Raw genomic sequence first — 227574 nt, 5'->3', positions numbered from 1 at the left:
CTTGCGGATCAGCCCGAGCAGCAGCGCGGTCACGATCGCAATCCCCACCAGGGCCACTACGGCGACCAGCCAGTCCGGTGCCCAGCTCGGGATGAAGGAATAGTGAGCCCTCATGCGGCGGCCCTCGCCGGAACCGCGCCGCTGAGCGCTTCCAGGAACCCGTCGCAGTAGGCGCGCGCCGAAAGCGACTTCAGCTTTTCGAACAGGCGGCCGTGACGGAGCTTGCGCTCGTCCAGACTCATGGCGAGACCGTCGTGCATGGCTTCGGCGATTTCGTCGGGGTCATGCGGATTCACGATCAAAGCCTCCTCGAAATAGTTGGCGACGCCGGCGAAGCGCGACAGGATCAGAACGCCCGGATCGGCCGGGTCCTGAGCGGCAACGTATTCGTGCGCCACCAGGTTCATTCCGTCGCGGAGCGGCGTCACCACGCCGATGCGGGCGATGCGGTAGAACCCGGCCAGCGTCGAGCGCGCCAGGCTCTGGCTCATATAGCGCAGCGGCACCCAGTCGAAGGCGCCGTGACGCCCGTTGATGTCGCCCGCCATGCGGTTGAGGAGGGGGCGCAGCGCGGCGTATTCCGAGACGTCCTCGCGCGAAGGCGCTGCGATCTGCAGGAAACTGACGCTGTTCTTGTGTTCGGGGAACCGCGTCAGCAGGCGATTGAAGGCTTCGAACCGGTTGGGCAGGCCTTTCGAGTAATCCAGGCGGTCGGCGCCGATCATCAACTGGCGCCCGACGAGGCTTTCCACCAGCCGTCGCGTATTGCGCCCTTTGACGGCCCGTGCGGCCATGTTCTGGAAGCCCTGCGTATCGATACCGATAGGGGTCACGATCGAACGGACGCTTCGCTCGGCGGCGATGGTTCCTTGGCCGTCGACAGGGAACTTCAGGATGCGCTTCACGCAATCGAGAAAATCGTCCCGGTGTTCCGCCGTTTGGAAACCCACCACATCGAACGAGCAGAGGTCGTTCAGCAGTTCCTCGCCGCGCGGCAGCGCTGCGTAAAGGCTGGAGGGCACGAACGGGATGTGGAGAAAGAATCCGATGGCGTTGGTGACGCCGGCCTGCCGCAGCTCGCTCGCCAGCGGAATAAGGTGGTAATCGTGTACCCAGACGAGATCGTCGGGCCGCAGCAGCGGCGCCAGGGCGCGGGCGTAGAGCCGGTTCACTTCGCGATAGCCGTCCAGATGCTCGCGGCGGAACTCCATCAGGCCGAGGCGGAAGTGCAGCAGCGGCCACAAGGTGCCGTTGGCGAAGCCGACATAGAAATTCTGATAGGCGTCGCGGCTGAGATCGACGGTGGCGATATCGATGCCGTCCTCCTGGGCAACGGTGGCGCGATCGGAAGCCTTGTCGGCCAGACGTCCGCTCCAGCCGAACCACAGCGTGCCGGGCTCGATGGCATCCTTTAGGGCCACAGCCAAGCCGCCCGCCTTGGCGCCTTTGCCCGGCGTGCGATTGGAGACGATTACGAGGCGTGCCACAGGCCGTACTCCCCCAGTGAGGCTAGGGTTTCAGAAAGGGAACGCCTGAAAAAAGCGTCAGGTTCCCGAAGCAAGTTCCGTGGCGACGGTTTTCAGCCAGCGGCGGACGTTGGCCGTCTCGCCGTCGAAATCGCGTGCCACATGCAGGCCCAATCCGCCGGCGTCGCGCGCAACGGCAAATCCGTCCTCGTCGGTGACATCATCGCCGACGAACACCGGCACGCGCCCCCGGAATGGTGCGGTTTCGAGGAAGCGGCGTATGGCGGTGCCCTTGTCGGCGCCGCGCGGCCGGATTTCGAACGCCATGCGGGCCGGCAGAACTTCGAAATCCGGATCGTCGGCCGTAATCCGCATTACCAGCGCCCGCACGTCCTCTTCGTGCTCCGGGGCCAGCCGGTAGTGCACCGCGACGCTCGCGTGCTTCTCGCCTACGAGGACACCGGTCCAGTCCTTCGTCTCCACACGCAGGCGCTTGCGCCAGGAGAGCGGCACGCTTCGGGCTACGCAGGTCTGAACGCTCCCGTCGGGGAGGCGCACGATAGCGCCATGCTCGGCGGCCGCGGGCAGGCGAAGCGGTGCCATCAGCCGGTCGATGATCTCGAGCGCTCGTCCGCTGACCAGTGCCAGGGCGCCGCCGAGCCGGTCCGATACCGCTTGCAGCAGGCCGGGCAGATCGGCCGGGACCACCACATCCTGGGGACGCGGGGCGATATCGATCAGTGTGCCGTCGATGTCGAGAAACAGGGCCCAATGGCGCTGCGGTACGGTGATCCGTTCCATGTCGATCCTTTAGCCCAGCGGGAATGCACCGGCAAAGGCACCGGTTCCCGCTCCGGCTTGAAGACCGCAGGCGTCGCGTGGAACACTTCCGCAGTCGATTCGCGTAAGCGCATGAGCAGCAATTTCCAAACCCTGGATGTCGCCCGTTTCCTGTCGGAAACGCCGCACAAGATCCTCGAGCAGATTCAGACGCCGCTGTTTCTCACCCAGGCGGCGCTGGTTGTGTTCGGCGGCCTTTGCGCGTGGTGGATGGCCCGGCTGGCACGCGGGCCGCTGGTCCGTTTCGCCGCCAAGCTGCCCCGCTCCTGGGCGGCAACCTTCCTGCATCGGGCGCAGTACATCGCGCTTCCGCTGCACTGGCTCGCCATTCTCTGGATCGGCGCGTTGACCGGATTGGCGCTGAACCTGAAGCTGCCGCTGCTCGATGCCGCCATCGATTTGGTGACCGCCTGGATCGTTATCCGGCTGTTGTCGTTCTCGGTGAAGAGCCACGTCATGTCGGTGGCGATCGCCAGCGCCGCCTTTCTGATCGCCGCGCTCAGCATTCTCGATCTTTATCATCCGCTGATGAACTGGCTCGGGCGGGTCGAGGTTTACAACACCAAGCAGACGCACATTACCTTGCTGGTCGCGATCCATGCGTTGATCGTCCTCGGCATACTGCTGTGGCTGACGCGCTTCCTTTACCGCTTCCTGCAACGGCGTATCGAGCAGGCACCGGCCCTGACGCCCTCGTTGCAGGTGCTGCTCAGTCAGCTTCTCAAGATTTTCCTGCCCGCCATCGCGGTAATGGTCGCGCTGCAGACGGTGGGAGTCGATCTCACCACCCTGACGGTGGCGTTCGGCGCGGTCGGCCTCGGCATTGGGCTTGGCCTGCAAAAGGCGGTATCGAACCTCGTGTCGGGCTTGACCCTGATCATTTCGAAATCGATCAAGCCGGGTGATATCCTGAAATACAAGGACACTTACGGCTGGGTCACCAACATGAGCGCGCGTTACGTCACCGTGCGCACGCTCGGCGGCATCGAGCATCTCATACCGAACGATTACTTCATCGAAAACGGGGTCGAGAACTGGAGCTACTCCGATGCCTCCGTGTCGCTGTCCCTTTCGGTGGGGATTTCCTATGACGACGATCCGCATCGGGCGCTGCAGATTTGCCGCGAGGCTGCCGCATCGGTGAACCGCGTGATAAAGGCGCCGGCACCGACAGCCGTGATCAAGGAATTCGGCGACAGTTCGATCAATATCGACGTGTTTTTCTGGATCGACGACCCGCGGCTGGGCACGTCGAACGTCAGGAGCGAGGTCTTCCTCGCCATATGGGATCGCTTCAAGGCTGCAGGCATCACCATACCTTTTCCCCAGCGCGATGTGCGGATCGTCTCGGAAAAGGTGCAATAGGCAACACACGCCTTCGGAAGACCGGCTATTTCTTCACATGCTCGAGCGGATTGGCGGTTTTGAGATCGCCGCCGAGACGGGAGATGTTGATATACCCGAGATGGATATCGAACCGGTTCCAGGCCTCCGTCTTCGGCGGGTTGTGGCGGAAATAAACCGGCAGCCAGTCGTATTCGTCCTTGGATAGCTCGACCTGCGGCACGCCGGCCCGTTTCGCCATCCAATCCTGGTCTTTTCCGGCCGCGGCGCAGAACACGACCAGTTTCTCGAGTTTTGCCGAATGCTCGTCGAGAATGCTCTCCAGCATCACCAGCGGCGTGACGGAGAATAGGTGATAGTGCAACGCCCGTGACCCGCGTTTCATTTCGAGCGGCAGGATACCGTCGTCGCCGATATCGGCTTCGGCGGCCCGGAAGACTTTGCGGCTCCAGTCGAGGTCCGCGGCATTGCCGGTCACCGCGCCGGTAGCGCCGACCGCAAGACCTTCCCAATAGTAGTGATTGTTCTTGGTGCCCTTGTACGCGTCGGAGTGTTTGCGCACGCCGTCGGCAAGCGCCAGCAGCCAGGTGTCGATCGCCGCTTTCTGATCGCGCGAAGCCGCATCGCGCACTTTGGCGTAGCTGAGCGCCAGCCCGGCCAGCAGCCATTTGCGCTGGTAATGAGCCTGTTCCTTTTCGATCTTGCCGAGCAAGGCATCGCCTTCGGCCCAGGCCGTCAGCCATTGCAGGGTGCATTCCGTGTCGCCGTCGCTCGCCGACTTCGCGACCGCCCGCAAGAACGTCTCCAGCGGCGCTACCGCCGCTTCGTAGGCCGCGTGCTTCACCGGGTCGATATGCGAGTTGACCGGCGGGTCGTCGTAATAGCTATCGGCGATGATATCGCGTTGCGCCGGTGGCGGCGCCGGACAGTCGGCGAGGGCGGTCGTGGCGGTCACCGCGAAGCCCGCAAGCAGCAGGATTTTCAGCACAGTTTCCCCCGAGACCCCAACGGGGCGGACCGGTCAGCCCGCCCCGATCACAGCTATTTATGCCATTCCATCCCGAGCTGATCAAACAGGAAGCACAGCATGTCGGTCTGTTCGGCAATGCGGTCGCTGAGCGAGGAGCCGATGCCGTGGCCGGCGTGCATGTTGGTGCGCAGCAGGATCGGCAGGCCCGACGATGAGGCCGCCTGCAGCGCCGCCGTGAACTTGCGCGAATGCATCGGGTTGACGCGGCCGTCGGTGGCGCCCGTGGTCATCAGCACCGCCGGATAGGCGGTCTTGGCCACGACGTGATGAAGCGGCGAATAGGCGTAAAGCGCCTTGAACTGGTCGGGGTTCTTCACCGTGCCGAACTCGGTGGTGTTGAACGAGCCGTTAGGATCGAGTTCGACCCGCACCATGTCGTAGATGCCGACCGCCGAGACCACGGCGTGGGCAAGGTCGGGATGCTGGGTGATCTCCGCGCCCATCAACAGGCCGCCGTTCGAGCCGCCCATCAGTGCCAGCTTGGTATGGGAGGTGTACTTGTTGTCGATCAGATACTGCCCGGCGGCATAGAAGTCGTCGAACACGTTCTGCTTCTTGGTCAGCATACCGTCCTGGTGCCACTTCTCGCCGTATTCGGAGCCGCCGCGGATATTGGCGATCACGTAGATGCCGCCCGCGTCGAGCCACAGCCGCCGGAGGGCACCGAGGAAGTTCGGATTCTGGCTGACGCCGTAACCGCCGTAGCCGTAGAGCAGGGTGGGATTATTCCCGTCGAGCTTGGTACCCTTCTTCATGATGATATTGAGCGGGACTTTGGTGCCGTCCTTCGATGTTGCGAACACGCGCGTCACGGTGGCGTCGTCGAATTTGACGGGCGAGACCACCTTCAGCGCGGTTTCCTCGACCTTGCCGGTTTTGGGGTCCCAGGAGTCGTAGAAATACGGCCTCAGATAAGTCGTAACGCCGAACAGGATGCGTCCGTCCGCGAGTTCGACGATCTCGTGATTGGCGGCGATTTCCGGAAGCGGCAGTTTTCCTTCCGGTTTGCCGTCGAGCGTGAAGATGCGGACCTGATTGGGACCGCCGACGATATCGTTCACGAACAGGCGGTCTTTGGAGAACGACAGTCCGCTTTCGTTGGTCGTCTGGATTGCGACATCGGTTTGCGGCACCAGCACCTTCGCTGCCGCGAACCCGTCGGGCGCGATCTTGTCGAGCTTGACCACGAAGCCGTTCGAGGCACCCTTGCGCGAAACGCCGTAGACCGCGCCGTTGGGGCCGAACGCGGCGTAGACGATCTCATCCTCGTGTCGGCCGATGCGGACCGATGGCTTGCCGCGCGTCAGCACGTAATGAGCCCAGATGCCGCCGTCGCCTTTCTGGACGCGCGCCAGCACGGTCGGAAGGTTCTGTTCGTTGTCGAGGAAGATTTCCGAAACGCGTTCGAGACCGTCCTTGGTGCTCAGCACCAGTTCGTCCTTGGCCGCATCGCTGCCGAGGACGTGGAAATACACCTGCATGTTGAAATGCCGGTCGGCTTCCGGGGCATCGGGACCGGGATAGCGCGTGTACCAGAAGCCTTTGCCGTCCGGTGCCCAGGCGAGGCTGCCGCCCGCCGTCGGATACTGCACGCGCGGGATCGGCGTATCGATTTCCTTGCCGGTGGCGACATCGAACACATGCAGTGTGCCGTCCTCGCTGCCGTCCTTCGACAGCGAGGCTGCGATCTTGCTGCCGTCATGCGACGGTACGTACCAGTCGACCGCAATATGGCCGGAGGCGTCGAGCGCGTTGGGATCGAGCACCACTTTTTTCGTCGCCGGATCGGCGGCCGCATTCATGGTGACGATCACCGGCTGCTGCAGCTTGGGATCGGAGTAGGTCGCGAACACGACCGGTCCGCGCGGTTTGAGATCGAAGAAGGCGGGCGAGGTCGCGGAGACCAGCCGCATCAATTCGTCCGAGACGGGGCGTTGGCTTCTAAGGCCATCGAGGTAAGCACGCGTGCGCTTGTTCTGCGCTTCGCTCCATGCCTGCACTTTCGGGTTGGACCAGTCCTCCAGCCAGCGATAGGGATCGGCAACGTTCACGCCTTGCACGACATCGCTGGTCGGTTCCGAAGGTGTGGCCGGCGGCGGCGGAAGGGTTGCGGCAAGCGCGGCTGTAGTCAGCGCCACGAAAGTGACTGCGCGAAGGATGACGTTCATTTTGCTCCCCAGCATTGAGCGTAAAGCGCGGTGCTATGACGAAACCGCAGATGTGTGCGTCAACCCAAACAGAGGTTGGGTGGTCCGTAAAGACCCGAATTGATGTACAAAGACAAAGCTGCGAATTCGCGTGCATGCGATCCGCCGACCGCGGCAACAACAACGTATAAAAAGCGCGTATCTGGAGGCAGTAATGTTGCAAGAGTCTGGGCAAGAGCGAAAGCAAAATGCCACCCAGCCCGAAGATATCGAAGGCCTGAAGGGACTCATCGCCAAGCTGCGGTGGGCAGGCATGGACAAGGACGCCGAAAAGCTCTGCCACGAGCTTGAGGCGCGGGCGCCGGCGGATTGCCTGGTGCCGGGTCCGCTCGAGACGGACTGAGGCGCGTCGGACCAAGGTCCGATTTCCAAAAAGCGGGGTGTGCCAATGGCGCGCGCCGCTTTTGGCGTTTCTACGGGCCTGAATTACGGCTTGAATCCGCCCATTTTCGTTGAAATCTGCGGCACTATTTGTAATAACTCTAATCTATGGAGTCGCGGCCTCCTTTTGCCGCCGATGGAACTCGACTGGAGATTATCATGACGATTCAGCTTCCCGATCTGCCGTACGCCAAGGACGCGTTGGCCCCCCACATCAGCGCCAAGACGCTGGAGTTCCATCACGACAAGCATCACGCCGCTTACGTCACCAACGCGAACAAGATGATCGCGGGCAGCGATCTCGAAAACGCGTCGCTCGAAGACATCGTGAAGGCCGCGGCCGCCGATCCTTCCAAGAAGGCGCTGTTCAACAATGCCGGGCAGGTGTGGAACCACAACTTCCTCTGGAATTCGATGAAGCCCAACGGCGGCGGCAAGCCGACCGGCGACATCGCATCGCGCATCGAGAAGGATTTCGGCGGTTACGAGACGTTCGCCGAGAAGTTTGCTGCGACGGCGGTCGGCCAGTTCGGTTCGGGCTGGGCTTGGCTGGTGCTCGACGGCGGCAAGCTGGCGATCGTCGGGACGGCCAACGCCGACACGCCGCTGGTGCACGGCCAGACGCCGCTCCTCACGGCCGATGTCTGGGAGCATGCCTATTACCTCGATTACCAGAACCGCCGTCCGGATTACGTCAAGACGTTCCTCGAGCATCTGGTCAATTGGGAGTTCGCCAACGTCAATCTCGGAAACGCGAAATAACGGGAACCTTTCGAGCCACCCGCGAGTTACGGTAGACGCTGTTCTCGCGGGGGCTCGATGACTTCGGACGTGTTGATCGTCGGCGCGGGGCCGACGGGACTTGCGGCGGGACTCTTTCTCGCCGCCCGCGGCTTGTCTTGCCGCATTGTCGATAAGGCGGCGACGCCCGCTACGACCTCGCGCGCGCAGCTCATCAATCCCCGCACCTTGGAGCTTCTCGACGGCATCGGCTGCGCGGCGGCTTTGGTCGCCGAGGCGCGTACGATTGGCGGCGTCGCGTTCTATCATCATTGGGAAAGTGTCGGCGTGCTGGAGTTCGGCGACGTTCATCCTCGTTTCAAGATGAGCGTGCTGCCCCAGACGCGGACCGAAGCGATCCTTGCGGCGGCTCTCGCGGAAAAAGGGATCGTGCCCGAACGCCGGCTCGAACTCGAGAAATACAGTCAGGACGAGGCCGGCGTCGATGCGGTGCTGCTGCACCCCAGCCGCCAGCGCGAGACGGTGCGGACTTCGCTCCTGTTCGGCGCCGACGGGGCCCATAGCGCTGTGCGCAAAGGCATGGGCGTCGCGTTCATCGGTTCTGACTTTCCGGAGGAATGGCCGCTCTACGACATCCATCTGCACAATTGCCCGCTGGACCCCGAGCTGGCGCACATCTGCTTCGTCGACGGCGGCTTGGTCTTCCTGATGTGCATCCGCGATGGCGTCTGGCGGCTGTTCGGCGATGTACCGGGTCTGGTCGGCCGTTTGCCGCCGGGCACCCGCGCGGGCGAGCCGGTGTGGCAGTCGGCGTTCCACATCGCCCACCGTCTGGCCGAGCGCGAGGTTGACGGACGGGTCGCGATCGGCGGCGACGCGGCGCACATCCATTCGCCGGTGGCGGCGCGCGGCATGAATCTCGGCATCGAGGATGCCTATGTCTTCAGTGCCTGTGCCGCCGACATGCTGAAGGGCGAGGCCGCGCGCCTGTCCGATTACGGTCGCCTGCGCCAGGCCACTCACCGGCAGGTGGTGAGCGAGGTCGAACGGCTGACGCAACTGGCCCGCGGCCGGCCGAGCGTGATCGGCATCTTCCGGCAGATGTTCGTGCCGTTCATGACCATGTATCCTCCGGCGGCGCGCGCGGTGAAGAATCTCGTCACCGGCCTCGATCACAATGCCGATCTGAGCTGAAGCGTCAGTCTGCTTTACAAACAATCGATGGCGCGGGCGCAAGCCATTGAAAAACCGCGCTGGCACGAGGCTTGCGACCCTTCCCGCAGAACACTATCCCAGGGGAGTTTCCGATGCATGTGAAAGTCCTTGCCGCTGCGGCGGCCTGTGCCGTGTTTTCCATGGCTGCGAATGCCGCGTTGGTCGAGTACACCTCGCGCGCGGCGTTCGACGCGGCCTACAGCAACCGCAAGACCATCGACTGGAGCGTTTTCGGCCCCGCCGGAACGATCATTTCGACGCCGGATCAGCGCATGACCAATGGCATCATGGTTGGAGTCGGTTCGTCGCAGGGTGTCCTGGCCCGTCACGATGAAGGCACCGATTTTACCAGCGACTTCATGCCCGGCGAACATCTGCTCACCGATGCCGGCAGCCAGTCCGACACGTTCATCGTGCGCTTCGGCAATCCTATCGCCGGCTTCGGCGTTCAGATCGAGCCGGATGCGTTGAGCGGGCCGTGGACCGGCTCGATCGATCTCTTCGACTCCTCGGACGTCAATATCGGCCACATCACGATCGGCGGCACGCGCGGGACGGCCGAAGACGGCTCGTCGCCGTTCTACGGGCTGGTGCTCGATACCGCCAATCTCTCTTACGCGATGTTCTGGGTGGACAATCCGGAAATCTTCCCCGGCAAATCGGGATCGCTCGCGCTGGGGCCGATGGAGGTCGTTGCAGGCGTGCCGGAAGCGCCCGGTCTGCTTTTAGCAGGCAGCGGATTGCTTCTCCTGGGAGCGTGGTCCCGCCGGCGTCAGGGCTTGGTGAAATAGAGCCCGTTGGCGGTTGCGAAGCCGCGCTCGAACGCGGTGTGCAGCACCACCACCTGTTCGAGTTCCTTCTCGAAGGCCTTGAAGCGCTGACCGCGCCAAGGCTCCTGCAGGTGGCGCACGTTCGCGGCCATGTTGACCGAATTGTTCAGGCCGCGCAGCAAAGTGGAACGGACGTCGGAGGTAAGGTCGACCTCGGAATAGAATTTGAGGCCGGCGTCCGTCAGCCACTTCTTCCAGTCTTCGAGGCGCCGGCGGTCGGCGGCGGGCTGGCCCTTGGGGCCGCACATCACGTCGGCGACGAAAAGCTGTCCGTCCTTCTTGAGCGCTTTGGCGGCTTCGAACGCGAGGCCCTGGGGCGATCCGGTGAGCTTTGACGGCGACAGGATTGCGCAATGGGTGAGCCGGTTGTTGCCGAGCTGGCCGGAACCGGGCTTCCAGATCGCCAGCTTGATCTTGTCCTTCTTGGGCCGCTTTTCCAGCGTCGACAGTGCGGATTCGCCTTCGAACGTGTCGATCCAGATGCCGGCTTCGCGACTGAACGTGAAGAGCCGCGCACCGAGTTGATAGCAGACGCAGCCGAAGTTTCCGCCTTGGGTAGGCACGATCGTGCCGATGGCCCGCGAAGCGAACACGTGATCGAACGGCGTCAGATTGCCCATGCCCCACATGTCCTGGGCCACGGCCAACCAGGATTCGAACGGTCCTTCGTCGCGCGAAAGCTCGACTTCTTTATTCGGATCCTTCTGCCCCAACAGAATGATCTTCGGTTTGCCCACCGCACTCATGGCAATCACTCCTAGCCCCACGAATATGGCGGCTTGGTGTTAATGGGGTGTAAAGCAGTCGCTTCCCGCACTGCGCGCAATAGGAGCGGGAGGCGCGAAATATCTGGATTTTTTGGCAGCCTCTGGTTGTCGGCGGTCACGCGGTTAACTGCGTGCTAACCAACGCATCGATCTTTCGCGACACCGTTGCAGAAGCGGAACGCGGCTCTGGGGCGCGCGTTGAGCCCGTGAATTTCCCACAAACCACGGAGAGACCATGCCCAGCCCGAAATCCGCCCAGGAAGTCCTGGCGACCGAATTGAAAGAGATCTTCAGCGCCGAAAAGCAGCTCGCGCGGGCGCTGCCGCGTCTGGCCAAGAAAATCTCGAACGAGCGGCTCAAGGAATGCATCGATATGCGGGTCGAGCAAGGCGGCCGCCTGATCGGCGAGATCGAGGAGGCGCTCGATGAGATGGAAACTTCGCGCGGGCGTCCCAAGAACGTCGCGGCCGAAGGTCTTATCAAAGACACCGAAGAACACGCTCAGGAGATCGAAGAAGAACGCTTCCTCGAACCGGTGCTTGTGGCGTCGCTGCAGAAGCTGGAGCACTACTGCATCGCAGCTTGGGGTACCGCCAAGACGCTTGGCGAGCTTTTGGAGCATCAGGAGGTCGTCGATTGCATGGAGCGCGCGCTCGAAGAGGGCCGCGAGATGGACGAGAACCTCACGCAGCTTGCCGAGGAAGAGCTGAATCCCGCCATGATGGAAGGCGAGGAAGAGGGCGAAAGCGAGGGCGAGGAAATGGAAGAGGAAGAAGCGGCCAAGCCCCGCCGCCGCCGCGCTTCGCGATAACGAAGCCACCGGAAAGGGAGGCTCCCTGAACCGGTCCGTCCGCGCCGAATTCTGCTGGTTCCGGCTCCGCCTTGGATTATGGTGGTGCCGGAACTAAAGCAACGGACCTTAAATTCGCCTCATGCCGATGGCTGGCACCGAGCGAATTCAAAGTCCAAAGACGCTTTAATGGGGGCGGGGACATGTCTGCGACACGGCGCGAGGTGCTTGGAGGCTTAACGGCGGCTGCCGTTATCGGTAAGGCGTCCGGAGCGGATGTCTCGAATCCGATCATAGCCTTGCCCAAGACCAACCAGATCGGGTTCCTGCCGCAAGACGCCAAACACTTCGTCTGGACGGTCGAAGAGCTTCAGTCCCCGCACGCAGCATTTGCCATCCATCGCGCCGACGAAAGTTTGGTGTTCCGCGGGTTTACCGCAGCACCTGCCGACCAGCGCGCGTCGGCCGGCGAGTTCGTGACGGTCGGTGATTTTTCGCAATTGCGCGCCCCTGGCACGTATCGGGTCGTGGTGAATGGCGTGTCGTCGCATCCGTTCGTGATTGGCGAGACGGTCTATCGGCCGCTGCTGCGCGATGCCGTCCGGGCGTTCCGTCTCATCCGCGCCAATACGGCAATCGACGATCCCGTCACCAAAGTGCATCACGCGGCCGGACACCTTCGCGACGGCGCGCTGCCGGTGGATGGCGTCACGCGCGATCTTTCCGGCGGCTGGTACAACGCCGGCGACTTCGGCAAGTGGGTGCACATGGCGGCGCTATCCGTAAGCCATATGATGTGGCTTTACGAATTGCGTCCGCAGGCCGCTTTCGCCTTGAAACTCGATGTGCCGTCCACGCCCGGCTTGCCCGACCTTCTTGCCGAAGCGCGCTGGGGCCTCGATTTCATGCTGAGGATGCAGAACGCCGACGGCAGCGTGCTGCACAAGGTCGATGCCGAGCCGAATTTGCCCTGGGGCGTGCTGCCCGCCGACGACACCACCGAGCGCCACGCCATGCCGGCGGGAAGCTGGGATGTGGCCGTGTTCGTCGGTGCCATGGTGCAGGCCGCCGGTGTTTTCAAACCTTTCGATCCGGCGTTTGCAGAACGATGCCGCGCCGCAGCGCTCAAGGCCTGGACATGGCTGCAAGCGCATCCTGCGGTCGAAAACAACGATCCCTATTACGCCGGCAGCGACATTGCGCCGAAGTGGCTCTGGGCTTTGGGCGCGATGGCATCGTGGGATTCGTCGCTTCTGTCGCGTGCGGCGCAGGAGTTCGATGCGCGCGGCGTGGTGCCGTCCTCGTGGATGACGCCGCAGATACTCGGTGCCCTGACACTGGCGCGCGGTCCGGCGGGAAAAGCCCGCGATGTCGCGATCGCGAAGATTGCCGCCGCGGCCGACACCGTGATGGCTCAGTCCGCGACCGACGCGTATGGCTGCAACGGCGACCCGGCGATGTATTTCTGGGGCGGTGTCGAGAACGCGCTCAATGCGGCCAATACGTGCTTCATGGCCCATGCGCTCGGGGCCGGTGCGAAATACCCTGATGGCGGTACCCGCGTGCTCGATTACGTGCTCGGTCACAACGCACTCGGCCGCGCCTTCGTCACCGGGCATGGAACGGTCCGTGTCGAGCATCCCTGGCACTGGATTTATCGCGACCAAGCCATCGCCATCCCCGGCTGGGCCGTGGGCGGTCCCAATCACGCGACACAGGGCGCCGATCAGCCTCTGAAAATTCTGATCGCCAGCGGCACGCCGGCGGCCAAATGCTATCTCGATCAATGCGACTCCGGTTCCTGGGCTTCGAACGAAGGTCAAACCTCGGAAAACGCGGCGTTGCTGTTTGCGGTGGGCATGCGGGCGGCCTGATCCGCGCACCCGCGACGGTGCGTCCGATGGGAATCTGCGCCCGCATCTATAAGGCTCGTCCGGACTTTTGGGGCTTGGGTCATGTCGATCAAAGGAATTGTGCAGAACGCCATCAACGCGACCGGTTTCGACATCGTCAGGGCGCGCGTCCGCGATGGCGAGATTATGACCGGCCTGTTCGAGGTGTTCCTCGAATACTTCATCCTGGCGCAAGGCAAGGGCAGCATTCTTCAGGTGGGAGCGAACGACGGCGTTCGCGCCGATCCGGTCTCCGGTCTGATCCGCAAATACGATCTGGACGCGGTTCTGATCGAACCGCTGCCCGATATGTTCGAAGACCTTCAGAAGAACTATCTCGGCTGCGCCAACGTCCGGTTTGAGAACGTCGCGATCAGCACGAAGGACGGCACTGCGGCGCTGTTCCGGATCAAGCGCGACTGCAATTCGGTCCCGGATTGGGCCCATGGCATCGCTTCGTTCGACAAGAACCATTTGCTTCGTCTCGCCAATGCGCCCGACGTGGCGGATCGCAAAAGTTTTGGCGAAGCGATTGAGCCGGTGTCGGTGCCGGTCACGACGGTTTCGACGATTGTCGAGCGCCATCCCGAACTGCAGCGCATGCTGGCCCTCCAGATCGATACCGAAGGCCACGATTTTGTCGTCATCCAGTCGGCCATGGCGGCGGGGTGCCGTCCGACCCTGATCCATTACGAGGATCGCAGTCTGTCGTTGGCCGACCAGCGGGCCTGCCGGGCGATGCTGATGGACCTGGGTTACGGCTTCGTGTCCGAGATCGGCGACGCCATTGCCGTTCAACGCGGCGCGCTTCCCGCCGCCTAAGCGGGGCTGGGTTGCCCGGCTGAGGCTTGAAATGCGGTGGGCCGCTTCCCATCTACTGGGTAGGTGTTTGATCTCGCCGGATCGACTGCGACGCATTCGCTGGTACGCCCCCCAACCTCGAAAACCGAAAAACGAATGTACCGCCCCACCGGGGGGGGAGGGGGGAATGGACTGATTTCCGCAAATCAAAGATCAACGCCATGGGCTTAGGGCGCAAATGGCCGCTACAGCTTGTGGCATGAGGTTGGACGTAAGCGTCACCAACAAAGTGCGGAAGTCACGTGCGTCGAATCTGGACACGTTCTAATATCATCCTGTTCTGCCTCGAGGATTCCACGTGAGGAGTGATGGATGACTGGGAAAAGCAGACCGACCTACATTGCAGTGATGGATGGCTCGATGGCGCGGTTTTTCGTTCTGCGCCGTAGCGAGGAGGGCCAGGTATTTGAGGAATTGGCGTCGCCGCTCGCTGCGCGCCGCAAACAGCCTCGCGACAAGGCGGAGAAGGTCGACATCGACACGCTCCACTTCACCCGCGAAGTGGCCGCAGCGCTCGATACGGCTCATGCCGACAAGAAATTCGATCGTCTCGTTGTCGTGGCGCCGCCACGCCTTCTTTCGGAATTGCGCGATCAGATGACGGCGCGCGTGCGCGAGACGCTCGCCCATCAGGTGCCGAAAAACCTCGCCGGTCTCGGTGTCGATGCCCTGTGGGAGAAGCTGTCGCTGGTATTGCTCACCGCTGCGCGGCCGGTCAGCGTCGCATCGGATCGCGTGCCGACGGTGTCGGGCAACAGCCTGCCGGTGTCGGTGGTGTTCCGCAACATGGACGCCTCGCTGTCCGTGCAATCCGCCGCGCTCAAATACGCCGCCAAGCTGGGGCGCAAATTCGGGCGGATCCAGAATTGCCGCGTCACCGTCGAGGCGCCCAAGCACGAACATCGCAAGGTGAAGGAATTCCGCGTCGCCATCGACATGAAGGTGCCGGGCCATGAAATCGCGGCCAAGGCGGCATCGAGCGATGGACCGGCTTTCGACGATCTCGGGACCGCGTTGCGCGAGGCATTCGCCAGCGCCACGCGTCAGCTCCAGGATCATGTCCATCGGGTCAAAGGAGAAGTCCTGCGCGAACGCCGCCACGCCGCGCCGCGGAATGCCGCTTGAACCGTCAGTCTGCCTGCTACCGCTTCTCGCGGTACATCCAAGGCAGCAGCAGCCCGACCGGCACGATCCATAGCGTGCCGGCCAGGGCGTAATAGAGGAGGCGCACCAACGGTCCGGCGTGGGGCAGGACGCGGACGCCGACACCCATGGCGAGACCGCAATAGATCACCAGCCAGATAAGGGTGAGGAGCGTTCCGATCAGCTTCTTGACGTGCGGGCTCATGGCTGCACAATCATCGCTATGAGCACGGCCGCGTCAACGAGCATTCCGCATATCCCCAGTCAACGTGCCGTTGGGCTATGGCTTCTGGCCGTTGCCGGCTTGATCGTCGCCATGCTGGCGGTGGGCGGCTTGACCCGGCTGACGGGATCGGGGCTTTCCATTACGGAATGGGACCCCATCGTCGGTGCCATTCCTCCGCTCAGTCATGCCGACTGGCAGGCGGCCTTTTCGAAGTACCAGCAGATTCCCCAATACCGGCTCGAAAACGCCGGCATGACGCTGGAAGCCTTCAAGGGCATTTTCTGGTGGGAGTGGGCGCACCGCTTCCTCGGCCGCGCCATCGGCTTCGCCTTCCTGCTCCCGTTCCTGTGGTTCGCCGCCACCGGCGCCATCGGTCGGAAAGACTGGGGCCGGATGCTGATCCTGTTCCTGCTCGGCGGCCTGCAAGGCTTCGTCGGCTGGTGGATGGTGCAAAGCGGGTTGGAGGTGCGGGTCTCCGTCTCGCAGTACCGCCTCGCGATCCATCTCGGCGTTGCCGTGTTGCTGCTGGGCGCCATCCTCTGGGTGGGTCTCGAATACCTGCGCGGCAGACCCGAAGGCCACGTCAACAAAACGACGAAGATCGCCGGCTGGTTCACGGTACTGGTGTTCGTGCAGATGCTGCTCGGTGCCTTGGTGGCAGGCCTGCATGCCGGGCTCGTCTACAACACTTGGCCGCTGATGGACGGCGCCGTCGTCCCCGAAGGGGCGTTCAGCGATGGCTGGCTCAGTTTCTCCGAGAACCCCGGCCTCGCGCAATTCGATCACCGCGTGGTCGCTTATGCCGTGGCCCTGTTCGCATGGTTCTTCTGGTCGTGGCTGCGAACCCACAGCAAGCCAACCCTCATGGTCCGCCGTGCCGCCAACACCGTCCTGGCGGTGACGCTGGCCCAGGTCGTTCTTGGCGTCGTGACCCTGCTATACCAAGTGCCGGTCGCGCTGGCGGCGTTGCATCAGGTCGTCGCGGCGCTGTTGTTCAGCGCCGCGTTGTGGTTGACCTTCGAACTGCGCCGGGCTCAGTCCTTCATCGCCTGATCGAGATCGGCGATGATGTCGTCGATGCTCTCGATGCCGATCGACAGGCGTACCACGTCGTCGCCGGCCCCCGCCTTGGCGCGGTCTTCGCTCGAAAGCTGGCGATGCGTGGTCGACGCCGGATGGATGATCAGGCTGCGCGTGTCGCCGATATTGGCGAGATGCGAGAACAGCCGCACATTATTGACGAGACCGAGCCCCGCGTCGTAGCCGCCTTTGAGCCCGAACGTGAACACGCTGCCGGCGCCCTTGGGGCAGTACTTCTTGTGCAGCGGATAGGAAGGGTTGTCCTCCAGTCCCGCGTAGCTGACCCACGCCACCTTGTCGCTCGCCTTCAGCCACTTGGCGACGGCCAGGGCGTTGTCGCAATGGCGCTGCATGCGCAACGACAGTGTTTCGATGCCTTGCAGGATGTTGAACGCATTGGTCGGCGACAGGCACGGTCCGAGGTCGCGCAGTCCCAGCACGCGGCAGGTGATGGCGAACGCCATGTCGCCGAACGTCTCCCACATCCGCATGCCGTGATAGGACGGACAGGGCTCGGAGATGGTCGGGAATTTGCCGGAGCCGTAATCGAACTTGCCGCTGTCGACGATCACGCCGGCCATCGAGTTGCCGTGGCCGCCGAGGAATTTCGTCGCCGAATGCAGCACGATGTCGGCGCCCCATTCGATCGGGCGGATGAGATAGGGCGAGGCGAGCGTATTGTCGACGATCAGCGGCAGGCCCGCATCATGGGCGATCTTGGCGATGGCTTCGATATCGGAGATCACGCCGCCGGGATTGGCGAGGCTTTCGATATAGACCGCCTGGGTATTCTCGTCGATCAGTTCCTTGAACGTCTCGGGCTTGGTGCTGTCGGCCCATTTCACGTGCCAGTCGAATTTCTGGAAGGTCTGGCCGAACTGGGTAATGGTGCCGCCGTAGAGCTGGCGTGCCGCTACGACGTTCTTGCCCGGTGCCATCAGGGTGAAGAGGGCGGTCATCTGCGCCGCATGGCCGGAGGCCACCGATAGGCCCGCACGGCCGCCTTCGAGCGCCGCCACGCGCTCTTCCAGCACCGCGTTGGTCGGGTTGTTGATGCGCGAATAGATGTTGCCGAAGACCTGGAGGTTGAACAGCGCCGCGGCGTGATCGGAATCTTCGAACACGTAAGCCGTGGTCTGGTAGATCGGCGTCGCCCGCGCACCGGTGGCCGGATCGGGCTGTGCGCCCGCGTGAACACTGAGAGTATCGAAGCCGTATTCTGCCATGTGCCGCTCCTGGTGATGTGGGGAGGCAATCCCCAAAGCGAAATTGTCGTGAGACTCGGACGGTTCTAGCGCCCCCGACGGTGTCTTTCCACGATTTTCCTGCCGGGCCGGACGGCTTGACGGCTGATTACGGATAAAATATATCTGTAATAGGCAATCCCGCTGATTGGAGCTTTGTCATGAGCCAACGCCTCGATTATGCCGCGCATTCGAAGTCTCTGGTCGACAAGCTGGTCGCGCTGTCGGCGGCGACCAAAAAGGAAGGTTCGATCGAGCGCGGCCTGTTGCATCTGGTCGATATCCGCGCCTCGCAAATCAACGGTTGCGCCTTCTGCCTCGACATGCACAGCAAGGAGGCCAAGATCGACGGCGAACGCGAGCTCAGGCTTTATCATGTCGCGGTGTGGCGGGAATCGCCGTTGTTCAGCGCCCGCGAGCGCGCCGTTCTGGAGTGGACCGAAGCGGTCACCAAACTGGGGGAGCATGGCGTCGCCGACGAGATCTATGCCCGCGTTCGCGAGCAACTGTCGGAAAAGGAAATCGCCGATTTGACCTTCGCGATTGTCACCATCAACGCCTGGAACCGGCTCGCGATCGCGTTCCGGGCGGTACCGGGATCGGCCGACGCCGCTTACGGTCTCGGCCGGGCCGGTTTACAGTGACGGAATGAATCTCAAGAATCAGGTCGAGTGGGCGTTGCACTGTTGCGCCGTGATGATGGCGCTGCCGGAGGGCGTGTATCTGCCGGCCAAGGTTCTTGCGGAATTTCACGGCGTGCCGAAGGAGTATTTGTCGAAGGCGCTGCAGGCCTTATCGCAGCACGGCATCGTGATCGGCACGCTGGGGCCAAGTGGCGGCTATCGGCTGGCGCGGGCGCCGGACCAGATTTCATTCCTGGATATCGTTGAAGCGGTTGAAGGCAAGCGGTCGACCTTCCGTTGCGAGGAAATCCGCGGCAACAATCCCTGCGTGCCGCGTCGCCATCGGGCTGGCAAGCCGTGCACGGTGGCGCGGATCATGTGGAAGGCGGACGAAGCCTGGCGGGAAAGCCTGCGCGGCGTATCGTTGACCGATCTTGCCGCTCAACTCGCCGAGGACGTGCCGGACGATGTTCTTGCCAAAAGCCGGGCGTGGCTGCTCGAGCGAGCTTGAATTCTCAGATCAGGCGCGTCTCTTGTCATCGATCATCAGCGAACCGCCTTTGCCGAACAATTTTGGCTTGCGGTTGTCGATCAGCTTGCGATTGATGCCCATCCAGCCGATCTCGCCGCAGAAGCGGCCGTATTCGATCTTGGGGCAGCGATCCATGATGACCGTAAGCCCTGCATCTTCGGCCATCTTCGCCGCTTCTTCGTTGATGACCGTGAGCTGCATCCAGATCACCTTGATGCCGAGCCGCTCGCGTTCTGCCAGCGCCTCTTTCACGATGGCCGGCGCGTATTCCGGCCCGCGGAAGATGTCGACGATCTCGATCGGCGCTGGAACGTCCTTGAGCGAAGCATAGACGTCCTGGTTCAGGATCTTCTTCCCCGCCAATCCGGGGTTCACCGGCCGCACGCGATAGCCTTTGTCGAGGAGATACTTCATCGCGAAGTAGCTCGGCCGCATTTCGTTGCCGCTGGCGCCCACCATGGCGATGTAGCGGTTGTTGCGCAGGATCGACTTAATGAGGTCGTCGGGATAGGTCGGCATCGGTTTCACGGTCCGGCGTTGGAAAATTGCGCAAATCGCGTGCACCTATTTAGGCCATTTGCGGGAAAATCCCAAGAGGCTGCGACGGCATTCCTGGACGACTTCGGAGCGATGGCTTGGTAGGGTCGTGAGGAGGGGGGAGGCACTATCAAAGGTGCCGGCAGGGCGATGACGTCTGATAGCGAGAAAAGCGAATATCGCAAGGAGCGTCGGCAAGGTTGCCTGATGCTGATTGTGATGGTCGTTGTGGTCATCGCCTTACTCGCCGCGGGCCAGGAGGCGATCGCGATGCCGGCTGCCGGGATGGCCGGGAGCCTAGTCATGGTCGCACAAATACGCTGGAAATATCGCGACACGGTTTGGTTTTGGGTTGTCATCGGAGCGGTTGCTGTTGCTGATATCTTCGTGCTGGCGTCGGTGACATGGCCGCCCCATCTCGGTCGTGGTCGAGGAAGGCTAGAAGATCTGATTGTATTTCTCGCCAATCTCGCAGTAGTCGAAATTCTGTTCCGCATTGTGCGACGGGTGATCGAGGGTGTTCAGAAACCGGATCCGATCGTCTGCCGCCATTGCGGCAAGGAGATCGACAAGAACACAATCCGCTGTCGGGAATGCGGGGAATGGAAACCTGGCCCCTTACCGGTATGGCCGCTGTTCGTCGTGTTGGGACCGGGCTTGGCGATACTGATTGGGTTGGCGATCACAACGGACTGGTACAGACCGGAAGAAACACCGACGACATCAGATTACTCGAAATTCCAGCCGGGCGAGGAAATCCGCGATCCGCTCAACCGCAGCGTTGCCCGCACGCTGTTCCGGGAAAAGCATGTCTCTTGTGCCAGGATTGCATCGATGCGTGCAGTGAATGGGAAAGCCTGGGATGTTCGCTGCGGGCAGGCGCACGGCCACGGGGTGTTGCGCTACACTGTATATCCCAAGACCGGAGCGGTAGTGCCGTGCTCCCCAGACGCCGAGGCGGCCTGCGAATAATAGCAGCCTATTACGCCCGCGGGTCGGGTCCGTAGCGATTGGGACCGGCGGTTCCGGGCTTGGCGAAGCACACCACCTGCGCTCCGACGATGAGAACATCGAGCACCGGCACCGGTGCCGCCGCCGAAACCAGCCACCAGCCGGATAACCCGATGTCGTGCAGCCGCCGGACCGCCACTGCCGCAAGCGGCGCAAACAACACCAGCGGGATCAGCAACACCGGCGCTCGGGCGAGCATCGCGAGCGCAGTGGTGGTGTTCATCGGGCCGGGTGGAATTTCGAACGCCATCACGCTCGCAACGGCGACGGCGATCCAGAACGCCAGAAATGACCAGAACTCGCGCCGCCGCGCCCGGCCGCGGAAATCCGCGGTTTTCTTGAAACAGATGAAAACGTCGGCGGCGAAACCCATTGCGGCATCGGCAAAGATCCGCCGTCAGCCTTACGAATCTCTCGCATGCACGGAACGGCGCCAAATGCCGCTGTGGGGAGTACGTAGGACATACGGAGAAAAGGGGCGGCCGAAACCGCCCCTTCGCTATTACCACTTCACGTTCAGGCGGCCATACACATAGCGGCCGTTGAAGCCGAACGGCGAGTAGTACGGGAAGCCGAGCACGCCGTTGGAATTCAGCGCCAGCGGTACCGCGTTGGGATAGGTGTCGAGCAGATTGTCGGCGCCAACTGCCACGCCGACATTGTCGGTCACCTGATAGCGGGTTTCGAGATCGATCAGCAGTTTGTTGCCGGTCCAATAATCGCCCGAGGCGGTCGAGGCCGGCTGCAGCACGTCGCCGTAATAAGTCGCCCGCAACGTGGCGCCGAACTTGTCGAGGTTCCAGTCGGTCGATGCCGTGACCTTGTATTCCGGCGTGCCGTTGGTCAGCGTCAGGATGCGCTGGCGTGCGAACAGCGTCGGCACCGGATTGAGCACCGACGAATTGGTCGGAACTTTCGTCACCGCGACATCATTGTAGTTGGCCGCCAGCGTGAAATCGAAGGTACCGAAGGCATCGGCGGGCAGGCGGTAGTGGCCGACGGCATCGATGCCGCGGGTCCGGCTGGCGACGCCGTTGAGGAAGAACCGCGCCGCCTGCACGTTCAGCGGATCGAGCAGCGAGGCCACTTGTGTCGAGAAGCTGCGGTTGATGAGTTCCGACAGCACGATCTGGTCGTCGATATCGATGCGGTAAGCGTCGACGGTGAGATCGAAGCCGCCGAACCGCACCACGGCGCCGACCGAGTAGTTCTTCGACTTCTCCGGCTTGAGTGCTTTGCCGCCGAGCGCCGTTGCGATCGGGCTGGTAGCGGGGAAGGTGCCGGTTTCGACGACAGTGGAGGTTCCGCCGGTCGTCTGGATCACCGACGAGGTCGACGTGAAATAGGACTGTTGCAGCGACGGCGCACGGAAGCCGGTCTGGAACGATCCGCGCAGTGCGAAGTTCGGACTGAAATCGTAACGGGCCGACACCTTGCCGGTCACCTTGTCGCCGAAGTCGGAGTAATGTTCAACGCGCAACGCGCCGCCGACCGTGAGTTCGGTCGTCACCGGCGCTTCGAGATCGACGTAAGCGGCGAAGTTGTTGCGATCCCGATCGACGGCATTCGAAGGCTGGAAGCCGACGAAGCCTTGTGCGCCGCCCGCCTTGGTGGTGTCCGACCCAAGCGGTCCGCGATCCCAGCTTTCGTGCTGGCCGGCTTCGATCTTGTAGTTCTCGAAGCGCTCTTCCAGGCCCCAGGCGACGTTGAGCGGACCGGCGAGGCCGATCTCGAATTCGCGGCTGAACGCAGCGTCGAGCACGATCTGATCGTAGATCAGGCTGCCGTCGTTGAAATTGGTCGGAGACGAAGCGCCATAGGTGGCGTTCAGGCTGTTGACCGTCGAGAAATCGAGCGCGTTCCGGCCATAGGTGACGCTGAAATTGGTTTTCCAGCCAAGCAGCGTTCCTTTCACGCCGCCTGCCGCGCTGACGTCCTGCGAACTGACGCCGATCTTGGGCAGGAATCCGTCGGGATAGATCGCCGTGACGTTGTTGACGTTGTCGGAGAGGCGCGGGAACGCGGCGCTCTTGCTCTGGCGGTCCTGATACTGCACCCAGCCGTAGGCCTGCCAATCGGCGTCGATATCGTAACCGGCGTTGGCGACAAACGACCATTGCGGATCGATCTGCGGATCGCCGATGCGTGCGGTAATCCGTCCGCCCGCAGCGGCGCGCGGATCGTAATCTGACCGGCCGGTCGCTTCGCGATGCAGGTATTCGCCGGTCAGCGTGAGAAACCCGTTGCCGCCGAGCGAAAATCCTTGCCACGCCGAAACCGTGATGGTGGCGCCGTCCTGTTCGTCGCGTTCGCCGCGCGCGGTCTTCACCGACGTGACATACTCGCCGCCGGTGATGCTGGCGCCGCCGCCGGACGAGGCTTCCTTGAGGCGCAGGTTCACGACGCCCGCGATGGCATCGGAGCCGTATTGCGCCGAGGCGCCGTCGCGCAGCACTTCCACGGTCTCAAGCGCCGCCGAAGGAATGGTGTTGAGGTCCACCGCTGCCGCGCCGCGGCCGACCGAACCGTTGAGGTTCACCAGCGCCGAAGCGTGCTGACGAAGGCCGTTCACCAGCACGAGTGTCTGATCGGGCGAGAGGCCGCGCAGCGTAGCGGGGCGGATGGCGTCGGTTCCGTCTACCAGCGCCGAGCGCGGGAAATTGAGGGACGGCACGGTCTCGGCTAGCGCGGCGGCGAATTCGGTCGAGCCGCGGTTCTGGATTTCGGCCGTCGACACGACATCGACCGGCGCCAGCGTCTCGAGCTTGGAGCGTCCTTCGGTGCGGGTACCGGTCACCACCACCGTTTCGCTGGCAGCGGCATCGAGCGCGGGAGCGGCGGACGCAGTCCCGACGAGGGCGAGCGCGGTGGAAAGCAGGAGCAGGGAGCGGGCGGAAGATTGGGTCATTTGGCGGTCCTTGACATTCGGCAATGGAAATCCGTTCCCCGGCACGCGCCGAGGTTGGCGGCAAACTTGTTTGGGAAAGGGGGGAGGCTAGTCCGGGCTACAACACGCGCCGCGCGTCTTGGCGCCAACGGCGATTGTCTTGTGATCCATGTCGTCCATCATGCCTCCGGTGTTCCGGCGCGGAACATTGTACATGCGAATAACACATGCTAGGCGAGTATCCGTCAATGCAAGTGTGCAATGTAATAAATAACAAAAATTTACTGGTGATATGGACGGGACACCCACCGGTTCGGCGGCCAAGGAAACCGCCGCGCGACAAAACTCCGTAGAAGCGTGAAGGGTTAGCAATCCTTAAGCCTCGCCGCCTAACCTCCGCCATAATTCGGGCGGGGCTACCTGCATTGGGCATTTTCAGCGGATCGATGACTTCCGATAAGCCACTCTTCTTCCCGGTCGATGCGGCGGAGAGCAGTGTCATCGGCCAAGGCATTGCCTACTGGCAAAGCCTCAGAGGCGCGCGCCGTTTCCCCACGCGCAGTCAGGTCACGCTGCGAGGTTTACGCGGGCTGGCCAAGCACTCCACCTTGATCCGCGTGATCGACGGCGGTCGCGACTACGAATTCCGCTTCGTCGGTGATGTGCCGGTATCTGCAGTCGGCTGGAACTTCCAAGGGCGGCGCACCAGCGAACCGGAGGTCGCCGCCGTCATGCAGGCAAACTACCGCCAGCGGTTCTATGACGAGGTGGTAGGGACAGGCGAGCCGCGGCTGTTCAAGTGCCGGATGGTCGAACACTGCCGACTCCGGCTGCCGATGCACAGCGAGACCGCCTATTTCCCGCTCGGCGATGACGACGAAGTGGTCGATCATCTCTTGGGATTTACCGTCTTCGCGACCGACGGTGGATAAGCGGTAATATATTACCGCACAACAAAAATCCCCTAACTTCGGCCACTTCCGCTTGACGGAACGGAGGCGAGCCCGTATACGGCGCGCCTCTCTAAGGATTATTCATCCCATGACCACCTACTCGGCAAAGGCCTCCGAGATCGAGAAGAAGTGGATCGTGATCGACGGTACGGGTCTCGTCGTCGGTCGCCTTGCCGCTCTCGTCGCGTTGCGCCTGCGTGGCAAGCACAAAGCCACCTACACGCCGCATATGGATTGCGGCGACAACGTCATCATCATCAACGCAGCCAAAGTCGTCCTGACGGGCCAGAAGGCCAAGAAGAAGGTGTATTACCACCACACCGGCTACATCGGCGGCATCAAGGAGCGTTGGGCGGAGGACATCCTGCGCGGTGCCCATCCGGAGCGCATCATCGAGAAGGCGGTCGAACGCATGCTGCCGCGGGGCCCGCTGGGTCGTCGTCAGCTTGGCAATCTGCGCTGCTATGCCGGCGCCGAGCATCCGCATGCCGCCCAGCAGCCCGAGGCGCTGGACGTCGGCAAGCTCAATCCCAAGAACACCAAGCATCACGTGAAGGCGGCCTGACCATGGCGGAAGATGTGAAGAGCTTCAGCGATCTGAAATCGACGCTGATTAAGGCGAAGCCCGCCACCTCCGCGGATGCGGCTCCTGCCGCCGGCAAGCGCGACGCCAAGGGCCGCGCCTATGCCACCGGCCGCCGTAAGAACGCCGTTGCGCGCGTCTGGGTGAAGCCGGGCAAGGGCACCATCACCATCAACAGCAAGGACGAGAAGGTCTACTTCGCCCGTCCGGTGCTGCGCATGATCGTGCGTCAGCCGCTGATCGCCGCCAACCGCGACGGCCAGTTCGACGTGATCGTGACGGTCACGGGCGGCGGATTGTCGGGACAGGCCGGTGCGGTCCGTCACGGCCTCAGCCGTGCGCTCGTTGCCTATGAGCCGGCGCTGCGCGGCGTGCTCAAGCCGGGCGGCTTCCTTACCCGCGACCCGCGCGCCGTCGAGCGCAAGAAGTACGGCAAGCCGAAGGCCCGCCGCAGCTTCCAGTTCTCGAAGCGCTAAGCGAACGCCGAATATCGATACGGAAACAGCGGGAGGAGACTCCCGCTGTTTTTGTTTTCGCCATTCGCCAGATGCCCGTCACGAGCGAAGCTTTTTCATAATTCGCGCACGATTCCCCAAGTCTTTGCATGTACGCGCTGCCAGTATGGAGTGCGTTGCTACAGCGAACTTGGAATTCAAGCTCATGCCACTCGCATCGACGATGCCGGGCCGTGTAAGGCACCGGTCGAGACGAAGAAGCAACCTTCGATGATGACCAAAGAGGTGCTCAGGCAGTTGCTTCGGCCGGGTGGAGGCGTTGCATTTCTGGGAGGCGCGGCGATCCTGTACGGGATCACCTGTTTCCTGCTAGGCGACTTCGCAGCCTACTGGCAACCGGTGCCGCAGAGCATACCCTCGCGGCAGTTGCTCGCCTATTTGTCGGCGGGGTTGCTTGTCCTGGGTGGCGCAGGCTTGCTGATCCCGCGCACTATTCGAGCCGCGGCAATGATCCTGCTGCTCCTCTTCGCGCTCTATGACGTCTGCTATCTGCTGAAATTGATCGGACCGCCCGCCAGCCCGGTAGCCTTACTGGGCCTGGCCGAGCAGACATCCGTAGTGGTTGGCAGTTGGGCGGTCTTGCTCCGGATGCGCGCGGGCGGTTCGGCAGGAGTGACGACGGCGCGCATCGTGTTCGGCATCTGCTCGATTGTCTTCGCTCTTGCGCACTTCACGGGGCTCCAGGCGACCGCGAAGATGGTGCCGGCGTGGATGCCGGGCGGGCAGGTCTTTTGGGCTATCGCGACGGGGGTAGGACATCTCGCGGTCGGCCTGTCCTTGATCGCGAACCGGATTGCGGTGCTGGCAACGCGGCTCGGTGGGCTGATGTACATCTGCTTCGCGCTGTTCTCGTGGCTGCCTGGAGCGGTCACGCATCCGACGGAGTGGCTGCTCTGGGCGGGTGTTGCGATCAGCCTTTGCATGGCAGCGGCCTTGTGGCTCGTCGGCGATCTCCTGGCCGCGCGCAATGCCCGCAATCCTAACTTCGATAGCGGTTTCTCAATTGGCGCGGAGAGCAGGCGAAGGCGGCACGAAAGTATGTATTGAAATGCGAAATGTCGTTGAACCCAACGTCGAAGGCGATATCCGATACAGGCACTTTTGTTTCCGCGATGCGTACCGCCGCGGCGCGTAGACGCGTGGCGATCACATATTGATTAGCGCTCTGCCCGGTCACGGCTTTGAAGAGACGCATGAAGTGATAACGGCTGAAGCCCGTTATCGCCGCGAGAGCGTCAACGGAGCAGCTCTCGAAAAAGCCACTGTCGATATGGCGTACCGCCGAAAGTATGCGTTTTCTATCGCGATCCGATATGCGCGGGCTTGATTTGGATTCTCTCCCGAAGAGTAGGGCGGTCTCGGCCAGACTGCTTGCGATATATTCTACATCTCCCGATCCAACGATAAGGGCAAGCATATCTCGGAAAATGCCATACGCCGGTTTTCCTGGCGGCAGTGCCGCAACGGAAAAGCGGGGGTGATCGATCCCGCACGCATCGGCAATTTTTTCCAGGAAGTCGTTATCATACCAAATGGCGAGTCTGCGTATTCCGGGCGCGCCAAGATACCGGCCTGTAAAATGCTCGTCTTGGTTTCCGAAGAAAATTGTTCCCGGCACACCGGTCACGTGTCCGGTTTGGCTGCGGTATTCGCACCATCCGGAAAGCATAATGCCAATGCCCGTCTTGCCATACATTTTGTCCCAAGGGCGATCGCGCCCATCGGCGATGGACTGTTCCACGCGCGCAAGATAGGTGCGTACCCCTGAGGTTTCCCCAATTCTCTCGGCATGAGGATCGACCAAATGCGCGGGCTCGGACAATATCGACATGCCCAACTCTCACCATTCAAGGCAGTTCGCTGATACTGACGCAAATATATACTGCAATTCTAGAATTTCAGTTGGTATTGCTGACGGATGCGGCCGCACTCCAAACGAGTGAGATTTAGCGCACGATTCCCAAAGTTGACGCCTGCTGTTGGCAGGTTTCGTGACGTCAGCTCTCCGCTCGCGCGGCCACTTGAATCCGTCCAATACAGGTCGGAGGATTTGCGCCATACTAAAGGTTTGGTTCACTGGGCTCAGATGTCAAAAATCACTGCTTGTGCCGCTGCTGCCGTTGATAGGGCGACCTATGCCGCCTGCAACGGCGCGGCATTCTCCGCTCGCAAAAGATCGCTCCTGATCCGGGCCCTGGTGGCGTGCCTGGTCGCGTCGATCCCTTCGCCGGCGCGCGCCGGGAGCACTGTCGACTGCCACATCGGCAGCTATCAACTGAGCGATGGCCGGGTGATCGATATCGATGATGCCACCAATGGGCTTCTACGCTGGCGCACCTTCACGGGCGAAACCGGCCGGCTCACGCGCCGGTCAGACGGATCATGGGCAAGCTCCTACGGTTGGACCGGGCGCCCGGACGGCAAAATCGTCTCCTTTTCGGATTGTGCCAAAGGCGAGATCCATTTCGGAAAAATAATGGGGCGCCGCATTGCCTTTGACGTGACCGATACGACGTTCGAAAGCAACGGCACCAAGCTGGTAGGGCGTCTGGTCATGACCAAAGGAAGCAACAAGGTTCCTGTCGTTGTCCTTGTCCACGGTGCGGAACATGATTCAGCACGTGACACCTATGAGCTGCAACGGATGTTCCCTGCGACAGGAATTGGTGCCTTCGTCTACGACAAGCGAGGAACAGGTGCCTCCGGCGGCGCCTACACACAAGACTTCAATATTCTGGCCGAAGATGTGGTAACCGCGATGCATCAAGCGCGGCGGCTTGCCGGCGGGCGGGTGGGCCGGATCGGTTATCAGGGCGGCAGCGAAGCCGGATGGGTTCTGCCGCTCGCCGTCAACCGCGAGCACGTCGACTATGCGATCATCAGCTTTGGTCTCGCGGTAACGATCCTTGAGGAAGATCAGGAGAGCGTCGCGCTGGACATGCACTTTCATCACCGCTCGGCGGAAGACACCAGGAAGGCGCTCGAGCTGGCGCGCGCCGGCGAACATGTGATCGAGACATATGGACGGGAGGGTTACGAAGCCTTCGACGCCCTTCGACGAAAATACAGCCCCGAGCCCTGGTACAAAGACGTGCACGGAGATTTCCTGTTTTTCATCCTGCAACTCAACAAGCAGCAGATCGTTGAAGCGGCGGCCAAGTTCTTGCCCGGCACGCCATTCCGTTATGAGCCTATGCCCGCTCTGCGCGCCTCCACCACTCCGCAGCTTTGGGTATTGGGCACCGACGATCTCGAAGCGCCGAGTGCCGAAACGGCGCGCCGGATCAAATCCCTGATTGCCGACGGCAAGCGCTTTACTCTGGCCGTCTATCCCGGCGCCGAACATGGGATGACGGATTACGAACTGGATGCGAAGGGGATGCGCGTTTCCACCCGCTACGCGTCGGGCTATTTTGCCATGATGCGGGACTTCATTCGCGACGGCCGGATCGGCGGCCATTACGGCAACGCGGAAATTACGCGACCCGAAGCCCATTGAGGTGCCGCAAATCCGGCAAGTCCGCCCCGCGGCACCGCGGGCCGTTGTTTTTGTCAGATCAGGCTCGGCACCGAGAGGAACATGCTCAGTAGTTCCGCCTGATTGCGCGTTCCCGTCTTGGTCAGCATGCTGCGGAGCTGCTTCTTGACCGTCGAAAGCGACTTTTCCAGAACGATCGCCGCGTCGGCCAGACTTTTGCCGGCCAGCAACAAGGCGGCGATCTGCTGTTCGGCCTTGGTGAAGCCGAACACGTCGGTCAGCCGTGCGGCGATGGCATCGATGTGACGGCGCATATCCTTGATGGCGACGAGTACGGAACCCGGCCGGATTGGTCGCGACAGCGCGGATGCGGGCATGGCGTCGATGTCGAGCGGCGAAAACGCCAGTCCGTAAGGCAGCCACATCGAGGCCTGCTCGACGAGCATCACGCCCGGCCGTCCCCGTGCGGCCTCGCGGATGAGCATCTCGATCCGCGTGCTTTCGAAGACGCGCGCGGCGCGCAGCCGGCCGTTGACGTTCGAAAGTCCTTGCTGCGCGGCGAGGATGTCTTGCGCCGAAGGATTGGACCACAGGATCTCGCAATCGGCAGAGACGATGATGAGCCCTTGGGACATGGTCCGGACGAGGTGGCTGCTCGCGGCGCTTCCGAGCACGCCTTCGGGAAGCAGGCTTTTGACGAACTCGGCGTTTTGCAGATGGACTTGCAGCAGCGATAGCCACGCCAGATCGCGATCCGTGAACGGCGCGCGACGGGGATGGCGTACCACGATCAGCCTCAGCTTGTCGTAGCCGCGATCGACGATATCGAGCGACAGCACATGCGGGGCAGGGCGTCCGTCTCGATCCTGTACGGTTTCGTTCTTGTCGTCCGATTCTTCGCCGGTCGTGCCGCTGTACGGCGCAAGCAACGCCGACGGACCGGTGCGCTGACAGGTGAACACGATCTCGTCCGCATCGACGAGCGCACAAACGGCCTGCTCCACGGCGGCGCGCTGAGCGTCTCCGACGATCGTTTCATATATGAGTGCAACGGCCGCACTGAAGTGCGCGATCCGATCTGTCTCCGCTTTCATCGAGTACCGGAGTTCAATCGGATGCGTTATTTGCGCTGACCATAACGTCCCCCGCTTGCGTTGCCGAGCACCGCACCGATAGCTCTGCGAATCATCGTCGTGGCTCTCGAACCGCCACGACTTGCACGCCTTCCTTATCGGACATGTCTTCTCAATATTTTATAGACTGTGAACCTTTTTCGATGATCCGAATGGACCATACCGTGGTTGTCGCGGTTAGCATGGGTTCAACGCAACGGCGTGATGTTGGTATCTGGCAAGAAGTTGCGTCTTCGATCGGCAACCTCAAGGCGGCATCGGGTGTCGCCGTCTTGATCTGCGGTTGATGTTTGTCGTCCGGGTGCGCCGTTTTCTTGCGATCGGTGTGTTCGGGGGATTGGTGTGATGAATGAGCACGGACATCGGTTTCTGAACTTCTCGTCTCGGCGCACGCGTCGGAGCGAAAGCCCGTTCACCGGCCAACCCAACGGTCACAGTCAGCGCTTTACGCGCGGGAGGAGAAGTTGCGCTTCACGATTAAACTGAAACTTGGTCTAGCTTTCGGCCTGATAGTTCTCATGCTTGTCGTGGCCGCTGGATTTGGTGTTGGCGGTTTGGCGACCATGAACGAGACGCTGAGGGCGATGGTCGCGGGCCCGGTGGAGCGGATGAAGACCGCGCAGGCCGTCAAGACGGACCTGCTCGACGTCGCCAGAACCGAAAAGAACCTGATGCTGACCGACGATGCCAGCAAGCGCCGCTCTTACGCGGACGCCTTGACGCGTCTCCGGGGAGAAATGGATCAGGACCTGGAGCACGGCTACAGCGTTTCGTCGGAAATCGGCAAGCCGAAGTACGAGCGGATGCGCCAGCAATGGGAAGACATGAAGGCTCAGGACGCCCAGCTGACGGAATTTGCGCTTGCCGGCCGCATGGATGAGGCCAAAAAGGTCGCATTCGGCGAGCTCTATCGCATCAATCTCGCGATGCAGAAGACGTCCGACGACATCGTCGCCTTGGCCGTCGATCAGGTCAAAAAGGCCGATGCGGAAGCCGATCAGACCTATCTGTCGACGCGCAATATTCTCATCGCCGTCGCGTGCATCGGCGTGGTCGTGGCGATCGCTTTCGCGGTTTGGGTCATGGTGTCCGTCAGCACCGGCTTGAAGAAGATCGCGCGTGCGACGGAAGCGGTGGCAGCCGGCGACCTCACCCAGACGGCGACCGTGCAGACGAACGATGAAGTGCGGGATGTCGTGAACACGGTTAATACGATGGTCGAGCGCCTGCGCGGCGTCGTGGGAGATGCGATTTCCGCGTCCACCAATGTCTCGTCGGGCAGCCAGGAACTTTCGGCGACGGCCGAGCAGATGAGCCAGGGCGCCTCCGAACAGGCCTCGGCGGCCGAGGAAGTGTCGGCGTCGATGGAGCAGATGGCGTCCAACATCAAACAGAATGCCGACAATGCTGCGCAGACGGAAAAGATGTCCCGGCAGTCGGCCAAGGACGCCGAAGACTCGGGCGAGGCGGTCAACAAGGCGGTCAACGCCATGCAGACCATTGCCGAGAAGATCACCATCGTGCAGGAGATCGCCCGCCAGACCGACCTGTTGGCCTTGAACGCGGCAGTCGAAGCGGCACGTGCCGGCGAGCACGGCAAGGGCTTCGCGGTGGTGGCATCGGAAGTGCGCAAGCTGGCCGAACGCAGCCAGACGGCGGCGACCGAAATCAGTTCGCTCTCGGGTGAAACGGTCCGCGCCGCCCAGACCGCCGGCGAGATGCTGGTTCGTTTGGTCCCCGATATCCGCAAGACCGCCGAACTGGTGGCGGAGATTTCCGCCGCCTGCCGCGAGCAGGATATCGGCGCAGCCCAGGTCAACGAAGCCATTCAGCAACTCGACAAGGTGACCCAGCAGAATGCCGCCGCCTCGGAGGAGATGTCGGCCACCAGCGAGGAGCTCGCCTCGCAATCCGAAGAGCTGCAGACGTCGATCGCCTATTTCCGCACCGACAATGCGTCGGCCGGAAGAATGCAGGTGAAGTCGACCCCCAGGCATATGGGTTCACCGGCCATTCCCGTGAGCGTGCGATCCATGTCCAAGCCTCCGGCGAAGGGAGCAACCATGCGGCCGGCCAGGAATACGGTTGCCGAGCAGCAGGCGCGTATCCAGGGGTTTGCCCTCGATATGTCCTCGAACCAGGCCTCCGACGGCGATTTCAAGGAGTATGCGTGACATGACCGGCGCGGCAGACGAAGCCCAGTTCGTGACGCTTTGCCTGGAGTCGGAAGTTTTCGCGGTGCCCGTCGATTTTGTTCGCGAGATCATCGATTACCGCACCTTCTTTCGCATTCCCGAAGGACCGGACTATCTGCTCGGGCTGATCGATGTGCGTGGGCGGGGAACGCCGGTGATCGATCTGCGTCTCAAATTGGGACTGCCCAAAGTTGCGCCCACGCCCGCGACGCGGATCATGGTAATGGACGTGCCGCTGGCGGATCGCATTCTGTCGCTGGGATTGGTTGCGGACCGGGTGCAGGAAGTCACGAGCTTCAGTGGATCTCAAATCGAAGGAGCGCCGGATGTCGGCGTGGCTTGGCGGTCCGATTACATCGCCGGAGTGGTTCGCCGCGACCAGGGATTTGTCATCCTGCTCGATCTTCCGACGCTGCTGACGGTAGACGAGGCGGTTCTGGAGTCTTCCGCCAAGGCTGCGGCCTGACGCGCTTGAGGTAAATTTGGAAAGCGAAGACGGCTCGCAGTGATGCGAGCCGTTTTCATTTGGGTAACGTTGCGAGCGCATCGTGGCTCCCAAACGTGATTTGCGACATTTTGGCCGATTGCCTGTAACGCCTCGCTGTCTTTCTTTAGAACAATGTCAAAGTGCAGTACCGAGTAGTTGCAGAGTATCCTTCCTGAAGCGCCGCGCGCGCGAAATTCCCCAACGGCACCAGCACCTTGACATAACGATCCGGCGTTTGCGGCTGGCCAGGATCTTGTTCATTCGCCGCGAGCAGGGATTCGAGCGTGTCACCCAAATCCAAGTGGACATCGTGGATCAAAGTCGGAGCGCGCGCCGCAACTCTGGCGGTCGCCGCCGTTCTCCTCAGCGGCTGTGATGCCGTTCTGCTCGACCCGAAGGGGCCGATCGGCGAGGCCGAACGCGACATCATTTATCTGGCGACCGGTTTGATGCTTCTGGTCGTGGTGCCGGTCATCGGTATGACCGTCGCCTTCGCTTGGAAGTATCGCGCCTCCAACACCAAGGCGACCTACGCCCCCAACTGGAACCATTCGACCGTCATCGAAGCCGTGGTGTGGTCGATACCGGTCGTCATTATTCTCATCCTCGGGACCGTCACCTGGATTTCGTCCCACACGCTCGATCCGCGCCGCCCGATCGCCTCCGCTCAGAAGCCGCTGGAAGTGCAGGTGGTATCGCTCGATTGGAAGTGGCTGTTCATCTATCCCGAATACGGCGTCGCTTCGGTCAACGAACTGGCGCTGCCGGTCGGCCGCCCGGTGCATTTCTCGCTGACGAGTTCGGGCGTGATGAACGCGTTCTTCGTGCCGCAGCTCGGAACCCAGGTCTACACCATGCCGGGCATGCAGTCGCAACTGAACCTGCGCGCCGATCACGCCGGCAGCTATCTCGGCATCTCGGCCAATTACTCCGGTCGCGGCTTTGCCGACATGAATTTCAAGGCCCTGGCGATGGAACCTGCCGCGCTCAAGGACTGGATCGCGCGCGCCAAAGCCGCGACGCCGCTCGACACTGCGGCTTATCGCACTCTGGCGGCTCCGGGCACGCACTCCGTCGCGCTTTACGGTACGGTGGAGCAGGGCCTCTACGACCGCATCCTCAATCAATGTGCCCTCGGCGGTATCTGCACCAACGAGGCGGTGAGCATGGCCCGTATCAAGGGACCGGTCCCCAAAGGCCCGTTGTGCGATCCGAAAACCGGCAAACCGATTTCGATAAAGAGCTGATGCTATGAACGAGAGCTTTCTGTTCGGCAAGCTGACCCTCGACGCCATTCCGTTCCACGAACCCATCATCATGGGGGCAGTCGGCGGCATGGTGCTGGCGGGTCTCGCCGTGGTCGGTGCCTTGACCTATTTCAAGGCCTGGAAGCTGTTGTGGGACGAGTGGCTGACCAGCGTCGATCACAAGAAGATCGGCATCATGTACATCATCCTGGCGCTCGTCATGCTGCTGCGCGGCTTCGCCGATGCGCTGATGATGCGCAGCCAGCAGGCCATCGCCTCGGCCGGAGCGGCCGGATACCTGCCGCCGGAGCATTTCGACCAGGTCTTCACCGCCCACGGCGTCATCATGATCTTCTTCATGGCGATGCCGTTCGTGATCGGGCTGATGAACATCGTCATGCCGCTGCAGATCGGTGCGCGCGACGTGGCGTTCCCCTACCTCAACTCGCTCAGCTTCTGGCTCACCGCGGCGGGCGCCATGCTGGTCAACATCTCGCTGGCGATCGGCGAGTTCGCCCACGCCGGATGGCTTGCCTATCCGCCGCTGTCGGAGCTGCCGTTCTCGCCCGGTGTCGGTGTCGACTATTACATATGGGCGCTGCAGATATCGGGCATCGGCACGCTGCTCACCGGGGTGAACTTCATCACCACGATCCTGAAGATGCGCGCGCCCGGCATGAAGCTGATGCACATGCCGATCTTCACCTGGACCACGCTGTGCGCCAACATGCTGATCGTCGCCGCGTTCCCGATCCTGACGGTAACGCTCGCCATGCTCGGCCTCGACCGCTATTTCGGCATGCACTTCTTCACGCATGACGGCGGCGGCAACCCGATGATGTACGTCAACCTGATCTGGGCGTGGGGCCACCCCGAGGTCTATATCCTCGTCATTCCATGCTTCGGCATCTATTCCGAGGTCGTGGCGACGTTCTCGGGCAAGTCGCTGTTCGGCTACAAGTCGATGGTTTACGCCACGATGTGCATCACCGTGCTGTCGTTCATCGTCTGGCTGCACCACTTCTTCACCATGGGCTCTGGCGCCAAGGTCAATGCCTTCTTCGGCATCACCACGATGATCATCTCGATCCCGACCGGCGTGAAGATATTCAACTGGCTGTTCACGATGTATCGCGGCCGGGTACGCCTGGAAGTGCCGGTGTTGTGGACCATCGGTTTCATCATCACCTTCGCGATCGGCGGCATGACCGGCGTCTTGATGGCGGTGCCGCCGGCCGACTTCGTGCTGCACAATTCGCTGTTCCTGATCGCCCACTTCCACAACGCGATCATCGGCGGCGTGGTGTTCGGCGTCATGGCCGGCTTCTCCTACTGGTTCCCCAAGGCGACCGGCTTCAAGCTCGATCCGTTCCTCGGCAAGGTGTCGTTCTGGAGCTGGTTCATCGGTTTCTACATCGCCTTCATGCCGATCTACGCGCTCGGCCTGATGGGCATGACCCGGCGTCTCGCGCACGTCGACAATCCGGTGTGGCATGCCTATCTGATCGTCGCCGCCGTGGGCGCGGTCATCATCGGTGTCGGCATTGCCGCGACGGTGCTGCAGGTGGTGCTGTCGATCGTCCGCCGCGACAAGCTGAAAGACACTACCGGCGATCCGTGGAACGGGCGCACGCTCGAATGGGCGACCTCGTCGCCGCCCGCTTTCTATAATTTCGCCAACGTTCCGGTGGTGAAGGGCATCGACGCCTTCTGGACCATGAAGCAGGAGGGCAAGGCGCCCAAGCTCGAACCGTCGTATGCCAAGATCCACATGCCGAAGAATACCGGTACCGGCTTCATCATCGGCATTCTGTCGATCGGGCTCGGCTTTGCGCTGACCTGGCATATCTGGTGGATGGCGGCCGGCGCCTTCCTGGCGATGGTGGGAATGACCATCTGGCACAGCTTCGACGAACATCGCGACTGGTTTGTGCCGTCCGAAACCGTGGCGCGGACCGAAGCGCTTCACTTTGGCGTCAAGGCTCCGGAGGTGGTGCAATGACCGCGATCGTCAAGGACCGGGAGTTCGCCCACGCCGATCATTCGGATGCCGGCAAGACGCCGCTCGGCTTCTGGATCTACCTGATGAGCGACTGCGTGCTGTTCGCGTCGATCTTCGCCGGCTTCGTCGTACTGCGCGACAATCTCAACGGCGGACCGGCGGGGCGCGAACTTTTCGACCTGTCGTTCGTCGCGGTCGAAACCGGACTGTTGCTGGTGTCGAGCCTGACCTACGGCATGGCCATGATCGCGGCGAATGCGGGAAACTTGCGCACCGTATTCGTCTGGCTGGCGCTGACCTTCCTGTGCGGCTTCGGCTTCGTGTCGATGGAAGTGCACGAGTTCGGCAAACTGATCGCCGAAGGCGCCGGCCCCGATCGCTCCGGTTTCCTCTCCGGGTTCTTCACCCTGGTGGGCACCCACGGGCTGCATGTGACATCGGGCCTTGTCTGGATGGGCGTGATGTTCGTTCAGCTCGCGCTTCGGGGCCTCACGGCGGTCAACCGGACGCGGCTGTTGCTGCTCAGCCTGTTCTGGCACTTCCTCGATATCGTCTGGATCGGTGTGTTCAGCATCGTCTATCTGATGGGAGCGGCGTGATGACAAAGCCGGTCGATAAGCACGAATTCGAAGACGGCCACGCGTTCGAGGATACGGGTTCCGGCCACGTCACCGTGAAATCCTACCTCGTCGGATTCGTCCTGTCGGTGATCCTGACGGCGGTGCCGTTCTGGCTGGTGATGACCCATGCTGCGCCCGCGGGCGTGCTGATCCCGGCGATCATCGCCGTAGGCGTGGTGCAGATCGGCGTCCATCTGAAGTGCTTCCTGCACATGGACAGGAGCGCCAGTCAGATCTGGAATAACGCCGCCTTCGTGTTCGCGGCGATCATCGTCGGCATCCTGATCGTCGGCTCGCTGTGGATCATGTATCACCTCAACATGAACATGATGCCTGGCATGATGCCGGTGGAGTAAGTTACTGTTCGCCCATCTGCTGGATCAGGTTGACGACGATGCGCCGCTGCTGCGCGCTTTTGATGCGCTGGAAGCCTTCGCACAGGCTCCAGCCTTCGGGGGTGAGCGAGAAGGCGGTAATTTTATCCTGTTTCTTGCATTGCTCCGATCCGTCGGCGGTCCCAACGGTCTTCGGAAACAGGTCCTGAATGGCCACGCCGTAGAGCGACGCGAACTGGAACAGCCGTCCGGCGCCGATGCGGTTGAGACCCGCTTCGTATTTCTGGATCTGCTGGAACGTCACGCCGAGTTGCTTGGCGATCTCCGCTTGGGATAGGCCGAGTTGCTTACGACATGTGCGCAGGCGCGCGGCAACGTAGGCATCGATCGAATTGGCTGCTTTTGGAGACATCGCGATGTACGCCCGCGGATGATGGCTGCGGCAGCATACAAAGCGCGTGACGCCGGAAATGACAACGCCGCGGAAATTAGGTTTGTTAGTACCCTAAACCGGAGGTTGACGGTTTTCGGTTAATTTTCGGACATTACCGTTTGGGCTTCTTTCGTTCCGTCGGGGTGCGTGGCGCGGGCTCGCCGGCCGCGATGTCGAGCGGATTGCCGAGAGACGGGCCGCGGTACTTCTTTCTGAGTTCCGACGGCGGAATGTACTCGTCCCGGAACCACGGATAGAGCCGCGGCGAGAACGCTTCGACCAGCCAGTCGGCCAGCGCGCGCACGCGCGGAATCTGACCGGCGCTCTCGTGATAGGTCATCCAGATATCGGTCTGATACCGGATCGGCATGTCGAACGGCACGAGCGGCGTGTCGTAGGCATAGATGTACGTCGGCAGCATCCCAACCCCGGCGCCGCGCGCCACCGCCCAGTAGTGGACGCTCGATACGTTCGAACGCTGCGCGATGAATTTTTCGGGGGGAAGACCGGGAAAGTATTTATCGTAAACGCGACGCGCATTCTCGTCGCTATCGGTCTGTATCACCAGCCGGTGTTTACCGAAATCGGCCATGCTTTTCGGAAGGCCGTGGCGGTCGATATAGGACTGCGCCGCGAAGAAATGGAAATGCATGCGCCCGAGCTTGACCACCTTGAGATCCTTGGCGGTCGGACGGGTGAGTTGCACGGCGAGGTCGGTCTCCAGCCTCAGCACGTCGGAGGACTGCATCGTCGCGTGCACGTCGACCATCAGTTCGGGGTAGCGCCGCTGAAAGTCGACCAGCCGGTTGCCGACCCAAACCGCACCCAGACCCTCGGTTATCGACAGGCGGACTTCGCCGCTCATGGTTTTCTGGGCCGGTTCGCAGGCGCGTACGAGCTCGAAGGAGGTTTTCTCCATTTCGGCGACCAGTTCCAGGATGCGTTCGCCTTCTGCCGTAACGCGAACGCCGTCAACATGGCGGGTCACCAGCTTGACCTTGAGGGACTTTTCGAAGTCGTCGATCCGGGCGCGCAAAGTGTTAACGGAAATGCCGAGGTGGTCGGCGGTGGCGCGGAAGCTGCTGCGACGGACCAGTTCCAGGAACAGGTGGGCGCCTTCCCAGTCGGTCAGACCGCGGATCGGGCGCCGGAGCACGTGTTCACTCATGCGAACACCCCGTTCGCTACCATTCTGCATACGGACGACTCCTACTCGGCTAAATCTACGTCGCAAAGTTTGCCGGGACAGAAAAATGAGACAGACGACGAGCAAACGCAAACCGGCAACCAAGGGGCGAACGGCCGCACTTAGGCGGCGTCCCGCCGCGCCGAGCACGAAAACGGACAAGTCAGAGGCTGCGCTGGCGACCCTCCTTGCACTGCTGCACGCCGACCGCTGGCTATTCGAGGCGACCGAACTCGCCAAGAAGGGGCAGCTGACTGCGGAGACCAAGGAGTTCAATCGGATTCGGCTGTCGATCGTCGCTTCGCTCAACCGGCTGCAGCCGCGCGCTTACGGCGCTATGACGCGCAGCGGTCATCTGGCGGGAGGATACTAGGGCGACGGGAGGTCAGTTGCCTGCGGACGGGCGGCGAGCCGCCAGTGCGATGCGGACCATGTCGGACAGGCTGTGGGCGTTGAGCTTGTTCATGATCTGCGCGCGATAGACTTCCACGGTGCGGGGTGAAATCCCGAGCTTCTGCGCCGTGGTTTTGTTGGATTGCCCGGCGACCAGTTCGTCGAGCACGTGTTGCTCCCGGGGGGTGAGCAGGGCCAGGAGGCGCCGAGCCGTACGGACTTCGGCACTCCTGGCCCTGATATCTTCGCCAATGCCGATCGCGCGGCGGATCGAGGCGAGCAGGGTTTCCACATCGACGGGCTTCTCGAGGAAGTCGACGGCGCCTGCCTTCATGGCCTTGACGGCGAGTTCGACTTCGCCGTGTCCCGACACGAACACGACCGGAAGATCGCCGCGGCGGCGGGCCACTTCGCGCTGAAGCATGAGCCCGTCCATTTCGGGCATGCAGAGATCCGCGATCACGCACGCTGCAGTGAAAACGTCGGCATCGAGAAACTCGACCGCACTGGCGTAATCGCGCACCGTGAAATCGGCCGCTTCGAGGAGCACGCGCAATGAAGTGCGGATGTCTCCGTCGTCGTCGACAATGCAGATTGCAGGATTTGTGTTCATTGCGGTGCCTCGCGCGCTTTCAATGCCGCGGGCGCAAGACAAACGCCATGCGGCGCCAAGCCGCTAAGCTTAATAGTGTGCAAAGCTTACAAACCCAGACCGTTCCTGTGCGATTCTGTCATAGGCACTTAACAATGAAAGTACGCGGAAGCACTGATACCTGTTGTGCCGGAATGGAACGGTAAGCATAACACCGCATTGTACACCCTCTCGGGAGAGGACACGATCTCCCGATTGAAGGTAAGGGCATCGCATGACGCGCGGAATCTGTCTGATCAGTGCGGGGCATGACGACGGCGCGGACTTTGCCGGACTCTTCACGGGATGTGGTCTGGATGTCTGGACACCGCAATCTGTTGAGGATGCAGGCATCTATGGGGCCGCGCTTTGCCTGGTTATCGACATGGCAGGCGAAGCCGGTTATCGCACGCTTCGGCTATTCCGCGATTACGGAATTACCACGCCGGCACTCCTGATCGTCGATCCGGGCTCGGAAGTGGCAATTTCCGAACTGAATTGCGGCAACGTGATGGATGTCATTCCGCGCGATGCCAGTCCGCTGCGGATCATGCGATGGATTCAGTCGATGGTCGCGGCGCGCAGCGTGCTCGATCAGGCGCAACGCCTGTCGGCGTGAAACCGCCGGCGCTCCTGCGGCGTTCTACCGGTGAAACGCAGCGGATCGTCCGCTTACGGCATGGAAGGCCGCCGGATCGGCTGAGCCGGTAACCGGATAGGAACCGCCACCAGAGTAAAAGGCCAGTATGCATCGCCTCATCGTCGTCAATGGTCATCCCGATCCGCGCCAGGAGCGGTTCTGCGCCGCGCTGACCCAGGCGTATGTGCGCGGAGGCAAGACCGGCGGGTGGGACGCATCGTCCGTGAGCGTCGGCGAACTGGCCCTGTCCTCGTTGCAATGTCTGGCGGAAGGCGATCAGCCCGATGCGGCCGCCGCCGCCATGCTGTCGGAAATCGAGCAGGCGGACCGTCTCGCCTTGGTCTTTCCGCTGTGGTTCGACAAACCGCCGGCACCGCTGACCACGCTGTTTTCCCGCGTGGCACCGCGCAAGGCGCACATTGTGGTGACGATGGATATGCCGGCTTTTGCATATCGCTCGATCCTGCGCGGGCCGGAGCGGTCGCCGATGCTGGCCGTACCGGGCATCGAACCGGAAGAGCCGGTGCTGATCGGCTGCGTCTCTTCGATCAGCCTCGAACAGCGCCGCGACTGGCTGGAGACCTTGCGCGAATACGGCGAACGCTCGCGGTTTGGCAGCGCCGTCGTGCCGTCGCGGGTTCAAGCCTTTGCGGACATGATCGACCGGACTGTGGCCCAGCTCTGGGCGTAAGGCGCCGCGCTGCGCCGATTTTGGCTGGGACGCCCGACTAAAGCCGCTCACGCTGCGGTGACGACCTTCGGCTTCAACAGCGTTTCGGTGAACTGGGCGAGATCGGTGTTGTCGGTGAACGTCACCAAGGTGGCGCCATCGGGCAGGCGGGTCACGTCCAGCGACAGGGCTTTGCCGTCGGCCCGTGCGAGATCGCCCCATTCTCCGAGGCGTTCGGGTTCGCTGGCGTTCACGCCGGCCGCGATCATGCTCCAAATGCCGTCCCGACCGATGCGCGCGGCGCACAGATCGGCGATTTTGGTCAGGTGCGGCTCGCCCGCGAGTTCTCTCTCTGCGAACTGCCACAGCTTGGTGAAAGCGTCGTTGTGCATGCGCAACCGGCCGTCCGGGCCGAACAGGGCCAAGGCCTGATCGACGGTGTTGACGAGCGCGCGCTGCGTATTGAGGAGGAGCTGGTGCGTCGTTTCCATGCGCAGCCGCTCGCTGATGTCGCGGAAGAGATACACGGTCCCGCCCAGCAGATACGGCACCGAGCGGACGTCCACGCTCATGCCGGTCGGCAGGTGCCAGGTCTCGAGTACATGCTGGCCCGCTTCGTGGAACTGCTGCAGGTGTTCCTTTTTCCAGGCGGCGAAATTGCGCTGTTCGGGGACGCGCCGCATCTCGCGCAGGCGATCGAGCACGTCGCTGAAGGTCGGATGGGCATCGAGCCAGGCTTCGGGCAGATGCCACATACGCACGTAAGCGCTGTTGTAGGAGACCAGTCTCTGATCGGCACCGAAAATTGCGACTGCGGTTTCAAGCGTGTTGAGCACCGCCCCGAAGGCATCGATCGAAAGCTGCAACTGCGCCTCCGCCCGGCTCAGCGCCGTTGTGTCGACGGCAAACCCGGCGATGGAGCGGTCGTTCAGCCGCTTCAAATCCATCGACAGCGAGCGCCGCTCGCCGTTGACCACGGCATAGCGCTTGGCGGCCGTCACGTCGCGGCCTTCGCTGGCGGTGCGCGCCAGATCGCGTTCGGAGCGATCGAGGCTGGCATCGGTGAGCAGGGCTTCGCGCAGCGTCGCCGAGCCGGTCGCCGCCAGAAACGCGCGATTGGCCCAGGTCAGCACCAGGTGCCGGTTGCGGATCCAGATCGGCAGCGGCAGGGCGTCGAGGATTGCGGCAAAATCGTGGTCCGGTTCGTCGCTGGCGCGATCGATGCGGAAGAAGACGGCAGCACGGGAGCCGACGGCACAGCCGCGCACGGCAACCTGCGGGAAGCTTGCGGTGCGCACGGTGGCGGCGAATCCGGTTCCGGACGCCAGCAGATCTTCAAGCTTGGCGGCGAGGGCAGGCGCGTCGGGGCCGTCGAGGCATGACTGCAACAGGCCGGCGCCGCCGCGATAGCTGAGCGGTGCGTTCATATCGGAGCCGAGCACCGCGATCGCTTCGGGACATGCGGAAATCATGGCTTCGCGGAAGCGCACGTCGGATTGGGCGCGGGCGAGGGCGGCGCGCATCGAGGCGCGGTAAGATCTGTGGCGCAAATGAGTCACGATCGCCCACAGACTGCAGCCGAGACCGAGAAGCAGCGACGTCACCACCACGGCAGCGAGGCTGTAGTGATGTGCGGGATCGTCGCCGAGGACGGTAAGCCAGTTCGCCAGCCGCGAGACGCTGGACAGAACGAACAGGTATGCACCCATTATGATTTCGAAGGCCGTATGCATGGCTCAACCCATCTGGCCCCCCTACAACGCGCAAGAGCGGGCAACAGCTACACGAAAACTCAGGAAAGGGACGGCTCGCCGGCTACGGCCGAAAGCGCCGAGCCGTCCCGCACAACCACGAGGTGCGCATTCGGCACCTCGATTACGCTCTCGGCCTTCAAGGCCGCTAACGCCCGGCACACCGTTTCGACGGTGAGGCCGAGATGATCGGCTATATCCTGGCGTCCCATGGGCAGATCGAGGCGGGCGCCGTAAACAAGCTGTGACTTCTGCATCATCCGCGTAAGGAACGTCGCGACGCGTTCGCGGGCGCTGAGGCAGCTGAGCAGGTAGAGATGCCGGTGTGCGCGCTGGATGGAGGCGGAAAGGTGCGCGAAAATTTCCGAACGAAGACGATTATTGCCTTCCCCAAGCCGGTCGAATTGCTGCCGCGGATAGGCCGTAATCGTGGTCGGCGATACCGCTTCCGCCGACAAGGCAAAGTTGTCGGCGTCGCCCAGTCCCCAGAGATCGCCGCCGAACAGGAAATCGGCGATGTGGCGGCGGCCGTCATTGCCGTGATGGGTAAGGCGCAAACATCCGGCGCTCACGGCGTAAATGTGGGCGGCGGCATCGCCGGCTGCCGCAATCGTATCGCCGCGATGAAAGCGCAAACGGACTGCATAGTCCTTCAAACGCTCGAGATGGCCGGAAATTCCAAGATGCTGGACGTCGGCAGAAACAAGGTCGTCGTCGGCCACTGCGCGTAAGCGTACTGCAGTCGATGTCATCGCGTTCCCATCCCGTTTTTGTCACAACCGGTATTGGGGCGAGCCTGACCGCATGGTTACCGAATCGAAAGCTGGTAGTTCCGCGTACGGAGTGTCCCGTCAATCATAGTGGGGATATTCCGCTATTGCTGCGCGTCGGAAAATTTTCGCGACGATTCAAGCGTCAACGCGAATCGGATGGTCGTCCGTGTACGGCGGAAACACTTAATGCGTGCCGTACCATTTTGGGACGATGTTGATTTAGACCAGGACTGCGGCTTTATGAGAACACTGCCTCGGCGTGCTGCCCGGCGGTAAACGCTGTCTCGGAAATATCGGTTTCCAAAATTTCGCCCGATTTGAGAACCAGCGGTCGCATATCGGCGCCCAGGAATCTGGCGTGGTGGAGCAAGGCGCCCTTGAAACGCACGCCGCGGAGATCGGCGCCTTCGAAGCTCGCGCCCCTGAGATCGGCGCCTTCGAAATTGGCGCCTTGCAGTTCGGTGCAGGAGAAGTCGACGCCGGCAGCAATGACATTTTTTGCCGAAATGGCCGTCAGCTTGTACTTGCCGATCTGCGTGGCGACGGGGCGAAGATCCATGCCGTCGAGCACCGCGAAGGTTCCGAGCTGCGCATCGGACTCGACCCATGTCTGGTGGGAGGTGAGGCGGAACAGGATTTGTGGCCGGATTGCGACCGCCGCGCTGGTCGGCGGCATGATGCAGTCCTTGAATGCTTCGGGCGGCAACTGCATTTCGCTGACGTCGACATCGGTAAGAACCGCGTCCTTGAGGACGACGCCGTTCATCTTGGCGCCCTTGAACTTGGTGCCGATCAGCATCGCCCCGGTGAAATCGGCGCCTTTGAGATCGGCGCCTTCGAAGGTCGCGCCGTTGAGCGAGCAATAGCTGAAGTCGACACCGGCCGCCGAACCGTTGCGATCGATCACGGCTTCGATGCCGGCGCTGTTCTTGAGCAGTCGGCCGGAGCGGAAATCGGCGCCGTCGAGCCGCGCGTGACTGAGATTGGAACCGCTGAGAGTCACGCCGCGCATGTCGGCGCGCGCGAAGTTGGTGTAGCGCGCATCGACGTTGCCCATCTCGCAGCAATAGAGCGTCGCTTCCGAGAAGTTGCTGAACTTGAGGTTCGAGCCGGTCAGTATCGTGCCGGAGAGGTCGGCCTTCGCCAGCATGCAGTTCGATAGATCGGCTTGTGCCAGGAAATGCGAAATCAGCGTCGCGCGACGGCCGTTGCGGGCGTTGGCCAGAAACGCCTTGTGCTCCATCAGTATACGGTCGAGTTCGTCCGGCTTCAGCATGGAGAACCCGCGGGCGTGATCGAGTTGGGCGGCTGACGACACGGCGACGGCACTCCGGATAGCGCTGGGCGACTCTAGGCTAGAAAATTCTGCTTAACCGGTCGTTGACGTTTCAATCGCCGGGGTCCCAGTAACGGAATTGTTTACCGCTTTCCTAACTCGATATTAGGGCCAAGACTTTCTTCACCAACACGGCTCAAAGTAGACGCGGACGTCAAGGGTCCCGAGCCAATTGTCCGGCGCACAGACAAACAGTGTGGTGCAGATGAATGTCCGGGCGGCGATCATCGCCGCGGCCGAGGCACTGTATCGTCGCGGCGGGACTGACGCGGTGACTTTGAGCGCGGTCGCGCGCGAGGTGAATTTCGCCCGCAGCGTGATATACGCGCATTTCGCGAGCCGGCAGGAATTGATCGCTATGGTGGCGCCGCCGGACGCCGTGCCGCCGATCGCGTTGCCGTCGGCCACGCCCTCGCTCGAAGCCGTGCCGTCAGTCCAATTGGTGACGGATGCCGTGCCGCCCGAGGAACCGGTACTGGAGATCGTGCCGTCCGCCGAGCCGCTGCCGGACGATCCGCCGTCGGCCCAAGTGCAGCCGGACGCTGTTCCTGCCGACGAACCGCAGCCGCCGAAGGAGGCGGAAAGCTACGATGCGCTGATGCGGGCCCAGGCCGAAGCGCTGCAGGAAATCACCAAGCAGGTCATCGTCCCCAAGCCGCGCACCGCGACCGATGCGGCGCTGGCGCGTTTGGATGCCCGTCTCAGTGTGGCCGAGAAATCGCTGCAGAGCCTTGAGCAGCGCATGGGCGAGCGGCTGAAGAGCGTCGACGTCGACACCGGCGCCTTGGCGGAACGGCTGCACGGCCTGCGGCAGCGGCTGGAGAAGTTCGAGGAGAGGCAGACGTCGGCGTTGGCCCAGATTCGGCTGGACGTCCACAATCTGCGCAGCGGCGGGCCGCTGCTCGAGCCGGTCCGCATGGAAGCGCTGGTGCCGGAGCCGCAGCCCTATGAGCCCGAAGTGGTCGCGCCGGAGGCCTCGGATATCGAGCCGGCCGTGGAAGCGGAGCCCGCCGCCACGGAGCCAACCGTTCGCGTGGCCGATTACCTCGTCTCGGCGCGTCGCGCCGCCAACGATGCGGCAGTGCGGAGGGCCAACCATCCGGCGAAGCACCGGCCGGCATGGTTGCGGTTTCTCGGCAAGCGCCGCTGGGCCATCCTGGCGGCGGTGGCAGCGCTGGTCGCGTGGTTCGATATCTACGTTTTCGCGCATTATCAGCCGGCCCAAGGGGCGGACGTTCCGGCCGCCGTCACGAAGCTCACACCGCCGGTCACCGCCAAACCCGAATGGAGCCCGCGCGCCCAACTCGTCCGCGGACTGAAGTATTTGAACGGCACCGGCGTACCGGTCGACCTCGACAAGGCACGGCTGTGGATCGGGCGCGCGGCTTTGCGCGGCCAGCCGGTGGCGCAGAACCTGATGGGCGTGATCTACCAGACCGGCACCGGCGTCGGCGCCAACATGCCGGTGGCGATCGGCTGGTACGAGGGCGCCGCCAAGGCGGGCAATCTCAAGGCGATGACCAATCTCGGCAAGCTGTATGCCGGCGGCTGGCCGGAAGGCACCGATTTCGCCAAGGCGGCGGAATGGTTCGCCAAGGCCGCGGCGTTCGGCGAAGTCGATGCCGCCTTCGATCTGGCGATCCTCTACGAGCGCGGCGAGGGCGTCGTGCGCAACCGGCCGCAGGCCTACAAATGGTATGCCGTCGCCGCCCGGCTCGGCGACCGCAATGCCGCCGCGCGCGCCCAGACGCTGGCCGTCGAACTGACGCCGGAAGAGCGCGAAGCGGCCGATGCGGCGGCGATGGCGTTCCGCCCGGCCGCGGTCGATGCCGCCGCCAACGATACCCCTGCCACCAAGGGCTGAAATCCTCTTGCCAGCGCGGCCAGGACGAGTAGAAGGGGCCCGCAATTTCAAAGAGGGACAGCGACCACAGTGGCTAAGGTCTTCATCGACGGCGCAGCGGGAACGACAGGTCTTGAGATCCGCGAGCGGCTGTCCGGGCGACGCGACTTGACGGTCGTGCAGCTCGGCGAGGCCGATCGCAAGGATGCCAAGGCCCGTGCGCGCGCCCTCAACGATGCCGACCTCGTGGTGTTGTGCCTGCCCGACGATGCGGCGCGCGAAGCCGTATCGCTGATCGAGAACCCGGACGTGCGCGTCGTGGATGCCTCCACCGCCCATCGCACTGCGCCGGGCTGGACCTACGGCTTTGCCGAACTCGAACCGGGCCAGCGCGAGAAGATCGCGGCCTCCAAGCGCGTTTCCAATCCCGGCTGCTGGGCGACGGCGTTCGTGAGCCTGGTGCGTCCGCTGGTGCGCGCCGGCGTGCTGCCGGTCGATTTTCCGGTCACCGCCAACGGCGTCTCCGGCTATTCGGGCGGCGGCCGCAAGATGGTCGAGGAATTCGAGAAGAAGGACGCGCCGGACTACACCGAAACGGTGGTGCGCAATTACGCGCTGACGCTGACGCACAAGCATCTGCCGGAGATGAAGGCCCATACCGGCCTCGCGCACACGCCGGTGTTCGCGCCGTTCGTCGGACGCTTCTACCGCGGTATGCTGGTGGAAGTGCCGCTGGCGCTGTGGGCGCTGCCGGGCGTGCCGTCGTCGGCCGATCTGCATCGCGTCCTGGCGGATGCGTATGCCAGCCAGCCTCTGGTCGAAGTTGCACCGGCCGATCTCAAGGTGGCGAACCTCGATGCCGAAGCGCTGAAAGGCACCAACAAGATCAAGCTGTTCGTGTTCGGCAACGACGCCAGCGGGCAGGTGCGTCTGGTGGCGCTGCTCGACAATCTCGGCAAGGGCGCGGGCGGGGCGGCGGTGCAGAACCTGAACATCATGCTCGGTCTGCCCGAAACGACCGGACTTCTCTGACGATTCCGTCGCAGGATCGGTTCTTGTGAGCGCGGGGCGGCGCGGGCATTCTCGCGCCCCTCGCGAAACACGGGTGCGCGCCGGATGAGACTGCGAGTTTGGATCGATAGGTCGAGCGAAATCCTCGGCCGGATGTTCCCCACCGAGCGTGCCTCGGCGGCCGCTGCGCTGGCTCTCGCACTCACCTACGGTCTCGTGCTGGCGGTGTGCAAACTCCTGCCGCTGAACGATGCGCTGGCGTTTTCCGGCGTCCTGATCGTGATCGTGCTTTTGCTCGATCGCTGTTCCGGGCGAACGCGCAGGCTGGCTCTGCACGCCATCGTCCAGATGATCGTGCTGTCCTGGGTGATGAACCTCTGGACCCTCGGCTACGAAGGGCGCAGCGCCGTGTTCGGCGGCATCCTGCCCTGGAGTGACTCGTTCGGCTTTTTGAACGACGCCTTGCGCCTGACGCACGGCCATATGCTGGAGATGAGCGCCAAGCGGCCGATTTTCCCGACGACGCTGGCGGCGTTGCTGCGGCTGTTCGGCGGCGATCTGCGTTTGGCGCTGCTGGTGTTAAGCGCCTTCGCGGCATGGACGGTCGCGCTGGCGACCAATGCCGTCTGGGCGACCCACGGGCGGCGGGCCGCGCTGATCGTGCTGGCGATCCTCTTGTTCTCGGAGCGGCATTGGGCGGGTGTGATTCAGACCGAAGACATCGGTCTGCCGCTGGGCCTGATCGGCTTCACGCTGATCTGGCGTGCCACCGCCGCCGGCGATGTCGATCCCGCCGCGGCGCGCGTCAGGGTGTTGGCCGGACTGTTCGCCATTACCATCGCATTGATGGCGCGGGCAGGGGCGTTCTTCATCCTGCCGGCCCTGGCGATCTGGAGCGCGCTGCATCTGGTTCCGGCGCAGCGCAATGCCCGTCTTCGTCATTTCGGCATGGCGGTGGCGGCGATCGTGGCCGGGGCGGCGGTCCACGAGATCGTGCTGCATGCGGCGGCCAGCGGCATGAGTTTCTCCGATTACCCCGCCATCGTGTTCGGGCTGATCCACCACCGCGATTTCACGCTGCTCAAGGAATTGCATCCCGAGTTGAATGCGCTGTCCGGTGCCGCGCAGGCCTCGGCGGCTTGGCAGATCGTCATTGCCGAAGCGCTGAAACAGCCCGGTCTGGTGGTCGTCGGATTGCTGCGTTCGCTGGCGGAGTTGTTCTACACGCCCAACGGCCTGTTCGGGTTCGTCTGGCGCAATCCCGACGACATGGTGCTGGAGAACGGCGCCGCGGTGCGGGCCGCGATGGCGCATTACAGCATCCTCGGGCCCTTCCAGATCTGGATCGCGCAGCGCGGCGTCTACAGCCTTGTCAACGCGCTGGCGATGGCGGTCATGGCGGTCGCGTGGGTCGGAGTGACGATTGCGGCGCTGGTTTCGCTGTTCCGTCGTCCGGCCGACCGTTACCGGACGCTGTTGCGTTGGGCGATGGCCGGCGTGTTGCTGTCGGCGCCGTTCACGCCGCCCTGGATCACCCAGGCCCATCAGGTCGAGACGGCGACGTTGGCCTTTATCGCCGTGACCACGGCGCTGTGGCGTTTGCGGGAGGGCCGGCCGCTTATGCGGCTTCCGGGCAGGGGGCTCGCTGGGCTGCCGCTTGGCTTCGCGGCCGTTGTCGTGCTCGCGGCGGTGTGGCTGCCGGCACGGCCGCTGCAATCACCCGATGCAACGCGTACGATGCATCTCTATCCCAGCGCGATGGTGCGGGTTTCGGAGCAGCGCTCGCTCAACTTCACCGACCGGCGGGATGCCGACCTGTGGTTCTCGATCCAGTACTTGAAGAAGCACAACGCCGCCTTCACCGCTTCGCTGACCCCGTATTTGAAGCCGGGAACGGTCTACGCGCTCGGTTTCGATACGCGCGACGGCAACGCCAAAATCCTGATCGACGACACCCGCAAGCTGGATCCGGCGGCGCGCTGGCAGGCGGCGGCGGGAACGCCGCTCGCCGAACCGTCCGTCGTGCACATCACGGCCGTGTCGCGCTGATCCGGCGCTTGGCAAAGCATCGCACCCATGCCGGGCGCTCTTTCGGGTGACACTGTCATATGCTGGCGTAAACGCGAGGCGGCCGTGCGATTCGCCCGATTCCGCGCCGAAATGGTGGTAATCTGCTGCGACATTATGGGACGCCGCACCAAGTTTATCACCGATTTCATGCCCTTGCGGGGGTATGACGGCTTGGAACGGACAAAGCGGCCTTGTATATGGCAAACCGGTGCCAACAAGGCATCCAGGAGCACTCCATGACGCTGGGCGTTCGCAAGATGAAACTACTGGGCGTTGCTACCGTGGCCCTCCTTGCCATGGGTGCATCGGGCTGCTCCAGCCTGCCGACCGTGCCCGATTGGGTCGATCCCACGACGTGGTTCGGCGGTAGCGATGAGCCGGTCGACAACGCACAGACCCCCGATCTGGCCAGTGTGCCAGATGCGCCTGTCGCGCCGGCCGCGGACGAGCAGCAGAAGGTTGCGGAGTCGCTTTCGGCCGATCGCAACAATGCGAAGTACAGCGCGGAAGCTCTGCGCGGCGGTTCCGAACCGGCCGCCGCACCGCCTCCCGATCTTCCCGCCGAGAAGGTTGCCGAAGACGCGCCGGTAGCACCGAAGGCCAAGGCGCCCGCGGCGCCGGCGCCGACCCAGGTCGCAGCGGTCGATCGCTCGCTGGCACAGGATCCGGCCGGAACCACCACGGCCGGAACGTTGCCGCCGCCGCCCGCCGGTGCGCCCGTGACGGCCGTCGCAGCCGCTCCCGAAGCGGTGAAGACTGCCGAACTGGCCGAACCCGCGCCCGCTCCGGCACCGGTAAAGCCGGCGAAGAAGGTCAAGGCCAAGCCGGTTCAGGTCGCCGAGGCCGCACCGCCGCCGCGCGTAACTCCGGCTCCCGAGCCTCAGGCGGTTCCGCAGGCGCCCGTCAACAGCGTTTCGCCCAGCGACGCCGAACTTGGCTTCAAGCCGTCGAGCGCACCGCCGCTGGACCCGTCGGTGTCGCAATTCGTCGCCGCGCCGATCGTCAATCATTACCGCGCCACGGCCTCGAACGCCGGCATGCGCAGCGGCCCCTCGGGCTATGCTGCCGCCACGCCCCGCCACAAGGCCGTCCGCCATCGTGCGCCGGCCACGGATGTGGCCATGGGCGGTCCGGAAAAGATGGAAGGCAAGGTCGTCGCCAATCTCGATACGCTGGGGTCGGCGCCTGCCGTGCAGCCGATGGCCAACGTCAATGGCGCCAATGCCGTCGTCTATTTCCCCGGCGACGCCGTTGCGCTGAATGCCGCGGCGAAGCTCCAGGTTCGTGCCGCCGCCGAGCAGTTCAAGGCCGCCGGCGGGCAGGGCTATGTCCGTGTGGTCGGCCACTCGTCCAGCCGGACGCCCAACATGTCGGCCGAGAAGCACCTCGAGCTCATCTTCAAGAAGTCCCAGGCGCGCGCCAACGCAGTGGCGCGGGAGCTGATCCGTGCCGGGATTCCGGCGGACAAGGTGCTGGTCGAGGCGGTCGGCGATACCCAGCCGGTCTTCTACGAATCCATGCCCAAGGGTGAGGACGGCAACCGCCGGGCCGAAATTTTCCTGCAAGGCTAGCGCTTGCAGGAAAAGTGGGAACCGGTTTTCCGTCCGCAAGCGCGGAAGTAAAGGTCCAGAGGCTCAGGAAATTGCGCTGGAAGACGCTGCCGCGCACCCTATGCGCGGGATTGGCGCAACACGCCATGTCAAAAATGTCTCGATAGCCATTGACGCGGCGGGAAATCTGCCGTGTTTTGCGGCTTCGTAATCCCCAAGGAGATGGTTCACACCTGTAATTCCATGCAAACCGACTTCCACCGCATCAAACGACTGCCGCCCTATGTGTTCGAAGAAGTGAACAGGCTCAAGGCGCAGGCGCGAGCTGCGGGCGACGACATCATCGATTTCGGCATGGGCAACCCCGACATGCCCACGCCCAAGCACATCGTCGACAAGCTGTGCGAAGTCGCGCGCGATCCCAAGTCGAACCGCTATTCCGCGTCGCGCGGCATCAAGGGCCTGCGCCGGGCGATGGCCGCCTATTACGAGCGCCGCTTCGGCGTGCAGGTCGATCCCGATACCGAAGTGATCGCCACCCTCGGCTCGAAGGAAGGCTTCGCCAACCTCGCCGCCGCGATCACTGCGCCCGGCGACGTCGTGCTGGTGCCCAATCCGGCTTATCCGATCCACGCCTTCGGATTCATCATCGCGGGCGCCGCCATCCGGCACATCCCGGCGACCAATCCGGAAGAATATCTGCGTCAGGTCGATCGCGCGGCGCGCCATTCGATCCCGTCGCCGCTGGCGGTGGTGGTGAACTATCCGTCCAATCCGACGGCGCAGGTGGTCGGGCTCGATTTCTACAAAGAGCTGCTCGCCATCGCCCGCAAGCATCAGATGTGGGTGCTGTCGGATCTGGCCTATGCCGACATCTATTTCGACATCGAGCCGCCGCCGTCGATCCTGCAGCTCGAAGGCGCCAAGGACATCTGCATCGAGTTCCAGTCGCTGTCGAAGACCTATGCCATGCCGGGTTGGCGCATGGGCTTTGCCGCCGGCAACAAGACGCTGATCAGCGCGCTGGCGCGCATCAAGAGCTATCTCGACTACGGCGCCTACACGCCGATCCAGGTTGCTGCGTCCGCCGCGCTCAACGGCCCGCAGGAATGCGTCGACGAGATCCGCGCCATCTACAAGTCGCGCCGCGACGTGCTGGTCGAAAGCATGGGCCGGGCCGGATGGGAAATCGATGTCCCGCCGGCGTCGATGTTCGCCTGGGCTAAGCTGCCCGAGCAGTATCGCGAGCACGGCTCGATGGAGTTTGCCAAGCAATTGCTGGTGCACGCCAAGATCGCGGTCGCGCCGGGCATCGGTTTCGGCGAATACGGCGAAGGCTATGTTCGTATCGGCCTGGTCGAGAACGAGCACCGCATCCGCCAAGCGGCGCGGAACGTGAAGAAGTTCCTGTCGCTGCGCCTCAACGAACCACCATCGCTGGACATCTCGAAATGAATGCAATGAAGATCGGCATTGCCGGCCTCGGCACCGTAGGGGGTGGGGTCGCCAAGGGTTTGCGCGTGCACGGCGAGATGCTGGATGCGCGCGCCGGCACGCCGCTCGAGCTGGTGGCGGTGTGCGACCGCGATCCGGCCAAGCGCGAGGCGTTCGATGCGCCGGCCAAGCTCGACGACATCAAGGCGCTGGCCGCGTCCAAGGCCGATCTCATTGTCGAACTGATCGGCGGCGAGAACGGCGCCGCGCCGATGCTGGTCGAAGAAGCGTTGAAGGCCGGCAAGCACGTCGTCACCGCCAACAAGGCGATGATGGCGCGCCACGGCGCCCGTCTGGCGGCGCTGGCCGAGAAGAACGGCCGGGCGCTGAAGTTCGAAGCGGCGGTGGCGGGCGGCATTCCGATCGTCAAGTCGCTGCGCGAGAGTCTGATCGTCAACGGCATCAAGGCCGTGCGCGGCATCCTCAACGGCACCTGCAATTATATCCTCACGCAGATGGAAGCGACCGGCCGCAGCTTCGACGACGTGTTGAAGGATGCGCAGGCGCTCGGTTATGCCGAAGCCGATCCCGAACTCGATGTCGGTGGCGGCGACACTGCGCACAAGCTGGCGCTGTTGACCGCATTGGCGTTCGGCGTCGCGCCGGATCTCGATGCGGTGTCGGTGCAGGGCATTCGCGCCATCACGCCGGACGACATCTCGTTCGCGCGCGAATTCGGCTATCGCATCAAGCTGCTTGGAATCGCGCGTCAGACCGATAACGGTATCATTCAGCGCGTTCAGCCGGCGATGGTGTGCGCCGGAACGCCGCTGGCCGACGTCGATGGCGTACTCAACGGCGTGGTTGTGAACGCTAACGAGGCCGGTCCGTTCTTCTTTGAAGGCCGTGGCGCCGGTGAATATCCGACTGCCAACGCTGTCATCGCCGATATCGTCGATATTGCGCGCGGTAACGTCGGATCGGTATTCGGTGTGCCTGCTGCATCACTGTCAGCGCTGTCACCCGCACCCGCGGCTGGCGCATCGAGTGCGTTTTATCTACGGTTCCAGGTGCTGGATGTGCCTGGCGTATTGGCGGAGATCGCCAGCCATCTGGCGAAGTGGCGTGTTTCGATCGAAAGCATGATTCAGCGCGGACGTGCCCCTGGGGAAGCCGTGTCGATTGTCATGATTACGCACGAAACGACCTACGCGGCCGTCGAGGGTGCGCTTCAGACGATTGCCGGAACGAGCAACGTCGTGGCGCCACCGGTGAAGATCCCGATGGAAGCGAAATAACTCTCCGCCGACACACGCAGTGCCTTCATCGGCGCTGCCTATGACGGGAGTTATGGCTTGTCGAATTGGTTGGACCGTGCCTTCGCGCTGGAAGCAGTGCGGGTAACGGAGGCGGCTGCCGCGGCAGTGGCCGATCAGATCGGACGCGGCGACGAACACGCCGCCGATCACGCCGCGGTGGAAGCGATGCGCCGCGCCTTCAATTTTCTGCCCATCACCGGAACGGTGGTGATCGGCGAAGGCGAGCGCGACGAAGCGCCGATGCTTTATATCGGCGAGAAGGTCGGTACCGGCGGCATTGCCGTCGACATCGCACTCGATCCGCTCGAAGGCACGGCACTGACCGCGAAGGCGCTGCCCAACGCGCTGGCGGTGCTGGCGATCGCCGAGCCCGGCACGCTGCTCAACGCGCCCGACGTCTACATGGACAAGATCGCGGTCGGTCCCGGCTATGCCGAGAACACCATCGATCTCGATGCTCCGATCGAAGAAAACATTCTCGCCGTGGCGCGCGCGAAGGGCGTGCATCCGCGCGAGATCACCGCGCTGGTGCTCGACCGTCCGCGCCACGAAACCCATATCGCCGCGATCCGCAGCGTCGGTGCGGCCGTGCGCCTGATTACCGACGGCGACGTCGCCGGCATCATCGCCACCACATCGCCGTCCGAAACCGATATCGACATTTATGTCGGCCGCGGCGGGGCGCCGGAAGGCGTTTTGGCGGCATCGGCTTTGCGCTGCCTCGGCGGCCAGATGCAGGGCAGGCTGGTTTTCCGCGACGACGCCGAGCGCGAACGCGCCGCCAAATGGGGCATCACCGATCTCGAGCGCAAGTACGGCCTGAAAGAACTGGCCAGCGGCGACGTGATCTTCGCCGCCACCGGCGTCACCAACGGCGCCATGCTGCAAGGCATCCACCGCACGCCGGACTATATCGTCACCCACAGCGTGGTAATGCGCTCGACCTCCGGCACCGTCCGCTGGATCACCGCGAAACACCCGCGCAGAAGGGCGACGCGATAACACGCTGTCATTCCGGACGCGCCCGCGGCCTTCTTTTCTGCCCCACGCGGGCGCGCTTTTCTTTTCTGCCCCATGCGCGCGCCCTCTTTTCTGCCCTCCACGGGCGCGAGGCTTTTCACACCGGCACTAGGACCGTGGGGGGAAGTGTCATCCTGCGCGTAGGCGCAGGATGACAAAGGGGGGCTTATCCCGCGCAAGAGCGATCCCCCCTTTGCTTCGCTGCGCTCAGCACTTCCCCCCGCGTTCTGAGTGCCAGCGCAAAACTGGTGCGCCCGCGTGGGGCAGAAAAGCCTCCGCGTGAATTTCTTCGGCCACGAACCGGGCAGTGTGGCGCACGAAAATGTCTATCCCACACCGGCACTCGCCAACGCACGTCCGCTATCGCGATGATGCGTTTGCGCTTTCATCGCGGCATCAAAAATAATCGGCAAAATCTATCCCCCTGCGCGAAAACGGGCTTAGATTCTATGGCTCCGAAACACGAGGAGCCCATGACCAATCAACCTCTTTCCGATCCTAAGAGCGACGCCGTTTCGCTTCTGGAAGCCGAACTGGCTGAAACCCTGGCTGCCGTCGGCAGTTCGTTTGCCGAAGTCCGCAAGTTCGATGAGAGCAATGGCCGCAGCCTCGACGAGTTCGGCCACAAGCGCTCCGCGGCGGTGAACGATGCCGTGAGGTTGTTGGCGGTCAGTGCCGAACTCGGCAACGCCATTGCCAAGATCCGCGGCCGTTCCAGCCATAACATCAATGTGCTGCATGGAGACATCTGGCCGCCGCCGAGCCGCCCGGTCGCCAAACCGCAGACCGTCGAAGATGCGATCCCGTCGCAGGACTCGCTCGACGAAGCGATCGCCAAGACGATCGCCTGTCATTGTAAGGACGGTGGGGGTACCCCTGCCGAAAAGTGAGGTTCAATTGGGCAAGCGAACCGGAAAACCGCGCGGCGCTCCGAAGGGAAACAGCAACCGGCTGATCCACGGTCGCTACAGTGGCGCCACCAAGGCCCGCCGCCGGGCCGTACGGGCGCGTGTGGCCGCCGCGCGGCGCGCAATTGCGCAAGCGTTACTGTGGACCGAATACGGCTGCGAGAGGTCGCGTGCCGGGGACACCGTCACTTGAAATGCCGCGCCACGTCGTAATTGGTGATGCTGCGCGCCGCCATTTCCGGCGAAACGCCGTAGCGATTGAGCAGCGTCTTGTCGGCGCCCGCGCTCAACAGCTGTTGGATCATCTCGCCGCGGCCGCGGGATTCGAACACGGCGCGAAACAGCGGCGTGTTGCCTTGATTGTCCTGGGCATCGACCTTGGCGCCGTAAGCGAGCAACATCGCCGCCGCGGCGAGCCGGAAGTCCTTGGCGGCGAGATGCAGGGGCGTTTCGCCGTTCTTGTCGCGGACATTGACGTTGGCGCCGGCTTCTAGCAGCGTCCGGACCCGGTTGGCGTCGTCTTTTGCCACCGCATAGAAGAGAGGCGTACGGCCGTCGCCGTCGGTCTGTTCCATGCGAGTCAGCATAGCCGGATTTGACTTGGTTGTATTGGGATACAAGCGTAACTGGCGGGGAAAATTGTCGTTGGTGTTCGTGTTTTCACGGTACCACTGGCCGTCTCAAGGCGAATCGCCCCATGTCTGAAGCCATGCACGTCGAAAACTCCTTTTCCGGCCGCCGCTGGGAACTCGCAAGCTGCGACGAGGATCTCGCTCGCGGCATCCAGCTCGATCACCAGATTCCGGCGGTGATTGCGCGGCTGCTGGCGTCGCGCGGCGTCGAACGCGACGCGGCGATGGATTACCTCAATCCGACACTGAAGCGGTTGTTGCCCGAACCGTGCGTGCTGAAGCACATGGACGAGGCGGTCGCCCGCGTGGTGGCGGCGCTCAAGACCGGCGAGAAGATCGCGGTGTTCGGCGATTACGATGTCGACGGTTCGTGTTCCGCCGCGCTGATGGTCGGCTTTCTGGCCGCCGTTCGCGAACCGCCGCGAGTTTACGTTCCCGACCGCCTCACCGAAGGCTACGGCCCCAATTCCGCGGCCTTGTTGAAGCTGAAGGCCGAAGGCATTTCGCTGGTCGTCACCGTCGATTGCGGAGCGGGCGCGCACGTCGCGCTCAAGGCGGCGCATGAGGCGGGGCTCGATGTCGTCGTGCTCGATCATCACGCCAGCGAACACGTCGTGCCGGCGCTGGTGCAGGTCAATCCCAATGCGGGCGGCGACGACTCCGGCCTCGGCCATCTTTGCGCCGCCGGGATCACGTTCCTGTTCCTGGTGGCGCTCAACCGCGCTCTGCGCCAGGCCGGGTTTTACGCCAAGCATCCCGAGCCGAATTTGATGGATGCCGTCGATCTCGTCGGCCTTGCCACGGTGTGCGATGTGGTCCCGCTGACCGGCGTCAACCGGGCGTTCGTTCGGGCCGGGTTGGCGCGGCTCGGACATCTGGAGCGGCCCGGTCTCAAGGCTCTGGCCCGCATTGCCGACGTGGCGCCGCCGTTCACGCCCTACACCCTCGGCTTCGTGTTCGGACCGCGTATCAACGCCGGCGGACGGGTAGGGCGGTGCAGTCTCGGCGTCGATCTCTTGACCACGTTCGACGCGGCGATGGCCGAAGAACACGCGCTCGCGCTCGACACCCACAATCGCGAGCGGCAGGCGATCGAGAAGATGATCCTCGATGAAGCGACCGCGCTGGCGGCGCAGCAGGAGGCGAGTCCGTTCGTGCTGGTCGCGGGCGAAGGCTGGCATCCGGGTGTCGTCGGCATCGTCGCCGGACGGCTCAAAGAACGTTTCGGCAAGCCTGCCTTCGTGGCCGGGTTCGAGGGCGGATTGGGCCGCGGCTCGGCGCGTTCGGTGCCGGGAGCGAATGTCGGGGTGATGGTGCGCGCGGCGCACGAGTCCGGCGTGATCGAGTCCGGCGGCGGCCACGCTATGGCGGCGGGCTTCGGCCTCACCCCGGCCCAGGTGGAACCGTTCCGTCTCTTCTTGTCCGAAGCGTTCGCCAAAGGCGGTCCCATTGCCGACGTGCCGCTGGCGATCGATGCGACCGTCTCGCCTGGCGGGGCGACGCTCGGCTTGGCGCGCGATCTGCAACTGGCGGGGCCGTACGGTTCGGGCAATCCCGAGCCGCTGCTGGCCATTCCCGATGTCCGGGTGGGGTTCGCCGATGTGGTCGGCAGAGGTCATGTCCGCCTGCGGCTTGTCGGCGGTGACGGTGCTCGCCTTGATGCCATTGCCTTCCGTGTGGCCGAAACCCCGCTGGGAGACGCGCTGCTCAAGTCCCGCGGCGCCAATATCCACGCCGTCGGCCGCCTCCGCGCCGAAGAATGGAACGGCCAAGCGCGGGTACAACTACACCTCGACGATGCGGCCGCGGCTGCCCCGTAAGTTGTTGGTAAAAAAGAAAAACCCGCCGAAATGGCGGGTGATTGGCGCGCCCTAGGAGAGTCGAACTCCTCTTGCAAGATTGAAAATCTTGAGTCCTAACCGATAGACGAAGGGCGCTGCCGGTTCCTCGGGTTTCCCCGCGGAGGACGGGGCTATATAGGCCGCCGCGCCGGTTTGCAAGCGCCGGAAGCAGGGCATTTTGGCGGCGCCGCTCAGCCGTCCTGTCGCACCAGATAGAGGGTGTGGCCGATGCGGCCTTCGACCGCGATATCGTGCCGTTCCGAGGTGGCCAGCGCGCCCGCCAGCAGGCGCTCAAACCCCGGCGACGGGTCCGCCGCCCAGAAACAGGCGATTCCGCCCGGCGCCAGCGCGGCTAGAACCAGCGCCAGCCCGTCCGCGGCATACAGCGGCCGGTTGCCGTCGAACATCACCGCTTCCGGCCCGTTGTCGACATCCATCAGGATGACATCGAACCCGCGCGGGTTGGCGTGCAATGCCTCGACGACATCGCCCGCGAACACCGACACGCGCGCATCGTCCAGCGGCCGTCCGGCGAGGCCGGCCAGCGGTCCGCGGTTCCAGTCCACCACTTTGGACACCAGTTCGGCGACGGTGATGCAGGCCAGCGGCGCCGCATCGAGCAGCGCGCGCACCGTGTAGCCGAGCCCGAGCCCGCCGATCAGCGCGTGTCCTATCGGCCGCTCCAACCGCGAAACGACCAGTGCCGCCATGGCGCGTTCCGACACCGGATTGCGGCTCGACATCAATTCGTAAAGCCCGACGCGGATCTCGAATGCTTCGCCGTTGCGGCGCAACGTCATCACGTCGCCGTCCGGCAATCGCGCGGTGTCGATCTCGGTCCAGGGCATGCGTCCAGGCTGCGCCTTTTGACGGTCTGCGGAAAGCTCTATTCTGCACCGGAACGCCACAACTTTGCGCGACGGCGAAAAGCGATGATCGCGTTCAATGACTTTCAAGGATCATTCGTCGTGTCCAGATTTGCTTCCGCATTGCTGTTGACGTCGGTGTCGCTGGCTGCTTCGGCGGCCGCGCAAGATGCGCGCGCCGTGACGGAGCCGGTCATCCCGCCGGTCTGCACCGTGGTCGCTGCCAAGCTGAGTTCCGTCGCCGATGGCCCGTATCGCAGCCTCGCGGCCGCCGATGAATCCAAGCTCGACACCGGCCGCATCCAGAGTGCCATCGACGCCTGTCCGAAAGGCAAATCGGTGGCGCTGCGCTCGAACGGCAAGGCGGATGCGTTCGTCTCCGGTCCGCTGACCTTGCGTGCGGGCGTGACGCTGCTGGTCGACAAGGGCGCGACCTTGTTCGGTTCGCTCGATTTCAGCCAGTACGCCGTCAAGCCGGGAAGCTGCGGTGCGGTTGAGCCCAAGGGCAAAGGCTGCAAGCCGTTGATCGCGATCGATCGCGCAGCGGGCGCGGGCATCATGGGCGATGGCGTGATCGACGGCCGCGGCGGCGTGACCATTCCCGGCAAGACGGTTTCGGCCTGGGATTTGGCGGCGGGCGGCAAAGGCGGACAGATCCTGCCGCGTCTGGTGGTGGCCAATCACGCCGACGACTTCACGCTCTATCGCATCACCCTGAAGAACTCGCCGAACTTCCACGTCGTCTATTCGGGCGGCGATGGATTCACGGTTTGGGGCGTGAAGGTCGAGACGCCGCAGCGGTTTACGCACGAGGCCCGGCCGCTGGCGCACAACACCGACGGCATCGATCCCGGCAACGGCGCCAGGAACATCACCGTCACCCACAGTTCTATCCGCACCGGCGACGACAATATCGCGATCAAGGGCGACGGCGGTGGGCTCACCAACATGACCGTCAGCCACAACCATTTCTATTACGGCCACGGCATGTCGATCGGCTCGGGCACGCAAGGCGGCGTCTCGCATGTGCTCGTCACCGATCTGACGCTCGACGGCACCGACAACGGCCTGCGCATCAAGTCGGCCGGCAATCGCGGCGGACTGGTGCACGACATCACCTATGAAAACGTCTGCATCAGGAATTCGCCGCATCCGATCCAGCTCACCGGTTCGTATGGCTCCGACGGCGCGTCGCGCGGCGATTTCCCGCCGGTCTACAAAGACATCACGTTCAAGAACGTCGCGGTGTCGGGCGGCGGCGAGTTCATGTTCTCCGGTTATGACGAAGCCCATCGCGCCGAGGCGACCCTCGACGGCGTGTTCGTCACCGATGCTGCCAAATACACCTACAAGTTCACCCATGCTGACGTGATTTACGGCAAGGGCGGCAGCAACCTGACGCTGCCCGCGGGTACCGACGCGACGGTGAAGGGCGCGCCTTCCAACGGCACACCAACGAGCTGCGCCGGCCGGTTTGTTCCCTGGCCGGAATAGGTGCCTCTTTCCATTCCGCCGCGAATGGGCCATCAAAGCCGGATGGAGCACACGCCAAAGCCCCTTTCGTCTTACGGGAAATTCCGGGAAGAGAAACCGGCGCCGTTTCTGCCGATGTCGCGGGCGGAAATGGAGGCACTCGGCTGGGACGCGTGCGATGTGATCGTCGTCACCGGCGACGCTTACATCGATCATCCGAGTTTTGGTATGGCGATCATCGGGCGGTTGCTCGAGGCGCAGGGGTTCCGCGTCGGCATCATTTCGCAGCCCGATTGGCATTCGGCGGAACCGTTCCGCGCGCTGGGGCGGCCGAGACTGTTCTTCGGCGTCACCGCCGGGAACATGGATTCGATGGTCAACCGCTACACGTCGGACCGGCGCTTGCGCCACGACGATGCCTACACGCCGAACGGCGAGGGCGGCAAACGTCCCGATCGTGCGGTGATCGTCTATGCGCAGCGGTGTCAGGAAGCGTTCGCCGGCGTGCCGGTGGTAATCGGCGGCATCGAGGCGTCGCTCCGGCGCATCGCCCATTACGATTACTGGTCCGACAAAGTGCGCCGCTCGATCCTGCTCGATTCCAAAGCCGAGCTGCTTTTGTACGGCAATGCCGAGCGGGCATTGGTGGAAATGGCCCATCGCGTCGCCGCCAATGGCTTCGATCAGGATTTCTCCGATGTGCGCGGCGTCGCCTTCCCGCGCTCGAAGTTTCCCGAAGGTTGGACCGAAGCCCACGCCGACGATCTGGATAGCTCCGACGAAGGCCGCATACCCGGCGACAAGGTCGTCGTCCGCCTGCCATCCTACGAGCAGGTGTCGGCCGATCCGGAAGCCTACGCGCGGACTTCGCGCGTGCTGCACAAGGAAGCCAATCCCGGCAATGCGCATCCCTTGGTCCAGCGCCACGGCAACCGCGATGTCTGGTTGACACCGCCGCCCATTCCTCTGACATCGGAAGAAATGGATTACGTATATGAGCTGCCTTATGCGCGCAGCCCCCATCCCGCGTATCAGGGGGCCCGCATTCCCGCCTGGGAGATGATCCGCAACTCGGTCACCATCATGCGCGGCTGTTTCGGCGGCTGTTCCTTCTGTTCGATCACCGAGCACGAGGGCCGCATCATCCAGTCGCGCTCGGAAGGCTCGGTGCTGCGCGAAATCGAGAAAGTGCGCGACAAGACCGAAGGCTTTACCGGCGTCATTTCCGACATCGGGGGCCCGACCGCCAACATGTACCGCATGGCGTGCAAGGACCGCGAGACCGAAGCGCTGTGCCGCCGTCCGTCTTGCGTCTTCCCCGATGTCTGCAAGAACCTCAACACCAGCCACGACGCACTGATCGTGCTGTACCGCAAGGCGAGGGCGATCCCCGGCATCAAGAAGGTGATGGTGGCCTCAGGCGTGCGCTACGATCTCGCGGTGAGAAGTCCGGAATACATCAAGGAACTCGTCACCCATCACGTCGGCGGCTATCTCAAGATCGCGCCCGAGCACACCGAGCCCGGTCCGTTGTCGAAGATGATGAAGCCCGGCATCGGTGCCTACGAGCGCTTCAAGGAGATGTTCGATGCGGCGGCGAAGGCGGCGGGAAAAAACTATTTCCTGATCCCGTATTTCATCGCCGCCCATCCCGGTACCACCGACGAGGACATGCTGAATCTGGCGCTGTGGCTGAAGAAGAACAACTTCCGCCCCGATCAGGTGCAGACTTACCTTGCGGCGCCAATGGCACTGTCGACCGCGATGTATCACACTGGCTTCAATCCGCTGCGCCCCGTGCGCCGCGGCGCGTCGGAAAAGGTCGATGCCGTGAAGGGCCTCAAGCAGCGCCGCTTGCACAAGGCGTTCCTGCGCTATCACGATCCCGAAAACTGGCCGCTGCTGCGCGATGCTCTGCGCGCCATGGGCCGCGCCGATCTGATCGGGCCAGGCAAGCAGCAACTGGTTCCGTCGGGACCGTCGCGAGGGCCACATGCTGCGAAACACGGACATGCTGCGAAGCACGTTCCCTCCCGTCCGCGCCGAAGGGTATAGTCACCGCGTTGTTGTGATGGCGAGGGGCATGCGATGCGCAGTGCGATTGTTCTTTTGCTGGTTTTTGCAGCCTGGACACTTACGGTTCCTGCCTCAGCAGCGTCGGTTGCCGTACCGTCCAATCCCGAGATGAAAGCGATTTTCGACGCCGATCAATCCGAGCGTCAGGCTGACAAGGTCAATTGGGAGGCCGTCGCCGCTGCGGACAAAGTGCGGCGGGCACGTACGGCTACGCTTCTGTCCCAAGGAGCGCTGCATTCGGGCGATGATTACCTTGAAGCCGCATTCGTGTTCCAGCACGGCGACAGTGCAAACGACTATCTTCTTGCTCATATCTTGGCGACAGTTGCAGTGAACAAAGGCAACAAGGATGGGGTTTGGATCGCCGCAGCAACGCTCGACCGCTATCTCATGAAAATCGGTCAGAAGCAGGTGTTCGGCACGCAATACGTCACGCCCCAGTTCCTTGATCCCAAAGCCAGCGGGCCATGGACGCAAGAGCCGTATGATCGTTCGTTGATCTCGGATGCCCTGCGCAAGGAATTGGAGGTTCCGCCGCAAGCCGAGCAGGCGGAAGAACTGAAGAAAATGATCGACCGGCGGTAAGCGCCGGCAGGTGATCGGACAACGCAGCCTGTCAAACGGGCACCGCGTGGCCGTTCTGCTCGACGATACTCTTCGATTTCACATGAAAGGAGGCGAGAGCCGATGTCAGAGTCGCCAGCATGTTTACGCGATCGTTCTTTCACGGCACGCGGGCCGATCTGAAACCCGGAGACCTGATTGTCGTCGGCTATAAGTCCAACTTTACCGAGGCGAAGCCGCTATCCTGGGTTTATTTCGCAGGTACGCTGGATGCCGCGATCTGGGGCGCCGAACTCGCCGCCGGCAATGGCCAAGAACGAATTTATGTTGTGGAGCCGACTGGGCCAATCGAGGACGACCCGAACCTGACGGACAAGAAGTTTCCGGGAAATCCGACGTTATCGTATCGCTCCCGTGAACCGCTTCGCGTCATTGCCGAAGTCATCAAGTGGCAAGGACACCCGCCCGAACAATTGCAGCAGATGAAAGATGGCGTCGCCCGAGCATTGTCGAAGGGTGATGCAATCATCGATTAGCGGGGGCCTCAACGGGATGAACCCGCTGACGTTCGAAGCGGTGCAGTGCTCGGCCGCACGGCGGAGCTTTGCCGCTAAACCTGATAATCACTCTTAATTGCACCAATGATAACGCTACCAACCCTGCATGGTTGTGCTATGGTAGCGTTATCACGCCAACCCGGCTGAGTCCGGGGGCGGTGCCGTGCTCACGGGAGGGGCACGACTAAACTGGACGGTATCAGGCATGTCCCGCCGCGCGGACGTCGAGTCCGCGTGCTCTCCAAACGCATGCCCGCCGCCGGCCAAACAGGGAAAACGTCCATGACGACGTTCACAAAAACAGACGCGATCCGGTTCGAAGGCCCGGACAGCACCAACACGTTGGCATTCAAGGCATACGACAAGGACCGCCCGGTCCTCGGCAAGCCGATGGCAGCCTGGTTGCGCCTCGCGGCAGCCTACGGCCCGTCGGTGGCATGGTCGGGCAAGGAATGGTTCGGCGACGGCACGCTGCCGCGGCCCTGGCTCGGTCCGGGGCAGGAAAAAGCGGACGCGAGGTGCGCCGCGGCATTCGGCTTTTTTGCCCGGCTCGGAGTGCCGTATTTCACTTTCCTCGATCACGACGCCATTGCCGAGCCGTCGAGCCTTGCCGAGCACCGGGAAAATCTCGAGCGGATCGCGGAAACCATTGCTGCGGAGATGCAGGCCTCTGGCGTGAAGCTGCTTTGGGGCGGGGCGAACCTGTACGAGCATCCGCGCTATGCGGCCGGGGCCGCGACCAATCCCGACCCCGAAGTGTTTGCCTACGCGGCCGCGCAAGTGCGGTTCATGCTCGAGACCACGCACCGTCTCGGCGGCGAAGCCTATACCGTACTCAGTCATCGCGAAGGCTACGACACGCTTCTCAACACGGACCTGAAGGCCGAACTGGATCGCCTCGGCCGCTTTCTGGCAATGGTGGTGGAGCACAAGCACCGTATCGGCTTCAAAGGTCCGATCCTGATCGAGCCCAAGCCGTTCGAGCCGCTCAAGGCCCAATACGGCCGCGATGTCGCCACTGTGTTCGCATTCTTGCAGCGCTACGACCTTCTCAAGGACGTCAAGGTCAGTGTCGAAGTCAACAACGCCACGCTGGCGGGCCTCGACTTCGAACATGAGATCGCGTCGGCGCAGATCCTGGACGTGCTCGGCTCGATTGACGTCAATCGCGGCGATCCGCGCACAAACTGGAACACGGCGCAGTTCCCGCACAACGCGCTCGATCTGACACCAGCGATGGTGCTTCTGCTGGAGGCGGGCGGCTTGCCGTCGGGCGGCTTCAACATCGATGCTCGGATCCGGCGGCAATCGGTCGATCCTGACGATCTGGTCATCGCTCATGTCGCCGCCATCGACGTGGTGGCGGAGGCATTGCTGGCGGCGGAAAAGATCGTCGCCGGGCAACGTCTCGCGGCGTTGAAGGCGGAGCGCTATGCCGGCTGGAAGGGCGAACTCGGACAGGCGATTGCGACGGGAACTCTTGCCCTCGACGCCTTGGCCGATCTCGCGATTGCCAGGAATCTCGATCCCAAACCGGTATCGGGTCGCCAGGAACTGGCGGAAGCGATCGTCGCCGGAAGCTGACCTCGCTGGGCGCCTTCGCCGGAGCCGGGGAGGGCGCCCGCAACAACAACTCTTCAGCGTAAAGTAAGACTATCGTCGCGGTAGTCTCGTCTGCGCGCTTGATAGCGCTTACCATCTTTTTCGAGACTCGGGTTTGCCGGGCGCTTGAGGGAGAACGATATGCGCAGGTTCGTTGGCGCGTTACTGGCCGTATTGGTTTTTGGTGCTCTGGGGCCTGCGGGCGCCGATATCGGCAAATACAAGAATTTCCGCACTGCGATCTACGTCGTCGTGGGCACCACCAAGCAGCTCGCCGATCCGGCCGAATTCGCGCGCCAGTACGACCGCATGCAGCGCCAGCTCAAGTTCGACAAAGTGTATGTCGAGGTTTATCGCAATCACATCTTCGCGACCGACGCCGAAACCGAGGCGGTGAAGAAGGCATTCGAGGCTAAAGGCATCATCGTGGCGGGCGGCGTCACGCTGGCGGCGGGCGGCAAGAACGGCCAGTTCGGCACCTTCGATTATGAAGATTCCGCCGATCGCGCCGAATGCCAGAAAGCGTCCGAGCTTGCGGCCCGGCACTTCAACGAAGTGATCCTCGACGATTTCTTCTTCTACACCGCCAAGTCCGATGCCGATATCGCCGCTAAGGGCGACAAAAGCTGGACGGCCTACCGGCTCGGCAAGATGCGCGAAGTGGCCAAGGATCTCGTGATCGGTCCGGCCAAGGCGGCGAACCCGTCGGTCAAGGTGGTCATCAAATATCCGAACTGGTATCCGCATTTCCAAGGCCTGGGCTACGACTTGGACAAGGAAGCCCAGATGTTCGACGGCATCTATACCGGCACCGAGACGCGCGATCCGTTCGTCACCGACCAACTGCTGCAGCAGTACGAGAGCTACGGCATCATCCGCTATTTCGATAACATCCGTCCCACCGGCCATAACGGCGGCAACGGCGGCGGCTGGGTCGACACCTACAGCATCAAATACGCCGACCGCTATGCCGAGCAGCTTTGGGACACGATGTTCGCCAAGGCGCGCGAGATCACGCTGTTCAACTGGCACGACCTTGTCGATCCGCGTTATCCGGTCGCTGCGGGCGCACGCGGTGCGTGGGAGAAACGGCCGACCAGTTTCAATTGGGCCGACATGGCCAAGGGCTACACCCCGGCGGGCAAGGGCGACAGTTTCGGTTGGGGCCGCGTCGCCGGCTATTCGCTTGAGGAAGTCGACAAGGCGCTGGGCGATCTCGGCACGCCGATCGGCATTCCGAGCTACAAGCCCTATCAGTCCGACGGCGAGGATTTCCTGCAGCATTATCTCGGCAATATCGGCATTCCGATCGAGATGACGCCGACGTTCCCGCAAGGCGCCAAGCTCGTTCTTCTCACCGAAGAAGCCAAATACGATCCCGACATCGTCAAGAAGATCGATGCGCAGCTGAAGTCCGGCGGCAATGTCGTCATCACCTCGGGCTTCCTGCGCGCCATGCAGGACAAGGGCTTCAAGACCATCGCCGAATGGGAGACCACCGGCCGGGTGATCGGCATCCGCGAGTTCGTCAACGGCTTCGGCGCCGGCAACGGCCAGTCGCTGGGACAGCCGAAAACGCCGATCCTGTTTCCCGAGGTGCGGTTCTACACAAACGACTCCTGGGCGATCATCCGCGGCACGGCGGGCGCGAAAGGCAATCCGCTGCTGCTGATGAACGGCTATTCGAAGGGAACGATCTACCTCCTGAACGTTCCCGACAATGCGGCCGATCTCTATGCCATGCCGCAAGCCGCCCTCAGCCAGATCAAGCATTATCTGCTCGCCGATTTTCCGGTGCGGATCGATGCGCCCGATCTGGTGTCGCTGTTCGCCTACGACAACAACACGCTGGCGGTCGAATCCTTCCGCGACGCTCCGGCGACGGTGAACATCGTGGTGCCAGGCAACGACGCCAAGCTGCGGGACCTCAAAACCGGCAAGCTCGTCGCCGCCAAGGCTCCGCCGCCGCCGCAGAAGGACGCGCGCGGACGGCCTATCCTGGCGCCCTCGGGCACGGCATTCCCGATTTCGCTTGAGGCCCATTCGTGGCGGACCTACAGAATCGAGCGTTGAGCGATTCAACTGGGAGGTTTGCAGATGCGTGTGTTGGTTATCGGCGCCGCTTGCGCCGTTCTTCTCGCTCCGGCAGCTATGGCAGGGCATGGCAAGGTCGGGACTTGGCAGGTCACCACCAAGATGGGCGGTATGGACAATGCCATGGTGAAGATGCCCGACATGTCGAAAATGCCGCCGGAGGTTCAGGCGCGCATGAAGGCGCACGGCGTTCAGATGAACCCGGGCGGCGGCATGACCACCAAATACTGCATGACCGAAGATCAGGTCAAAAACGACAAGCCGCAGCTCACCCGTCCGGACAGCCCCTGCAAGGCCGCCAACATGAGCGTGAAAGGCAACACGTTCAGCGCCGACGTCGTCTGCACCGGCGAAATGAACGGCAAAGGCCATACCGAGGTGACCTTCGACTCGCCCGAGCACTACAAGGGCCACCAGACCATGACGATGACCAGGGAAGGCCAGACCATGACCCATGAGATGTTCATGGACGCCAAATGGCTGTCGCCGACCTGCACGGTCCCGGCGGGACACTGAATCCGGCGCGGGCGATGCTTCCCGGCGGTGTCGCCCGCCCAAGCCCTTGACGCAAAAGCCCGAAACCCGCTGTTAAGCGTCTGGACGGCATGCTGGCGGGGCTGTATGGATTGGGGGTCCGCCCCATAGGAGCACACATGTACCGCCTCGACGAAGAAGAAGACGAGAAGACCAAGGTTGAACTGCCCGAGCCGCAGTCCGCTCCGGTTCAAAAGGCGCTGTTCAAGTCGCGCACGGTCCTCATCTTCGGCGAAGTCGATATGAAGATGGCCGAGCGGGTGTCCGCCCAGCTTCTGGCCCTGGCCGCCGAAAACAACGACGACATCAAGGTCATCATCAACTCGCCCGGCGGCCATGTCGAAGCCGGCGACACCATGCACGACATGCTGCGTTATGTCGGCCCGCGGGTGAAGGTGATCGGCACCGGCTGGGTCGCCTCGGCCGGCGCGCACATCTTCCTCGGCGCCAACAAGGATAGCCGCTTCTGCCTGCCGAATACCCGCTTCCTGCTGCACCAGCCGCTCGGCGGCGTGCGCGGCCAAGCGTCGGACATTTCGATCGAAGCCGAAGAGATCCTGAAGATGCGCGAGCGTCTCAACCGGATCATTGCCCGCGAAACCGGCCAGACCATCGAACGCGTTGTCGCCGACACCGAGCGCAATTTCTGGATGGGCGCGGAGCAGGCGGTCGAATACGGCCTGGTGACCAAGATCGTGCCCACGGCCTGCGATCTCTGATGGTGACCGCACCCTGGTGGCAGGGCGCCGTTGTCTATCAGGTCTATGTCCGCAGCTTTGCGGACGGCAACGGCGACGGGCAGGGCGATTTCGCCGGCCTGACGGCGAAGCTCGATTACATCAAGGCGCTCGGCGTCGACGCCATCTGGCTGTCGCCGATCCACCCGTCGCCGAACCGCGATTGGGGCTACGACGTCTCGGACTACGAAGACGTCCACCCCGATTACGGCACCTTGGCCGATTTCGACCGGCTGGTGGCCGAGGCCCACGCGCGCGGTCTCAAGGTGCTGCTCGACGAAGTCCTCTGCCACACGTCCGACGAGCATCCCTGGTTCCGGGATTCGATGCAGCGGGGCGAGAAATCGGACTGGTACGTCTGGGCCGATCCCAAGGAAGACGGCACCGCCCCGAACAACTGGCTGTCGGCGTTCGGCGGCCCGGCATGGTCCTATCACCCGGCCCGGCGCCAGCATTTCCACCACAAATTCCTCCGCCAGCAGCCCAAGCTGAACTGGCAGCATCCGAAGGCGCGCGAGGCCGGGCTGAAGGTGCTCGATTTCTGGCTCAATCGCGGCGTCGACGGCTACCGGCTGGACGTCGCCAACGCCTATCTCCACGACACGCTGTTGCGGGATAATCCGCCGGTACCGCAGCAGATGCGGACCGACACCACCTGGGCGGATGCCGACAATCTCCAGGAGCATCTGTTCGACTGCAATCTGCCCGAGAACGTCCTGGTGCTGGAGCAGATCCGCCGCCGCGTGGAAGCACACGGGGACCGTTTCGTCTTCGGCGAGTTCTCCGAAGGATACGAGCGCGCCGGGGCCTATGCCGCGCCGGACGAGGGCCTGCACGGCGGCTACACCTTCTTCATGCTGCGTCAGAAGCTGCTCAGCCCCGGCTTCATCACCGGCAACTACGCGCTTCTCAGCGGCCATCCGCGGCACTGGCCGGTGGTCGCCTTCTGCAATCACGATATCTCGCGCACCGTCAGCCGCTTCGGCGGCAAGCCGGAGGGCGATCCGGCGCTGGCCAAGCTGATGCTGGCGCTGCTGTTCGCCATCAAGGGCACCGTCTGCCTCTACCAAGGCGAGGAACTGGGTCTGACCGACGTCGACCTCCGCCGCGACCAGCTTCGCGATCCAGTCGGCGACCTCTATTACCCGGTCGCCAAGGGCCGTGACGGATGCCGCACGCCGATGCCGTGGGACGCCTCCGCGGTCCATTACGGGTTCTCCTCCGGTACGCCCTGGCTGCCTGTGGGCCCGGCCCATAAGGCGCTGGCGGTTTCCGAGCAGGAGAACGACCCGCACTCGACGCTGGCCTACGCCCGCAGATTCCTGGCCGCCCGCAAGGCCGAACCGTCCCTCGTCACGGGCGAGATGAAGTTCGTCCCGGCGCCGTTGCCGGTGCTCGCGTTCGTCCGCAAGCTGGGCGAGGAGAGGCTGATCTGCGTTTTCAATCTCAGCCGCCAGCCGGCTTCGTTCGACCTCGATCCGCTCGGCGCTGTGCAGCCGCTCGACCTCGGCTGCGGCGAGGCGACGGTCCGCGGCGATACTCTCGACCTTGGGCCGTTGGCCTGCTGGTTCGGGCGCGGATAGAGCGCTTCAGGAAAATCCCTGGGCGTCAGCCTTGCGCCGCTTTGATCGCCGCATCGATCGGCAGCAGCACGCAGCGATGCCGCGCCGGATGACGGGCGACGTCGGCAAGGTGGCGATAGGCCGAGAAGCCTCCGTCCGGGGCAGGGCCGCCCTCCAGCATGGCAGCAACCGCCTCACGCAAGGCCTTCAGGTCGGCCAGCGAATGCCCGGCAAGGGACTGTCCCAGGATCGAAGCGGAGGCCTGGGTCAGCACACAGGCCATGGTCTCGTGCGCCATGGCCTCGATGTTATCGCTGGAAATATGCAGGTCGACCGTGGTCCGGTCGCCGCAAACGGGATTGGCTTCGGTATGGCTGAGGCATGGCGGTTCGAGCCTTCCGGCCCCATGCGCTTCGGCGGCGAGCCGCAACAGATCGGTGGTGTAGGGCAGATCGCTCATCGGCTGGAGAATTCCGGGGTAACGAGGCCGGAACCAAATCCGACTTCAAGTTCATAGAGAAGATCGCCGTGCAACGCCATGAGATGTTTGGTATCTCGATTGTTTGTCGTGAAACTGTTCATGTGGCGTAGGAACGTCGCTTTGAAATAGACTGTAGAACAGGGCTTTTCGCGATACCTGCCGGCCGTAGCGCCATCACGAATGGGCGTTCGCTGGCGGTCGCGGCAGGAACAGCCGGGCGCGCAAACCGTGACCTTCGTCGCGATCTTCCAGCATGATGCGGCCGCCGTGGCCTTCGGCAATCGCCTTCACTAGCGTGAGCCCGAGACCGGTGCCGCCGGTTTCCAGATTGCGCGAGATTTCCAATCGCACGAAGGGTTCGAACACCCGCTGACGCTCTTCGGGTGGAATGCCGGGGCCGCGATCCTCGACCCGGACTTCGTATCCTCCCGGCACGTCGTGGAGCGAGACTTCCGCTTTGCCGCCGTAGGCCACCGCGTTCTCGACCAGATTGCGGATCGCCCGGCGTACTTCGCCGGCGCGGCAGGACAGTGGCGCTGCCGCGTGCCCGGCCCAGTCCACCGGCTCGCCCAGATCGTCGAGATCGGCGCAGATGCTCTCGACCAGCGCCGAAAGGTCGATTTGGCGCGACGGCTCGCCGCCGGTACCGCGGGCCGCCGACAGCACCGCTTCGGTCAGCACCTGCAGTTCTTCGAGGTTCTTCTGTAACCGTTCCTGTAATTCGGGATCGGAGACGAACTCGATGTTGATCCGCATGGCGGTGATGGGCGTGCGCAGGTCGTGCCCGACGGCCGAGAGGAGGTGGCGCTGGCTTTCCAGGGTTCGCGTCACCTGATCGGTCATCGTGTTGAACGCCTCCGCCGCCCGGCGCACGTCATCGGGTCCGACTTCAGGCACCCGTGGCGCTGGCTCGCCACGCGCCGTCGCCGCTGCCGCCTCCGCCAATTTTGTCAGGGGACGTGCCATGTTACGGGCGATATAGGCGCCGGCTACGGAGGTAATCAGCACCGATAGCAGTGCCGCCAGGATCATTTCCGTCGGCCATGGCGGACCAGGAGGACGAATATAGGTGGCAACCAATTCGCTGCCGCGAACGATCGGCACGGTCATGATGAGCGACATCGTATCGGGCCGCTGCATATCGGGCGGCAACTCCACGCCCGGAGGCTTGCCATAGTGAATGTGGACTTCGACCGGCCCTTGCGCATGGCGAGGCGGCAAAAGGGTTTCAAGGCGGGCGGCAAGCTTGGCTTCTCGGGACGTCATCGGCGCACGGTCATGCGCCGTCGGCTGCACCCGGTAACGCCAGAACCGCCCTTCCATTGCGGTCGCGGCCGCCATTCGCGCCTTGGGTGGAATGGAGGTCATCAGGCTCGAAAGGTCCCTGGTGCGTTCAAGCATGCGCTGGACCAGATCGGCTTCGTTCAGGCGTTCGGCTCCGAGCTCGAACCACAAGGCGACGGCGCCGTTGCTGAGGAAGATGGCCAGCGAGATGACCACGATAAGCTGCGCGCCCAGAGTCCGCGGCCAAAAGCGGAAACGCGGGATCATTCGGTTACCGGATCCACGGCGAAGATATAACCGCCGCCCCACACCGTTTTGATGTAGCGCGGGTTCTTGGGATCCGGCTCGATCTTCTTGCGCAGGCGGCTGACATGGTTGTCGATCGAGCGGTCGAACAGGTCGGCGTCGCGGCCTTTGGTGAGGTCGAGAAGCTGGTTGCGCGACAGGGCGATCTTGGGCCGTTCGATCAGCGCCGTGAGCAGACGGAATTCGCCGCTCGACAACGGCAGGGCGACGCCATCCGGGCCGATCAGTTCGCGCTGGCCGGTGTCCAGCGTCCAATCGCCGAATTTGATCATGGCGGCGGTGGGCGGCTTCTGGCGCGGGGGCAGGGCCTGGGTCCGGCGCAGCACCGCGGCGATACGGGCGATGAGTTCGCGCGGAGAGAAGGGCTTCGGCATGTAGTCGTCGGCGCCCATTTCCAGGCCGATGATGCGGTCGACTTCTTCGCCGCGCGCCGTCAGCAGTATGACCGGCGTTTGCGAGGTTTCGCGGATCGAGCGGCAGAGCGACAGCCCGTCTTCGCCCGGCATCATGATGTCGAGGACCACCAAGTCGATGCCGGAGGCTTTCATCACTTTGCGCGCGGCGGCGGCGTCGGGGGCTGTGGTGGCGCGGTAGCCGTTCTCGCGCAGGTATCTGCCCAAGGGCTCGCGGATGTCGCGCGCATCCTCGACCACCAGGATATGGGGCTTCGATTCGTCGGGTTTCATCGGTGACAATTCTAGCATGCCCCATTGTCGGCGCGGCGCCTGTCGGCCGCAAAGGTGCAATTGTGACGAAGTTTGTCGACAGGCAAATCGGCGCCGGGTTTGCGAAGGAAGATTTTTGTTCTGGAAAAGTTCCGCGACAACCTATGCGCGATATTGGTCGCGCACTTGAATTGAGGGTTGGCACGATGAACAGGACCACGAGACTGGTAATGGGTACGGTGCTGATGGCTGGCGTTGCGGCGACGGGGATGTGGGCTGCCGGCGACAAACCCGCCAACGACGGCCCGATGCAGGGTCTGGAGCGGACGAGCGAGCGCGGTGCCGTCCGGATGATTCGCGATTTCGATCGCAACAAGGATGGCCGGGTGACCAGGGCCGAGATGAATAATGTGCTCGGCTATCGCTTCGCTTCGGCGACGCATCGCAGTCCGACCATGTCGCTCGAGCAGTTCATGGCCGAGCGCACGGCCGAATATCGCAAGTCGAACGAAGCCATGTTTCATCGCCTCGATTGGAATGGCGACGGCAAACTCTCTCTTGCCGAGTATGGCGCCGCCCAGCGCGTGCGCCTGGTCCAGCTTGACCGCGACGGCGCCGGTTTCGTCTCGTGTTCGGTGCGCGATCAGGTGATGGGCGGCTACGGTCGCGGAGTGTCCGGCTTCTGCCGCGATAACGACACCAACATGGATGGCCGCGTCACGCGGGCGGAACTCGATGCGGCCATTGCCAAGCGCTTCGCGCAAGGCGCCGGCGGCGCGCAGACCATGGGTCTCGAAGCGTTCGTGAAGGGCGAGGAGGAGCGCTACGCCACCGCCAATGTGCGGCTGTTCCGGCGGCTCGACACCGACGAAGACGGCTTGCTCGGCATCAAGGAATTCGCGGCGCAGGACGAAGCGCTGTTCGACCGGATCGACAAGAACCACGATGGCGTTCTCACGCCGGCCGAACTCCAGCCGCGTACGGTCCGCACCAAGAACCGAGCAGCCGATCAGAGCTGAACCGTTCAACGCGGTCCGCGGCGTGTCAGCAGGAGAGCGGCCATGGTGGTTACGGCCGCTCCCGCCGCCGCTCCGATCCCGATCCACAGCGCTTTTTTGCGCATCGGGGTCTCGCGATGAACGGTTGGCGTTGTGACTGCCGGTGATTTTATGGGCGCGAAGGCCGGCGCGGTCTGCGGCGCAATGGGTTCCGGAGGAACGGCGGCAGCGAAGCGGCAGAAGAATTCCTCGACCAATTCCTGCGCCGCGTCGCGGCCCCAGTGTTTGGCAAAGCGCCTGAGTTGTCCTTCGAGGTTCGCTTGTGCGTTGTAATTGAGAGTGGTCCCGCCGACGTTCGCATCGAGGTGCAGTGACACATGTGTGTCTGCCGATCCAACGGCGCCTTTCGCACGGATCGCAAGAATGGCGTGATGAGGAGGATGTCTCTCCGTGAATGTAATGTTGACGGTGATCCGTGATCGTACGAGGCCGATTTTCACCGTCGCAATTGCGGCATAATTGTGAGGAGCAGTTTGCTCAAAACTGTCGCATCCCGAGACGCACTGGGCCAGGACGACGGGGTCGTTCAGGGCCGCCCAAACGCTCTCCGGCGGTGCCTTGATTGCGATGGAACCGGCTATGTCCATGGAATCCCTTCGTGATTTTTGGTCGCTGAGATGCAATCTCAGATTGAAGTTTGATGATGACTATGCGACAGTTTGGCTTCACTCCCCTGGGGAGCTATGTTAACCTTATTTTAACGTGCAAGGCATGGGACCATAAGTTCGGGGACGGGGATGGAAACGAACATTGCGACCGCAGCGGCGGTAGATGCGACTCTTGAGGTCACCGGACAGATCAAATGGTTCGACCTCACCAAAGGCTACGGTTTCATCAAGCCCTCGAGCGGAACGCAGGGCGATATCCTTCTGCATCAAACCTGCGTGCGCCAATCCGGTTTCAAGGCCGCCTATGAGGGGGCCAAGGTGGTGTGCGAAGCCATTCAGGGCCCCAAGGGTCTGCAGGCGCGCCGGCTGATCTCGCTCGACAACTCGACGGCCCAGCCGTCGGAGCCCTCGGCACAAAGGGCCACCCATTACACCGCCGAGCCGCGCGGGCCGGCGTTCGACGCCACCGTCAAGTGGTTCAACCGCGGCAAGGGTTACGGCTTCGTCAGCCGCGGACCGGATACGCCCGACGTCTTCGTCCATATGGAAACCTTGCGGCGGAGCGGCATCCGCGAACTGCGTCAGGGTCAGCGGGTGCGGGTGCGCGCCGGCGACGGACCGAAGGGCGAACTGGCGGCGGAAATTACCGTTCTGGACTCCTGAATTCGGCGGAATTGGCGTATGGAATCCGCCTCCTCTTGGGCGGAAGGTGTGTCATGCGTCGTTTGCTGGTGGCTTTGGCGGCCCTGGTTTTCCTGTCCGGGTGCTCGCCGGCGGAGCAGCCGCAGACCGGTCTGCCGAAAATCCCGATCGAGGTCGATACGCCGAAAGGCCCGGTGAAATTCACCGTCGATCTGGCCAATACCGACGAAAGCCGCCGCGTCGGCCTGATGTTCCGCAAGACCATGGGCGAGGACGAGGGCATGCTGTTCGACTTCCGCAAGGAGCAGTACGCCTCGTTCTGGATGAAGAACACGGTGCTGCCGCTCGATATGCTTTTCATCAAGGCAGACGGCACCATTTCGACCATCGCGGAAAATGCCGTGCCGTATTCCGAAGTGCCGGTGCCGTCGAGCGAGCCGGTCCAGGCGGTGCTTGAGATCAACGGCGGCCGCGCCCGCGCGCTCGGCATCGAGGCGGGCGCAAAAGTCCACGCCAAGATTTTCGGCAACGGCCCCTAAATCGGCCCCGAGGGTTGCGCGGGGACCTCGATTTCGTGTACGGCGTTGAGACCGTCGCGGGGCGTAGCGCAGCCTGGTAGCGCATCTGCTTTGGGAGCAGAGGGTCGTGCGTTCGAATCGCACCGCCCCGACCAGCCTTCGCTCGCGTAAGCGAGAGGAGGCTGCCGCGCCGTAGCCAGTTCGGCGAAGGCGGGCTGGTTGCCGCGAGCTTCGGCTCGGCAAGCCCGAGGCCTTCGTACTGACAAGCCATCTTCGTGTAAGATGGCGGAACGTGATTTGGATCGATCAGGAGGCTTTCGTGCGCGCGCGGATTTATCAGCCGACCCGGAACGCTATGCAGTCGGGCAAGGCTCGCACCAAGGCGTGGGTGCTGGAATTCGAGCCGGCGTCGCCCCGCCGCATCGATCCCTTGATGGGCTGGACCAGCTCGTCGGACATGCTGAGCCAGGTGCAGCTCGAGTTCGACACGCGGGAAGAGGCGACGGCTTACGCCGTTAAGCACAATATCCCCTACGATCTGTTCGAACCGCTGCGGCCGACACCCAGACCCAAGGCCTACGCCGACAACTTCCGTTATGATAGGAAGGTTCCCTGGTCGCATTGAGTCATTGATGGTCGCGCGGCTTGTCGGAAAACCGCTTCACGCTATTTCCGGCCGCGCTCCGGAAATGTTTCGGCCCCGTAGCTCAACTGGATAGAGCAGCTGCCTTCTAAGCCGCAGGTTGCGTGTTCGAGTCACGCCGGGGTCACCAGTCTTCGCGCGCAGCGTGCGAAAACCGCGTAGCCGGTTCGGCGAAGCCGGGCAGCACGGCGTCTTGGCAAGCCGGCCCCAAGAGAAACTGTCACAGTGTGCGGCGGCTGCGCGCTCCGCTTTGGTTAGGCGAAATTTTCGCGGTTTGCTGGCGGATTTCACTGAGAATCGCTTGCGGAGGAGTGTTCCCCTCGGTCTTTCGCATCCCAGTTATGCAACACCATGTTGTCGCGACCCGCTTCCGCCCGTTGACGTGGCGCGCCGACAGGCTAAAAGCCGCGCCGATCCTGATTAAACGGGTGTCATGAAAATCGTCGGTGGCAGGTGGACCAACTGGTCGGGGAGCGTCAGCTTCCGCCCGCGCGAAGTCGTGACGCCTCAGGACGACGTCGATCTCGCCGCCGCCGTCCGCAAGGCGGAAGGGCATGTCCGCTTTCCCGGCGCCGGTCACTCGTTTTCGCCGCTTAACCAAACCGACGGCACGCTGATCGATCTGGCGGCCTTCGCCGGCCTCAAGGGATTCGATCCCGAGCGCGAGGTTGCCTCGATCGGAGGCGCGCAGCCTCTGTGGGGCCTTGGTTCGCTGCTTCACCCCCTCGGCTACGCGCTCGACAGCATGGGCGACACCGATCGCCAGACGCTCGGTGGTGCGGTCGCCACCGGTACGCACGGCACCGGTCTCAGGCACACCAGCTTTTCCGGCGCCGTCGCCAGCTTCCGTCTGCTGCTGGCCTCCGGCGAGGTGTTGCATTGCTCGCCCGAGGAAAATGCCGAGATCTACGCCGCGGGGCGGCTGGCGCTCGGGTTGTTCGGCGTGATGACCGAAATCGATATGGCGGTGCGGCCGATCTACAAGCTGCAGCGGCGCTACTTCCAGAGCCCGGCCAAGGAAATCCTGCGCAAGCTCGACGGCTTGGTCGAAGCCAACCGGCACTTCGAATTCTACTGGTTCCCGCACAGCGACGTGGTGGTGTGCAAGTCGCTCAACGAGACCGAGGCGCATGCTCCGACCCGTCACAGCGCGCGCACGCTCTACAATCGCGGCGAAATCCGGCGGCCGCAGGAATATGCGTTTGCCGGCGGCGCCGAACTGGTGCGGATGATGCCCCAGTTGGTTCGCCCGGCGCATCGGCTGTTCGCGGCGCTGATGCGGCGCAAGCAGAAGGTCCGCTGGAGCCACGAAGTGTTTCCGACGCCGCGCACCGTCAAGTTCAACGGCATGGAATACGCGCTGCCTTACGAAAAGGGTGTCGAAGCGGTACAGGAAATCGTCGAGGCCATCCGCAAGAAGAAGTTGTCCACCAGCTTTCCGCTTGCGTTCCGTACCGTGAAGGGCGACGACGTCTGGCTCAGTCCGTTCTACGGCCGCAACAGTGCCACCATCGCGGTGCACCAGTACGCCAAGGTTCATGCCGGTCCGTTGTTCGCCACCTGCGAAGCCATTCTGAAAAGCTACGGCGGCCGGCCGCATTGGGGCCAGTTCCACACCATGACGCGCGGCGAGGCCGAAGCGCTCTATCCGAAATTCGGCGACTTCATCGCCCTGCGCAAGAAACTCGATCCCAAGGACAAATTCCTCAACGAGTATCTGGCGAAGTATTTCGGATAGGACCGAAGTTGCTCAAAACTACATCTTAGTGGCGTTCCCGGCCGAAGCGCATAGCGCGAAGGGGAAGGGAATCCAGGTGTAGTCACGCGCGTGGTGATGCCGGTGAGCCTCGCACTAATCTCCGCAAGGAGTGCCGCATTTACCCCCCTCGGCATGGCCGGGCGTTCGACCCGGCCATCCAGGCGGTGCTCGATATCTCACTCATTGTGCCGGTTTCGGCATGGATGGCCGGCTCGGAGGCCGGCCATGACGGTTGATGCGATTGGGCGGTCGTGCAGAACTTCTGCGCCGATTATTCCCTCATTTCTCGAACACCCATATCCGGATCATCTTCTTTCCGACGTGACGCGCCCAATCGGGATTGTGGCGGGGCAGGCGTTCGTCGCCGATGACGTCCTGCTGTGCCGTGAGCCGCAGGCCGGCGCGTGTTGCGGCCGCCACGATGTCCGCTTCCGGATGCGCAAAACTTCTCAGGCGGACCGTCTCTCCGGTTTGCGCATCGACGAAGTTGGCCTGGGTGCCGCCCGCAATGCGGTCCGGATGGATTTCCGACAGGAACATCGCTCCGTCGTCCTTCAAGGCGCGGCCGGCGGCAAGAAAGAACGCGTCGAGGTCGGCGATGTGTTCGAGCACCAGCGCCGTCACCACGGCATCGAAGCCTTCGAGCGGCGTGGACAGTAGGTCACCTTCGATCAGGGTGACGTTGGAAAAGTCCGCGAGCTTCTTGCGCGCCTCTGCCAGCATTCCCGGTGAGAGATCGAGGCCGGTTACCGCATTGCCGGCGCGCGCGAGGCGCACCGTATGCCGGCCCGTGCCGCAACCGAGTTCGAGGACTTTGCGACCCTTGAGATGCGCCCAGACCGGCGGAAAGAAGATGTCGTCGGTGAAGACGGTCGAATTGACGTACCCGTCATAGATGGCGGCCCAGCGGTCGTAACCGCGGCGATTTTCGGAAGAAGGATTCATGGCACAGCTCCGCAAACGACGGACGACCTGCCGCCGAGGAGCGTATTATTATCGGTCCCGAAGGAGCCCGCAGCGCCACAGCACGAGCCGATAATTAAGCGGTGAACGCCGCCTTGTCCATATTCTTTTCCTCCCTCGCGGATCTCCATCGGCGGAGCCGCACGGCGTTGAAACAGCGGGGGAGGTGGCCCTGCGTAGCCTCGGCGAAGCAGGGACGGAGGGGGGACAGAAAAACCTCTCGGCTCCGTTATTCCCCCAGCTTCCGGAAGAAACACGTCGGCGCGCCGGTGTGGCAGGCGGGACCCATCTGGTCGACCCGGAGCAAAATCGTATCGCCGTCGCAATCGACAAACGCTTCCACCAGCCGCTGAACGTGTCCCGAACTTTCGCCTTTGCGCCACACCTTCTGGCGCGAGCGCGACCAGTAGGTCACGTGGCCGGTCGCCAGCGTTTCCTCCAGTGTATGCCGGGTCATCCACGCCATCATCAGCACCGCACCGGTGGAGCAGCTTTGCGCGATCGCGGGCACCAGTCCGTCGGCATTGAATTTCACGGCGTTGAGGAATTTCTCGCGGCTGATCGTGTCGGTCATGCGGCCTCCATACGGTCGAATCCGGCTTCGAGATCGGCAATCAGGTCGCCGGTGTCTTCCAGTCCGGCGTGGATGCGAAGGACCGGGCCTTCGGCTTGGAACGTCTTCACCGTGCGCACGTAATTCGCCGGGATGATCAGGCTTTCGAACCCGCCCCAGGAATAGCCCATGCCGAAATGCTTCAGCCCGTTCATGAAGGCCGTAAGCTTGGCTTCGCTGATCGGCTTCAGCACGACGCCGAACAGGCCGCAGGCGCCGGTGAAATCGCGCCGCCAGATCTTGTTGCCGGGATCGGTCTCGATGGCCGGATGCAGGATGCGCGAGACTTCCGGCCGTTCCATCAGCCAGCGCGCCAGCTTCAGGCCGTTACCCCAATGACGGGCGAGGCGAACGGGCAGAGTGCGAAGGCCGCGCAGCGCCAGAAAGCAGTCGTCGCCGCTGGCATAGAGGCCCATGTCGTGGACGAACGTCTCGAGCCGCTTGGCGTAGGTTTCGTTGGCGCTGACGGTGCCCAGCATCACATCGGAATGGCCGCCGATGTACTTGGTCGCTGCCTGGATCGACAGATCGACGCCGTGCTTCAGGGCGTTGAAATAGACCGGAGTCGCCCAGGTGTTGTCCATCAGGACCGCGGCGCCGTGCTTGTGTGCCACCTCGGCGATGGCCGGAATGTCCTGCACCTCGAAGGTCAGCGAGCCGGGGCTTTCGCAGAACACCAGCTTGGTGTTGGGCTTGAACAGCGCTTCGATGCCGGCGCCGATCAGAGGGTCGTAATAGGTGGTCTCGACGCCCATGCGCTTCAACGCGCCGTTGCAGAAGCGGCGGGTGGGGCCATAGACGCTGTCGACCATCAGGATGTGATCGCCGGCGGCAACAACCGTCAGAATGGCGGTCGTGATGGCGTTGAGCCCGGTGGGAACGCTGACGGTACGAGCGGCCCCCTCGATTTCCGCAACGGCGTTTTCGAAACTCTCGGTCGTCGGCGTGCCGAGGCAGCCATACTGATAGCGCGCCGCCTCTTCGTTCCGCAGCGAGGCGAGGGTGGGATGCAGGATGGTCGAGGTGCGGTAGACGGGCGTGTTGACGGTGCCGAAATGCTCGGCGCTCATCCGTCCGGCGCCCACGGCAATGGTCTCGGGTTTCTTCGATCTGGAATTCACGGCTGCCGCCTGAAAAGCTTCAAACGGCAGCCGTAACCCTGATTTTGACCCGGTGCAAGGTCACTTAATCCCGTGCATTCCCCGCTTGAGGACCGGCGAAAGCAGGATGGCGACCACACCGGCAATGATGCCGGCGATGCCGATGGTCTGGAACACGCCCATGTAGGTGTGCAGCGAGACCTCGGGGTTGAGGACCTTGCCGCCGACTGTTTCGGTCGAGGCGAACTGGGCGACGATGCCGCCGACGTACTGCGCCACGGCCGAGGCCATCAGCCAGACGCCGAACATCATGCCGACCAGCTTCGGGATCGACAGTTTCGACACGGCGGAAAGGCCGACCGGCGACAGGCAGAGCTCGCCCATCGAGTGCAGGTAATAGGCGAACACCAGCCAGAACAGCGGCACTCTGAAGTCGGCGCCGTGGAACTTGGAGCCGAACACCAGCGCCAGGAAGCCGAGGCCGACCAGGATCAGGCCGATGGCGAATTTGACCGGCACGTTGGGCTCGGCGTTGCGCTTGTTGAGCCAGTTCCAGGTCAGCGTGAACAGCGGCGCGAAGGCGACGATGAACAGCGGATTGAAGATCTGCACCTGTCCGGCCGGCATGACATAGCCCCAGACGGCCGGAATGACGACGCCGAACAGGTTCATGTCGTGGTCGAACACGCGGAAGGGCGACAGGATCACGAGGTCGGTGTTGCGGTCGGCGTAGAGCGTCAGCGACGAACCGGCCTGTTCGAACAGGGTGAAGAACACCACCGAGAAGCAGGTCAGGACGCAGGCGACGATCATGCGGTCGCGTTCTTCCGGCTTGAGGGTGAAGAAGGCCCACACCGGCAGGCCGATGATGGCGGCGAAGAAGGCGACGAACATGACCTGCCCGAGGATCGGCTGGCTCATCAGGAAGCCGACGACGCCGGTCGCGGCGACCTGGTGGGCGACGGCGGCGGTGGTCATGGTGTTGTTGAGCAGGAACCAGACCACGGGCACGGCGCACAGGGTACCGACGTAGAACAGGAAGTTGATGTTCTTGGCGTTCGCCGGCGGATTGCCGTAGGGCTCGAGTTGCGGCCCGGCGAACTGGAAGCGCGCCCAGGCAAAGCACATGCCGATACCGGCGAGGACGAAGCCCCAGCGATAGCCGAACCAGATGGCGAACAGCGGCACGAAGAACTGCGAGATGATCGAGCCGAGATTGATGCCCATATAGAAGATCGTGTAGGCGGCATCGCGTTTTCGGTCGGTGCGGTCGTAGAGGGTGCCGAGGATGTTGGTGATGTTCGGCTTGAAATAGCCGTTGCCGACGATGACCAGCGCCAGCGAGACGAACAGCAGGATCACGTTGAGCGAATTGCGCTCGCCGTCGAACTTGTAATGGCCGTCGGCGATCTTGGCAGGAACGTCGCCCTTGGCGCCGACGATGGAGATCGACTTGTCCGAATTGCCGACGATCTTGTACTCGGCGCCTTTGTCGACGAGGTACTGCACGGCCTCTTCGCCGCGGCCCTTGATCGTCACTTCGTAGCGCTGGTTCTCGATGGTGACGAACGGCTTGGCCGCGTCGCCGCCGGTGAAGGCGAGCATCATGTAGCCGACCGACATCAGGATGGCGCCGGTCTTCACCGCCCGCTTGGGACCGATGAACTGGTCGGCGATGAAGCCGCCGATCAGCGGGGTGAGATAGACGAGGGAGGCGAAGGCGCCGTAGAGGCCGTTGGCGACCTGATCCGAGAACACGAAATGCTGGACCAGATAGAGGACCAGCACCGCCCGCATGCCGTAATAACCGAACCGCTCCCACATCTCGGTGGAGAACAGCAATTTCAACAAATGCGGATGACCGTGCCAGAGCTTCTGTGGTTGCACCGGCGCGGCGGTTTCAGTCGTGTTCATCGGAACCCCTCAATGCGACGCGGCGCGCTCCAGGGCTCTTCGGCCGGGCACCGTCGTCTTTTGGGGGCCAGTGTTGCGGTAAATTTGCCGTTAAAGCAACTCGACGCTACGGTCCTCGCGGGAATATGGGACAAAACCCATCCGCTGGTAGAGCGGCAGCGCCCGAGGATGGTCCAGGGTGCAGGTGTTAACCAGAAGCGTCGAGATCGGCCGGGTCCAGGCGTTCTGCACCGTGTGGTACAGGAAATAGTATCCCAGGTGCCGTCCGATGAACTCCGGCATCAACCCGAAGTAGGCAAGCAGCCCGATGTGGGCCTCGTGGAAATCGAGTTCGGCCATGCCGGCGGGATTGCCGTCGACGTAGAGGACGTAAAGCTCCTGCGTCGGGCTCTGGATCAGCTCCTTGAGCGAGGAATCGTCCATCCGGCGGCGGTCGACCCAGTAATAGGGTTCGCCGATCGTGTTGTAGAGATAGCGATAGAAATGCACCGGCGGCTTTTCCGCCCTGAGGATCGCGATCTTGGTGGAGGGATGCGGCGGCGGGATCACGGCCGGCTTGGCCTTCATTTCCAGGAAGGTCACTGTCATCGGCAGGAAGCGTTTCGATTTCGCCATGGCGCTTATTCCGTTTCGACCGGCGCGTCGGGCCGGGCGCCCCATTCGGACCAGGAGCCGTCGTACAGCGCGACATCCTGCGCTCCTGCGACGACGAGCGCCAGCATCACGATGGCGGCGGTTACACCCGAGCCGCAGCTGGTGACGATCGGGGCCGCAAGATCGACCCCCTTCGATTCGAACAGGCGCTTCAGCTCGCCCGCCGGCTTCAGGGTCCCGTCGGCGGCGATCAGGGTGGCGTAGTGGACGTTCTTGGCGCCCGGAATGTGGCCGCCGCGCAGGCCCGGCCGCGGTTCCGGCTCGCGGGCGAAGAAGCGCGGTTCGCCGCGGGCGTCGAGGATCTGGGCCGAGCCGTCGCGGGCGATTCGCATCATGTCGTCGAACGAGCGCACCAGCGCCGGGTTCGGCCGGGCGGTGAAGGTCGTGGCCGGCTGCTGCGGCGTGGCGTGGGTGGTGAGTGGATAGTCCACCGCCGTCCAGGCCTTCAGGCCGCCGTCGAGGATCACCACTTTGTCATGGCCGAAGGCGCGGAACATCCACCACACCCGTGGGGCCGAGAACATCGGCGCGGTGTCGTAGACCATCACCGTGGTGTCGTTGCCGATGCCGAACGCCGCCATCGCGGTTTCGAACTTATCCGGCGGCGGCAGCATGTGCGGGTAGGGGCTGGAGGAATCCGACTGCGCGTCGATGTCGAAGAACTGCGCTCCCGGAATGTGCCCGGCGGCGAATTCCGCGGAGGGATTGCGCTTTTGCGCGGCCATGTACCAGGAGCAGTCGAGCACCTTCACGAGAGGATCGGCACGACGTTCGGCGAGCCAGAGGGGCGTTACGAGCGGGTTCATTTTTCGAATGGGACCCTGATGGTTGGCCGGGGCCCGGTGAGCCAGGGCGGCGTCGGCAGGTTCTTGGAGCGGAGAAACTCCGGATTGAACAGCTTGGATTGATAGCGCGTTCCGTAATCGCAGAGAACCGTTACGATGGTATGGCCGGGTCCCATTTCTTTCGCCATGCGGATCGCGCCTGCGACATTGATGCCGGTCGAGCCGCCGACGCACAGGCCTTCGTGCTCCATGAGGTCGAACACGATCGGCAGCATTTCCTCGTCGGGGATTTCATAGGCGTCGTCGATTGGGGCGCCGTCGAGATTGGCGGTGACGCGGTTCTGGCCGATGCCTTCGGTGATCGACGAGCCGTGCGCCTTGAGTTCGCCGGTCTTGACCCACGAATAGACCGCGGCGCCGAGCGGGTCGGCCGCCGCGATGCGGATCGCCGGGCTCTTCTCCTTCAAGGCGATGCCGACGCCCGCCAGCGTGCCGCCGGTGCCGACCGCCGCCACGAACCCGTCGACGAGGCCTTTGGTCTGCGTCCAGATTTCGGGGCCGGTGGTCTCGATGTGGGCTTGCCGGTTGGCAATGTTGTCGAATTGGTTGGCCCAGATCGCGCCCGCCGGTTCGCTCCTGGCAAGCTCGTCGGCGATGCGGCCCGAAATCTTCACGTAGTTGTTAGGATCGCGATACGGCACCGCCGGCACTTCGATCAGTTGGGCACCATAGAGCCGGAGCGCGTCTTTCTTCTCCTGGCTCTGGGTTTCGGGGATGACGATCACGGTACGGAAGCCCATCGCGTTGGCGACCATGGCGAGCCCGATGCCGGTGTTGCCGGCGGTGCCTTCCACGATCACGCCGCCCGGCTTCAGGGCGCCGCGGGCGATGGCATCCTTGACGATGTACAGCGCGGCCCGGTCCTTGACCGATTGACCGGGATTGAAGAACTCCGCCTTGCCGAAAATTTCGCAACCGGTTTCCTCGGAGGCGCGGCGCAGCCGGATTAACGGCGTATTGCCGATGGCGGCGAGGGCGTCGGGGCGAAAATCCATGCGTCGGCTCCGGGAGGCATCCGATCGAACCGTACCGGCGGCCCGTTTTGCCCGCAAGACGTTCGCAAAAATGGAAAATCCGTCACCAGCGGCGGCCTCGACAAAACCATGGTCCGGTGCGAATCTGACTCTGGATGCGAACTGGGGGGCCTTCATGCGTCGCATGGTGTTCTCGGCCGTTTCGATGATGGCACTTGCCGCTGCGGCGGTCGCCGCCGATCCGGCTCAGACGATCTCGCTGACCATCTACAACTCGAACCTCGCTCTGGTGCAGGACATGCGCCGGCTCGACATTACCGCGGGCCGCCAGCGGCTGGAGTTCAAGAACGTCTCCGCCCAGATCCGTCCCGAAACCGTGGCGCTGACCGGCAAGGACCTCGGCGTGGTCGAGCAGAATTTCGATTACGACTTGTTGACGCCGTCCAAGATGATGGAGAAGGCGGTCGGCAAGCAGATCAAGATCATCCGCACCAATCCGGCGACCGGACATGAAACGCCCGAACTCGCCACCGTCCTCAGTGTCAACGACGGCGTGGTGCTGAAAATCGGCGACCGCATCGAAGTGTTGCGCAGTGACGGCATTCCGACCCGCGTGGTGTTCTCCTCGATCCCCGAGAATCTGCGCGCCAATCCGACGCTGTCGGTGACGGTGCAGGCGCGCGAGGCGGGCGCGCGCGACGTGACTCTCAGTTATCTGACCACCGGCATGAACTGGAAGGCCGATTACGTCGCCCTGTTCGACGAAGGTCGCAGCGCCATGACGTTGCAGGGCTGGATCACGCTCACCAACCAGTCCGGCGTCTCCTATAAGAACGCCAAGACCCAGCTTGTGGCCGGTGCCATGGAGACCGGCAGCGATACCTACAACTACAATTACAATCGGCCCCGGAACAGCACGCGCCAGGCCGGCACCAAGCCTTCGGGCGACAAGGAACTGGCCGATTATCTCATCTACGATCTGCCGGAACGGCTGACCGTCGCCGAGAACCAGACCAAGCAGGTGAGCTTCCTCGATCTGCAAGGCGTCAAGACGCAGAAGGTCTACGAATACCGCGCCGGCTGGTTCAACAGCGATCCCAACCCCAACCACGCCGATGTGGTGTTGAATTTCATCAACCGCGAACGTGCGTTGCCGCAAGGCACCATTCGCGTCTACATGCGCGATGCTTCCGGTGAAGCGAAATTCCTCGGCGAGAATGCCATCGACCATTCGCCGGGCGGTTCGGAAGTGGCGGTCAAGATCGGCGAGGCGTTCGATGTCACCGCGCAGGCGACGGTGGTGTCGTCGGAATTGACGTCGAGCCGCAAGAAAACCCGCTATTCGATGTCCTACGTGTTCCGCAACGCCAAATCGACACCGGCAACGGTCGAATTCCGCCAAGGCGGGTTTTGGCGCGACGCCGACGTCGAGAAGGAAAGTCTGAAGAGCCGCCGTATCGACGCGTCGACTCTCGGCTGGAGCGTGCCGGTTCCGGCCAACGGCGAAACGGTTCTGACCTTCACCGTCGTCACCGGCTGATCCCTGCGATGTGGCGCGCGCTCGTCCTCGCGGGGCTTGTCGCCCTGACACCTTCTGCCGCCCAGGTTTCGGAGCGGCCCGACGGCGTGCGCGTGACCGTCTATCATTCGGGCGGCGAGGGCGATCCGTCCTCCTTCCGCGATCCCGAACCCGACGAAGGGCTCGCCTTTATCACCGAGACGCGCACCATCGACGTGCCCGCCGGACCTGCGACAATCGAATTTCGCGGCGTCGCGTCGACCATCATTCCGCAGACTGCCGCCGTCGACGGTCTGCCGGTGCCGCTCCTCGAGCGCAATTTTGATTACGACCTTTTGAGCCCCGGTTCTCTGATCGGCAAATCCATCGGCGAAACGGTGACGCTGGTACGCACCGACAAGAAGACCGGCAAGACCACCGAACGCAAAGCCGTGATCCGCACCGGCCCGAGTGGCGTCGTGCTCGATTTCGGCGGCAGCTACGAGGCCCTCGATTGCAGCGGCTTGCCGGAGCGGCTCGTCTTCTCGAAGGTGCCCGACGGTTTGCGCGATAGTCCGACACTGTCGATCCGCACCAATGCGCGCCAAGCCGGCCGCTATACGATCAAGCTCAGCTATCTCGCCGCCAATGTGAACTGGGCGGCGAATTACGTCGCGCGCCTGCATGGCGACCGCCTCGATCTGTCGGGCTGGGTCACGCTGGTCAACGCGGGTGACACCAGCTTCAAAGACGTGCCGCTCGACATTGTGGCTGGTACGGTTGCGCGCCAGGAGGACGAGGACAAAGCGGTCGAACCGACGCACCTCTATCGTGCGGATGCTTGCTGGCCGACCAACATACGCTGGCACAAGCTGCTTGAGTTCCGGGACAAGCTGATGCGGATGGCGCCACCTCCACCCCCGCCACCGCCCCCGGCAGCCGCACCGGCATTGATGGCGGACAGCATGGAAACCGTTGCCGTCACTGGCATGCGTGCTTCGCAGGACCTCGGCGACTACAAGCTTTACAGTCTGAACGGCACGACCGACGTGAACGCCCGCCAGACTAAGCAGCTTCAATTGCTCGATCAGAAAGACGTACCGTTCGCGCGGATCTATTACGCCGAACTTCCTTCCGATGAAGAACAGCACGCCGCGTCGGTGATGCTGCGGATGAAGAACTCGAAAAAGAACAATCTCGGCTTGGCGCTTCCGGCCGGCATGTTTACCGCAACCGAAGTGTCGGACGACCATGCGCCGGTGGTTTTGAAGCGCACCGAATTCCGCGATTTCTCCGTCGACAGCCCGATCGAGGTGGAGATCGGCGGTGCGATGGACGTCTATGTTCGGGCCAAGCAAATCGACCGGGAAGTCATCCGGAGAAAACACGACAACCGGACACGGGCCTCCGGTTCGGTGCGGATCGAAAACCACAAGGCCGCCGCCGTCGATTTCGAACTGCGTCTGCCGGTGAGCGACAAGGTCAAAATCATCGACGAAAGCCAGTCCCACACCGTGACCGCCAACGGCATGACCTGGACCTTCCACATCCCGCCCGGCGAATTCAAAGACCTCCGCCTGACCGTGGAAACGCAGGACTAGCGCAATAGAACGATTCACGCGGTGCCGCGCGTCCTTTTCTGCCCTCCACGGGCGCAAGGCTTTTCACACTGGGCACTAGGACCGTGGGGGGAAGTCCGCGCGAAGCGCGGGAAGGGGGGATCGTCTTGCGCGCTGCGCGCGACGGCAGACACTTCCCCCCGAGGTTCTAGTGCGCATTGAGAGATTGTCGCGCCCGCGTGGAGCAGAAAAAAACGCGCACTCTCTCCGCGCCTTCGCGTGAACCAACTCCGTTCATCATTGTGACGAGTTTCATTCGTCCATCTTGCGGAAATTATTGCGGTTGCGTCTCGCATTTAGCGATGCAAAATAGTTTTCCTCACGTCTTGAATTGTTGGCACCGCATACCCACATCGAAATGCGGTGTTTGACAATGGAGGACGGCTTTCGGCTTCGGCCTAAACTATCTGCGCAAATACAGGAGTATCGCGCCCGCACGCGCTGCAAAGGCATGACCCCCGCGAGGATACGTAAGTCCGTCTAAGCCCGCTATAGCGGCATCGGCCGTATCACAAGGCGGCCGGTTTGCTCGAGCACTCCGCAGAATGAGACCAATGCGCCTGTCGATCGCCGCCTGAAAACGGCCTCCGGAGGCGGCGGCGGGCTTGAGGCTGAAGGCGGAATTTCTCGATTCCGCCTTTGGTATATGGAGCACAAGCAGGCGGAGACCGGCCGAAAGCGCGACATCGGAAAAAAACTTATGTTGTCGGCGTTCCTTACGCCGTTTTCAGCCGCCCTACAGACTGCCGAAACCTGCGGGGACTATCTCTAGTCCTGCAACAACGGAGTCCCCCATGCGTCTAGCATCCGTACTTCTGATCGGCGCGGCTGTGGCCGGTGTGACGGGGCTGGCTCTCGCGGCAGGGCCCGCGGTCCATGAGATGACCGTCGCGATGCCCAACGGCGGAACCGCCCATATCCGCTACACCGGCGATGTCGCCCCGAAAGTAAATTTCGTCCAAGGTCCGGCCAGTCCGTTCGTGATGACCGCCTTCGGTCCCGGCTTCGGCCCGGAGTCGCCGTTTGCGGAAATCGAACGCGTTCAGGCACTGATGGATCGCCAGATGGCGGCGATGATGATCCAGGCTCGCCAGATGCAGGCAGCCGCGATGCGCGATCCGCTCTATTCGGCAACGTTCAACGGCGCACCCGCCGGCGACAACGCCATGCGTTTCGTCTCGACCTCGTCGGGAAACAATTATTGCATGCGGTCGGTACAGATCACGGCGTCGCCGAACGGCGGCGCGCCGAAAGTCGTGTCCCATACCGAAGGCAATTGCGGCGGATCCCCTTCGCCGCAACTCAAGGCGCCGGCAGCAACGGCGGCGTCTCCAAGTCCGAAGGTACCGATTCAGACTATCTCCTATCAGCCGCGGAGTTCCTCCCCCTCGACGCGGCAAGGTATCTGAACCGGTAAAGACGCAAGGCCCGCGTGCCCCCGCGGGCCTTGTGCTTTTCCAGGGGTACTATCTCCCGAAATCCGGCTCGCGCTTTTCCCGGAACGCCGCGATGCCTTCGCGGTAGTCGGGTCCGAAATAGACCTCGCGCCTGAGCCCGTGCAGGTACTCGTAGGTATCGGGATTGATCGCCACCGCTTCGCTCAAAACCCGGATCGCTTCCTTGTAGGCCGAGATCGCCGACGGCGAGCGCTTGGCGATGGTGCGCGCCATGGCGTAGGTCCGTGCCTCCAACTCGGCCGCGGGCACCAGGTGATTGATGATCCCAACCCTGAGCGCCCGTTCCGCAGGCATCGGATCGGCGGTGAAGAACATCTCTTTCACCACGGTAAGGGGGAGGCGGCTGATGAAATTCAGAAACCCCGCCGCGTTGTACGGCACGCCGAGTTTGGCCGGAGTAATGGCGAAGGTGACGGTCTCGTCGGCCATGACGATATCGCACGCGATCACCAGCTCGCAGGCGCCGCCCCAGACCGATCCATGCAGCATGGCGATCACCGGCGCCGGATAGGTCTTGATGGCCCTGAGCAGCCGCTCCAGCGGATCGCCATAGGGAAGAGGGTCGATGCCTGCTTTCGGCAGCTCGTCCACATCATGCCCCGCCGACCACACCTTTTCGTTCGTCGCCGATCGCAGCACGACGGCCCGCACGCGCTCTTTGCGGAACTGGTCCACGGCCGCGTGAACGTCTTCCACCAGCTCGCGGCTCAAGGCGTTGCGCTTGGCGTAATGGTCGAGGAAGAGTGTCCCGATGCTATCGGCGATCTCGGTGCGGATGAGGGGCATGGAAGGTGCCTTTTGATGACGTAACGCCACCAAGGCTCGGCGCCTCCCGCCCCGAAAACAAGCCGCCCTACGCACAACCCCCTTACGCAGAATCATGCGTCCAGCCCCGAAGGGGCTGCTATTCGGCAGTGCGGTGGAAGAAAGAATGGCTCCCCGGGACGGATTCGAACCGCCGACCAACCGGTTAACAGCCGGTTGCTCTACCGCTGAGCTACCGGGGAACACTTGAGGGCGCGTTGTCTAGCGCATCTCGTGGGGCGTGCCTATATCAAACTCGTTGCCGCTTACCAAACCACTTGATGACAAAAAACCGCGACAAACGCGCCAGCGTCCGGATCGGCCGTCGCAAGATCCCCCTTCCGGGGTCCCGGAAGAGCCGTGTGCTTCTAGGTTCGGGGCTGGTGGCAGGGGGAATCGTCGGCTTCCTGCCTGTGGTCGGCTTCTGGATGCTGCCGCTCGGGCTGATGGTTCTATCGGTCGATAGCAAGGCCGTTCGGCGAGGCCGTCGGCGTCTGGAAGTGGGTTGGGGACGCTGGCGTAAGCAGCGCAGCGCTTCACAATCGAGTGAGGATGAGGGCTGACCAAAACCCAAAAAAGAAAGGGCCGGGATTGAACCCGGCCCCAAGGCGTTGGGTAATGGTGGGGTGTCTTCAAGGGAAGACGGTGGGGAGGATGCCCCCATAAGGTTAACAAACCCTTAACGCCTGGGATCGTTGGGTTATTTTTCTGAATTCGCGTTATACGGGCGAACACCGAACGAATCGGTGTCCCGGCAACAAGCTGATTTTTAAGGAAAGTAGAGTGGAGGCCACGTCCGGAATTGAACCGGAGTACACGGTTTTGCAGACCGTTGCGTAACCACTCCGCCACGTGGCCCCAAGGGGAACGGCCTATATCAGATGCCTGCGCAGGACGCCATGCCGGGATGCGGCTGAAACATTGGCACGTGTGGTCGCGGGGCGTTGCTCCTTCCGTAGGTGGTTCCTATATGCGTGCGGGCGAGGCCGAGGGGCCAGCCGAAGAACCAGCCGCGGAATAGGGCGGCTCGTGTGATTCGAACCGGAGGGGTTAGCTATGGGAATTTCGCGCCGCCTGGCCTGGGCTGCGGCCGCCTTGATGTTGTGTGGAACGGCGTATGCCGATCCGGCGGCATCGTCCAACTTCTCACTGCTGGAAGCTCTGGGCATCGCATACACAACCAACCCTCAATTGGGAGCGGCGCAGGCCAGCTTGCGGGCTACCGACGAGACCGTCGCGATGGCGAATGCCAAATGGCGGCCGAGCATCAGCGCCACCGGGACCTACTCCTATAATAACCTGAAGGTAGGCGGCCTGGGCCGCTCAGTCACTTATCCAATTCAGGGCCAAGTCGGGTTGCAGCAGGAACTGTTCCGTGGCGGACGCACCTACGCTGAAATCGGCAAGGCCAAAGCCAATGTCCGGGCCGCGCGCGCCGAACTCGTTGCCTCCGAGCAGACGGTTCTTCTGGCGGCGGCAACCGCCTATATGGACGTGGTGCGCGACGCGGCGATCGTCAACTTGCGGCATCACAATGTCGATGTCTTGCGCCGGCAGAAGGATTCGACCGCGTTGGAATTCAAGGCTGGTTCGCTGACCCGGACTGACGTTGCCCAAGCAGAGGCCCGGCTCGCCGGCGCGCAGGCGGCATTGACGGCTGCGGAAGGTCAGCTTGCGATCAGCAGGGCGACTTTCGTTCAAGTGATCGGCCGTCCCGCTGAAACATTGGAAGAGCGCCCCGCGACGCCCCCAGCCGTTCCGGCGAACGAGGACGCGGCACAGCAGAGCGCCGTCCATGCCAATCCGGCCCTGGTCCAGGCCCAGGAATACGAAAAGGCAGCCGACTACGCCGTTGATGAAGCGATCGGGGCATTACTGCCGGAGGTTAATCTTCAGGGCGGCTACCAGTATTCGCAACAATCCTACGCCTCGGCGTTGGGTGGCGGTGGAGGGGTGACCCAAGGGGTCGGTGCTCAGCTTCAGGTGAACATCCCAATCTATCAGGGTGGCGGAGAACAAGCCGCCGTTCGCCAAGCCAAGCAGCTCCGCGCCCAGGCGCAGCTCAACGTGTCCGTCACCGACCGGCAGGTGCACTCGACCGTCGCTTCCGCTTGGAACGCGTATCAGGCGGCTCTCGCCAACATCGAATCCAATGAAGCCACTGCCAAGTCAAACGAGATCGCCTTTACCGGCGTCAGCAAGGAACAGCGGGTCGGCGGTCGCACTATTCTCGACGTGCTCAACGCGCAGCAGGAGCTGCTCAATGCCCAAGTTGCGGTGGTGACGTCGCGCCGGGATGCGACAGTGGCTGCATTCCAAGTGCTGGCGGCCTCCGGGCTCCTGACCGCAAAAAATCTGGGGCTGAAGGTTACAGTTTACGATCCATTAGCTCATTACGAGGACAACGCGGCTCGTTGGGTCGGCTTCGGCGAATGAAAGCATTCCGACATATTTCGCAGTTATCATGCTGAACGTTAACTGCTTCTTTGCCTTCCATGGTCAACTGTTCTAGGGTTTACTGAATAGTCTGGCGGCCGGGAGTTTCGCATGGTTTCGAGTCCTCAGCACGAACCGACAATGGAGGAAATCCTCGCCTCCATTCGCAAGATCATCTCCGAGGATTCTACCGAGCAGCAGCCTGCCGCGGAGGCCAAACCCGCCCCGGTTTCTGAGCCGATTCCCGAGCCGGAGCCCGAGGCCGACATCCTGGATCTGACCCAGGTGGTCGTCGACGAGCCGATGCAGGCGCCGCAGCCCGAACCGGAACCAGAACCAGCCATGGAGGCCGTCCCGGAACAGGATGTGGTGTTCGAGCCGATCGAAGAAGAGGCTGCACCCGAGGCGATGGCACAGCAGAACAACGATATCTTCTCCGACAAGACGCGCCAGTCGATCGACGATGCCTTTGCCGCTCTGGACGAGCCGGAAGAAGAGGTCGCCGCGCCTGTGTCGCGTGCCATGCCCGCCGCAGCGTCCGGGGGATCGGTCGAGGCGGTGTTCGAAAAGGCCGTCCGCGATGCCTTCGAACCTGTCGCAAAGGAGTGGCTCGGCGACAACGCCTCCTTCGTCGTGGAAAAGATGAAGCCGATCATCCGCGAATGGATGGACGAGCACTTCCCGGCTCTGTTGGAAGGCGCGGTACGCGAGGAAGTCGCCCGCGTCGCCAAGGCGCGCGGTACAAAGCGCTGATTTTTCGGGTAATCCGGGGATCAGCCCGGATAACCCCTTGACGGATTGGTGTCCGGGCTGGTTTCACCCAGTCCGGGCACTTTCGTTTTGGGCCGTTCAGGGCCCGCCCAGCCGTCAGAGGGGAATTTCATGCTCGACAAGACCTTCAATCCGCACGACGTCGAAAGCCGGATCTACCGGCTCTGGGTCCAGTCGGGAGCCTTCCGGAGCGGCCGCCGCCCTGATGCCGACCCGTTCTGTATCGTCATCCCGCCGCCGAACGTTACCGGCCGGCTGCATATCGGCCACGCCCTCAACAACACGTTGCAGGACGCGGTGACCCGCTTCCAGCGCATGCGCGGCAAGGACGTCTTGTGGCAGCCGGGCATGGACCATGCCGGCATCGCCACCCAGCTCGTGGTCGAACGCCAGCTTGCCGAAAAGCAGCAGAGCCGTGTCGCCATGGGACGCGAGAAATTCCTCGAAGCCGTTTGGGCGTGGAAAGCCGAATCCGGCGGTGCCATCCTCGACCAGCTCCATCGCCTCGGCGCCTCCGCCGACTGGGACCGCGCCCGTTTCACCATGGACGAGGGCCTGTCGCGCGCCGTGCTGAAGGTGTTCGTCACGCTTTATAACCAGGGCCTGATCAAGAAGGACAAGCGGCTGGTCAACTGGGACCCGCGGCTGCAGACGGCGGTTTCCGATCTCGAAGTCGAAAGCATCGAGATGAAGGGAAACCTCTGGTACCTGAAATATCCGGTCGACGGCACCGACGAGTTCATTACCGTTGCCACCACGCGTCCCGAAACCATGCTGGGCGATACCGCAGTCGCGGTGCATCCCGAGAACCCGAAATACAAGCACCTGATCGGCAAACAGGTGAAGCTGCCGCTGTGCGGCCGCCTGATCCCGATCATCGCCGACGAGCATGCCGACCCGGAGAAGGGCACCGGCGCGGTGAAGATCACTCCGGCCCACGATTTCGACGACTTCGAAGTCGGCAAGCGCCACAACCTGCCGATGATCAATATCCTGACCAAGGACGGCAAGCTGAACGACAACGTGCCCGAAAAATATCGCGGGCTCGATCGCTTCGTGGCGCGTGATGTCGTGCTGGCGGATCTGGAAGAGCAGGGCTTCTTCGAAAAGAAAGAGCCGATCGTTCACGCCGTGCCGCACGACGAAAAGACCAAGACCGTCGTGCTCGAGCCGTACCTGACCGAGCAGTGGTACCTGAATGTGAAGCCGCTGGCCGAGCGGGCCATCAAAGCGGTGGAAGACGGCCGCACCAAGTTCGTGCCGGAGAACTGGACCAACGTCTATTATAACTGGCTGAAGAACATTCAGCCGTGGTGCATCAGCCGCCAGCTCTGGTGGGGACATCAGTTGCCGGTGTGGTACGGACAGGATGGTCACATATTTGTGGCAGAATCCGAAACCGAAGCTCTTGATCAAGCTGAAAAGTACTATGGAGTTTCAGGAGTTCCACCTGAAGGGAAACACCTGGAGACGATTAGGCGAGGTGACTCGCAGAAGATTTCGCTGACCCGCGATCCCGACGTGCTCGACACCTGGTTCTCCTCGGCGCTTTGGCCGTTCTCGACGCTCGGCTGGCCCGACCAGACGCCGGAACTGAAGCGCTACTATCCGACCAACGTTCTCATCACCGGCTTCGACATCATCTTCTTCTGGGTCGCCCGCATGATGATGATGGGGCTGCACTTCATGGACGAAGTGCCGTTCCACACGGTCTACATCCACAATCGTGTCCTCGACGAAAAGGGCGTGAAGATGTCGAAGACCAAAGGCAACGTTATCGATCCGCTCGAACTCATCGACCAATACGGCGCTGACGCGCTGCGCTTCACCGTGGCGATTGCTGCCGGTCAGTCGAAGGACATGCGCATCGGTCCCTCACGCGTTGAAGTGAACCGTAACTTCGCGACCAAGCTGTGGAATGCAGCGCGGTTCTGCGAGATGAACGGCTGCGATACGCGCGAGGACTTCGATCCGTCCAAGGTCACCCATACGGTCAACAAATGGATCGTGGCGGAAGCCGCCAAGACGGCGGCCGAGTGCACGGACGCGCTGGAAGCCTATCGCTTCAACGATGCGGCCGGTGCGGTCTATCATTTCGTCTGGGACGTGTTCTGCGACTGGTATCTCGAATTCATCAAGCCGTTGCTCAACGGCACGGACGAGGGCGCCAAGGCGGAAGCGCGCATGACGGCCGCCTGGGTGCGCGACACCATTCTGAAGCTGCTGCATCCGTTCATGCCTTACATCACCGAAGAACTGTGGGCGCGCACGGTCGAACACCTGACACCGCGCAAGAGCCTCTTGATCGAAGCGGAATGGCCCGATCTGTCGGCGCTGCCGGTCAGCGAAGCGGCGCGGGCGGAAATGAACTGGGTGATCGAACTGGTGCAGGGCGTGCGTTCGGTCCGTTCCGAAATGAATGTGCCGCCGTCGGCCAAGATCGCTTTGGTGCTGAAGGATGCGAGCGCGGAGACCAAGCATCGCCTCGACACTCACATGTCGATCCTGTCGACCTTGGCGCGTCTTTCGACCACCGGAACGTCGGATGCGATTCCTCCGGGTTCGGCGCAGTTCGTGATCGGTGAAGCCGTCGCCGCGCTGCCACTCGGCAATGTGATCGACTTTGCCAAGGAGCGCGCGCGTCTCGAAAAGGAACTGAAGAAAGCGCACGACGAAATCGCCCGGTTCGAAGCCAAGCTGGCGAACGAGAACTTCGTTTCGCGCGCTCCCGAGGACGTTCTTCAGGAGCAGCGCGATAAGCTCGCCGATGCGCAGGCCTTGGCGGCGCGGTTGAAAGAGGCGGTAACCCGCCTGCAATAGCGATCTTCACGCAGTGCTTGCATGACTTCACACCGGTGTAGTTTCGGCTTGCTGCCGCGGAGCCATGCGGCCGATTTTGCGGCCGTTCTGTGTCTCTCAAGAGGCGCAGTCACAGGAATGCTACAGCAACCGGCCACGGTCGCGTCCATTTTGTCGATAATGCTCGTGACAGCATTTGAAGGAGCTAACTCATGCGCAAAGCAGTGCTGGTTGTGTCGGCGCTTTTCGCCTTCGGCGTGATGAATTCGTCCGCCTGGGCCGACGGATGCAGTGGTCGCAGCCATGCGGGCGGCAGCATTATCGGTGCAGTCGGTGGCGGTCTGATCGGCAATGCCGTTTCCGGCGGCAGCGCCTTGGGGACGGTCGGCGGAGCTGTGGCGGGCGGTTTCGCGGGCAATGCGATCGCTCGTGATATCGATTGCGATCGGGGGCGCCATTACGACCGGCACCACCACCGCTACTACTGGTATAATAGGCACGGCGAGCGGGTTTACGAAGATCGCCGTGAACGCCGCCGCGACTACGACCGCCGGGATCGCGATTACCGCGACTAGAAAAAACGATTACCCATAGTAAAGTTATGGAAAACACCCTGTCCCTGAGGGCAGGGTGTTTTTGCATGCAGTGCTTGCAGGACAGGATGACGGTTCCTATCTCTTCCGGGCAGCCTTCTACCCCGAGGTTTTCATGCCATCATTGTTCGATCCGCTGAAGGCGGGTGCTCTCGAATTGCCCAATCGAATCGTCATGGCTCCGCTGACGCGCACCCGCGCGACACCGGATGGCCGCGTTCCCGTGCCGCTTATGGCCGAGTACTACCGGCAGCGAGCATCCGCCGGTTTGATCATCACCGAAGCGACCAGCGTCGATCCCATGGGCGTTGGATATCCGCGTACACCGGGCATCTGGAGCGACGAACAGACCGAAGGCTGGAAGCAGGTGACCAAAGCCGTACACGAGGCTGGCGGCCGGATCGTATTGCAACTCTGGCACGTCGGTCGGATTTCCGATCCGCTTTATTTGAACGGTGCCACGCCGGTGTCGGCGAGTGCGGTCCAACCGAAAGGCCATGTCAGCCTGGTGCGGCCGGAGAAAGCTTATGTAACGCCACGCGCACTCGAACTGGATGAAATTCCCGGCGTGATCGCAGCCTATAAGAAGGGTGCCGAAAACGCCAAGAAAGCGGGTTTTGACGGTGTCGAACTGCACGGCGCCAACGGCTATCTGCTCGACCAATTCCTGCAGGACACGACCAACAAGCGCACAGACAAATACGGCGGCTCGATCGAGAACCGCGCCCGTCTGATGCTCGAAGCCGTCGATGCGGCGGCCGAAGTATGGGGCGCCGATCGCGTCGGTCTGCATCTCGCACCGCGCGCCGACAGCCACGACATGGGCGATTCCGACCGGCTCGCCACCTTCAGCTATGTCGCCCGCGAAGCCCGCAAGCGCGGACTCGCGTTCCTCTGCGCCCGTGAGGCCCGCAAGGACGATTCTATCGGCCCGCGGCTGAAGGATGAATTCGGCGGCGTCTATATCGTCAACGAAGGCTTCGACAAGGCGAGCGCCGAACGGGCGCTGAAGGACGGCATTGCGGACGCGGTGGCGTTTGGCAAGCTCATCATCGCCAATCCGGATCTGGTCGAGCGCTTCCGCACCGGGGCGCCGTTGAACGAATGGAACGCAGCAACGTTCTATGCGCCCGGCGCGGAAGGCTATACCGACTATCCGGCTTTGGAGCCCGTGCTCGGCTGAGCCCGACGGCGGCGTACGAGCCCGGCCAATCCGCCCAGGACGAGGGCGAGAGTGGCGGGCTCGGGCACCCGCTCGAACTCGACCTTTCCGGCCAGCACGGCATCGACCCAGCTTTGGAAGGCGGACACATTGGTCGCGCCGTTGAATTCGCCAAAGCTGGAATCTGTGCAGGAGCCGTTATCGACGTTTACCGACACGTCGATGTCATGCGGGCCTCCGCAATAAATATAGGTGCCGTCGAAGCTCAGGATGGCGCCGGTTTGTCCCCAAGACGTGATGCCGGCGATCTGGTCGCCGATGAACAGCGGCCCGCCGGAGTCGCCCGGCGCGGCACCGACCTCATTGGGAAGTCCGGTTTGCGTGACGCAGAGGCTCTTCAGCGCCGGATCGGCAAACGAGCAAAGCTGGCCGAAGACGTCATTGGCCGCAAGGCCGCTGTCGAAGTCGTACATGATGACGCCATTGCTCGGCCCGGTGGGGATTTCATTGATGCCGAAATGCGCTGCGATCGCCTCGAAGAACGGTGTCGCGTAGAGTTCGAAGATGTTGTCGCCGACGCGCTTGCGCAGATCGAACAGGCCTCCGGCGTAACCGGTCTCGCTATCGACGCCGACGCTGCCCCAACCGGCGGTTCCTGTGCCGACGATAGTCGTCTGATGTCCGAGCGGATCGCCGCGATAGATGCTGTAGGTTTCGACGCCGGTGATTGGGGCATCGAGTTTCACCACCGCCAGGTCCTCACCAAGTGTGGAAAAATTCCAGCCCGGCAAGGTGGTGAACGCACCGCCGACGCTGACCGCCAGCGGACCGGTATTGGGGGCCGGGCTGGCGCCAAACAACGGACGCCCGTTCGGGACGGCAAACTGCATCTGCTTGATGCGGCCGATCTCGGGATTGTTGACGCAATGCGCGGCGGTCAGGACGAGCGTCGGAGAAATCATCGAGCCGGTGCAATAAAACGCACCAGCGCCGCTCTTTTCGCTTTTGATCTGGATGGTGCCGACACCGGTATAAGCAGCCGTCCCGCCAACACCCGCCAGATACGGACTCGACTTGTTCACGGTCCCGTTCGGATTAAGAAGATCGGGCTGCGTGGAAAGCGACAGCAACGGCTGCGGCTTGAAGGTATTCACTTTCACCGGACTGGCCGACGCTGCGGCAGTCAGAAGTACCCCAACGGCAACGGCACACAATAGTGCAGATTTCTTCATGAGACCCCTCGCTCTTTCAATGCAGAGTTGATCGAAGTGCAAGTCCCAGACCACAAGGAAACGCCGCACTTTTGCAGCATTTTCGTGGCGCCGGTGTCAGGAAAATTGACAGGATCGGAGCAGTGAAAGCGCGTTCTTGTACACGCGGCCCCCAACATGTCCTAAGACGAAGAGAGCAGGTCTAGAGGCTCAACTTCAGACCGATCATCACGTTGTGCGTCCGGTATTCGACCGGTCCCACGATGCTGAAGTCGGTGTGACCGGCGTCGATGTAGCGGTATTCGCCGAATGCCGACAGCTTTCCCGCCAGCGGATACTCGATCCCGGCAAGGGCCTGATAGCCGAACTTGGTGCGCGTCTCGTGCGGACCTGTCGTGGCGTTGCCGAAATTGATCGCCACCGCACCGAGGCCTGCGCCGATATACGGCTTCAGGCGCATGCCGAGGTCAATGTGATAGATCAGGTTCGCCATCACGCTGGTGCCACCGAGGTGGGCCGTGCAGCATTCGTACTGGTTTTGCGAATGCATGATGTCGCCGCGCAAATCCCACGACGGACCGATCAGGTCGACGAGGTTGATGCCGCCGGATACGCCGATATTGAAACCGGTATTGAGCTTGTAGCCGACGCCTCCGACATCGAGCCACGTCATCCAAGAACCGCCCGCCGAACCTTGCACATACCCTTGGGCCATGGCGCAGCCGGCGCAAGCCAGGAAGCCGAAAGTCGCTGCTCCCACTGTCCTGGCCGAGGCCCGCATATCAACCACCGCGCTCTTGCGCCGGATTAACTACCGAGCGGGCGCCGTAGTTCCACGTCAGAGCTCTCGACTTGACGCGACCGTCGGCTACAATCGCCGCCAGGGGACGGGGGTATGGGATACCGGTGCGGGTTCGATCTCGACTGCGTTGCCGGCCGGTGTTCGGCGGTGGCGACGACGATCTTTCTTGCCTGTCTCGTTGTGCTAACCACCTCCTCGGTCGTGCAGGCGCATTACCAAGCCATCTCCTACGGTCCGCCGCCCGCCTTGAAGGCCGCTATCCTGGCTGAAGTGGCGCCACCGCCGGAAACGCAGCTCTGGTTTTCCGAGCGGTACAAGCCGGGCGACCCGCAACTCATCAATATCGCGGCCGCCGGCGACGTGATGATGGGCGCCAGCGATATTGGCCTCAATCCGGCGATCGTGCCCGGCGTGGATGCTGCAGCCTTGATCGGGCCCGATCTGGCCACTGTCTTTCGCCGCGCCGATCTCGCGTTCGTCAACCTCGAAGGCGTGCTGTATGACGGTGCCGAGCCCAGCACCAAAAGCGGTTGCAAGCGGTGTTATTCCTTCCGCAGCCCCCAATACTATGCCGACGTTCTGGCATCGCTGCGCCTTTCCGCCGTCAATCTTGCCAACAATCACAGCGGCGATCACGGCGTTCCCGGTCGTACAACTACTATTGCCGAACTGAAAAGGCGCGGTATCGGCTTCGCCGGGCTCGATCAGGACGGTGCGCGGTACACCACGATCGCTTTGCGAGACGGGCGGCAGGCCGCTGTGATCGGCTTTGCACCCAACGACGGTACGCTCGATATCAACGCGATCGGCGAGGCCGCCGATGCGGTCCGCGCCTTGAAGAAGACGCATGCGGTCGTGATCGTCTGGTTCCACGGCGGCGGCGAAGGCTGGGACCACGCGCATATTCCGCAAGGCCACGAGGAATTCGCCGGCGAAGACCGCGGCGACGTGATCGGGTTTTCCCACGCCGTAATCGAGGCGGGCGCCGACATCGTGATCGGCTCGGGGCCACATGTGCCACGCGCGATGGAAATCTATCGCGGCCATCTCGTCGCCTACAGCCTGGGCAACTTCTGGACCTACGATGGCGTGTCGGTGACCGAGGTGCGGGGGCTCGGCCCGGTGATCGAAGCCTGGCTGGCACCGGACGGCACCATTGCCGGCCTCACCATTCACTCGACCCGCCAGACCGGCACCGGGGTGCCGCGGCTCGATCCTGCCGATGAGGCGGCCCGCTATGTCTATCATCTGACGCGCGGCGACTTCCCCGATACCGGTGCGGTGCTTGCGCACGCGGCCGAGGGCAAGGTCCGGGGATCGGTTTTTTCGCCGGAAACTGCGGCCAAATGAGGCCTGACCGGCGTTAAGCATGCCGGGGTGGCCCTTGCTCTGGCGTTGTGCCGCCCGTAAACTTCCGCCTGGATTGTGGGGTGTGCGGGGGCCATGAGGCTGTCGACCGTTGGTGCCGTCGTAGCGGTTGTGATGGCGTTCGGCGCGGCTCTCGCCAGCGACGACCAGGTTGCTTGGTTCAAGAGTTCGAGCATCTTCTATTCGGGTTTGCGCGAGGCGCACACGATCGCGCTGACCTTCGACGACGGTCCTGCCGGTCATACGCCCGAAGTGCTTGATGCCCTCAAGGCGAACAATGTGCACGCGACCTTCTTCGTCGTCGGCAGCACTGCCAAGACCCATCACGCCACACTGGCGCGCATCACGAACGAAGGTCATCTGCTCGCCAATCACAGCGCAACGCATCCCATGCTGCGCAGTTCTTTCGATGCCGTTCCGGAGCGGCTGATCGACCAGATCCGCATCACGCACGACCAGATCGCTCCCTTCATGAAACCGGGCGACAAGTTCTACTTCCGCGCTCCCTACGGCTACTGGCGTGCGGCGCATGCGAAAATCCTCAATTCCGATCCGGTGCTGCGCAACTATGTCGGCCCGATCTATTGGGATATCGGCGGACAGATCTCGATGCGCGACGGCTACGTGATGAGCGCCGCCGACTGGGATTGCTGGCGACACAAATGGACGGCGCAAACCTGCGCCAAGGGCTACTTGCGCGAAATCCGCCGCTCCGACGGCGGCGTCGTGTTGATCCATTCGCTCTATGCGAAGTCGGCAGAACTGAGCGCCACCATCGTCGCCGCGATGACGGAAGAGGGCTATCGCTTCGTGCGCCTCGACGAAGTGCCGGAATACCGGCAGTACGAGACGCCGCAGAACGCGCCCGCGATTGCTTCGCGCGACATCGGCAGCCCCACAATGACGCTGGTCCGCAACGAAGACGTCAAGTAGCGGAGCCCATCGCGCCGCTTACGGGAAAAGCTGATACATCCAGGTTTCGGTGAGCGGCTTGCCGTTCTGCTGCAACACGCACCGCAAATTGACCGGATCCCGTCCGTCGAAGACCGCGTCGAACACCGCCCGCCAGCGTCGCGTCCCAACGACCTTGAGCGAATAGGCACTGGTGACGCGCCCGCGCGACAGCGTCACGATCGGCTTCAAGTCGTAGCGCTGCGGCATATCCGAGAGAGGGCCGCCTTCGAAATCGATGGCGAACTTGTATCCCGGCAGGCCTTGCGAGCCCGCGATGCCGGCGCGACCGCGGCGCGTCGCCACCACATGCGCAATCCCTTTCGGCAAGAACGGTTCGGGGTCCTGCCAATAGAGACGGTAATCGAGGCGCAGCGATTTGCCGGCGGCGAGCTTCGTCTTCGGGACCCAATAGGCGACGATATTGTCGTGGATTTCGTCGGCGGTGTTGATTTCGACGAGCTGCACCGCGCCTTCGCCCCAGGCACCGCGCGGCTCGACCCAGACGCTGGGACGCTTGTTATAGAACGCGCCGTCGTCCTGATAGTCTTCGAAATCCCGGTCTCGCTGCATGAGACCGAACCCTTTCGGATTCACGTCCATATACGAATTGACCTGCACGCCGGGCGGGTCCGCCAGCGGCCGCCAGATGCGCTCGCCGTTTCCGCGCCACATGCAAAGTCCGTCGCTGTCGTGAATCTCCGGGCGCCAATCGCCAGCTTGGTTGCGATTGGCTTCGCTGTACCAGAACATGCTGGTGAGCGGCGCGACTCCGAGACGCTCGATGTCGGCGCGGGCGAACAACTCGGCATGGACGTCCATGACATCGCCTTTGCCGTGCCGCACCTCGAATTTGTATGCACCGGTAATCGACGGTCCTTCGAGTAGGGCATAGATCGTCACCGGCGACTCCGGCACTGCGCCCTCGGCGATCCAGAACTGCGTGAAGATGGGAAACTCTTCGCGCGTGGATGTTGCGGTGTTTACCGCAATGCCGCGCGCCGAAAGGCCGTACTGATCGTCGCTGCCGGACGAGCGGAAATAGGATGCGCCCTGAAACGCAAGCCAATCGCGCTCGACATTGCGGCCGTTCATTACGCGGAAGCCCGAGAATCCGGCATCGCGCGGCAGTTTCCTGTCAAAACCGGTATTGCCCCAATCGAAGTAGCGCGGGTCGTAGAGAATCGGCCGGGCGCTATCGCCGCTGATGAGGTTAATGCGAACGGGTTCGCGCACAGTCTCGCGCAAGTTGAAGAATCGTACCGGGTAGGGACCGGGGCCATTCGCCCAGAGCGCGAACTCGGGACGGAAGCGAATCTTCTGGGCAACGTCGAAATTAATCGCCTGCACGATGTCCTGCGCCGGACGCGTCGGTGATTTATATGATGATCCAGCGAGCCTTTTGGCGTGACTGCTCAGTCGATCGAAGCTGAAGGGTTGCGATGGCCCAAAGGACAGGCTTGGTGCCTTCTGTTTCGGCGCCGCAGCTTGTGCCGCGAGCATCCAGGGCAGCGCACCGGCCACGAAGGAACGTCGGGAAATCGGCAACGCGTCATCCTTTATGAAGAAGATTACGACAGGTTCACCTGAACAGGGGCTGCCCGAAACCTAGCCCAAGGATTTGGACAATTGTGTGCCGGATTCGATGGCGCGCAAATTTCCTCATTGCGGACGAAATGTCGCCATCTGGGACCTCTACATACGATCGCGTTACAGCGTAACAAGGAAATGCGCTGGGTGACAATTCTGTGTCATTTGCGCGTACCGGCTTCGCACAGGTGTTTACTACACGAAGACCGGGCTCGTCCCCACCGGGTTCGGCCCGAAGCGAAGCTAAGCTAGGAGAGTGACTTGAAACGTGCGCCGGATACGATTCGACGACTCCCGACGGCATTGACCGCTCCGCCGCCGTGTCCGCGCGCGATGCCGATCCAGGAAATCCTAGTGTGGACTCCGCGCCGCGCGCTAGAAGCTTTGGCTCGGGCTTTCCTCGAACCTCTGATGCCGAGACGGGAGGCGCGCGTCTCGCGTCGGTCGTGATCCGCAACGCCACCAGCCTCACCACCTTGCGATGGCTGTTTCTCGCCCTGGTCCTGGCGACCACGGCGGCGGCCATATCCCGTTTGTTTAACATCCTGCGCGTCGACGATCTGACGTGGCTCGAGACCGCCTATCTGGTGCTGGTCGCGATCCTCTTTACCTGGATCAGTGCTTCGTTCTGGATCGCCGCGCTCGGCGCTTATGCCCGTTGGCGCGGCCTTGCCGACTTCACGCTGGAGCGGCCGCAAGACGCCGGCCCATCGGCCTCGCGAACGGCGCTTCTGTTTCCGGTTCGCAATGAGGATACCGCACGGCTGGTGGCCGGCATTCGTACCGTTTGCGAGTCCGTTCGCGCCGAGGGGCTCGGCGAGTTCTTCGACGTCTACATTCTCAGCGACTCCAACGAACAGGCCAGCATCACGGCGGAGACGGCGGGCTGGCAGACGCTGCAGACGGGCGAGGGGCCCAACGTCTATTACCGCCACCGCGAAGACAACACCGGCAAAAAAGCCGGCAACATCGCGGAGTTCTGCCGCAACTGGGGTGCGCTCTACGACTACATGGTCGTGCTCGATGCCGACAGTCTGATGACGGGCGATACGCTGGCATCGCTGGTGCGCCTGATGGACGTCAATCCGCGCACAGCTCTGATCCAGGTGGCACCGCAACTGGTCGGCCGGGACTCATTGTTCGCACGCATCCAGCAATTCACCTCGAGCGTCTATGGCCCACTCTATGCCACCGGGCTGTCGCTGCTGCAGGGACCGGGCGGCAATTACTGGGGCCATAACGCGATCATCCGCATTCAGCCGTTCATGGATCATTGCGGTCTGCCGGAACTGCACGGGCCGGCACCGCTCGGCGGGGAGATTCTCAGTCACGATTTCGTCGAGGCCGCGCTGCTCAGGCGAGCCGGATGGCATCTGCATCTCGTCACCGATCTCGAAGGCAGCTACGAAGAGCCTCCGCCGACCTTGATCGACTTTCTCATCCGTGACCGTCGCTGGTGTCAGGGCAACCTTCAGCATCTGCAACTGATCCTGGGGCAGGGGTTTCGCACGGAAAGCCGGGGGCATTTTTTCAACGGCGTCATGAGCTATGTCTCTTCGCCGCTGTGGCTGGCGATGCTGATCGTGTCGGTGTTCGTAATCGCCAACCAGCCGCATATCGCGCCGGTGATCTATATCGGCCGCTATCCGGTGCTGGCGTTCGGGCTTTCGCATACGTTCGACTTCGCCGTGCTGGTCCTGTCCATGGTCGTACTGCTCTACGGCCCGAAATTCCTCGCGCTCGCGCTATTGCTGCGCGATCCGGCGGCGCGCGCGGCGCACGGCGGCGGCTGGAACGCGACCGCGAGTGTTCTGCTCGAAGCGGTGTTCTCCACGCTGCTCGCGCCGATCTCGATGCTGTCGCAGAGCGCGTTTGTGGTGCGCATCATGCTCGGCGAGACCAAGGGGTGGGGCGCGCAGTTCCGGGGCGAGCGTCAGCTCCACATCGCAGTGATCGCGCGGGCATTCGCAATCCATACTTTGGTCGGCGTCGGGGCCGCGGTCGCAATCCACTTGTGGCTGCCCGCCAGTCTGTGGTGGTTCATACCGCTGCTTGCCGGACCGATCCTGTCGATACCGTTGGTGCGCCTGACCAGCAGCACGCCGGCTGGGCTTGCGGCGCGACGTCTGGGACTATTCATAACTCCGGGGGAAACCGGACGGATCGGCGTTGTCGATCGCGTTCGCGCGCTGACCGCGGCCTAGTTACTCGGCCACTTCCGTCGTGCGGCGTTGAACCAGAGTGGCAATCGCTTCAATAAGGTCGGAGGGCGCGGCGGGTTTCTGGATCATGGTGACGTGCCGCCAGTCGGCGATAGCCGGATCATTAGTCTGGACGCTGTAGAACACGAACGGAACATTCCGTTCGGCCAGCACGCTCGCAACCGGTGCGGCAGTCTCCCGTCCCAGATTGACGTCCAGCGAAGCGGCGGAAATGTCGTCGCTGCCCGCATGTTCCAGCGCGTCCGCCACGTTGTGATAGGGACCCAGAACCTGGGCACCTTCTTCCTCAAAGATCGACTGAAGCTGCATTGCGATGACAAACTCGTCTTCCACCACAAGAATGCGCGCACCGCTCAGCCGCCCCGCGTCGGGGTCGTCGTAGGTCTCGGGCGACATGTCCAATTTTGATACTCCTGGACGTTCTTCTGCCTAACAATTCCCCAAAGGTCAGTACGTTCCCATTTCGCAGCGGAACTTTGCAAAATGACACCGGAAAGAGGTGCAGGAACGCCACAACCGATGTTGGCGGCGTCCGGCGAATTTACGCGGCGCGTATTTGTCCTTGAATCGGAATAATGTAGCGTGATGTCTTCCGGTTGGGGGAGTCGTCCATGAAGCACACTCGTGTTGTCGCCGCGCTGCTAGTCGCGAGCGCTTGCATGGCGAGCGCCAATGCCACCGAGGCCAGCGAACAGATCTCGGCCGGATACGACCATCTCTCGGCAGGCAATCTCAACGGTTTCAGCGGCCGCGGCGATCTCCTGGTGTCGCTTTCCAATCCGGGGCTCAACATTCAACTTAGCGGCGGCGACGAGCATTTCGACATCAGCGGGACGTCGGTCGACATCGCCGACATCTCCGGCAGCGTATTCTGGCGCGACCGCATGGGAACGTTCGGCGCGACAGTCGCCTATCACCGGCTGAGTGCTGCCGTGAACTTCCAGGGCATGCACACCAACGGCGCTGCCACCGCCGAGAGTTACGGCGCGTTCGGCGAGTACTATTTCAACAAGTCGCTGACGCTGCGGGTCAAAGGCGGCGCCTTCAGCGGCGATTTCGAAGGCTATTACGGCGGCGGCGGCCTTGCGGTTTATCCCAGCCACAACATGGCGATTTCGGCCAACTACGACTACGTCTCGCTGAAGCACGGCGGCCATAGTTCCCGACCGGGCGCCAGCTTTGAAATCCTGCCCTATGAGCCCTGGCCGGCAACCGTGACGGTGAACTACGCCCGCGAAATGGAAGCCGGCGGCTACAACGTCATCGGGGTCGTTCTGAAGTGGCACTTCGGCGCGTACGAAAACGATCTGAGGGCGTGGGACCGCGCGGGGCCTACCCAATGGACCGGCGCCTTGAAAGTGCCGCTGTAGGCGGGCGACTGGCGGATGGGGAGGGATTCGAACCCCCGGACCCCTTTCAGGGCCGTCGGTTTTCAAGACCGATGCAATCGACCACTCTGCCACCCATCCGTGAGCGAACCAGATAGCCGCCCCGGCCCGGCCGTGCAAGGCGGACACAATAGCCTGAATTTCCTGACATAGTCGCCGGAAACGCGCATTCGTCCTTTCGTATCTGGACGCCATCCTTTACCAATCGGGTCAATCCTTTGGGGCTGATTCCGCAACGATGCGTGGATTTCCGGGAAAGGCCTGTACCGGTCTGTTGCTTGCCGTCCTGGCGGCGGGGTGTGCGACGCCTCCCCCCGAGCGGCCATCGGTGACTGTTCCGCCCAACGCGGGCGTCTACCGGGTGGGGCAGCCCTATCAAATCGGCGGCATCTGGTACTACCCGCGCGAGCAGCCCGATTACGACGAAACCGGCATCGCCTCGTGGTACGGCCCCGGCTTCTACGGCAACCTCACGGCGGACGGCGAACTGTTCACCTCCAAGGACCTGACGGCGGCGCACAAGACGCTGCCGATGCCGGTCAACGTCCGCGTCACCAACCTCGAAAACGGTCAGTCGCTGGTGGTGCGGGTCAACGACCGCGGGCCGTTCGCGGCCGGACGCATCATCGATCTGTCGGAGCGGGCGGCAAAGCTGCTCGGCTTCTACGAAAAGGGAACCGCCAAGGTCCGGGTGCAGTACGTCGCCCGCGCCGATCTGCCGACCGGCAAGCCGCAGCCCTTCGGCGCCGGTACGCCGGAAGAGGTCCAGAACGCGGTTCCGAAGGTCGATACCGGAAAGGTTGAGACCAGCGCACTGCCGGAAATCCCCGGAACCCGCGAAGCGGCCCAGAAGCCGGTGCGTCAGTTGCCAAAACCGACCCAGACGACCACGATCGGCTCGCCCGATGCCGGCGCGCTGCCGACCGGGCAGGTGACCAAGATGCCGGTGCCGGTGGTGACCCGGCTCTATGTCCAGGTCGGTGCGTTCTCGAACTATACCAACGCCTATCGCTTGGCCACGCGTCTGGGCACCGAGATGAATATCTCCGCCATTCAACGCAACGGACAAACGCTCTATAGAGTGCGTTCGGGACCATTCGCGACGACCGAAGATGCCGACGCCGCGCTGTCGAGGCTGCTGGGTCTCGGAGCGGCCGACGCTCATATCGTCGTCGATCAATAGACTAATTCCTGCGGGAGACTTCTTCATGCCGCGTTTGCGCATCTTCATCGCCATTCTTGCCGTTCTCGGATTCGTCGCTGCACCAGCGAGTGCCGTGATGAGCACCAGCGCGGAGCATGCGATCCTGATGGATGGCGCCACCGGACAGGTGTTGTGGGCCAAGGACGGCTTCTCGCCGATGCCGCCGGCTTCGATGTCGAAGCTGATGACGGTCGAAATCCTGTTCTCGCGGATCAAGGACGGCCGCGTGAAGCTGACCGACCGCTTCCCGGTTTCGGAACGCGCCTGGCGCGAGCGCTCGGGCTCGACCATGTTCGTTAAGGTCGGCGACACCGTCGCGGTGGAAGACCTGATCCGCGGCATCATCACCCAATCGGGCAACGACGCCTGCATCGTGGTGGCCGAAGCGCTCGGCGGCACGGTGGAAGGTTTCGTCGACATCATGAACAAGCGGGCGAAGGAACTCGGCCTCGGCGCCTCGCACTTCGTCAATCCGGACGGGCTCGACGTTCCGCCCGGCCAGCGCATGTCGGCCTACGATCTCGCCAAGCTGGCGCGGCAGCTGATCTATTCGTATCCCAACCTCTATCATTTCTTCAGCGACCGCCAGTTCACCTTCAACGGCATCACCCAGCACAATCGCAATCTGGTGCTCGACCGCTTCCCCGGTACGGACGGCCTCAAGACCGGCCACCTCGAGGAATCCGGCTACGGCATCACGGTGTCGGCGGTGCAGGGCGGCCAGCGTTTGATCCTGGTGATCAACGGGCTGCGCTATCCCGATCTCACCGGCAAAGCCGCCGACTGGTTCGCCGAACGCCGCCGCGCCGACGAAGCCGCGCGCGTGCTCGGCATGGGCTTCCGCGAATTCCGCTCCTATCAACTGTTCAAAGCCAACGAGATCGCCGGCACCGTTCCGGTGTGGGGCGGCTCGCAGAAGACCGTGCCGGTCACGACCGGCAAGCCGCTGGCGGTGACGTTGCAGGTCGACAGCCGCCAGAAGATGGTGGTCGCGATCAAGGCGACGGCGCCGGTCAATGCGCCGATCAAGAAGGGCCAGCAGGTCGGTACTCTGACGGTGACGGCGCCGGACTTCCCGACGCTCAACGTGCCGCTCTATGCCGCCGAGGATGTCGGCCGCCAGAACATCTTCGCGCGCATGTTCACCGGCATCAAAGCGCTGTTCGGAGGCGCGAAGTAGGTGCCCAAACAGGGACGCTTCATCACCTTCGAAGGCGGCGAGGGCACCGGCAAATCGACCCAGGTCAAACGGCTTGCGGCGGCGCTGGAGGCGAAGAAGATCGCCACCGAGGTCACGCGCGAGCCGGGCGGTTCGCCGGGGGCGGAGGAAATCCGCAACCTCGTGCTGACCGGAGACCCGGCGCGGTGGAACCCATTGACCGAAGCGCTGCTGTTTTACGCGGCGCGCGCCGATCACACCGAGCGCAAGATCAAGCCGACGCTCGCCGACGGCAAATGGGTGATCTGCGACCGTTATTCGGACTCCTCCTATGCCTATCAGGGCGGCGGCCGCGGTCTGGCGCGCGAAACGGTGCGGCGCATCGAGGCGATCGCCATCGATGACTTCAAGCCGGACCTGACGCTGATCCTCGACATGCCGGTCGAGATCGGCCTCAAGCGGTCGATCGCGCGGCAAGGCAATACCGAAACCCGCTTCGAGGAAATGGACGTCGCGTTCCACGAACGCATGCGCAAGACCTTCCTCGACATCGCGCGGCGCAATCCCGACCGTTGCGTGGTGGTCCCGGCCGACCGCGAGGTCGACGAGGTTGCCGATGCAATCTGGCAGACGGTCAAAAAACGCTTCCGGTTGAGGTAGGCCATGGCGCCGCGCAAAGCCCGCGTCACCGAAACCGTCGAACTCGACCGCGCGCCGGGTGCGCCGCATCCGCGCGAGACGACGCGGCTGGTCGGACAGGACGCGGCGCTTGCCATCGTATCGCGCGCGATCCGCGGACAACGGCCGCCGCAAGCGTGGCTGATCTGCGGACCGCCGGGCGTCGGCAAGGCCACGCTGGCCTATCGCGTCGCGCGGTATCTGCTTGCCTACGGCGCCAAGGCGGACGGGCCGGAAGATCTGGCGGTTCCGGCGAACGATCCAGCGGCGGTGCAGATCGTGGCGGGTTCGCATCCGGGTCTCCTGGTGTTGAAGCGCGGGTACAACGACGAAGGCAAGCTGATGACGGTGCTCGGCGTCGATGTCGTGCGCCGGCTGAACAGTTTCTTCGGCATGACGTCGGGCGCAGGCGGCTGGCGCGCGGTGATCGTCGACACCGCCGACGACATGAACGATCAGGCCGCCAACGCGCTTTTGAAACTCCTCGAAGAGCCGCCGGCGAAAGCGATGCTGTTCGTTTTGAGCAACACGCCGGGCAGACTTCTCCCGACCATCCGCTCGCGCTGCCAGCGATTGACTTTGCGGCCGCTCTCCGACGCCGACATGACGGCGGAACTCGAACGGCTTATGCCGGACACCTCCACTGACGATCGCAATGCCCTGGTGAAGCTGTCGGGCGGATCGCTCGGCGCGGCGCTCCGGCTCAGCGGCGGGGAGGGCGTCGCCCTCGCCCAGGAAGCAGCCAAGCTGATCGACCGCGCCTCGGCGCCCGATATCACCGCCATCATGCAACTCTCCGACAAACTGGCGCGCATCACCGACGGCCTCGACATGCTCGGCGACTTCCTGGTGCAGAACCTCACCGCGCGCATACGCGACCGCGCCCTGGCCGGACAGCCCGGCCTCAACAAATGGGTCGATGCGCTGGAACGCCTGCGCCGCACTTTCGCCCGCACCGATGCGCTGCATCTCGAGCCCCGCCAGACGCTGCTCAGCGCGGCGCGGGACTTGAACGCCACCGCAAGGCGTGCTGGAACGGTTTGATGCTCGTCGACAGTCATTGCCATCTCGAATACGACAGTTACGCGGCCGAAGGCGACGCGCCGATCGAACGCGCCCGTGCGGCGGGCGTCGGGGCCTGCGTCACCATCGGAACCAAGCTTTCGACCTTCCCGAAAACCCTTGCGGTCGCGGAACGCTACGACAATGTCTGGTGCTCGGTCGGTTCCCATCCGGACGCTGCCGACGAGGAATCCTTCACCGACGCGTCCCAGCTGATCGCCCATGCCCAACACCCCAAGGTGATCGGCATCGGCGAAACCGGACTCGACTACCACTACGAAACGCCGTCCCAGGCGGCCCAGGCGACGAATTTCCTCGTCCACATCGATGCGGCGCAGGAAACCCGGCTGCCTTTGATCGTTCATACGCGCGATGCCGAAGACGACACCATCGCCATGCTCGAAGAGAAGATGAAGCGGGCGCCGTTCACCGGCGTGCTCCATTGCTTCACCGGCACGGCAAAGCTGGCGGAGGCGGGCTTGCGCCTCGGGCTATACATTTCCGCGTCGGGCATCATCACCTTCAAGAATGCGGAACCCTTGCGGGACGTGTTCCGCGAGGTTCCGATGGACCGACTACTGGTCGAAACGGACTCGCCGTATCTGGCCCCGATCCCGTACCGGGGCAAACGCAATGAACCCAGCTTCGTCACCCATACGGCGGCGATGCTGGCGGAGTTGAAAGGCGTCTCGCCCGACGAGATCGCGCTGCGGACGACCGACAACTTCTTCCGCCTGTTCCTGAAAGCCGTGCTGACATGAGCGAAATCGTTATTCGCATTCTGGGTTGCGGGTCCTCGGCCGGCGTGCCGCGGCTGGGCGGACCGGATCTGGCCGGCGACTGGGGCAAGTGCGATCCCTCCAATCCGAAAAACTACCGGACCCGCTGCTCGGTCCTGGTCGAGCGGCGGAGCAAGAACGGCGTCACCCGCGTGCTGGTGGACACCTCGCCCGACCTCAGGACGCAACTCCTCGCCGCCAAGGTGGCCGAGGTCGACGCGGTTCTCATCACCCACGACCATGCCGACCAAATTCACGGCCTCGACGACCTCCGCCAGATTGCGCACTACACCAAGCGCCGGGTCGACGTCTGGGCCGATGCCGACACCGCCAAGACCCTGATGAGCCGCTTCGGCTACTGCTTCGTGCAGCCGGAAGGCAGCGGGTATCCGCCGATCTGCAATCTCCATCTCATTGCCGAACCGCTCGCGCCGTTCGAACTCGCGGGGGCAGGGGGCCCTCTTCCGGTTCATCCGTTCTGGCAGCAGCACGGTTCGATCCGCTCGGTCGGCTACCGCTTCGGTCCGGTCGCCTATTCTCCCGACGTCAATATTCTGGACGACGCCGCCTTCGCGGCGCTCGACGGCACCGAGGTCTGGATCGTCGACGCGCTGCGCTACAAGCCGCACGTCAGCCACGCCCACGTCGCCCTGGCGCTCGAATGGATCGCCCGGCTGAAACCGCACCAGGCGGTGCTCACCAACCTGCACCAGGATCTCGACTACGAGGCCCTGAAAGCCAGTCTTCCCGCCGGGGTTGAACCGGCCTACGATGGCCTTACGGTGCGGGCGGAGGACTGACCCTGCTGGAAATGACGCAAGCGCGGGCCAAGGCGGCGCGCCTTTGGATTGCTGTGATGCTGGCGACGGCTGTCGCCGTGGCGTTCTCCTTCAAACATCTCGATGTCCCCGTGGCGATGGCCATGGAGCCGCTGTCTCATCATCTCGAGCCGCTGGGCCGGCGGCTGGCGGGCGCATTCCTTCTCGCTGCCGAGGCCGTCATATTCCTCACTCTGGCGATTACCCGCGTGGTCCGCGGCCGGATTTCACCGCTCGGCCGGGCCATTGCGGCGGCCTGCATCAGTTCGATCTGCGCCTACGCGATCAATTCCACCATCCTGAAGCCGATGTTCGGCGTCTTCCCGCCGGGCTATGTGACCACCGGCTGGCCGCATATCGCGCAGTTCTTCCAAGGCAGTCCGGACTCCAGCTTTCCCTCCGGCCATATGGCTCTGGCGGGGGCATTCGTCGGCGTGCTGATGCGCCATTATCCCAAGAAGGTGTGGCCCCTGGCCGGAGTGCTGGCCGGAGGAGGGCTTCTTCTGGTCCTCGGGAACTGGCATTTCCTCAGCGACGTGCTCGCCGGCACCTTTTTCGGCGTCTCGACGGGCTTGTTCGCAGCCGAAGTTTGGCTGGCGCACGAACGCCGGCTGTCGTCCTGATCCAATTGTTGGGATGTAATGGAAATGGGGAAACTACCCCCAATCTTCAAGGGGAGTTTTCCGGCGTGTACAGTTTGTCGCACTTAGGCGAAATTATCAAGGCAGGGCAATGGGATAGGGGATCACCCTGCCCGATGCCCTCGCCCGATAACCTGCGACTCGTCCGCAAACTCTGAAAAAATCGTCGAGACTACCGGCCCTGGTGCCGGAAATTGCGGCCGCCGCCGTGCTTCTGGCCAGCAAAATGGCCTTTGCCGCCTTTGCTGGGAAATTGTTCGGCGATATTCGGCGGAACGCCGCCGATGGGCGCCTTGAGCGGGCGCTTGGTCTCATCGTGGAGATGCTGCGGTACAGGGCCGTTTTCGTCGGCCGGAGGCTTCGATGGCATGACAAGGCTCCTTGGTTCAGAAGCGAAACGGATTATACCGCGGCGCGCTCCAATAGCGTGAAAGATTCTGGAGTAGGTTTTCCGATGTTCCGCGAAACCTAGGACAGGAACCGATAATGCGTACCCCAACCGGAGCCTTAGTGCCATAAACGACTCGTTTTAGGCTGACGTCTCGTGTTCGACTTTTCGTATACGCTAAAAAGCTCCGTCCTAACTCTTCTATTTTGGGCATTAATTATGGTGGTTGATCCCCGAAAGCCATTCTTTCAGGCTAGGATGAAACACCTCTGGGCGGTCAAGCACATCAGTTACCTCAAGGATTTTTGGACGGCATTTCTCAATACTGACTATTGCAAGCTCGATGTTGTGGATGAGGCGGATGGTAGCCAAGGGCTCCAAATTGTGTCGCTTGATCCACTTCCGGCCAACATTGTTCTCGCACTTGGGGATGCAGTCCATTGTATGCGCTGCGCTTTAGACTTCACGGTTAGCGAACTGATCGGCTGGAAAAATACGCGTCTCACGTTCCCTATGGGCGAAAACCGGGAAGAACTCATATCTTCCTTTCGAACAGATGTTGGTGATCCCTGTAATACCTGCGGGAGAGGGGGGAAGAAGGGCAGAAATGCCGCTCTAGAGGCTGCCGTTCCTGGAATCGGAAAGTTCATTGTCGATGAAATCCGTCCTTATAAGGCATCTGGTAGTCTTGTTTGGGAAATCGGGAAACTTGATGCGCGTGACAAGCATAGGCTGGTGATTCCGATCTACTGTCCGATGACGATTACCGGGATCAATACCGTCGATCGCAATCAAAATAGACTTGTCGACGCGACTGCCGCCGTTACTCCTGGCGGGAAAGCAAATCTCATGCTTACCGGTTGCGGAGGCCTAAAGATTGAAAGCTACAAAAAACCTACCGCTGAGATATTCATCAACGAGGCTGGCATTATCCAGAGGCAACCGCTATTTCCGACGCTTGCCAGCATCTCTGAAGCAGTTACTCGAACAATCGACAGCATCGAGAGGTTTGCCCTTGGTGCCGGTTGGAGGGCTCCTTCCAGTTCGACATCTAATTTCCCATAATATATCTTATACGAACTTTGGATAGGCAAGCGCCGGGGTTACCCGGCGCCTGTCTTGGGCTACCCGCTTACGCGAACAGCGCGTCGCCGCTCTGGTGCTCGAACATCGGATGCAGATCGAAGCGCACCACACCGACCAGCGCTTTCTCGGCTACGGCCTTGGCGATCCGGGCCGTGCCGTCGTGGCCGAACCCGGCGCACAGTTCGATCACGGTGATGCCTTCGGCGACCAGCTTCAGAGCCTCCTCCTCGGCCTCGGCATAATTCTGGACGCCGATCGTGGTGATCTCGGCTACGGGTGTGACCACTTTGGCTTTGGCCTTGGTGCGGTCGGTCTGGGGCGCCACGAACATGAATGCGACTTTGGACGTCATCTCTGATCCTTTCGGTTTCAGATCAGGAGATTTCTATCCGGGGTTGGTTTTTCAATGTGGCAGCCCCACACGTATCGCCCCGGCATATGCCGCCTGGGCGCCAATTCGTACACCGGATTTCGCGCCGGGAGCTGATGGCGGCTATTGCCGGGAAAAGCCGCGGCGGGCTTTATCCCCGGTATGGAAAAAACGCATCCCTCCAGAGACATCGCCGGGCTTCTTGAACTGATGGCCCGGCTGCGCGATCCCAACGGCGGCTGCCCTTGGGATAAGGAGCAGACCTTCGCGACCATCGCGCCCTACACCATCGAGGAAGCCTACGAGGTGGCCGCGGCGATCGAAGACGGCGATCCGCAGCACATCAAGGAGGAGCTCGGCGACCTCCTGTTCCAGGTCGTGTTTCACGCCCGCATGGCCGAGGAAAGCGGGCTTTTCGGCTTTCAGGACGTGGTGGCTACATTGGTCGACAAGATGGTCGCCCGGCACCCGCATGTGTTCGGCGACGTCGACAAGCCGGACACCGCCGCCGCCCAGACCGATGCCTGGGAAGCCCTCAAGGCGCGCGAACGGGCCGCCAAGGCGATGTCCATCCTCGACGACGTGCCCCACGCCCTGCCCGCGCTGATGCGCGCCGAGAAACTTCAAAAACGCGCTTCAAAGGTCGGATTCGATTGGGATAGTGCCCCAAAGGTGGTGGAAAAGCTGACCGAGGAGGCGACCGAGATCTGCGACGCCCAGGCGGAGGGCGCCGGGCCGGAAAAGCTGGAGGAAGAAGTCGGCGACCTGTTGTTCGTGGTCGCCAACCTCGCCCGTCATTTGAAAGTCGATCCGGAAAAGGCACTGCGGACGGCAAATGCCAAATTCGTTCGCCGTTTCCGCCACATCGAAGCCGCTCTTAAAGCACAAGGCCGGTCCTGCGCCGAGGCCAGCCTGGACGAAATGGAAGCGCTTTGGGTCGAGGCGAAGGGGAAGGAACGCGGCGAGTAGCTTTCTGCCCCCGCGGGCGCATGGCTTTCCCGGCTGGCAATCAGACCGCGGGGGGAGTCCGCAGCGAAGCGCGGAAAGGGGGCTCGCCAACCGCAGGAAATGAGCCCCCTACGGCGCTGACGCGCCACTTCCCCCGCGCTCCGAAGTGCGGGTTGAGATAGCGTGTTGCGCGCGGGGGCAGAAAAGAGAGCGCCTCGCTCGTGGAGAGGAAAGTTGGTTTAACTTTCCTCCGCTTCCCCTTGCCCGGACAGCATTTTCTCTCCGAAGCGGTGCTCGAATTTGTCGAGTTCGGCGGGGGTGGCGGAGAGTACCAGATCGACGGTGGCGTCGTCCTTGTATGTCTTCTCCAGCACCTGGCCGTGACGGTGGATCCAGGCCAGCGCCTCGCCATCGGCCGCGTCCAGGGTCAATTCAAACCGAATGTTGGCATTGGAAAGTTCGGCCTCGAAGCGGTCGAGCAGCTTGCCTAAACCCTCGCCGGTCTTGGCAGAAACGGCGACCGGCAGGTTCGGCTTATGGGGGCCGCTGAGCAGCGCGTCGGCGACTTCGGGCTCCAAGAGGTCGACCTTGTTGAGGACCTCGACGTAGGGCCGGTTTGTCCCCAGTTCTACCCCCAGCTCAGACAGAACTTTAAGAACGTCCCCCTTTTGTGCTTCAGATTCCAGGTGAGCACAGTCGCGGACGTGGACGATGAGGTCGGCCTCGAGCACCTCCTCCAGCGTGGCGCGGAAGGCGGCGACCAGCTCGTGCGGCAGGTCGGCAATGAAGCCCACCGTGTCCGACAGGATCGCCTTGGTCCCGTTCGGCAGCTTGAGGCCGCGCATGGTCGGGTCGAGGGTGGCGAACAGGATATCCTTGGCGAACACCCCGGCGTCGGTCAGCTTGTTGAATAGGGTCGACTTGCCGGCGTTGGTGTAGCCGACCAGGGCGATCATCGGGAACGGTACCCGCCGGCGAGCCTTGCGCTGAAGATTGCGCGTCCGCTTCACGCCCTCGATCTCGCGCCGGATCTTGCTGAGCCGCTCGCCGATCAGCCGGCGGTCGGTTTCGATCTGGGTTTCGCCGGGGCCGCCGAGGAAGCCGAAGCCGCCGCGCTGGCGCTCCAAGTGGGTCCACGACCGGACCAGACGGGACCGCTGATAGGTGAGATGGGCCAGCTCGACCTGAAGCCGGCCTTCCCGCGTCCGCGCCCGCTCGCCGAAAATCTCCAGGATCAGGGCGGTGCGGTCCAGCACCTTGGCTTTCCAGGCGCGCTCGAGGTTGCGCTGTTGGACGGGCGACAGCGCCGCGTTGACGATGACGACCTCGGGCTCGACGGCGGCACAGTCGGCGGCGATCTCGTCGACCTTGCCGGAGCCCATCAGGGTGGCAGGCGTCGGGCGCCCTAGGGGAACGATGTGCCGCGACACGACATTAAGACCGATCGCAGCGGTCAAGCCGACCGCTTCGGACAGGCGTGCGTTCGCATCGCGGTCGAAGGCCTCGGCGCGCGACTTCGGCTCGACATGCACGACAACAGCCGTGCGGACCCGCACGGTTTCGATTTCTTCACTCAAACTCAGACTGTCTCGGCAGCGGTTTCCTGCTCCTGGAGCTGGATCGGCCCCATCGGCATGACGGTGGAAATCGCATGCTTATAGACGAGTTGCGCCTGGCCGTCGCGGCGCAGCAGCACGCAGAAATTGTCAAACCAAGTGATATTTCCCTGAAGCTTCACCCCGTTCACAAGAAAGATCGTAACGGAGGATTTGCTCTTCCGGACTGCATTCAGAAACGTGTCCTGCAGGTTTTGTTGTTTTTCGCTCATCGTTATACCCGTCTGCTTATTGGCTTCGCGTCCCCTGCGAAGCGTGTGCGCTCAGCATAAGGGTTTCCGGACGCTAGTTGAAACCCTTAAGCGAAAACTAACCAACCGGCCGCCGGGGCCGAAAGTTGTCCGGATTCAGCTCCTGGCGGCATAAATCTCCGCCAGCCGGCCGGTCAGCGGACCCGGCTTGCCCTCACCCACCGGACGGCCGTCCACCGTCACGATCGGGATCGCCGCGGCTGACGCGGCCGTCAGGAACGCCTCGCGGGCGGCGATCGCCTCGGCCGGCGTAAAGGCTCTTTCTTCAACGGAAATTTTCGCTTCGGCCGCCGCCTCGAGCAGCACCCGGCGGGTCACGCCGGGAAGGATCGCGTGGGTCAGATTGCGGGTCACGAGGCGGCCGTCCTGGGTCACGATCCACGCCGTGGTGGAGGCGCCTTCGGTGACGAAGCCGTCGGAATCCGTGAACCAGACCTCGAATGCACCGGCCCGGCGGGCGGCTGTCTTGGCCAGCAAATTGGCCAGCAATTGCGTGGTCTTAATGTCGCACCGGGCCCACCTTTGATCGGGCGCGGTGACAACGGCCACACCTTCGACGCGGCGGCGCGCGATGGCGGCAATGTCGAGACGATGCGCGGTGACGATCAGCGTCGGTTTCGACGCCGGATTCGGAATCGGGTGATCGCGATGCGCGGCGCCGCGCGTGACCTGCATATAAAGGAGGCCTTCGGTCACCGCGTTGCGGCGGGTGACTTCACGGGCGATCAGCTTGAGCGCGCCGCGGCCGACCGGCATTGCCATCTCGATCTCGGCAAGGGAGCGTTCGAGACGGTCGAGATGCTCCTCCTCGTCGAGGAAGCGGCCGCCGGCGATGCGGAAGACCTCGTAGATGGAGTCGCCAAGCTGCAGGCCGCGATCCTCGACATGCACCCCGGCGTCGCCGTGAACGAGATAGCGGCCGTCGACATACGCGACGCGGCCGGGCGGTTTCCGGGTGGGCCAACGGGACATGCTGTATGACGCCAAAATTTCGCGGCGGACCTTAGCGGCTGCGTCCCGCCATGGGAACGTTCTCGATGCGCGCAGCCACGCGGCGGGCGGCGCGATCCATCGTCTCCAGGCTCAGCTCGACATCCTTGGCGGTCGTGGCCCAGCTCGACACGCTGATCCGCATCGCGGTGCGGCCCTGCCAGACCGTTCCGCCGCACCAGCAGATGCCGCCGGATTGCAGCTCGGCAATCACCGCGCGGGTGCTTTCGGGCGACCCGAAACTGACCAGAACCTGATTGAGCACGACCTCGTTCAAGACTTCGTAGCCGCGTGCTTGCAGGCCGCGCGCGAAGTGGCGGGCGTGGGCGCAGCAGCGCTCGACCAGATCGGCGACGCCGTCGCGGCCGAGATGCTTCAGCGCCGCCCAGACTTCGATCGAGCGGGCGCGGCGGGACATTTCGGGCGTGAAATGCGACGGCTCGCGGGCGCCCTCCTCGCCTTCCAGCAGATAGGCCGCGGTTGCCGACATCGCGGCGCGCAAATGCTTGGGCTCGCGCACGAACACGAGGCCGCTGTCGTACGGCACGTTCAGCCATTTGTGCGCATCGGTGGACCAGGAGTCCGCCTGTTCGAACCCGGCAGAGAGCGAAGCCCTGGACGCGGCCGCTTTGGCCCATAGACCGAAAGCGCCATCGACATGAACCCAGGCGCCCGCCTCGCGGGCGCGAGCGCAAATCTCCGCGGCGGGATCGAAGGCGCCGGTGTTCACGTTGCCGGCCTGGATGCAGACGATAGTGCGCTCGTCGAGCGGCGGCAGCGCATCGGCGCGCATGCGGCCCTGATCGTCGACCGGCACCCGGATGCAGCGGTTGCGGCCGAAGCCGAGCAGCGACAGCGCCTTGAGGATCGAGGGATGCTGTTCCTCACTGACGACGATGGTGACCGGCGGAGCACCGGCCAGCCCCTCCTCTTCCACATCCCAGCCGGCACGCGCGAACACCGCATGCCGGGCGGCGGCGAGCGCGGTGACCGACGCCATCGAGGAGCCGCTGACGAAGGCGCCGCCGAACCCTGCCGGCAGATCGAACAACTCGCCGAACCAGCCGAGCGCCACGTCTTCCAGTTCCGCCGCAACCGGCGAGGTCCAGCGGAAGACGGCGTTCTGATCCCATGCGGCCGCCAGCCAGTTCGCGGCCACGGTCACCGGCAGCGCGCCGCCCATGACAAGGCCGAAATAACGCCCGCCGGTGGTGGCGACGGTCGCCGGAGAACCGAATTCGTCGAGCAGGCGCACGACGTCCAATGCCTCGGTGCCGGCGGCCGGCAGCGGCTCGCGAAACCGCGCCAGCGCCGCAACGGCTTCGGGCGAAGGCGCCGCGAGACGGTCTGCGGTCGAGGCGAGATAGGCCTTGGCGCGGGTGCTGGCCGCGTCGAACAGGTCTTCCGCAGGCAGGTCGTGCAGCATGTGTCCGTTCCCTCGTAACAGTCACACGCTAGATTGCTGCGGATCGCCTCTAGTTCAATTCCTACTTTGTCCTATGGATCAATTTAGACGAGCGCGGCTTCGGCGGCGGTGACGCCGGGCGCAAGTGCGGCCTTGAGGCGTTCGAGTCCGATGGCGAGTGTCGCGGCGCTGTCGGGACTGCCGAGGCAGACGCGAATGCCGCTTTCGCGCCCGCCCGAAACGAGCGGCGCATCGGGCGCAGTGACCGATACACCGGCGCGCAACGCCCTGCCCGCGATGCGTTCGGCCTCCAGCTCCGGCACCGCGATCCAGAAATGCGGCGTGTCGCCGATGGCGGCGGCATACGGCGCGCCGAGGATCTTGCGGGCCAGCGCGGCACGAACGGCAATCTCGCGCCGCATCGCGTCGGCAATCCGCTTGGCGGTTCCGTCGAGCATCCATTGGCCGAACACGAGCGCACCCCAGGCGGGCGGCGCGTACAGCACGGCACGGATCGCCTTCAGGGTCTGTTCGAAAAACGGTCCCGGCGGACAGACAAGAAATCCGACGCGCAAGCCCGGTGCCATCGCTTTGGAAATGCCGCCGAGATGAAAGACGCGATCAGGCACCAGTTCGGCCAGGGTCGGCCGCCCGCCATCGCGCGGCGCGAACAGCGCATAGGCGTCGTCTTCGACCACCCACAATTTGCGGCGGCGAACGACGGCGGCGATATCGCGCCGACGCGCCGGGCTCATCGTGCGGGCGGTCGGATTCTGCACCGTCGGCATCGTGTAGAGAACGCGCGCGCCGGTCTCGGCAGCCGCTTTGTCCAGCGCCGATGGCTTCAACCCTTCACCGTCGAGGGCGCAGGGATGAAGTTTCAGGCCGGTGTGCTCGGCCAGCGATTTCATGCCGAAGAACGTCGCCGCTTCGCACAGCACGGTATCGCCCGGCTTGGCCAGAACACTCATCGCCAGCGACATACCGTGCTGGACGCCGGCGGTCAGGACCAGTCGCGAAAGATCGGCTTCATAGCCCGAGGTATCCTTGAGCCAGCCTGCGGCCGCTTTCTTCTGCCACTCGGCACCGTCGAGCGGGGCATAGGCCAGACTGTCGAGAAAGTCGGCACGGCGCCGGACGGCCGCCATGGCGTCGCTGAAATAGCGCGTCGCCGGGCCGGCGGGCACAATGTTGAGCGACAGATCGACCGCGCCAACGCCCATGCCGGCCGGATCGGTTCCGGCCACGTAGGTGCCGCGCCCGACATGGCCGCGCAACAGCCCGCGACGCTCGGCTTCGATATAGGCTTTGGTGACCGTGCCGACGCTGACGCCGAGGCGGTACGCCAGATCGCGCTGGGGCGGCAGGCGGCTACCGGCCGCCAGGACGCCCGATCTAGCGTCGCGCTCGATGGCGGCGGCGAGCCTTTCGTACAACGGCCCGCGGCCGGTCAATGCCGGTTTCCAGGGATCGGCCATAGCAATTGTCCCAGATTGCGTATGGGACAATAGCGCCCCCGCGCCTACGACAACAAGACGGCTCCCCCTCCGTCTCACTGCTGCGCAGTGAGCCACCTCCCCCGCTATTGCGCCAACGTGCGGCGTGAAAAGCGGAAACCGCGGGGGAGGAAAGACGTTCAGTCGCTCAATTCAGACTGCGTTTACACGCTCACGCCTTCGCGGCCGGTCAGGTTCGAACCCACGCCCAGCGACTTCAGCTTGCGGTGGAGTGCGGAGCGTTCCATGCCGATGAAGGCCGCGGTACGCGAGATGTTGCCGCCGAAGCGGTTGATCTGGGCGATGAGATAGTCGCGCTCGAAGATTTCGCGGGCTTCGCGCAGAGGCAGCGAAATGACGAGATCGGAACGGCCGTTGCCGCCGCTCCATTGCGCGCCGGCGCTCAGGTCGGACGGCAGAAGATCGGCCGAAATCGCCTGCGCGGCATCGTCGGTCGCGAGGATCAACAAGCGCTCGACCACATTGCGAAGCTGGCGGACGTTGCCGGGCCAGTTATGGGCCTGCAGCACCGCCATGGCGTCGTCGCCGATTTCGCGGATCGGCAGACCGCTCGCGGCGCTGAGGCGCTTCATGAAGTGCTGCACCAACAGCGGAATGTCGTCGCGGCGTTCGCTCAGCGGCGGCACCCGCAGCGGCACCACGTTGAGGCGGTGGTACAGATCCTCGCGGAACTTGCCGGCGGCGATCTCGTTGCGCAGGTCGCTGGAGGTCGACGACACCACGCGGGCATCGACTTGCACGCGCTGCGTACCGCCGACGCGGGTGAAGGTCTGGTCGACCAGCACGCGCAACACCTTGCCCTGGGTCTCGAGCGGCATGTCGCCGACTTCGTCGAGGAACAGAGTGCCGTTGTGCGCCAGTTCCAAGAAGCCAATCTTGCGCGGGCCTTCGTTGGTTTCGGCGCCGAACAGTTCGGTCTCGATGCGGTCCGGTTCCATGGTGGCGCAATTCACCGCCACGAAGGCGTTGCCGGCACGGCGCGAACGGGCATGGATCAGGCGCGCGAGCAGCTCCTTGCCGCAGCCCGGCGGGCCGGAAATGAAGACGCGGCTGTTGGTCGGCGCGATCTTCTCGACCGCCTGACGAATCTGCGCCATCGCCGAGGACTGGCCGACGAGATCGGTCTCTTCGCCCGCCTTCAGCTTCAGTTCCTGCACCTCGCGCTTCAACCGCGCCGCTTCGAGAGCGCGCTGCACGACGTGCATCAAGCGATCGGCCTTGAACGGCTTCTCGATGAAATCGTAGGCGCCCTTCTTGATCGAAGCGACCGCCGTCTCGATGGTGCCGTGACCCGAGATCATCACCACCGGCAGATCGGGATGTTCGCGCTTGATGGTGTCGAGCACCTGGATGCCGTCAAGGCGCGAGCCCTGCAGCCAGATGTCGAGCACGACCAACTGGGGTCGCCGCTGGCGCACGGCGGCGAGTGCGGTATCGCTGTCGGCCGCAACCCGCGTTTCATACCCCTCGTCGCCGAGAATCCCGGCGATGAGATCGCGAATGTCCTCCTCGTCGTCAACGACCAGGATTTCAGACGCGAGAGGCAATCCGTGTTTGCTCATCGATCAGACCTTTTTCACGCACAGTTTTCTGTTTCAGGGGGAGCACGAGAGAAACCCTCGCGCCCTTCCCGTCTTCCGCGGCGTCTTCGAGGAGAACCTCGCCGCCATGGTCCTCCATGACTTTGCGCACGATGGCGAGGCCGAGGCCGGTGCCTTTCGCGCGCGTGGTGACATACGGTTCGGTCAGGCGATGCCTGTGTTCGGCCGGAAGGCCGATGCCGTTGTCGGTAACGCGGAAAGCAACGCTCGAGTCGGTCGTTTCTATGGCGACCGAGATTTTTCCCGGCGTGTCGTCGCCCTTGTCGAAGCGCGACGCGATGCCTTCCGTGGCGTTCTTGATGATGTTGGTAAGGGCCTGGCCGATCAGGCGGCCGTCGCCTTCGAAATAGACCATGTCCTTGGGCAAGTGGGATTCGAAGGTGATTTCGGGATGCGCCTCGCGCTGCAAAAACAGCGGCTGGGATAGAAGTTCCTGGGCGCACTCCTTGCGCATCACCGGATTGGGCATGCGCGCAAACGACGAGAACTCGTCGACCATGCGTCCGATATCGCCGACCTGGCGAATGATGGTCGAGGTGCATTGCTCGAACACGGCTTTGTCCTCGCCGATCGCGTCGAGGTATTTGCGCTTCAGGCGCTCGGCCGAGAGCTGGATCGGCGTCAGCGGATTCTTGATCTCGTGGGCGATGCGGCGGGCGACGTCGGCCCAGGCGGCGGTGCGCTGCGCCGAAACCAGATCGGTGATGTCGTCGAAGGTGGCGACGAAACCGGTCGAATGGGTCCCGTGCTCGCTCGTCACCTGCACCGAGAGCTGGCGCGTGGAGGTGCCGCGCTTGACGGTGGCCTCGCCCGACGAGCGGCCGACCGGTTCGGTCAGCGCGCGGCGGATCAACGCCGCAAGTTCAGGAACGGCCTCGGCGTAATGCTGGCCTTCGAGTTCCTCCGGCGCGGCGTTGAGCAGGCGCGCGGCGGCGCGGTTGACGATGGTGATCTTGCCGTCGGCATCGACGCCGATCACGCCGGCCGACACGCCGGCCAGCACCGTTTCGGTGAAGCGGCGGCGTTCGTCGATCTGGCGGTTGGCGGCGATCAGCGCTTCGCGCTGCGCATCGAGCTGGCCGGTCATGCGGTTGAAGGCATGACCGAGATTGGCAAGCTCGTCGTCGTCCTTGTCGACCGTGACCTGGACCTTGAGGTTGCCTTCGGAAATCCGTTCGGCCGCGCCGATCAGGCGCGAAATCGGCCGCACGATGCGGTTGGCGGAGCCGAGGCCCAGCCAGATCGCGGCGAGCAGCATGACCAGCGCGACCGCGGCATACAGCAAGGCGAAATTGCGCAGCACGCTCGAGCGCTGATGCTCCAGGGTCTTGTAGTCGTTGATGACGTTGCGGGTGCGCTGGTAGTAGGCGAACACCTTGGGATCGACCTTGCGCACGATCAGGAGGTACTGGTCCTTGAGCGCGGTTTCCTTGAACACCGTGAGCTGAACCAGCGCATCGACGATACCGTCGGATGCGATGCCGCCGATGACGATGTTGCCCGCCCGCGCGTCGGCATAATCCTCCGGCTTCGGGATGAGCTTGGGCGAGAATTTCAGCTTGGCCGCCGATCCCAGCACCGTGCCGTTGTTGTCGATCACGAACGAGCCGACCAGGCCATGATCGTTGGTCATTCCGCCTAGCTTGCCGAACAGGACGTCGAGATGGACCTGATGCTGCTTCCAGTCGACGATCTCGGGATCTTCCTGAAGCTTGGTGGCGATCTCGGCGGCGTCTTTCAGGATGCCCTTGGCGTGATCCTGCATGTAGGTTTCGGCGACGTTCTCCGCGCCGTACAGCGCCGCCTTCACGTGACCGGAAAACCAGCTCTCAAGACCGAGGTTGAGAGTCACCGCGGCGAAGATCGCGACGAAAATCGTCGGCACGATCGCGACCAGCGAAAAGGTGCCGACCAGCCGCGACCGCAGACGCGCCCCTGCCCGCCCCGACCGCCGTTCGGACCACAGCCGCACCAGACCCCAGGCGACCAGCGTGCCCAGTCCCAGCACCATCGCGAACAGGAAGATGGCGAGAATGATCGCCATCACCGGCGACAGCTCGGAGCCTCGGCTGAGGGTCACGTAGAACAGGTAGCCGCTCACGGCCAAGCCGAGCAGCGCCATCCCGATGGCTAACCAGGCAAAACCCGATAGCCCTCCCGAACCTGAGGTTTTTACGACGTTCGTTCCAACCATACCCGACCGTTTGGAAGCCGGCGCGGTGCTAAGCTCCGCCAACCGCTCCGGAAAGACACAGTGTAGCGCACTCGCCACCTGTTGCAAGAATGCAATGGTGAGCGATGATGGTTAGGGTTAATTTCGAGGCGATTTCATGGCGGGGGAAATAAGGTCGGGTGCGGGGGGCCCGCACGCCCCCGCCACCGTCTGGAGCCCGACGCACCCCCGCGTCTGCTCCAGTAGACGCTGTCTATTCGGTCTTGAGACCGCGAATCACTTCCAGGCCCAGATCGCGAATTTTCTTGCGCAGAGTATTGCGGTTGAGCCCCAAAAGGTGGGCGGCACGGATCTGGTTGCCGCGGGTGGCGGCAAGACAAATCGACAGCAGCGGCCGCTCGATCTCCTGCAGAACCCGGTCGTAGAGGCCCGGCGGCGGCAGGCGGTCGCCATGGGTGGCGAAATACTTCGTCAGGTGGCGTTCCACGGCGGCGCTGAGCGAAACCGGTTCCTCGCCGTCCTCGGCGCTGGAGGACTTCGCCGGCTCTTTCAGTTCGGCCGCAACGGCCGCCGCCGGAATGGTATCGCCGGCGTGCAGCACGGCCAGACGGCGGATCAGGTTCTCCAGTTCGCGCACATTGCCGGGCCAGCGATGATGGCGGAGCAGATCGAGCGCTTCGGGATCGAGATGCTTGGCCGGCAGGCCCTCTTCTTCCGCCTTGCGCAGGAAGTGGCGGACGAGATCGGCAATATCCTCGGCACGTTCGCGTAGCGGCGGCAGGCGCAGCGGCACGACGTTGAGGCGGTAATACAGATCCTCGCGGAACAGGCCCTGCTGGATGAGCTGGCGCAGATCGCGGTTCGTAGCCGCAATGATGCGGACATCGGTCTTGATCGGCGTACGGCCGCCGACGGTGGTGTATTCGCCCTGCTGCAACACGCGCAGCAAACGGGTCTGCGCTTCCAGCGGCATGTCGCCGATTTCGTCGAGGAACAGCGTGCCGCCTTCGGCCTGTTCGAAGCGGCCGACGCCGCGGTTGGTGGCACCGGTGAAGGCGCCGCGCTCGTGGCCGAACAGTTCGCTTTCGACCAGTTCCTTCGGGATCGCCGCCATGTTCACGGCGACGAACGTGCCGTGCCGGCGCTTGCCGTAATCATGCAGGGCGCGGGCGACCAGCTCCTTGCCGGTGCCGCTTTCGCCCATGATCATCACGGTGAGGTCGGTCTGGGTCAGGCGCGCGATGACGCGATAGATTTCCTGCATCGCGGCGGAACGGCCGATCAGCGGCAGACCGTTCTCTTCGCCTTCGGCTTCGGCCGCCGCCAATTCGCGCGGGGACTTCTGCGGCACCGCCAAAGCGCGCTGCACGACCGAGGTGAGTTCCTTGAGGTCAAATGGCTTCGGCAGATAGTCGAACGCGCCGCGTTCGGCCGCAGTGATCGCGGTGAGAATGGTGTTCTGGGCGCTCATCACCACGATCGGTAGATCGGGCCGCAGCCGTTTGATGCGCGGGATCAGATCGAAACCGTTCTCGTCGGGCAGCACCACGTCGGTGATGACGAGATTGCCGTCGCCGGCAGATACCCAGCGCCACAGCCCGGCGGCCGTGCCGGTCGTCCGCACGCTATAACCCGCTCGTCCGAGTGCCTGGTTCAGCACCGTGCGAATGGCGGAATCGTCGTCGGCAATCAGAATAGTGCCGTCAGGCATTCGTTGTCTCCTCAACTCCGGTCGATGCCTTCGGCAGAAGGATGCGGAAGACTGTCCGGCGCGGCACGGAATCGCATTCGATCACGCCGCCATGGTCGCCAATGATTTTCGCCACCAGCGCCAGCCCGAGGCCCGAGCCGCCGCGCTTGGTGGTCACGAAAGGATCGAAGATGTAGGGCATCAAATCGGACGGGATGCCCTGGCCGTTGTCGCGCACGGTGACTTCGAGCGGCAGACTGACCCGCTCGCCCGCTACCGCGGCGCCGAATTTCACGCCGGGACGATAGCCGGTGGTCAGCGTGATCTCGCCGCCCTGCTCCGGCAGCGCATCGGCTGCGTTGCGTACGAGATTGAGGAAAACCTGGATCAATTGGTCGTGGTCGCCGAGCACGCGCGGCAGCGACGGGTCAAAACTCTCGATGAACTTCACATTGCGCCCGAAGCTCGACTCCGCGACACGGCGGACGCGATCGAGCACTTCGTGGATGTTGACCGGCGCCCGCGGAAAGCTGCGGGTGTCGCCGAAGCTTTCGAACCGATCGATCAGACCGCGAATGCGATCAGTCTCCGCCTGAATGAGCTGGGTCAACTCATGGTCGTCAGGCGCGAGCTGCTGTTCGATGAGCTGCGCCGCGCCGCGAATGCCGGCGAGCGGGTTTTTGATCTCGTGCGCCAAGACCGACGCCATGCCGTGCATCGACCGCACCGCACCGCGCGCAATCAACTGCTTGTCGATGCGCTGGGCGAGGCTGCGCTCCTGCAGGGTGATGACGACCGTGCCTTCGGGCTCGATCAGCGGGCTGACGGTGACGTCGGCGACATGCTCGCCGTGACGGGGCGTCGTCAGATCGACGTGCCGCTCGTTGACCGAAGCGCGGCGTTCAAGCGCCTGCCCGACCAACTGGAGCACCGGACTGCCGAACGGAATGAGGTCCTTGAGGGTTTGCTTTTGGAGGTGCCCGGCGCCAGTCGAAAAGAACTGCTCGGCGGCGGGATTAACGAAGACGATCTGCAATTGCGGCCCAACAACGATCACCGGCATTGGGAGCGCGCTGGCAATTTGGGCAGTTGCGGGAAGATCAAAAGGGTGTGCGGCCACGAAAGCGTCCATGCCTAATACTTGGGCATGATAGGCCATTGCTGTCAAAGTGTGCAACAGGCTGATTGCACTCGTTAGGGCATGTTTACCGCATCCCAACGTCGCAGGCTAGGAACTCGGCCAGGGATGCCGTATCCAGAGCCGCTTTTTCATTGCCCGAGTCAGCCGACATGCCCCGTCTTGCGATTCTGATTGTAGCCGCCGGTAAGGGGGTGCGCGCCGGAGCGGCTCAGCCCAAGCAGTACGCCCGGCTCCTCGGCAAACCCATGCTGCGCTGGACGCTGGAGGCGTTCGCCGACTACCCGGATGCCCTTATTCAGGTGATGGTCGGTCCGGATCAGACCGATCTTTATGAGCAAGCCGTCGCGGGGCTGAACCTGCGGCCGGTCGGATTTGGCGGCGCCACCCGGCAGGAAACCGTCCGCCGCGGCCTGGAGCTGCTGGAGCCGGAAGCGCCCGATTACGTCCTAATCCACGACGCCGCCCGCCCCTTCGTGTCCAAGAGCCTGATCGATGGGGTGATCGACGCGCTGGAAGCGGGCGCCGACGGCGCCGTGCCGCATGTGCCGGTGTCCGACACCCTGCGCAAGCTCGAGAACGGCAAGTGGGTGACGGTGCCACGCGAAGGCCTGCTGCGCGCCCAGACCCCGCAAGGCTTCCGCTTCGCGCCCATCCTCAAGGCGCATCGCGACCGTGCCGACGAAGAGGTGACCGACGATACGGCTCTGGCGGAACTGGACGGCCTCAAGATCGTCGCCACGCTGGGAGAGACCAACAACATGAAAGTCACGACGCCCGAGGACTTCACCACGGCGCAGATCTTCCTGGCTGCGCGGCTCGGCGATACCCGCACGGCCACCGGCTTCGACGTGCACAAATTCGGCCCCGGCGACCATATCTGGCTCGGCGGCATCAAAATTCCGCATACGGAGGGTCTCGTCGGCCATTCCGATGCCGACGTGGCATTGCACGCCTTGACCGACGCCCTGCTCGGCACCATCGCCGACGGCGACATCGGCATGCACTTTCCGCCCACCGACGAACGCTGGCGCGGTGCCACCTCGTCCATCTTCCTCGATCACGCCGCCGGGCTGTTGCGCGCCAAAGGCGGAACCATCGTCCACGTCGACGTGACCGTCATCTGCGAGCGGCCCAAGGTCGGTCCCCATCGCGAAGCGATGCGCGCCAAGATCGCCGAAATCCTGAAACTCGAGCTTTCGCGCGTCAGCGTGAAGGCTACCACCACCGAAGGCCTCGGATTCACCGGCCGCCGCGAAGGTATTGCTGCGGAGGCCATCGCTACGGTACGCCTGCCATGACCATTTTCGCCCAATTCGCCACCGCTTTCGGCCTCGGACGCGCCGGCAAGGCGCCCGGAACCATCGCCAGTCTCGTCGCGCTCGTGATCGCCATTCCGGTGATGTGGCTGACCGGCTGGATGGGCATGATGGCGCTGGCGCTCATCACCACCCTGTTCGGCGTCTGGGTGGCGGACGGCTATTTCATCGAAGTCGACAAGGACGATCCGCAAGACTGCGTGATCGACGAATTCGCCGGCCAGTGGCTGACCTGCGCCATCGGCGGCTTGGCGGCGATGCCGGGCGATCCGGCGCTGTCGTGGGGCGGGTTCGTGCTGGCGTTCCTGTTGTTCCGGTTGTTCGACATCGCCAAGCCGTGGCTGGTGAAGAAAGCCGAGAACCTGCGCGGCGGTCTGGGCATTATGGCCGACGACGTGGTGGCGGGTATCTTCGCCGGCGTGGTCGTCTTCCTGTTCGCCTATTCGGGATTTATCTGATCGGTTGATCTGTCGCGCAATTTATCCCAAAACCGCTTCACACTTTTGGGATTGCGCTCCTGATGTTTCCCCCTCGCCTGACCGAACTGGCCGCCGTCGTCCTCAACGAAGCCAAGTCCAAGGGACTGCGTATCGCGACGGCGGAAAGCTGCACCGGCGGGCTGATTGCGGGACTGCTGACGGAAATTCCCGGCTCCTCCGACGTGGTGGAGCGTGGATTCGTAACCTACTCCAACGAAGCCAAGGCCGATTTGCTCGGTATTCCCATGGCGCTGATCCAAGCGAACGGCGCGGTGTCCGAACCGGTGGCGCGCGCCATGGCGGAAGGCGCCGTGCGGCATTCGCTGGCACAACTCGCGGTGTCGGTGACCGGAATCGCCGGTCCGGGCGGCGGCACGGCGGACAAACCGGTCGGCCTCGTCCATACGGCCGTCGCGCTGGAAGGCGGGCCGACTTTGCACGAAGAACACCGTTTCGGCGATATCGGACGCGGCATGGTGCGGCTGAAGACGGTTGAGGCGGCCCTTCGATTACTTCTCAAACTGCTCTGATTTCGGAAATTTCGTTTCCATATCGTATCGGACGCAAACAGGCGTAGAATGCTCTCCAGTGTTCGTGGAGAGGAGACGCCCATGCGCGCTCATCGTCTTGCCGCGTTCGCTTTCATTCTGAGTTTTCTCGCCGCGCCGGCGTTCGCCGACGGCAGCTTCGTCAAAGTCGGCGATATCAAAGGCAATGCCACCGAGAGCCAGCACAACGGCTGGATTCAGGTCGGCCTGTGGGGGACCGAAACCCGCTCGGGCCGCTGGTTCTGGTCGAAGCCGACCAACGTGTTCTGGTTCGAGATGACCGGCGAGCATGCCGCGCTGGAAAAGGCCCAACTGGCCAAGACCTTCTACGACCGTGTCCTGTTCGACGTGTCCATCCGGGGCGAAACCCTGCGCACCACGTTCTCGAACGTGCGGGTGGTCGGCGTCGAACAGAAGGGCAAAGTCGAAAAGGTCACGCTGCAGTTCAAGAAGCAGTCCGACCAGCGTGTGACGTTCACAGCGGCGCGGTAATGCTAGTGATGGTGTGATGTGCGCTGCGCGTTTCGCGGCGGATGCGATGCTGTCATCCCGGACGCGCCTTTGTTTCTGCCCCCGCGCGTGAGGAGATGTTTGTGTTGGCACATAACGCGTGGGGGAAGTGGCGCGAAGCGCCGTAGGGGGCTCACCTGCGAAAGTACTGAAGCCCCCTTTCCGCTAACGCGGACTTCCCCCACGGTCTTAGTGCCTGTTTCAACAACAGTGTCGCCCGCGGGGGCAGAGATTCAGGTCCGCTTCGTCAGCACTCGCGCCCGCGCTTCGAAGGCGCTCGCCATCTGCAGCATCACGGTCTGAAACGCGCGTCCGGCGACGGCGTTGAGGATCGGATTCTTGAATTCGAACGCGATGGCGAACGACACCTCGCAGGTGCTCTCGGTCTTCGGCGTGAAGCGCCAGTGATTTTCGAGACGGCGGAATGGACCGCCCTGGGTCTTCACGACGTCGATGGTGTGGGCGGCCGGATCGAGCGTCACGCGGCTGACATAGCGCTCCGACAGACCGGCAAAGCCGACACGCATTTCGGCGTCGAATGCGGTGTCGCTGATCCGGCGCACGACGCGAAGGCCCGTCACCCAGGGCAGAAACTGCGGGTATTTCTCGACGTCCGCCACGATGGCGTACATCACATCGGCCGTATACGGCAGGGTGCGGGATTCTTTGTGCGTGGTCATACGGCGGTCCGTCGATCCCCCCTCCGTCATCCTTCGCCAAGGCTTCGGACGACACCTCCCCCGCTATTCCAACAAAGTACGGTTCCCGCAATTGAGAACCGCGGGGGAGGAAAGATCTAGCCTTTCGCCAACAGTTCCGCGCGAGCGGCCTTCAACTGCGAGAAGTCGGCATCGGCGTGATAGGACGAACGGGTCAGCGGCGTGGCGGAGACCATCTGGAAGCCTTTCGCGCGCGCGGTGGCTTCGAGGCCCTTGAACTCTTCGGGACTCCAGAAGCGGTCGAGCGCGGCGTGCTTCCTGGTCGGCTGCAGATACTGGCCGATGGTGAGGAAATCGACACCGGCGGAGCGCATGTCGTCCATCACCTGCATGATCTCTTCGCGGGTTTCGCCGAGGCCGACCATCAGACCGGACTTGGTGAAGCCGTCGGGCGCCAACTCCTTGGCGCGTTCGAGCAGGCGCAGCGAATGGAAGTAGCGGGCGCCCGGACGGATCGACAGGTACAGGCGCGGCACCGTCTCGAGGTTGTGGTTGAACACGTCGGGGCGTGCCGCCATCACGACTTCGATGGCGCCGGCCTTGCCGCGGAAATCGGGCGTCAGGACTTCGACCGTGGTACCGGCGCTGGCGACGCGGATGGCGGTAATGGTGTCGGCGAAATGCTTGGCACCGCCGTCGGGCAGGTCGTCGCGGTCGACGCTGGTCACGACGACGTGTTTGAGGCCCAAGCGGGCCACCGCCTCGGCGACTCGGGCCGGTTCGGCCAAGTCCAGAGGGCCCGGCAGGCCGGTTTTGACGTTGCAGAAGGCGCACGCCCGCGTGCAGGTGTCGCCTAGAATCATCATGGTGGCGTGCCGGTGGGTCCAGCATTCGCCGATATTGGGGCAGCCGGCCTCTTCGCACACCGTATGCAGCCCGTGTTCGCGCACCACGCTCTCGGTACCGGCATATTCCCGTCCTCCGGGCGCTTTGACCCGAATCCATTCGGGCTTGCGCTGGATCGGGCTATCGGGCCGATGCGCTTTTTCGGGATGGCGCGGCTGATCCCCTGCCTTTGGGGCGCGGCGATCTTTCTCGTTTTGGTCGATGACGACGGTCATGAATATGCATATAGGACGCCGCGGACCTATAATCCAAGGGTGGCGTTGCCATACCGGTGCGCCAGGATGTTGACAACATCCACGCCACCCTACCCCTGCGGCCAGGGTTCGATTAGGTTTGCCGCCCTAACACGCGGACCGGATTGAACCGGCCCCTCGGGAGATGATCACGTGAGTTCAGCCGGCGTTGCCGTCTTCGCGGGCAGGCCCCTTGCCCATTCCGAGCTCCTGCAGAGCCGGAAGACCTTGTTTCAGGCCTTGCTCGATGCGCGCGAGAAATTCGGCGGCCGGCACATCTGCCTGGTCGACAGCGATGACCGCAAGCTCAACTATGATGAGGTCGTGCGCGCCACGCTCGCCCTCGGCCATGCGCTCAAGAGCGGCACGTCGCACGGCGAGAATATCGGCATCATGCTGCCGACCTCGGCCGGCTCGATCATCTCGTTCTTCGCGGTGTCGGCGTTCGGCCGCATCCCGACGATGATGAACTTCACCAGCGGCGCCGCCGGCATGATCAGCGCGATGAAGACCGCCGTGGTCCGGCGCGTGATTACGGCGCGCAAGTTCATCGAACTGGCGAAGCTGGAAGACCTCGCCGCCGAACTCTCGAAGAAGGTCCATCTGGTTTATCTCGAAGACGTGCGCGCCAAGCTCGGCCTGCGCGACAAACTCGCCGCCGGCGTCGGTCAGTTCATGCCCAAGCTGGTGGCGTCGAGCCCGCACCACGACAAGCCGGCGGTGATCCTTTTCACGTCGGGTACCGAAGGCGAGCCCAAGGGTGTGGCGCTGTCGCACAAAAACATCCTCACGAATATCGTGCAGGTCTGCCGTCACGAGGCGTTCTACCCGCACGACATCTGGTTCAATTCGATGCCGACGTTCCATTGCTACGGCCTCGTCGGCGCGTTGCTGGGCATGTTCACCGGCACCAGGATGGTGCTGCATCCGACCCCCTTGCGGCCGCACGAAATCGTCAAGCGGGTGAAGGAGACCTGCGCCACCATTTTCTTCTCGACCGACACCTTCATGTCGCAATACGGACGCATCGCCGAACCCGGCGAATTCGATACCGTCCGCATGGCCGTGTGCGGCGCCGAAAAAGTGCGCGACGAAACCCGCCGCCTTCTGAGCAAGAAGCACAATCTCGAAATCGTCGAAGGCTACGGCCTGACCGAATGCTCGCCGATCGTCGCCGCCCAGCAGCCGGGCGATCTTCATCCCGGCACAATCGGCCGCATCATGCCCGGCATGGAAGCGCGTCTTGAACCGGCCGAAGGCATTCCCGGCGCAGGGCGGCTGTTCGTTCGCGGCCCCAATGTCATGCTCGGCTACATCAAGCCGGAAAACCCCGGCGTGATCGATCCGCCCAAAGACGGCTGGCACGACACCGGCGACGTGGTCTCGGTCGACGACGAGGGCATCATGACCATCCGCGGGCGGCTCAAGCGCTTTGCCAATGTCGGGGGCGAGACCGTGTCGCTCGGCGTGGTAGAAAACTGCGCCAGCTCGCTTTGGCCGGACCATATGCATGCGGCCATCGTTATCGCCGGCGAGCGCAAGGGCGAGCAGATTGTGCTTCTGACCACCAATCCCGAGGCCAAGCGCACCGATCTGGTGGTGTGGGCACAGCGTCACGGGGTCAGCGAATTGGCCGTTCCGCGGCGCATTTTCTTGGCCGAGGAGATTCCGGTCCTCGGCACCGGAAAGCCGGACTACCGCAAGGTAGAAAAGGTCATTAAGGCCCAGCTCGATCCCGCCTAAAGCACCCGACCGTACGGTTCAGTCCGTTTGCGCTGCGATGTAAGCGCGCTTGCGTTCGCCATGCTGTCGCAATAGAGAGCCGCTCCGGCTTTGAGCCTGGGTGATCGGCCCGACAACTTGCCACTACCGTTAACCGGCCGTCTTCGTTAGGTTTATGCAAAACAGCCAAGGCGCGAGCACCTGCTCGCCATCCCTGGGGGAGGAGCATTTGGCCATCGCGACAGTCGCCGCTGCATCCGGCGAAGAGTTGGTGCCGTTCGACATGGTTCGAACGAAGAAGTCCGTCTTCCAGGCGCTGGCCGATGCCCGTGCGATCTACGGTGGTAAACGTCCGATCATCATCGACGGCGACGACCGCGCCATCACCTACGACGACATCGTGCGCGCCTCCCTCGCGCTCGGCCATGCGTTGAAAAAAGGTACCAAGGCGCGCGAAGCCGTCGGCATCATGCTGCCGACCAGCGCCGGTTCTATCATTTCCTTCTTCGCGATCAGCGCGTTCAACCGCGTTCCGGCGATGCTGAATTTCACCAACGGCGCTGCCGGCGTCACCAGCGCCTGCCGCACCGCCAAGATCAAGCGCATCGTCACGGCGCGCCGCTTCATCGAGCTCGCCAAGCTCGACGGCATGATTGCCGAACTCGCGAACATTGCCGAGATCGTCTATCTCGAAGACGTGCGTGAGAAACTCGGCGTGATGGACAAGCTGACTGCCGGTGTCGGTCAGTTCCTCCCCGGCCTCGTCTCGCGCAGCAGCGATCCCGACGAAATGGCGGTGATCCTGTTCACCTCCGGCACCGAAGGCCTGCCCAAGGGCGTCGCGCTGAGCCACGCCAACATTCTTTCGAACGTCGAGCAGTGCCGCGCCCATGTCGCGCTCTATCCCAACGACGCGATGTTCAACCCGCTGCCGACCTTCCATTGCTTCGGACTGACCGCCGGCTCGCTGATGCCGCTCCTGCTCGGCATGAAGTCGATCTATCATCCGACGCCGCTGCAGCCGCACGAAATCGTCCGCCGCATCAAGGCGCACGGCGCGACCATCCTGCTTTCGACCGATACATTCCTGTCGCAATACGCCCGCGCGGGCGAAGTCGGCGATCTCAATTCGCTGCGCATGGCTATCTGCGGCGCCGAGCGCGTGCGCGACGAAACCCGCCAGCTGTTCAAGCGCAAATATGCGATGGACATTCTCGAAGGCTACGGCGTGACCGAGACTTCGCCGGTGGCGGCGGTGAATCAGCCCGGCGCGGCGCGTCCCGGCACGGTCGGCCGCCTGATGCCCGGCATGCAGGCCCGTCTCGAGCCGGTGGAAGGCATTCCCGGCGCCGGACGTCTGTTCCTCAAAGGCCCCAACGTCATGCTCGGCTACATCCGTCCGGAAAATCCGGGCGTGATCGAGCCGCTCAAAGACGGCTGGCACGACACCGGCGACGTCGTCGCCATCGACGAGGACGGATTCGTCGCCATCAAGGGCCGCATGAAGCGGTTTGCCAAAGTCGGTGGCGAAGTGGTGTCGCTGGCCGTGGTCGAAAACTGCGCCTCGGCGGTGTGGCCGGAATTCGCCCATGCCGCGATCGCGTTCCCCGACGGACGCAAAGGCGAAGCGGTTACGCTGGTCACCACCAATCCCGAAGCCGACCGCATGGAGCTGATCGGCTGGGTGCACAATCACGGCGTTTCCGAACTCGCGATCCCGCGCAAGATCGTGCATGTGCCGGAAATCCCCGTGCTCGGCACCGGCAAAACCGATTACGTCAAAGTCGAGAAGATGGCCGCCGCGGCGGTCAAATAAGTCCGCCGGAATTGCTCGCCCGGATCACGGCGCGACTGGGCTGCCGTCGCGTTCGCGCAGTAGTTCCTCGTGCCGGGCGCAGATCTTGGGCCACAGATCGGCGGCTTCAGGCAGACCGAGCTTGAAGATGTCGGACAGTACGTCGACATATTCCGCGGCGCTGTCGACCACGCGATCCGTTTTGCCCGCCGGCGTGGTCTTGCGCAGAACGCGGCCGCGCATCTGCCACACCCCGTCGCCGACATGGTGCTGCAGCACGGCATTCTGCACGAACGGCGACTGCGGCGACGATTGCAGCAAAGCGCAGCGCTCGGACAGCAAGGTCTCGTCGGCCGGCGCCAGCGTGAAATCGAACGACGAGACGCCGCCGAACGCATGATGACGGAGCCGCCACCAGCCGTCGCCCTCGATCTGCGCCAGCGCAAATTCGAAGCCGTGGCTGACGAAGGGGCCGGATACGATCGCGATCGGATCGATCGGCCCGTCGCCGAAACCGACATCGGCGAGGAACGTCCCCTCGTCCACGCGCACCTTCAGAACCAGGTGATTGCCGATGGACTCGTCGCCGCGGCTCTCGCGCAGAACCGCACCGGCGCAGCGCGTCACCTCGAACCCAAGCTCCGCCAGCGCCCAGCCGAACAGGCCGTTCATTTCGTAGCACCAGCCGCCGCGGCGCCTGGTGACGATCTTGTCGAAGATCGCCGGAATCGCCGTGGTGAGCGGCCGGCCGAACTGGACGTCGAGATTTTCATAAGGGATGGCCAGCAGATGCGCGCGATGCAACGCCGTCAGCGTGGCCGCGTCGCGGCGGAGCGGGCCGTCGTAGCGAATGCGGTCGAGGTAGGCGTCAATGTTCATGGTGCGCCCGTGCTAGCACGAGGCACCGGCACTGCACATGCCGTCGCTGCGTAAGGGTTATGCGGATTTCGCAGCCGACGGCGGCGCCGCCGTGATGCGGGCGCGTTTCCTGAGCTGGGGCATGCGGAATACGTCCATGCCCTGGTGCAAGAGCTGCAGGTAATACAGTTCTTCCTTGCTGTGCAGGTTGAACGCCGAATACCGCCGCAGGCCGTCGACGAACTCGATGTCGGAGATGGCATCCTCGAAACGGTCGTCCCAGGCATATTCCTCGGGGGTCGCCTTGAGGCCGGCGCCTTCGCTGAACAGGATTTTCGAACGGTCGCGGATGATGCGCGGCAGATCCTTGGGATAGAGATCGAACAGATCGCGCAACGCCGCCTTGCCGACGCCGTCGCGAACGAGATCGTCGGCCGCCAGACCGCGCGCATAGTTCGCGACCATCGGATCGAGGAACGGGACGCGCGTTTCCAGATTGTGGTGCATCGAGCAGCGGTCGACCCGCTGCAGCGAAATGCGGTTCATCAACCCCAGGCATTCCTCGCGCATGGCGCGGCCGTAGCCTTCGTCGATACCGAACGCCTTTTCGAGCGGGGTGTAGCCGCAGAACAGTTCGTCGGCGCCCTCGCCGCACAGCGCGACGCGGATGTTGTCCTTCTGGATCGCCTTCGAAACCGCCAGCGACACGACGGCACCGCGCACCAGCGCCGGCTCGAAGCTTTCGGTGGTGACCACCGCTTCCGACAACAGCGCAAACGTGTCGTCGCTATGGGGATCGAACGGAACCTTTTTCATGTCGAAGCCGGTGGCTTCGGCATACGCAGCGGCGAAGGGATAATCGACGCTCTCGTGACCGCCGACGAAATAGCCCGACACTTCGGGCCGCACCTGGCGCGCATAATGGGCGACCAGCGTGGAGTCGATGCCGCCGGAGAACATGATCGCGAACGGCAGGTCGGACGGTAGGTGGGATTCCACGGCCTCGCGCAGCAAGGCGTCCAGTTTCTTGCGGTCCGTCGGCTGGAACGTTTCGGGCTGCGGCTGCACCATCGACGGGAACGGCGCGCAGGTGTTGTGCGTCAAAAGGAATCCCGGCGGCAGGGACATCACGTCGCCCTTCTCCACCGTGTTAAGCAGCGGACGCATTTCCGAGCAGAACAGGAAGCCGTTGTCCTTTTGCATGACGTACAGCGGCTTGATGCCGAACGGATCGCGGGCCGCAAGGAACTGGCCGGTGGGAATTTCGTAGGCGACGAACGCATACATGCCGCGCAGCTTGGCGAGCGCGTGATAACCCCAGAAGCGCAACGCATTGGCGAGCACTTCGGTGTCGGAATCGGTGCGGAACCGCGCGCCCAAGGTCACGAGCTCGTCGCGCAGTTCGCGGTAATTGTAGATTTCGCCGTTGAACGACACGGCAAGCTTGCCGTCGAACGAGGTCTGCGGCTGGACCGCGTTGTCGCGATCGATGATGCGCAGCCGCCGCGTACACATGGCGACCGTTTCCTTCGGCTGGCACAGCGGATCGGTGACATCGCCACGCGTGGCGATACCCTGCACCAGACGGTTCACGGCTTCAGCCGCATCCGGCCAATCGATCGCAACGGCAAATCCACACATGCCAAAATCCCCTAGGGCCCGAACTCAGACGTCGAACCCTAAGGGAGCGGCTATGAAGCTTTGATTAACCGTGATTACCGCGCTGATTGCGGACCCGGCGCAGGCCGAACACACCCGCCAGCCCTGCCCCCAGCAACATGATTGTCAACGGTTCTGGCACCGCCGGCGGCGGGGGCAGCGGCAGGCCATGAGAGACGAGTCCAATATCGATGCCGAACAGCGTGGCGCCGATGTTCGCATTGCCCGATTTGCCCGCGTCGGCAATCTTGAAGGACGAAGCACTGGTCAGGGTCACGAGGAAACTGTCGGTTATCTGATCCAGACCGGCGAAATCCCACGACTTGCTGCCGGAAGCCCAGGACAGAATCGCACCGTCGTTCATGCCGGAATAGATCGGTCCGCCAAGCCCGATGGTCACCATATATGTGCCGGGGCCGTAGACGGTTTTGGTCTGCAGCGCGCCGTACGCGCCGGTAGAACCCGCCAGATCGACGTACAGCCCGTTGCCGGGAAACGCCCAGTCGTAGTCGCCGTCGCCGATCAGATCGACCGACCCGGCCGACACGATGAAATTGGCGAACCCCGTGTAATTGAGAGTTGGTGTCCCACCATTCTCGAAATCGAACTGGTTCGGAATGACCTCGGCCTGAGCAGCGGTGATCGCCCCGACGGCGGCTAGAGCCACCCACCATTTACTGAACATGCTATGCGCACCCCATCTTTTGATGGGGAACCAGCAGGTTTAATGCCAAGTTCCGGACGAAAAAGGATTTTGTTATTTAACAAGGAGTTAACAGCTGCCGGAAGCCACGTGAACTCTCATTTGTTAGAAAGGTTGTAAACAACTATGACGGTTTGAAATATTTTCGCCACCCTGCATCCGCAGCAGTCCTCGCCTGCATCTCCCATATGCCAGCGCCAAGCGGGCGTTGGTAACCATCCATTAACCAGTGCAGGTGCCAAGTGCAAAATACCGTGAGGTTGCCACTACTCGGCACTTGCATATTGTGAAGTTCACGCTAGATTGGACTTAGCAATAGCCGAGAGGGCGGAAGAAAACGCGAGTGTGACGTGGCTGAAGAAACGCAATACACGCGGAAATTCCGTAAGGAGCTGATGGCCGGACTGTCGTCCCTGGTCCTGCTGGCCGTGCTCGCACGCGCCGGAAGGGAAATGTACGGATACGAGATCGCAAAAGCCGTGAAGGCGGAAGGCGAAGGCGGACTGATCTTCAAGCAGGGAGCAATCTATCCCGTGCTGCGGTCGCTGAACGCCTTGGGGCTCCTCGAGAGCCGCGTGGAGGCTTCGGCCTTCGGCCCGCCGCGCCGCTACTACAATATCACCGACGAAGGCCGCAAAGCGCTGGCCGAATGGCAGTTCGCCTGGCGCGATATGCGCGAGTTTGTCGACGATGCGCTGAAGGCCGGTATCGCCCCCGGAGGGACGGGTAATGAATATCGTCCAACCGCCTAATTCGGTCCGCGGTTATCTCTCCGAACTGAGGCGCGCCCTCAAGGGCGCCCCGCGCGGATTGATCGCCGACGCTCTCGCCGACTGCGAAGAGCATCTCAACATGGAGATCGCCGGCAATCCCGACATGGATGAAGCCGCGGTCATGGCGACCGTCATCGAAACATACGGATCGCCGCAGGAAATCGCCGAGGAGTATCGCGATATGGAAGCGACCATCACGACGCCGTTCCCGAAGCAGCCCGATGCCGAAATGAGCAATGGCGGCGGCTTTTTCGGTGTCGTATCCGATCCGCGCACCTATGGCGCCCTGCTCTACATGCTGCTGTCTCTGGTCACGGGCGTCTTCTATTTCACATGGACGGTGGTCGGCATTTCGGTCACCGCAGGCACCAGCATTTTGATCATCGGCATTCCGCTGGCGCTCGTGTTCCTGATGTCGTTCCGCATGCTGTCCCACGTCGAAGGACGCATCGTCGAAGGACTGCTCGGCGTGCGCATGCCGCGCCGCCTGCCGGCGGTCAATGCCGACGAACGCATCTGGCCGCAAATCAAGGACGCACTCGGCGACAGCCGCACGTGGACCAGCATGATGTATCTGCTGCTCATGCTGCCGCTCGGCGTTCTCTACTTCACGCTCGGCGTCGTCGGTCTTGCGATGTCGCTCGGCGTGACCGGAATCGCGATCTACTCGCTCGCCAGCAACCAAAGTCACATCGTGATTTCCGGCGTGCCGTGGCTGGAACACCTGTTCCACACCGCGCCGGGCCTGGTACTGCTCGCGGGAATCGGAGTCGTCGTGTTCTTCCTGGTGCTGCACATGGCACGCTTCATCGGATGGACACACGGCAAGATTGCCGAAGGGCTTCTGGTCCGACTCTGACCCTCAAAATACCAACATTAAAACGATTTCAGACATGCGGTGCTTGATCCAAATCAGGTCAAGCGCCGTGTGTCTTTGTGGTCTCATTGTTGCATTGTGCACAGCATGCATGCGACCGATTTACCTATCTTAATGCGGCGGATCGTTCGTACGTGGTCATTCGTATCGTTAAGCGGCGAGTAATGGTTGACGCGCCAGCATTGGCTGAGGCTATATGCGCGCCGCGTGTTGGGCGCTCCGCAAAAGGTTGGGACAACTACAACAAACACCGCTGATTGGAGCTTACGTGAATCGTCGGACCGAATCGTCGCCACTTACCTTTGAGCCCGAATGGACGGGCCCGACACCCGACGCGACACCTTTCAACAACGACAACCGCTGGACGGTCCTGTCCACCTCGATTTCGGCACTGATCGTCGGCTCGATCGCTTGGCTCGCGGTCAACACCATGCCGCCTGTCACGGGCGGCAACGTCGAAAATGCCAGCCGCGGATTCCTGCCCTATCGCCTGTTCCTCCAGTTGACCCAAGGCGGCACCAACGCGCTGTTCGCTTCGGTCGCGCCGATGCCCGGCGTGCAGCAGCAGCCGACCGGCCTCGATCGCGCCGCCAATGCCGAACGCGCCGCGAAGCGCCCCAGCATCGAGACGCACACCATCACGCTCGATGCCGGCGACACGCTGGCCGGTGCGCTCGAGAACGCCGGCATTTCCGCCGACGACGCGAATGCGGCGATCGCCGCGATGGGCAAAGTCCACAACGCCCGCTCGCTCCGCGCCGGTACGGAATTCGAGATCACCTACAACACCCGTCCCGATATCGCCGGCGCCAGCGCCAACGATCCGTCCTCGGACGATGACGACGACAGCGACATGACGAAGGCGTCCGCCGTTCCGGGCGAACCGATCACGCGACTGATCTCGATCAAGTTCTCGCCGTCCGTCGATCACGACATCACCATCACGCGCGCGGCCGACGGCGGCTTCACGGCAACCGACACGATCAAGCAGCTCGTCAGCCACGTCCACCGCGCCGGTGCCACGATCGACGGCAGCCTTTATCTCTCCGCGATGCGCGCAGGCATCCCGACCGACGTCGTCGGCGAGATGATCAAGATGTTCTCGTACAAGGTCGACTTCCAGCGCGACATCCACCCCGGCGACTCGTTCGAAGTGTTCTACGACTACTATTACACGCCGGAAGGTCAACCCGCGCGACAGGGCCAGATTTCGTACGCGATGATGAAGATCGACGGCAAGCCGATCGTGCTCTATCGCTACCAGGCCAATCCCAACGATCCGGCCGAATACTTCGATGCCTCCGGCGAAAGCGTCAAAGGCATGCTGATGAAGACGCCGGTCGACGGCGCCCGCATCACCTCCAGTTTCGGCATGCGGTTCCATCCGGTGCTCGGCTATTCGCGCATGCATAAGGGCGTCGACTTCGGCGTTCCGATCGGCACCCCGGTCATGGCGGCCGGCGCCGGCACCATCGCGTTCATCGGCTGGTCGAACGGCTACGGCCGTTTCGTGAAGATCAATCACGGCAGCGGCTACGCCACCGCCTACGGACATCTGTCGCGCTTCACGCCGGGCCTGCACGTCGGATCGAAAGTGCGTCAGGCGCAGATCATCGCCTACAGCGGCAATACCGGCATGTCGACCGGACCGCACCTGCACTACGAGACGATGGTCAACAGCGCCCAGGTCAATCCGCTCAAGCTGAAGATGGCACAAGGGCGCAAGCTCGGCGGCAAGGACCTTCGCGCCTTCCAGGGCGAACGCCTGAAGATCGACGACAAGCTCGCGGCCACCAAGCTCGAGACCAAGGTCGCCGACGTCGCCACAAACCTGCGCAACGGCGGGACGAAGTAGCCCCTACGGCAGCTTCATATTTTCGTTCGTAAAACATACCAGAATCCGGGAGACTTGACGTCTGCCGGCGCCTCGACCGGCGTTCTGGGAGTGAAATATCCATGGCCAACGAAAACGCGGCGCAGGTCAATCCTGCGGCATTGGGGCTTGTCGGCTTCGGACTCACGACGGTTCTGTTAAGTGCGATCAATGCCGGACTGTTGCCGGCGGGCGGCGAACCCGTCGTGATTCCGCTGGCAATGGCGTTCGGCGGAACGGCTCAGCTTCTCGCCGGCATCTTCGAAGTAAAACTCGGCAATACATTCGGCATGACGGCCTTCATCGCCTATGGCGCGTTCTGGTGGTGGTTTGCACTGCTGCTTTTGTTGGGCGGCAATCACCTCCTCGATCTTTCCGGCGCGCATTCCACCATCGGCGCCGCGCTCGCCTTGTGGGGCGTGTTCACGCTTTACATGTGGGTGGCAACGTTCAAGCTGTCGCGGGCGGTGTTCCTGATCTTCCTCACGCTGTGGATCACGTTCTTCCTGCTTGCCGCCGGCAACCTCATGGCAGCGCCGAATATCACTCATCTCGGCGGCTGGATGGGATTGGTGTGCGGCTGCCTGGCGCTTTACGGCAGCTTCGCGATCGTGACCAATTCGACGTTCGGAAAGACAGTTCTGCCGCTGGGATGAGCGTTTTCCACGCGGACACGCGGAGAGATCGGGTCTCTCCGCGTTGCCGTGTGAAAGATCAGTTCAGACTCTTGCTCGGTGCGTTCTCGTAGGCGAGATCGTCGGGCGTGACGAACTCTTCGCCATTGAGGGTCAGGCCGGAGTGACCCGCCCCGACCTCGACGGTCGAGCCGTCGCCGATCTTGCCTTCGAGCAGAAGCTGCGCCAGCGGATCCTGCAGACGGCGCTGGATCACCCGCTTCAACGGACGCGCACCATAGACCGGATCGTAGCCGGCATTGCCCAGCCATTCGCGCGCCTTGGGGTCGAGCGCGATCGCGATCTTGCGATCCTCCAGCAGTTTCGACAGGCGCCCAATCTGGATGTCGACGATCTTGTCCATGTTGGCGCGGCTCAAGCGGTGGAACAGGATGATCTCGTCGAGCCGGTTGAGGAACTCGGGACGGAAGTGCGCCCGCACCGCCGCCATCACGCTGTCGCGGATGTCCTTGGTCAGCGGGCCGCTCATCAACTCGGTGCCGAGGTTCGACGTCAGGATGATCACGGTATTCTTGAAGTCCACCGTGCGGCCCTGCCCGTCGGTCAAACGGCCGTCGTCCAGAACCTGGAGCAGCACGTTGAACACATCGGGATGGGCTTTTTCGACCTCGTCGAACAGGATCACCTGATAGGGCCGGCGCCGCACCGCTTCGGTGAGCACGCCGCCTTCCTCGTAGCCGACATAACCCGGAGGCGCACCGATCAGACGGGCCACGGCGTGCTTTTCCATGAACTCGCTCATGTCGATGCGGACCATGGCGTTGTCATCGTCGAACAGGAATGACGCCAAGGCTTTCGTCAGTTCGGTCTTGCCGACGCCGGTGGGCCCCAGGAACAGGAACGAGCCGATGGGACGGTTCGGGTCCTGCAGGCCGGCACGAGCCCGGCGCACCGCGTTCGCGATGGCGCGCACCGCCGGTGTCTGGCCGACGACGCGCTGCTCCAGCGCATCTTCCATCTTGAGCAGCTTGTCGCGCTCGCCTTCCAGCATCTTGTCGACCGGAATTCCAGTCCACCGCGAGACGATCTGCGCGATGTGTTCGGGCTGCACGGCCTCGTTGACCATGGCGCTCTGGCGCTTGTCGTCGATCTGCTGCAATTGCTTTTCCAGCCCCGGAATGACGCCGTATTGCAATTCGCCCGCCCGCGCGTACTCGCCGCGACGTTGGGCGATCACCACTTCGGCGCGCGCCTTGTCGAGACGATCCTTCAGGCTTTGCACATCCTGGACCGACTGCTTTTCCTCTTTCCACTTGGCGGTCAGAGTGGCGGATTCCTGCTCCAGGTTCGCCAGCTCCTCCTCCAGATGCACGAGGCGCTCCTTGGAAGCCTTGTCAGTTTCCTTGCGCAAGGCTTCGCGCTCGATCTTGAGCTGCACGATGCGGCGATCGAGTTCGTCGAGCTCGTCGGGCTTGGAGTCCACCTGCATACGCAGACGGCTGGCCGCCTCGTCCATCAAGTCGATGGCTTTGTCGGGCAGGAAGCGGTCGGTGATGTAGCGGTTGGAGAGCTGCGCCGCGGCGACGATGGCGGAGTCGGTGATCCGCACGCCATGGTGCACTTCGTATTTCTCTTTCAGGCCGCGCAGGATCGAAATGGTGTCTTCCACCGTCGGCTCGCTGACGAACACCGGCTGGAACCGGCGCGCGAGTGCGGCGTCCTTTTCGATATGCTTGCGGTACTCGTTGAGCGTGGTGGCACCGACGCAGTGCAGTTCGCCGCGCGCCAGCGACGGCTTGAGCAGATTCGAGGCGTCCATTGCGCCCTCGCCCGCACCGGCACCAACCAGGGTGTGCATTTCGTCGATGAACAGGATCACTTTGCCTTCGGCGGCCATGATCTCCTGCAACACGGCCTTCAGCCGCTCTTCGAATTCGCCGCGATACTTGGCGCCGGCAATCAACGCGCCCATGTCGAGCGCCATCAGCTTCTTGTCGCGCAGGCTTTCAGGCACGTCGCCGTTGACGATGCGCAGCGCCAAGCCTTCCGCAATGGCGGTTTTGCCGACGCCCGGTTCGCCGATGAGCACGGGATTGTTCTTGGTGCGCCGCGACAGCACCTGCACGGTACGGCGGATCTCTTCGTCGCGGCCGATCACCGGATCGAGCTTGCCGGTCTTGGCGAGTTCGGTGAGATCGCGGGCGTATTTCTTGAGCGCGTCATAAGCGTTTTCGGCGGTGGCGCTGTCGGCCGTACGCCCCTTTCGCAAATCGGCAATGGCCTTGTTCAGGTTCTGCGGGGTGACGCCGGCGTCCTTCAGAATGCGGGCGGAATCGCCGGCCGACATCGCCAGCGCCAGCAGCAGGTATTCGGCGGTGACGAAGCTGTCGCCGGCCTTGGTCGCGATCTGCTGGGCATTGTCGAGCAAGCGGGCGGTGTCGTTGTTGAGATAAACCTGCTGGGCGCCCTGGACCTGCGGCATCTTCTGGAGCGCCCTGGCGACGCCATCACGGACCTGCTCCGGGCGGCCTTGGGCGGCGGCGATCAGGCGGGCCGCCAAGCCTTCTTCATCGTCGATCAGCACCTTCAAGAGGTGCTCTGGGGTGAAATACTGGTGGTTGGAACGAAGGGCCAAACCTTGCGCCGATTGAATGAATCCGCGCGCCCTTTCGGTGAATTTCTCAATATCCATGTCTGCCTCTCAAGCCCTCGTCCCCAAAGCCCTGCGCGAAGGCAGCAGCCTAGGACGAGTCCGGTCAACGCACGACCCCGGAATGGGCGTCGCGCCTGAGGGATATGTGGGAATTGAGAGCGGCAGCTACAAGGGGCGCGACAGAATAGGCGCCCTACGGCCCAGACGGGCCACCTCCGCCCGGCTTCGCCTTCAGCGACGGCGCGGCGAGCCGCTGTTCTTCAGCGGAATCCCTCCCGCGCCGATGCGGGGGAGGAATGCCAATGGGCGGGGAACAAAGTGGCGGACTTACTCCGCCACCTCGGACTCTTCGCCTTCGTCTTCGTTCTCTTCGACGTCCTGGCCACCCTCGGCCAGGGAGAAGGACGGAGCGCTGGTTGAGCCGGCAGCGGGAGCGGGCTGATCGCCGGTTCCGGCTGCAGGACGCGGCTGCTGGGCTGCCTGCTGGGCTTGCCACGCCGCCTGCTGCGCCTGTGCAGCAGCCATGATGCGGAAATAGTGCTCGGCGTGCTGCAGATAATTCTCGGCCATGATGCGGTCGCCCATGGCGTTGGCATCGCGCGCGAGCTGCAAGTACTTCTCATAAATATGGGAGGCCGTACCGCGGATCTTCACCTCGGGGCCGCTGGAATCGTAGCTGCGGTTCGGATTGAATCCGCCACCGCCACCGCCACCACCACCGCCGCCACCGCCAGGGTGTCCGCTATGACCGTTTTGCGGCCTGCGGCCGCCTCTCCGTGAACGTTTCACCAAAAAATCCCCTTAGGTTCCGGCCAAGGCGCTTACGGACCATACCGTCCGCTGCGCGCGCAGGAGGCCGCCTTGCATGAACAACATTCGAAATACGTCTTTCGCAGTGCCTGAGGCCGGGCGCGATCAACGCGCCACCATCGCCTGGCCACTAGGCCCGGCGCCTCTCCCCGGAGTCGGAAATTAGCCGTTCGGCGGGGCTATTCCAACACTTTTTTCGCCCCAGCGTCCCGGAACCCGTTATTCAGGGGCCGGTAACCACAACCCGCGGGATTCCCGCGAGATCCGGGGCTATATGGTGCACCGACAATCCGGCCGCCGCCATCAGAGCTTGTACGGACTCGGCCTGCCCGGCACCGATTTCGACAAACGCCGTCCCTGTCAGGTGCTGCCGAAACCCTGCCGCCAGGGCGCGGATCGAATCGAGGCCGTCCGGCCCTCCATCGAGCGCGCCGGTCGGCTCGTATTCGCGAACGTCCGGATCGAGGCCGGCGATGTCTCCCGTCGGGATGTAAGGCGGGTTGGAGACGATGACGTCCCATCCCTCCTCAAGATTTTCCATCCAGTTGCCGTGCTTCAATTCCGCGCGCGTTTGCAGGCCGTGACTGGCAATGTTGCGGGCCGCAACCATCAGCGCCTTGTCCGATTCATCGATTCCGACGCCGCGGGCGTTCGGATATTCCTTTAGTAACGCGGTCAGGAGGCATCCCGATCCGGTTCCGAGATCGAGAATTTTCAGCGGGGCGCCGATATCGGGATAAGCGTCGAAAACCTGTTCGATGACCGTTTCGGTCGCCGGCCGCGGGATCAGGACGCCCGGCTCCACGCTAAATTCGAGGCTCCAGAATTCCTTGTAGCCGACGATGTAGGCGACCGGCTCGTGCCGGATACGGCGCTTCACATAGCTTTCGAAGATGCCCGGATTGCGCTGAGCCGCGTTCCACAACAGCCGCACGTCGAGCCGGGGACTGTCGACACCGGCTTCGGTGAGGCGCCGGATGGCGTCTTGGCGGGGATCGCTCACGCTTCGTCCGATTCAAGTTCGGCGAGACGGCTGGCCTGATCTTCGGTCACCAACGCGTCGATGACGTCGCCGAGATCGTCGCCGGAAATGATCCGGTCGAGCTTATAGAGCGTCAGGTTGATGCGGTGGTCGGTGACGCGCCCTTGCGGGAAATTGTAGGTGCGGATGCGTTCGGAGCGGTCGCCGGAACCGACCAGCGATTTGCGTTCCGATGCGCGGGCGGTATCGACGCGGCTGCGCTCCATCTCGAACAGGCGCGCCTTGAGCAGCTTCATCGCCTGGGCTTTGTTCTTGTGCTGGCTCTTTTCGGTCTGCTGCGCCACTGCGATGCCGGTCGGGATGTGGGTGATGCGCACGGCACTCTCGGTCTTGTTGACGTGCTGGCCGCCCGCGCCCGAAGCCCGGAAAACATCGATGCGAAGGTCTTTTTCGTTGATCTCGATATCGACATCTTCGGCTTCCGGCAGCACGGCGACCGTCGCCGCCGAAGTGTGGATGCGCCCGCCCGCTTCGGTTACCGGCACGCGCTGAACGCGGTGAACGCCGCTTTCGAACTTCAGCTTGGCGTAGACGCCCTGCCCCTGCACGTCGATCACGGCTTCCTTGATGCCGCCGAGATCGGATTCGGAAAGGCTCATCAACTCGGTCTTCCAGCCCTGAAGCTGGCAATAGCGCTGGTACATCTTGAGCAGGTCGCCGCCGAACAGCGCCGCTTCGTCGCCGCCGGTCCCGGCGCGGATTTCGAGGATCGCGGACGAATTGTCGGCCGCATCCTTGGGCAGGAGCTGGATCTTCAGGGCATGTTCGAGCTTGTCGAGCGTGGCTTTCAACTCGGCCCGCTCTTCTTCCGCCAGCGCCCTCATCTCCGAATCGGTGGCCGGATCGGCGATCAGCGCCTCGGTGTCTTCGAATTGCTGCTGCGCGTCGCGATAAGCCCGCACCGCCTCGACCACCGGCGACAGTTCGGCATGCTCCTTCGACAGCTTGACAAAGGACGGCCCGGCGACGCCGGACGACAGCTCCGCCTCCACTGCGTGGAAGCGGTCGAGCAGGCGTTCGAGTTTGGCAGTCGGGATCATGGGGTCGGGCGGTTCGGCTGGGCTGTTATAGAGCGGATAGCGAATAGCGAATAGCGCGCAGGGAAGAAACCCCCTATTCGCGTCAGCCTTTAGTCGCCGTTCGCGCTAACCGTGTTTCCGGCTCACCCAGGCCGCCGCCGAGGCCAATTTCAGGCGGAATTCCTTGCGGCCGTAATCGATCGTCACGGTCTGGAATTCGCGCAGGAAATTGAGACCGATCAGCAGCGCCGGCTCATCCGCCAGATTCCAGATGCGGAACACGTCGAGATCGGCCGCTGCGATTTCGCAGCCGGAGAATTCGAGATTGCCGAACAAAATGGAATCGACCTTCACCACCTTGCCCATCCGGCTGCCGCCGGTCACGCCGGTCAGCTCGATATCACGATCGCTGTTATTGCCCGGTCCGCGTTCGGCAAGCGCGCGCCGCAGCGCCTCGTTGCCTGCCGAAACCTCCGCGCCGGTGTCGATGAACGCCGTGGTCACGACGCCGTCGACACGGCAGGCCATGGTCCGCAGATGTCCGTCATCGCCGGGCGCTGCAATCAACGTTTCACTGCCTAAGCGTTCCACCCACGCGGCCGACAAGCTGTCGATGACCCGCAAGGTCCGGCGCTTGAAGTCGAATACCACGCGGTTGCGGCCGATGGCGTCGAGCCCGAGGAAGCCGTCTGCTTTGAGCAGCGAGCGCGGCAGCACCGGCAGTTCCAGATTGGAGCGTTCGAGCGAGCCAAAACGCAGTTCGGCGACCGGTACACTCGGCGCCTGCATGGACCGGATGATGCCCTGCACCATTACATTGCGGCCGACCGGCAGATGCAAAGCCTGGGCGACGTCTTCGGCGATCACGCTGCAATCGGCGCCGGTATCGATGATGAAATGAAACGGACCTTTGCCGTTGATGCGGACGGCAGTGGTCAGTTGGCGGTCCCTGACTTTGACCTGCGCCGGCAGCGGTTCGAAGCCAGGCTGGCTCTGGGCTAAAGCAGGGCCCGTGAGAGCGAGCGAAGCAAGCCCACCCCCGATCATTTGCCGGCGCGGCATGGCAATCCTGGACAGCATAATTTCCCCCAAAACGACTCTCTAATGGCGTCGTAACGGAAGCATGCTAACAGGATCGGCTGGGGCCCGGCAGATCATTTCTACGCGACCGAGCGACTGGCGGACGAAGGCCAGCACGATGGCCGCCAGGACCGCGACAACGTACCACCATACGCATTCGCGAAGGACCGAAAGGCTCCAGGACAGAGGCAGCCAGCCCAAACGCGAGAGCGCGTTGCGGATCACCTCGGCCCATAGGCAGACCAGCGCGCCCCAGACCGCCCAGCGGGCCAAGCCCGACCGGCCCGAAATCCGCAGAAGCCCCGGAATGGCCAGCAGCAGGAAAATGGCGCGATAGGAGTTGTTGGTCTGAAGCAGAAAGCAGCCGACTGTAATCAATGCTCCGGCCAGGAGCATCACCGTCTCCCGCCGTCCCCACGGGACGATCCGGGCGAACTTGCCTGAGTGCCGGACGGCAAACCACGCCAAGCTTGCCACAAGAACGAATTTGATGGTCGGCACGGTCCAATCCGGAGTCCCGAACATACGCCGCGTCAACAGCGGCAATACACCGGCGCCGAACATATCGCTGAAATATTGATAGGCCGGAATCTTGTGTTCGACGATCGCCATCTGGGGTGCGTAGTGCCAGACGAAAACACCCATGACGGCAGCAAACGCAACGACGATCGCGGCCAATACACGCGGCCTTTCGCGTAGCGCCAATGCGCCGAGGAGCAGAGGATAGAATTTGACGAGCGCACCGCCGAGCGCGACGGCGTAGAGCCACATGCGTCCGCGCAAGCTTCGCTGGCTGGCAAAGATCGCCAACACCGCCGCGGAAAAGACGATCACGTCGATATTCGCACGCTCGACGGCGTAGAATGTCGCGTGCGAGCAGCAGGCAAGTGCCGCGATCGCCAACGCGCCCGGACTTCGCGGGCGGAAGACGAACGGCAGCAGCAGCAGGAATACGAGATCGATCACCACCCCGGCGGCGACGGCATTGCGGGTACCGATCCATTCGAGCGGAAGGTCGACCAGCAATGGCGAATAGTTTGCGGTGCGGTGATACGGGGCGGGATCGCAGGGATTGTCGACGTAGACGTTGTGACCCCGGCGGGCGCATTCCGACCAAGAGATTACGCCTTCAAGATCGAAGAACGGCACCGCGTGCGGCCCGGCTTCGCGGGTATGCACCGGCAGGATATTGAATCCGGAAAGCAATCGGTCGTAGGCGACCGAAGAGGCCGCCCACACCAACGCGATACCGCCATAGAACACGGCGATCACGGCAAACAGCAGAAGTCGATTCCGCCCAGCCAAGGCGGACGCCGTCACTCGGCCGCAGCGTTGCGCGCGGCTTCGATTTCGGCGGCTTTCTTCTCGACCAGCTCGACCACATGATCGATCAAGTCCGGATTCTGAATCCGGTAGACCGGCTGGCCGTTGAGATAGATCTGGCCGTGACCTTTGCCGGCGCCGCCGCCGGTGAAGCCGATGTCGGTTCCCAGCGCTTCGCCCGGACCGTTGACGACGCAGCCGATGATCGAAAGGCTCATCGGCGTCGTGATGTGCTTCAAGCGGTCTTCCAGCGTCTTCACCGTGTTGATCACGTCGAAGCCCTGGCGGGCGCAGGACGGGCACGAAATGATGTTCACGCCGCGCGCCCGAAGCCCCAGCGATTTCAGGATATCGAAACCGACGCGCACCTCTTCCACCGGATCGGCGGACAAGGAAACGCGGATGGTGTCGCCGATGCCGGCCCACAAGAGATTGCCGATGCCGATGGCCGACTTCACGGTTCCGGAGATCAGGCCGCCGGCTTCGGTGATGCCGAGATGCAGCGGGCAATCGATCGCTTCGGACAATGCGTGATAGCTCGCGACGGCGAGGAACGCGTCGGACGCCTTCACCGAAATCTTGTATTCGCGGAAGTCGTTGTCGTCGAGAATGCGGGCGTGGTTGAGAGCGCTCTCCACCATCGCTTCCGGGCACGGCTCGCCGTATTTGTCCATCAGGTCTTTTTCGAGCGAACCGGCGTTGACGCCGATGCGCATGGCGCAGCCGTGATCTTTGGCCGCCTTCACCACCTCGCGGACGCGATCGGCCGAGCCGATGTTGCCGGGATTGATGCGCAGGCACGCCGCGCCAGCTTCCGCTGCCTCGATGGCGCGCTTGTAGTGGAAATGGATATCGGCGACGACCGGAATGGTCGAGGCCTTGCAGATCGCCTTCATCGCCGCCGTCGATTCCTCATCGGGGCACGAGACGCGCACGATATCGGCGCCGGCTTCTTCGATGCGGCGGATCTGATCGATGGTCGCCTTGGCGTCGGCCGTGACCGTGTTGGTCATGGTCTGCACGCTGATCGGCGCGTCGCCACCGATGGCGACCGAACCGACATGAATTTGCCGGCTCTTACGCCGTTGGATTTCGCGATAAGTGCGCACGCTCATGGCAACCCTTCGTCAGGACTCTTACCTGCCGTGGTTACCACCATTGCGATCCATAATCGACTGCGGATCGAGCGAAATAAGTTCGGCGGTTTCCTGGGATTTTCCAGCAACACCGGCCACGCTGCCGTCGAGTTCCACTTGGATTGCCCCGGCATTCGATGTGGTTAATGTCACGCCCGGAATGTTCGGAACGCGATAGCTGTCGCCCGCTTTCAGCAGGCGGTTCTGATACACGACCGGCCTGCCGTCGGCGCCGATGCGGCCCAGCACGAGAATGCGGACGGAATCACGAGCCCGCAGCACGACACGGGCACCCTTGTTGGTGGCGCCATAGACCTGCCCCTGCGGGAGCGGCGGCGCAACCACGGCCTGCGGCGGAACCGCTGCGGGCTGCTGACCGGGTGTTCCCGGTTGCGGTGTTGCCGGTGTCTGGCCCGCGACGGGCGCCTGACCGGGAACCGCAGCGTTCGCCGGAGATGTACCGTCCGGCGCAACCTGCCCCTCCGGAGCCGTCGCGGCGGGCGGCGGTGCGGGCTGCTCGACCGGTTTCACGATCGGCTTATGCGCGACCGGACGCTTGACCATCGTCGGCACAGGCTCGACCGTTTTTTCGTTCATCATGCGATCGACGGACGCGGCAACCTGATACGCGCCGATCAAGACCAGGATCACAACGGCAACCGCCATGATCTTCCAGCCGTGCGGCATGCGATGTTCGGCATCTTCGTCGATCACGGTGATCGGTTGAATGGTAGGATCGCTGCGGCCGGCGATTTCGGCCTTGTAACGCTCGACGCACTGCACCGCATCGAGACCGAGATAGTCCGCGTACGAACGAATGAAGCCAACCGCATACGTGCGGCCCGGCAGCGCTTCTACGCGATCTTCTTCGAGAGCCTCGAGATGATCTTTACGGATCTTCAGCACATGGGACACCGTCGCCAGGTCGTCGCCGCGGCGCAATCGCGCCGTCCGCAGATCCTGACCCACCGTATCGAGCGGCGCGTCCATGTCGTCGGAAATTTCGCGCAAATGGATGCGCCTGCGCTCGAGAGCGCCGTCATTGTCGAGGGTGAGCCGCGTGACTTTGGTCATGGGGTGAAAAGTACCTGAAATGCGCCGCCGACGAGGCTCGCAGCAGTAACTATCCCGTTGCTTCCATTAGTAACTTATATCGCTTCGTCAAGCCACGGAAATAACGGTTTTTACGGTTAGTACAAGTACGCCCAGATTCGATTCCGGGACCGAACGGCAGAAGCCCGGTTGTTGATGATATTGCGACGCCCCGCAACGCACACGGCTGTGACCTATTCCGGTGTGCAGAAAGCGCCATTCGGCCACAGCCGGCCGTCTATTTCAGAATCACGCCGCGTTCCGCCGCAAAACCGATGAGCCGCGCGCGCAGCGAGTGATCTGCCCGCCCGCACAGCTTGTCCACATACTGGCTGATCTCGCTGTAATTGAGGCTGCGGATCATCATTTTAACCGGTCCAATGTTGCCAGGGGACATTGACAACTTACGAATTCCCAATCCAATCAATGTCATAGCGTCTAGCGGCCGACCCGCCAGCTCGCCGCAAAGGGACAGTTCCCCACCGGTTTCCTTGGCGCTCTGCACAATCTGCCGGATCATGCTGAGGGTGGCCGGATTGAGCGGATCGTAGCGGCGCGACACCCGCGGATTGGTGCGGTCGGCGGCAAAGGCGAACGATAACAAATCGTTGGAACCGATGGACACGAAGTCGGCGCTGCGCATGAGCTGCGGCAGCATGAAAGCCAGCGACGGCACCTCCAGCATGGCCCCAACCTTGACCTGCCGCGGCTGGCGCTGCCCCAACAGACGCGCCCGTTCGATTTCGCGGTCGACCAAGGCGCGGGCGGCGTTGAACTCGGCGACGGAGCTGATCATCGGCAGCAGGATTCGCAGCACCCTGCCCGCCGCCGCCGCGATCAGCGCGCGCACCTGGTACCGCAGCAACGCTGGGCGATCGAGCGCGATGCGGATGGCCCGCCAGCCCATCGCCGGGTTCTCTTCCCGCTCGAATCGGGCGTAGGGCAGAACCTTGTCGCCGCCGAGGTCGAGGGTACGGAACGTCACCGGCTTGTCGCCCGCCGTATCCATCACCTCACGGTAGAAATCGGCCTGATGCTGGAGTTTCGGCATGTTGTCGCCGACCATGAACTGGATCTCGGTCCGGAACAGGCCGATGCCGTCGGCGCCCGATTCTGCGAGGTGCGGCATATCGAGCAGCAGGCCCGCGTTCATCATCAGCTTGATGCGGACACCGTCCTTGGTCTCCGCCGGCAGGTCGCGGATGGTGGCGAACTGGGCAACCCGGTGCTCGCGCAGGGTCCGCTTGGCCACGAAGGCGTGGACGATCTCCTCGCCCGGCCTGAGATGCACTTCGCCGGCTTCCCCGTCGAGCACCATCATATCGCCGCTGCGCGCCGCGTCGGTGAGGCCCTTGCAGTCGCTGACCAGCGGCAGCCCGAGGGCACGCGCCACGATGGCGACATGCGATGTCGTTGCCGCCTCTTCCAGCGCCAGTCCAACCAGACGGTCGCGGCGGTAATCGAGCAATTCGGCCGGCCCCATGCCGCGCGCGACAAGGATGGAATCGCTCGGCATATCCTGGCCGCGATGACCGATCTCGCCGACCAGATGCCGGAGCAGCCGTCGCGCCAGATCGTCGAGATCGTGCGCCCGCTCGCGCAGCAGCGGATCGGGAATCTTGGAAAGACGCAGGCGCATCTCGTCCTGCCAGCGTTCCACGGCCGCTTCGGCGGTGAGGCCCGAACGGATGGCATCGCGCATCTTCTGACGCCAGCCGGCATCGTGCGCGAACAAACGATAGGTCTCGATCACCTCGCGGCTCTCGCCGGTGAGATCGAGTTCGCCGGAATCCAGCATGCGATCGACGGATTCGCGCAGCTTGCCGATCGCCTCTTCGAGGCGCGCCAGTTCGACCGAGGGGTCATCGGCGATCATGCGATCGACTTTGACGCGCGGCTCGTGCAGCACGACGTGTCCGACCGCGACGCCTTCCGCCAATCCTTCGCCGGCGAACTTGCGCGGCTTATCGGGCGACAGTTCGGGCTCGTCGAGTTCGGCGACGTTGAACAGAACGCCCTGTGCCACCACCTCCGCCAGCACCATGGCGACGGTCTGCAGCGCCTCGACTTCCTCTTCCGCATAAGTGCGCGCGGCACGGTTCTGCACCGTCAGCACGCCGAACACCTGCCCGCCGCGCACGATCGGCACGCCGAGGAAGGAGTGATACGGATCTTCGCCGGTTTCCGGGCGATAGGAGAACCGCGGATGGCTGGGCGCGTCCGACAGATTGACCGGCTCGCCTGTCTCCACCACGAGACCGACGAGGCCCTCGCCCGACCGCATGCGGGTGTTATGGACGGCCGCCGCGTTCAGGCCTTCGGTGGCGAACAGTTCGAGCGAGCGGCCGGCACGCCTTAAGTAGATCGAGCAGACTTCGGCGACCATATTGGCGGCGATGACCGTGACCAGCTTGTCGAGGCGCGTCTGCGCGCTCGTCTGCTCGGCCATGATCTCGCGCAACCGCCGCAGCAGCGTCCGTGGACCGGCGGCTGCAACGGGTGCCATGTCAATCGCCCCTCATCATCATGCGACGTCCAGCTCGTAAACCGAATGCAGTGCGCGCACGGCGAGTTCGACGTATTCTTCGGGGATCAGCACGCTGACCTTGATCTCGGATGTCGAGATCACCGAAATGTTGATGCCCTTTTCCGACAGCGTCTTGAACATCTTCTGCGCCACGCCCGGATGGGCGCGCATGCCGATGCCGATGATCGAAATCTTCGCCATGTTGGCGTCGGACGTGATCTCGCGATAACCGATGGCCTCGGCCGCCTCTTCCAACGCCTTCAGCGCGCGGGCCAGTTCGGTACGCGGGCACGTGAAGGTCAGATCGGTGCGCTTGCCGTCGTCGGAGACGTTCTGCACGATCATGTCGACATTGATGCCGGCGTCGGCCAGAGGCCCGAAAATGGCGGCGGCGATGCCGGGACGGTCCGGGATCTTCATCAGCGAAATCTTCGCTTCGTCGCGCGAATAGGCGATGCCGGTGACCGGTTTCTTTTCCACGATGTCTTCCTCGTCGCACAGAAGCGTGCCGCCCGCGTCGGGGTCGAATGTCGACAAAACCCGGACGGGCACGCGGTGTTGCATAGCGATTTCCACCGAGCGCGTCTGCAAGACTTTGGCGCCCAGCGAAGCCATTTCCAGCATTTCCTCGAAGGCGATCTTTTCCATGCGGCGCGCCTTCGACGTGATGCGCGGGTCGGTGGTGTAGACGCCGTCGACGTCGGTGTAGATGTCGCAAAGATCGGCCTTGATCGCCGCGGCAACCGCCACGGCCGACGTGTCGGAACCGCCGCGGCCGAGGGTCGAAATGCGCTCGCCTTCGGCGACGCCCTGGAAGCCCGCGATCACGGCGACGGTGCCGGATTCGAGGCAGGCATTCAGGTTCTCCGGCGGCACGCCTTCGATGCGGGCCGAAGCATGCATGTTCGAGGTTTTCATCGGCATCTGCCAGCCGAGGAAGGACCGGGCCTTGACGCCCAGGGCCCCGAGCGCGATCGCCAGGAGGCCGCAGGTCACCTGTTCGCCCGAGGCGACCACGGTGTCGTATTCCTTGGGGTCGTATTGCGGGTCGAGGTCGTTGATCAGCTTGACCAGCTTGTTGGTCTCGCCGGCCATGGCCGATACCACTACGGCAACCTGGTTGCCGCGGTCGACTTCCTTCTTGACCAGCTTGGCGACGTTGCGGATGCGATCCAGGTCGGCAACCGACGTCCCGCCGAATTTCATCGCAATCTTCGCCATGACCCTGCCCGTGTTACGATGCGTTTGTTGCGTCATACATAACCGCCGTTTTCGGGCGGCTCAACCCGTCCGTTCTCTCCCTAAGCCCCTGGAGGTGCGATATAAGGCGTCATGACCGACGCAGCCCACCCCGCCGCCGCCTCCACCGACCCGTCCGTTGACCCTGCCGAGGTCGCGAAATTTTCTGCCATGGCCGCCGAATGGTGGGATCCGGCCGGAAAATTCGCTCCCCTGCACAAATTCAACCCGGTCCGGCTGCAATTCATCCGCGAAACCGCGGCAAAGCACTTCGGGCGGACCGGACTGCGCCCCTTCGACGGGCTCACGCTGCTCGATATCGGCTGCGGCGGCGGGCTCCTGGCGGAGCCGATGACCCGGCTAGGGTTCGCCGTGACCGGCGCGGACGCCTCGGAGAAGAACGTCAAAACCGCCAGAACCCACGCGACCACCTCCGGGCTAGCCATCGACTACCGGGTCACGACCGCCGAATCGCTGGCCGAAGCGGGAGTGGCGTGCGACGTGGTCCTCAACATGGAAGTGGTCGAGCACGTCGCCGATCTGCCGGGGTATCTCAATGCCTGCGCCCGGCTGGTGAAGCCCGGCGGGCTGATGTTCGTGGCGACTTTGAATAAAACGCTGAAGTCGCTGGCGCTGGCCAAGATCGGCGTCGAATACGTGCTGCGCTGGCTGCCGCCCGGTACCCACGACTGGACCCGCTTCGTCGAACCGGAGCGGCTGACGGGATTCCTGAAGGATGCGGGACTGACCGTGAAGCAGACGCAAGGTGTGAGCTTCAATCCGCTGTCGTGGTCGTGGAGTCTGTCGAACGACACCGATGTGAATTACATAGTGGTGGCAGGACGCTGAGCCCCGAACATCTGCTGTTGTCATCCCGGCCAAGCGCATTGGAGCACAACGTGCGAAGAGGCGCGCAGAGCCGGGACCCACTCAGACACAATCCAGATTTCGAAGTGGTTCCCGGATCGCGCCCTTGTGCCGAACGGCAAAATCATCACGGGCGCGTCCGGGATGACAATTGGGCGCTCACCGCTGATACGGCTGATCCATGAACATCTGCTTGCCGTAGAGCACGTGCGGGATGCAGAAGGCTTGCGGGCGGGTGAGAAGGCCCATCGGGACGCCGATATTCGCCGTGTCGCCGCCGAGCTTGCTGCAGGCGGGGCCGGGATCGATGACGTAGCGGATGATGCGCACGGTGTATTGCGGACAAACGTCGCCGCAACGCACATCCACGATCACCGGCGTGCCTTTATGAAGGCCAAGGATGCGGTCGGCGGGCGCTTCTTTCACGGCCATCACTGCATTGGCGCGAGCGACAAGATCGGCATCGGTCAGCGGATCGGTGGCGGCGCCGGCGGCCGTCGTCAGCAGCAACAAGGCGACAGCGCGAGACAGCATCAGTTCGTCTCCTCGTCCATTTCCGGCGGCAGCGCAGCGATTTCGACGCCTTCCTCGATCAATTCCTTGGCTTCATCGAGACTGGCTTCGCCGTAGATGTGGCGCTCGTCGACTTCGCCATAATGGATCTTGCGCGCTTCTTCGGGAAAATCCTTGCCGACATAATCGGCGTTTTCCTTGATGTACTTCTTCATGCCGGCGACGAACTGGCGGACCTTCTTGCGCTCTTCGGCGGCCAAAGTGGTTCTCTTGGTCCCGGCGACGGCCGGAGCCATCGGCGCTTTTTCGACTTTCGTAGAGGCGCATTCGGGACACGCAACCAAACCGGCAGCCGCCTGGTCGTCGTACGCCGTGCTTGAGGCGAACCAGCCGTCGAAGAAATGCCCTTTATCGCATTTGAGGCTGTAGGCGATCATGGCCTCACCCCGGAAAACACCCGCAATGGCCGGCGCACGGCGGCGCTTCCGAGCCGCCCGACATCGGACATCCATCGGGAACCGACGGTCCACGGGTACCCGCGACAGCCGGCGCCATCGGTGCTTTCTCGATCTTGGTCGAACCGCAAGTGGGACATGGCACCTCGCCTGCCGCAACTTCCCGTTCGAACGACGAACTCGAACCGAACCAGCCTTCGAACTCGTGGCCGTTCGCGCACTTCACCGTATAGACGATCACGTACTAACCCTTATCCCGCGAATTTTCCGCCCAAACCTGTGCTTCCGCAAGGTCCGCACGATCACCTAATCCGAAAGCGCGATCATGGCAAAGACTTGGTATCTGCGCCCGTGCGGCCGCCGACCGGGCCGGATCGATGTCGGCCAGGATCACCCCCGGCTTGTCGTCCGCTTCGGCCAGAATCTCGCCCCACGGCGAGACGATCAGCGAATGGCCGTAGGTGCGCCGTCCGTTCGGATGAATGCCGCATTGCGCCGGGGCCAAAACGAATGCGCCGTTTTCGATCGCCCGTGCGCGCAAAAGTACGTGCCAGTGCGCCTTGCCGGTGGTCTCGGTAAAGGCGGCAGGCACGGTTAAGAGAAATGCACCCTGGTGCGCCAGTGTCCGGTAGAGATGCGGAAAGCGCAGGTCGTAGCAAACCGTAAGGCCGATGCGCCCGAACGGCAGATCGGCGGTCACGGCGCGATCGCCGCCGGCGACGGTGTTGGACTCGCGATAACGCTCGCCGTTCGCCAGATCGACGTCGTAGAGATGGATCTTGTCGTAGCGCGCCGCGATGGCGCCTTGCGGCGAAATCAGGAACGAGCGGTTGGCGGTCTTGGTCTCGCTGACCTTGATCGCCAGCGAGCCGATCAGCAGCCAGACGCCCAATTCCTCCGCCAGAGCGCGAAACGCCGGCAACGAGGGGTCGTCGGCTTCCGAAAATGTCTTCTCCAGCTTGGCGGCTTTGCCGGCCGCCATCAGATTGGTGTTCTCGGGTGTCGCGATAAAGCCGGCACCCTGCCGGTGCGCGTCACGGATCAGCGCGGACGTTTCGCGCAGGTTCGCCGCGACGTCGTCGGACGCGCAAATCTGGATACAGGCAGCGCGGATCATTTCAGCAGCGGGTCGAGACCGCCTTCGGCATCGAGTTCGTGGAGGTCGTCGCAGCCGCCGATATGGCGGTCTCCGATGAAAATCTGCGGCACGGTACGGCGGCCGCTCTTATCCATCATTTCCTTGCGGGCGGCGGCGTCCATGTAGACGTCCACCTCTTCGAATTCGACGCCCTTGCGCGTGAGCAGCGCCTTGGCGCGCGCGCAGTAAGGGCAGATCGGCGTGGTGTAGATTCGAACCTTAGCCATGGTCTTGGTTATATAGGAGGAAACTACGCCCGGACAACGCGCGCTAGCGCCAGGACGAATACGGAGGCCGCGCCAGCCCGCTTGAGCGCCCTGGCGGAGGCGCTGGCCGTGGCGCCGGTCGTCAGTACATCGTCGATCAACAGCACACGCCGCCCCTTCAGCCCGGCCCGCAGGTCTGCAGGAACCCGGAAGGCGCCGGCGACATTCTTCCGCCGTGCCGCGGCCGACGGCATGGTCCCCTGGCTGGGCGTCGGCTTTACCCGCTCCAGCACCAGCGGCTCCAGCGGCAAGCCGGAGCGACGTGCCATTGCCCGCGCCAGCTCGGCCGACTGGTTGTAGCGACGCTTCCACAGCCGCATGCGGTGCAACGGCACCGGCACGATCATATCGGCGCCGGCGAGCAGTTCGCGTCCGGCGCGATCCAGCCATTTGGCGAAGGCGGGAACGAGATCGAGCCGGTCGGCATGTTTCAGGGCCAGGACCGGCTTCTTGCTGGCATCGTCGTAGCGCAGGATGGCGCGGGCTCTATCGAAGTGGGGCGGATCGGCGATGCAGGCGCCGCACGCGGTGCCCGGACCTGCATCAATCTCGAACGGCAGGCCACAGCGGACGCAGACCGGGCCGTCGATGAACTGCAATTCGCTCCAGCAGGCCGGACAGAGGCTGTCGGGATCGGCGACCGGCTCGCGGCAAAGGATGCACAGCGGCGGGTATGCGAGATCGACGAGCCCCCGCCATGCCCGCTGAAACCCGGTCTGTACCCCCCGTTCCATTCTGCTAGTTTAGCAAAATGACGGATGAACTGCCGCGGATTTTCGACCCCAGGTTGCGGGTTTTGCACAAAGAGAGAGCGGCGCGGCTCGGAGGCGACCGTTTCCTGGTGAACGAAGCACTGGAGGGGGTCAGAGAGCGCCTCGCTCCGGTCAATCGCCACTTCCGAACCGCGCTATCTCTAGATGGGCACGCTGCCGCCAATCTTCAAGTTGCCCGCACGGCATGGCAGGTGGCCGTTTTCGACATCAATGAGCAATTGACGGCGCCTGCGGAGGTTAGCGATGGGTTCGACCTTGCCGTGAGCGTTCTCGAGTTGCACGCGGTCAACGACCTGCCGGGGGCGCTGGTGCAAATCCGGCGTGCTCTGAAGCCGGACGGGCTGTTCATCGGCGCGGTCTTGGGCGGCGCGACTTTGCACGAACTGCGCGACAGCCTCGCGGCAGGCGAAGCGGCCACGACCGGCGGCATCTCTCCGCGCGTGGCACCGATGGCCGATGTGCGCGATCTCGGCAGCCTGCTGCAGCGGGCCGTGTTCGCCATGCCGGTCGCCGATCTCGAACGCACGACGGTACGCTACCGCGATTTCTTCGGACTGGTCCGCGATCTCCGCGTGATGGGCGAAACGAGTGCCCTCACCGGCCGGCTCGGACGGCTGCGCCGCGACACGCTGGCGGCAACGATCGCGCATTATCAGGAGCACCACGCCGATCTCGACGGCCGCCTGCGCGCGACCTTCGATATCGTCTATCTCACCGGCTGGGCGCCGCACGAAAGCCAACCCAAACCGTTGCGCCCCGGCAGCGCCAAGATGCGGCTCGCCGATGCGCTGGGCGTGAAGGAGCAGAAACTTTAGCGTCCAAGCCATTTGCGCATGGCGCAACCAATGTCGGCCATGTTCGACTTGATGTTGGTTGCTGGATCGGTGCGGACATAAGTGCACGGCAGCTCGACCGGGCTGTTGCGCTTCTTGAGTTCGGCTTCCCACCGCTTGAAGGCCGGGGAATCGCGCGGCACCAGCGAGAATTCCACCGTACCATCCTCGTATTTCACCGGCGGAGGAATGGGAACGCATCGCCTTTTCCATTCGGGCGTACCCGGCCGCAGGGTCGATGGGCATCGCTTCGTTTCATCAGCGATACGCGGCACAGGCGGTACAATGGTGATGGCGTTCTGTCCCGGAGGGGCGAAGGTAAAGATGTGGAACGTATAGGGATTGAAAAAAGCCGGACCGCCGGTGTGAATCTTGGCTTTCGCACGCATCGGTCTGGCGGGTTCCATGCGCGGCAGTGTGATGTAGGTCATTGCCGGTTCCCGCCGCGTGGCCGGAGGTTCCACGTCGACGATACGCATCGCCAACAAACCCGAGAAGACCGCGATGTGCAGCGCCAGAACGGCAATGCTGATCCCCACCCGCCGCCACAGCGGCAAGTCGAAGTGGTCGCCGAGGAACTGATGGAACCTCAAGCGTTACTTCACCCCAACCAGTCGGAGTGAAGCTAACTCGAAATTCTCTCCACAACCCAACCCACAGGTGAATTGCGCGTAACCCGCAACTTCACAATCCGAAAAACGCCTTTACCTTCGGATCTTCCGCCAGTTCATCCCGTTCGCCTTCAGTCGGCAGTTGCGGCTTGTCGCGGTCGACGTTGACCATACAGAGAAAACCCATCGGTTCGCCCGCATTGGCGCGGAACTGGTGCCAGGTCATCGGCTCGATGGTGACGAGATCGTTTTCGCCGATATCAAACACCTCGCCGCCGAGCATGCACTGGCCCTTGCCGCGCAAGATCAACACGGCGTGGACGTGCTGGTGGCGTTCCAGCGTGGAATAGCCGCCGGCTGCCATTTCGAAATAGCGCAGTTCGCCTTTCAATTCGGGATGGCGGAACAGCGTCTGGCGCGTGATCGCCTTGAACGGCGCCGAACCCTCTTCCTTGTAGGCAAGCAGGTCGGTGTTTTCCCAGCGGTAGTTCGAAAAGCGGCGCACGGGTCCGGTCATCAGCGGTTCCGCACGGCGTTGCAGAAGGCTTCGGCTTCCTTGGTGATGTTTTCCTTGGCGGCCAACAGGCTGCCGCCAATGAGCAGCATCACATCGCGGCCGAAGAAGTCGAGCAACTCGGGCACGCGCTTCAGTTCCATGCCGCCGGCCGGCACCGGCACGCACGGCTTCAGGCCGGGGGCATCCTGCAGACACCAATCCGAAATCTGGCGGCAACGCTCGGGCGCATAGCCGAACCGGCCGCCGTAGTTGCAAAACACCGACGCATCCGATCCCAACAGCCGCATCAGCTTGCCGAAGAAGAATTCCGCCGCCATCGGCCCGCCCGCCATCGACGGATGGGTCATGAACAGGAAATCGGGATTTTCTTTCTTCAGGGTCTGGAACGTCGAGAAGCCGCACAGCATCGGCGCGATCAGCACGCCCTCGATACCGACCGACCGGGCGAGCGCAAGCTGTTTGCGCATCTTGTCGAGATTGCCGTTGAGGCTCGGCAGGTATTGGGTCGGGATCCCGGTCTTCTGGCCCGCCTTTTGGACCGCCTCGGCGATCATCGGCACCCGTGCCTCGAACGGGCAATAGGTCTGGTCGGCGATACCGTGGTCGTCCTTAATGTAGTCGATGCCGCCGAGCGCGATGTCGTAGGCGAGCCTTGCCAGCGTCGCCGGCGGGGTGCCTTGCGGCTTCAGGGCGGTCGCCGACAGTGCGCCTTTGGCGTTCACGCGGGCCCGGACGCCTTCCAGGCCGATATTCGGGCCGCCGAAGGCTTCCACGATGTCGGCCGGAAACTCGGCGTCGACGAGGCTGATGCCGTCCTGCAGCGAGGTGTTGCCGAGGATCATGTTGATGAGCTGGCCGCCGTCGTAGCCGGTGGTGATCGACGCCAGGGCGCAACGGACTTCGTATTCGCCCAGCCCCAGGTCCTTGATCTCCTCGACCTTGCCGATGATCTCGTTGATGACGAACGGATCGTCGATCGGCTCGAGAGGCATTTCCACACTCTGCTCCACGGAAATTCCGCGGGCGCGGGCTTCGATGGTCGAGGCTTCCGCCTTGACGCGATAGACGGTTTTGATGCGCGTGCTCATGGCCCGCGAACTTAACGGCGGCGGGCGGCAGCGCAAGGGCTTTTCTGCCCCGGCGGGAACCAAGAGCCTAGAAGTGGATCCGGTTGAACAAATCCAGCACGCCCTGCCCTACGTTGGACGCGGCCGCCACGATCACCGCGGCGATGCAGGCTGCCACCATGGCGTATTCGATCGCCGTGGCGCCGTTCGCGTCGCGCCGGAAGCGGGCTAAAGCAGATCGCGGAGCATCGGCACCAGCGGCAGGTCGGCCGGCGGCATCGGATAGTCCTTCAGGTCCTTCGGCCAGACCCATTTCAGGGCCATGTGTTCCTTGGCCTGCGGCAGACCTTCCCAGCGGCGGCAGACATAGAGCGGCATCAGGAGATGAAAATCGGGATAGGCGTGCGAGGCAAAACTGAAAGGCGCCAGGCATGGCTCCTTGACGTCGATCCCCAGCTCCTCGGACAGTTCGCGGATCAGGGTCTCTTCCGGGCGTTCGCCCGGCTCCATCTTGCCACCCGGAAATTCCCACAGCCCACCCATCGCTTTGCCTTCGGGACGCTGTGCGATCAGCACGCGGCCGTCGGGGTCGATCAAGGCGCAGGCAACCACCAGAAGCAGCTTCACCTGCATGATCCGATCCCCTCCAGTATGCGCGGACACCCGTTGAAAGCGGGTTCAGCCGGTATTTCGGATTTGCCTTGTAGCGTTAACCCCGGCGAAACCAAAGCCGCATCCGCTAGGCGGGCATGGCGCCGGGATAGCGGCCGCGCGGCGAGCCGACGAATTCGTGCGGACCGACATGGGCGAGAACGCTCTGGGTATCGAGCCAGATCTTGCCGCCGATCGCCCGCCAGCGCTGGCAGAAGGCATAATCTTCGCTCAGGTATTCGCCGGAGGCCGCATCGATGACGCAATCGAAGAAGGCAAACTGGTTGGGGCTCAGGGTCGGCACCGCCGCCGTGTGCGCGGCCTTGTATTGCAAATAGGGATAGCTGGCCTTCAGCTTCTCGAATACGGCCCGCTTGATCATCAGGAACCCGGCACCGGCATAGGTCGCGGTGACAAATCCGTCTTCTTCCTCCCGGTCACGCCCCTCGCAGGCGACGCCGACAAACCGCAGGAAGGCATGTTCCAAAGGTTCGCCATGACGGACACGCGCGATGGCGGCCGCGTCCCAGGTGATCTCCTTCAACGGATACATGCCGGCCGTGACGTCTTGATCGAATTCGAGCATGCGGATCACCTGAGCCGGCTCGAAGCCGATATCCGCATCGACGAAGATCAAGTGCGTCGCGTCGGGATCGTCGAGGAACGTCGCCACCAGCGCGTTGCGCCCGCGGGTAATGAGCGACTCCCGCCCCAGAAGTTCGAGCTGCACGCTGATGCCGCGGGCCGCAGTTTGTATCAGCAGCGCGCATGTGCATTGCATGTACCGTTGCGTGACCATCCCGCCGTAACAGGGGGTCGCCACATAGAGCTTCACCGACCGCAGATCCGTCATAATCACCCCTCGCTCGTGTGGGTGATAAGCCGCATCCTTCGCCAAAGTGCGCCAGTTTGGGTGAGTTTTGTGGCAAGCCGTACGGTATCGGCGGGTCGCGCACGAGTTCGTACAGATTTGGTGTGTCCCAAAATACTTGCGGGACTTAGCCGATCTGGCCAAGTCCCGCGAGCCGTAGTGGAACGCCCCCTGGGTTGCAGCAGGTCCGTTCCGCTAACGCTTGATGCCTCCTCCGAAAGTCCAATCCTAGAATTGGAGACGGTCGCCAGCTTCAAGGCGAGGCGAGTTTGCCTCCGCACCGAGTCGAAGTCCAGATATCGCGCAGTACAACTCAGGTTTCATTCTGCTGCAGAATTGAAGCATTCGAAACTAGTCTGAACCTGTTTGAACTGACTTTGGTTTTCGCTCCGTTTTATTGATGTAAAGCCTGAATGCGGGCCGGAAGTTTGGCCGTGATGCGGATTTCGGTGATGCCTCGGTCGGGGATCAGGCGCACCACCTGGATCGCCGTCCAGGCTGGAAACGGCGCACGGACATAGCGGTTCTTCACGGCGATCATCGGCTCCATCTGCGCCTTCACGTCGGTGTGGTAGCTGGTGATCTCCACCACGTCGTCCCACGACGCACCGGCCTTGGCGAGGATCTCGCCGATCCGTTCGAAGGCGCGCGTGTAGGCCGCTTCAAGATTCGGATCGCCGTCCTTCGTATCCGCAACGACGCCTGCCAGATAAATCGTGTCGCCCGTCACGATGGCATCGCTGTAGCCCCAGTGCTGGCGCCACTGCGGCAGCTGCCCATTCGGTACGACTTTGGCGTCATCGCGCGCACCCGCTCCTGCTGCCAGAATCATGGCCGCAAATGCGACCGCCGCCGACACAATTGCCTTCATGGAATCCTCCCCGTCTGTTGCCGATTATTTCGAGGCGAGGATCGTTTCGCGCGTGCGTTGCGTCAATGCGGGACACGCAGACGTGAAGTTCGTGAAATTGCCGAAAAGTACGCCAAAAGAGGATTCAGGATGCACATTTTGCCGTAACGGAGGGCAGAAAAAATGCGGCGCCTCCGTGGCAATACGGATTGATGTTACCGACCATGACAGACAGGTTGCCGCATGTGCGTATTCGTCATGCCTCTTTGCCTAATTAGATGCACAGCCAACACTTATATCGTGAGCATCAGAAGGAAAGAGAGAAAAGAGGAAGAAAAATGTCTGTAGCAAGCCTGCCCGAACTGGACGCCTTGGTTGCGCGCGTGAACGCCGCGCAGGCGGAGTTCGCAAGCTTTTCGCAGGAGAAGGTTGACCTGATCTTCCGGGCCGCCGCTTTCGCCGCCACCGAGGCGCGAATCTCGCTCGCCATGATGGCGGCCGAGGAAACCGGCATGGGCGTCGTGGAAGACAAGGTCATCAAGAACCACTTTGCGTCGGAGTACATCTACAACAAGTACAAGGACGAACAGACCTGCGGCGTGCTCGAGAACGACGACGTCGGCGGCACCATCACGATTGCCGAACCGATCGGTACGATCTGCGGTATCGTCCCCACGACCAACCCGACGTCGACCACGATCTTCAAGTCGCTGATCTCGCTGAAGACCCGCAACGGCATCGTGTTCAGCCCCCATCCGCGCGCCAAGAAGTCGACGGTCGCAGCGGCCAAGCTGGTGCTCGATGCGGCGGTCGCCGCCGGTGCGCCGGAAAGCATCATCGGCTGGATCGACGAACCCTCGATCGAATTGTCGAACGCGCTGATGCGCCACCCCGGCATCGCCATGATCCTGGCGACCGGCGGTCCCGGCATGGTCAAGGCGGCCTATTCCTCGGGCAAGCCCGCGATCGGTGTCGGCGCCGGCAACGCGCCGGTGGTGATCGACGAATACGCCGATATCAAGCGTGCGGTCGCGTCCATTCTGATGTCGAAGACGTTCGACAACGGCATGATCTGCGCCTCCGAGCAGGCGGTGGTCGTGGTCGATAGTGTCTACGACGCGGTGCGCGAGCGCTTCGCCAGCCACGGCGGCTACATACTGTCGGGCAACGAAGTCGGCATGGTGCGCGAGACGGTGTTCCCGAATGGCCATCTGTGCCCGAACGTGGTCGGCCAGTCGGCGGCTAAGATCGCCGCGATGGCGGGCATCACGGTTCCGCCGAATACCAAGGTGTTGATCGGCGAAGTCGAAGAGACCAACGAAACCGAAGCCTTCGCGCAGGAAAAGCTGTCGCCGACCCTCGCCCTCTATCGCCGCAAGGACTTCGCGGCCGCGCTCGATGCGGCGGCGGAATTGGTGGCGCTCGGCGGCATCGGCCACACCAGCGTTCTGTACACGGATCAGGATCGCCGGCCCGAGCGCGTCAGCGCCTTCGGCGCCAAAATGAAGACGGCCCGCATCCTGGTCAACATGCCCTCCTCGCACGGCGGCATCGGCGACCTCTACAACTTCAGCATGGCGCCGTCGCTGACCCTCGGCTGCGGCTCTTGGGGCGGCAACTCGATCTCCGAGAACGTCGGTCCGAAACACCTCATCAACCGCAAAGTCGTCGCGAAGCGCGAAGAAAACATGCTCTGGCACAAGGTTCCGAAATCCGTCTATTTCCGTCGCGGCGCGTGTAACGAAGCGCTCAAGGAACTCGCCGGCAAGAAGAAGGCGCTGATCGTCACCGACCACTTCCTGTTCGCCAACGGCTATACCGACGAGCTGGTGAAGCTGGTGAAGAACCAGGGGCTCGACGTGGACGTGTTCTACGAAGTCGAAGCCGATCCGACGCTGTCGATCGTGCGCAAGGGCGTCGAGAAGGCCAACGGCTTCCAGCCGGACGTCATCATCGCGCTCGGCGGCGGTTCGCCGATGGATGCGGCCAAGATCATCTGGGTCATGTACGAGCACCCGGAAGTCCATTTCGAGGACTTGGCGCTGCGTTTCATGGACATCCGCAAGCGCATCTACAAGTTCCCCAAGATGGGCATCAAGGCCGACTTCATCGCCATCCCGACGACTTCGGGCACGGGCTCGGAAGTCACTCCGTTCGCGGTCGTGACCGACGACGCCACCGGCATGAAGTATCCGCTCGCCGACTACGAGCTGATGCCGACCATGGCGATCATCGACGCCAACCTCGTCATGAACCTGCCGAAGTCGCTGACGGCGTTCGGCGGCATCGACGCGGTGACGCACGCAACCGAAGCCTACGTCTCGGTGCTGGCCAACGAGTTCTCGGATGCCCAGGCGTTGCAGGCGCTGAAGCTGCTGAAGGAATACCTTCCGGCTTCGTATAAGGAAGGCGCCAAGAACGCGCTGGCGCGCGAGAAGGTGCATAACGGCGCGACGATCGCCGGTATCGCCTTCGCCAACGCCTTCCTCGGCGTCTGCCACTCGATGGCGCACAAGATCGGCGCGGCGTTCCACATCCCGCACGGCCTCGCCAATGCGCTCCTGATCTGCAACGTCATCCGCTACAACGCTAATGACAATCCGGTGAAGCAGACGGCGTTCAGCCAGTACGACCGCCCGAAGGCCCGCGCCCGTTACGCCCAGATCGCCGATCATCTCGGTCTCGGCGGCGCGCGCACCGGCGACAAGGTCAACAACCTGATCGCCTGGCTGGAAGGCCTGAAGAAGGAACTCGACATCCCCGCCTCGATCCAGGCGGCGGGCGTTGCCGAGGCCGACTTCCTGGCGCAGCTCGACGAGATCGCGGTCAAGGCGTTCGACGATCAGTGCACGGGCGCCAATCCGCGCTTCCCGCTGATGAGCGAACTGAAGCAGATCCTGCTCGACAGCTACTACGGCCGTCCGTACGTCGACACCTACGACCACGACACCACCGAGGACATCGACACCACGGTCGTGAACCTGGTTCGCGCTTAATCTTGTTCGCGTCCAAGCCCCCCCGCTAAACGGACGCGGACCGGCCCCCGGACAGCAATGTCCGGGGGCTAAATTTTTGTGAGAACAGCAAACAAAAACGGGCGGCCCGCAAGGACCGCCCGTTGGCGTTTGTAAAGCTGCGTACCCGCTATTCCGTCTTGGAGGGCTCCACCGGCGGCGGCATATCGGGCTGGCCGGCGTTGTCGGGCGTCGTGCGGATGACGCTGCTGGAGGTTTGCTGCGCCGGCAACGGGCTCGGCTGGTCGCCGCCCGCGGCAAAGCTGTAGGCGCTGAAGGCGATCACGCCGAACGCCACCAGTGCCGCGCCGAGCAGCGTTCCGCGTGCCCGAGCTGTGGTGCGTTGGTTCTGGTCGTGCATATCGGCCTCATTCATTCGACACGTCCGACATAGGGGGCGCTTTTGGCAGTGGCGTATCAAAAGATGGGAGATATCGAGGCAGAACCACCCCGATTGCGGCAATCCGGCGGCAAAGCGTTAATTCCGCGGGGCCGTGAGGCAGGTTTGCCTGCGTTTGCCAGGCAACTTGTCTGAGTTCCGGGCAATGCACTCCCGGTATGCGCTCACTGCAGATGCGAATGCGAGCCGTGCCTGATCCGGCGGCAGGGCGGCAAGACGTTGAGCCAAAGAGCGGCCGATATCGAAATGTTGGTAGTCGATAGGATCGTCCCAGTCGCCGCCCCAATATAGGAAACCGTTGTCAGAAAACACGCCGACCACGGCTTCGGCCAACCCCGCCCGCTCCGGTTTGCCGGGACGATCCTCACGGCGATTGAGAAACGCGATGCCTTGCGGCGGCGCCACCGTCACGGTCACGCTATTGCGCGTGAGGTAAGGGTTTTCGATGGGATTGAGGTCGATGGCTGCCCCATAGGCATGAAGCGACAGACGTTCGCTGCCCGCCACCGTGCGATGATTGAAAGAGGACGTGTTGTCGGCCTCCATCGCGCGCGCGTCGTCGCCCTCGAAATCGTCCATCGGCTGCGCCTTGGCGATCGGGAAATGACGCTCGTAAAGGGTCGCGAAAATACGTTCTACATACGGTACCACGGCATCGAGCGCGACGACGGCCCCGTCGTCGTGGGTGCGCCCGTCGAAGTCGAGATAGGAAAACCGCACGACGGCCAGCCGCTCGCACCCGACCGGCGCGCCGGCATTGAGCACATGATGCGCCTTCATCGCGGCACACTGCTCCGCACCGACGGGTGTTACCGTACCAGCGCTGACCGCGGCGACCGGCAGGCATAACGCGACGATCATGGTTGCGACGAACCGGGTCGACATAGCGCTCTCCCTCGAACGCACCACCAGGCGCGGCGGACTATGCGTCGGTTCCCGGCTTTTTGATCATGGCCGCCAGCGCAAGGTTCTGCCGATGCCACTGGCGCACCGGAACCGCCGGATATCCGCCGACGACAGCGCCATCGGCAACATCCTGCGCCACACCGCTCTTGCCGGCGATCCGCACGTTCGATCCGATCGTGAGATGGTCGCTGATGGAGACCGCTCCCCCGACCATGACGTTGTCTCCGATGATCGCGCTGCCGGCGACCCCGGACTGACCGGCAAAGATGCAGTTGCGGCCGATGCGGACGTTGTGGGCGATCTGGATGAGGTTGTCGAGCATCGTGCCGCTGCCGATCACGGTATCGTCGAGAGCGCCGCGATCGATGGTGCAATTGCCGCCGATGCGCACGTTGTCACCGATGATGACGCGGCCGACCTGGGCGGAGCACATCAAGCCTGCCGGTCCCAGCACCACGCCGAAGCCTTCGCCGCCGATCACCGTCCCCGCGCCGATCCGCACGCCGGCGCCGATCAGGGCATGGCTGACGGTTGCGTTGCAGCCGATCACGCTTTGCGGGCCGATTTCCACGCCGTCGCCGATCACGCAATTGGCGCCCAAATGACAGCCCTCGCCGATGTGCGCATGGGCACCGACCACCACCCCGGAATCGATCCGGCAGCCCTCACCCACCGATGCCGTGGCATGGATGTCGGCCGTGCCGCTGATACCGGCCGTATCGGTGCAGCGCGGATGGAACATCAAGCCGACCGCCGCAAACGCGAAGCGCGGATCGCGGGCGATCAGGAGATTGGCACAATCGTGCCGGTGTGCAGCAAGCTTGGCGCTGGTGATGATCGCTCCTGCACGGCTGACGGCAAAGGCATCGGCACGACGGGCGTCGCAGAACACGCTGACGTCATCGGCTTCGGCCGTCTCCAGCGGCGCTATCCCGCGCAAAAGAACGGCCGTTGAGGCTCCTTCGGCCAGGTCCGCCTTCGAACACGCGGCAAGCACACCAAGCGAAAACGGCCCGCATCGGGTAAAAAACCGGTCGTCGGTCATGCGCAGCAGCCTCGAGAACCCGGCGCCCCATTGCCCGGACGTGGATGCTGCACGAATTATTGACCCGATGCGCGATCTTTCTTGCCGCGGCTGCCAGAATGGCGGAAAACCCCGAAATCAGCTTCGGTAGGACCCGTTGATATCGATGTAGCCATGGGTCAGGTCACAGGTCCAAACGCGGGCCTTGCCCTTGCCGAGGCGGAGATCGACCCTGATCTCGGTCTCGAGTTTCGAGACTTCCTTGGTCGCCTTTTCCTCGTCGTACTTGGGTGCCCGCTCGCCTTTGTCGGCGACGAGTTGCTTGCCGAACCAGATGCGCAAGCGGTCGCGGTCGGCTTTTTCGCCAGCCTTGCCGACGGCGGCAACCACGCGGCCCCAGTTGGCGTCATTGCCGGCCATTGCGGTTTTGACCAGCGGCGAATTGGCAATCGAAAGCGCGATCTTCTTGGCGGCCGTGTCGTCCTCGGCGCCCTGAACGCTGACCTTGAAGCACTTGGATGCGCCTTCGCCGTCGCGCACAACCTGAAGCGCCAGATCAAGCAGAACCTCGTTCAGCTTCTTCTTGAAATCGCGCAGTTTGACGTCGGAGGCCGAGCGTACCGGCTTGTTGCCGGCCTTGCCGGTCGCGAACAGCAGCAGGGTATCGGAGGTGGAGGTGTCGCTGTCCACCGTGATCGAGTTGAACGAGGGCTTCACACCTTCCGCGAGAAGATCCTGCAGCACTTTGGCCGGCAGCTTGGCATCGGTCATCACGAAGGCCAGCATGGTGCCCATATCGGGCATGATCATGCCGGAGCCCTTGCAGAAGCCGTTGATCTGGACCGTCTTGCCGCCGAGCCGGGCGGTCGCTTTGGCCATCTTGGGATAGGTGTCGGTGGTCATGATGGCTTCTGCCGCCTCGCGCCAGCGGTTGGGCGCGCACTTGGCCGCGACGTCCTTCAGGACTGCGGTGATCCTGTCCGCCGGCAGCGGCTCGCCGATCACCCCCGTAGAAGCCATGTAGACCTCGTCGGCATCGCAGCCGACCGCGCGCGCGGCCGCAACGGCCACCTCAGCCGCACCTTTGAAGCCAGCCTTGCCGGTGAAGGCGTTGGCGTTGCCCGAATTGACAACCAGCGCCCTGGCCGAGCCGCGCGATAGCGCCGCCTTGCACCAATCGACCGGAGCCGAAGCCGCCTTGGACTTGGTGAAGACGCCTGCGACCTTTGTGCCTGGATCGAAGATCGCCACCATGACGTCGGTGCGGTTCTTGTAGCGCACCCCCGCCTCCCCGGCCGCCAGGCGCACTCCGTCGAGCGGCAGCAGGCGCACGAAGCGCTTCGGTGCCAGCGGCGAAACGGGATGAATAGCAGTGGGTTGAGCGGTGGCCGAGGTCCGGCCTTTACGATGCTGCGTCATTTTAGACTCGCCTTCTTAACGGCGGGGGGGTGTGGCCGGAATCTTCAGATTTGACAAGGGGGTGTGGCGTTCTTATCTCTCGGACACGGCCACAGCCGGGAGTCCTTTCCGGCCGTCTGTTTAAGCTCGCCCGACAGAGGATTTCCATGCCTGGTATCGACGCCTTCCTGCAGCGTCTGTTCGGTTCCGCCAACGAGCGGAAAATCAAGCGCTTTTGGACCACGGTCAAGGAAATCAACGAGCTTGAGCCCCGCTTCAAGCCGATGACCGACGAAGAGCTCCAGGCGATGACACCCGCCTTCAAGGAGCGGCTCGCCAACGGCGAAACCCTGGAGGACATCCTTCCGGAAGCCTTCGCGGTGGTTCGCGAAGCGGCGCAGCGCACCCTTGGCCAGCGCCATTTCGACGTCCAGCTCGTCGGCGGCATGGTCCTGCACTACGGCAACATCGCCGAGATGAAGACCGGTGAAGGCAAGACCCTGGTCGCCACCCTCGCCGTGTACCTCAACGCCCTCGCGGGCGAAGGCGTGCACGTGGTGACGGTGAACGACTACCTCGCCAAGCGCGACTCCGATTGGATGGGGCAGATCTACCGCTTCCTCGGCTTGACGGTGGGCGTGATCGTCCATGGTCTTTCCGACGAGGAGCGCCGCGCCAACTACGCCGCCGACATCACCTACGGCACCAACAACGAATTCGGCTTCGACTACCTGCGCGACAACATGAAGTACTCCATCGATACGATGGTGCAGCGCGGGCATTCCTACGTGATCGTCGACGAAGTGGACTCGATCCTGATCGACGAAGCGCGCACGCCGCTGATCATTTCCGGCCCGACCGAGGACCTCACCGAACAGTATCGCAAGGTCGACGCGCTGATCCCATCGCTGATCCCGCCCAAGCGCCAGGGCAAGGACGTGCCGCCGGAAGAAAAAGGCGATTACGAACTCGACGAAAAGCAGCGCCAGGTCACCCTTACCGACCAGGGCAACGAGCACATGGTCCAGCTCCTGCGGGAAGCGGGCCTGCTCTCGCACGGCGACCTCTACGATATCGACAATATTTCGCTGGTGCACTTCGTCAACCAGTCCTTGAAGGCCCACAAGCTGTTCCAGAAGGACAAGGACTACATCGTCAAGAACAACGAGGTCATCATCATCGACGAGTTCACCGGCCGCATGATGCAGGGCCGGCGCTTCTCGGAAGGCCTCCACCAGGCGCTCGAAGCCAAGGAAGGCGTGACCGTCCAGCCCGAGAACGTGACGCTCGCTTCGATCACCTTCCAGAACTATTTCCGCCTATACGACAAGCTGGCGGGCATGACCGGTACGGCGATGACCGAAGCCGGCGAGTTCATGGACATCTATAACCTCGAAGTGATGGAGATCCCGACCAATCTCCCGGTCAAGCGCGAGGACTTCGACGACGAAGTCTACCGCACCTTCGACGAGAAAAACGAAGCCGTCATCAAGCTGATCGAAGAGGCGCAGAAGCGCGGCCAGCCGGTGCTGGTGGGTACGACGTCGATCGAGAAGTCGGAGCACCTTTCCGATCTGCTCAAGAAGCGCAAGATCGTCCATGCAGTGCTCAACGCACGCTACCACGAGCAGGAAGCGCAGATCGTCGCCCAGGCGGGCCGTCCCGGTCAGGTGACCATCGCCACCAACATGGCCGGCCGCGGCACCGACATTCAGCTCGGCGGCAATGCCGACATGCGCATCAAGCAGGAACTCGGCGGCATCGTCGATCAGGACGAGCTGGCACGGCGCGCGGCGGAAATCCGCGCCGAAGTGGCGGCCCACAAGGAACGCGTGATCGCTGCCGGCGGCCTCTACATCATCGGCACCGAACGTCACGAAAGCCGGCGCATCGACAACCAGTTGCGCGGCCGTTCCGGCCGTCAGGGCGACCCCGGCGCGTCGAAGTTTTTCCTGTCGCTGCAGGACGATCTGATGCGCATCTTCGGCTCCGAGCGCATGGATGCGGTGCTGACGCGCCTCGGCCTGCAGGAAGGCGAAGCCATCACCCATCCGTGGGTGAACAAGGCCCTCGAAAAGGCGCAGCAGAAAGTCGAAGCGCGCAACTTCGAAATCCGCAAGCAGATCCTGAAGTACGACAACGTGCTCAACGATCAGCGCAAGGTGATCTTCGAACAGCGCAAGGTCATCATGCAGTCCGACGACGTATCGGACGAGATCAAGGAATATCGCGCCACGGTCGTCGAAGAGTTGGTCGAGAGGCACATTCCGCCCAAGGCCTACGCCGAACAGTGGGATGCCGCGGGCCTGCACCAGGAAATCATCGACATCTTCGGCCTCGACCTGCCGATCGTCGAGTGGACCAAGGAAGAAGGCATCGCCGACGAAGAAGTGCGCGAGCGCGTCCTCAAGGAAGTGGAGACCAGGGCCGCCGAACGCACCGCCAACTTCACCGTCGAGCTGATGCGCTACGTCGAGAAGGCGATCCTGCTGCAGACGCTGGACCATCTCTGGCGCGAGCACATCATCAACCTCGAACACCTGCGCCAGTACGTCGGCCTTCGCGGTTATGGTCAGCGCGACCCGCTCAACGAATACAAGGGCGAAGCGTTCGAGCTGTTCGAAAGCCTCTTGTCGCGGCTCAGGATCGATGTCATCCGTCAATTGATGCACGTCGTCATCAACACCGAACAACCGCCGCCGGAAATGCCGCACGACGAGCCGCGCCAGATGATCGCCACCAAGCCCGAGTTCGGCGGCGCCGAAGCTGGCCAAGGCGGTGAACCTGATCCGTATCGCGGCCAGCGCACTATCGTAAACCGCGAGCGCGACGTTGCGGTCGACCCCAACGATCCGTCGACATGGGGCAAGGTGCAGCGTAACGCTCCCTGCCCGTGCGGCTCGGGACGCAAGTTCAAGCATTGCCACGGCGCGCTGGTGTAGACCGCCGCCAAGAGCTTAAGAAAAAGGCGCCGAAAACCCGGCGCCTTTTTTGTTTCTGCCGTGTCGCGACGGCTGCTTCAGCGGACTCGGAGCTGCTGGACGGCAATCTGTGCGATGGCCATGAACTTGCGCTGGTCCTCGGTCGCCGCGTTTTGGTTTATGATCGCGTCGTGACCGCGCACGACGGCGTTGTCGTAATCCGCGAACGTTTGGATGATGCGAGTGGGAAATTCGTCCGCGCAGCTCTCATCCTTGAGGAAGACGGCGACGAAATCGTTCCAGTCTTCTTTGTGTTGCAGACTGATATAGGATTCGAGCAAGGCCGCATTCATTCCGTTGCGTTTTGCCCAGGTCACAAGCGCACGGCCGCTGTCGGGATAGAAGCGCCAGCAGTCCACCGGATAGCGATGGAAGCTGCCGTTCGACGGAACGTTCAAATAGAACAGTCCGCGCGGCTTCAGAATGCGCATGATCTCGAGATAGACCAGCCAGAACATCTCGGAATGCTCGAAACACGAACTCGATACGACGATGTCGGCCGACCCCGTTTCCAATGGAAGCTGGTACGGATCCGAAAGGACCAAGTCGACGCCTTTGCCCGCTACAAAATCGACCCCGAGATAGTCGAAATGGCTGGGGGTGACCGACCGCAAGGATCCGTTAACGTCCTGCGATCCGATCTCGACAACCTTGGCTCCGGCAGGAAAACCCGTGGCATAAGTGTCGAAAAAATTCTTGCAGTTCTGCAGGGCTGTGGTGTGCATCGCTGTCTCCAGTCGAGTCGGCAAGGTTTTGTAGACCGTAACCTCTTCTTTGTGGTTAACCCGCTCCCCGCCCCTCCCGGAGGCCCGGCGAAAGGGTGGCACTGCCGTCATTGCCGGATTCGAACGCATCCACGTGACCGGCCCGCTCAACGCCTGTTACTACCTATGCAAGCAGACGTTTACCCCCGCAACACTTTGTCTTAATCTTGTTAGGGCGGCACAGATCGCCGCTCGCCGTCTTGCGACGGCACGCCTGGGGCACTGAGGGAGAATCACATGCGTCTTAAGACGTCACTGCGCGTTGGCGCTGCGGTAGCGCTGGCAGCCATTCTTGCGGCACCTGCGCTGGCAGAATCGATCAAGGAAAAACAGGACAAGGCCAAGGACCAGATTCCGACCTGTTCGCACCGGATCGGATCGGTGGCGATCTACGAGCCGCAGAACCGCTGGTGGGAGCCGCTGGGCCTGGAATCGCCGGAAGCGCTGATCAAGGTGCTGGTGATGAAGTCCGGCTGCTTCACGCTGGTCGATCGCGGCAAGGGTTTCGACGTGGCGCAGCGCGAACGTGAACTGGCGAGCGGCGGACAGCTGCGCGGCGGTTCCAATATCGGCAAAGGCCAGGTCAAGGCGGCAGACTACGTGCTGGTGCCGGACATCGTGTCGAAGAATGCCGATGCTAGTAACCGGAATATCGGTGGCCTCCTCGGCGGCCTTATCGGCGGCGGCGCGGGCGCCATTGTCGGCGGCCTCTCCCTCAACTCGGCGACCGCCGACGTTGTCCTCACCATCACCGACGTGCGCTCCTCGGAGCAGGTGGCAATGACCGAAGGTCATGGCTCCAAGACCGATATCGGCTTCGGCGCGGGCGGCGGCGGCATCTGGGGCGGCGGCTTCGGCGGCATGGGCATCTCCAGTTACCAGCACACCAAGATCGGCCAAGTCGTGACGCTGGCTTATATCGATGCCTACTCCAAGCTGGTCGATCAGCTCGGCGGCGCCCCCGGCAACGCCTCGGCAGCCAATGAGACCCAAGCTCTCAACGTGATCAAGCCGGGCAACATGTACAAGGCCGCGAGCGGCAAAGGCGGCGTGGTCCGCAAAATCACGCCCGGCATGATGCTCTATCCCACCGGGCAGAAGGACGGCGTCTGGTGGCAGGTGAAGGACGAAATGGGCAACGAGGGCTGGGTGTCCTCGCTGATCTGCGAACTGGCGAAGTAAGACCGGTTCGTCACCGCTTTCGAAGGGGGCCTGCGGGCCCCCTTTTTTTATCGCTTGAGCAGCGCCCGCCAGTCCGCCGCCACGTAGAGCGCTCCCGCCAGGGCGGTGAGATCGATCAGGTAGAGATAGCGGTAATCGCAGGCGATCGAGAGAATGAAGAATGTCGCCGTGAACACGGCTGTCGCGCCGATCAAAGCGGCCAGCACGATGTCGGCGGGTTCGCGGCGGCGCAGCACGATCACCAGCACGCCGATACCCAGAACGGCAAACAGCGTGTGCGAGAACAGCGGCGTGTGGTACTGGAAGAAATCGCCATAATGCCATAGCGCAATATCGCGGGCATCAAGACGGGGCTTGGCGCCGAGCTCCTTCATCTCCTCTTCGCCGCCCTGGTCGCCGACATGGAAGGGATGGCAGAGACCGACATCGGGGGGCTGGAACACCCAACGGAATAGCTGGGCGCGCACCCGAAGATACAGACCCGGATGCTCGGCAATCAGCGCTTTCCATTGACGCGTCACGACGGAGGCCGGCACGGCATCCTTCACCGCGATAATGTCGTCGGTCTCCATGGTGTCGTTCTTGACCGGCGACCATAGCGGCACGGCCTTCTGGCGCACCGTCCGCGCCAGCACCGGCGCGTCGCGATCGAAGACGGCGAGCTTGATCGCCGGATCGCGCTTCACCATGCCGGTGATGTCGTAGAGATACAGGATCTTGAACTGCTCCTGCTTGGCCGGATAACCGTCGGCCTGAAGCTGCAGGAGCGCGTTGCCGCCCCAGGCGATGACGACGGTCGCGGCGAATAGGGCCGCGCCGTGGATCAGTGCCGTCCGCCATCGGCCCTCAAGCCGCCACGCCACGACCGCGAGCGCAAGAACGGCGAACGGTACGATCACGGCACCGTTCTGGCGGGTCAGCACTGCCAGGGCGAGGAAGGCCGATGAAAGAACCAGCAGCGCCCAGCGCACGGCCCGGCGGGGCCACAGCTTGGCCGCCAGCGCGATGGCGACGAACCCGGCGAAGGACGCATTGGCGAACAGCGCGTCTTTCCACACCACCGCTTGCGACATGAAGAGCTGCGGCAGCGGCAGCATCAGGGCGGCGACGGCCACTGCAGCCCACGACACGCGCTTCGGCAGCCACAACACCAGCGCCAGCGTGCCGAAGCACACCAGCATCTCGAAGCCGGTGAACCAGCCCGCGGCCGGTCCGGGCAACTGGTCAGACAGACCGAGCAGCCAGCTCATCACCGGCGGATGCCAGTTGGAATAGAAGTCCTCGCGGCCTTCGACGAGCTGGACGAAGGAATCGTCCTCCATCGAGCCGGGGAAATTGATCAGGAAGGTGATAAGCCCGCCGAGTGCAATCACCGCCGTTGCGACGAGACGCGGATCAGGAAGCGCGGTTTTCCAACGCATCACGGGTACCCCCTCCCGTGAAGCTCACTTCAGATCGCGGCCGATGGCGAGATATTTCTCGCGGCGCTGACGACGCACGTCGTCGGGCGACATGTGCGACAGCTCGCCGAGGGCGCGCGAAATCTGGTCGCCGACGGTCGACATCGCCTCGTCCGGCGCGCGATGGGCGCCACCGATCGGTTCGGGAATGATGGCATCGATGACACCGAGCCCGGCGAGGTCCTGGGCCGTGAGCCGCAACGCCGCCGCCGCATCCTGGGCCTTCTCCGGACGCCGCCACAGGATCGAAGCGCAACCTTCCGGCGAGATCACCGAATAGACCGAATTCTCCAGCATGAAGACCTTGTTGGCCGTGGCGATCGCCACCGCACCGCCCGATCCGCCCTCGCCGATGATGGTGGCGATCAGCGGCACGCGGAGATTGAGGCAGGCTTCGATGGTACGCGCGATGGCTTCGGCCTGACCGCGATCCTCGGCGGCAACGCCCGAATAGGCGCCCGAGGTGTCGACCAGCGAAATCACCGGCAAGCCGAACCGGTCGGCCAAGCGGAACAGGCGCTGCACCTTGCGATAGCCTTCCGGCATCGCCATGCCGAAGTTGTGCTTGAGGCGCGATTTGGTGTCGTTGCCCTTCTCCTGGCCGACCACCGCCACCGCCTGACCGCGGAAACGCGCCAGTCCGGTGACGATCGCGGCGTCTTCGCCGAAGGCGCGGTCGCCGGCGAGCGGCGTGAATTCGTCGAACAGATGCTTGACGTAATCGCAGAAATGCGGCCGGCCGGGATGACGCGCCACCTGTACCCTCTGCCACGGCGACAGCCGGGCGTAGGTCTCCTTGACGAGCTGATCGGCCTTTTGCTGCAAGCGGCCGACTTCGGCATCGATCTGCATGGTCGGGTCGTTGCCGGCGAGCTGACGCAGCTCGACGATCTTTCCTTCCAGCTCGGCAATGGGGCGTTCGAAATCGAGATAGGCGTGCATACGGTGACCTCAGGAAGCGGCGGAAAGTGGCAATCTCGGCGGACCAAGTCAAATCCGCCATGGCAGCCCGGTTAAGCGCTTAAGCTGTTGATTCAGCGAGGTATATTCCTGCTCACCGACCATACTGTCCAGTTACCGGACGGCAATGAGGCTGTTTCCAGGAGAATGTCACAGTCAAGAGGGTTTTTTGCAGGGGACCCCTTTTTTGGGGTCGCGCTTCGTGATCCGAAAACCGGAAAGCCACTTTTCGGCGAAGCGCTGGTTGATGGTCGCGCTTCGTGATCCGAAAACCGGAAAGCCACTTTTCGGCGAAGCGCTTTATATACGCCAAAAGGCGGGAGGCCCCGCCTTTCGCACAAGCCTTGGCGCACGGCACGCCCCGGTTAAGGAACGCAACGACGGCACCGCCGCTTCTTCCCTCGGCTACACCGAGCTCGGCATCTGGCGAACCGGCCGCAGTCACTCGACTGTCGCGCCTTCGGCGCTCAACGGCACATAAGCCTGTCCGACACTCCGCGGATGCACGGTCGCATCCTTCACCGGTATGACCTGCGCGCAAACCGTATCGGCTTGGACGCATGCGTACGTTTCTTTCCTCGGCCGCGAAGATTTTCGCGCGCCCTTGGCTTGGCATCACTCCACAAAGATCACGTTCTCAAAATGGGAAGTGGTGCCCACAAATTCAAGCAGGTGCGACAAACGCTGCGTTCTTACGCGCGAGAAGCAGATGCAATAATTTCCGGAAGATGGACGAATGAAACCGTTCATCGAGATGAACGGAATTAGTGAATGCGTGAGATGCCATTCTCTGCCCCCGCGCGTGAGGCGTTTTTTGCGTTGGCAAATTACGCGTGGGGGAAGTGCTGAGCGCAGCGAGGCAAAGGGGGCTTATTGCATTTCGTGGCGCAAGCCCCCTTCCCGCTAACGCGGACTTCCCCCACGGTCTACGTGCCGCTTGAGAAAATCTTGCGCCCGCGGGGGCAGAGAAAAGAGTGCGCCCGCGTGGGTCAGAAAAGTGGGGCGTGCGCCTGCATTGGACAAATGGATTGCCCGCGGAGGGCAGAAAAGGAAGGCATCGCACGCGGACACGCGTGCCTAACCTGCCCGCTCCAACTTCACGTAATCGATGAAGGCGCGCAGCGGTTCGGGGACGAGGCGGCGGCCGGGGTAATAAAGGAACGGTCCGGAAAAGCGCGGCCACCACGGTTCGAGAATGGGCATGAGCGCACCGCTGGCGAGATGCGGACGCAGCCAATCCTCGAAGTGATAGACGACACCGGAACCCGCGATGGCGGCATCGACCAAGAGATCGGAGCCGGCCCCCAATTGCACGATGAGCGGTCCGGAGGTGTCGATGTTGATCACCTCGCCGTCGCGCTCGAATTCCCACGGATGCACCGCGCCACCGGAGAAACGTCCTCTGAGACAATCGTGATCCAAGAGATCGCGCGGATGCTGCGGACAGCCGCGGCGTTTCAAATAAGTCGGAGAGGCGGCGGCTGCGAAACGCTGCGTGCGCGGTCCGATCGGCACCGCGATCATGTCCTGCTCCAACCGCTCCTCGTAGCGGATACCGGCATCGCAACCGGCGGCAATGACATCGACGAAGCGATCCTCCGCAGTTATCTCGAGGCGGATATCCGGATACGCCGCCAGAAAGCCCGGCACGATAGTGGGAAGCACAAGCCGCGCGGCGCTGATCGGAACATTGAGCCGGAGCGTACCGGCCGGCCGGTCGCGGAAACTGTTGACCACTTCGAGCGCCGTTTCCACTTCCGCAATCGCCGGACCGAGACGCTCGATCAGGCGTGCTCCGGCTTCGGTGGGGACCACACTGCGGGTGGTCCGGTGCAGAAGACGCAGGCCGAGCCGGGCCTCCAGACGGCGGACCGCCTCGCTCAATCCCGACGCGCTCACGCCCATAACGCGCGAGGCATCGCGGAATCCGCCAGCGCGCGCCACGGTCAAAAAGGCGTTCAGGTCACCAAGATCAGGCTGCATTGTCCAATATATCGTACAGGCCGTGCAGATTGTGCCCGTTTTCGTTCAATCGGACAACGCCTATCTCGATCCTGTTTCCCTCAAGAGGTCGATCGATGAGTTACCCCGATACTTTCACGTTGGCCGGACACACCGTGCGCCGGATGGGATATGGCGCCATGCAGCTCGCCGGACCCTATGTGTTCGGACCACCCAAGGACCGCACCGAAGCCATCGCCGTTCTGCGCGAGGCCGTCGCCTCGGGCGTGAACCATATCGATACGGCCGATATCTACGGCCCTCATATCACCAACGAGATCATACGGGAGGCGCTTCATCCCTATCCCGACGACCTCGTCATCGTCACCAAGGTCGGCGCCCGGCGTGGCGACGATGGCGCGTGGATCCCGGCGTTTTCATGCGAGGACCTGACCCAATCCGTGCACGAAAATCTGCGTACTCTCGGGCTCGACGTGCTCGAGGTTGTCAATCTGCGCAGCATGTTCGATACGCATGGGCCCAAGGAAGGATCGCTCGACGAACCACTCACTGTGCTGGCCGATCTGCAACGGCAAGGGCTGATCCGGCATATCGGCCTCAGCAACGTCACGCCCAAGCAAGTCGCCGATGGCCGCCGCCTCTGCGAGATCGTGTGCGTGCAGAACCTTTATAACCTGGTCCACCGGCCCGACGACGCCTTGATCGATGCGTTGGCCGGGGACGGCATTGCCTATGTGCCGTTCTTCCCGCTCGGCGGCTTCACGCCGTTGCAATCCTCGGCGTTGTCCGATGTCGCCCGGCAGCTTGGCGCCACGCCGATGCAGGTCGCCTTGGCTTGGCTTTATCGCCGTTCTCCGAACGTCCTTCTGATTCCCGGAACCTCGTCGCGAACCCATTTGCGCGAAAATCTTGCGGCGACGACTCTGGCGCTATCGGATGAGGTGATGGCCGAGTTGAACGGCATTTCCGAGAGGGCGCAGTAGAAGGCGTGGCGTTCTTTTCTGCCCTCCACGGGCGCACTCATTTTCCGCGTTGGCACGCAGACCGTGGGGGGAAGTGTCTGCGACAGCAGACGAAGGGGGGATCGCCTTGTGCGAGATATGCCCCCCTTCGTCATCCGCCGCTTAACGCGTCGGCTGACACTTCCCCCCACGGTCCTAGTGCCTGGTGTGAAAAGCCTTGTGCCCGTGTGGGGCAGAAAAGAAGGGCTAAAACTCCGTCCAATCGTCCGACGGTTCTTCGGCGGGTTTGCGGGCGGGGGCGGCGCCACCTCTTGCGGTGCGCGTTACCGGCGATGTCGCGACCGGGCGCGGTGTGGTGCGCCTGGCGGCCGTGGCAGCGGGCGCCGCGAAGTGAGAGTCGCCGACCGAGAAGAACGCGACCAGTTCGGTGAGCGCCTTGGTTTCGCCGGCCATGTTGCGGGCCGCCGCGGTCGCCTCTTCCACCATCGCCGCATTCTGCTGGGTGACCTGATCCATCTGGCCGACCGCCGAGTTGACCTCCTCGATGCCGGTCGACTGCTGCTCGGCCGCCTGCGCCATTTCCCGGATCAACGCGTTGATCTGCAGCACCTGCTCGATGATGCGCTTCAGCGCTTCGCCGGTTTCGCCGACATATTTCACGCCGCTGCCGACCTGCTCGCTCGATGTATTGATGAGCGCCTTGATCTGCTTGGCCGCTTCGCTCGAGCGCTGGGCCAGCGCGCGCACTTCGCTTGCCACGACCGCAAAACCTTTACCCGCTTCACCCGCCCGCGCCGCTTCGACACCGGCGTTCAAGGCGAGCAGATTGGTCTGGAACGCGATCTCGTCGATGACGCCGATGATGTCGGTGATCTGCTTCGAGGATTGGGCGATGGCGTCCATGGCGCTGACCGCCGTCTCGACCACCTGCCCGCCGTTCTCGGCCGCATCCTTCGCGCCGGTCACGCTATGCGAGGCATCCTTCGCGTTGGCGGCGGTCTTCTTGACCGTGGCGGTGATCTCTTCGAGCGCCGCGGCCGTTTCTTCGAGCGACGCCGCCTGCTGCTCGGTGCGGCGCGACAGGTCGTCGGAGGCCGTCGAAATTTCGCTGGCGTTGTTGTCGATCTGATGCGTCGAGGCGAGAACCTTCTTGATCGTGTCCTGCAGCCGCTCCATCGCGGTGTTGAAGTCGTCCTTCAGCTTGGCGAAGGCGCCGGTCAGTTCGGCCGTGACGCGGTGCGTGAGGTCGCCCTTGGCGAGATAATCGAGACCGGTGCCGATCGAGGACACGATCGCCTCCGTCTGCTTCTCCTTGGCCTCTTCGGCGGCCGCAAGCTGGTTCTTGAAGGCAGTCATGGCTTCGGCCAGTTCGCCGATCTCGTCGCGCTGGTCGGCATTCGGCACGTGCGCATGGAGATTGCCGCGCGCCAGTTCGCCCATCGCCTGGGTCATGTTCTCCAAAGGCTTGGAAATCGCACGGATCAGCACGAATCCGGCGGCGGCACACAGCGCGGCGGCGAGCCCGATCGCGATCATGATCCAGATGCGGGCGGACAGATAGCTCTCGTGCCCGGCAGTGCCCAGTTCTTCGCCGCTCTTGCGGTTGAACTCGACATCCTGTTCGACGCCGTTCTTGATGACCGTGAAGACGTCGCGCATCTCGTGCGTGAGATACACGACGGCGGCTTCCTGGCCCTGCGCCTGGAAGATTTCGATCAACTTGTCGTCCATGGGCTTGTATTGATCCCAGGCCGTCCGGATCGTTTTCGCCAGCTCGCGTTCTTCGGGCGACGACACCAGCTTTTCGTACGAAACCAGCGCCGCTTCGGCTGCGTCGCGATCGCCGATGCGAAGCTTGGTATCCTTCTCCCGCTGCGCTGCCGGCACCATCAGAATGGAAGCCTGGAACGAACGATAGCGGGTGGTGTGATACTGGAACTTGCCGAGATAGCTGATCGACGGCATCCGGTCGGTCCGCAAAACCTCGGACGTCGAATCCAGACGCGACAGGCTGCTCATGGCGAACAGACCGAGTGCGAGAGTGGTCAACAGAACCACGACGAACGCGCCGATCAGCTTCTTGCTGACGGAGAGATCTTTGAAGTTCATTGCGGCAATCCCATCGCTGCGACCACCGCACTTCGCGGGGTTCGTTGGGCCCACAGCGTCGTCGCAATTGGCTAAGATGGAGTGTAGCGGCGTCGCTCCTGACGGCCGTATGCGGATGGAATAGCCGGCCGGTACGGCTCCCCATAAAACCGGAAAAACGCACGGGAATTAGGCAGTTGATGCCGAAAGAGGCCCGCCGTCGTACTTGACCGCGCGCGATTCCCATGACCATGGTGCCGCTAAGGAAAAACACCTACGGGCATTGAGGTGCGATGTGAGACGGGGCTTTGCGTTGGCCGTGGCGGCGGCCATGGTGCTGGGAGTACTGGCCGGGCTTGTCGCCAATTCGCATCTCGATCCCGCTCAGATCAAATCGCTGGCGTCGGGGCTATCGATCGTCACCGACCTCTTCCTGCGGCTGATCCGGATGATCATCGCGCCGCTGGTGTTCTCCACGCTGGTGGCGGGCATCGCGCATATGGAAGGCGCCGCGCATGTCGGCCGCGTCGGCGGCAAGACGCTGCTGTGGTTCATCGGCGCCTCGCTGCTGTCGCTGGTGATGGGCCTTGTGCTGGTGCACCTGTTCCAGCCCGGCGCCGGTCTGTCGCTCGCGCCGCCGACCGGCGAACTCGGCGCCATCACCGCGGCGCCGTTCTCGCTCAAGGACTTTCTCACCCATCTGGTGCCGGCTTCGATCGTCGACGCGATGGCGAAAAACGAAATCCTGCAGATCGTGGTGTTCTCGCTGTTCGTCGGCACGGCGATTTCCGCCATTCCCGGACGCACGCCCGCCGTGGTGGCGCTGACCGAACAGATCGCGTCGATCATGCTGAAGGTCACCGGCTATGTCATGCTGATGACGCCGCTGGCGGTGTTTGCGGCGCTGTGCTCGACGGTGGCGACGCAAGGCGCCGGGGTGCTGTTCACGTATCTGCGTTTCGTCGGCGGCTTCTATGCGGCGCTGTTGATGCTGTGGGCGGTGCTGCTCTGCGCGGCGGCGGTGCTGCTGAAAGGCCATATCTCGAAGCTCATCGGCGCCATCCGCGATCCGGTGCTGCTGGCGTTCTCGACGGCGAGTTCCGAAGCCGCCTACCCGCGCCTCTTGGCGGGGCTCGAAAGCATCGGCCTGCCCAAGCAGATCGTGAGTTTCGTCTTGCCGCTCGGCTATTCGTTCAATCTCGACGGCTCGATGATGTACTGCACCTTCGCGACCCTGTTCATCGCGCAGATCTACGGCATCGAACTGACCCTGGCGCAACAGGTCACGCTGCTGCTTTTACTGATGGTGACGAGCAAAGGCATGGCGGGCGTGCCGCGCGCCTCATTGGTGGTGATCTACGCGGCGCTGCCGCTGTTCCACCTGCCGGAGACGGGACTTTTGTACGTACTGGCCGTCGACCACCTGCTCGACATGGGCCGCAGCGCCACCAACATCGTCGGCAATTCCGTGGCAACCGTGGCGGTGAGTAGGTGGGAGCGCTCGCTGGCGCCGCCCGCGCCGTGATGTGAATCGACGGGATTTGTGCGGCGGCTCTGTTAAACTGTCGACCACCGACGGTGCCGCCCATGAAACTCTGGCCATGTCTCTCGCTTGCTCTGGTACTGACGGCCTGCAGCGAGACACCGCACTATCATGCCGTTGCGGAAAGTAGCGCGCCGCTCGATGCCGATCCGTCGGATGTCGCGGTGCTGAACCGGGTGAGCTGGGGCGCCAACACGTCGAGCGCCCAACTGCTGCACCGTATCGGATTGAAGCGCTATCTGGCGGCGCAACTGCATCCCGGCGGCGACGGACTTCCCGCCGACGCCAGGGCGCAGATCGCGGCGATGGACATCAGCCACAAATCCATCGTGGAACTGCATGACGAGTTGGAAACCTTGCAAGAAACCGCGCGCCGCGCCAAAGGCACGCCCGCCTACGACGAGGCGCAGAAAGCCTATCAGCAGCGGCTGACGGCGCTGGCGCGGGAAGCGGCGGCCCGCTCGCTGCTGCGCGATCTCTATTCCAGGAACCAGCTCAAGGAGCAGCTCACCTGGTTCTGGATGAACCATTTCAACGTCAGCCAGAATAAGGGCGAAGTCCGCGCCTTCGTCGCCGATTACGAAGAAAACGCCATCCGCCCGCGTGTGCTCGGCAAGTTCCGCGATCTTCTGGCGGCGACGGCGTTCCATCCGGCGATGCTACAATACCTCGACAACGCGCAGAACGCGGCCCGTCATATCAACGAGAACTATGCCCGCGAGATCATGGAACTGCACACCATGGGCGTGGGCTCCGGCTACACCCAGACCGATGTGCAGGAATTGGCGCGCATCCTGACCGGACTCGGCATTTTCCACCCCGGCAAACCGCCGAAACTGCGCAAGGACTTGCAGGACCAATACCGTGTCGACGGGCTGTTCGAATTCAATCCCAACCGCCACGATTACGGTGACAAGCATTTCCTCGGCCATATCATCCACGGCGCCGGGCTCGTCGAAGTCGATGAGGCGCTGACCATCCTGGCGCGGCAACCCGCGACGGCGCGGTTCGTTTCGACCAAGCTGGCGGAATACTTCTGCTGCGATGCGCCACCTCCGGCGTTGATCGCCGCCATGGCGGCCACGTTCCAACAAACCGACGGCGACATCACCGCCGTACTCGAAACCTTGTTCGCGGCGCCCGAATTCCGCGCCTCGCTGGGCGGCAAATTCAAGGACCCGGTGCATTACACCGTCAGCGCGATGCGGGTCGCCTACGGCGATACGGTCATTCTCAATCCGCAGCCGCTGTTCAACTGGCTCGACCGTCTGGGCGAGCCGCTTTATCGCCACGAAACGCCGGACGGCTATCCGCTGACCGAAACGGCCTGGAGCGGTCCGGGACAGATGGAAACGCGCTTCGAGATCGCCCGCATCATCGCCGCCGGACGCTCGGGCCTGTTCAAGCTGCCGGACGACAAGACCAAGGAGCCAGCGCCGCCGCCAGACATTCGTCCGTCGCGCTATTACGAGGCGACGGCGCCGTCATTGCGACCCGCCACCGCGGCCGCGCTCGCCCAAGCGAAATCGCCGGCCGAGTGGAATCTGCTGTTCCTGTCGTCGCCCGATTTCATGCGCAGATAGGAGGCTCCCATGAACCGCCGCGCATTCCTGAGAAACGCCGCCGCCGCATCGACGCTTCCGGTCCTCGCCGGAGCACTGTACGCAGCGCCCGGAGCGCCCAGGATTCTCGTCGTTTTCCTGCGCGGCGCCTACGATGCCGCCAATATCGTGATCCCGACGTCGAGCGATTTCTATTACGCGGCGCGGCCGACGATTGCGGTCCCCAAGGCGGCGGCGTTGCCGCTCGATGCCGACTGGTCGCTGCATCCGGCGCTGGCGCAAACCATTCTGCCACTGTGGCAGGCGCACGAAATCGCCTTCGTTCCCTTCGCCGGGACCGACGATCTCAGCCGCAGCCATTTCGAAACCCAGGACACGATCGAACTCGGCCAGCCGGTCGGCGGCACGCGCAACTATCATTCCGGCTTCATGAGCCGACTGGCGGGCAAGCTCACCGGCGACCGTCCAATCGCCTTTACCAGCGAACTTCCGCTCACCTTCCGCGGCGGCGCCATGGTGCCGAACCTCGCACTCAACAGCGTCGGCAAATCGGCCATTGCGCCGCATACGACGGGACTGCTCGAAGCGATGTATCAAGGCGAAAGCCTGGCGCCGTCGGTGAGCGAAGGCTTCCGCGTCCAGCGCGAGGCCTATCAGGCGATCTCGACCGAAATGGCGAAGGCAAACCGCGGCGCCGTTAGCGCCAAAGGGTTCGAGCTTGCGGCCCAGCGCATCGGCATCCTGATGCGCGACAAGTTCAATCTCGGCTTCGTCGATGTCGGCGGCTGGGACACCCATATCAACCAAGGCGGCGCCGACGGCTATCTGCCGAACCGTATCGGCGAACTCGGACGTGCTCTGGTGGCGCTGAAACTGGCGCTCGGATCGGGCTGGGACGACACCATCGTGATCGTCGTCAGCGAGTTCGGCCGGACCTTCCGCGAGAACGGCAATCGCGGCACCGACCACGGCCACGGCAGCGTCTATTGGGTGCTCGGCGGCGCGGTGCGCGGCGGACGCATCGCCGGAAACCAAACGGCGGTGACGCAGGCGACGCTGTTCCAGAACCGCGACTGGCCGGTGCTGAACGACTATCGCGCCTTGATCGGCGGGATCGTGCAGAAGGCTTTTGGATTGAGTGCAGACCAGCTAGCCGCCGTGTTTCCGAACGCGCCGCCGGCGGATCTGGGGCTGATCTAACCGTCAATCCGTCACATACGGCACGAACACCAACGCACCGATCACAACGGCTCCGAGCGCGCAGATGAGCACTGCGCCGGCGGCGATGTCCTTGCTGGCTTTGACGGATGCGTGGAAGTCCGGCGAAACGACATCACACAAATGTTCGAACGCCGTGTTGAGGGCTTCAGCGATCCACACCATCACGATCGCGACCACCAGCCAGCGCCAGTCCGCATTGGAGACGTGAAGCGCCCATCCGGCAGCGCAGACCGCGAGCGTTCCGGCGAGATGTATCCAGGCATTATGCTGCGTTCGCAGCATCAGCCACAGGCCGGCAAACGCATAACGGAAGCTTTTTGCGCGCGCGAGGACCGAGAAGCTCTTGCTGTCCGCCACGGCTGCGCCCTCGTGCTTTGCATCGCAAAGTATAGGCCGCACGGCGCGAGCGGGAAAGTGCTAAATCTCCACCACGTCCGACGCGCCGACGCCCATGGCGCCGAGCGTGGTTTCCAGAACGGCATCGCGGAACTGGCCGGGATTGGCATCGGCGCCGAAGAAGTTCGGCGTCAGCACTTCGCCGTTGCGCAGCGTGAGACCCGCCAGCCGCGCCTTTTCGAACCGCGCATGCACCAGCCGGGCGCCATAAAAACTCGCGCCGCTGAGATCGCAGCCGGAGAAATCGGCGCCGCGCAAATCCGAGCCTTCGAAGCGGGCGCCTTGCAACTGGCTGTTGGAGAAATCGAGGCCGATAGCCGTCACGCCGCGCAAATGCAGGCCGATCAGGCAGCGGCCGGAGAACTGGCCTGCCAGCGGGCGCAGGTCTTCGCCGTCGAGTTCCGCGGCCACGCCTTCGCGGCCGTCGGTCATCACCCATTGCTGATGCAGCGCCAGCCGTTCGGCCAGCGCGCCCGCTTTCGCCTTGGCCGCCGCCGAAACGTCGAACACGCAGTCGGCAAAGGTTTCGGGCGGCACGTTCAACTCGGCGACGTCCATCAACACGGCGCCGACGAAACTGGCATTGGTGATTTCCGCGCCGCGGAAACTGACGCCCAGCAGCAGCGCACCGTCGAAGATCGCGCCGTCGAGCTTGGCCTTGCCGAACGAGGCGCCCCTGAGCGAGCAATAACTGAAATCGACGTGACCGAGCCCGGTCTTGCGGTGATCGATCACCGACACATCGGCACCGTCCATGATCATCATCGTCGCCTTGCGCAGATCGGCGTAATCCACGCCGGCGAACGACAGGTCGGCGCCGCGGAACGATGCGCCGCGCAGATCGGCGTGATGCAGCTTGGCGTTGCGCAGATTGCAGCCGGTCAGATCGGCGCAGAACAGGCTGGCGCGCGTCAGATTGGAACCGTGCAGATTGGCGCCCGAAAGATCGGCGCCGGTGAAATCGATTTCGTCGAGCCGGCGATTGGCGAGAACCGCGCCTTTGAGGTCGGCGCCTTTGAAGTTGGCGCGCACACCGCCGCGGCCCGTCACGAAGCGCTCGTGATTGGCCAGCAAACGGGTGAGTTCGGCCGACGAATACGTCACTCGGCCTGCCGCCGATCCTGCCATAAATGGTCCCCAACCGGTGCTCCGGCACCGGCCTCTATAACCGAGCAATCCTTGCTCGCCAATGAACCAAGACAAAAAGCGCAGCGAATTCGCTGGTTGCGAATTCGAAGCAAGTTCAAGGTTTCCCGAGGTCAACGCGGCCGCTTGCGGGCCAGCGGATGGGCGGCGGATACCGTCGCAGTCAGGCGGTCGCGGGCGACGTGGGTATAGATCTGCGTCGTGGCGATATCGGCATGTCCCAGAAGGGTTTGCACGCTGCGCAGGTCGGCGCCGCCCTCCACCAGATGGGTCGCAAAGGCATGGCGCAGAACGTGCGGCGACAGCTTGTCGGGGTCGAGCCCGGCCTCGACTGCCAATTCCTTGAGCATCTGGTGCAGCCGGCGGCGGGTCAGATGGCTTTCGATGCCGCGCGACGGGAACAGGAACCGCTCCGCCGTTTTGCGGGTCTCGCCTTTGGGCAGGAAGTTCTCGCGCACCCCCAGCCAGGCGGCGATCGCCTCGCGGGCGGCGGGATTGAGCGGCGCCAGACGCTCCTTGCCGCCCTTGCCTTTCACCAGCAGGACGCCGTCGCGGTTCTTCACCGCCTGGAGCGGCAGCGTCGCCAACTCCGAGACGCGCAGGCCGGAGGCGTACAGCATCTCGACGATGCATTTGAGGCGCACGCCCTCCTCGCTCTTGGCAGCGCGCACCGCCGCGGCCGTAAGCAGCCTGTCCATGTCCTCGCGGGTGAGCACTTTCGGCAGCGGTCGGCCGCGCTTGGGCGCATCGACGGCGACGGTGGGATCGTCGCCCCGGATTCCGTCCGTATACAGAAAACCGAAGAACTGCCTGAGACTCGAGAGCTTGCGCGCCTGCGACGACCCCGCCGCGCCGGACGCCGACAAGGACTGCAGATAGAGGCGAACCTCGTCGCGGCCGCACGACTTCACGCTCTGCCCCCGGCCCGCCAGCCAGCCGCAGAAATCGCCGAGATCGCGCGCATAAGCGGCCAGCGTATTGGCGGCGGCGCCGCGCTCGGCACTCATCATGTCGAGAAAGCTCTCGACCAGATGGGCACTCATCGTGCCGAAGCCTGGGGCGCCGGGGCCTGCGGTGGTGGCGGCGGCGGCACGTACTCGGCCAGCGCCTCAACGGCCAAAGCGTTCGCCGCCTTGTCCTCGTTCATCTCCCTGAGCAGCCGCACGAAAGTGATGGTCGCATCGGGCGCCAAATCCTTGAGGCCGTAGGAATGCACGAGGCCGGTCAGCATCAGGATCGCCTCGCCGCGCCGCTCGGGCGTGCCCGCGATCTCGACCATCGTGCGCATCTGGCCGGGGCCGGGATGGACGCCATCCCAAGTGCCGGATTGCGCCTGAACCGCGGCCGCTTTCGCTTCCGGCGGCAGCGGATAGTTGACGATATCGAGCAATCCCAGCGCCAGCGCTTTGTAGGCGCGGTCCTGATCGGGATCGGGCGGATTCTTGGCGAGGCCGATGGCGAATGCCTTGAGGTCGGCCTGGGTGGCGGCGATGCGCTGCGGATTGTTGGAGGCGAACGCCACCAGCACTTTCATCACCGGATCGCCTGTAGTCCAGGCGGCAGCCGCTTCGGGCTTGCCCGCCAGCACCAGCGCCCGCGCGAAGGGGCGCGCATAAGCGTGCAGACCCGGCCCCGGTTTGATCGACGCGATGACGTCGGCCTGGAGCGCGGAGGCCAAGCGGCTGAGCTTGTATTTCTCGCCCAGCGACAAAGCCGTCATCGCCAGTTCCGCTTTGGCACCGGGACGGGTTTCGATGGTGGCAGCGCGGCGCAGCAGCACCTGCCCCATGAAGAACGGCAGATTGGGCGCTTCGCCGGCGGCGCTCGCGACCTTGCCGAGCGGCAGGTCCTGGGCGTCCGCGACCTTGATCAGTTCGGCCGGCGACACCGCACCGGTCGAGACGATCCGTTCGGCCGCTTCGAAACGGGCGCGCGGCGGATTGCGCGTATCGCGCATCGCCAGCAGGTTTTCCGGCGTGCCCATGGTACGGGCGAGCGTTTCGGTCACCGGCAATCCCGCCTGTTGCAGCAGGAAGATGTGCATCGCCGTCGGCTTGGTAATGGCGCCCGGCGCCAGCGGCTTTTTGGTGAGCACGCTTTCGACCAGCGTATCGTAGGCCGGATCGTTGCGGCCTTGGGCCTTCATCACCTGATGCGTGAGTTCGGCCGTGGCGGTATCGCCGGTGACCTCGGCGCAATAGGCGCGAAGCTGCATCCAGAAGGTGTCGTCGCCGTTCTGCCGCGCGGCCGTGGCCGGTCCGCAGGCATCCTGGGCCCGGTTGGCCAGAAGAACGGCCTCGGCCTGGACGCGCGCAAAGCCATCGTCGTTCGGCACCTGGGCCTCGGCGGCGAGCGCCCCGGCCTCCTGGATCAACCCGGCATCGAGCAGCCGCTCGATCCGCATGGTGACGAACGCCTTCTTGGCCTGGCCCGGAGGGGCCGCGGCGCGGGTCAGGACGGCCCGGCGGACGAGATCGCGCAGCACCTTGTCGCCGGAGACCAGCGGCGCCTTGGCCAGCAGCTTCTCGGCATTGGCGCGGTCCGAGCCGCTCCACAGACGATCGCCGAATCCGCCATTGGACGAATCGAGCGTGCCGACCGGCGAGCCTTCCGGCGTGCCGAGCGAGCCCACTTCGACCGGTCCGGTGAGGTCCTTCGGCGGCGGGACATAGGGTTGCACCACCGGGCCCTGGTCGGCGCCGGGCGTCAGGGTCTGCGGGGCCCCGGTCGCCTGATTGGAAGGCGTCTGCTTGGGCGGTTTGGGCGTCTTGGCCGCATCCGGCGGGTCATCGGTCGCCACCGGCGGATAATCGTCGGGCCCCAGGACGGGCGGATTGGGATCGACCCACTGCGCCATCGCGGGCACCACCAGCGCCCCGAAGGCCGCGGCGCACAAAAACTGCTTAACTCGGGAACCTGTCATTGGAGATTACCTGTTCCACCTCGTGCTGCTGGGGACGAACAGAGCCACCGTAGACGGTCAGCGCCACGGCTCCGGCAAGAACGAGAATGCCGACCAGGATCAACAACCAAGCCCCCACTCCCAACCCCTCCGATCTGCCCATACCTCGCATGCGTACTCCTTACCATTTCTACAGTGATTCCGCAGGCTTGCCTTCCGGTACTGCACTTTCGAGCTAGCGGACGAAGCATACCTCGTGTAATGCGGAGATTATGGGGCAGCTGACGAAAACGATAGCACTAGTCGGAATGATGGGGGCCGGAAAAAGTTCGATCGGCCGCCGTCTCGCCGCCCATATGGGAGTCGATTTTTTCGACGCCGACAACGAAATCGAAGCGGCCGCCGGACAGCGCATTCCGGAAATCTTCGCCGCCTACGGCGAGGCCGCGTTCCGCGATTGTGAACGAAAGGTAATTTGTCGCCTGGTGACCGAGAAGCCGCCCCATATCCTGGCGACCGGCGGCGGCGCCTTCATGGCGGCCGATACGCGCGAGCGGCTGAAAGCCCACGCCGTCACCGTCTGGCTCAAGGCCCCGCTCGACATCCTGTTCGCCCGCGTCAAACGCAAGGGCAACCGCCCGCTGCTCAAAACCGCCGATCCGCGCGGCACGCTCGAAAGGCTGCTGGCGGAACGCGAACCGACCTATGCTCTCGCCGATATCACCGTCGAGAGCGACAACGCCCCGCACGAAATCGCCATCGAGCGGATGATGACCACGCTTACCAAAACCGGGATTTGGATACCATGAACGAACGCATCAAGATCGATCTGGGTGCGCGCAGCTACGATATCCACGTCGGGCCCGGCATGCTGGCCGAGGCCGGTACGCTGATCGCTCCGTTCGCGCGCGGACCGCTGCCCGTCGTCACCGACGCCAATGTCGCCTTCCTGCATCTCGACCGCTTTCTCGGGGTTCTGGAACACGCCGGGCTGGAACCGAAGCCGATCACCGTCGATGCCGGCGAAAGCACCAAGAGTTTCTTCTGGCTGGAAAAGCTGATCGGCGAGTTGATCGCCACCGGCGTCGACCGCGGCGGACTGGTGGTGGCGTTCGGCGGCGGCGTCATCGGCGACCTCACCGGCTTTGCGGCGGGCATCCTGAAGCGCGGCATCTCGTTCGCCCAGGTGCCGACAACGCTGCTGTCCCAGGTAGATTCCTCGGTCGGCGGCAAGACCGGAATCAACATTCCCGAAGGCAAGAACCTCGTCGGCGTGTTCCATCAGCCCAAGGTGGTGATCGCCGATACCGACGTGCTCGGCACCCTGCCCCGGCGCGAGCTGCTGGCCGGCTATGCCGAGGTGCTGAAGATCGGTGCCGTACGCGATGCCGACTATTTCGCCTGGCTGGAGCAGAACGCGACGCGCGCGCTGCACGGCGAGCACGACGCCATCGTCCACACGGTCGCCCATGCCTGCCGCATGAAGGCGCATATCGTCGAACGCGACGAACAGGAACGCGGCGAGCGGGCGCTGCTCAATCTCGGCCACACCTTCGGCCACGCGCTGGAGACCGCGACCGGATTCTCCGACCGGCTGTTGCACGGCGAAGGCGTCGCCATCGGCACGGTGCTGGCGTTCCGGCTGTCGGTGAAGCTCGGACTGTGTTCGCCCCAAGACGCCGCGCGGGTGGAAGCGCATGTGAAGACCATCGGCCTGCCGGCGGCGATTTCCGACATCGCCGGCGAACGGCCCTCGCCCGACGTCCTCCTCGCCGCCATGGCGCACGACAAGAAGGTCAAGGACGGCAAACTGAACTTCGTGCTCGCCCGCGGCATCGGCCAAGGCTTCGTCACCGACGCCGTGCCGGTGGACGCGGTCAGGGACGTGGTGAGCTGAACACAGTCACGGCTGTCATCCCCGGCGCGCAGAGCGAGCTTGCGAGCATTGCGCGGGAAGGGGACCCAGGTGGTCACACCTCTCCGATCGCTGAGAATTAGCTCAGCCTGTTCTTTGGCGCTGTGCTTGTGTCTCTACCTGGGTCCCCTTCCCGTCGCCGCGCTGCGCTTGCTCCGCCGGGGATGACAGAGTTTTGTTTGCTCCGCACATCGCGAATATACTGCGTGCGTCGCTAGAGGTTCGCCATGGATACCGTTCTCATCGCTACGATCGCCGCCGTTGCCGGGCTGCTCGCTCTGTCGGCGTTCTTTGCCGGATCGGAGACGGCGCTGACCGCCGTGTCGCCGGGCAAGATGCATCAGCTCGAAAAGGACGGCTCCGCTGCGGCGGCCCACGTCAACAAGCTGGTCGGCAATCGCGAGAGGCTGATCGGCGCGCTGCTGCTCGGCAACACCTTCGTCAACATCCTGTCGTCCTCGATCGCGACCTATGTGCTGGAGGACCGCTTCGGGCATAACGCGGTGGTGATCGTCACCGCGATCATGACGGCGGTGATTTTGATCTTCGGCGAAGTACTGCCCAAGACGCTGGCGATCGCCCGCACCGACCGCTTCGCCCTCGCCGTCGCACGTCCGGTTCAGATGGTGGTGTCGATCCTCGGCCCGATCGTCGCCACCGTGCAGAAGATCGTCTGGGCCATGCTGCAGCTGTTCGGCGTATCGGGCGAGAACAAAGGCATCGTCGCCGACGAAGTGCACGACGAAATCCGCGGCACGGTCTATCTGCGCCACAGCCAGGGCTCGGTCGAACGCGAAAGCCGCGACATGATCTCGGGCGTGCTCGACCTGCGCGACCTGACGGTCGGCGATGTCATGACTCATCGCAAGCGGATGATGACCATCGGCATCGATCAGCCGCCGGAAGACATCGTGCGCGAACTGATGGCCTCGCGCCACGCCCGCGTGCCGGTGTGGAAAGGCGAGCCCGACAACATCGTCGGCGTGTTGCGCACCCGCAATCTCGTGCGCGCCGTGCTCGCCAACAAGGAAGCGTTCCAGCACCTCGATTTCGGCGCCTTGACCTCGCCGCCCTGGTTCGTGCCCGAAACGATGAAGGTCGAGGAACTGCTCGAAGCCTATCGCGAGCGGCGCACGCATTTCGCGTTGGTTGTCGATGAGTACGGCGTCATCATGGGGCTCGTCACCCGCGAAGACGTGCTCGACGAAGTGTTCGGCCGCATCCCCGACGAACAGGCGCCGCGCGTCCAGCCCGGCATCCGCCCGCAGATCGACGGCACCTATCTGATCGAAGGCTCCACGCCGATCCGCGATCTCAATCGCGAATTCGACTGGAACCTGCCCGACGAAGAAGCCACCACCATCGCCGGACTGGTGATCCACGAAGCCCGCACCATTCCCGAAGTCGGCCAGCGCTTCGCGTTCTACGGCTTCAAGTTCGAAGTGATGCGCCGGCAGAGAAACCAGATCACGGTGCTGCGCGTCGTCCCGCCCGGCGGCGTGGTCAAGGCAGAGCCGGCGGGGGGAAAGTGAAATCTCACGGTTCCCCCGGCGCCTTGACCTCGACTTGCAGCGCGTGGATGTGGGCGCGCAATTCGTGCGCAAGGACCGCATACACGCGCCGCTGGCGTTCGACGCGGCTGAGACCGGCGAATTCCGCTGCAACAATTTTTACGATGAAATGTGTCTCGCCGCCGGGACGATGTCCGGCGTGACCTTCGTGGCGCGCACTGTCGTCGATCACTTCGAGGTGATCCGGCGCGAATACGTCGGTCAATTTCGTCCGAATTGTGTCGGTGATACCCATTGCGGCATGAAGCCGGGGGTAAAACCTTCTGTCAAGCAGTTCGTTTTCTTGTTTTTTCATCGACGAACCCCATAATCATCGCATGACGAAAACGGGCTTCACTCCGCGCTTCAAGAAGGACATCCGCATCAAACCGGATGGCGTCGAGAAACCGCGCGTGCGCGCCTGCGCCGTCAAGGGCTGCAGCGGCGAAGGTGCCTACAAAGTGCCCAAGAGCCGCGACCAGATTTCGACCTATCTCTGGGTTTGCCTGCAGCACGCCCGCGAACACAATGAGAAGTGGGACTATTTCAAGGGTATGAGCGAAACCGACATCGCTCATTTCCAGGAAGAAGCGGCGCTCGGGCATCGCCCGACATGGCCGATCGGCAAGCGCGCCGCGGGTGTAAAGGGCGAACAAGGCCCTTTTCGCGGCTCTTTCCGGGTCGAAGACGACCTGGCGGTGTTCGGCGACGCCGAGGAACTTAAACCCCGCCGGCCCGAACGGGTATTAACCCGTCTGCAACGACAAGCGTTCGACATCCTGGACCTCGAACCCAGCGCTACCTTGAACGAAATCAAGGCGAGGTATAAGGAACTCGTAAAGCGTTTCCACCCCGACGCGCATGGCGGCGACCGGGGCACCGAAGAGCGACTGAAGCAGGTAATCAAGGCCTACGGCGTCCTTAAGGCGTCGGGCATTGTCAGCTGACAACGGCGCAATCGGCGCCCTCACCTCTTCCACCGCGGCGGAACTGCCGGACCCAAGAAAATGACGACTGAGACTGAAGGCCTCGATCCCACCCTGAAGCCCGACACCACCTTCGACGTGAAGGCGACGTTCGGCATCGAAGCCAAGATCAAGGTACCCGGCTTCTCGCAAGCCACCCAGTACGTGCCCGATCTCGATCCGGCGTATCGCTTCGATCGCGATACCACGCTCGCCATTCTCGCCGGCTTCGCCCACAACCGCCGCGTCATGATCCAGGGCTATCACGGCACCGGCAAGTCGACCCACATCGAACAGGTCGCCGCGCGCCTCAACTGGCCGTGCGTGCGCATCAACCTCGACAGCCACATCAGCCGCATCGATCTGGTCGGCAAGGACGCCATCGTCCTCAAGGAAGGACAGCAGGTCACCGAATTCCGCGAAGGCCTGCTGCCGTGGGCGCTGCAGCACCCGGTGGCGCTGGTGTTCGACGAATACGACGCCGGCCGTCCCGACGTGATGTTCGTGATCCAGCGCGTCCTGGAAGTGCAAGGCAAGCTGACCCTGCTCGATCAGAACCGCGTGATCCGTCCGCATCCGGCGTTCCGCCTGTTCTCGACCACCAACACCATCGGTCTGGGCGACACCACCGGCCTCTATCACGGCACCCAGCAGATCAATCAGGGCCAGATGGACCGCTGGAGCATCGTGGCGACCCTCAACTATCTCGCCCACGACACCGAAGTGAACATCGTCGTCTCCAAGGTTCCGACCTACGCGACGCCGGATAAGCGCAAGAAGATCGACGCCATGGTCCGCGTCGCCGACCTGACGCGCAACGCCTTCATCAACGGCGACCTCTCCACCGTGATGAGCCCGCGTACGGTCATCACCTGGGCCGAGAATGCCGAGATCTTCGGCGATGTCGGTTTCGCGTTCCGTCTCACCTTCCTCAACAAGTGCGACGAGCTCGAACGCGCCACCGTGGCCGAGTTCTATCAGCGCGCCTTCGGCGAAGACCTGCCGGAAAGCGCCGCGAAGGTGCTGGTGGCGTGAAACCCGACGCCTCGCCGACCGAAGACGTCAAACGCGCCGTCTCCGGCGCGCTGCGGGCGTTGGCGGGCGAGCCGGAACTCGAAATCTCCTACGTTACCGAACCCGCGACCTGGTGGCAGGCGGTGGTCAAGTTCTTCGCGGGCAACGGTCCCAAACGGGCGCAACTGCCGGCACCGTCGAAGTCGCTGTCGGCCAAGGAACTTGCCATCCTGCGCGGCACCGCCGATGCCCAAGCGCTGAAGCTCGCCTATCACGACGACAAGATCCATCGCGCCAACAAGCCGATGACGCCGGACGCCGCGGCGCTGTTCGAAGCCGCCGAGCAGGCGCGCATCGAGGCGATCGGCGCACTGGCGATGGAAGGCGTCGCCGCCAATCTCGCGGCCGGGCTCGAAGCGCGCGCGGCCCAGCGCGGTCTCGCCAAGGCGCACAGCCGCAAGGAAGCGCCGCTCGCCGACGTGCTCGGCATTCTGGTGCGCGAAAAACTCACCGGCGCCCCGCCGCCGCCTTCGGCCAGAGCCGCCGTGGAACTCTGGCGCGACTACGTCCAGAGCCGCGCCGGCAAGACGCTCGACGAACTGTTGCCCGCCCTGCGCGATCAAGCGGCGTTCGCCAAGCAGACCCGCAAGGTGCTGCACGACCTCGACCTGATCGACGAAGGCAACGAGGACGAAAACTCCGAACAGGGCGGCGAGGAATCCGAAAATCCCGAGCAGAATCCCGAAGGCGGCGAAGGCGAAGACTCGCAGGGCGAAGGCAGCTCCAGCGATGCGGAACTGCGCGAATCCGAAGGCGATGCGAGCGACCAGGCCGCCGCGGAAATGCGTGCCGAAGACGCCGAGATGGGCGACGCCGAAACGCCGGACGAAGGCGTCAAGCCGTGGCGTCCCGATCTGCCCAACGGCGACAGCACCAACTGGGATTATCAGGTCTACACCGCCCAATTCGACGAAGTGGTGCACGCCACCGAACTGTGCGATGCCGAGGAACTGTCGCGGCTGCGCAGCTTCCTCGACCAGCAGCTGGCGCAGGCGCAGAGCGTGGTGGCGCGGCTGGCCAACAAGCTGCAACGCCTCTTGCAGGCGCAGCAGAACCGTTCGTGGAATTTCGATCTCGAAGAAGGCCTGCTCGACACGGCGCGGCTGACGCGCGTGGTGATCGATCCGATGCAGCCGCTCGCCTTCAAGATGGAGCAGGACACCGAGTTCCGCGATACGGTGGTGACGCTGCTGCTCGACAATTCGGGCTCGATGCGCGGCCGCCCGATCATGATCGCGGCGATGTGCGCCGATATCCTGGCGCGTACGCTGGAGCGCTGCTCGGTGAAAGTCGAAATCCTCGGCTTCACCACGCGGGCGTGGAAAGGCGGCCAGTCGCGCGAAAAATGGATCAACGAAGGCAAGCCGCTCAATCCCGGCCGCCTCAACGACCTGCGCCATGTCGTCTACAAGAACGCCGACGAGCCGTGGCGGCGCGCGCGCAAGAATCTCGGCCTGATGATGCGCGAAGGCCTCTTGAAGGAAAACATCGACGGCGAAGCCCTGATGTGGGCGTTCAGCCGCCTCGCCGGCCGTCCCGAACAGCGCAAGATCATGATGGTGATCTCCGACGGCGCGCCGGTCGACGATTCCACGCTGTCGGTCAACAACGGCAACTATCTCGAACGCCACTTCCGCAAGGTGATCGACTACATCGAGAAGCGTTCACCGGTCGAACTCGTCGCCATCGGCATCGGCCACGACGTGACGCGCCATTACAGCCGAGCCGTCACCATCGTCGACGCCGAACAGCTCGGCGGCGCGATGACCGACCAGTTGATCGGCCTTTTCGCCGAGGAAGCCGACCGCCTCGCTACGCGCCGCAACGGCAGGCACGCCCGCGTGCGTTGACGGGCGCAACTTCAACCGCGGTTAATCTGTTTGCAATACTGACAAAAAAGCATCCCGGCGCGGACACAAACCGGCCCGACTGTCCCCTCGCAGCCATTTCCTGATTCAGGGGACTTTCATGATGCATCTTCGTTGCCTTGCGCTCGGTTTGCTGGCCTCCGTCGCGGTTTCCGTGCCGGCGCCGGCGGGCCCGATCAAGACCGTGTTCTATATCGAAATGGAGAACCACAACCTCACCCAGCCGGCCGGCATGACCGATCCGCAGGCGTTGAAGAACAATCCGGCGGCGCCCTATCTCAACAGCCTGATGACGCCCGGCAATCCCAATGCCGCGCATACCTCGTGGGCGAGCAACTACCAGAATGTGCTGTCGAACACCGGCGCGCACATCCATCCGTCGGAGCCGAGCTATCTCTGGCAGGAAGGCGGCAGCAATTTCGGCGTCGCCAACGATGCGGACCCGGCCAAGAACAGCGCCGCCGTCGGCCATGCGCCCTGCCTGTCCTGCGCCCTGCAGGCGAAGGGCATCAGCTGGAAATCGTACCAGGAAGACACCGATCTTCTGACCACCGGCGGCAAGAACGCCACCGCGGGCGATCGCACCACCAACGGCGCGATCAACGGCAACGGCAGCAATCTCACCAGCACCGTGGCGTCGAAAAGCGACTGGACCGTGCCGCTGGTCAGCCTGAAAGGCACCTCGGCCGATTACACCAATGCCTATAACGGCAGCCATCAGTACAATTTCGCCACCAAGCACGACGGCCATCTGTTCTTCGATCAGACCAACGGCATCAGCGATCACAGCATCAACGGCGGCGTCACCACCAACGCGGCCGGTACCGGCACCCAGGACTCCGCCAATCCGATGGCCGGACATTATGCGCCGCTGCAGCAGCTCGCCGCCGATCTCGCCAGCAATTCGGTGGCCCGCTACAATCTCATCACGCCCGACCAGTACAACGACATGCACTCGGCGCTGACCGGCGGCTTCGACTACAAGGGTGTGCATTACGACGGCGATCAGGCCGCCATCGCCGCGGGCGACAATTTCCTCTCCCAGATCATTCCGATGATCATGGCGTCCGACGCTTACAAGGATAACGGCGCCATCGTTCTGTGGTTCGACGAGACCGAAGACGGCGATACCTCGGCCTACACAATCCCCGAAATCGTCATCTCGTCGCTCGCCAAGGGCAATGCCTACGAGAGCAGCCAGTACTACACGCACACCTCCGATCTCGTCACACTCGAGGAGTTGTACGGTCTCGGCAATGCCGTGCCGCGCGATCCGCGCGACACCGCACCGGTCAACGATCTCGGCGACATGTTCAAGCCGGGCGCGATTTCGGCATCCGAGGTGCCAGAACCGGCCAGCGGTCTTCTCTTGCTGACCGGTATCGGCGCCTTCGGCTTCTTCGCCCGCCGCCGCAAGGCGTAACGGCTCCGCCCGGTCGCCGCAGCCGCGGCCGGGCGCTTGACCTTCCCCTGGCGCGGGCGGACAAATTCCCCGAGCCCGCCAGGGGGAGGATATCTTGAAATTTCGCGTTGTATTTGCACTCGCCGCACTGATTGCGGCCACGACGGCTGCGCCCGCCGCCGAGTTGAACTTCAAGCCGATCAACGGCAACGGCATCTACGCGGTCGGCGAGAAAGTCGGCTGGCTGGTGACGCCCGCGCCCGGCGCCACCACCAAAGCGCTCTACACCTATACGATCCGCTCCAACGGCTCGGCCGAGATCGGCAAAGGCACGCTCGACCTCTCCAAAGGCGGCGGTGAGATAGCGGTGACCCTCGACAAGCCCGGCATGGTCTACGTCACCATCGACCGCGCGCCGGTTGCCGGGCCGACGCCCGAAGAAGCGGCCAAGATCAACACCAAGCTGAAAGCGGTGGTGACGAAGAAGGACAAAGCCCTCAAGCCGATCTTCGCCAAGTATCCCGACCTGTGTCTCATCTCCGAGCCGTGCGCGGCGACACCGGCGGTTACCGGCCTGCCGCCGATCCAGTCGCATCTGGCGATCGTCGGTGCCGCCGTGGCGCCGTCGAAGATCGCACCCAGCGCGCCTGCTCCGGCCGATTTCGATGCCTTCTGGGCGGGCAAGCTGGCGGAACTGGCGAAAGTGCCGGTCAATCCGGTGCTGACGGAAATCCCGGCGCCGCTGCCGGGCATCAAGTTCTACAAGGTCAAGCTCGACAGCCTGAACTCGCATGTTCAGGGCTATCTGGCGGTGCCGGACAAGAAGGGCCCGTTCCCGGCGATGATCCAGTACCAGTGGGCGGGCGTCTACGCGCTGATCCCGTGGAATTGCGCCTCCCGCGCCCAGCAGGGCTGGCTGTGCCTCAATGTCGATTCCCACGACATGGCGCCGGATAGCGCCACAGGTGCGCCGCTGGACTATCCCGCCGTCGGCAACACCTCGCGCGAGACCTCGTATTTCCTGAATATGTATCTGCGCGACACCCGCGCGCTCGATTGGGTGCGCTCGCTGCCGGAATGGAACAAGAAGACGGTCGTCGTCACCGGCACCTCGATGGGCGGCCACCAGAGCCTCGTCACGGCAGGCCTCAATCCCGGCAAGGTCACGGCGGTGGTGGTCAACGAACCGTCGGGCGGCGACACCCAGGCGGCACTGAAGGGACGTCTGCCGGCGTTCCCCAATTGGGCGGTGACCAATCCGGCGGTGGCGGAGGCATCGTCCTATTTCGATACGGCGAACTTCGCACCCAAGATCACCGCGCCGACGGTGGCCGCCATCGGCTTCATCGACACGGTGTGCCCGCCCGCCAGCATCCTGTCGGCGGTGAACCGCATTCCGGCGCCGCACGAGATCATTCCGATGCCGGAATCCGAGCACAACAACTACACGCCGGACAAGCAGGCGGCCTGGCTGCAGCGTTCGGAAGAAATCTTCGCCACGCTGCTGCACGGCGGCACCTTCGTGCCGGACGAAACGATCGCGAAGTAATTACCTCCCCCTTGCGGGGAGGTCGAAATGCACAGCATTTCGGGTGGGGGACGGTGCTCATACAGGCGATGGCCCCCCACCCGGAAAACCGCTCGCATCCGAATAACAGTCAAATCGCAGACAGCTTTTGTGCTCGCGATTTTCCGACCTCCCCACAAGGGGGAGGTAAAAAAGAAAGGGGGCTTTGCGACCCCCTTTCCTCTCAGCACCCCCCGTACAACTAGTAGCCGCCGAAGCCCGCCACCGGCGGCACCATGCGGCGCATCGCCCAGAATGGAATCAGCAGAAGCAATCCTTCGCCGGCGATCAGCCCCATGTACTGCACGCAGTCGCTCAGCCACGCCCGGCCTGTGCCGGTGTAGGACACCGCGAAGAACACGGCCGCAAACACGATCGCAGCGGCCAGGAAACCGATCAGCGGCGCCGTCCACCAGCGCGGACCGCGAGCGCCGTCGAACGCCACGATGGAAACGAAGCTCGCCAGCAGGAAGGCAATGCCGAATGCCGCCGCCTCGCGCAGCGAAGGCGCCGAATCAAGCGGTACGATTTCGGCGATCGCATCGCGGGCGAACAGCACCAGGGCCGTCACCAGCGCCAGCGCCGTCACGACCTGCGCGAAGGCGTAGGCCGGGCCGTAACGCCGGTTGGTCATGGCGACACAGTAGAAGCCGACCGGAACCAGGACATAGGCCAGGCTCAACCAGCCCGTGCCGATTCCGAACACTTCCATGGGCGTGTCGCGATAGAGGAAGGCTGCCGTCAGCCAGGCGCACAACACCAGCGTGCAGAAAACCAGCCGGACCACCGCGCCGATGGCGCCGCCGATCTTTTCCAGCCAGGTTTCGTGACGGCCGTAGCCGTAGGCCCCCATATAGGGAGCGTCACTGGCTGTTCTTAACCGGTAAGGCCCCCGCTCAGCGGAAGCCATATTGAGGCCGCCAACGCGGCCCGGAATTACATCGCGCTTATACGCCCGCACCTTGCCCACCACACCCCGTGGCCAGCCATTCGGCTTGGCCTGTTTTGAGACATTACGGGAGTTTTATTGCAGGTGCTATGCCGTTTCGCTGCCGAAACAGAGTTTACAGCGATTAAAACTTATGGCCGTTTTAAGACTAGGCGGCCGCAGCGGCAGTCTTTTTCGCAATCGCCCGCTTCAGGCGAAGCGCCTTCGGCGAAAGGGTCGCATCCTTCGCCTTGAGCAGATAGGCGTCGATGCCGCCAAGCCGGTCGATGGTGCGCAGAACGCTCATCGAAATCTTCAGCTTCACGGTCTCGCGCAGGGCGTCGCTGGCGAGCGAAATGACCTGCAGGTTCGGACGGAACACCCGCTTGGTCTTGTTATTGGCGTGGCTGACATTGTGGCCAACCAGGAGGGTCTTTCCGGTCAATTCGCAGCGGCGGGACATAGCATTATCCTCGGGGCATTATCCTTGGGCTCCGCGAGGCTCAACCCCACGGATCATTCGTAAAGAGGCGCTCTCTTAATTGCGCAGGCGCCCTGGGTCAAGTCGGAAGCGACAATGGGCGCAACCGCCTGCCGTCCGGCAGCCCTTTGGCCCACTTAACGAATTTCTCACGTAGCGGTCGTTCGACAAGCCCTGCCCGGTCATAATAGAACATCCGGGCGCGGCAAAGTTGCCGTGACCTGGATTTTTGACGCAAATTTGCGGAAAAAACAGCGGCCGGAACTGGCGAGTGACCCCCATGCACCTGCGTACAGCCCTCATTGCCCTGAGCTTTCTGACCTTACCCGTTTCCCAGGCCTGGGCGGCCGGCGGCGCCTCGTCCGAGCCTGCGGCGGGCGGCGGCAGCATGCAGCTCGCCATGAGCCTTTATGCCGCCGGTCTCGGCCTCGGCCATGTCGACATGGATGCGCGCTTCACCGGCGACAAGTACCGCGTCACCTCCAACCTCGAGACCAGCGGCGTGGTCAACGTGTTCTGGAAATCGCAGATCCAGGCCACCTCGTCGGGCAAGCTCGACAAGAAGTCGATGCAGGTCGCCAGCTACGATTCCTTCTACACCGGCCACAAAGCCAACCATCAGGAAGTGGCGCTGACCTACGAGAACGGCGAACCGGTGCGCCTCTACGCCAATCCGACCTACCCGACCACCGGCTACGAAGTGAAGCCGGAAGAAAAGAAGGGCACCTTCGATCCGCTCAGCGCCGTCATTTACATCGCGTCGGGTGTCGGGGCCGAGCCGGGCAATCCGTGTTCGGTCAAAGCGCCGGTGTATGACGGCCGCCGCCGCTACAACGTCGCGCTCACCAAGGTGAAGCCGGTCGACATCAAGATGGACAACGGCCTCTATAAAGGCCCCGCTCTGCTCTGCACGATCGAGTACAAGCAGATCTCCGGCTACAAGCCGCGCGTCCTGCACGACACCAACTTCCCGTCCATCAATGTCTGGATGGGCGTTTTCCCGAGCAAGGAAACCGGCCGCAGCTTCGCCGTCCCCTTGCGCGTCTGGGCCAACACCCAGTACGGCGTGATCGCCGCTGTCGCGACCTCACTGAAGATCGATGGCAAGCCGGTGCAATAACCAGCGGCGCGAAGCCCTCTTGCGGCTGTGCGAGCGGTACGAAATGATGCTCCCGTCATATCGGGGGGCTTTCCATGTACGTCCGTCTTTGGGCATGCGCTATTGCGTGTGCCGTGGGGTCTTTGGCCGCCGCAACCGCGCAAACCGCGCCCGCCCAGCCGCCCGTGCAAGCCTTCGCAGTGCCGGAAGAACTGAGCGCACCGGCGCTGTCCCCCGACGGCAAACATCTCGCCAGCATCGAAGTCCATGCCGGCAAACGCATCGGGGTGGTCCGCACGCTCGATCCTGCCGGCGTGCCGGCGGTCGGCATTCCGATCGACCAAGGCTTTCTCGTCCGGGCGCAGTGGGTGAGCAACGAACGCCTGCTCCTCACCGTCAACGTCAACATGCGGTTTTGGGGCGAAAACGTAAAACCCTGGTTCCGGACGTTCACCGTCGACACCAAAGGCCAGAACATGGCGGTGATGTTCTCGGACAACGAAGCCCGCAACTACAACTACGGCACGGCAACGGTCAGCGATCTGGCGATGGACGATCCCGACCACATCTACATGCCGATATTCGACAACGCCAACAACGCGACGTTGCGCAACTGGGATGGCCAGGCGTTCCGCTATTCGATGTTTCGCGTCAACGTGAAGGACGGCACATCCGAACGCGTCTCCGTCGGCGGCCCGCAGACCGGCCAGTGGATCATGGACGGTCATGGCAAGGTCGTGGGCCGGGTCGACAAGTCGCTCAATCCTCCGATCGACCACCTGCTCGTCAACACCAATGGCGAATGGAAGGAAATCCAATCCGCCAGTTCGCTCGGCAGGGACGGTATCGGTGTCGTCGGCCTGACCCGCGACGGCAAAGGGTTTATCGAAACCGCACAATTCGGCGATGCCAAAACCACCGGGCTGGTGTCGCACAACATCGCCGACGGCAAAGATGCCACGATCTTTTCCGACCCGAAATACGACATCGGCGCGGCCCTGCGCGATCCCTGGGACCAGCGCGTTCTCGGCGTCACCGTCACTGCCGACCAGGACGCCGATCACTATTTCGACGACGACATGCAGGCCCTGCAGCGCGGCATCTCCGGCGCCTTCCCCGGCAACACCGTGCATGCGGTCAGTTGGGATATGGCCAAGACCAAGGTCGTCCTCCAGGTCGAAGGTCCGAAATTCCCACCCACCTACTTCCTGCTCGACCGCGTCACGCACAGCGCCTCACCGCTCGCATCGAGCTACAGCACGCTGGAAGAAAACCAGCTCGGCGAGATGAAGCCGTATCCCTACAAGGCGCGCGACGGGCTCGACATTCCTGCGTACATCACCTTGCCGCCCGGCAAGACCGCGAAGAATCTGCCCGTCGTGGTCATGCCGCACGGCGGGCCGATGGCGCGCGACCAGATCGGCTTCGACTGGATGGCGCAATTCCTCGCGAACCGCGGCTATGCCGTGCTGCAACCGAATTTCCGCGGTTCGGACGGCTATGGCCACAAATTCCTCAAAGCCGGCTACGGCGAATGGGGCGGCAAGATGCAGGACGACGTCACCGACGGCGTCAAGAAGCTGATCGCCGACGGCATCGCCGATCCCAAGCGCATCTGCATCGTTGGCTGGTCCTATGGCGGCTATGCGGCGCTTTCGGGTGCGGCGTTCACGCCCGACCTCTATGCCTGTGCGGTCGGCGGCGCCGGTGTCTACGACCTCAAGAAATTCCTCGATACGCGCGCCAAGGACTACGGCAAGGATTCCGACATGATCGCGAGCTGGTCGCTGTTCATCGGCGACCGCAGCAAGGATGCCGACAAGCTTGCCGCCGCATCGCCGGCCAAGAATGCCGACAAGATCAAGATTCCGGTTCTGCTGGTCCACGGCAAAGACGACTACACCGTCCGCATCGACCAGACCGAAGCGATGGACGAAGCCCTGCGCCAAGCCGGCAAGAAGGTGACCACGATTATCATCCCCGGCGAAAGCCATTACCTGCAGAAGATGGAAACACGCGTGCAGTGGCTGACCGAACTCGAGAAATTCCTGAAGGAGAATATCGGCAATTAGTCGCGACGTATCCGCGGAGAAGTGTTGCGGGCTCACGGCAGATGCTGGATGATACGCCCGTCATCTCGGGGGGCTTTCCATGTACGTCCGTCTTTGGGCATGCGCTATTGCGTGTGCCGTTGGGTCTTTTGCTGCCGCATCCGCACAAACCGCGCCGGCCAAGCCTTCCGTGCAAGCCTTTGCGGTACCCAAAAATCTGACCGAACCCGTCCTTTCGCCCGACGGCAAGCATCTGGCGACCGTCGAAGTGCATGGCGACAAGAGCATCGCGGTGATCCATACGCTCGATCCCGCCGGTACGCCCGCGATCGGGATTCCCGTCGACACGGGGTTTATCGTCGGCGTGCGTTGGATCAAGAACGACCGATTGATGGTCACCGTCAATGTCAACCGGCGGTACATGGGCGACGACGTGAAACCCTGGTTTCGCTCTTTCCTCGTCGATCCCACGGGGAACAACAGGCATCAGTTCGGGGTGTCGAGCATCGACGACCTGGCGCTTGACGACCCCGATCACGTCTACGCGACCAACGGGGACCGTCATCAGGACGAGTGGCGGAGTACGATGTTTCGCGTGAGTCTGAAGGACGACACGACCGAGCAGATTGCGGTCGGCGGCCATCAGACCAAAAAATGGATCATGGACGGCCACGGCAAAGTCATCGCCCGCCTCGACTGGTCGACCAATCCACCGGCGGAGCAGCTGCTCGTTTACAATAACGGCGATTGGAAGGAGGTCCAAAGTTCCTCCACCGTCGATAACGGTCTCGGCCTCGCGGGCTTGTCGCGCGACGGCAAATCGTTCGTCCAGCGTACGCGGAGCACCACCGATCCCGATCTGGCGAGGCTTGTCACCCGCGACATCGCCAGCGGCAAAGAAGCCCCGCTGTTCAGCGATCCCAAATACGACGTCGACGCGGCGCTTGTCGACCCGTGGGATGGGCGCGTGCTGGGTGCCGCCGTCGTGGCCGACCAGCAAACCGACCATTATTTCGATGAAGACATGCAGGCCCTGCAACGCGGCCTCGTCGCGGCGTTTCCCGGTAAAGCCGTCCATGCCGTCAGCTGGGACATGGCCAAGAGAAAGGTCGTCCTTCTGGTCGAAAGCCCGAAATTTCCGCCGACCTACTTCCTCCTCGATCGGGTCACCCACAGCGCCTCGCCGATCGCCGCGACCTATGACGCCCTTGAGGAAAACCAACTCGGCGAGATGAAGCCGTATCCGTACAAGGCGCGCGACGGGCTCGACATTCCCGCCTACGTCACCTTGCCACCGGGAAAGGCCGCGAAGAATCTTCCCGTCGTGGTCCTGCCGCACGGCGGTCCGCGGACACGCGATCTCATCGGTTTCGACTGGATGGCGCAGTTCCTCGCCAATCGCGGTTATGCCGTGCTGCAACCGAATTTCCGCGGCTCCAGCGGCTACGGAAAGAAGTTCATCAAAGCCGGCTACGGCGAATGGGGCGGCAAGATGCAGGACGACGTCACCGATGGCGTCAAGAAGCTGATCGCCGACGGCATCGCCGATCCCAAGCGCATTTGCATTGTCGGCTGGTCTTATGGCGGCTACGCGGCCCTGGCCGGGGCGACGTTTACGCCCGACCTCTATGCTTGTGCGGTCGGCGGCGCCGGCGTGTACGACCTCAACAAACTGCGCAAGACCCTGGTCAAGGACACCGGCCGGGAGTCGACCGCCGTCGCGAGCTGGCCGCTGTTCATGGGCGATCCCGACAACGACGGCGACATACTTCGCGCCAAATCGCCGGTCTTCCACGCCGACCAGATCAAAATCCCGGTTCTGCTGGTCCACGGCAAAGACGACTACACCGTCCGCATCGACCAGACCCAGGCGATGGACGCCGCCTTGCGCAAGGCGGGCAAGAAGGTCACGACGATCATCATTCCGGATGAAAGCCACTATTTGCAGAAAATGGAAACCCGGTCGCTGTGGCTGACCGAACTCGAGAAATTCCTGAAGGAGAATATCGGGAATTAGTCTCCCTTCGCCGCGTTCGAGATGGCGGCGAGGAGCGGGACCAGGGCGGTCGAGACGGGGACGGGGATGCCGTGCAGCGCCGCCTTGCGCACGATGACGGCGTTGCGGGCGTTCCATTCCATTTCGCGGCCGGCCATGCGGTCGGCGAACATCGAGTTGCCCTCGTCGCCTTTGGCACCGAGGAAGAACTGCACTTGCCGCTCGATCAAGCTGTCGTCGAGTTCGGCGCCTTCGGCGCGGCCGACCGCAATCACCTCCGCGAGGATCGCGCGCGCGAGGTCTGCGATACCGGGCTCGTGCATCACCCGCATGCGTTGACCGGTGAGCGCCAGGATGGCGCCGCTGGGCGCATTGTTGCAGAGCTTCAGCCAGGCGCGCGTGACGAACTCGGCGGAGGTTTCCGCGGTCAGGAACGAACCGGCGAACAGGCCCGCGAACGCGGCGCCGTCCGGCCCTTCAGGAACGGTGGCGGTGGCGATGCGGCTCCAATGCACCTCGCCCGGTGCGGTGCGGCTGACCGGCAGATCGATCACCACCGGCACGATCGGCGTGCCCACTGGCACGAACGGCTCGGCATTCTCCTTCTGCTCGACGCCGTTTTGCAGCACCGCCACGCGCGTGCCCGGCCGCACCGCCGCCGCCAGCCACTCCGCCGCCGACGGCACCTGATAGGCCTTGACGCACAACAGAACCCAATCGGCCTGCGGCACCTGATCGGGACGCGTCACGACCTTCGCCACATGCACGACCGGCGGCTCGCCGTCCTTCTGCACCGACAGACGCGCGAACGCCTTGCGGGCGCAGAACGTGACCTCATGCCCGGCTTGCAGCAAAGCCCCGCCAACCGCGCAACCGATGGCTCCGGCGCCGATCAAAGTGATACGCGACATATTCTCCTCCAGGACTTTGTTTCCGCTGCGTACATATCGCGCCCGGATACACGCGGGCACGAAACCAGTCTAGACTGTGGCCATCGATGGGGAAATCGGGGGCACCATGAAAACGCGTTTCTACATTGCCGCATTGGCGATGGTCCTGGCGCAGCCCGCGCTTGCGGACGAGCAATGCGCCCCTCTGAAAATGGTGGCCAGCGTCGATCTGGTACCGTCCGACAGCGGACGGCGCGAATTCGTGCCCGTCGAAATCGCCGGCGTGCAGAAGCAGATGATCCTCGATCTCGGTGCCGAGGTCAGCGTGCTGACCGCCAAAGCCGCCGACGAACTGAAGCTGAAGACCCGCAAGGGCTATATGAAGCTGTACGGCCTGTCGGGCGCCTCGACCGATACCTTCACGGTCTCCGGCGTCAAACTCGGCGCCATGAAAGGCAATCTCACGTTCGCCGTGGCGCCATTCGCCGATCAGATCAGCGACGATCCGCAAGTCGCCGGATTGCTGGGCGCCGATGTGCTGTCGAACTTCGACGTCTCGATCGATTTCGGCACCAACAAGCTCGAACTGCTCGACAAGAACCACTGCGACGGCAAGGTGGTGTACTGGCCGGCGACGGCGCTGGCGGTGGTGCCGTTCAGAAGCTGGCACATCGGCCAGATCGTGTTCGACGTGACCCTCGACGGCAAAACGATGAAAGCCCTGCTCGACACCGGTGCGCCGAACTCGACGCTGCGGCTCGCCACGGCGCAGCGCGCCTTCACCCTGCAACCCGGAAGCGCCGATACGCCGGCTGCAGGACACCTCAACGAACGAACCGACCTTCCGACCTACATCCACACGTTCAAGACGCTCGATTTCAACGGCATCACGGTAGCGAACCCGGTTTTCGAACTGATCCCGGATATGATCTCGCAACGGCTGGCACCGGGCACGCCGACCGGCTCGCTCATCCCGGCCAAGGACGATGCCAATGCGGCGCCCATCCTGATCGGCATGAATGTGCTGAAGCACCTGCACCTCTACATCGCCTACAAGGAACAGAAGCTCTACATCACGCCGGCCGGAACGCCCAAAGCGGCGTCAGCGGCGCAGTAGATCCAGCACCGTCTTGGCGGCTTCGGGAATGTTGGTGCCGGGGCCGAAGACGGCGGCGACGCCCTGCTGCTTCAGAAAGTCGTGATCGCGCGGCGGAATGACACCGCCGACGACGACCAGCGCCTTCGAACCGGCCTGCTTCAGCGCTGCAATCAGTTCCGGCACCAGCGTCTTGTGACCGGCGGCGAGGCTGGAGACGCCCACCACCTGCGCGTTGGTGGCGACAGCTCTGGCGGCGACCTCTTCCGGCGTGGCGAACAGTTCGCCGACATCCACCGCAAAACCGATATCGGCATAGGCCGACGCGATCACCTTGGCGCCGCGGTCGTGGCCGTCCTGGCCGATCTTGGCGACCAGAATGCGCGGCGGGCCGCTGTGAGTTTGGGCGTAGGTCTCGACCTCGCCTTTCAGCGCCGCGAATTCGTTGTCGCCCTGGAAACAGCCGCCATAGACGCCGGAAATCACCTGCGTGGTGGCGCGATGACGGGCGTAGACCTTCTCGATCGCCGCGGAGATTTCGCCGACCGTAGCGCGAGCCCGCGCCGCGTCGACCGCCAGCGCCAAAAGATTGGCCTCGCCCGCCGCGCCTTCGCGCAAGGACGCCAGCGTTGCGGCGACCTTGGCGTCGTCGCGCTCGGCTTTGACTTTGGCGAGGCGTGCAAGCTGGGCTTTCAAAACCGCGGCATTGTCGACTTCGCGGTAGGCCACCTCATCGTCGTGCGGCGGTTCGAATTTGTTGACGCCGACGATCACGTCCTCGCCCTTGTCGACGCGGGCCTGACGGCGGGCGGCGGATTCTTCGATGGCGAGCTTGGCTTCGTCGACGCAAGCGGCGATGCCGCCCTTGCCATCGACGCGGGCGATGATTTCGCGCGCGGCGGCGGCCAGCGAATGGGTCAGCGCTTCGACGTAGTACGAGCCGCCGAGGGGATCGACGGTGCGCGTCACCTGGGTTTCGTGCTGCAGAATGAGCTGGGTGTTACGGGCGATGCGGGCGGATTGCTCGGTCGGCAGCGCGATGGCTTCGTCGAACGAATTGGTGTGCAGCGACTGCGTCCCACCCAACACCGCCGCCAGCGCCTCATAAGCCGTGCGCACGATGTTGTTGTACGGGTCCTGTTCGGTCAGCGACACGCCCGAGGTCTGGCAATGGGTGCGCAGCATCAGGCTTTCGGGCTTCCTGGCGCCGAAGCCCTGCATGATCTCGCACCACAACAGCCGGGCGGCGCGCAGCTTGGCGATCTCGAAGAAGAAATTCATGCCGATGCCGAAGAAGAACGACAGCCGCGGCCCGAAGGCGTCGACGTCGAGCCCTTTCTTCAGCGCGGCGCGGACGTATTCCTTGCCGTCGGCCAGGGTATAGGCGAGTTCCTGCACGGCGGTCGCGCCGGCTTCGTGCATGTGATAGCCGCTGATCGAGATCGAATTGAACTTCGGCATATTCCTCGCCGCGAATTCGATCACGTCGGCGACGATGCGCATCGAGGGTGCGGGCGGATAGATGTAGGTGTTCCGCACCATGAATTCTTTCAGGATGTCGTTCTGGATGGTGCCTGCCAGCTTGGCCAGCGGCACGCCCTGTTCCTCGGCGGCGACGATGTAGTTTGCCATGATCGGGATCACGGCGCCGTTCATGGTCATCGACACGCTCATGCGATCGAGCGGGATGCCGTCGAACAGGATCTTCATGTCCTCGACGGAGTCGATCGCCACGCCCGCCTTGCCGACGTCGCCCGCCACACGGGGATGATCGCTGTCGTAGCCGCGATGGGTCGGCAGATCGAACGCCACCGACAGGCCCATCTGCCCGGCCGCCAGATTGGCGCGATAGAAGGCGTTGGACTCCTCAGCGGTGGAAAAACCCGCGTACTGGCGAATGGTCCAGGGCCGGCCGGTATACATGGTGGCGCGCACGCCGCGCGCGAACGGCGCAAATCCGGGCAGCGAGCCGGCCGCTTCCATGCCCTCGAGGTCTTCGGCCGTATACAGAGGTTTAACCGTGAAACCTTCCGGACAGGCCCAGGCAAGATCGCCGACAGGACGGGTTTTCAGCTCTTTTGCGGCCAGCGCGGCCCATTCTTCTGGTGTTGTCATGATGACCTCGGCGAGCGTTGGAGCCGTTTTCGCATGCTTCGGCCAAAGCCGCGAAGTGCGAAAGCCGCATGGGAGCCGTCACAAAACCTTCCGTACCCTGACACTTTCATCCGCCTACGGACTGTTCCGTGGATAAGTCGCTCGGGCCCCATGCATCGCTCTACACACAACATGTAGGGGTCCGAACCTCTTGACAACACCCTAATGGTATGAGAACAAAGGCTGATTTTCACCGAGTTATTGATTCGGACGGCATTCGTTCCACCGTCGTTCTGGTTGGTTAATTGTGACTCGTGCCGACTCACGCGCAATGATGATTCTCGCCAGGGAATTTTCCGCGATCCAGCCCTCTCCCGCCTTTTCCGGCCGATTACCCCCAGCTCCGCCGCCGCTCCGGCGCGGAAAGCCTTGCGTTGACGGCCGTCCCAGGTGAAATGTCCGCCGATGCGTACACCACCGTCTGGGTCGCGTGTCACGGCGGTCCTAGGACCCACCAACACCGGCAAAACCCATTTTGCTATCGAACGCATGCTGGCGCACAAGTCCGGCATGATCGGCCTGCCGCTGCGCCTTCTGGCGCGCGAGGTCTATGACAAGATCGTTCGGATCAAGGGGGCCAGTCAGGTCGCCCTGGTCACCGGCGAAGAAAAGATCATTCCGGCCGGGGCGCCCTATTACGTCTGCACCGTGGAAGCCATGCCGGTCGGCGTCGGTTCTGCCTGCCTGGTGGTGGACGAGATCCAGCTTTGCGCCGATCCCGAGCGCGGCCACGTCTTCACCGACCGCCTGCTCAATGCCCGCGGCGACGAAGAAACCCTGTTCCTCGGCGCCGATACCATGCGCGGAGCGATCCAGAAGTTCGTGCCGCGGACCTATTTCGTCTCCCGCGACCGCTTTTCCGACCTCGCCTATACCGGCGCCAAGAAACTGACCCGCCTGCCGCGGCGCTCGGCCGTGGTCGGGTTCTCGTCGGAAGACGTCTACGGCATCGCCGAACTGATCCGCACCCATCGCGGCGGCGCGGCGGTCGTGCTGGGCGCCCTCAGCCCCCGCACCCGCAACGCCCAGGTGGCGCTCTACCAGTCAGGCGAGGTGGACTTCCTGGTGGCGACCGACGCCATCGGCATGGGCCTCAATATGGACGTCGACCACGTCGCCTTCTCGGCGATGGAGAAGTTCGACGGCACCGTGACCCGCCCCTTGCGGCCGGAGGAAGTCGGCCAGATCGCCGGACGCGCCGGCCGCCACATGAACGACGGCACCTTCGGCGTGACGGGCGAAGCCGAGCCGCTCGACCAGGAACTGGTCAGCCGGGTCGAGAACCACCATTACGACCCCGTCCGCGTGCTGCAGTGGCGCAATTCGGCGCTCCATTTCCACTCCCTCGGCGGGCTGATCGCCAGCCTGGACGAACCGCCGCCGCAACGCGGCCTCGTCAAGGCGCGGCCGTCCTCCGATTTCATCGCCCTGAGAACGCTCGCCGGCCAGGGCGAGATCGCCGACCGCTGCACCGCTCCGGCCGCGATCAAGCTGCTCTGGGAATGCTGCCAGATGCCGGACTTCAACAAGCTGTCGACCGACGAGCATGTCCGGCTGGTGCGCACCATTTTCGGCCACCTGATGAGCGACAAGGGCGTCCTGCCGCCGGAATGGCTGGGCCAGCAGATTTCCCGGCTCGATATCATCGAGGGCGACGTCGCCACCCTGTCGGGCCGCCTCGCCCACATCCGCACCTGGACCTATGCCGCCCACCGGCCCGGCTGGGTCGCCGACGGCGCCTATTGGCAAGAAGTCACGCGGTCCGTCGAGGACCGTCTGTCAGATGCTTTGCACGAGAAGCTCACCCAACGCTTCATCGACCGGCGCACCTCGGTCCTGATGCGTTCGCTGCGCGAGGAAGACCTCAATCTGGTGCTCGACGATTCCGGCGGCGTGACCGTCGGCGGCGAAGCCATCGGCAAGCTCGAAGGCTTCCGCTTCACACCGGCCGAAAACGCAACCGGCTTGGAAGCCAAGGCCTTGCACGCCGCGGCTGTGAAAGGACTCGAAGGCGAGTTTTTCAATCGCGCCCGCAAACTGGCGTTCGCCACCGAGGAGGAAATCTCCCTCTCCGAGCACGGCCGGCTGTGGTGGGACGGTGCCATCGTCGCCAGGCTCGCCGCAGGGGGCACCCCGCTTAGTCCCGCAGTATTGCTGCTGGCCGACGAGAGCCTGAAAGGCGCCCCGCGCGAAGGCGTGCAGCGGCGGCTGGAAGACTGGCTGCAGAAGCGCATCGCCGCCAAGCTCGAAGCCATGACGGCCCTGCACGAGGCGATCGAAGCCAAGGCCGGGACCAAAGGCGCCTTGCCCGGCGAAGCCCGCGGCATCGCCCACCGGCTATGGGAGAATTTCGGCAACATCGATTTCCCGCGCACCGACCTGCGCGGCGATCGCGGCGCCATCATGCGGGCGTTGCGCCCGTTCGGCGTCTGGTTCGGGCGGCGCACGGTCTACATGCCGAAGCTGCTGCGCCCCGACGCGGCCAACCTGCTCGCCCTGCTCTGGAGCGTCTGGCAGAAGCAGGACGACGTTCCCGCGATGCCGCGCCCCGGTCTCACCAGCTTCGACAGCGAGGCGCCGGACGGCTTCCTCGGCGCTGCGGGCTTCCGCAAATTCGCCGGCCGCGCCATCCGCCTCGACATGCTGGAGCGGCTGGAAGACGTGCTGGAAAAGGCCCTGATCGAAGGCTCGACCGCCGACGAACTGACGCCGAAACTGGTGTCGCTGCTGGGCTCCTCCAACGAGCAGCTCAAAGAGGTGCTCGACGCGCTCGGCTGGCAGACGCTGGAAGTCGCCGACGGCAAACACGTCTGGCGCCGCGCCGCGCCCAAGCCCATCCGCCGCCAGCGCAAGCAGCCGCGCGAGGGTGGCAAACCGGGTGGCGACGACAAGGGCGGCCACAAGCCGAAAGAAGTGAAGATCACCATCAACCCGGATTCGCCGTTCGCGGCACTGGCTGGACTGATCAAGTGAGCTGACATGGCCGAGCCCGAACGCCTCCGCCTCGACAAATGGCTGTGGTGCGCGCGGTTCTACAAGACGCGCGGACTGGCGGCTGAGGCCTGCGAAAAAGGCCATCTGCGCATCAACGGGTTTCGCGTCGAGAAAGCCGGCCGCGAGGTCCGTCCCGGCGACGTGCTGACGATCCCGCAAGGGCGTGAGGTGGTCGTGGTCCGTGTCCTCGCCGGCGCCAAGCGCCGCGGCCCGGCGACCGAAGCGCGGACGCTGTACGAGGTGGTGGAAGAGTAGCCTTTCCTTCCCCGCTCGGTTCGACCGCCTCGTCTCCACGGGAGGAAAAATATGCGCCTTGGCAGCAGCATATGGCACATATATAAATCATATACGAATCATATAGCGAGGCCGAAATGGGCATTGTCAACATAGAGGATGATCTGCACGACCAGCTCCGCCGGGCGAGCAAGGTGTCGTGCCGGTCGATCAACGCGCAGGCGGCCTATTGGATCAAACTCGGCATGCTGGCCGAGACCAATCCGACCCTCTGCTTCAGCGCGATCATGGAACGCGAGCTGCGCTCCGCAGGCGTTTCGGCGCCAACGCTGGTTGCCGCCGAAGCATGACCAAGCAGCCGCACGAGTTGGCGCTGATGGCGGAGTCCGGCCGGCTGCTGGCGTCGGTGTTCGAGATGCTCGACCGGACGCCCCTCGCCGGTCTTTCGACGCTTGCGGTCAACGATCTGGTCGAGCGCTTCATCGTCGACGACCTCAAAGCCCGGCCTGCGAGCAAGGGTCAATACGGCTTCGCCTATGTGCTGAATTCGTCGGTCAACGACGTGGTCTGTCACGGCGTCCCCTCGGCGTCGGAAGTGCTGGCCGACGGCGACATCGTCAATCTCGACATCACGCTGGAGAAGAACGGCTACATCGCCGACTCCAGCAAAACCTATCTGGTCGGCGAGGTCCATCCGGCGGCCCGGCGGCTGGTCGAAACCACCTACGAAGCCCTGTGGCAGGGCATCCGCGCGGTCCGCCCCGGCGCGCGGCTCGGCGATGTCGGCTGGGCGATCGAACGCCACGCCAAGCGCAACGGCTATTCGGTGGTGCGGGAATACTGCGGCCACGGCATCGGCCGCGAAATGCACGAAGACCCGCAGGTGATGCATTTCGGAAAGCCGGGGACCGGCCTTGTCCTGCGCGAAGGCATGGTCTTTACCATCGAGCCGATGATCAATCGCGGCCGCCGGAGCGTGGTCACGAAGGACGACGGCTGGACTGTGGTCACCAAGGACGGCTCGCTGTCCGCCCAGTTCGAACATACGGTCGCCGTCACAACCTCCGGCGTGTCCGTATTAACGCTGCGGGCCGATGAGCGAAGCGCAAAAGCAATGTGAGGTGAGGGAATGATCGCCGCCCCCGCCCAATCCGCCGCACGGGCGTTTTCCGGGGTTGATCCTGGCGCCGACGCGCCCTAAGACCGCTGCCCAGAATTCACCGGAGCCTTTCACCGATGGCCTATGTCGTTACGGATGCCTGCATCAAGTGCAAGTTCATGGATTGCGTGGAAGTGTGCCCGGTGGACTGCTTCTACGAAGGCGAAAACATGCTCGTCATCCACCCTGACGAGTGCATCGACTGCGGCGTCTGCGAGCCGGAATGCCCGCCGGAAGCCATCAAGGCCGATACCGAAAGCGGCCTCGAGAAGTGGATGTCGCTGAACGCCGAGTACGCCAAGAAGTGGCCCAACATCACCCAGAAGGGCACGCCACCGGCCGACCGCGAAGAGTTCCGCAATGAGACCGGCAAGCTGGAAAAGTACTTCTCGGATAAGCCCGGCCAGGGGTCGTAAAATTAATCATGTAAGCTGGCTCGGGACGGAATTTTCCCAACAAAATGGCCGTTTAGGGGATTAAAAAGCGGCCCCGGAACACCGTCCGATCAACCAGAACATAAAGAAGTCTTATTCTTTCAAAGGTTTGAGGAAAGGGTCCTTCCCTTTTGCCTCAACATGTGGTAGCTTACACCCGTTCTGAAAAAGGACTCGAACGGCGCTGCCCCACCCGGATTAAAGAGAGGTCCGGAGGCGCCGCATTATGACAGTGTCAAAGTCTGCGGTGCCGGACCTCCGGTTCGGTGCCCGTTCGAGTGCGCGATACGGAAAGTGAAATGACCACGGCTAAAGCTCCAGTTGCACCCGCGCCGGCGGTGAAGAAGATTCCGGCAAACTCCAACAAGAAACTCGAATTCAAAGCCAACGACCACGTCGTGTATCCCACACATGGCGTCGGCAAGATCATGCGCATCGAAGAGCAGGAAGTCGCTGGCCTCAAGCTCGAGCTGTTCGTGATCACCTTCGACAAGGACAAGATGACCCTGCGCGTGCCCGTGACCAAGGCGAAGTCCGTCGGCATGCGCAAGCTGTCGTCGCCCGACACGGTTGCGACAGCGCTTAACACGCTGAAGGGTCGTGCGCGCGTCAAGCGGACCATGTGGTCCCGCCGGGCGCAGGAATACGAAGCGAAGATCAACTCGGGCGACCTCGTGTCGATTGCCGAGGTGGTGCGCGACCTGCACCGTGCATCCGGCCAGCCGGAACAGTCCTATTCCGAGCGCCAGCTTTATGAAGCAGCCCTCGCCCGCATGGCACGCGAAGTCGCGGCGGTCGAAAAGATCGACGAGACGGCAGCGGTCAAGCGCGTCGAAGGCGCGCTGCTCAAAAAAGCGGCCTGAGCCGGTTTGTTAAAAAGTGTATCCGAGATCAAAAGGCCTGGAGGCGACTCCGGGCCTTTTGGCTACAATAGGTATTCGACGGCATTGCCGTTTGTTGTCGTTCAAGTCATGAATCCGGCAATCACGGGGTCGATTCCATGAAGTGGCTGCTCGCGGGAGTGATCGGGTCGGTAGCCGGTTGGCTGATCGTGTCGGTAACCCAAGAAGTGGCAATTGCCGTGGTCGCCGGTGGCGCCATCGGCTTCCTGGCCACCATTGCGCTGTTCGGCACCAAGCCTCTCCTGGCCGTCGGAAAAGTGGCGGGCGCCATGGCGCTCGGCTGCCTCGCCGGCTGGCTGGTGTCGTCGGTGACGGACTCCCTCAAATTCGCAATGATTATCGGCATGGCGATCGGCGCCCTTGCCACCATTGCCCTGTCGAGCCCGCGGCCGCTCGCCTCGCTCTTGAAGGTCGTCGGCACCATGGGGTTCGGCTTCGCGGCCGGCTGGGCGATCGGCTACGCCATCGGCGACCACCGCATCGGCATGCTGTTGGCGATCCCGCTGGGTCTGCCGCTCCTGATCGCGTTCGCCGACACCATGCGCCTGCCCCGCCACCGGCCGTTCTAGGCTGGATATTGCATCCGCTCAGGCCGCGCATACTTTAGAGACGGCTGAGGAGGCTTGCATGAACAACCTCAAATTCTCCGGCGCCGGCCTGGCGATCGGAATCGGCATGGGCGTGGCGATGGGCGTCGCTCTCCACAGCCTGGCAATGGGAGTGGCGCTCGGCGTCGCCTTCGCGCTGATTTTCAGTTCCATTTACGGCACGAAGACCGGCACCAAGCCCGAGGCTAAAGAGCCCGACGGCAACGACGGCAAATCCTGACCTTCCCCTTGAAGCCGCCGCGAACCATCGCCGCTCCGGTCACGGCCAAGAGCACGGCGGCCAGCACGAACACCGGCAGCCGCACGAACAAGAGCAGCACCAGGGCGCCGACGATAAACAGAATGCCGGTGATGATGGTGCGGCCGCGGCTGGGCAATTCGACGCCGCAATGGGGACAGTTCATGCGGGCGGGCTTTATCACGGTCGAATAACGCTGTCGCCCCCTCCGGCCGCTTCGCGTCGATACGCTGCCGCTATCGACCCTCCCCCGCTATCCGAAGAATTTTCGGTTCGAAGGCTCGTGCTCCGCGAGGGAGGAAAGGTCTTTTTCTATTGCAGCAGCTCGATCTGTCTCGGATTGCCGACGGCAATGGAGGGTCCGGGCTGCACCACGCCGCGCACGCGGATCAGCTTGCCGTCGTAGTTGAGCGGATCGACGCCCAGCCATTTGAACCGCTTCACGTCGTCGGCGCTGATGCGCACCGTCAAATCGCGCTGCGGATCGGGGCCGAGAACGAGCACGATGCCATTCTCCTGGGTGCTGAAGGATTTAGCGACGCGGCCGATGACGAGCTGGAAGGTGCCGACATCCGCCGCGATCTGGTCGGCCCGGCGGGTGGCATAGGCGGGATCCGCCCACAGACCGGCACCGGCCTTGTGGGCCTCGGCCTCGGCTGCATAAAGCTCGAGATTGCACTCGCCGCGGTCGGGCAACAGCTCCACCCGCGCCAGACCCTTTTTCAAGAGGTCGAGCTGCAGCCACGTGCCGTCGCGGGTGAAAATCTGGCCGCGAACGCGGTCGTAGCGGTCTTCCTTGGGCCAGGTGGCGCGCGCGTCCAGCCGGGCACCTTTGGCCAGGCTTTCCAGTTCGGCGAAGGCCCGCTCGGCGAGAGCCTGGGGCGCCCGATCGGCCGGACCGGCCGGCAGGCGGATGCCTTCCAGCTTCAGCGCACGGCCGTCGGTCATCACCAGGACGCCGTTCTTTTCGACCCGCATGATGTGGGCGTCGGCGATCTCGATATCGCCGGCACACGGCGGTGCGGCCGCGAACGACGGAGCCGCCATCGCGGCGACAGCCAGCGCGATTGTCCAAGAACGCATGCGATCCCCCACCCCTGAAGGAACGCATTCTGCACGAATTTCGCTGGCGTGCCACCGCTACAGGCGGCGGGGATCAAGGGTTTTTGTCGACCTTGCCGCCCGAATCTTCCCAGTCCTTGAAGCCGCCCATGTTGTAGACGCGCTTGAATCCCATGTCCTTCAGCACCTTGCCGGACAGCGCCGAGCGGCCGCCGGAGGCGCAATAGACGACCACCGTCTTGTCCTTGGCGAAGGCGTTGTCGTGATAGGGCGAGGACGGATCGGCGCGGAATTCGAGCATGCCGCGGGGCACGTTCACGGCGCCTTCGACCATGCCGCTCTGCTCGACTTCGAGCGGATCGCGCACGTCGACGATGAGGACGTTGCCTTTCTCCTTCATCTTCTTGACTTCGTCCGGCGTGATCTTCGGCACCGCCTGATTGGCGGCTTGGATCATGTCTTTCACATTGGTAGCCATCATGTTCTCCTAGGGAGCGGTTCGAGGGCTGCGAGACTGACGCCGCGCGGCGGCGGCATGGTTTCGGGAACGAAGAAATCCGGCATCAATTCCTTGGTCGGATCGACGCGATAGCGGTCGAAATCGGTAACGCCTTCGCCGGCCAGAAACGTGTCGTCGATCAGGAAGCGGCCGGTGAAGTCGCGGGCCGGTTTTTCGAAGATCGCATGCGCCGCGTCGGCGATGATCTCGGCGGTGCGGCAGTGCTTGAGGCCCTCTTCGCCCGCCAGCACGTTGCTGACGGCGGCGGTGGCGATCGCGGTGCGCGGCCACAAGGCGTTGACGGCGATCCCGTCGGGCGCGAGTTCGGCGCTCATGCCGAGCACGCACAGGCTCATGCCGTATTTGGCGATGCTGTACGCGGTGTGCGGCGCAAACCAGCGCGCAGCGATATCGAGCGGCGGCGACAGCATCAGCACATGCGGATTGGACGCGCGCTTCAGATGCGGCAGGCACGCCCTCGTCGTGAAGAACGTGCCGCGCGTGTTCACCTGATGCATCAGATCGAAACGCTTGGCGGGAGTCTCTTCGGTGCCGGCGAGAAAGATCGCGCTGGCATTGTTCACGCAGATGTCGATGCCACCGAACGTTTCCACCGCCGCGGCGACCGCGGATTCGATCTGCGCCTCGTCGCGGATATCGCAGGCCACCGCCAGCGCCTGACCGCCCGCCTCTTTCACCGCCGCCGCCGCCGTATGGATGGTGCCGGGCAAGCGCGGATGGCGGACGTTGCTCTTGGCCGCGATCACGACATTGGCGCCGTCGCGCGCCGCCCGGAGCGCGATCGCAAGCCCGATGCCGCGGCTTGCGCCGGTGATGAAAAGCGTTTTTCCCTGCAGCGACATGCCAGCCACTCCCGTGAAGATTTAGCTTCGGAGAAGTGCACGCACGCGGTCAAGTCTTAGCAGCGACTACCGTAACGGCACCCTTGGTCAAATCGGCTCGAAACCCTTACAGTGAATGCGAGTCACATCCTCCGGGGCTGCCATGAACACTCCTGTCCTTGACCGACCGACACGTTATGGCGCCGTCGCCATGACGTTGCACTGGCTGATCGCGCTCGCGATCATCACCAATATCGTCGTGATCCTGACGGTGCCCGAGGACCGCAGCCCGACCGCCATCGCCATGATGCAGTTCCATATGGCGCTCGGATTGACCGTCCTTGTACTGAGCATTTTGCGGCTGGTGTGGCGCTGGATGAATCCATTGCCGCCGCCGCCGCAGGGCCTCAACCACTGGATCCGCATCTCGGGCGCGGCGATGCATCACCTGCTCTATTTCCTGATGGTGGCGATTCCGCTGGCCGGCTGGCTGATGGTATCGGCGAACCACTTCTCGCCGTCGTGGTTCGGACTGTTCCACTGGCCCGCTTTCCCCGGCTTCGCCGGTCTCGACAAGGCCGCGGGTCACCAGTGGCACGAGACGTTCGAAAGCATTCACGTCGTGCTCGGCTGGGCGATGGTCGTGCTGGTGCCGTGTCACATCGCGGCGGGCCTTTACCATCATCTGGTGCGCAAGGATAACGTGCTTATCCGCATGCTGCCGGGAACGCGGTTGCGGGAAGGCGTGTAGATTTCATCTTTCCTCCCCCGCGGTGTTCAGCTCGAAGAGCCGTACATTTTGCGGATAGCGGGGGAGCGACTGTCTTGGGTGTCAAGCGGGTTGCCATGGGCGTCGATCCCTGAGGATGGCGTTGAGGATGGTGAGTAACCGCCTGGCGA

The 227574-nt window shown here is 63.2% G+C and carries 210 protein-coding genes, 6 tRNA genes and 1 pseudogene (1 of these 217 only partly in view); 115 read left to right on the top strand and 102 right to left on the bottom strand.

Going from position 1 to position 227574, the window contains the following annotated elements; translation table 11 throughout:
* The 3 genes in view from FHS84_RS18270 to otsB are tightly spaced (at most 57 nt apart) and all read right to left on the bottom strand, a layout consistent with a single transcriptional unit that may run on beyond the window.
* Positions 1–114, bottom strand: partial view of a mechanosensitive ion channel family protein gene (locus FHS84_RS18270; protein WP_166936965.1) — the 5' end (the start) only. It extends 981 nt beyond the left edge of the window; only the first 114 of its 1095 coding nucleotides appear in the window; it begins with the start codon at positions 112–114; the stop codon falls past the left edge of the window.
* Entirely contained in the window at positions 111–1487 is a 1377-nt protein-coding gene (locus tag FHS84_RS18265) for a trehalose-6-phosphate synthase (protein ID WP_166936964.1), read from the bottom strand. Before FHS84_RS18265 ends, FHS84_RS18270 begins: the two co-directional genes overlap by 4 nt.
* Positions 1488–1544: 57 nt before the next feature.
* On the bottom strand, positions 1545–2267 hold the full coding sequence (gene otsB / locus FHS84_RS18260; protein WP_166936963.1) for a trehalose-phosphatase: 723 nt from the start codon (positions 2265–2267) through the stop codon (positions 1545–1547).
* Between the two features lie 111 nt (positions 2268–2378).
* Here otsB and FHS84_RS18255 point away from each other — a divergent pair, with 111 nt between their 5' ends.
* Positions 2379–3671, top strand: a complete 1293-nt coding sequence (locus tag FHS84_RS18255) for a mechanosensitive ion channel family protein (RefSeq protein ID WP_166936962.1) — start codon at positions 2379–2381, stop codon at positions 3669–3671.
* 25 nt (positions 3672–3696) lie between these two features.
* On the opposite strand, the gene FHS84_RS18250 is transcribed toward FHS84_RS18255, so the two are convergent.
* Together FHS84_RS18250 and FHS84_RS18245 are read right to left on the bottom strand one after the other, a co-directional pair.
* The gene (locus tag FHS84_RS18250; RefSeq protein WP_166936961.1) at positions 3697–4638 is read right to left on the bottom strand and encodes an alginate lyase family protein; all 942 of its coding nucleotides are present in this window, start codon (positions 4636–4638) and stop codon (positions 3697–3699) included.
* A 53-nt stretch (positions 4639–4691) separates the two neighbouring features.
* Positions 4692–6848 (bottom strand): prolyl oligopeptidase family serine peptidase, encoded by a 2157-nt coding sequence (locus FHS84_RS18245; protein ID WP_166936960.1) that lies wholly within the window; start codon positions 6846–6848, stop codon positions 4692–4694.
* A gap of 193 nt (positions 6849–7041) precedes the next feature.
* On the opposite strand from FHS84_RS18245, the gene FHS84_RS18240 reads away from it, so the two are divergent.
* From FHS84_RS18240 to FHS84_RS18225, 4 genes are all read left to right on the top strand, one after another.
* Positions 7042–7230: a hypothetical protein gene (locus FHS84_RS18240; protein ID WP_166936959.1), complete on the top strand. Its 189-nt coding sequence runs from the start codon at positions 7042–7044 to the stop codon at positions 7228–7230.
* A gap of 197 nt (positions 7231–7427) precedes the next feature.
* Entirely contained in the window at positions 7428–8030 is a 603-nt protein-coding gene (locus tag FHS84_RS18235; RefSeq protein WP_166936958.1) for a superoxide dismutase, read from the top strand.
* A gap of 57 nt (positions 8031–8087) precedes the next feature.
* A complete protein-coding gene (locus FHS84_RS18230; RefSeq protein ID WP_166936957.1) occupies positions 8088–9203 on the top strand; it encodes an FAD-dependent oxidoreductase in 1116 nt (371 codons plus the stop codon).
* A gap of 113 nt (positions 9204–9316) precedes the next feature.
* Positions 9317–10015 (top strand): hypothetical protein, encoded by a 699-nt coding sequence (locus tag FHS84_RS18225; protein ID WP_166936956.1) that lies wholly within the window; start codon positions 9317–9319, stop codon positions 10013–10015.
* Here FHS84_RS18225 and FHS84_RS18220 read toward each other — a convergent pair.
* The gene (locus tag FHS84_RS18220) at positions 9997–10800 is read right to left on the bottom strand and encodes a hypothetical protein (RefSeq protein ID WP_166936955.1); all 804 of its coding nucleotides are present in this window, start codon (positions 10798–10800) and stop codon (positions 9997–9999) included. The genes FHS84_RS18225 and FHS84_RS18220 overlap by 19 nt on opposite strands.
* 256 nt (positions 10801–11056) lie before the next feature.
* On the opposite strand from FHS84_RS18220, the gene FHS84_RS18215 reads away from it, so the two are divergent.
* The 4 genes from FHS84_RS18215 (at position 11057) to FHS84_RS18200 (ending at position 15489) form a co-directional block, all read left to right on the top strand.
* Entirely contained in the window at positions 11057–11632 is a 576-nt protein-coding gene (locus tag FHS84_RS18215; protein ID WP_166936954.1) for a YciE/YciF ferroxidase family protein, read from the top strand.
* A gap of 182 nt (positions 11633–11814) precedes the next feature.
* On the top strand, positions 11815–13485 hold the full coding sequence (locus tag FHS84_RS18210) for a glycoside hydrolase family 9 protein (RefSeq protein ID WP_166936953.1): 1671 nt from the start codon (positions 11815–11817) through the stop codon (positions 13483–13485).
* 81 nt (positions 13486–13566) lie between these two features.
* Complete coding sequence (locus FHS84_RS18205; RefSeq protein ID WP_166936952.1) at positions 13567–14325, top strand: FkbM family methyltransferase; 759 nt, start codon at positions 13567–13569, stop codon at positions 14323–14325.
* Positions 14326–14676: 351 nt separating this feature from the next.
* A complete protein-coding gene (locus FHS84_RS18200; protein ID WP_166936951.1) occupies positions 14677–15489 on the top strand; it encodes a baeRF12 domain-containing protein in 813 nt (270 codons plus the stop codon).
* 16 nt (positions 15490–15505) lie between these two features.
* Here the strand turns inward: FHS84_RS18200 and FHS84_RS18195 are convergent, their stop codons facing one another.
* The gene (locus tag FHS84_RS18195) at positions 15506–15712 is read right to left on the bottom strand and encodes a DUF2842 domain-containing protein (protein WP_166936950.1); all 207 of its coding nucleotides are present in this window, start codon (positions 15710–15712) and stop codon (positions 15506–15508) included.
* Between the two features lie 18 nt (positions 15713–15730).
* Between FHS84_RS18195 and FHS84_RS18190 the strand changes: the two genes are divergently transcribed.
* Entirely contained in the window at positions 15731–16786 is a 1056-nt protein-coding gene (locus FHS84_RS18190) for a COX15/CtaA family protein (RefSeq protein ID WP_166936949.1), read from the top strand.
* Here the strand turns inward: FHS84_RS18190 and FHS84_RS18185 are convergent.
* Positions 16768–18039 (bottom strand): O-acetylhomoserine aminocarboxypropyltransferase, encoded by a 1272-nt coding sequence (locus tag FHS84_RS18185; RefSeq protein ID WP_166936948.1) that lies wholly within the window; start codon positions 18037–18039, stop codon positions 16768–16770. The two genes, FHS84_RS18190 and FHS84_RS18185, sit on opposite strands and share 19 nt — an antisense overlap.
* Positions 18040–18218: 179 nt before the next feature.
* Here FHS84_RS18185 and FHS84_RS18180 point away from each other — a divergent pair, with 179 nt between their 5' ends.
* Entirely contained in the window at positions 18219–18701 is a 483-nt protein-coding gene (locus FHS84_RS18180) for a carboxymuconolactone decarboxylase family protein (protein ID WP_166936947.1), read from the top strand.
* 4 nt (positions 18702–18705) lie between these two features.
* Positions 18706–19191 (top strand): RrF2 family transcriptional regulator, encoded by a 486-nt coding sequence (locus FHS84_RS18175; protein WP_166936946.1) that lies wholly within the window; start codon positions 18706–18708, stop codon positions 19189–19191.
* 9 nt (positions 19192–19200) lie between these two features.
* Here the strand turns inward: FHS84_RS18175 and FHS84_RS18170 are convergent, their stop codons facing one another.
* Complete coding sequence (locus FHS84_RS18170) at positions 19201–19731, bottom strand: CoA-binding protein (protein WP_166936945.1); 531 nt, start codon at positions 19729–19731, stop codon at positions 19201–19203.
* Between the two features lie 168 nt (positions 19732–19899).
* Here FHS84_RS18170 and FHS84_RS18165 point away from each other — a divergent pair, with 168 nt between their 5' ends.
* Positions 19900–20721 (top strand): hypothetical protein, encoded by an 822-nt coding sequence (locus FHS84_RS18165; protein ID WP_166936944.1) that lies wholly within the window; start codon positions 19900–19902, stop codon positions 20719–20721.
* Positions 20722–20731: 10 nt separating this feature from the next.
* On the opposite strand, the gene FHS84_RS18160 is transcribed toward FHS84_RS18165, so the two are convergent.
* Both FHS84_RS18160 and FHS84_RS18155 read right to left on the bottom strand, forming a co-directional pair.
* The gene (locus tag FHS84_RS18160; protein WP_166936943.1) at positions 20732–21133 is read right to left on the bottom strand and encodes a DUF805 domain-containing protein; all 402 of its coding nucleotides are present in this window, start codon (positions 21131–21133) and stop codon (positions 20732–20734) included.
* A 129-nt stretch (positions 21134–21262) separates the two neighbouring features.
* On the bottom strand, positions 21263–23668 hold the full coding sequence (locus tag FHS84_RS18155) for a TonB-dependent receptor plug domain-containing protein (RefSeq protein ID WP_166936942.1): 2406 nt from the start codon (positions 23666–23668) through the stop codon (positions 21263–21265).
* Positions 23669–24072: 404 nt separating this feature from the next.
* Here FHS84_RS18155 and FHS84_RS18150 point away from each other — a divergent pair, with 404 nt between their 5' ends.
* The 4 genes from FHS84_RS18150 (at position 24073) to FHS84_RS18135 (ending at position 26745) form a co-directional block, all read left to right on the top strand.
* A complete protein-coding gene (locus FHS84_RS18150) occupies positions 24073–24579 on the top strand; it encodes a PAS domain-containing protein (RefSeq protein WP_166936941.1) in 507 nt (168 codons plus the stop codon).
* Positions 24580–24688: 109 nt separating this feature from the next.
* A complete protein-coding gene (gene rplM / locus FHS84_RS18145) occupies positions 24689–25165 on the top strand; it encodes a 50S ribosomal protein L13 (RefSeq protein ID WP_166936940.1) in 477 nt (158 codons plus the stop codon).
* Between the two features lie 2 nt (positions 25166–25167).
* Entirely contained in the window at positions 25168–25659 is a 492-nt protein-coding gene (gene rpsI, locus FHS84_RS18140) for a 30S ribosomal protein S9 (RefSeq protein ID WP_166936939.1), read from the top strand.
* A gap of 249 nt (positions 25660–25908) precedes the next feature.
* Positions 25909–26745, top strand: coding sequence for a hypothetical protein (locus FHS84_RS18135; protein ID WP_166936938.1), 837 nt, complete (start codon positions 25909–25911; stop codon positions 26743–26745).
* Here FHS84_RS18135 and FHS84_RS18130 read toward each other — a convergent pair.
* Positions 26678–27529 (bottom strand): helix-turn-helix domain-containing protein, encoded by an 852-nt coding sequence (locus FHS84_RS18130; protein WP_166936937.1) that lies wholly within the window; start codon positions 27527–27529, stop codon positions 26678–26680. The genes FHS84_RS18135 and FHS84_RS18130 overlap by 68 nt on opposite strands.
* Before the next feature lie 255 nt (positions 27530–27784).
* On the opposite strand from FHS84_RS18130, the gene FHS84_RS18125 reads away from it, so the two are divergent.
* Entirely contained in the window at positions 27785–29197 is a 1413-nt protein-coding gene (locus tag FHS84_RS18125; RefSeq protein WP_166936936.1) for an alpha/beta hydrolase family protein, read from the top strand.
* Between the two features lie 53 nt (positions 29198–29250).
* Here the strand turns inward: FHS84_RS18125 and FHS84_RS18120 are convergent, their stop codons facing one another.
* Complete coding sequence (locus FHS84_RS18120; RefSeq protein WP_166936935.1) at positions 29251–30270, bottom strand: helix-turn-helix transcriptional regulator; 1020 nt, start codon at positions 30268–30270, stop codon at positions 29251–29253.
* A 503-nt stretch (positions 30271–30773) separates the two neighbouring features.
* On the opposite strand from FHS84_RS18120, the gene FHS84_RS18115 reads away from it, so the two are divergent.
* From FHS84_RS18115 to cyoD, 6 genes are all read left to right on the top strand, one after another.
* Positions 30774–32483: a methyl-accepting chemotaxis protein gene (locus FHS84_RS18115; RefSeq protein WP_166936934.1), complete on the top strand. Its 1710-nt coding sequence runs from the start codon at positions 30774–30776 to the stop codon at positions 32481–32483.
* Position 32484: 1 nt separating this feature from the next.
* Entirely contained in the window at positions 32485–32970 is a 486-nt protein-coding gene (locus FHS84_RS18110; RefSeq protein WP_166936933.1) for a chemotaxis protein CheW, read from the top strand.
* Positions 32971–33275: 305 nt separating this feature from the next.
* A complete protein-coding gene (gene cyoA / locus FHS84_RS18105; RefSeq protein WP_208393951.1) occupies positions 33276–34238 on the top strand; it encodes a ubiquinol oxidase subunit II in 963 nt (320 codons plus the stop codon).
* 19 nt (positions 34239–34257) lie between these two features.
* Positions 34258–36240, top strand: a complete 1983-nt coding sequence (gene cyoB / locus FHS84_RS18100; RefSeq protein ID WP_166937053.1) for a cytochrome o ubiquinol oxidase subunit I — start codon at positions 34258–34260, stop codon at positions 36238–36240.
* Positions 36237–36839 carry a cytochrome o ubiquinol oxidase subunit III gene (gene cyoC, locus FHS84_RS18095; protein ID WP_166936932.1) on the top strand — a complete coding sequence of 201 codons (603 nt, stop codon included), beginning with the start codon at positions 36237–36239 and terminating at the stop codon, positions 36837–36839. The genes cyoB and cyoC overlap by 4 nt, the downstream gene beginning before the upstream one ends.
* A complete protein-coding gene (gene cyoD, locus FHS84_RS18090; protein ID WP_166936931.1) occupies positions 36839–37216 on the top strand; it encodes a cytochrome o ubiquinol oxidase subunit IV in 378 nt (125 codons plus the stop codon). Before cyoC ends, cyoD begins: the two co-directional genes overlap by 1 nt.
* Before the next feature lies 1 nt (position 37217).
* On the opposite strand, the gene FHS84_RS18085 is transcribed toward cyoD, so the two are convergent.
* The gene (locus FHS84_RS18085) at positions 37218–37607 is read right to left on the bottom strand and encodes a helix-turn-helix domain-containing protein (protein WP_166936930.1); all 390 of its coding nucleotides are present in this window, start codon (positions 37605–37607) and stop codon (positions 37218–37220) included.
* 133 nt (positions 37608–37740) lie between these two features.
* Positions 37741–38796 (bottom strand): LysR family transcriptional regulator, encoded by a 1056-nt coding sequence (locus FHS84_RS18080; protein WP_166936929.1) that lies wholly within the window; start codon positions 38794–38796, stop codon positions 37741–37743.
* Between the two features lie 85 nt (positions 38797–38881).
* Here FHS84_RS18080 and FHS84_RS18075 point away from each other — a divergent pair, with 85 nt between their 5' ends.
* Positions 38882–39187, top strand: coding sequence for a hypothetical protein (locus tag FHS84_RS18075; RefSeq protein ID WP_166936928.1), 306 nt, complete (start codon positions 38882–38884; stop codon positions 39185–39187).
* 12 nt (positions 39188–39199) lie between these two features.
* Here the strand turns inward: FHS84_RS18075 and FHS84_RS18070 are convergent, their stop codons facing one another.
* A complete protein-coding gene (locus FHS84_RS18070) occupies positions 39200–39820 on the bottom strand; it encodes a response regulator transcription factor (RefSeq protein WP_166936927.1) in 621 nt (206 codons plus the stop codon).
* A 253-nt stretch (positions 39821–40073) separates the two neighbouring features.
* Here FHS84_RS18070 and FHS84_RS18065 point away from each other — a divergent pair, with 253 nt between their 5' ends.
* Together FHS84_RS18065 and FHS84_RS18060 are read left to right on the top strand one after the other, a co-directional pair.
* Positions 40074–40457, top strand: coding sequence for a hypothetical protein (locus FHS84_RS18065; RefSeq protein ID WP_166936926.1), 384 nt, complete (start codon positions 40074–40076; stop codon positions 40455–40457).
* A gap of 127 nt (positions 40458–40584) precedes the next feature.
* Positions 40585–41169: an NAD(P)H-dependent oxidoreductase gene (locus tag FHS84_RS18060; RefSeq protein ID WP_166936925.1), complete on the top strand. Its 585-nt coding sequence runs from the start codon at positions 40585–40587 to the stop codon at positions 41167–41169.
* Between the two features lie 47 nt (positions 41170–41216).
* Here the strand turns inward: FHS84_RS18060 and FHS84_RS18055 are convergent, their stop codons facing one another.
* The 3 genes from FHS84_RS18055 to FHS84_RS18045 all read right to left on the bottom strand — a co-directional run bounded on the left by FHS84_RS18055 (position 41217) and on the right by FHS84_RS18045 (position 44990).
* Positions 41217–42857, bottom strand: coding sequence for a PAS-domain containing protein (locus FHS84_RS18055; RefSeq protein ID WP_166936924.1), 1641 nt, complete (start codon positions 42855–42857; stop codon positions 41217–41219).
* 83 nt (positions 42858–42940) lie between these two features.
* A complete protein-coding gene (locus FHS84_RS18050; protein ID WP_166936923.1) occupies positions 42941–43651 on the bottom strand; it encodes a Crp/Fnr family transcriptional regulator in 711 nt (236 codons plus the stop codon).
* 259 nt (positions 43652–43910) lie between these two features.
* Positions 43911–44990, bottom strand: coding sequence for a pentapeptide repeat-containing protein (locus tag FHS84_RS18045; RefSeq protein WP_166936922.1), 1080 nt, complete (start codon positions 44988–44990; stop codon positions 43911–43913).
* A gap of 223 nt (positions 44991–45213) precedes the next feature.
* Between FHS84_RS18045 and FHS84_RS18040 the strand changes: the two genes are divergently transcribed.
* From FHS84_RS18040 to FHS84_RS18005, 8 genes are all read left to right on the top strand, one after another.
* Entirely contained in the window at positions 45214–46872 is a 1659-nt protein-coding gene (locus FHS84_RS18040; RefSeq protein WP_243851205.1) for a TetR family transcriptional regulator, read from the top strand.
* A 69-nt stretch (positions 46873–46941) separates the two neighbouring features.
* The gene (argC, locus tag FHS84_RS18035; protein ID WP_166936920.1) at positions 46942–47883 is read left to right on the top strand and encodes an N-acetyl-gamma-glutamyl-phosphate reductase; all 942 of its coding nucleotides are present in this window, start codon (positions 46942–46944) and stop codon (positions 47881–47883) included.
* A gap of 84 nt (positions 47884–47967) precedes the next feature.
* Positions 47968–49911 carry a hypothetical protein gene (locus FHS84_RS18030; RefSeq protein WP_166936919.1) on the top strand — a complete coding sequence of 648 codons (1944 nt, stop codon included), beginning with the start codon at positions 47968–47970 and terminating at the stop codon, positions 49909–49911.
* A 257-nt stretch (positions 49912–50168) separates the two neighbouring features.
* Positions 50169–51503: an OmpA family protein gene (locus FHS84_RS18025; RefSeq protein WP_166936918.1), complete on the top strand. Its 1335-nt coding sequence runs from the start codon at positions 50169–50171 to the stop codon at positions 51501–51503.
* Between the two features lie 222 nt (positions 51504–51725).
* On the top strand, positions 51726–52937 hold the full coding sequence (locus FHS84_RS18020; RefSeq protein WP_166936917.1) for an LL-diaminopimelate aminotransferase: 1212 nt from the start codon (positions 51726–51728) through the stop codon (positions 52935–52937).
* Positions 52934–54214: a homoserine dehydrogenase gene (locus FHS84_RS18015; RefSeq protein ID WP_166936916.1), complete on the top strand. Its 1281-nt coding sequence runs from the start codon at positions 52934–52936 to the stop codon at positions 54212–54214. The genes FHS84_RS18020 and FHS84_RS18015 overlap by 4 nt, the downstream gene beginning before the upstream one ends.
* A 57-nt stretch (positions 54215–54271) precedes the next feature.
* Positions 54272–55237, top strand: coding sequence for a class II fructose-bisphosphatase (glpX, locus tag FHS84_RS18010; RefSeq protein ID WP_166936915.1), 966 nt, complete (start codon positions 54272–54274; stop codon positions 55235–55237).
* A gap of 491 nt (positions 55238–55728) precedes the next feature.
* Positions 55729–56145 carry a hypothetical protein gene (locus tag FHS84_RS18005; RefSeq protein WP_166936914.1) on the top strand — a complete coding sequence of 139 codons (417 nt, stop codon included), beginning with the start codon at positions 55729–55731 and terminating at the stop codon, positions 56143–56145.
* A gap of 203 nt (positions 56146–56348) precedes the next feature.
* Here the strand turns inward: FHS84_RS18005 and FHS84_RS18000 are convergent, their stop codons facing one another.
* Positions 56349–56750 (bottom strand): ankyrin repeat domain-containing protein, encoded by a 402-nt coding sequence (locus FHS84_RS18000; RefSeq protein WP_166936913.1) that lies wholly within the window; start codon positions 56748–56750, stop codon positions 56349–56351.
* A 110-nt stretch (positions 56751–56860) separates the two neighbouring features.
* Here FHS84_RS18000 and recJ point away from each other — a divergent pair, with 110 nt between their 5' ends.
* Positions 56861–58615: a single-stranded-DNA-specific exonuclease RecJ gene (recJ, locus tag FHS84_RS17995; RefSeq protein WP_166936912.1), complete on the top strand. Its 1755-nt coding sequence runs from the start codon at positions 56861–56863 to the stop codon at positions 58613–58615.
* A 42-nt stretch (positions 58616–58657) separates the two neighbouring features.
* Here recJ and FHS84_RS17990 read toward each other — a convergent pair.
* Positions 58658–58732: transfer RNA gene (locus FHS84_RS17990), tRNA-Glu, on the bottom strand.
* Positions 58733–58827: 95 nt separating this feature from the next.
* A complete protein-coding gene (locus FHS84_RS17985; protein ID WP_166936911.1) occupies positions 58828–59484 on the bottom strand; it encodes a spermine/spermidine synthase domain-containing protein in 657 nt (218 codons plus the stop codon).
* Positions 59485–59604: 120 nt separating this feature from the next.
* Between FHS84_RS17985 and FHS84_RS17980 the strand changes: the two genes are divergently transcribed.
* From FHS84_RS17980 to FHS84_RS17940, 9 genes are all read left to right on the top strand, one after another.
* Positions 59605–60996, top strand: a complete 1392-nt coding sequence (locus FHS84_RS17980) for a glycosyl hydrolase family 28 protein (protein WP_208393949.1) — start codon at positions 59605–59607, stop codon at positions 60994–60996.
* A 42-nt stretch (positions 60997–61038) separates the two neighbouring features.
* Positions 61039–63030 (top strand): YgiQ family radical SAM protein, encoded by a 1992-nt coding sequence (locus tag FHS84_RS17975; RefSeq protein WP_166936909.1) that lies wholly within the window; start codon positions 61039–61041, stop codon positions 63028–63030.
* Positions 63031–63063: 33 nt separating this feature from the next.
* Entirely contained in the window at positions 63064–63636 is a 573-nt protein-coding gene (locus tag FHS84_RS17970; protein WP_208393947.1) for a hypothetical protein, read from the top strand.
* Positions 63637–63755: 119 nt separating this feature from the next.
* Positions 63756–64151: an NAD(+)--rifampin ADP-ribosyltransferase gene (gene arr, locus FHS84_RS17965; RefSeq protein ID WP_166936908.1), complete on the top strand. Its 396-nt coding sequence runs from the start codon at positions 63756–63758 to the stop codon at positions 64149–64151.
* A 303-nt stretch (positions 64152–64454) separates the two neighbouring features.
* Complete coding sequence (locus FHS84_RS17960) at positions 64455–65756, top strand: xylose isomerase (protein ID WP_166936907.1); 1302 nt, start codon at positions 64455–64457, stop codon at positions 65754–65756.
* A 159-nt stretch (positions 65757–65915) separates the two neighbouring features.
* Positions 65916–67847 (top strand): hypothetical protein, encoded by a 1932-nt coding sequence (locus FHS84_RS17955; RefSeq protein ID WP_166936906.1) that lies wholly within the window; start codon positions 65916–65918, stop codon positions 67845–67847.
* Between the two features lie 24 nt (positions 67848–67871).
* Positions 67872–68384, top strand: a complete 513-nt coding sequence (locus tag FHS84_RS17950; RefSeq protein ID WP_166936905.1) for a DUF3617 domain-containing protein — start codon at positions 67872–67874, stop codon at positions 68382–68384.
* A gap of 137 nt (positions 68385–68521) precedes the next feature.
* Positions 68522–69121 carry an ATP-dependent Clp protease proteolytic subunit gene (locus tag FHS84_RS17945; protein ID WP_166936904.1) on the top strand — a complete coding sequence of 200 codons (600 nt, stop codon included), beginning with the start codon at positions 68522–68524 and terminating at the stop codon, positions 69119–69121.
* Positions 69121–70722 carry an alpha-amylase family glycosyl hydrolase gene (locus tag FHS84_RS17940; protein WP_166936903.1) on the top strand — a complete coding sequence of 534 codons (1602 nt, stop codon included), beginning with the start codon at positions 69121–69123 and terminating at the stop codon, positions 70720–70722. Before FHS84_RS17945 ends, FHS84_RS17940 begins: the two co-directional genes overlap by 1 nt.
* Positions 70723–70747: 25 nt before the next feature.
* On the opposite strand, the gene FHS84_RS17935 is transcribed toward FHS84_RS17940, so the two are convergent.
* From FHS84_RS17935 to FHS84_RS17925, 3 genes are all read right to left on the bottom strand, one after another.
* Positions 70748–71161: an iron-sulfur cluster assembly scaffold protein gene (locus tag FHS84_RS17935; protein WP_166936902.1), complete on the bottom strand. Its 414-nt coding sequence runs from the start codon at positions 71159–71161 to the stop codon at positions 70748–70750.
* Between the two features lie 195 nt (positions 71162–71356).
* The gene (locus FHS84_RS17930) at positions 71357–72733 is read right to left on the bottom strand and encodes an ATP-binding protein (RefSeq protein ID WP_166936901.1); all 1377 of its coding nucleotides are present in this window, start codon (positions 72731–72733) and stop codon (positions 71357–71359) included.
* A complete protein-coding gene (locus tag FHS84_RS17925; protein ID WP_166936900.1) occupies positions 72730–73458 on the bottom strand; it encodes a response regulator in 729 nt (242 codons plus the stop codon). The genes FHS84_RS17930 and FHS84_RS17925 overlap by 4 nt, the downstream gene beginning before the upstream one ends.
* Before the next feature lie 185 nt (positions 73459–73643).
* Here FHS84_RS17925 and FHS84_RS17920 point away from each other — a divergent pair, with 185 nt between their 5' ends.
* Entirely contained in the window at positions 73644–74456 is an 813-nt protein-coding gene (locus tag FHS84_RS17920; RefSeq protein ID WP_166936899.1) for an EF-hand domain-containing protein, read from the top strand.
* Between the two features lie 5 nt (positions 74457–74461).
* Here FHS84_RS17920 and FHS84_RS17915 read toward each other — a convergent pair whose 3' ends face one another.
* The gene (locus FHS84_RS17915; RefSeq protein ID WP_166936898.1) at positions 74462–75082 is read right to left on the bottom strand and encodes an SRPBCC family protein; all 621 of its coding nucleotides are present in this window, start codon (positions 75080–75082) and stop codon (positions 74462–74464) included.
* 150 nt (positions 75083–75232) lie between these two features.
* Between FHS84_RS17915 and FHS84_RS21955 the strand changes: the two genes are divergently transcribed.
* The 6 genes from FHS84_RS21955 (at position 75233) to FHS84_RS17885 (ending at position 78644) form a co-directional block, all read left to right on the top strand.
* Complete coding sequence (locus tag FHS84_RS21955) at positions 75233–75766, top strand: cold-shock protein (RefSeq protein WP_166936897.1); 534 nt, start codon at positions 75233–75235, stop codon at positions 75764–75766.
* A gap of 53 nt (positions 75767–75819) precedes the next feature.
* Complete coding sequence (locus tag FHS84_RS17905) at positions 75820–76284, top strand: DUF192 domain-containing protein (RefSeq protein WP_166936896.1); 465 nt, start codon at positions 75820–75822, stop codon at positions 76282–76284.
* Between the two features lie 57 nt (positions 76285–76341).
* A tRNA-Pro gene (locus FHS84_RS17900) sits at positions 76342–76418 on the top strand.
* Positions 76419–76582: 164 nt separating this feature from the next.
* Complete coding sequence (locus FHS84_RS17895; protein WP_166936895.1) at positions 76583–76888, top strand: NADH dehydrogenase ubiquinone Fe-S protein 4; 306 nt, start codon at positions 76583–76585, stop codon at positions 76886–76888.
* A gap of 71 nt (positions 76889–76959) precedes the next feature.
* Positions 76960–77036: transfer RNA gene (locus FHS84_RS17890), tRNA-Arg, on the top strand.
* Positions 77037–77339: 303 nt separating this feature from the next.
* Positions 77340–78644 (top strand): D-arabinono-1,4-lactone oxidase, encoded by a 1305-nt coding sequence (locus FHS84_RS17885; RefSeq protein ID WP_166936894.1) that lies wholly within the window; start codon positions 77340–77342, stop codon positions 78642–78644.
* 300 nt (positions 78645–78944) lie between these two features.
* Here the strand turns inward: FHS84_RS17885 and FHS84_RS17880 are convergent, their stop codons facing one another.
* The 7 genes from FHS84_RS17880 to FHS84_RS17850 all read right to left on the bottom strand — a co-directional run bounded on the left by FHS84_RS17880 (position 78945) and on the right by FHS84_RS17850 (position 85749).
* Positions 78945–79610, bottom strand: a complete 666-nt coding sequence (locus tag FHS84_RS17880; protein WP_166936893.1) for a class I SAM-dependent methyltransferase — start codon at positions 79608–79610, stop codon at positions 78945–78947.
* A 247-nt stretch (positions 79611–79857) separates the two neighbouring features.
* The gene (gene hisI / locus FHS84_RS17875; protein WP_166936892.1) at positions 79858–80202 is read right to left on the bottom strand and encodes a phosphoribosyl-AMP cyclohydrolase; all 345 of its coding nucleotides are present in this window, start codon (positions 80200–80202) and stop codon (positions 79858–79860) included.
* On the bottom strand, positions 80199–81362 hold the full coding sequence (metC, locus tag FHS84_RS17870) for a cystathionine beta-lyase (RefSeq protein WP_208393946.1): 1164 nt from the start codon (positions 81360–81362) through the stop codon (positions 80199–80201). Before metC ends, hisI begins: the two co-directional genes overlap by 4 nt.
* A 60-nt stretch (positions 81363–81422) precedes the next feature.
* Positions 81423–83255 (bottom strand): peptide MFS transporter, encoded by a 1833-nt coding sequence (locus FHS84_RS17865; protein ID WP_166936891.1) that lies wholly within the window; start codon positions 83253–83255, stop codon positions 81423–81425.
* 90 nt (positions 83256–83345) lie between these two features.
* Complete coding sequence (locus FHS84_RS17860; protein ID WP_166936890.1) at positions 83346–83870, bottom strand: GNAT family N-acetyltransferase; 525 nt, start codon at positions 83868–83870, stop codon at positions 83346–83348.
* 5 nt (positions 83871–83875) lie between these two features.
* Positions 83876–84715 carry a 3-mercaptopyruvate sulfurtransferase gene (gene sseA, locus FHS84_RS17855; RefSeq protein WP_166936889.1) on the bottom strand — a complete coding sequence of 280 codons (840 nt, stop codon included), beginning with the start codon at positions 84713–84715 and terminating at the stop codon, positions 83876–83878.
* Positions 84712–85749 carry a cysteine synthase A gene (locus tag FHS84_RS17850; protein WP_166936888.1) on the bottom strand — a complete coding sequence of 346 codons (1038 nt, stop codon included), beginning with the start codon at positions 85747–85749 and terminating at the stop codon, positions 84712–84714. The genes sseA and FHS84_RS17850 overlap by 4 nt, the downstream gene beginning before the upstream one ends.
* 154 nt (positions 85750–85903) lie before the next feature.
* Here FHS84_RS17850 and FHS84_RS17845 point away from each other — a divergent pair, with 154 nt between their 5' ends.
* From FHS84_RS17845 to FHS84_RS17835, 3 genes are all read left to right on the top strand, one after another.
* Positions 85904–87268, top strand: coding sequence for a DUF4139 domain-containing protein (locus tag FHS84_RS17845; RefSeq protein ID WP_166936887.1), 1365 nt, complete (start codon positions 85904–85906; stop codon positions 87266–87268).
* Between the two features lie 8 nt (positions 87269–87276).
* The gene (locus FHS84_RS17840; protein ID WP_166936886.1) at positions 87277–88827 is read left to right on the top strand and encodes a DUF4139 domain-containing protein; all 1551 of its coding nucleotides are present in this window, start codon (positions 87277–87279) and stop codon (positions 88825–88827) included.
* Positions 88828–89639: 812 nt separating this feature from the next.
* Positions 89640–90254: a hypothetical protein gene (locus tag FHS84_RS17835; protein WP_166936885.1), complete on the top strand. Its 615-nt coding sequence runs from the start codon at positions 89640–89642 to the stop codon at positions 90252–90254.
* Between the two features lie 57 nt (positions 90255–90311).
* Here FHS84_RS17835 and scpB read toward each other — a convergent pair whose 3' ends face one another.
* Together scpB and FHS84_RS17825 are read right to left on the bottom strand one after the other, a co-directional pair.
* Positions 90312–91088 (bottom strand): methylmalonyl-CoA decarboxylase, encoded by a 777-nt coding sequence (gene scpB / locus FHS84_RS17830; RefSeq protein ID WP_166936884.1) that lies wholly within the window; start codon positions 91086–91088, stop codon positions 90312–90314.
* A 146-nt stretch (positions 91089–91234) separates the two neighbouring features.
* Positions 91235–91309: transfer RNA gene (locus FHS84_RS17825), tRNA-Asn, on the bottom strand.
* Between the two features lie 78 nt (positions 91310–91387).
* On the opposite strand from FHS84_RS17825, the gene FHS84_RS23150 reads away from it, so the two are divergent.
* Positions 91388–91669 carry a hypothetical protein gene (locus FHS84_RS23150; protein WP_166936883.1) on the top strand — a complete coding sequence of 94 codons (282 nt, stop codon included), beginning with the start codon at positions 91388–91390 and terminating at the stop codon, positions 91667–91669.
* Positions 91670–91890: 221 nt separating this feature from the next.
* On the opposite strand, the gene FHS84_RS17815 is transcribed toward FHS84_RS23150, so the two are convergent.
* Positions 91891–91964, bottom strand: a tRNA-Cys gene (locus FHS84_RS17815).
* A gap of 198 nt (positions 91965–92162) precedes the next feature.
* Here FHS84_RS17815 and FHS84_RS17810 point away from each other — a divergent pair.
* The 5 genes from FHS84_RS17810 to FHS84_RS17790 all read left to right on the top strand — a co-directional run bounded on the left by FHS84_RS17810 (position 92163) and on the right by FHS84_RS17790 (position 98888).
* A complete protein-coding gene (locus tag FHS84_RS17810) occupies positions 92163–93542 on the top strand; it encodes a TolC family outer membrane protein (RefSeq protein WP_166936882.1) in 1380 nt (459 codons plus the stop codon).
* Between the two features lie 111 nt (positions 93543–93653).
* A complete protein-coding gene (locus FHS84_RS17805) occupies positions 93654–94295 on the top strand; it encodes a DUF2497 domain-containing protein (RefSeq protein WP_166936881.1) in 642 nt (213 codons plus the stop codon).
* A gap of 129 nt (positions 94296–94424) precedes the next feature.
* Positions 94425–97133 carry a valine--tRNA ligase gene (locus tag FHS84_RS17800; RefSeq protein WP_166936880.1) on the top strand — a complete coding sequence of 903 codons (2709 nt, stop codon included), beginning with the start codon at positions 94425–94427 and terminating at the stop codon, positions 97131–97133.
* Positions 97134–97324: 191 nt separating this feature from the next.
* Entirely contained in the window at positions 97325–97687 is a 363-nt protein-coding gene (locus tag FHS84_RS17795) for a glycine zipper domain-containing protein (protein ID WP_166936879.1), read from the top strand.
* Between the two features lie 133 nt (positions 97688–97820).
* Positions 97821–98888, top strand: a complete 1068-nt coding sequence (locus FHS84_RS17790; protein ID WP_166936878.1) for an alkene reductase — start codon at positions 97821–97823, stop codon at positions 98886–98888.
* Here FHS84_RS17790 and FHS84_RS17785 read toward each other — a convergent pair.
* Complete coding sequence (locus tag FHS84_RS17785; RefSeq protein ID WP_166936877.1) at positions 98858–100099, bottom strand: trypsin-like serine protease; 1242 nt, start codon at positions 100097–100099, stop codon at positions 98858–98860. The two genes, FHS84_RS17790 and FHS84_RS17785, sit on opposite strands and share 31 nt — an antisense overlap.
* Positions 100100–100280: 181 nt before the next feature.
* Positions 100281–100859 (bottom strand): outer membrane protein, encoded by a 579-nt coding sequence (locus tag FHS84_RS17780; protein ID WP_279589360.1) that lies wholly within the window; start codon positions 100857–100859, stop codon positions 100281–100283.
* 114 nt (positions 100860–100973) lie between these two features.
* Here FHS84_RS17780 and FHS84_RS17775 point away from each other — a divergent pair, with 114 nt between their 5' ends.
* Together FHS84_RS17775 and FHS84_RS17770 are read left to right on the top strand one after the other, a co-directional pair.
* On the top strand, positions 100974–102230 hold the full coding sequence (locus FHS84_RS17775) for a CapA family protein (RefSeq protein WP_166936875.1): 1257 nt from the start codon (positions 100974–100976) through the stop codon (positions 102228–102230).
* A gap of 93 nt (positions 102231–102323) precedes the next feature.
* On the top strand, positions 102324–103181 hold the full coding sequence (locus FHS84_RS17770; protein ID WP_166936874.1) for a polysaccharide deacetylase family protein: 858 nt from the start codon (positions 102324–102326) through the stop codon (positions 103179–103181).
* An 18-nt stretch (positions 103182–103199) separates the two neighbouring features.
* On the opposite strand, the gene FHS84_RS17765 is transcribed toward FHS84_RS17770, so the two are convergent.
* Positions 103200–104702, bottom strand: a complete 1503-nt coding sequence (locus FHS84_RS17765; protein ID WP_166937051.1) for an OpgD/OpgG family glucan biosynthesis protein — start codon at positions 104700–104702, stop codon at positions 103200–103202.
* A gap of 533 nt (positions 104703–105235) precedes the next feature.
* Here FHS84_RS17765 and mdoH point away from each other — a divergent pair.
* The gene (gene mdoH / locus FHS84_RS17760; protein ID WP_166936873.1) at positions 105236–106993 is read left to right on the top strand and encodes a glucans biosynthesis glucosyltransferase MdoH; all 1758 of its coding nucleotides are present in this window, start codon (positions 105236–105238) and stop codon (positions 106991–106993) included.
* Here mdoH and FHS84_RS17755 read toward each other — a convergent pair whose 3' ends face one another.
* Positions 106994–107407 (bottom strand): response regulator, encoded by a 414-nt coding sequence (locus tag FHS84_RS17755; RefSeq protein WP_243851199.1) that lies wholly within the window; start codon positions 107405–107407, stop codon positions 106994–106996.
* Between the two features lie 215 nt (positions 107408–107622).
* Between FHS84_RS17755 and FHS84_RS17750 the strand changes: the two genes are divergently transcribed.
* A complete protein-coding gene (locus FHS84_RS17750; RefSeq protein ID WP_166936871.1) occupies positions 107623–108381 on the top strand; it encodes a hypothetical protein in 759 nt (252 codons plus the stop codon).
* A 9-nt stretch (positions 108382–108390) separates the two neighbouring features.
* Here the strand turns inward: FHS84_RS17750 and FHS84_RS17745 are convergent.
* Positions 108391–108480: transfer RNA gene (locus FHS84_RS17745), tRNA-Ser, on the bottom strand.
* A gap of 247 nt (positions 108481–108727) precedes the next feature.
* On the opposite strand from FHS84_RS17745, the gene FHS84_RS17740 reads away from it, so the two are divergent.
* The 7 genes from FHS84_RS17740 to FHS84_RS17710 are packed head-to-tail and all read left to right on the top strand — an operon-like array spanning position 108728 to position 114722.
* Positions 108728–109582 (top strand): septal ring lytic transglycosylase RlpA family protein, encoded by an 855-nt coding sequence (locus FHS84_RS17740; protein ID WP_208393944.1) that lies wholly within the window; start codon positions 108728–108730, stop codon positions 109580–109582.
* 25 nt (positions 109583–109607) lie between these two features.
* Complete coding sequence (locus FHS84_RS17735; RefSeq protein WP_166936869.1) at positions 109608–110783, top strand: D-alanyl-D-alanine carboxypeptidase family protein; 1176 nt, start codon at positions 109608–109610, stop codon at positions 110781–110783.
* Positions 110784–111422: a dTMP kinase gene (tmk, locus tag FHS84_RS17730; RefSeq protein WP_166936868.1), complete on the top strand. Its 639-nt coding sequence runs from the start codon at positions 110784–110786 to the stop codon at positions 111420–111422. It begins immediately after the preceding gene.
* Positions 111423–111425: 3 nt separating this feature from the next.
* Positions 111426–112484, top strand: coding sequence for a DNA polymerase III subunit delta' (locus tag FHS84_RS17725; RefSeq protein ID WP_166936867.1), 1059 nt, complete (start codon positions 111426–111428; stop codon positions 112482–112484).
* On the top strand, positions 112484–113263 hold the full coding sequence (locus FHS84_RS17720; protein WP_166936866.1) for a TatD family hydrolase: 780 nt from the start codon (positions 112484–112486) through the stop codon (positions 113261–113263). Before FHS84_RS17725 ends, FHS84_RS17720 begins: the two co-directional genes overlap by 1 nt.
* Positions 113260–114081, top strand: a complete 822-nt coding sequence (locus tag FHS84_RS17715) for an MBL fold metallo-hydrolase (RefSeq protein WP_166936865.1) — start codon at positions 113260–113262, stop codon at positions 114079–114081. The genes FHS84_RS17720 and FHS84_RS17715 overlap by 4 nt, the downstream gene beginning before the upstream one ends.
* 11 nt (positions 114082–114092) lie before the next feature.
* Complete coding sequence (locus tag FHS84_RS17710) at positions 114093–114722, top strand: phosphatase PAP2 family protein (protein WP_166936863.1); 630 nt, start codon at positions 114093–114095, stop codon at positions 114720–114722.
* A gap of 190 nt (positions 114723–114912) precedes the next feature.
* Here FHS84_RS17710 and FHS84_RS17705 read toward each other — a convergent pair whose 3' ends face one another.
* Positions 114913–115110, bottom strand: a complete 198-nt coding sequence (locus tag FHS84_RS17705) for a hypothetical protein (protein ID WP_166936861.1) — start codon at positions 115108–115110, stop codon at positions 114913–114915.
* 276 nt (positions 115111–115386) lie between these two features.
* Between FHS84_RS17705 and FHS84_RS17700 the strand changes: the two genes are divergently transcribed.
* Entirely contained in the window at positions 115387–116193 is an 807-nt protein-coding gene (locus tag FHS84_RS17700; protein WP_166936859.1) for a hypothetical protein, read from the top strand.
* Between the two features lie 67 nt (positions 116194–116260).
* Here FHS84_RS17700 and FHS84_RS17695 read toward each other — a convergent pair whose 3' ends face one another.
* On the bottom strand, positions 116261–116566 hold the full coding sequence (locus FHS84_RS17695; protein ID WP_166936857.1) for a DUF6506 family protein: 306 nt from the start codon (positions 116564–116566) through the stop codon (positions 116261–116263).
* Between the two features lie 180 nt (positions 116567–116746).
* On the opposite strand from FHS84_RS17695, the gene mazG reads away from it, so the two are divergent.
* On the top strand, positions 116747–117553 hold the full coding sequence (gene mazG, locus FHS84_RS17690; RefSeq protein WP_166936855.1) for a nucleoside triphosphate pyrophosphohydrolase: 807 nt from the start codon (positions 116747–116749) through the stop codon (positions 117551–117553).
* Positions 117554–117771: 218 nt separating this feature from the next.
* Here the strand turns inward: mazG and hflX are convergent, their stop codons facing one another.
* The 9 genes from hflX to FHS84_RS17645 all read right to left on the bottom strand — a co-directional run bounded on the left by hflX (position 117772) and on the right by FHS84_RS17645 (position 129907).
* On the bottom strand, positions 117772–119109 hold the full coding sequence (gene hflX, locus FHS84_RS17685; RefSeq protein WP_208393943.1) for a GTPase HflX: 1338 nt from the start codon (positions 119107–119109) through the stop codon (positions 117772–117774).
* A gap of 2 nt (positions 119110–119111) precedes the next feature.
* On the bottom strand, positions 119112–119360 hold the full coding sequence (gene hfq / locus FHS84_RS17680) for an RNA chaperone Hfq (protein ID WP_166936853.1): 249 nt from the start codon (positions 119358–119360) through the stop codon (positions 119112–119114).
* 135 nt (positions 119361–119495) lie between these two features.
* Positions 119496–120371 carry a D-amino-acid transaminase gene (locus FHS84_RS17675; RefSeq protein ID WP_166936851.1) on the bottom strand — a complete coding sequence of 292 codons (876 nt, stop codon included), beginning with the start codon at positions 120369–120371 and terminating at the stop codon, positions 119496–119498.
* A 31-nt stretch (positions 120372–120402) separates the two neighbouring features.
* Positions 120403–121815 carry a pyridoxal phosphate-dependent decarboxylase family protein gene (locus FHS84_RS17670; RefSeq protein ID WP_166936849.1) on the bottom strand — a complete coding sequence of 471 codons (1413 nt, stop codon included), beginning with the start codon at positions 121813–121815 and terminating at the stop codon, positions 120403–120405.
* Between the two features lie 83 nt (positions 121816–121898).
* On the bottom strand, positions 121899–123272 hold the full coding sequence (locus FHS84_RS17665) for an aminotransferase-like domain-containing protein (RefSeq protein ID WP_166936847.1): 1374 nt from the start codon (positions 123270–123272) through the stop codon (positions 121899–121901).
* 182 nt (positions 123273–123454) lie between these two features.
* Positions 123455–124873: a nitrogen assimilation response regulator NtrX gene (gene ntrX / locus FHS84_RS17660; protein ID WP_166936845.1), complete on the bottom strand. Its 1419-nt coding sequence runs from the start codon at positions 124871–124873 to the stop codon at positions 123455–123457.
* Positions 124842–127034 (bottom strand): sensor histidine kinase NtrY-like, encoded by a 2193-nt coding sequence (locus FHS84_RS17655; protein WP_166936843.1) that lies wholly within the window; start codon positions 127032–127034, stop codon positions 124842–124844. The genes ntrX and FHS84_RS17655 overlap by 32 nt, the downstream gene beginning before the upstream one ends.
* Positions 127035–127338: 304 nt before the next feature.
* Positions 127339–128796 (bottom strand): nitrogen regulation protein NR(I), encoded by a 1458-nt coding sequence (gene ntrC / locus FHS84_RS17650; protein WP_166936841.1) that lies wholly within the window; start codon positions 128794–128796, stop codon positions 127339–127341.
* Positions 128789–129907, bottom strand: a complete 1119-nt coding sequence (locus FHS84_RS17645) for a two-component system sensor histidine kinase NtrB (protein ID WP_166936839.1) — start codon at positions 129905–129907, stop codon at positions 128789–128791. Before FHS84_RS17645 ends, ntrC begins: the two co-directional genes overlap by 8 nt.
* A gap of 158 nt (positions 129908–130065) precedes the next feature.
* Between FHS84_RS17645 and FHS84_RS17640 the strand changes: the two genes are divergently transcribed.
* From FHS84_RS17640 to FHS84_RS17625, 4 genes are all read left to right on the top strand, one after another.
* Positions 130066–131214: a bifunctional 2-C-methyl-D-erythritol 4-phosphate cytidylyltransferase/2-C-methyl-D-erythritol 2,4-cyclodiphosphate synthase gene (locus tag FHS84_RS17640; RefSeq protein ID WP_166936837.1), complete on the top strand. Its 1149-nt coding sequence runs from the start codon at positions 130066–130068 to the stop codon at positions 131212–131214.
* Positions 131211–131690 carry a phosphatidylglycerophosphatase A family protein gene (locus FHS84_RS17635; RefSeq protein WP_166936835.1) on the top strand — a complete coding sequence of 160 codons (480 nt, stop codon included), beginning with the start codon at positions 131211–131213 and terminating at the stop codon, positions 131688–131690. Before FHS84_RS17640 ends, FHS84_RS17635 begins: the two co-directional genes overlap by 4 nt.
* Before the next feature lie 62 nt (positions 131691–131752).
* Complete coding sequence (locus FHS84_RS17630) at positions 131753–132241, top strand: CinA family protein (protein WP_166936833.1); 489 nt, start codon at positions 131753–131755, stop codon at positions 132239–132241.
* A gap of 81 nt (positions 132242–132322) precedes the next feature.
* On the top strand, positions 132323–132751 hold the full coding sequence (locus FHS84_RS17625; protein ID WP_166936830.1) for an Hcp family type VI secretion system effector: 429 nt from the start codon (positions 132323–132325) through the stop codon (positions 132749–132751).
* Positions 132752–133002: 251 nt separating this feature from the next.
* On the opposite strand, the gene FHS84_RS17620 is transcribed toward FHS84_RS17625, so the two are convergent.
* Together FHS84_RS17620 and lipA are read right to left on the bottom strand one after the other, a co-directional pair.
* Complete coding sequence (locus tag FHS84_RS17620) at positions 133003–133449, bottom strand: type II toxin-antitoxin system RatA family toxin (protein ID WP_166936828.1); 447 nt, start codon at positions 133447–133449, stop codon at positions 133003–133005.
* Positions 133450–133565: 116 nt separating this feature from the next.
* Complete coding sequence (gene lipA, locus FHS84_RS17615) at positions 133566–134549, bottom strand: lipoyl synthase (RefSeq protein ID WP_166936826.1); 984 nt, start codon at positions 134547–134549, stop codon at positions 133566–133568.
* A gap of 171 nt (positions 134550–134720) precedes the next feature.
* Here lipA and FHS84_RS17610 point away from each other — a divergent pair, with 171 nt between their 5' ends.
* Both FHS84_RS17610 and FHS84_RS17605 read left to right on the top strand, forming a co-directional pair.
* Positions 134721–136310: an AMP-binding protein gene (locus FHS84_RS17610; protein WP_166936824.1), complete on the top strand. Its 1590-nt coding sequence runs from the start codon at positions 134721–134723 to the stop codon at positions 136308–136310.
* 208 nt (positions 136311–136518) lie between these two features.
* The gene (locus FHS84_RS17605) at positions 136519–138105 is read left to right on the top strand and encodes an AMP-binding protein (protein ID WP_208393941.1); all 1587 of its coding nucleotides are present in this window, start codon (positions 136519–136521) and stop codon (positions 138103–138105) included.
* 24 nt (positions 138106–138129) lie between these two features.
* Here the strand turns inward: FHS84_RS17605 and FHS84_RS17600 are convergent, their stop codons facing one another.
* From FHS84_RS17600 to FHS84_RS17590, 3 genes are all read right to left on the bottom strand, one after another.
* A complete protein-coding gene (locus FHS84_RS17600; RefSeq protein WP_166936822.1) occupies positions 138130–138963 on the bottom strand; it encodes an arylamine N-acetyltransferase family protein in 834 nt (277 codons plus the stop codon).
* A 57-nt stretch (positions 138964–139020) separates the two neighbouring features.
* Positions 139021–140583 carry an asparagine synthetase B family protein gene (locus tag FHS84_RS17595; RefSeq protein ID WP_166936820.1) on the bottom strand — a complete coding sequence of 521 codons (1563 nt, stop codon included), beginning with the start codon at positions 140581–140583 and terminating at the stop codon, positions 139021–139023.
* 64 nt (positions 140584–140647) lie between these two features.
* The gene (locus FHS84_RS17590) at positions 140648–141286 is read right to left on the bottom strand and encodes a PEP-CTERM sorting domain-containing protein (RefSeq protein WP_166936817.1); all 639 of its coding nucleotides are present in this window, start codon (positions 141284–141286) and stop codon (positions 140648–140650) included.
* A 368-nt stretch (positions 141287–141654) separates the two neighbouring features.
* Between FHS84_RS17590 and FHS84_RS17585 the strand changes: the two genes are divergently transcribed.
* The 4 genes from FHS84_RS17585 to FHS84_RS17570 all read left to right on the top strand — a co-directional run bounded on the left by FHS84_RS17585 (position 141655) and on the right by FHS84_RS17570 (position 145483).
* A complete protein-coding gene (locus FHS84_RS17585) occupies positions 141655–142056 on the top strand; it encodes a PadR family transcriptional regulator (RefSeq protein WP_341801842.1) in 402 nt (133 codons plus the stop codon).
* Positions 142034–142936 carry a sensor domain-containing protein gene (locus FHS84_RS17580; RefSeq protein WP_166936815.1) on the top strand — a complete coding sequence of 301 codons (903 nt, stop codon included), beginning with the start codon at positions 142034–142036 and terminating at the stop codon, positions 142934–142936. Before FHS84_RS17585 ends, FHS84_RS17580 begins: the two co-directional genes overlap by 23 nt.
* A gap of 286 nt (positions 142937–143222) precedes the next feature.
* The gene (locus FHS84_RS22290; RefSeq protein ID WP_166936813.1) at positions 143223–144809 is read left to right on the top strand and encodes a peptidoglycan DD-metalloendopeptidase family protein; all 1587 of its coding nucleotides are present in this window, start codon (positions 143223–143225) and stop codon (positions 144807–144809) included.
* Between the two features lie 101 nt (positions 144810–144910).
* On the top strand, positions 144911–145483 hold the full coding sequence (locus FHS84_RS17570; RefSeq protein WP_166936811.1) for an acetate uptake transporter: 573 nt from the start codon (positions 144911–144913) through the stop codon (positions 145481–145483).
* 58 nt (positions 145484–145541) lie between these two features.
* Here the strand turns inward: FHS84_RS17570 and clpB are convergent, their stop codons facing one another.
* From clpB to FHS84_RS17520, 10 genes and pseudogenes are all read right to left on the bottom strand, one after another.
* A complete protein-coding gene (clpB, locus tag FHS84_RS17565; RefSeq protein ID WP_166936808.1) occupies positions 145542–148154 on the bottom strand; it encodes an ATP-dependent chaperone ClpB in 2613 nt (870 codons plus the stop codon).
* A gap of 465 nt (positions 148155–148619) precedes the next feature.
* Positions 148620–148907, bottom strand: a pseudogene (locus FHS84_RS23145) (DUF4167 domain-containing protein); the annotation flags it as partial.
* A 241-nt stretch (positions 148908–149148) separates the two neighbouring features.
* A complete protein-coding gene (gene prmC, locus FHS84_RS17555) occupies positions 149149–149928 on the bottom strand; it encodes a peptide chain release factor N(5)-glutamine methyltransferase (protein WP_166936804.1) in 780 nt (259 codons plus the stop codon).
* Complete coding sequence (gene prfA, locus FHS84_RS17550) at positions 149925–151007, bottom strand: peptide chain release factor 1 (RefSeq protein WP_166936802.1); 1083 nt, start codon at positions 151005–151007, stop codon at positions 149925–149927. The genes prmC and prfA overlap by 4 nt, the downstream gene beginning before the upstream one ends.
* Before the next feature lie 105 nt (positions 151008–151112).
* Positions 151113–152066, bottom strand: coding sequence for a retroviral-like aspartic protease family protein (locus FHS84_RS17545; protein WP_166936800.1), 954 nt, complete (start codon positions 152064–152066; stop codon positions 151113–151115).
* Positions 152067–152087: 21 nt separating this feature from the next.
* Positions 152088–153371 (bottom strand): hypothetical protein, encoded by a 1284-nt coding sequence (locus tag FHS84_RS17540; RefSeq protein WP_166936798.1) that lies wholly within the window; start codon positions 153369–153371, stop codon positions 152088–152090.
* 11 nt (positions 153372–153382) lie between these two features.
* Positions 153383–154504, bottom strand: coding sequence for a flavodoxin-dependent (E)-4-hydroxy-3-methylbut-2-enyl-diphosphate synthase (ispG, locus tag FHS84_RS17535; protein ID WP_166936796.1), 1122 nt, complete (start codon positions 154502–154504; stop codon positions 153383–153385).
* A 21-nt stretch (positions 154505–154525) separates the two neighbouring features.
* Positions 154526–155599 carry a helix-turn-helix domain-containing protein gene (locus tag FHS84_RS17530; protein WP_166936794.1) on the bottom strand — a complete coding sequence of 358 codons (1074 nt, stop codon included), beginning with the start codon at positions 155597–155599 and terminating at the stop codon, positions 154526–154528.
* A gap of 256 nt (positions 155600–155855) precedes the next feature.
* The gene (gene ptsP / locus FHS84_RS17525; protein WP_166936792.1) at positions 155856–158123 is read right to left on the bottom strand and encodes a phosphoenolpyruvate--protein phosphotransferase; all 2268 of its coding nucleotides are present in this window, start codon (positions 158121–158123) and stop codon (positions 155856–155858) included.
* Positions 158124–158141: 18 nt separating this feature from the next.
* On the bottom strand, positions 158142–159365 hold the full coding sequence (locus FHS84_RS17520) for an aspartate kinase (RefSeq protein ID WP_166936790.1): 1224 nt from the start codon (positions 159363–159365) through the stop codon (positions 158142–158144).
* Between the two features lie 111 nt (positions 159366–159476).
* Between FHS84_RS17520 and ubiG the strand changes: the two genes are divergently transcribed.
* Complete coding sequence (gene ubiG / locus FHS84_RS17515) at positions 159477–160232, top strand: bifunctional 2-polyprenyl-6-hydroxyphenol methylase/3-demethylubiquinol 3-O-methyltransferase UbiG (RefSeq protein ID WP_166936788.1); 756 nt, start codon at positions 159477–159479, stop codon at positions 160230–160232.
* A 177-nt stretch (positions 160233–160409) separates the two neighbouring features.
* Here the strand turns inward: ubiG and FHS84_RS17510 are convergent, their stop codons facing one another.
* Genes FHS84_RS17510 through FHS84_RS17485 form a run of 6 tightly spaced genes read right to left on the bottom strand, consistent with a single transcriptional unit; the run spans position 160410 to position 163356 of the window.
* Positions 160410–160784 carry a hypothetical protein gene (locus tag FHS84_RS17510; protein WP_166936786.1) on the bottom strand — a complete coding sequence of 125 codons (375 nt, stop codon included), beginning with the start codon at positions 160782–160784 and terminating at the stop codon, positions 160410–160412.
* Positions 160784–161200: a DUF1178 family protein gene (locus FHS84_RS17505; RefSeq protein WP_166936784.1), complete on the bottom strand. Its 417-nt coding sequence runs from the start codon at positions 161198–161200 to the stop codon at positions 160784–160786. The genes FHS84_RS17510 and FHS84_RS17505 overlap by 1 nt, the downstream gene beginning before the upstream one ends.
* 4 nt (positions 161201–161204) lie before the next feature.
* Positions 161205–161459 (bottom strand): DUF1178 family protein, encoded by a 255-nt coding sequence (locus tag FHS84_RS17500; RefSeq protein ID WP_166936782.1) that lies wholly within the window; start codon positions 161457–161459, stop codon positions 161205–161207.
* A gap of 3 nt (positions 161460–161462) precedes the next feature.
* Complete coding sequence (locus tag FHS84_RS17495; RefSeq protein WP_166936780.1) at positions 161463–162335, bottom strand: carbon-nitrogen hydrolase family protein; 873 nt, start codon at positions 162333–162335, stop codon at positions 161463–161465.
* On the bottom strand, positions 162332–162583 hold the full coding sequence (gene grxC / locus FHS84_RS17490; protein WP_166936778.1) for a glutaredoxin 3: 252 nt from the start codon (positions 162581–162583) through the stop codon (positions 162332–162334). Before grxC ends, FHS84_RS17495 begins: the two co-directional genes overlap by 4 nt.
* Positions 162584–162606: 23 nt before the next feature.
* Entirely contained in the window at positions 162607–163356 is a 750-nt protein-coding gene (locus FHS84_RS17485) for a ComF family protein (protein ID WP_166936776.1), read from the bottom strand.
* 107 nt (positions 163357–163463) lie between these two features.
* Between FHS84_RS17485 and FHS84_RS17480 the strand changes: the two genes are divergently transcribed.
* A complete protein-coding gene (locus FHS84_RS17480) occupies positions 163464–164210 on the top strand; it encodes a methyltransferase domain-containing protein (protein WP_208393939.1) in 747 nt (248 codons plus the stop codon).
* Here the strand turns inward: FHS84_RS17480 and FHS84_RS17475 are convergent.
* The 7 genes from FHS84_RS17475 to FHS84_RS17445 all read right to left on the bottom strand — a co-directional run bounded on the left by FHS84_RS17475 (position 164207) and on the right by FHS84_RS17445 (position 168816).
* On the bottom strand, positions 164207–164821 hold the full coding sequence (locus tag FHS84_RS17475) for a hypothetical protein (RefSeq protein WP_166936772.1): 615 nt from the start codon (positions 164819–164821) through the stop codon (positions 164207–164209). The genes FHS84_RS17480 and FHS84_RS17475 overlap by 4 nt on opposite strands.
* 91 nt (positions 164822–164912) lie before the next feature.
* Positions 164913–165356: a cupin domain-containing protein gene (locus FHS84_RS17470; protein WP_166936769.1), complete on the bottom strand. Its 444-nt coding sequence runs from the start codon at positions 165354–165356 to the stop codon at positions 164913–164915.
* Positions 165356–166444: a RuBisCO large subunit C-terminal-like domain-containing protein gene (locus tag FHS84_RS17465; RefSeq protein WP_166936767.1), complete on the bottom strand. Its 1089-nt coding sequence runs from the start codon at positions 166442–166444 to the stop codon at positions 165356–165358. The genes FHS84_RS17470 and FHS84_RS17465 overlap by 1 nt, the downstream gene beginning before the upstream one ends.
* Before the next feature lie 67 nt (positions 166445–166511).
* A complete protein-coding gene (locus FHS84_RS23140) occupies positions 166512–166604 on the bottom strand; it encodes a hypothetical protein (protein WP_243851177.1) in 93 nt (30 codons plus the stop codon).
* Between the two features lie 47 nt (positions 166605–166651).
* Positions 166652–167056, bottom strand: coding sequence for a (deoxy)nucleoside triphosphate pyrophosphohydrolase (locus FHS84_RS17455; RefSeq protein ID WP_166936763.1), 405 nt, complete (start codon positions 167054–167056; stop codon positions 166652–166654).
* Positions 167057–167162: 106 nt separating this feature from the next.
* Complete coding sequence (locus FHS84_RS17450) at positions 167163–167927, bottom strand: hypothetical protein (RefSeq protein ID WP_166936761.1); 765 nt, start codon at positions 167925–167927, stop codon at positions 167163–167165.
* Positions 167928–168339: 412 nt separating this feature from the next.
* The gene (locus FHS84_RS17445) at positions 168340–168816 is read right to left on the bottom strand and encodes a Rid family hydrolase (RefSeq protein WP_166936759.1); all 477 of its coding nucleotides are present in this window, start codon (positions 168814–168816) and stop codon (positions 168340–168342) included.
* A gap of 317 nt (positions 168817–169133) precedes the next feature.
* Here FHS84_RS17445 and adhE point away from each other — a divergent pair, with 317 nt between their 5' ends.
* Positions 169134–171791 (top strand): bifunctional acetaldehyde-CoA/alcohol dehydrogenase, encoded by a 2658-nt coding sequence (gene adhE, locus FHS84_RS17440; RefSeq protein WP_166936757.1) that lies wholly within the window; start codon positions 169134–169136, stop codon positions 171789–171791.
* Between the two features lie 148 nt (positions 171792–171939).
* Here the strand turns inward: adhE and FHS84_RS17435 are convergent, their stop codons facing one another.
* The 4 genes from FHS84_RS17435 to argJ form a co-directional block, all read right to left on the bottom strand.
* Positions 171940–172170 (bottom strand): hypothetical protein, encoded by a 231-nt coding sequence (locus tag FHS84_RS17435; protein ID WP_166936755.1) that lies wholly within the window; start codon positions 172168–172170, stop codon positions 171940–171942.
* A gap of 117 nt (positions 172171–172287) precedes the next feature.
* The gene (locus FHS84_RS17430; RefSeq protein ID WP_166936753.1) at positions 172288–173094 is read right to left on the bottom strand and encodes a M15 family metallopeptidase; all 807 of its coding nucleotides are present in this window, start codon (positions 173092–173094) and stop codon (positions 172288–172290) included.
* Positions 173095–173131: 37 nt separating this feature from the next.
* Positions 173132–174160, bottom strand: coding sequence for a UDP-3-O-(3-hydroxymyristoyl)glucosamine N-acyltransferase (lpxD, locus tag FHS84_RS17425; RefSeq protein WP_166936751.1), 1029 nt, complete (start codon positions 174158–174160; stop codon positions 173132–173134).
* A gap of 117 nt (positions 174161–174277) precedes the next feature.
* The gene (argJ, locus tag FHS84_RS17420; protein WP_166936749.1) at positions 174278–175558 is read right to left on the bottom strand and encodes a bifunctional glutamate N-acetyltransferase/amino-acid acetyltransferase ArgJ; all 1281 of its coding nucleotides are present in this window, start codon (positions 175556–175558) and stop codon (positions 174278–174280) included.
* A gap of 146 nt (positions 175559–175704) precedes the next feature.
* Between argJ and secA the strand changes: the two genes are divergently transcribed.
* Positions 175705–178479 (top strand): preprotein translocase subunit SecA, encoded by a 2775-nt coding sequence (gene secA / locus FHS84_RS17415; RefSeq protein WP_166936747.1) that lies wholly within the window; start codon positions 175705–175707, stop codon positions 178477–178479.
* A gap of 77 nt (positions 178480–178556) precedes the next feature.
* Here the strand turns inward: secA and FHS84_RS17410 are convergent, their stop codons facing one another.
* Positions 178557–179243, bottom strand: a complete 687-nt coding sequence (locus tag FHS84_RS17410; RefSeq protein ID WP_166936745.1) for a methyltransferase domain-containing protein — start codon at positions 179241–179243, stop codon at positions 178557–178559.
* 276 nt (positions 179244–179519) lie between these two features.
* Between FHS84_RS17410 and FHS84_RS17405 the strand changes: the two genes are divergently transcribed.
* Entirely contained in the window at positions 179520–180464 is a 945-nt protein-coding gene (locus FHS84_RS17405; RefSeq protein WP_166936743.1) for a CsgG/HfaB family protein, read from the top strand.
* Between the two features lie 47 nt (positions 180465–180511).
* On the opposite strand, the gene FHS84_RS17400 is transcribed toward FHS84_RS17405, so the two are convergent.
* Both FHS84_RS17400 and FHS84_RS17395 read right to left on the bottom strand, forming a co-directional pair.
* Entirely contained in the window at positions 180512–181888 is a 1377-nt protein-coding gene (locus FHS84_RS17400) for a class-II aminoacyl-tRNA synthetase family protein (RefSeq protein ID WP_166936741.1), read from the bottom strand.
* A gap of 21 nt (positions 181889–181909) precedes the next feature.
* The gene (locus FHS84_RS17395) at positions 181910–182866 is read right to left on the bottom strand and encodes an acetyl-CoA carboxylase carboxyltransferase subunit alpha (RefSeq protein WP_166936739.1); all 957 of its coding nucleotides are present in this window, start codon (positions 182864–182866) and stop codon (positions 181910–181912) included.
* Positions 182867–183071: 205 nt separating this feature from the next.
* Between FHS84_RS17395 and FHS84_RS17390 the strand changes: the two genes are divergently transcribed.
* Complete coding sequence (locus FHS84_RS17390; protein WP_166936737.1) at positions 183072–183365, top strand: hypothetical protein; 294 nt, start codon at positions 183072–183074, stop codon at positions 183363–183365.
* 596 nt (positions 183366–183961) lie between these two features.
* On the opposite strand, the gene FHS84_RS17385 is transcribed toward FHS84_RS17390, so the two are convergent.
* Entirely contained in the window at positions 183962–184867 is a 906-nt protein-coding gene (locus FHS84_RS17385; protein ID WP_166936735.1) for a LysR family transcriptional regulator, read from the bottom strand.
* Between the two features lie 95 nt (positions 184868–184962).
* Here FHS84_RS17385 and FHS84_RS17380 point away from each other — a divergent pair, with 95 nt between their 5' ends.
* The gene (locus tag FHS84_RS17380) at positions 184963–185829 is read left to right on the top strand and encodes an aldo/keto reductase family oxidoreductase (protein WP_166936733.1); all 867 of its coding nucleotides are present in this window, start codon (positions 184963–184965) and stop codon (positions 185827–185829) included.
* Positions 185830–186054: 225 nt separating this feature from the next.
* On the opposite strand, the gene FHS84_RS17375 is transcribed toward FHS84_RS17380, so the two are convergent.
* Positions 186055–187917 (bottom strand): methyl-accepting chemotaxis protein, encoded by a 1863-nt coding sequence (locus FHS84_RS17375; RefSeq protein WP_166936731.1) that lies wholly within the window; start codon positions 187915–187917, stop codon positions 186055–186057.
* Between the two features lie 274 nt (positions 187918–188191).
* On the opposite strand from FHS84_RS17375, the gene FHS84_RS17370 reads away from it, so the two are divergent.
* From FHS84_RS17370 to FHS84_RS17360, 3 genes are all read left to right on the top strand, one after another.
* Positions 188192–189421, top strand: a complete 1230-nt coding sequence (locus FHS84_RS17370; protein WP_166936729.1) for a cation:dicarboxylate symporter family transporter — start codon at positions 188192–188194, stop codon at positions 189419–189421.
* 62 nt (positions 189422–189483) lie between these two features.
* Positions 189484–191022: a DUF1800 domain-containing protein gene (locus tag FHS84_RS17365; protein ID WP_208393938.1), complete on the top strand. Its 1539-nt coding sequence runs from the start codon at positions 189484–189486 to the stop codon at positions 191020–191022.
* A 9-nt stretch (positions 191023–191031) separates the two neighbouring features.
* Positions 191032–192201, top strand: a complete 1170-nt coding sequence (locus FHS84_RS17360; protein WP_166936726.1) for a DUF1501 domain-containing protein — start codon at positions 191032–191034, stop codon at positions 192199–192201.
* A gap of 3 nt (positions 192202–192204) precedes the next feature.
* Here the strand turns inward: FHS84_RS17360 and FHS84_RS17355 are convergent, their stop codons facing one another.
* The 4 genes from FHS84_RS17355 to FHS84_RS17340 form a co-directional block, all read right to left on the bottom strand.
* Positions 192205–192579, bottom strand: coding sequence for a diacylglycerol kinase (locus FHS84_RS17355; RefSeq protein WP_208393937.1), 375 nt, complete (start codon positions 192577–192579; stop codon positions 192205–192207).
* Positions 192580–192639: 60 nt separating this feature from the next.
* Positions 192640–193746, bottom strand: a complete 1107-nt coding sequence (locus tag FHS84_RS17350; RefSeq protein WP_166936724.1) for a pentapeptide repeat-containing protein — start codon at positions 193744–193746, stop codon at positions 192640–192642.
* Between the two features lie 131 nt (positions 193747–193877).
* Positions 193878–194807, bottom strand: a complete 930-nt coding sequence (locus FHS84_RS17345) for a tyrosine recombinase (protein ID WP_166936722.1) — start codon at positions 194805–194807, stop codon at positions 193878–193880.
* Positions 194804–196687, bottom strand: coding sequence for a hypothetical protein (locus FHS84_RS17340; RefSeq protein ID WP_166936720.1), 1884 nt, complete (start codon positions 196685–196687; stop codon positions 194804–194806). Before FHS84_RS17340 ends, FHS84_RS17345 begins: the two co-directional genes overlap by 4 nt.
* A 251-nt stretch (positions 196688–196938) precedes the next feature.
* Between FHS84_RS17340 and FHS84_RS17335 the strand changes: the two genes are divergently transcribed.
* The 3 genes from FHS84_RS17335 to FHS84_RS17325 all read left to right on the top strand — a co-directional run bounded on the left by FHS84_RS17335 (position 196939) and on the right by FHS84_RS17325 (position 200113).
* Positions 196939–197475, top strand: coding sequence for a shikimate kinase (locus tag FHS84_RS17335; RefSeq protein WP_166936718.1), 537 nt, complete (start codon positions 196939–196941; stop codon positions 197473–197475).
* Positions 197472–198563 (top strand): 3-dehydroquinate synthase, encoded by a 1092-nt coding sequence (aroB, locus tag FHS84_RS17330; RefSeq protein ID WP_166936716.1) that lies wholly within the window; start codon positions 197472–197474, stop codon positions 198561–198563. The genes FHS84_RS17335 and aroB overlap by 4 nt, the downstream gene beginning before the upstream one ends.
* 245 nt (positions 198564–198808) lie before the next feature.
* Complete coding sequence (locus tag FHS84_RS17325) at positions 198809–200113, top strand: HlyC/CorC family transporter (protein ID WP_166936714.1); 1305 nt, start codon at positions 198809–198811, stop codon at positions 200111–200113.
* Between the two features lie 4 nt (positions 200114–200117).
* On the opposite strand, the gene FHS84_RS17320 is transcribed toward FHS84_RS17325, so the two are convergent.
* Positions 200118–200387 (bottom strand): BolA/IbaG family iron-sulfur metabolism protein, encoded by a 270-nt coding sequence (locus FHS84_RS17320; protein WP_166937045.1) that lies wholly within the window; start codon positions 200385–200387, stop codon positions 200118–200120.
* Between the two features lie 82 nt (positions 200388–200469).
* Between FHS84_RS17320 and FHS84_RS17315 the strand changes: the two genes are divergently transcribed.
* The 5 genes from FHS84_RS17315 (at position 200470) to FHS84_RS17295 (ending at position 206989) form a co-directional block, all read left to right on the top strand.
* A complete protein-coding gene (locus FHS84_RS17315) occupies positions 200470–201078 on the top strand; it encodes a J domain-containing protein (RefSeq protein WP_166936712.1) in 609 nt (202 codons plus the stop codon).
* A 60-nt stretch (positions 201079–201138) separates the two neighbouring features.
* Positions 201139–202131 carry a cobaltochelatase subunit CobS gene (gene cobS / locus FHS84_RS17310; RefSeq protein WP_166936709.1) on the top strand — a complete coding sequence of 331 codons (993 nt, stop codon included), beginning with the start codon at positions 201139–201141 and terminating at the stop codon, positions 202129–202131.
* Positions 202128–204020, top strand: coding sequence for a cobaltochelatase subunit CobT (cobT, locus tag FHS84_RS17305; RefSeq protein WP_166936707.1), 1893 nt, complete (start codon positions 202128–202130; stop codon positions 204018–204020). The genes cobS and cobT overlap by 4 nt, the downstream gene beginning before the upstream one ends.
* Before the next feature lie 118 nt (positions 204021–204138).
* Positions 204139–205461, top strand: coding sequence for a VPLPA-CTERM sorting domain-containing protein (locus FHS84_RS17300; protein ID WP_166936705.1), 1323 nt, complete (start codon positions 204139–204141; stop codon positions 205459–205461).
* A gap of 94 nt (positions 205462–205555) precedes the next feature.
* A complete protein-coding gene (locus tag FHS84_RS17295; protein WP_166936703.1) occupies positions 205556–206989 on the top strand; it encodes an acetylxylan esterase in 1434 nt (477 codons plus the stop codon).
* A 220-nt stretch (positions 206990–207209) separates the two neighbouring features.
* Here FHS84_RS17295 and FHS84_RS17290 read toward each other — a convergent pair whose 3' ends face one another.
* The gene (locus FHS84_RS17290) at positions 207210–207860 is read right to left on the bottom strand and encodes a hypothetical protein (protein ID WP_166936701.1); all 651 of its coding nucleotides are present in this window, start codon (positions 207858–207860) and stop codon (positions 207210–207212) included.
* Positions 207861–208104: 244 nt separating this feature from the next.
* Positions 208105–208398, bottom strand: coding sequence for a 50S ribosomal protein L28 (rpmB, locus tag FHS84_RS17285; protein ID WP_166936700.1), 294 nt, complete (start codon positions 208396–208398; stop codon positions 208105–208107).
* 298 nt (positions 208399–208696) lie between these two features.
* Here rpmB and FHS84_RS17280 point away from each other — a divergent pair, with 298 nt between their 5' ends.
* The 3 genes from FHS84_RS17280 to FHS84_RS22280 all read left to right on the top strand — a co-directional run bounded on the left by FHS84_RS17280 (position 208697) and on the right by FHS84_RS22280 (position 213583).
* Positions 208697–209536: a DUF3108 domain-containing protein gene (locus FHS84_RS17280; RefSeq protein ID WP_166936698.1), complete on the top strand. Its 840-nt coding sequence runs from the start codon at positions 208697–208699 to the stop codon at positions 209534–209536.
* A 113-nt stretch (positions 209537–209649) separates the two neighbouring features.
* On the top strand, positions 209650–211587 hold the full coding sequence (locus FHS84_RS17275) for an alpha/beta fold hydrolase (protein WP_166936696.1): 1938 nt from the start codon (positions 209650–209652) through the stop codon (positions 211585–211587).
* Between the two features lie 169 nt (positions 211588–211756).
* Entirely contained in the window at positions 211757–213583 is a 1827-nt protein-coding gene (locus FHS84_RS22280; protein ID WP_166936694.1) for an alpha/beta fold hydrolase, read from the top strand.
* Here the strand turns inward: FHS84_RS22280 and FHS84_RS17265 are convergent.
* Positions 213580–214473, bottom strand: coding sequence for a 2-dehydropantoate 2-reductase (locus FHS84_RS17265; RefSeq protein ID WP_166936692.1), 894 nt, complete (start codon positions 214471–214473; stop codon positions 213580–213582). The two genes, FHS84_RS22280 and FHS84_RS17265, sit on opposite strands and share 4 nt — an antisense overlap.
* Positions 214474–214579: 106 nt before the next feature.
* Here FHS84_RS17265 and FHS84_RS17260 point away from each other — a divergent pair, with 106 nt between their 5' ends.
* Positions 214580–215569 (top strand): retroviral-like aspartic protease family protein, encoded by a 990-nt coding sequence (locus tag FHS84_RS17260; RefSeq protein WP_166936690.1) that lies wholly within the window; start codon positions 214580–214582, stop codon positions 215567–215569.
* Here the strand turns inward: FHS84_RS17260 and scpA are convergent.
* The gene (gene scpA, locus FHS84_RS17255; RefSeq protein ID WP_166936688.1) at positions 215555–217663 is read right to left on the bottom strand and encodes a methylmalonyl-CoA mutase; all 2109 of its coding nucleotides are present in this window, start codon (positions 217661–217663) and stop codon (positions 215555–215557) included. The two genes, FHS84_RS17260 and scpA, sit on opposite strands and share 15 nt — an antisense overlap.
* Before the next feature lie 444 nt (positions 217664–218107).
* On the opposite strand from scpA, the gene FHS84_RS17250 reads away from it, so the two are divergent.
* The 8 genes from FHS84_RS17250 to FHS84_RS17215 all read left to right on the top strand — a co-directional run bounded on the left by FHS84_RS17250 (position 218108) and on the right by FHS84_RS17215 (position 224253).
* Entirely contained in the window at positions 218108–220675 is a 2568-nt protein-coding gene (locus FHS84_RS17250; protein ID WP_166936686.1) for a helicase-related protein, read from the top strand.
* A 6-nt stretch (positions 220676–220681) separates the two neighbouring features.
* Positions 220682–220951: an RNA-binding S4 domain-containing protein gene (locus FHS84_RS17245; protein ID WP_166936684.1), complete on the top strand. Its 270-nt coding sequence runs from the start codon at positions 220682–220684 to the stop codon at positions 220949–220951.
* Between the two features lie 116 nt (positions 220952–221067).
* Entirely contained in the window at positions 221068–221280 is a 213-nt protein-coding gene (locus FHS84_RS17240; protein WP_166936682.1) for a ParD-like family protein, read from the top strand.
* Positions 221277–222050, top strand: coding sequence for a type I methionyl aminopeptidase (gene map, locus FHS84_RS17235; protein ID WP_166936680.1), 774 nt, complete (start codon positions 221277–221279; stop codon positions 222048–222050). The genes FHS84_RS17240 and map overlap by 4 nt, the downstream gene beginning before the upstream one ends.
* Positions 222051–222166: 116 nt before the next feature.
* Entirely contained in the window at positions 222167–222505 is a 339-nt protein-coding gene (gene fdxA / locus FHS84_RS17230; RefSeq protein ID WP_166936678.1) for a ferredoxin FdxA, read from the top strand.
* 317 nt (positions 222506–222822) lie between these two features.
* A complete protein-coding gene (locus tag FHS84_RS17225) occupies positions 222823–223386 on the top strand; it encodes a CarD family transcriptional regulator (protein ID WP_166936676.1) in 564 nt (187 codons plus the stop codon).
* Positions 223387–223523: 137 nt separating this feature from the next.
* Complete coding sequence (locus FHS84_RS17220) at positions 223524–223994, top strand: hypothetical protein (protein WP_166936674.1); 471 nt, start codon at positions 223524–223526, stop codon at positions 223992–223994.
* 58 nt (positions 223995–224052) lie between these two features.
* The gene (locus tag FHS84_RS17215) at positions 224053–224253 is read left to right on the top strand and encodes a glycine zipper domain-containing protein (protein WP_166936672.1); all 201 of its coding nucleotides are present in this window, start codon (positions 224053–224055) and stop codon (positions 224251–224253) included.
* On the opposite strand, the gene FHS84_RS17210 is transcribed toward FHS84_RS17215, so the two are convergent.
* The 4 genes from FHS84_RS17210 to FHS84_RS17195 form a co-directional block, all read right to left on the bottom strand.
* A complete protein-coding gene (locus FHS84_RS17210; RefSeq protein WP_166936670.1) occupies positions 224219–224437 on the bottom strand; it encodes a hypothetical protein in 219 nt (72 codons plus the stop codon). The genes FHS84_RS17215 and FHS84_RS17210 overlap by 35 nt on opposite strands.
* Positions 224438–224583: 146 nt before the next feature.
* Positions 224584–225354, bottom strand: coding sequence for a thermonuclease family protein (locus FHS84_RS17205; protein ID WP_166936668.1), 771 nt, complete (start codon positions 225352–225354; stop codon positions 224584–224586).
* A 73-nt stretch (positions 225355–225427) separates the two neighbouring features.
* Positions 225428–225811, bottom strand: a complete 384-nt coding sequence (locus FHS84_RS17200) for a rhodanese-like domain-containing protein (protein WP_166936666.1) — start codon at positions 225809–225811, stop codon at positions 225428–225430.
* A complete protein-coding gene (locus tag FHS84_RS17195; protein ID WP_166936664.1) occupies positions 225811–226695 on the bottom strand; it encodes an SDR family oxidoreductase in 885 nt (294 codons plus the stop codon). Before FHS84_RS17195 ends, FHS84_RS17200 begins: the two co-directional genes overlap by 1 nt.
* Positions 226696–226837: 142 nt before the next feature.
* Here FHS84_RS17195 and FHS84_RS17190 point away from each other — a divergent pair, with 142 nt between their 5' ends.
* Entirely contained in the window at positions 226838–227425 is a 588-nt protein-coding gene (locus FHS84_RS17190; protein ID WP_166936662.1) for a cytochrome b, read from the top strand.
* Positions 227426–227574: the final 149 nt, after the last annotated feature.

It is taken from the genome of Rhizomicrobium electricum, assembly GCF_011762045.1.
Taxonomy (GTDB): domain Bacteria; phylum Pseudomonadota; class Alphaproteobacteria; order Micropepsales; family Micropepsaceae; genus Rhizomicrobium; species Rhizomicrobium electricum.
The sequence above is the reverse complement of the archived record's forward strand: the minus strand, read 5'-3'. Positions and strand labels throughout refer to the sequence as shown.

What these genes read in the sequence shown, in the direction of transcription:
- FHS84_RS23150 (WP_166936883.1), top strand. Translation starts at nt 91,388, where the DNA reads ATGACAAAAAACCGCGACAAACGCGCCAGCGTCCGGATCGGCCGTCGC.
- FHS84_RS17755 (WP_243851199.1), bottom strand. Translation starts at nt 107,407, where the DNA reads ATGTCGCCCGAGACCTACGACGACCCCGACGCGGGGCGGCTGAGCGGT.
- FHS84_RS17495 (WP_166936780.1), bottom strand. Translation starts at nt 162,335, where the DNA reads ATGATCCGCGCTGCCTGTATCCAGATTTGCGCGTCCGACGACGTCGCG.
- FHS84_RS17620 (WP_166936828.1), bottom strand. Translation starts at nt 133,449, where the DNA reads ATGACCACGCACAAAGAATCCCGCACCCTGCCGTATACGGCCGATGTG.
- FHS84_RS17260 (WP_166936690.1), top strand. Translation starts at nt 214,580, where the DNA reads ATGAAAACGCGTTTCTACATTGCCGCATTGGCGATGGTCCTGGCGCAG.
- FHS84_RS17190 (WP_166936662.1), top strand. Translation starts at nt 226,838, where the DNA reads ATGAACACTCCTGTCCTTGACCGACCGACACGTTATGGCGCCGTCGCC.
- cyoC (WP_166936932.1), top strand. Translation starts at nt 36,237, where the DNA reads ATGACCGCGATCGTCAAGGACCGGGAGTTCGCCCACGCCGATCATTCG.
- FHS84_RS17240 (WP_166936682.1), top strand. Translation starts at nt 221,068, where the DNA reads ATGGGCATTGTCAACATAGAGGATGATCTGCACGACCAGCTCCGCCGG.
- FHS84_RS18050 (WP_166936923.1), bottom strand. Translation starts at nt 43,651, where the DNA reads ATGACATCGACTGCAGTACGCTTACGCGCAGTGGCCGACGACGACCTT.
- lipA (WP_166936826.1), bottom strand. Translation starts at nt 134,549, where the DNA reads ATGACCGTCGTCATCGACCAAAACGAGAAAGATCGCCGCGCCCCAAAG.
- FHS84_RS18255 (WP_166936962.1), top strand. Translation starts at nt 2,379, where the DNA reads ATGAGCAGCAATTTCCAAACCCTGGATGTCGCCCGTTTCCTGTCGGAA.
- otsB (WP_166936963.1), bottom strand. Translation starts at nt 2,267, where the DNA reads ATGGAACGGATCACCGTACCGCAGCGCCATTGGGCCCTGTTTCTCGAC.
- prfA (WP_166936802.1), bottom strand. Translation starts at nt 151,007, where the DNA reads ATGATCCCGACTGCCAAACTCGAACGCCTGCTCGACCGCTTCCACGCA.
- FHS84_RS17715 (WP_166936865.1), top strand. Translation starts at nt 113,260, where the DNA reads ATGAGCGAAATCGTTATTCGCATTCTGGGTTGCGGGTCCTCGGCCGGC.
- FHS84_RS18005 (WP_166936914.1), top strand. Translation starts at nt 55,729, where the DNA reads ATGACCAATCAACCTCTTTCCGATCCTAAGAGCGACGCCGTTTCGCTT.
- FHS84_RS18025 (WP_166936918.1), top strand. Translation starts at nt 50,169, where the DNA reads ATGACGCTGGGCGTTCGCAAGATGAAACTACTGGGCGTTGCTACCGTG.
- FHS84_RS17785 (WP_166936877.1), bottom strand. Translation starts at nt 100,099, where the DNA reads ATGAAGAAATCTGCACTATTGTGTGCCGTTGCCGTTGGGGTACTTCTG.
- FHS84_RS18225 (WP_166936956.1), top strand. Translation starts at nt 9,317, where the DNA reads ATGCATGTGAAAGTCCTTGCCGCTGCGGCGGCCTGTGCCGTGTTTTCC.
- FHS84_RS17675 (WP_166936851.1), bottom strand. Translation starts at nt 120,371, where the DNA reads ATGTCCCGTTGGCCCACCCGGAAACCGCCCGGCCGCGTCGCGTATGTC.
- clpB (WP_166936808.1), bottom strand. Translation starts at nt 148,154, where the DNA reads ATGGATATTGAGAAATTCACCGAAAGGGCGCGCGGATTCATTCAATCG.
- FHS84_RS18110 (WP_166936933.1), top strand. Translation starts at nt 32,485, where the DNA reads ATGACCGGCGCGGCAGACGAAGCCCAGTTCGTGACGCTTTGCCTGGAG.
- FHS84_RS17470 (WP_166936769.1), bottom strand. Translation starts at nt 165,356, where the DNA reads ATGACCGGACCCGTGCGCCGCTTTTCGAACTACCGCTGGGAAAACACC.
- FHS84_RS17405 (WP_166936743.1), top strand. Translation starts at nt 179,520, where the DNA reads ATGCGTCTTAAGACGTCACTGCGCGTTGGCGCTGCGGTAGCGCTGGCA.
- cyoD (WP_166936931.1), top strand. Translation starts at nt 36,839, where the DNA reads ATGACAAAGCCGGTCGATAAGCACGAATTCGAAGACGGCCACGCGTTC.
- FHS84_RS17640 (WP_166936837.1), top strand. Translation starts at nt 130,066, where the DNA reads ATGCCCCGTCTTGCGATTCTGATTGTAGCCGCCGGTAAGGGGGTGCGC.
- FHS84_RS18085 (WP_166936930.1), bottom strand. Translation starts at nt 37,607, where the DNA reads ATGTCTCCAAAAGCAGCCAATTCGATCGATGCCTACGTTGCCGCGCGC.
- FHS84_RS17635 (WP_166936835.1), top strand. Translation starts at nt 131,211, where the DNA reads ATGACCATTTTCGCCCAATTCGCCACCGCTTTCGGCCTCGGACGCGCC.
- ubiG (WP_166936788.1), top strand. Translation starts at nt 159,477, where the DNA reads ATGACCGACGCAGCCCACCCCGCCGCCGCCTCCACCGACCCGTCCGTT.
- FHS84_RS17925 (WP_166936900.1), bottom strand. Translation starts at nt 73,458, where the DNA reads ATGAAACCCGACGAATCGAAGCCCCATATCCTGGTGGTCGAGGATGCG.
- FHS84_RS17380 (WP_166936733.1), top strand. Translation starts at nt 184,963, where the DNA reads ATGAGTTACCCCGATACTTTCACGTTGGCCGGACACACCGTGCGCCGG.
- FHS84_RS18065 (WP_166936926.1), top strand. Translation starts at nt 40,074, where the DNA reads ATGACGCGCGGAATCTGTCTGATCAGTGCGGGGCATGACGACGGCGCG.
- FHS84_RS17210 (WP_166936670.1), bottom strand. Translation starts at nt 224,437, where the DNA reads ATGAACTGTCCCCATTGCGGCGTCGAATTGCCCAGCCGCGGCCGCACC.
- scpB (WP_166936884.1), bottom strand. Translation starts at nt 91,088, where the DNA reads ATGCCCCTCATCCGCACCGAGATCGCCGATAGCATCGGGACACTCTTC.
- FHS84_RS17670 (WP_166936849.1), bottom strand. Translation starts at nt 121,815, where the DNA reads ATGCTGCACGACCTGCCTGCGGAAGACCTGTTCGACGCGGCCAGCACC.
- FHS84_RS17395 (WP_166936739.1), bottom strand. Translation starts at nt 182,866, where the DNA reads ATGCACGCCTATCTCGATTTCGAACGCCCCATTGCCGAGCTGGAAGGA.
- FHS84_RS18130 (WP_166936937.1), bottom strand. Translation starts at nt 27,529, where the DNA reads ATGTCGATATTGTCCGAGCCCGCGCATTTGGTCGATCCTCATGCCGAG.
- FHS84_RS17840 (WP_166936886.1), top strand. Translation starts at nt 87,277, where the DNA reads ATGTGGCGCGCGCTCGTCCTCGCGGGGCTTGTCGCCCTGACACCTTCT.
- FHS84_RS17935 (WP_166936902.1), bottom strand. Translation starts at nt 71,161, where the DNA reads ATGAGCGATCTGCCCTACACCACCGATCTGTTGCGGCTCGCCGCCGAA.
- FHS84_RS18245 (WP_166936960.1), bottom strand. Translation starts at nt 6,848, where the DNA reads ATGAACGTCATCCTTCGCGCAGTCACTTTCGTGGCGCTGACTACAGCC.
- FHS84_RS17505 (WP_166936784.1), bottom strand. Translation starts at nt 161,200, where the DNA reads ATGATCGCCTACAGCCTCAAATGCGATAAAGGGCATTTCTTCGACGGC.
- FHS84_RS17645 (WP_166936839.1), bottom strand. Translation starts at nt 129,907, where the DNA reads ATGGACGCTTTCGTGGCCGCACACCCTTTTGATCTTCCCGCAACTGCC.
- FHS84_RS18160 (WP_166936943.1), bottom strand. Translation starts at nt 21,133, where the DNA reads ATGGGTTTCGCCGCCGACGTTTTCATCTGTTTCAAGAAAACCGCGGAT.
- lpxD (WP_166936751.1), bottom strand. Translation starts at nt 174,160, where the DNA reads ATGACCGACGACCGGTTTTTTACCCGATGCGGGCCGTTTTCGCTTGGT.
- FHS84_RS17375 (WP_166936731.1), bottom strand. Translation starts at nt 187,917, where the DNA reads ATGAACTTCAAAGATCTCTCCGTCAGCAAGAAGCTGATCGGCGCGTTC.
- FHS84_RS17735 (WP_166936869.1), top strand. Translation starts at nt 109,608, where the DNA reads ATGCCGCGTTTGCGCATCTTCATCGCCATTCTTGCCGTTCTCGGATTC.
- FHS84_RS17940 (WP_166936903.1), top strand. Translation starts at nt 69,121, where the DNA reads ATGGTGACCGCACCCTGGTGGCAGGGCGCCGTTGTCTATCAGGTCTAT.
- FHS84_RS17340 (WP_166936720.1), bottom strand. Translation starts at nt 196,687, where the DNA reads ATGACAGGTTCCCGAGTTAAGCAGTTTTTGTGCGCCGCGGCCTTCGGG.
- FHS84_RS17865 (WP_166936891.1), bottom strand. Translation starts at nt 83,255, where the DNA reads ATGAACACGACTGAAACCGCCGCGCCGGTGCAACCACAGAAGCTCTGG.
- fdxA (WP_166936678.1), top strand. Translation starts at nt 222,167, where the DNA reads ATGGCCTATGTCGTTACGGATGCCTGCATCAAGTGCAAGTTCATGGAT.
- adhE (WP_166936757.1), top strand. Translation starts at nt 169,134, where the DNA reads ATGTCTGTAGCAAGCCTGCCCGAACTGGACGCCTTGGTTGCGCGCGTG.
- argJ (WP_166936749.1), bottom strand. Translation starts at nt 175,558, where the DNA reads ATGACGCAGCATCGTAAAGGCCGGACCTCGGCCACCGCTCAACCCACT.
- FHS84_RS17435 (WP_166936755.1), bottom strand. Translation starts at nt 172,170, where the DNA reads ATGCACGACCAGAACCAACGCACCACAGCTCGGGCACGCGGAACGCTG.
- FHS84_RS17985 (WP_166936911.1), bottom strand. Translation starts at nt 59,484, where the DNA reads ATGCCCTGGACCGAGATCGACACCGCGCGATTGCCGGACGGCGACGTG.
- FHS84_RS17325 (WP_166936714.1), top strand. Translation starts at nt 198,809, where the DNA reads ATGGATACCGTTCTCATCGCTACGATCGCCGCCGTTGCCGGGCTGCTC.
- hisI (WP_166936892.1), bottom strand. Translation starts at nt 80,202, where the DNA reads ATGACCGACACGATCAGCCGCGAGAAATTCCTCAACGCCGTGAAATTC.
- FHS84_RS18200 (WP_166936951.1), top strand. Translation starts at nt 14,677, where the DNA reads ATGACTGGGAAAAGCAGACCGACCTACATTGCAGTGATGGATGGCTCG.
- FHS84_RS18075 (WP_166936928.1), top strand. Translation starts at nt 38,882, where the DNA reads ATGAGACAGACGACGAGCAAACGCAAACCGGCAACCAAGGGGCGAACG.
- aroB (WP_166936716.1), top strand. Translation starts at nt 197,472, where the DNA reads ATGAACGAACGCATCAAGATCGATCTGGGTGCGCGCAGCTACGATATC.
- FHS84_RS17705 (WP_166936861.1), bottom strand. Translation starts at nt 115,110, where the DNA reads ATGCCATCGAAGCCTCCGGCCGACGAAAACGGCCCTGTACCGCAGCAT.
- FHS84_RS17630 (WP_166936833.1), top strand. Translation starts at nt 131,753, where the DNA reads ATGTTTCCCCCTCGCCTGACCGAACTGGCCGCCGTCGTCCTCAACGAA.
- FHS84_RS17200 (WP_166936666.1), bottom strand. Translation starts at nt 225,811, where the DNA reads ATGGCTACCAATGTGAAAGACATGATCCAAGCCGCCAATCAGGCGGTG.
- FHS84_RS17465 (WP_166936767.1), bottom strand. Translation starts at nt 166,444, where the DNA reads ATGAGCACGCGCATCAAAACCGTCTATCGCGTCAAGGCGGAAGCCTCG.
- ptsP (WP_166936792.1), bottom strand. Translation starts at nt 158,123, where the DNA reads ATGGCACCCGTTGCAGCCGCCGGTCCACGGACGCTGCTGCGGCGGTTG.
- FHS84_RS17300 (WP_166936705.1), top strand. Translation starts at nt 204,139, where the DNA reads ATGATGCATCTTCGTTGCCTTGCGCTCGGTTTGCTGGCCTCCGTCGCG.
- FHS84_RS18030 (WP_166936919.1), top strand. Translation starts at nt 47,968, where the DNA reads ATGAGACTGCGAGTTTGGATCGATAGGTCGAGCGAAATCCTCGGCCGG.
- scpA (WP_166936688.1), bottom strand. Translation starts at nt 217,663, where the DNA reads ATGACAACACCAGAAGAATGGGCCGCGCTGGCCGCAAAAGAGCTGAAA.
- FHS84_RS17960 (WP_166936907.1), top strand. Translation starts at nt 64,455, where the DNA reads ATGACGACGTTCACAAAAACAGACGCGATCCGGTTCGAAGGCCCGGAC.
- FHS84_RS17975 (WP_166936909.1), top strand. Translation starts at nt 61,039, where the DNA reads ATGGAGCACACGCCAAAGCCCCTTTCGTCTTACGGGAAATTCCGGGAA.
- FHS84_RS17215 (WP_166936672.1), top strand. Translation starts at nt 224,053, where the DNA reads ATGAACAACCTCAAATTCTCCGGCGCCGGCCTGGCGATCGGAATCGGC.
- rpmB (WP_166936700.1), bottom strand. Translation starts at nt 208,398, where the DNA reads ATGTCCCGCCGCTGCGAATTGACCGGAAAGACCCTCCTGGTTGGCCAC.
- ntrC (WP_166936841.1), bottom strand. Translation starts at nt 128,796, where the DNA reads ATGCCTGACGGCACTATTCTGATTGCCGACGACGATTCCGCCATTCGC.
- FHS84_RS23140 (WP_243851177.1), bottom strand. Translation starts at nt 166,604, where the DNA reads ATGGTGGCAGCCTGCATCGCCGCGGTGATCGTGGCGGCCGCGTCCAAC.
- FHS84_RS17845 (WP_166936887.1), top strand. Translation starts at nt 85,904, where the DNA reads ATGCGTCGCATGGTGTTCTCGGCCGTTTCGATGATGGCACTTGCCGCT.
- FHS84_RS17885 (WP_166936894.1), top strand. Translation starts at nt 77,340, where the DNA reads ATGAAAATCGTCGGTGGCAGGTGGACCAACTGGTCGGGGAGCGTCAGC.
- FHS84_RS18135 (WP_166936938.1), top strand. Translation starts at nt 25,909, where the DNA reads ATGATGACCAAAGAGGTGCTCAGGCAGTTGCTTCGGCCGGGTGGAGGC.
- FHS84_RS18120 (WP_166936935.1), bottom strand. Translation starts at nt 30,270, where the DNA reads ATGAAAGCGGAGACAGATCGGATCGCGCACTTCAGTGCGGCCGTTGCA.
- FHS84_RS18240 (WP_166936959.1), top strand. Translation starts at nt 7,042, where the DNA reads ATGTTGCAAGAGTCTGGGCAAGAGCGAAAGCAAAATGCCACCCAGCCC.
- FHS84_RS17765 (WP_166937051.1), bottom strand. Translation starts at nt 104,702, where the DNA reads ATGCTCGCGGCACAAGCTGCGGCGCCGAAACAGAAGGCACCAAGCCTG.
- FHS84_RS18185 (WP_166936948.1), bottom strand. Translation starts at nt 18,039, where the DNA reads ATGGCAGAATACGGCTTCGATACTCTCAGTGTTCACGCGGGCGCACAG.
- FHS84_RS17950 (WP_166936905.1), top strand. Translation starts at nt 67,872, where the DNA reads ATGCGTGTGTTGGTTATCGGCGCCGCTTGCGCCGTTCTTCTCGCTCCG.
- FHS84_RS17455 (WP_166936763.1), bottom strand. Translation starts at nt 167,056, where the DNA reads ATGCAGGTGAAGCTGCTTCTGGTGGTTGCCTGCGCCTTGATCGACCCC.
- FHS84_RS17750 (WP_166936871.1), top strand. Translation starts at nt 107,623, where the DNA reads ATGAAGCACACTCGTGTTGTCGCCGCGCTGCTAGTCGCGAGCGCTTGC.
- FHS84_RS17205 (WP_166936668.1), bottom strand. Translation starts at nt 225,354, where the DNA reads ATGCGTTCTTGGACAATCGCGCTGGCTGTCGCCGCGATGGCGGCTCCG.
- FHS84_RS17810 (WP_166936882.1), top strand. Translation starts at nt 92,163, where the DNA reads ATGGGAATTTCGCGCCGCCTGGCCTGGGCTGCGGCCGCCTTGATGTTG.
- FHS84_RS18080 (WP_166936929.1), bottom strand. Translation starts at nt 38,796, where the DNA reads ATGAGTGAACACGTGCTCCGGCGCCCGATCCGCGGTCTGACCGACTGG.
- FHS84_RS18205 (WP_166936952.1), top strand. Translation starts at nt 13,567, where the DNA reads ATGTCGATCAAAGGAATTGTGCAGAACGCCATCAACGCGACCGGTTTC.
- FHS84_RS17970 (WP_208393947.1), top strand. Translation starts at nt 63,064, where the DNA reads ATGCGCAGTGCGATTGTTCTTTTGCTGGTTTTTGCAGCCTGGACACTT.
- FHS84_RS18175 (WP_166936946.1), top strand. Translation starts at nt 18,706, where the DNA reads ATGAATCTCAAGAATCAGGTCGAGTGGGCGTTGCACTGTTGCGCCGTG.
- ntrX (WP_166936845.1), bottom strand. Translation starts at nt 124,873, where the DNA reads ATGAGCAAACACGGATTGCCTCTCGCGTCTGAAATCCTGGTCGTTGAC.
- FHS84_RS17860 (WP_166936890.1), bottom strand. Translation starts at nt 83,870, where the DNA reads ATGGCGAAATCGAAACGCTTCCTGCCGATGACAGTGACCTTCCTGGAA.
- FHS84_RS17790 (WP_166936878.1), top strand. Translation starts at nt 97,821, where the DNA reads ATGCCATCATTGTTCGATCCGCTGAAGGCGGGTGCTCTCGAATTGCCC.
- FHS84_RS18000 (WP_166936913.1), bottom strand. Translation starts at nt 56,750, where the DNA reads ATGCTGACTCGCATGGAACAGACCGACGGCGACGGCCGTACGCCTCTC.
- FHS84_RS17795 (WP_166936879.1), top strand. Translation starts at nt 97,325, where the DNA reads ATGCGCAAAGCAGTGCTGGTTGTGTCGGCGCTTTTCGCCTTCGGCGTG.
- FHS84_RS17220 (WP_166936674.1), top strand. Translation starts at nt 223,524, where the DNA reads ATGAAGTGGCTGCTCGCGGGAGTGATCGGGTCGGTAGCCGGTTGGCTG.
- FHS84_RS17350 (WP_166936724.1), bottom strand. Translation starts at nt 193,746, where the DNA reads ATGGCAGGATCGGCGGCAGGCCGAGTGACGTATTCGTCGGCCGAACTC.
- FHS84_RS17920 (WP_166936899.1), top strand. Translation starts at nt 73,644, where the DNA reads ATGAACAGGACCACGAGACTGGTAATGGGTACGGTGCTGATGGCTGGC.
- FHS84_RS17770 (WP_166936874.1), top strand. Translation starts at nt 102,324, where the DNA reads ATGAGGCTGTCGACCGTTGGTGCCGTCGTAGCGGTTGTGATGGCGTTC.
- FHS84_RS17800 (WP_166936880.1), top strand. Translation starts at nt 94,425, where the DNA reads ATGCTCGACAAGACCTTCAATCCGCACGACGTCGAAAGCCGGATCTAC.
- FHS84_RS17385 (WP_166936735.1), bottom strand. Translation starts at nt 184,867, where the DNA reads ATGCAGCCTGATCTTGGTGACCTGAACGCCTTTTTGACCGTGGCGCGC.
- FHS84_RS18190 (WP_166936949.1), top strand. Translation starts at nt 15,731, where the DNA reads ATGAGCACGGCCGCGTCAACGAGCATTCCGCATATCCCCAGTCAACGT.
- FHS84_RS17510 (WP_166936786.1), bottom strand. Translation starts at nt 160,784, where the DNA reads ATGCTGTCTCGCGCTGTCGCCTTGTTGCTGCTGACGACGGCCGCCGGC.
- FHS84_RS18215 (WP_166936954.1), top strand. Translation starts at nt 11,057, where the DNA reads ATGCCCAGCCCGAAATCCGCCCAGGAAGTCCTGGCGACCGAATTGAAA.
- FHS84_RS17345 (WP_166936722.1), bottom strand. Translation starts at nt 194,807, where the DNA reads ATGAGTGCCCATCTGGTCGAGAGCTTTCTCGACATGATGAGTGCCGAG.
- FHS84_RS18165 (WP_166936944.1), top strand. Translation starts at nt 19,900, where the DNA reads ATGACGTCTGATAGCGAGAAAAGCGAATATCGCAAGGAGCGTCGGCAA.
- FHS84_RS17945 (WP_166936904.1), top strand. Translation starts at nt 68,522, where the DNA reads ATGTACCGCCTCGACGAAGAAGAAGACGAGAAGACCAAGGTTGAACTG.
- FHS84_RS17520 (WP_166936790.1), bottom strand. Translation starts at nt 159,365, where the DNA reads ATGGCGAAGATTGCGATGAAATTCGGCGGGACGTCGGTTGCCGACCTG.
- FHS84_RS18070 (WP_166936927.1), bottom strand. Translation starts at nt 39,820, where the DNA reads ATGAACACAAATCCTGCAATCTGCATTGTCGACGACGACGGAGACATC.
- FHS84_RS21955 (WP_166936897.1), top strand. Translation starts at nt 75,233, where the DNA reads ATGGAAACGAACATTGCGACCGCAGCGGCGGTAGATGCGACTCTTGAG.
- FHS84_RS17195 (WP_166936664.1), bottom strand. Translation starts at nt 226,695, where the DNA reads ATGTCGCTGCAGGGAAAAACGCTTTTCATCACCGGCGCAAGCCGCGGC.
- rplM (WP_166936940.1), top strand. Translation starts at nt 24,689, where the DNA reads ATGACCACCTACTCGGCAAAGGCCTCCGAGATCGAGAAGAAGTGGATC.
- FHS84_RS17445 (WP_166936759.1), bottom strand. Translation starts at nt 168,816, where the DNA reads ATGAAGGCAATTGTGTCGGCGGCGGTCGCATTTGCGGCCATGATTCTG.
- FHS84_RS17290 (WP_166936701.1), bottom strand. Translation starts at nt 207,860, where the DNA reads ATGGGGGCCTACGGCTACGGCCGTCACGAAACCTGGCTGGAAAAGATC.
- secA (WP_166936747.1), top strand. Translation starts at nt 175,705, where the DNA reads ATGCCTGGTATCGACGCCTTCCTGCAGCGTCTGTTCGGTTCCGCCAAC.
- FHS84_RS18055 (WP_166936924.1), bottom strand. Translation starts at nt 42,857, where the DNA reads ATGGGTGCATACCTGTTCGTTCTGTCCAGCGTCTCGCGGCTGGCGAAC.
- FHS84_RS17360 (WP_166936726.1), top strand. Translation starts at nt 191,032, where the DNA reads ATGAACCGCCGCGCATTCCTGAGAAACGCCGCCGCCGCATCGACGCTT.
- FHS84_RS17315 (WP_166936712.1), top strand. Translation starts at nt 200,470, where the DNA reads ATGACGAAAACGGGCTTCACTCCGCGCTTCAAGAAGGACATCCGCATC.
- mazG (WP_166936855.1), top strand. Translation starts at nt 116,747, where the DNA reads ATGGAAAAAACGCATCCCTCCAGAGACATCGCCGGGCTTCTTGAACTG.
- recJ (WP_166936912.1), top strand. Translation starts at nt 56,861, where the DNA reads ATGTCTGAAGCCATGCACGTCGAAAACTCCTTTTCCGGCCGCCGCTGG.
- FHS84_RS18155 (WP_166936942.1), bottom strand. Translation starts at nt 23,668, where the DNA reads ATGACCCAATCTTCCGCCCGCTCCCTGCTCCTGCTTTCCACCGCGCTC.
- FHS84_RS17530 (WP_166936794.1), bottom strand. Translation starts at nt 155,599, where the DNA reads ATGACCAAAGTCACGCGGCTCACCCTCGACAATGACGGCGCTCTCGAG.
- FHS84_RS17915 (WP_166936898.1), bottom strand. Translation starts at nt 75,082, where the DNA reads ATGGACATAGCCGGTTCCATCGCAATCAAGGCACCGCCGGAGAGCGTT.
- FHS84_RS17725 (WP_166936867.1), top strand. Translation starts at nt 111,426, where the DNA reads ATGGCGCCGCGCAAAGCCCGCGTCACCGAAACCGTCGAACTCGACCGC.
- grxC (WP_166936778.1), bottom strand. Translation starts at nt 162,583, where the DNA reads ATGGCTAAGGTTCGAATCTACACCACGCCGATCTGCCCTTACTGCGCG.
- cobS (WP_166936709.1), top strand. Translation starts at nt 201,139, where the DNA reads ATGACGACTGAGACTGAAGGCCTCGATCCCACCCTGAAGCCCGACACC.
- FHS84_RS18170 (WP_166936945.1), bottom strand. Translation starts at nt 19,731, where the DNA reads ATGCCGACCTATCCCGACGACCTCATTAAGTCGATCCTGCGCAACAAC.
- FHS84_RS17265 (WP_166936692.1), bottom strand. Translation starts at nt 214,473, where the DNA reads ATGTCGCGTATCACTTTGATCGGCGCCGGAGCCATCGGTTGCGCGGTT.
- FHS84_RS17225 (WP_166936676.1), top strand. Translation starts at nt 222,823, where the DNA reads ATGACCACGGCTAAAGCTCCAGTTGCACCCGCGCCGGCGGTGAAGAAG.
- FHS84_RS18060 (WP_166936925.1), top strand. Translation starts at nt 40,585, where the DNA reads ATGCATCGCCTCATCGTCGTCAATGGTCATCCCGATCCGCGCCAGGAG.
- FHS84_RS18230 (WP_166936957.1), top strand. Translation starts at nt 8,088, where the DNA reads ATGACTTCGGACGTGTTGATCGTCGGCGCGGGGCCGACGGGACTTGCG.
- FHS84_RS17595 (WP_166936820.1), bottom strand. Translation starts at nt 140,583, where the DNA reads ATGTGTGGATTTGCCGTTGCGATCGATTGGCCGGATGCGGCTGAAGCC.
- FHS84_RS17280 (WP_166936698.1), top strand. Translation starts at nt 208,697, where the DNA reads ATGCACCTGCGTACAGCCCTCATTGCCCTGAGCTTTCTGACCTTACCC.
- rpsI (WP_166936939.1), top strand. Translation starts at nt 25,168, where the DNA reads ATGGCGGAAGATGTGAAGAGCTTCAGCGATCTGAAATCGACGCTGATT.
- ispG (WP_166936796.1), bottom strand. Translation starts at nt 154,504, where the DNA reads ATGAGCGTGCGCACTTATCGCGAAATCCAACGGCGTAAGAGCCGGCAA.
- FHS84_RS18180 (WP_166936947.1), top strand. Translation starts at nt 18,219, where the DNA reads ATGAGCCAACGCCTCGATTATGCCGCGCATTCGAAGTCTCTGGTCGAC.
- arr (WP_166936908.1), top strand. Translation starts at nt 63,756, where the DNA reads ATGTTTACGCGATCGTTCTTTCACGGCACGCGGGCCGATCTGAAACCC.
- FHS84_RS17570 (WP_166936811.1), top strand. Translation starts at nt 144,911, where the DNA reads ATGGCCAACGAAAACGCGGCGCAGGTCAATCCTGCGGCATTGGGGCTT.
- FHS84_RS18210 (WP_166936953.1), top strand. Translation starts at nt 11,815, where the DNA reads ATGTCTGCGACACGGCGCGAGGTGCTTGGAGGCTTAACGGCGGCTGCC.
- FHS84_RS18195 (WP_166936950.1), bottom strand. Translation starts at nt 15,712, where the DNA reads ATGAGCCCGCACGTCAAGAAGCTGATCGGAACGCTCCTCACCCTTATC.
- FHS84_RS17485 (WP_166936776.1), bottom strand. Translation starts at nt 163,356, where the DNA reads ATGGAACGGGGGGTACAGACCGGGTTTCAGCGGGCATGGCGGGGGCTC.
- sseA (WP_166936889.1), bottom strand. Translation starts at nt 84,715, where the DNA reads ATGAACCCGCTCGTAACGCCCCTCTGGCTCGCCGAACGTCGTGCCGAT.
- FHS84_RS17625 (WP_166936830.1), top strand. Translation starts at nt 132,323, where the DNA reads ATGCGCGCTCATCGTCTTGCCGCGTTCGCTTTCATTCTGAGTTTTCTC.
- FHS84_RS17695 (WP_166936857.1), bottom strand. Translation starts at nt 116,566, where the DNA reads ATGACGTCCAAAGTCGCATTCATGTTCGTGGCGCCCCAGACCGACCGC.
- FHS84_RS18220 (WP_166936955.1), bottom strand. Translation starts at nt 10,800, where the DNA reads ATGAGTGCGGTGGGCAAACCGAAGATCATTCTGTTGGGGCAGAAGGAT.
- FHS84_RS17805 (WP_166936881.1), top strand. Translation starts at nt 93,654, where the DNA reads ATGGTTTCGAGTCCTCAGCACGAACCGACAATGGAGGAAATCCTCGCC.
- FHS84_RS18040 (WP_243851205.1), top strand. Translation starts at nt 45,214, where the DNA reads ATGAATGTCCGGGCGGCGATCATCGCCGCGGCCGAGGCACTGTATCGT.
- FHS84_RS17850 (WP_166936888.1), bottom strand. Translation starts at nt 85,749, where the DNA reads ATGGATTTTCGCCCCGACGCCCTCGCCGCCATCGGCAATACGCCGTTA.
- FHS84_RS17600 (WP_166936822.1), bottom strand. Translation starts at nt 138,963, where the DNA reads ATGAACATTGACGCCTACCTCGACCGCATTCGCTACGACGGCCCGCTC.
- FHS84_RS17720 (WP_166936866.1), top strand. Translation starts at nt 112,484, where the DNA reads ATGCTCGTCGACAGTCATTGCCATCTCGAATACGACAGTTACGCGGCC.
- FHS84_RS18015 (WP_166936916.1), top strand. Translation starts at nt 52,934, where the DNA reads ATGAATGCAATGAAGATCGGCATTGCCGGCCTCGGCACCGTAGGGGGT.
- FHS84_RS17700 (WP_166936859.1), top strand. Translation starts at nt 115,387, where the DNA reads ATGAAACACCTCTGGGCGGTCAAGCACATCAGTTACCTCAAGGATTTT.
- FHS84_RS17780 (WP_279589360.1), bottom strand. Translation starts at nt 100,859, where the DNA reads ATGCGGGCCTCGGCCAGGACAGTGGGAGCAGCGACTTTCGGCTTCCTG.
- FHS84_RS18020 (WP_166936917.1), top strand. Translation starts at nt 51,726, where the DNA reads ATGCAAACCGACTTCCACCGCATCAAACGACTGCCGCCCTATGTGTTC.
- FHS84_RS17905 (WP_166936896.1), top strand. Translation starts at nt 75,820, where the DNA reads ATGCGTCGTTTGCTGGTGGCTTTGGCGGCCCTGGTTTTCCTGTCCGGG.
- FHS84_RS18125 (WP_166936936.1), top strand. Translation starts at nt 27,785, where the DNA reads ATGTCAAAAATCACTGCTTGTGCCGCTGCTGCCGTTGATAGGGCGACC.
- FHS84_RS17835 (WP_166936885.1), top strand. Translation starts at nt 89,640, where the DNA reads ATGCGTCTAGCATCCGTACTTCTGATCGGCGCGGCTGTGGCCGGTGTG.
- FHS84_RS17320 (WP_166937045.1), bottom strand. Translation starts at nt 200,387, where the DNA reads ATGGGTATCACCGACACAATTCGGACGAAATTGACCGACGTATTCGCG.
- FHS84_RS17775 (WP_166936875.1), top strand. Translation starts at nt 100,974, where the DNA reads ATGGGATACCGGTGCGGGTTCGATCTCGACTGCGTTGCCGGCCGGTGT.
- FHS84_RS17450 (WP_166936761.1), bottom strand. Translation starts at nt 167,927, where the DNA reads ATGACGGATCTGCGGTCGGTGAAGCTCTATGTGGCGACCCCCTGTTAC.
- FHS84_RS17250 (WP_166936686.1), top strand. Translation starts at nt 218,108, where the DNA reads ATGCGTACACCACCGTCTGGGTCGCGTGTCACGGCGGTCCTAGGACCC.
- FHS84_RS18235 (WP_166936958.1), top strand. Translation starts at nt 7,428, where the DNA reads ATGACGATTCAGCTTCCCGATCTGCCGTACGCCAAGGACGCGTTGGCC.
- map (WP_166936680.1), top strand. Translation starts at nt 221,277, where the DNA reads ATGACCAAGCAGCCGCACGAGTTGGCGCTGATGGCGGAGTCCGGCCGG.
- FHS84_RS17335 (WP_166936718.1), top strand. Translation starts at nt 196,939, where the DNA reads ATGGGGCAGCTGACGAAAACGATAGCACTAGTCGGAATGATGGGGGCC.
- FHS84_RS17430 (WP_166936753.1), bottom strand. Translation starts at nt 173,094, where the DNA reads ATGTCGACCCGGTTCGTCGCAACCATGATCGTCGCGTTATGCCTGCCG.
- FHS84_RS17410 (WP_166936745.1), bottom strand. Translation starts at nt 179,243, where the DNA reads ATGCACACCACAGCCCTGCAGAACTGCAAGAATTTTTTCGACACTTAT.
- FHS84_RS17880 (WP_166936893.1), bottom strand. Translation starts at nt 79,610, where the DNA reads ATGAATCCTTCTTCCGAAAATCGCCGCGGTTACGACCGCTGGGCCGCC.
- hfq (WP_166936853.1), bottom strand. Translation starts at nt 119,360, where the DNA reads ATGAGCGAAAAACAACAAAACCTGCAGGACACGTTTCTGAATGCAGTC.
- FHS84_RS17655 (WP_166936843.1), bottom strand. Translation starts at nt 127,034, where the DNA reads ATGGCGCTGCTCGGCTTGGCCGTGAGCGGCTACCTGTTCTACGTGACC.
- FHS84_RS17580 (WP_166936815.1), top strand. Translation starts at nt 142,034, where the DNA reads ATGAATATCGTCCAACCGCCTAATTCGGTCCGCGGTTATCTCTCCGAA.
- FHS84_RS17955 (WP_166936906.1), top strand. Translation starts at nt 65,916, where the DNA reads ATGCGCAGGTTCGTTGGCGCGTTACTGGCCGTATTGGTTTTTGGTGCT.
- FHS84_RS17245 (WP_166936684.1), top strand. Translation starts at nt 220,682, where the DNA reads ATGGCCGAGCCCGAACGCCTCCGCCTCGACAAATGGCTGTGGTGCGCG.
- FHS84_RS17710 (WP_166936863.1), top strand. Translation starts at nt 114,093, where the DNA reads ATGACGCAAGCGCGGGCCAAGGCGGCGCGCCTTTGGATTGCTGTGATG.
- FHS84_RS17665 (WP_166936847.1), bottom strand. Translation starts at nt 123,272, where the DNA reads ATGGCCGATCCCTGGAAACCGGCATTGACCGGCCGCGGGCCGTTGTAC.
- FHS84_RS17545 (WP_166936800.1), bottom strand. Translation starts at nt 152,066, where the DNA reads ATGCTGTCCAGGATTGCCATGCCGCGCCGGCAAATGATCGGGGGTGGG.
- FHS84_RS17365 (WP_208393938.1), top strand. Translation starts at nt 189,484, where the DNA reads ATGAAACTCTGGCCATGTCTCTCGCTTGCTCTGGTACTGACGGCCTGC.
- FHS84_RS17590 (WP_166936817.1), bottom strand. Translation starts at nt 141,286, where the DNA reads ATGTTCAGTAAATGGTGGGTGGCTCTAGCCGCCGTCGGGGCGATCACC.
- FHS84_RS17930 (WP_166936901.1), bottom strand. Translation starts at nt 72,733, where the DNA reads ATGATCCCGCGTTTCCGCTTTTGGCCGCGGACTCTGGGCGCGCAGCTT.